A 227,607-nucleotide genomic window follows, 5' to 3' on the forward strand; every position below is an offset into this window, starting at 1 on the left:
GAGCGGTTCAAGGCACTCACGATGCCGGTGGTCACGGTGTTCGCAAGGCCCAGGGGTGCGCCGACCGCGATCGTGTTGTCACCCACGTTGAGCTTCGACGAGTCCGCCCACTCGATCGGGGTCAGGTTCGAGGCGTTCTCGAGCTTGATCACGGCGAGGTCGTAGGTGGGGTCGGTGCCGACGAGCTTCGCGGCGTACACCCGCCCGTCGGACGTGGTGACGGAGAGTGTGGTGTTGCCGCTCTGGCCGTCGAGGGTGACGACGTGCGTGTTGGTCAGGACGTATCCGTCGTCGCTCAGGATGACACCGGATCCGGTGCCCCCCGAGGTTCCCGCGGTCGCGCTGATCGTGACGACGCTCGGTACGACCTTGGCGGCCACGGCGGCCGTGGCGTTGACGTCGCTCGGGTCGTTGACGGTGATCGCCGTGGGCCCCGAGGCCGTCGCACCGTTGGACCCGCCCCACAGGGCCAGACCGGCGTAGGTACCGCCGAGGCCGGCCCCGCCGCCGACGAGCGCCGCGGCGATCAGGAGGGCGGCGATCTTAGTGCCGGAGCTTTTCTTGCGCGGCTTGGCCACCTCGGATTCGGGGAGCGTCAGCGTCGGGTGCGTGCCGTAGGTCCCCGTCGCGGCGGGCCCGAACGCCTGCCCGGTGGGGGTGGTCGCGCCGCTCGGCGCAGAGGCGTACCCGTGGGCGTGCGGCGCCGGGTTCTGCGGGGTTCCGTAGTGCGCCGTCGTCGGCTGGTGCGGCGCGGCGGGCTGCGACGCGGTGGGCGCCTGACCGGCGGCGGGGGCCTGCGCGGGCGGCGGCCACGCCGCGGCGGCGTCGGCCGGCGAGCGGGTCGGAACCGGCGGCGCCGCCGGGGTGGACTCCGCGGCGGGTGCGACCGGGGTCGCGTCGGCGGCGGGGGTGGTCTCGTGCGACGCGGGGACCGCGCCCTGCGCGGCGGCGTCGCTGGTGGGGCGGTTGTCCTCGGGACGGTCGTCCGTGGTGTCGCTCATGTGATGCTCCTTCTTCCAGGCGAGATCAACCATGACCCCGGATGCTGTGCGGTTCCTATGACGCGGGTGAGTCCGATCTATCAGAGTCGCAGGAACGGAATGCGGGGTCCTGCGCGGGGGCCGCTCCGCTACGGTGAGAGGGTTTCGGCCCGGCGGTTCCCGCCCCCTCTCCCCGAAGGCATCCGCATCATGCACGACCTCCCCGGCGCCTGGCGCCGCACCGCGCTCGGCGCGGGCCTCATCGCCCCCGACGGCACCTCGGTTCCGACGATCTTCGCCGAGATGACGGCTCTGGCCGCCTCGACCGGTGCCCTCAACCTCGGTCAGGGCTTCCCCGACGAGGACGGACCCGACGTGGTCCTCGAGGCCGCGCGGCGCGCGATCGCGGACGGCGTGAACCAGTACGCGCCCGGCCGAGGCTTTCCCGACCTGTTGACGGCGATCGCCGAACACCAGCAGCGCTTCTACGGCATCGAGCTCGACCCGTCCCGGCAGGTGCTGGTGACGGTGGGAGCCACCGAGGCCCTCTCGTCCACCCTTCTCGCGCTCATCGACGGCCCGGACGACGAGGTCGTCGTCTTCGAGCCGTACTACGACTCCTACGCCGCGTGTGTGGCCCTGGCGGGCGCGCGGCTCGTCCCCGTGCCCCTGCGCTGGCCGGATTTCCAACCCGACCTCGAGGTACTGGCATCCGCCGTCACGGACCGGACGCGCGTGATCCTCGTGAACGACCCTCACAATCCGACGGGTTCGGTGTTCTCCCGCGAGGTCCTCGACGAGGTCATCCGTCTCGCGCATCGGCACGACGCGATCATCGTGACCGACGAGGTGTACGAGCACCTGGTCTTCGACGGCCCTCACGTCCCCATCGCCACCCTCCCGGGCGCGGCGGAGCGCACGCTCTCCATCTCGTCGGCGGGCAAGACGTTCTCGCTCACGGGCTGGAAGACCGGATGGGTCACCGGTCCCGCCGAACTCGTGTCCGCGGTGCTGGCCGTGAAGCAGTTCCTCACCTACGTGGGCGGTTCACCGTTCCAGCCGGCGATCGCGGCGGGCCTGCGGCTTCCCGAGACGTTCTTCGCCTCGGTGGCCGGCGAGATGAAGGCGAAGGCGGATCTCCTGGGCACGGGGCTGCGCGCCGCCGGCTTCGACGTCAGCACTCCCGGGGGCTCGTATTTCACGGTCGTGGATGCCGCTCCCCTCGGCGCCACGGACGCCGATGCGTTCTGCCGCGAGCTGCCCGCGCGGGCGGGCGTCGTCGGCATCCCGCTCACGGCTTTCGCGTCGCCGGACCACCGAGCCGACTACGCCACGCTCGTGCGCTTCGCCGCGTGCAAGCGCGTGGACGTGCTCACCGACGCGGTGGAACGCCTCTCCGCCCTGGCACGGGGCTGACCGCGGGCGTCAGCGCGGGGTGACCCGGAACCGACGCAGGTCGAGCGCCGGGTTCACGCGCCGCACCCGGGCGATCGCGCCGGGATCGATGTGGGCGACGACGACGTCGGTGGCCGTCCCGATCGTGGCGAGGGCGACGCCCTGCGGGTCGATGACCGTCGAGTGACCGACCCCGAGCGGCGGCGGGTGGTCGGCGCCGGCGACGAAGAACGTGTTCTCGATCGCGCGCGCCGTGAGCAGCGTCATCCAGTGGTGCTCCTTCAGCGGGCCGCGCACCCACTCCGCAGGAACGAGCGCCACGTCCACCCCCGCGTCGGCGAGGGTCCTCGCCACCTCGGGGAAGCGCAGGTCGTAGCAGGTCATGAGGCCGAAGCGCAGACCGTCCACCTCGAAGGTCTCGGGAGGCGCGATCTCGCCGGGGGCCACCCAGTCCGACTCACGCTGACCGAACGCGTCGTAGAGATGCAGCTTGCGATACACGGCCCGGATGCCGGCGCCCCCGACGGCCACGACGGCATTGCGCACGCGGCGCCCGTCGTCGGCCCGCTCCACGAGCCCCGCGACGAGCACGACGTCCAACTCGGTGGCGAGGGCCTGTAGTGCGCTCGTGAACGGACCGCCCAGGTCTTCGGCGTTCTCGGAGAGCGACGCGTCGAACGGGTCGACGAAGTAGCTGGAGTACTCGGGGAACACGATCACCCGGGCGCCGCGGGCGGCGGCCGTGCGGGCGAGGTCGCCGATGGCATCCAGGTTGGTCTGCTTCGACACGGTCGGGGCGAACTGCGCCACCGCCACTCCCACGCTGTCGTGCGTCATCCGCGTCCCTTCTCGTCACCCGACCGGCTCTCACCGCTGACCCGGTTCTCGCCGCTGAGCCGGCGCAGGACCGCCGGACCCACGACCCACAGTACGAGGATCACGACCACGAGCACGACCACGGCGACCACGGCGGCGTCGACACCGACGACCACGTCGAACACGAACGCCACGACGCCGGTCAGGAGCACCGCCACCGCAGTGAGCGCGGCGATGAGGGCACGATGACCGAACCGGACGACGACGGGCTTCACACCGCGGTGGAAGACCGCGCGGTGCAGCGCGACCGGGGCGAGGGCGAGGATCGCGGTCAGAGCGGAGAGCCCGACGAGCACGAGGTAGCCGGTGCGCTGCGGTCCACTGAGGCCGGCGAAGGCCGGCTGGAACGCCAGCGCCAGGAGGAACCCCGTGAGGATCTGGGTGCCGGTCTGCAGCACCCGGAGTTCCTGCAGGACGTCCGCCCAGTTGCGGTCGGCGCGCTGCGCCGCACTCTCGGGGCGGCCGTCGCGGAGGTCGTCGCGCGGGTCGTCGGTGGGGGTCAGCATCCCCGAATCATGGCCCGTCCACGACGCCCGAATCAACGTCGATTCGACACGACCCGAAACCCGTGCTAGGTTTATCTCTTGTGCCGCGGGGTGGAGCAGCTCGGTAGCTCGCTGGGCTCATAACCCAGAGGTCGCAGGTTCAAATCCTGTCCCCGCAACAAATGAAGGCCCCGGATCCTCGGATCCGGGGCCTTCGCCTTTCCCCGGCGCGGGCCGTCTGCACAGACGAGAACGGCTCCTGCAGACGCCTCTCGGCGGGCGCGTTCATCCACAGATCGACGCAAGCCCCTGCATTCCGGATAAGCGTCTGCTTAGCATGGAGCGCATGGGCGGGCAGTATTCGATCGATGTGGCGGGCTTCCTCTCGACCACCGACACGGTGGCGACGGCGCTCGAATCGCTGGAGCAATCGGTGACCGGGGCGGTCTCCGACCTCGACCGGATCGCGGGCATCGTCGCGGCCGACCCCGGCCTCAGCTCAGCGGTGAACGGCGCAGCGGACGAACGGCGACGGACAGGTCCGGGAGCGGTCCAGCACGGCGGCGCCGTCGTGACCGCGGCCGGTCGAGTCGCTCTCGCGTACGTGCAGGCCGACGACGACATGGCATCCACGACGTCCGGCACGGAAGCGTCAGTAGCGCTCCCCCACACGCCCGGCCTCGGCCGACGAGAGGCGCTGGTGCAATGACGCTCGTGGCCCTCGCCGACGTACCCACGGTGGACATCGACCCGTCGGCGCTCTCCTCCGCAGCGGAGTCGCTGCGCACGCACGCCGATGCCGCCACGGACTCCGCCGAGCGGATCTCGTCGACCTGGAACACCCTCCCGGCCAGCTACGAGGCACCCGAGGCGGGAGAGCTGCTCGCACGGATGACCGTCGTTCCGCGAGCTGCGGACGATTTCGCCGACACCGCAAGGCGCGTCGCCGCGATCATGGCCCAGCTCGCCGACCAGCTCGCGTTGGCCCGCGCGCAGGAAACGTCACTGCGGACCGAGGTCGTGAGTTTCCGCGACGCCGTCCGCGGATTCCGGGCGTCGTCCGACGACATGGGTCTCGGCAGCAGCGACGACACGTGGGGACCCGGTCAGTTCCTCCGCAACCAAGAACTGATCAGCGAGTGTTTGTCCCTCCGCACCCTCCGAGACACCGCGATCGAGGAGGCGCGCGGCGACCTGGCATCCATCGGGCAACCCGACGTCGTGCTGTCGACCACCGGAGTCGTCGGCGCACGGCCGTCCTCTTCCGCGTGGGCGGCCGAGTACGACGCGGTCGCCGACGGCGTGGGCTTCGCGATCCTCGAGAAGCTCAGCGCGGGAACGGCCGACGACGCCCGCGCGCTGCTCGCGGCCCACGACGACTGGCGTCGGCTGTTCGCGGCGAATCCTCCGGATGCCACGGCGGTCAACGCCTGGTGGACTCAGCTTACCGCCTCGAACCCCGGCGCTCTCGACGCGCTGGTGCTGGGCGCCTCCGTGATCGTGGGGTCGCTCGGCGGCGTCCCTCCGGCGAGCCGCGTGGCGGCGAACGCCGTGAATGCCAACAACCGGATCCCGGCGATCGAGGCCGCGATCCAGCGCATGCAGGACATGTCCCGAGGACACGGTGGGCCGGACTACCTCGCGTGGAAGGACGTGATCGGCCAGCTGGAACGTCAACGGAACTATCTGCAACGGGCAGCCGATGGTGACGTTCAGCTCTATCTCTACGAGCCGGATTCGCAGAGCATCATCGAGATGATCGGGACTCTCGATGAGAACACGACGGATGTGATCACCTACGTGCCTGGCACGTACACGAGCGTGCACAGCTTCTACGGTGATCAGGTACAGCAGGTCGGTCGATGGCTACAGACGAACGACCCCCGCACCGTCACCTTCGTGTGGAAGGAGGGACTGTTCCCTGGCGAGGATGTGGCTTCCGGAGGAATGGACCCCTCGCGGATCCTCGAAGCCAACGACGAGGGCGCTGCCCTGGAGAAGGGTCGACTCATCGCCGACTTCCAGCAGGAACTCCTCTCGTCGTCGCCCGAGGCGGCTTCCGCTCAACACGACGGCATGGGCCACTCGTGGGGACTCGCGGGGATCACCTCGTCGGAGGTAGCAGGGGCGAAGTACTCGCAGGTGCACTCTTTGGCCGGAGCGGGGATGCCCTCGGGCTGGACGCCGAGCCCGACCACGGAGTACCTCCACTGGGGCTACACGGATGCCCTCTCGATCATGCAAGGGACTGGCGCCGTGTGGGACGGACGCATCCCGACCCGAGAAGCTGCCTTCGCGTCGCATGTCTACGGTCGAGAGGGTGACTTCACGCTCTACCTTCCTACCGGAACGGGTTCAGACACTGTCGTCGTCTCGCCCCAGCCTCCAGCATCGATACCGCTGACCACCTCGCCGGTCGCAAATCACAATCTCATCGCCAGCGACAATCCAGACAACCAGAATGCCTTGTTCCACATGCTCCGGGAGATCGAGCGATGAAATCACACGCGGGGACGATGGCTATCGCTCTACTGCTCCTAACTTTGACCGGATGCAGCCCCATGACAGGAGACGCCACCGTGCATGAGGAAGTCACCATAGACGAGGCCAAGACGATAGCGCAGGACATGGAGAAGACTCTCGCGGGTCTTGTGCCGACTGAGCAGGTGGCCTCGATTGACCAGAACCCCACGGGTGCCCTCATGTCGTGCACGAAGGAAGGAGAGTACCTCTGGTCAGGCCAGACGAAGGTGAGACTGAATCCGGGAGTCACCTACGACGGGGAAGCGGTCACCGAGAAGATTGCATCTGAGTACAACGGCGGCGATTCCTACACGACCGAGACCGACCTCACGCCGGACGGCCAGCCGAGTGCTCATGTGGTCGGCGGCAACGGCGAGGGGTACCTCGTAGCGCTCTCCGTGGACAAGACCTTCGTCCAGATCTTGTCTTTCTCACCGTGCTTCGTCCTGCCCGAGGATGTCTCACCGAGCCGGCCGTACTGAGCGCGGGTCTCACTAACCTTCTAAAGCAGACCTCCGGCGGAGAGCCGAGGGCTCACCTCGTCGGGCGGGGTACCTCGTGTCAGAGGATCCCGACCGCGCAGGGGTCCGCATCACGTCGTTCTCCCCCTGTTTCGTCCTGCCCGAAGGAACGTGGCCGGGCGACGACTACTGAGCGGCATCGCCCTTCCGATTTCGGCGCCGTCCCGTCAACCCGGCTGTCAGACCGGGTCCAGACCGATTCACTGGAACCATGCTCCGTCACTCACGCGACCCCTCCCCCCGCTCCACGGACGGCCGATCCGGCAGCGAGACGGGCGGGCGGCGATGAGCGACGTCGAGATGACCCGCATCCCCGCCGGAAGCGTGCTGCGCGGAGACCAGCGGGGCGAGGACCGCCGCGAGATCACCGTCGAGGCGTTCGACATCGGTGTCTACCCGGTGACCGAGGAGCAGATGGCGGAGATCCTCGGCATCACGGCCCAGAACCCGCGCCGCCCCGCCGTGCAGGTGAGCTGGTTGCGCGCGGTGCGCTTCTGCAACGCGCTGAGCGAGTGGGAGGGCCGGGATCCTGTCTACGCGTATGACGGCGAAGTCGTCGACTGGGACACGGAGGCCGACGGCTTCCGACTGCCGACCGAAGACGAGTGGGAGTACGCGTGTCGGGCGGGATCCACAGGATCCACCTACGGACCGATCGCCGAGATCGCGTGGACCGCGGGCGACGGCCTGCGCGGACCGGTCGAGGTCGGCGGACGCCTCCCGAACCTCCACGGCCTGTTCGACATCCTCGGCAACGTGTCGGAGTGGTGCTGGGATCTCTTCGCGCCCGAGACGAGCGACGCCCGGGTGTTCCGCGGCGGCGGGTGGAGCGATGCGCGTGCGGTCGTCCGCGCCTCCGCGCGTCGCGGCGCCAATCCGCGCGCGATCTTCGACGATGTCGGCCTTCGCGTGGCGCGGGGGGCACTCAATCGGAGCCGCTGATGGCCTCGCTCAGTCCGTCGACGAACTCGGCGATCGTCGCGAGCTGCTCATCGGAGAATCCCTCCGCCACCGCGACCATCGCCGCGAGGTGCGCACCGAAGTGCCGGAAGAACTCCGCTCGGGATTTCGGCGTCAGGACCACCACCCGCGCCCGGCCGTCGGAGGGGTGCGGACGCCGCTCGAGATGCCCGGACGCCGCGAGCCGATCGAGCAGCTTGGTCGTGGATGCCGTGGAGATCCGCAGGTGAGATGCCACATCGTGCGGGCTGACCATCTGTCCGCGCTGCTCGCGGATGATCAGCATCCGCAGCGTCGCGAGGTCGCTGGCGTTCATGTCCATGTCGCCCTTCATGCCGCTGTTCATGCGGTCGAGGGCATCGCTCAGAGCGCGGACCGACTCCATCGCACGGACGACACCGGGTCTGTTAGCACGAAAAGCGTCGACGACGGACACGGTGGACACCTCCGTTTCGCTCTGGGTATAGTCGGCTGACATCGCTAGCTAAACTAGCAAACAGGAGGCACGATGAGCGAGACCGAGTATGTCGTCCTCCTGGACGACTGGGGCAACGAGATCGGAACGGCACCGAAGGCGAGTGTGCACGGCACCGACACGGCTCTTCACCTGGCGTTCTCTTGCCACGTCGTCAACGCCGACGGTCAGGTGCTCGTCACGCGTCGCGCGCTCGACAAGAAGACGTGGCCGGGCGTCTGGACGAATTCGTTCTGCGGCCACCCGGGTCCGGCCGAGCCCGTCCTGCAGGCCGTTCACCGTCGCGCCGCCTTCGAGGTCGGACTCACGATCTCCGACGTCGAGCTCGCCCTTCCGCTCTTCCGCTATCGCGCGGTCGACGCCAGCGGCATCGTCGAGCACGAGATCTGCCCGGTGTACGTCGCCCGTACTCACGAGGAGCCGCGGCTGAACCCGTCCGAGGTCGCGGAATCGCGCTGGGTCGACCCCGCCGACCTCGCCGCCGCGCTCGAGGCCACGCCGTGGGCGTTCAGCCCGTGGCTCGTTCTCCAGGTACAGCAGCTTCACCTGTTCTCCTCCCCGCCGGCCATCCGGGCGGCCTCATGATCGCTCTCTCCACCACACCCACGGCGCGCGCCGCCATCGACGACGCGATCGACACCGTTCTGATCCGTCTAGCCCGACGCCTCCGCGACCATGGCGACGGCGCCCGGGCCCTGGCATCCGCGATCGCCCGCTCCGCCCGGGGCGGCAAGAGGTTCCGGCCGCTCCTCGTGGTCGCCGCGTTCGACACGCTCGGCGGTGCCGAGACCGATCGTGCCGCGCTCTACCAGGTCGCCGCCGCGTTCGAACTCCTGCACACCGCCTTCGTCGTCCACGACGACGTCATCGACCACGACACCGAGCGACGCGGCGTCGCCAATGTCGGCGGCGAGTTCCGGGCCCGGGGCGAAGAGCGAGGCGCGGATGCCACGGGCGCCGCGCTCCTCGGAGATGCGGCCGGCATCCTGGCCGGCGACCTGCTGCTCCACGAGGCCGGGCGTCTGGTCGCTCTGGCCGACCTGCCGACGGGCGTGCGCGGCGACCTCCTCCGCCTCCTCGAGGACGCTGTTCTGATCTCCGCCGCCGGAGAGCTCGCCGACGTCGAGAACGCCGTGTCCGCCCGTGATGTGGATGCCGAGACCATCCTGCGCACCACGCACGACAAGACCGCGGTGTACTCGTTCTCGGCGCCCCTCGAAGCGGGAGCGGTGCTCGCCGGCGCCGACGGCCCGGTCCGTGCCGCCCTCGAACGCTTCGGGCAGCGGCTCGGCCTGGCGTACCAGTTGGTGGACGACCTCATCGGCGCCTTCGGCTCGCCCGAGATCTCCGGCAAGGACGAAGGATGCGACCTCCGCGAGGCGAAGAAGACGCACCTCATCGTCCTTGCCCGCGAGGCCGAGTCGTGGCCCGCGGTGAGCGAAGCGCTCGCGCAGGCGCACACCGGCCCGGTCGCGATCCGCGCGGCCCAGCGGGCGCTCAGCGAGTCCGGCGCGCGGGCGCGGCTGGAAGACCTCGTCCGCGGGACTCTGGACGAAGCGCGCGCGATCGTCACGGCATCCACCCTTCCGGAGGAGTGCCGCACGATGCTGCACGACCTCGTGGACGCCGTGCAGGGACGCGTCCCGTGAGCGCGACCGCGACCGGCCTGGAACTGTACACGCGCACGGCCGACGACGCCGCCGCCGCGGTGATCAACCGCTACTCCACCTCGTTCGCCCTGGCATGTCGCCTGCTCGGCCCCCGTCCGCGGCCGCACGTCCGGAACATCTACGCCCTGGTCCGCGTGGCCGACGAGATCGTGGACGGCCCCGCGCACGACGCCGGGCTCTCCCCCGCGCAGGAACGTGCCACGCTCGACGCGCTCGAGGACGAGGTGCGGGATGCCATCGCCTCGGGCTTCAGCGCGAACCTTGTCGTCCACGCCTTCGCGCGCACCGCCCGCGAGTGCGGCATCGGCGACGACCTCATCGCCCCGTTCTTCGCCTCGATGCGCACCGACCTCGACACCGCCGCCCACGACGACGCGTCGCACGACGCGTACGTGTACGGATCGGCCGAGGTCGTCGGTCTGATGTGCCTGCAGGTGTTCCTCAACGCGGGGATGTCGGAGCCGGCGCGCCCCGCCGCCGACCTCGTCGACGGAGCCCGTCGGTTGGGGGCGGCCTTCCAGGACGTGAACTTCCTCCGCGACCTCGACGACGACGCCACCCGCCTCGGCCGTGACTACCTCGACGGCGCCGCCGACGACGACCGTCGCACGGCGGTCCTCGACCGCATCGACGCCGACCTGGCTGCGGCCGCCGCGACGGTCCCGTTCCTCCCGCCGGACTGCCGCCGCGCGGTCACCGCCGCGCACGACTTGTTCGCGGAGCTCTCGCGGCGTCTGCGCCGCACCCCCGCGGGCGCGCCGCGCGTCCGCGTCCCGGACGCAGTGAAGGCGACCCTCGCGGTGCGCGCCTTCCTCGGACGCCCACCGAAAGGGGCCCACGCATGACCTCGCAGCGCATCGTCGTCGTCGGAGGAGGGATCGCCGGCCTCGGCACCGCCGCACTCCTGGCCGATCAGGGACACGACGTCCACCTGTTCGAGGGACGCGAGCAGCTCGGTGGTCGCGCCGGGTCGTGGGAGAGCGACGGCTTCCGTTTCGACACCGGGCCCAGCTGGTACCTCATGCCCGAGGTCTTCGACCACTTCTTCCGCCTGCTCGGTACGAGCGCCGCGGAACAGCTCGACCTGGTGCGCCTGGCCCCCGCGTACCGCGTGTACGGTCCTCCCGGGAAGGGCGAGCCCATCGACGTGGTGTCCGGCCGGGATGCCGTCCGTGCGCTGTTCGAAGAGCACGAGCCCGGTTCCGGAGACAAGGTCGAGGCGTACCTCGACTCGGCGAAGGACGCGTACGAGCTGTCGACGTCGAAGTTCCTGTACGACACCTACTCCTCGACGCAGGGGCTGCGCGACCCCGCCCTCGTGAAGCGGCTCCCCACGCTCATCCCACTGCTCACGCAGACGCTGTGGAAGCGCGTGACGCGGGACTTCTCGAACCCGCGGCTGCAGCAGATCCTCGCCTATCCGTCGGTCTTCCTCGGCGGATCCCCGTTCGAGGTGCCCAGCCTGTACCACCTGATGAGCCACCTCGACCTCGGCGATGGCGTGCTCTACCCGCGCGGCGGTTTCACCGAGATCATCGCCGCGATCGAGCGGCTCGCGCGAGAGCGCGGCGTGCAGATCGAGACCGGCGTCCCCGTCGAGGCGATCATCACCGACGACGGCATCGCCCGCGGCGTGCGGCTCGCGGACGGCCGGATCGTTCCGGCGGATGCCGTGGTCTCGGGCGCGGACCTGCATCACACCGAGACCCAGCTGCTGGAAGAGGGTGATCGGCAGTATCCGGAGAAGTGGTGGAAGGACCGCGTGCCGAGCCCCGGGGCGCTGCTGCTCCTGCTCGGCGTGAAGGGAGAGCTTCCGCAGCTCACCCACCACACGCTGCTCTTCACCGACGACTGGCACACCAACTTCGACGCGATCTTCGGCGAGCACAAGCGCATCCCCGACCCCGCGTCCATCTACGTCTGCCGGCCGAGCGCCTCGGACGACTCCGTCGCTCCGGCGGGACACGAGAACCTCTTCGTCCTGGTACCCGTACCCGCTGATCCCGTCAGCGGCCGCGGCGGTGTCGCCGGTGCCGGCGATCCGCGCATCGAGGCCGCCGCGGACCGGGTGATCGCGCAGATCGGCGAGTGGACCGGCATCCCGGACTTCGCCGAGCGCATCGTCGTGCGGAAGACCATCGCACCCGAGGACTTCGCCCAGGACCTGCACGCGTGGCACGGCAATTCGCTCGGGCTCGCGCACACGCTGGGCCAGAGCGCGATCTTCCGTCCGAAGAACCGCTCGCGGAAGGTGTCGAACCTGTACTACGCGGGAACCTCGGTGCTTCCGGGCATCGGACTCCCCATGTGCCTGATCTCGGCCGAGCTCGTGGTCAAGCGCATGGCGGGCGACCGCACCGCGGGACCCCTGAACGAGCCGGCTCGCGCGGCGGTCTGAGGTGCCCGGGATCTACCTGGGCGCGATCCTGTTCTCGCTGGCGGGCATGATCGCCCTCGATCTCCGATTCGGTCTCGCCCTGCGGACGGCGCCGCGTCGGACGCTTCTGGCGGTGGGGCTCGGAACGGTGTTCTTCCTCCTGTGGGACGCGGTCGGCATCCTGACCGGGGTCTTCGTGAAGGGCCACAGCCCGCTGTTCGTCGGCATCGATCTGGCCCCGCATCTGCCGCTCGAAGAGGTGTTCTTCCTCCTCTTCCTCAGCTACCTCGCGGTCGTGCTGTGGACGGTGTTCGAGCGGCGTCAGGCGAAGCGGGATGCCGGTTCCCCGGCGCGCGTCGAGGCGGAGGAGTCCGCGTCGTGACATATGCGCTGATCGTCGTCCCCTTCGTCGCCGTGACGGCCGTCGTGACCCTGCTGAGCGCGAGACGTCCCGGCTTCGCGCGGCGAATGCGCGCATCGGGCTGGACCGCGCTCGTGCTCGTCGCGTTGACCGCCGTCTTCGACAACGTCATGATCGCCGTCGGACTGTTCTCCTACCCGCCGGAGCACCTCAGCGGACTCAGAATCGGCCTGGCACCGCTGGAGGACTTCGCGTACCCCCTGTGCGCGGCGTTCCTCGTCCCCGCCCTCTTCACTCTCGCCCCAGCCCGGAGGGAAACCGCATGACCACCCCCGCCCTGACCCCGGGACGCGTGCTGAGGGAGCTGTTCGTCTCTTCGCGACCCGTGAGCTGGATCAACACCGCGTTCCCATTCGCGGCCGCCTACCTGCTCACCACCCGTCAGGTCGATGTCGTCCTCGTCGTCGGCATCCTGTTCTTCCTCGTCCCCTACAACCTCGCCATGTACGGGGTGAACGACGTCTTCGACTATGAATCCGACCTGCGCAACCCCCGCAAGGGCGGAACGCACGGCGCGGTGCTCGCCAAGCGCATGCACCCGATCACCCTGTGGGCATCGGCGCTGTCGTGCCTGCCGTTCGTCGTCTTCCTCGTCGTCGTCGGATCCCCGCTGTCGTGGCTCGTGCTCGCCCTGAGTCTGTTCTTCGTGGTGTTCTACTCCGCTCCCCCGCTGCGGCTGAAGGAGCGCCCCTTCGCCGACTCGGTGACCAGCAGCATCCACTTCTTCTCCCCCGCCGTGTACGGTCTCGTCCTCGCCGGTGCCACCTGGACGTGGCAGCTCGTGGCCGTGCTCGTCGCCTTCGCGTTGTGGGGAATCGCCTCGCACGCCTTCGGCGCCGTCCAGGACGTCGAAGCCGACCGCGCCGCCGACATCTCGTCGATCGCCACCGCCCGCGGCGCGCGGTGGACGGTGCGCTTCGCCCTGACGGCCTACGCCCTCGCCGGCCTCGTCATGCTGTTCACCGCGTGGCCCGGACCGCTCGCGGCGCTGCTCGTGATCCCGTACCTCGTCGTGTGCTGGCCGTACCGCAACGTCACGGATGCCACCTCCGACAGCGCCACCGCGGGGTGGAACCGATTCCTCTGGCTCAACCAGATCGCGGGCTTCGGCACGACGATGCTGCTCATCTGGTGGTGGTTCCTCAGCGCTTGAGGCACCGCTGCGGACGGGTCTCTGCGCCGGCGGCATCCTGAGTGTCCAGGACACGCGGATGCCGACCACCGCCATCCGCGTGTCCTGGACACCGAAACGGGGGATGCCGCTCGGCCGGCGCGGGGTCACGGGTGCGGCGCGACCGCGGGTGCGGCGCGACCGCGGGTGCGGCGCGACCGCGGCGGCGCCCGCGGGGAATGCCCGCACGGAATGCGGGGGAGGCCGGCTCCCCGAAGGGAACCGGCCTCTGTCGCGTGCGCGGGTCAGCCGCCGGGCGTCGGGGTCGGCGACGGCGTCGCCGTCCCACCCTGGGCCTGATTCTCGAGTTCGATCAGACGCTGCACGGCCGCGTTGAGACGGGCGTCCTGCGTGGCGAAGGCCGCGAGATCACCCGAGGTCAGCGCCTCCTGCTTCGCCTGGAGGGCCGCCTGAGCCTCGGCCAACGCCGCCGCGTAGTCACCGGCCGGTGCCGTCGGCGTGGTCGACGTTCCATCGCCGCCCGTGCCGGTCTGGTCGGTCGGGGTGACCGACTCGTCGCCCGTGGCCGCACCGGAATCACCGCCGAACAGCGAGTCCAGCGCCTCGCTGAGGGTGTTCTCGAACGCGATCTTGTTACCGAACGCCACGAGCACGCGCCGCAGCTGCGGAAGCTGCGTGCCGCCGGAGGACTGGACGAAGACCGGCTGCACGTACAGCAGACCGCCGCCGACGGGGAGCGTGAGCAGGTTGCCGTTGAGCACCTGCGACTGGCCCTGCTTCAGGATGTTGATCTGCGACGACACGGTGGTATCCGAGTCGAAGGTGTTCTGCACCTGACCGGGGCCGGGCACCGGCGTCTCGGCATCGATCACGAGCATGCGCAATCGACCGTAGTCGCCGCGTTTCGCGCCCTTCTGATCACCGGCATCCGAGTCCACCGCCAGATACCCCGTCAGGACGTTGCGCGCCTGTCCCTGGGATGCCGGGATGAAGCTCGTGAACATCGAGTACGACGGAGCGTCCTGACCGGGCATCTTCATCGTCAGGTAGTACGGCGGCTGCAGCTCGTTGGCGTTCTGCGGGTCGTTCGGCGTCGTCCACCGGTTGTCCTGCTGGAAGAACGACCGCGCGTCATCGACGTGGTACACGCCCAGCATCGACCGCTGCACCTTCAGAAGGTCGGTCGGGTAGCGGACGTGGCTCATGAGGTCGGCCGACATCTCGCTCCACGGCTGGAGGCTCGTGGGGTAGATCTTCTGCCACGCCTGCAGGATCGGGTCCTCGTCGTCCCACGCGTACAGCGTGACCTTGCCGTCGTAGGCGTCGACGGTGGCCTTCACCGAGTTGCGGATGTAGTTGATGTTGTCGAGCGAGTACGTCGGCGACGGGGTGTTCGAGTCGGCGATCGCCCGCGACAGCGAGACGCCCGAGGAGTACGGGTAGTTCGCGCTCGTGGTGTAGCCGTCGATGACCCACTTGACCCGCCCGTCGACCACCGTCGGGTACGGGTCGCTGTCGAGCGTCAGGTACGGCGCGACCTTCTGGACGCGCTCCTTCGGGTTGCGGTCGTAGAGGATCTGGGAGTCCTCGTTGACGTAGTCCGAGAACAGGATCTGCTCCGACTGGAACTTCAGCGCGTAGATCAGGCGGTTGAAGACGTTGCCGACACTCGGTCCCCCGTCGCCGCGGAAGGTCGTGCGGGTCTCCGTGCCGCCGTCGGCACCGAGGGGATAGTCGAGCTCGATGTCCTCGCCGCCCTCGGGGCCGCCGACGATCGAGTACGGCGGCGACTGCTCGCCGAAGTAGACGCGCGGCTCGTACTTGAGATCGGTGAGGAAGCCGGTGCCGGGGATGGCCTGCTCCAGGAACACCGGGTCGCCGTCATCCGTGCGCTCGTTGCCCGCGGCCGCGACCATGCCGTAGCCGTGCGTGTAGACGAGCGTGGTGTTCTGCCAGGACGCGGCGTCGCCGAGCTGACCGATGTTGAGCTCGCGCAGCGACACCACGGCATCCTGCGTCTGACCGTTGATCGTGTAGCGGTCGACGTCGAGCGGGTTGTTGAACTGGTAGTACGCGCGGTACTGCTGCAGCTGGCGGACGGTCGGACCGATGATCGCCGGGTCCATGATGCGCAGCTGAGCCGTGGACGAGGCGTCGTTGCGCAGCTGACCGGCCTCGGCGGTCGTGGCGGCGGCGAAGTTCTCCTTCTCGATGCCGTCGATGCCGTACGCGGCCTTCGTGCTGTCGATGTTGCGCTGGTAGTACTGGCTCTCGAGGGCGAGCTGGTTCGGGCGCACCTGGAAGGTCGTGACCGCCCACGGGATCGCCGCGCCGACGACGATGGCCGAGACCACGAGCAGCGCCGTCGCGATGAGGGGGTAGCGCCAGCGCCCGATGACCGCGGTCACGAAGAACGCGAGCGCGACGATGACGGCGGCGATCGCGAGGATCGTCTGACCGGGGATGACGGCGTTCACGCCCACGTATCCCGGGCCGGTGATGCGGTCCTCTTGGTTGACCAGCGTCGTGTAGCGGTCGAGCCAGAGGCTCCCGCCCTGCAGGAGCAGGTACAGGCCGGCGAGGATCGCGAGCTGGATGCGTGCGGCCTTGGAGATGCGCAGCTCGCGCTGCCCCACCCGCACCGAGCCGTACAGGTACGACACCACGGCGGTGAGCAGGAGGCACACGAGCACGACCGCCGAAGCGAAGCCGAGGACCGTGGTGTAGAACGGCAGCGCGAACAGGTAGAAGCCGGTGTCGAGACCGAACTGCGGGTCGGTGGTCGAGGTCGCGACGCCGTTGAACCACAGCCACGTGGTCTCCCACTGCGCGGAGGCGGCGAAGCCGGCGAAGAAGCCGAAGAAGATCGGGATCCCCCACATCGCGAGTCGACGCAGCGGCTCCACGACCTCCTGGTAACGGTCGAGCTGCGAGCTCAGCCGAGCGTAGACGGGGCGCAGTCGGTACGCGAGCTGGATGACGCCCCACACCGGGATCGCCATCGCGAGGAAACCGATGACGAACATCACCGTCCGCGCGATCCACTGCGTCGTGAGCACCTCGGTGAAACCGAGCTGCGCGAACCACAGCCAGTCGGAGTAGAGGTTCGCGAAGACGAAGAAAGCCACGACCAGGGCGGCGATGACCGCCAGCGAGATCGAGATGATCCGTCGTGAACGGTTCGGGGGCGTGGCCTGGTTCGGCGCTGAGGTCGTGGTCACCCGTCCATCCTAGGCGGCCACTTCTGGGGGTATGCCGTGGATACTACGATCCCGAGGCGGGTGTCCCGTCGCAGGTCGGAAGGGCGTCCAGATCGCCTCCGTCGCGGATCGCCTCGAGCGCGGTGAGGGAATCCTGCAGGGTGGAGACGGAGAACACGCGGATGCCGTCGGGCACGTGTCCCACCACCTCGTCGCAGTTGGACTGCGGCGCGAGGAACCACGTGGCACCGGCGTCGCGGGCCCCGTAGAGCTTCTGGCGGATGCCGCCGATGCCGCCCACGTTGCCGTCCGCATCGATGGTGCCCGTGCCGGCGATGTGCTGACCGCCGGTCAGGTCGCCCGTGGACATCTTGTCGATGATGCCCAGGGCGAACATCATGCCGGCACTCGGTCCGCCGACGTTGTTGATCTGGATCTTCACGTCGACCGGGAGGTCGAAGGTGAGGGTCAGTCCGACCCCGAGGAGCCACTGCTGCTGCTGGCCGTCGACATCGGTCAGGCGCGGGGTGACGGACACCGAGCTCTGCGCGCCTCCGCGGTCGATGCCGAGAGTCACCGGTGCCCCACCGCCGGCCTGCACGGCCGACCGGATGTCGGTCACGCTCGCGACGGGCTGGCCGTTGAGCGAGGTGATGACGTCGCCGAGCTCGAGCACCCCCGCCGACGCGCCCGAATCGTCGATGGTCCCCACGACCACGTCCTGCGGAACGGTGTAGCCGAGCTGGCGGAGAGCGGCGGCGGAGGCCTCGAGCTGCGAATCGCTCATCAGAGCGGCGTTCTCGGTGTTGCGCTGCTCGGTCGACTGTCCGGACGGGAAGATGCGATCGAGCGGAACCACCGCGCGGGACGGGTCGAACCACGCCTGCGCGAGTTCGATCCAGCTGGGGGTGCGCTCGCGATTGCCGTTGATCTGGACGGTCAGCAGGTCGAGTCGGCCCTCCGACGGCGTGTCCTTCTCGTCGGGCACGGTGATGAGCGGCACCTCGTTGCCGTCGGCGTCGGTCGACGTGCCCAGGGTGTTCAGGACGGGCCCCGGCTGCTGGATGACGTACGGCGACGGCAGGAACGACAGGACGAGCAGCACGAGCACCGACACGGTGAGGGACCACACGCCGACGACGGTCGATCGACTCCGCTGTCGCCGAGGGACGGGCACGACGGAGACGTTCTCGTCGAACAGGGTCACGGGTCCTACCTTTGCCGGGTCGTTCGCGCGCGGCGTAAGCGGCGAGGGGCCGAGCCGAGAGAAGCGAGGAATCGTGCGACTAGCGTAGATGCCGTTCCCCTTGACCCGGCTGAAAGGCGGCTGAAGTGGCAGACGACGACCGGAACCCCGAGGAGGAGTTCCAGGAGCTCATGCGGCGCCTGATGTCGGGCGACACCTCCGGCTTGGATGCGGCGGAGCTCTCGCGTCTGTCCGGGATGCAGATCGACCCGGCGATGATGCAGGCGGTCATGAACCAGCTGCAGGGCGCCTTTGCCAACCCGCAGGACGGCATCGACTGGAGTCTGGCCGAGCGCCAGGCGCTGCACATCGCGAACCAGGACGGACTGGGTGTCTCCGCCGGAGAGCGCACCGACCTCGATCAGGCCTTCTCGCTCGCCGCCCTGTGGCTCGGCGAGGCGACCACCATCAGCGACCTTCCGCGCCCGCCGAAGGCGGTCACCCGCGGCGCGTGGGTCAGCGCCACTCTCCCGGTGTGGCAGGAATTGGCCGAACCGGTGGCCACGAGCATCGCGGACGCGCTCACCGACGCACTCGGGCAGCAGGCCCCCGACGACATGCAGGATCTGATCGCGGGAGCCGGGCGGCTCATGCGGACCGTCGGCGGCTCGCTCTTCGCGACCCAGCTCGGCCACGTCGTCGGACGCCTGTCGACGGAGGTCGTGGGCGGCGGTGACGTCGGCATCCCCGTGATGCCCGACGGCGACGCGGCGATCCTTCCGCAGAACTTCGCGGACTTCGGGCGCGATCTCGAGATCCCCGACGACCAGCTGGCGCTGTACCTCGCGACGCGCGAGCTCGCGCACGCCCGCCTGTTCCGGCACGCCCGGTGGCTCCGCCTGCACGTCATCTCGCAGGTGCGGGAGTTCGCCCACGGCATCCGCGTCGACACCGACGCACTGGAAGAGCTCGCGTCGCGCTTCGACCCGTCGCAGCCCGACGAGCTGCGCAGCGCACTCGAGAGCGGCGCCCTCCTGCCGCAGCGGTCGGAGGAGCAGACCGCCGCGCTCACGCGTCTCGAGAACCTCCTGGCCACGATCGAAGGCTGGGTCGACGTCGTCACCGACGACGCCACGTCGCGTCTCCCCTCCGCCGCCCGCATCGCCGAGGCCGTGCGCCGTCGCCGCGCGGTCGGCGGTCCCGCCGAGCAGGCCCTGGGTTCGCTCGTCGGGCTCGAGCTGCGCCCCCGTCGCATGCGCGAGGCCGCGGCGATGTGGCGCGCGGTGACCGACGCCGTCGGCGTCGCCGGGCGCGACGCACTGTGGGACTACCCCGACCTCATGCCGACGGCGGAGGACATCGACGACCCCGCGGGTCTCGTGGCGCGGCTGACGGCCGCGTCCCGCGGCGAGACGGCCCCCTCGGATGCCATGGACGACGCGCTCGCGCAGCTCATCGCCGAAGAGACGGCGGCCTCGTCCGGCACCGGCGACGAGGGCGACCCGGCCGCCGACGACGACGGCGAGGAACCGACACCCGGCGACCAGCGCCCGGTCTGAGGCCTCCTCCCCAGGACCCCTGCGACGCCGGGGCCCTGGGGACAACGCCGCCGGTGTGCCGCACCCGCGCCATCATCGGGGCATGATCCGACTCGACCCCTCCGCTCCCCCGCTCTGGCGCCACGACGGCACCGTGCAGTTCGGTTCTCCCGCGCGGGCCCACCTGGCGCACCGCCACCGTTGGACCGATCCCGCCCTCACCGCGCTCGAGTTCGGCACGTCGCGCGCGGCGCTCCGGGCGCTGATCCGTGTGCACGGCGGCCGGGATCGCGACGCCGACGACCTGGTGTCGCAGCTCTCGCCGGCGCTCGTGCGACGACGGCGGACGCCGCCGGTCGCGCTCCAGGTGGCCGACGACCTCCCCGCCGCGGCGGTGCGCGCCGTGCTGGCCGCCCTGCCCGCCCGAACGCCCCGTGTGGACTGGGCAGGGCCCGCGACCCACCCCGCGCCGCCGGGCTCCCGGGTGCTGCTCCTCGCGGCGCACCGTGTCGACCCGCGGAGGGCGGTCGACCTGATGCGCCACGACGTCGTGCACCTGCCGCTCGTGCTCGACGGCTCCACCGCGACGGTCGGCCCCGTGGTCGCCCCCGGCGCGACGGCATGCCTGAGTTGTCTGGATGCCACCCGCCGACAGGACGACCCCTCCTGGCCCCTCGTCGCCGCGCAGCTCCTCGCGCGCCCGAGACCCGCGATCGACGTGGCCCTCGCGGCCGAGGCGGCCCGCGCCGCACGCCATCTGCTCAGCGGTCGGATCGACCCCGTGACGCGCTCGCTGCACCTGCGCGTCGACTCGCTCCAGCGGGATTGGCGAACGCATCGGCCGAGCGCAGACTGCCGCTGCCGATCTCTCGAAGGAACCGCGACGGTGTCCGCTCCGATCGTCCTCGCCCGCGCGACCAGCTCACCGACAGCGTTCGCGCGGCCCGCGTGACGCCGACGTAGGCCAGACGGCGTTCTTCGTCGACGGCCTCGAAGGTCTGCGCGTAGGAGATCGGCAGCAGACCCTCGCTGACCCCGACGAGGTGGACGTGATCCCATTCGAGGCCCTTGGCCGCGTGGAGCGTCGCGAGCGTCACCGTCCGGGTCGCCGGCTCGTGCTGATCCTTCGCGCGAGCCTGCAGGTCGTCGGTGAACGAGCGCAGGTCCGTCCCTTCGGGCGCCTCCTCGGCCAACCGCAGCAGCGCCGCGCGCGCCTCCCACGCGTCGCGGAGCGCTCCGCCCGCCGCGGGGGGCTCGTCGGTGAGCCCGATGCTGCGCAGTACGTCGCGGACGGTGGCGAGGAAACCGGTGTCCAGAGGCGCGACCGATGCCGCTCGCAGAGCCATGAGCGCCTGGCGCACCTCGGGGAGGTCGAAGAACTTCCGGCCGCCGAGCACGGTGGCCGCCAGCGACTGCTTCGCCAGGGCGCTCAGCAGGACCGCCGACTGCGCGTGCGAACGGTAGAGCACGGCGATGTCGCGCGGATCGGTGCCGCCGCGGACGGCTGCGGCGATCGCCGCGGCGACCCCCTCCGCCTCGGCCTCCTCGTCGTCGAACGCGCGCACCGTGGGCACCGGCGCGTCCTGCGGTTCCGCGGCGACGAGTTCCAGGGCGCCCGGGCGGCCGCGCATGAGGTCGTTCGCAACGGCGAGCACGGCGGCCGTGGATCGGTAGTTGCGCTCGAGCCGCACGACGCGCGCGTCCTCGTGGGTGCGGTCGAATTCCAGCAGGTACCGCGCGTCGGCACCGGTGAACGAGTAGATCGTCTGGCTGGCGTCGCCGACAACGCAGAGGTCGCGCCGGTCGCCGAGCCAGAGTTCGAGCAGGCGGTTCTGCAGCGGCGACACGTCCTGGTACTCGTCCACCGTGAAGTGCCGGTACTGCTCCCGCACGGCCGCCGCCACCCGGGGCTCCGCCTCGATCATGCCCGCGCAGGTCAGCAGCACGTCTTCGAAGTCCATCTGCCGACGCTCGTCCTTGAGCTTCTCGTAGGCGCGCTGCAGCGCCACGACCTGATCGACGCCGAGGCGACCGACGCCGCCGGGACGCTCCGCCGCGTACTGCTCGATCGACCGCATCGTGACCTTCCGCCACTCGATCTCACCGGCGACGTCGCGCAGCGTCGCGGTGTCGGGCGAGAGCCCGACGCCGTCGGCGGCGTGGGCGAGCATCCGGACCTTGTTGTCGATGATGCTCGGAGCCTGATCCCCCGCGAGCGTCGGCCAGAAGAAGTTCACCTGCGCCAGGGCGGCCGCGTGGAACGTGCGCGCCGAGACGCCCGTCACCCCGAGCGCCCGGAGTCGACCGCGCATCTCGCCCGCCGCCTTCGCGGTGAACGTCACCGCCATCACCCGCTGCGGCGAGTACGCACCGGTGTCGACGCCGTGCGCGATGCGTCGCGTGATCACCCGGGTCTTGCCGGTGCCGGCGCCGGCCAGGACGCAGACCGGCCCCCGCAAGGCGCGGGCCGCCTCGAGTTGATGGTCGTCGAGCCCGCTCAGCGGATCGACGCTCATTCGATCCCCCGGTACCACTCGTCGATGAGCCGGTGGGCGATGGATGCCGTTCCGGGCAGCTGCACCGCCGTCTCACCGCGCAGTGCCGCACCGATCTCCGCCCGATCGAACCACCGCACCTCGACGATCTCCTCGCCGTCGGCGCGCGCTTCGTCGTCACGGATCGCCCGTGCGCGGAAGCCGAGCATCAGGGAGCGCGGATACGGCCACACCTGCGACCCGCGGTACCGGATCGCTTCGAGACGGACGCCCGACTCCTCCTCGACCTCCCGGCTCACCGTGGCCTCCAGCGACTCCCCCGCCTCGGCGAACCCGGCGAAGCACGAGTACCTGCTGCCACCCCACGCCGCGTTCGCCCCCAACAGCACCCGATCGGGGTCGTCGGCGGAGGCCACGAGCACGATGACGGCGGGGTCGGTGCGCGGGAAGTGCTCGCGACCGCAATTCGGGCAGTGCCGCGACCACCCCGCCTGGCGCAGCACCGTTCGCGTTCCGCACGCGGGGCAGAAGGCCGCGTCGCGCAGCCAGCCGGCCAGTGCGACAGCCGTGCCGAGGATCTCCGCCTCATCGGCCGGCAGGTCACCGCCGACCGCGCGGAGCGGCGACCACCGGGCCGCCGCCGGTGCCTCGGCATCCGACTCCTCCTCCACGACCGCCAACAGCAGCGCCGCACCATCGGACGCCCGTCCGAGGAACGCCCACTCCCGGGCGGCGAGGACGGCCGGAACCCCGACGACGACGAGCCGCTCGTCGGCGACGGGCGCCGCATCGCCCCGTACGGCGAGGACCCGCGTGTCGGGTGCCGCACGGAGGGCGCCGAGAAGGTCGTCGACGTCGCGCTCCGCACCGGCACGGTCGAGGGCCCCTCCGGGCCAAGAACCCGGAACCGCGGGAACGGACGGCGGCATCGAACACCTCTCTCAAGGGCGTGGCGAGGGGGATCGGGCGAGCGACCGACCTACCCTGGGGGCATGGCACGCTCGCCCCTCACTCTAGCCGCGTCCGCGACGGCGGCCCTGCCCGGTATCGGTGTGACGAGCGCAGCTCCGCTCACCGAGAACGCGGCCGGGCGCTTCGACTCCGCGCTCCTCTCGCTCGCCGACGGGCGCACGGTCGTCGTGCGGATGCCGTCGGGCGAGGAGACGGCGGCCGACCTCGCCGCCGAGTCCCGCGCCCTGCACGCGCTGACCTCCGGTGTCCGTGCGCTGCTGGCCTTCGCCGCCCCCGAGGTGATCGGCGAGAACGGCTCCGGTGAGAACCGCGTGCTGGTCGTGGACGTCGTCGACGGCTACCGCATCGATCCGGGCGAGCTTCCGAAGGGCCCGGGGTACGCGCCCGCCATCGGCGGCGCGCTCGCGGCCGTCCACGCTCTGCCCGTCTCGATCGTCCGCACCGACGGGCTGCCGGTCCGGGCGCCCGAGCAGGTGCGCGATGACGTCGCGCGACTTCTCGACCGTGCCGACGCGACGGGCAGGGTGCCCGACGGGTTGATGATGAGGTGGCGGCGTGCGCTCCACGAGCCCGACCTGTGGCGGTTCGAATCCGCCGTGGTCCTCGGCGGTGCCACCAGCGCGTCGATCCTCCTGGTCGACGACGCCGACGGGGTGCCGCGGGTGAGCGGCATCCTGGATTGGTCGGGACTCAGCGTCGGCGATCCCGCCGTCGACCTCCGCTGGCTCGCTTCCGCCCCCACCGCCATCGACGACGTCTACGACGGCTACGCGGCCTCCGGTGAACGTTCACCCGACCCGCTCCTGCGTGAGCGCGCCCGCCTCTACGCCGAGCTGGAGTTCGCGAAATGGCTCGTGCACGGGCACGACGCCGGCGAGTCCGAGGTGGTGGCCGACGCGGTCGCCCTGCTAGAGGCCCTCGCCGAGGGGGTGCGGGGCGATCACATCGTCGCCTCGAACCGGTCGGACATCGACGACGCGCTCGCTCTCGTCGAGCGAGTCCCCCCGACCGCCGCCTCGGTCGTGGACACCTCGATGCAGACGGATGCCTACGACCCCGAGGCTCTGTCGCTGTATCTCTCCGCCGAACGCGACAGGGAGGCGGCCGCCGCCGCGCTCGCGGACGCACAAGCACGCGAAGCCGAGGGCACCGTGACGGAGTTCGGGGTGAGCGACCTCCCGGACGAGCCCGGACCGACCGCGCCGATCGACCTCGAGGGGTGGACGCCCGCCGGCGTCTCCCCGAGCGCCAGCGAGACGTCCGCCGCCGCACCCGCCGACCCCGCGGCAGACGCCGGGTCCGCATCGACCGGCGAGACCCTCGACGCGGCGGACCGGCACCAGGACATCGACGACGAAGAGGATGCCGCGCGCGCCAGCCGCGCCGCACTGCGTCGCTGGGGCGTCGCCCGCGACGGAGCCTGACCGGACCTTCGAACGCCGGGGACGCCCCGCCGCGGCCACTCGCGTCGTCCGCGCGGGGAGCTGATCAGCCGCGGAGCACGATCTCGTCCCCGACGTAGAAGAGCGTGACGTCGATCAGGTCGAACGGCACCCCGTGCTTGGCGTGGTAGGCCTCGCGGTACAGCTCGAGCTGGAGCATGCGCGACCGACGTTCGGCCTCGTTCGTCGGCGGCCGACCGGTCTTCCAGTCGACGATCTCGAATCGCTCGCCGCGCCGGTAGACGGCATCGAGCTTGCAGATGACGACGTGCGGACGTCCGTCGAGCCGCGTCGTGACGAAGTCGATCTCGGTCTCGACCTCGAGGGGCTGCAATCCCGCCCACTCCGACCTTTCGAAGATCTCGCACAGCCGGTGGAGCTCCTCGGCGTCGGCCGCCGAGGCGCCGTCGTCCTCGTCGTCCCAGAGGCCGGGATCGTCGAGCCCCGAGCCGGAACCGACGATGCCGGACCGCTTCTCGACCCACGCGTGGAACAGGGTTCCGAGGCGCGTCTGGCGGTACGGCCGCTCCGGCAACGGGCGACGGAGCTCCTCGACGGCCCCGCCGTAGTCCGCGACGAAGTCCTTGAACTTCGACGCCGGGATGCGCGTGGGGGCGGGAGCGTGCGAAGGACGCAGGCGGTCGGCGCGTTCGGCCAGCAGAAGCTCCAGGTCGGCATCCGGGTCCGACGGAGCACGCGTGCGCGCCGCGGTCACGTCGGCGACCGCGGCGGTCACCGCCGTCCGGCGCGCACCGAGCGGGTCGAGCGGCCAGTGCAGCAGCCGACGTTCGCCGTCGTACGGATCCTCTCCCGGGTCGCCGACGCCGAGGTCGAGGCCGAGGGCGGCGGTGGCCTCGTCCAGGAACACGCTCGGTGTGCGCGGGCGTTTCGTGCCCGACCAGCTCGACCCCGACAGCAGCAGGTAGTCGCGGGCGCGGGTGAAGGCGACGTACGCGAGGCGGCGATCCTCGTCGAGCTGCCGCGCACGGTTCGCCTCGACGAAGGCTTCGATGGCCGCCTTCAGCTCCTGCTGGGTCTCGGCGCCGCGCCACCCCAGGGCCGGCAACCAGGCCGAGTCCCCGCGGAACTCCGACGGCAGGATGCCGAATCCCAGCCACCCCTTCGTGTCGCGGGCGAGCGACGGCAGCTCGTCCGTGACGAGGCGCACGACGGCGACGGCATCCCACTCCAAGCCCTTGGACCCGTGGATCGTGAGGAGCTGGACCACGTCGTCCTCGGGCGGCTCGGTGCGCGGCGCGAACTCGTCCGCCTGCTCGGCGTGGTCGAGCCAGGCGAGGAGGCTCGTCACCGATCCGGACTCGTCGGCGGCGAGGAAGCCGCGGATCTCGTCGACGAATGCGCGCAGCTGCGCGGAGGCGATGCGCGCCGGCCCGCGCGACTCGTTCGCCGCCAGTTCGACGTCGAGGCGCAGCTCGGTCTCGATGAGGCGGATGAGTTCGGGGATCGGCGCACCGATGTTGCGGCGCAGGCCCGCGAAGACGATGCCCGCCTCGCGGAGACGCGCGCGCCCCTCGTCGGTGAGGTCGGCGAGCCACCCGTGACCGTCGGTCTGACGGGCGACGAAGTCGAGTGCGTCCACGAGGGACGCCCGGTCGGCCCCGGGGGTCGACCGCAGACGCTCGACCACCTCGGGCGCGAGCGGCTGCAGGGCGACGTCGTGCGTGGCGAGGCGGCGCGCGAGCTGCGCGAGGGCGCGGAGGTCCGCGAGGCCGATCGACCAGCGCGGACCCGACAGCAGACGGATGAGCGCCGATCCCGCCTCGGGATCGCTGATGACGCGCAGCGCCGAGACGACATCGACGACCTCCGGGGTCGTGAGGAGTCCCCCGAGTCCGAGGATCCGGTGCGGGATGCCACGCCTCCCGAGCGCATCGCCGAACCGCACCATGTGCTTCTTGCTCCGGAACAGCACGGCACCGGTCGTGGGACGATCCTGCGCCGCACGAGCCGCCCGCACGCCGGCGAACCACGCGGCGACACGGTCGGCCTCCCTGTCCAGGTCACGCTCGAAGAACGCTTCCACCACACCCGCCGGGGCGCCCGGACGCGGCAGGAGCTCCTCCACGGCAACCGGAGAGCGACTGGCGAGCGGCGCCAGGACGGCGTTGGCCGCCGTCAACACGCTCGCGCTGTTGCGCCAGCTCGTCAGCAAAGAAAAGGTCTGGCATCCCCCCTCCGAGGCGAACGCGGCGGGGAAGCCGCCCAGATTGCCCGCACTCGCTCCGCGCCACGCGTAGATGGCCTGGTGGGGGTCGCCGACCGCCATGACCCCCGTCCCGGCGAACAGGGTCGAGAGCAGATCGGTCTGCACGACCGAGGTGTCCTGGTACTCGTCGAGCAGGACCACGCGGTATCGGGACCGGAGCTCGTCGACCACGGCCGGGTGCTCGCGGACGATCCGCAGGGCACCGGCGACCTGGTCGGCGAAGTCCATGACTCCCAGCCGCGCCTTCTCACGGTCGTACGCCCCCGCGAGCTCGGCGAGCAGCCCCAGAGCGGAGACCCGGGATGCCGCGTCCGCGACGTCCTTGTAGACGGTGACGCGCGAGGAGGTGGACGGGCGTTCGACGATGCGGCCGAAGTCGGAGGGGAACGCCGCCAGCCGCTCGAGGTCGACCAGGTTGTCCACGCTGTCGCGAGCGATGCGGAGCGCCGCGTCGATCAGGGTGCGCGGGGACTCCTGGCGCTCCTCCAGCCGCGGGTCATCCGACGTGAACACGACGCGTCGCATGAGGAGCCACGCCGCGGATTCCGACAGCACGGCCGCCTCGGAATCCCGGCCGATCCGCAGACCGTGCTCCCGCACGATCGAGTCGGCGAAGCTGTTGTAAGTGGACACCGTGGGGCGGTGCAGCAGTTGGTCCTCGTCGTGTCCGGCGTCGCCGTCGATCCCGCCCTCCTGGGCCAGCGCGTCCAGGACCCGCCGCCGCTCAGCGTCACCCCGCGCGCCCTCGGCCCGCGCGAGATCGGCGAAGACATCCAGTCGGCCCTCGGCGTGCAGGGCGGTCAGCCGAGGAAGCAGCCCTCGCGCCTCGAACTCCGACAGACGGTGCAGGCGTCGGTGGATCCGTTCGGCGAGTTCACCCGCCGCCTTGCGCGTGAACGTCAGGCCCAGCACTTCGTCGCGGCGGACGAGCCCGTTGGCCACGAGCCACACGACTCGTCCGGCCATGGTCTCGGTCTTGCCGCTTCCCGCACCCGCGACGACGAGGGCGGGCGAGAGCGGGGCCTCGATCACCGCGGTCTGCTCCGGGGTCGGCGGGAACTGGCCGAGCGCGGCCGCGATCGTCGCGGCGGACAGCAGCGTGGTCACGACGCGCTCACCGCCGAGACCGTGTGGATGCGACACAGACCGAACGAGAACTCGTCGCGGCAGTGCACCTCGTACGGAGCGGCGAAACGGTGCCCGCGCATCACCCCGACGGCGTGTTGCACCCGCTCGACGAACTGCGTGCGGGCGTCGTCGTCGAACGGGGGCTGGTGCGGCTCGGCATAGTCCTTCGTCGCGGCGGTCGGACGCAGCACGAGCAGCTTCGCTCCCCCGGCAGGCATCCCGGCGACCTGCTCGATGGCGCCCGACGAGAACGCGAGCTGGTACGCCGCGAGTTGCGGGTTGTCGGCGACCTTCGCATCGGTCTGGGGCTCGCTCTTGCCCGTCTTGAGGTCGACGATGACGACCTCGCCCTGCGGCGTGATCTCGACGCGGTCGATGTCGCCGCTGAGGATCGCCCCGTGCTCCCCCGCGTCGGCCACGGGGATGGGGACCTCGAAGTGGCGCTCGGTGCCGACGAGGCGACCGCCCGCGTCGTCGAAGCGGCGCAGATACACCGCCAGCCGTCGGATGAGTTCGCGGGCCCGCACGCGTTCCGCGCGTTCGCGCCAGGCGGCGTCGAAGACGAGTTCGCCCCAGCGCTGCTCCACGACATCCCACAGCGCCTGTTCGGAACCGTCGGCCGCGGTCTCGAGCGCAGCGTGGATGATCGTCCCGACGCCGGCGGTCGTGCCGCTGCGATCACCACCGAGGTCGCCGATGACCCAGTCCAGCTCGCACTGCTCGAGCGCGTGCAGTCGGGACGGCGACACCCGCACGTCCTCGCGTTCCAGATCGCGCAACGGCGCCGTGGAACTCGGGGCGGCCACGCCGTACCACTGCTCGGGTGCGGCGCCGGGCACGTCGGCGGCCGCGAGCAGCGCGAGCTGTTCGGCGGCGTGGCGTCGGTCCCGCGCCGGCGAACGGGGCGACGTCAACGTCCGACGGTGGCGCGCCACCAGACCCCGCAGCGAGAGCGGGTGTTCGGGCACGGATGCCGCGGACTCGGGCGCCGGCAGCATCTCGAAGAGCACGCTCGGCCCGGTGTCGTCGTCGTCGACCGCCGTGACGATGAGGCGCGAATGCGCCCGCGAGAGGGCGCGCACGAACAGCCGCAGCTCGTCGTGCATCGCGGCCCGGCGCCGGTCGAGCATGCCGGCGGCCGGGAGGTCGGGGAAATGGACGGCGTCGGCGAGGCGCCAGGTCTCGAGCAGCCCGCCCCGCAGCCGTGTGTTCGGCCACACGCCCTCTTGGACACCGGCGATGACGACGGTGTCGAAGGCGGTTCCCGCCGCGGCGGCCGGCGTCAGGACGCGGACGGTGTCGACGACGGCGGCCTGCTCGATCCGGTCTTCGGCGACGTCGCTGCCGAGGACCGACCGGAGGAAGACGGCGGCCTCGCCGTCGGGCTCCCGCTCGGTGAACCGCTTGGCGGCCTGGAACAGCGCGACGATCGCGTCGAGATCGCGGTCGGCCTGCTCCGCGAGCGGCCCATGTCCGCGCAACGCCTCGCGCCACGGACGGGAGAGACCGCTGCGCTCCCACGCGGTCCAGAGGAGCTCGTGGGCGGTCGCCCGCTGCTCGGACTGCGTCCGCAGCGCCGCGAGCGTTTCGCCGACGCGCGTCGCCCGGCGGGCCTCGCGAGTGTCGATCGTGGCGAACTCCAGCGGATGCCGGAGGCCCGAGGTAAGGAGCTCGGCGGCGGAGCGCGACCCTCCGGCGGCGAGCTCCTCCTGGCGGAGCGCGGCACGCAGGCGTCGGAGCTCGATGGGATCGAACCCGCCGTACGTGCCGAGGAGCGCGTCGAGCACGGCATCCGGCGACCAGGTCTCGGGGTCGCGCATGCCGAGTTCCACCAGGGCGACGAGATCGCGCACCGGACGCTGCGCACCGAGTGCGGATCCGGGTCCGCTGGCGCGCGCCGGGACCTCGCGTGCGGCGAGTTCGGCCTCGAGGGCCGCGACCTGCCGTGAATCGTGGGCGACGACCGCGCACGAGCTCCAGGGCACGCCGTCGAGGACGTGCCGTTCGCGCAGGAGACGGGCGATCGCGTCAGCTTCCTCGGCGGGCGATCGAAGGAGGAAGGTGCGCACCGACCCCTCGGGCGCCGCACCCGCCGGCCGCCGGCGGTGGGCGACCACGCCCGCGGCGCCGATGCGCGCCGCGACGCTTCGCACGAGGTCGATCTGCTCGGCGGCCCCGCGGTGCGGCTCACCCAGCGCCGCGAGCGTCCCGAGCTCGGCCGCGAGGCGCGCGAAGTTCTCGGGTGTCGCCCCGCGGAAAGCGCCTGACCCCACATCCGGGTCGCCGAACGCCACCACGCCCATCCCCCGCGCCCGGCACGCCCTCAGCAGATCGATGGCGCCCGAGGTGAGCTCCTGCGCGTCGTCGACGAGGATGCAGCGGATCGCGGCGAAGCGTCCGAGGAGCTCGCGGTCGGTCACCGCCTCGTCGATGACGGCGACGGCTTCGCGGGCCAGATCGGCGGCATCGCGGTGGGCGCCGCGCATCTGGGCGCGTACAGCGCGGTATTCGGCCGCGAACGACCCGACCGCCGCCCAGACGGGAACCGCGTGCCGGTCGGCCAGCTCGGACAGGTCGTCCGGTGCGAGCCCGAGGTCGGTGCACTCGGCCAGGAAGGCCCGGAGATCCCCGCGGAAACCACGGGTGGCTCGGATCGACGGCCCGAGCCACTCGGGCCACCGCGAACGACCCTCGGCTTCGTCGAGCGCATCGCCCTCGAGGAGTTCTCGGATGATCTGGTCCTCGTCGCCCCCGGTCAACAGTTGGGGCGGCTCGGCCCCGCGCCGGACCTCGGCACCCCGGACGATCTGGAACGCGAAGGATGCCACCGAGCGCGCGAGTGCGCCGGCCGTCGCCCGGTCGACCGCGAGGGCGAGCCGGTCACGGAGCGCCGTCGCCGCGGGTCGCGTCGGAGTCAGTACGAGGATGTGGTCGGGGTCGACGCCCCGGGCCACGAGGGCGCGCACGCGCGCGAGCAGGGTCGAGGTCTTCCCCGAACCGGGGGCACCGACGACCGCGCCGCTCGTCTCGGGCGCCCAGTCGACGACGACGCGCTGCTCGACGTCGAGTTCGGCCTCGGCGAGCGGGCGCGCGGCCCCCGGTTCGCCGAGCGCTCGCGGGACGGAGTCCGCATGGGTCGCAGGCACCCGACCGCCCTCTCGGGCGAGGGTGGCGGCATCCGGATCCAGCATGTGTTCCACGCTAGCCGCGGCCCCCGACACCGGCCCCGCGACCCGCCCCGTTCGCCGTCCGCGAAGCCGGGTCCCCGGCGGGGAACCCCCCTCCGCTCGTGTCGTAGAGTCGGATCATCGCGCCGGGCGGACCGAGTTGCCCGGGCGGAAAGGGAGCACCGTGGAGATCCGCATCGGCATCACCAACACCGGCCGCGAGCTGAACTTCGAGACCGGTGAGTCCTCGGATGCCGTGAAGTCGTCGATCGCCGCGGCGCTCGACCAGTCCGCCACCCACGTCACCTTCACCGATGTGAAGGGCAACTCCTACATCGTGCCGACCGCGAACCTCGCGTTCGTCGAGCTCGGCACCGAGGAAGCCCGCCGGGTCGGGTTCGTCGCCTGAGCCACCGGCCGTGCAGATCCTCCTCGCGCTGATCTTCGGCGCGGTCGTCGGTCTCGCCGCGCACTTCCTGCTGCCTCACCGGGAGTTGCGCGGAGTCGCCCTGTCCCCGTTCGCGGGCGCGGCCGCCGCGGGCGTCTCGTGGACGATTCTCACGTGGGCGGGCATCGGATCCGACTCCCCCGTCCCGTGGGTCGTTTCCATCCTCGCGCCCGCGGTCACGACTCTCGTCCTCATCCCGGCCGTCTCGCGAGTACGCCGACAGGCGGACGCCGAGCTCCGGGCGCGCAGCGGCATCTGACCCCGGCTTCCCGAGGAGCCCCGCGGGGTCCGACGGCCGCGGCGCCGCCGCACGAGGCGACGTCCTCAAGCGGCGAGGCCCATGGCATCCATTCGCCGGGCGTGAGCGCCCATGAGTTCGGTGAACACCGGCTCGACCTTCGCCTCCTCTGCGCTGTCCAACCGGGGGTGGGCCAGAGCCGCGCGGGCGACGAGCAGGGTGTCGCCGACCAGGCGCCTTCCCCACAGCGCGAGCAACCAGCGCCACTCCTCGTCGCTGGCGATCGTCGCGCCGAGGATCTCGACGATGGCCTGGCGATCGTCGTCGGCCTGGAGGATGCGCGCCACGCGGCGGCCGGTGTCGCCGTAGCTCGAGGACAGTGCGAGGTAGAAGTCGTCCAGCATGCCCGCGGTGATGTGGACCGACAGCATCGTCTCCTGCGGACGCACGCCGTGCGTGTTGCGCCGGAACGCATCCAGCGACTCGCGGAAGGGCAGCATGAGCTGCGTGGGGTCGGCGCCCCGTTCGCGGATGAGCGCGACGATCTCCTGGTGCTTGATGAGTGCCGCGCCGGCCGCCCGCGAGAGCGACTCCTTCTCGGCGAGCTCGGGAGTGGAGGCGATCAGCTCGCTCAGCGTCTCGAAGAAGCCGAGCTGCAGGTAGGCGGCCTGACCGAGGAAGGTGTCGATCTCGGGAGCGAGCTCGGCGAAGTCGACGCGCATCGCGTCGCCGAGGTCTCCGCGCGACCGCAGCTGGAGCGTGCGACCGACCGGTCGACGACGACGGAACCACTCGAACACGCTGTACAGCCTAGGCGTCGGACCCCCGAAACACGCGCCGGGTAGAGTGGACTCGCCCCGGCGATGGATCGGGGCCCCGCGCCTGTGGACGAGTGGAGGGCGTGGATCCGACTCCCCAGGCGGTCTCTCACCGCCGGAACAGGCACGCTCATGACGACTTTCGCCGAGCTCGGCGTCGATCAGGACATCGTCGATGCCCTGGCATCCAAGGGCATCGTGGATGCCTTCCCGATCCAGGAACAGACCATCCCCCTCGGCCTCCCGGGCCAGGACATCATCGGCCAGGCCAAGACCGGAACGGGAAAGACGTTCGGCTTCGGCATCCCCGTGGTCCAGCGTCTCGGGCTGAACCCCGAGCCCGGCGTGAAGGCGCTCATCGTGGTGCCCACCCGCGAACTCGCCGTCCAGGTCTACGAGGACATGGACATGCTGACGCAGAACCGCGCGACCAGCGTGGTCGCGATCTACGGCGGCAAGGCGTATGAGGGGCAGATCGACCAGCTCAAGGCCGGTGCGCAGATCGTCGTCGGTACGCCCGGTCGCCTCATCGACCTGAACAACCAGCGCCTGCTCGACCTGTCGGGCGCGATCGAGGTCGTGCTCGACGAGGCCGACAAGATGCTCGATCTGGGCTTCCTCGCCGACATCGAGAAGATCTTCCAGAAGGTCCCCGCCGTCCGCCACACGCAGTTGTTCTCGGCCACCATGCCGGGGCCGATCGTGGCGCTCGCCCGCCGCTTCATGTCGAACCCGATTCACATGCGCGCCAACGACCCCGACGAGGGCCTCACCCAGGCCAACATCAAGCACCTCGTCTACCGCGCGCACTCGCTCGACAAGGACGAGGTCATCGCCCGCATCCTCCAGTCCGAGGGACGCGAGAAGGCCGTGATCTTCACCCGCACCAAGCGGGCCGCCCAGAAGCTCGTCGACGAGCTCAACGACCGCGGCTTCAACGCCGCCGCCGTGCACGGCGACATGAGCCAGGAGGCGCGTGAGCGCTCCATGGCCGCCTTCAAGGCCGGCAAGCGGGACGTGCTCATCGCCACCGACGTCGCCGCGCGCGGGATCGACGTGAACGACGTCACCCACGTGATCAACCACACGATCCCCGACGACGAGAAGACCTACCTGCACCGCGCCGGTCGCACGGGTCGCGCCGGCAAGACCGGCATCGCCGTGACCTTCGTCGACTGGGACGACCTGCACAAGTGGGCCCTCATCAACCGTGCTCTCGAGTTCGGCCAGCCCGAGCCGCTCGAGACCTACTCGTCGAGCCCGCACCTCTACACCGACCTGAACATCCCCGAGGGCACCAAGGGCCGGCTCGTCACCGCGCCCAAGGCAGCGCAGGCGCCGAAGGTCGAGAAGACCGACACCGCCGAGGGAACGGATGCCACCGGAGAAGGCGCCTCGCGCCGCCGCCGCCGTCGTCGCGGCGGTTCCGGCACCGGTGAGCACGGCACCGAGTCCGCGACGCCCCGCGCCGAGGGTGCGGGGACGCACGACGGAGGCGGCAGCGAGCACCACGACGGCAACGCGGCTCCGCGCCGTCGGCGCCGCCGCCGCAGCAGCGGATCCGGGGGCGGCACGACCGCTCCGGTCGCCTGACCCGACCACGCACGCAGGGCGCCGTTCCTCCTCGGAGGGGCGGCGCCGCCGCGTTCAGGGGAAGACGGGTGCCGAGCCGGTCCCGGCCGCGATCAGGCGCGCCACCATGTCGTCGTCGGTCGTGTTCTCGCCCGGCAGATTGGGTTTGCCGAGTCCGTGGTAGTCGCTGGAACCGGTGACGATCAGGTCGCGCTCGTCGGCGAGCCGCGCGAGGGCGGCCGTGGCATCCGGAAGGTTCTCACGATGGCGCAGCTCGAAACCGGCGAGGCCCGCGGCGAGCATCGCCTCGAGGACCCGACGCGGAAGGAGCGCGCGCCCGGCGGGGTGGGCGACGATCGGCACGCCTCCGGCGCCGACCACCAGCTCGACCGCGGTGACGGGATCGGGGGCGTAGAGCGAGACGTAGTACTCGTTCCGGGGGTGCAGGATGCTCGCGAACGCCTCGGTGCGATCGGCGACGATCCCCCGCGCGATCAGCGCATCGGCGATGTGCGGGCGCCCGACCGTGGCGCCGTCCTCGGTCTGGGCGACGATGTCGTCCCAGTCGATGTCGAAGTCGCGCGAGATGCGCTCGGCCATGATCTGCGCGCGGTCCAGCCGCGACGACCGGATCCGGTCGGTCATGGCGCGCAGGTCCTCGTCGTCGGGATCCACCAGGTAGGCCAGCAGGTGGACGCTGCGCCATTCGTGCTGGGCCGACAGTTCCATGCCGGGGAGGAACGTCATCCCGAGCGACGACGCGGCCTCGGCCGCCTCGGCCCACCCCGACGTGGTGTCGTGGTCGGTGAGGGCCACGGTCCGCAGCCCGTGCCGGTGGGCCGCCGCCATGACGAGGGAGGGTGACTCGGTGCCGTCGGAGTGCGTCGAGTGGAGGTGAAGGTCACTGGGTCCTTCGAATCGTCGATCTCGCTCCACCCGTCGAGCGTACCGCCCGAGCTCGAGCGACCGCGGCCGGCGTGGAGCCGTCGGAGAGGCGGCATCCGTGGATCTCCCAGGCGCCTCGCCTACGGTCGAGTGCGTGCGTCGGCTGTTCGGAATCGTGTTCGCGCTCGTGTGCGCTGCGGCGGCCACGGCGCTGACGTGGCCGACCCTGTTCGGCATCGAGCGGACGTTCCCGCTCGCGCAGATCATCTCGTTCCGCGTTCCGCTCGCCGCCGGGTTCGCCGCGGCGGCCGCCCTGGCGCTGCTGTTCGCCCTCATCCGGCCGCTGCGGGCACTGGCGCTCACCCTGACGGTGATCTTCGTCGCCGCGGCCGGTGTGAACGGCGCGATGGTGCTGCAGCGCGGCACCGGCACCGACGGTCTGCCGGAGAAGACCGACACGAGTCTGCGCGTGATGACCTGGAACACCGCGGGTTCCGCCACCTCGGCCGAGTCGATCGCGCAGTTCGCCGTGGGCATGAAAGCCGACGTCGTGACCCTTCCCGAGACGACGATCGAGACCGGCACCCGGGTCGCCGAGCTGATGCGCGACATGGGGCAGCCGATGTGGGCGCACCACGCCGAGTACGGCGAGTACGGCATCACCGGATGGGATGCCACCTCCACCACCGTGCTGATCCGGCCCGAGCTCGGCGATTACAGCGTCATCGAGTCCTCGCTGGACGGATCGAGCAACACCTCCACGGTGCCGAGCGCCGTCGCGATGCCGGTGTCCGGCAACGGCCCGATCATCGTGGCCGCCCACGCGGTCGCGCCGCGCCAGGAGTACATGACGCAGTGGCGTTCGGACCTGCAGTGGCTCGCCGACCAGTGCGCGACCGACAACGTCATCCTCGCCGGGGACTTCAACGCCACGCTCGACCACATGACGGGCCTGGGCGTCGAGGGCGGCACCCTGGGACGGTGCCGCGACGCCGCGTCGGAGAGCGGCAACGGCGGGATCGGCACGTGGCCGACGGACTTCCCGGCCCTGCTGGGCGCCCCCATCGATCACGTCATGGCCACCCCCGACTGGACGGTCACGGGCTCCGTCGTGATGCGGACGCTCGACGGCTCGGGCAGCGACCACCGGCCCATCGTCGTGCAGTTGGAGCGCACGTCGGGCTGACCGTGCGCTCGCGCGCCGGCGGTGCGAGACTGGGGTGATGGACTCCCCCGCCGACCGCGACACGATCGCCTCCGCTCCGCAGAAGCCCGTCGAGACCACGACGAACCGCAAGGCACCCTTCCCGCGCGGATTCCTCGACACCATCTCCACCGGCTGGGCGGAGCGCCCCGACACCCTCCCGGCACCGCGCGAGCAGGCCGCGTGGGCGGCACGTCGCCGCGATCGGGTGTCGGCGGCGTTCCCGGGCGAGCGTCTCGTGGTGCCCGCGGGATCGCTCAAGCAGCGCAGCAACGACACCGACTACCCGTTCCGCGCCCACTCCGCCTTCGCGCACCTCACCGGATGGGCTGCGGATGCCGAGCCCGACTCGGTGCTCGTGTTCGAGCCGCGTGACGGCGGGCACGACGCCGTGCTGTACTTCCGCGAGCGCGCCGACCGGACGACGCCCGAGTTCTACGCCGACGCCACGATCGGCGAGTTCTGGATCGGTCCGCGCCCCGCTCTGGCCGGCGTCGCCGCCGATCTGGGACTGGCGACCGCCCACGTCGACGGCTTCGTCGCGACGGATGACGACCGCGTCGTCGGCGCCGATGACGAGCTCACGCGTTTCGTCTCCGAGCTGCGTCTGGTGAAAGACGAGTACGAGCTCGCCCAGATGGCGCTGGCCGTCGAGGTCACGGCATCCGGATTCGACGACATCATCGCCGAGCTGCCCCACATCGTCGAGCACCCGCGGGGCGAGCGCGTCGTCGAGGGCGTCTTCCACAGCCGTGCGCGCGCCGACGGCAACGCCGTGGGGTACGACACGATCGCCGCGTCGGGACCCCACGCCTGCTACCTGCACTGGACCCGCAACGACGGGGCCGTCGTGCCGGGCGACCTGATCCTCATCGACGCCGGTGTCGAGGTCGACAGCCTGTACACCGCCGACATCACGCGCACGCTCCCCGTCTCGGGGCGCTTCACCGAGGTGCAGCGCCGCGTCTACGAGGCCGTCCGTGAGGCCGCGGATGCCGCCTTCGCCGCGGCGCGTCCGGGCGTGCCGTTCCGACGCGTGCACGAAGCGGCGATGGAGGTCATCGCCGCCCGCGTCGCAGAGTGGGGCCTGCTCCCCGTGACGGCGGAAGAAGCGCTGGATGCCGATCAGGGCGGCCAGCACCGGCGGTACATGGTCCACGGCACGAGCCACCACCTCGGCATCGACGTGCACGACTGCGCACAGGCACGTCGCGAGATGTACTACGACGGCCTGCTCGAGCCGGGCATGGTCTTCACGATCGAGCCGGGCCTGTACTTCCAGATCGACGATCTCACCGTGCCCGAGGAGTACCGCGGGATCGGGGTGCGCATCGAGGACGACATCGTGATGACCGCCGACGGCCCGGTGAACCTGTCAGCGGGGATTCCGCGGACCGCGGACGAGGTCGAGGAGTGGATCGCGCGGCTCGCGCGATGACGTTCACCCCACCCGCGTCGTTCGCGACGCGGCCGACGCTGCGCGGTTCCTTCGGCATGTCGGCATCCACGCACTGGACGGCCACGGCCACCGCGCAGTCCGTCCTGGAGCGTGGCGGCAACGCGTTCGACGCGGCCGTGGCGGCGGCCTTCGTGCTGCACGTCGTCGAGCCGCACCTCAACGGCCCAGGCGGCGACCTCGTCGCGATCGTGCGGCCCGCCGGCAGCGACGAACCGCTCGTGCTGATGGGACAGGGCCCCGCACCGGCCGGCGCGTCCGTGGAGGCGTTCCGTGCGCGCGGCCTCGACCTCGTGCCCGGCGCGGGCGGGCTCGCGGCCGCGGTGCCCGGCGCCGTCGACGCATGGCTGCTGCTCCTGCGCGATCACGGCACGTGGGACCTCGCCGACGTGCTCGACTACGCGATCGGCTACGCGCGCGACGGGCACCCGCTCGTCGCCGGCGCCGCCGTGACGATCGGACGGGTCGCCGACCTGTTCCGCGACCACTGGACGACCTCGGCCGACCTGTGGATGCCGACCGGCGCGGCGCCCGCGCCGAACACGATCGTCCGCAACCCGGCGTACGCCGGCGTGCTGGAAGGTCTCGTCGCGACGGGATCTCCTGCCGACGGTCGGGAGGCTCGGATCGACGCGGCCCGACGCGAGTGGATGACCGCGGTGCTGCCGCGGGCCGCCGCGTTCGCGCGCCTCCCCCATCGACACTCGGACGGCGGCGATCATCCCGGTGTGCTCGACGACGCCGATCTCGCGGGGTGGAGCGCGTCGTTCGAGCCGGCGGTCTCGGCGACGTTCCGCGGATGGCGTGTCTTCAAGGCCGGCGTGTGGACTCAGGGTCCCGCCCTTCTGCAGACGCTACGGATGCTCGACCCGCTCGACGACGAGCTCCTCGACCCGTCGACGGCGGCCGGTGCCCACACCCTCCTCGAGGTGCAGAAGCTTGCGTATGCCGACCGCGACGCATGGTTCGGCGATGCCGATGTCGCTGCCGACGTCGACGCCCTGCTCGCCGACGAGTATCTCGCCGAACGCGCCGCACTGATCGACGACGCCGCCAGCCCCGCCCTTCGCCCCGGTTCTCCGGACGGTCGCCCGCCCGTCCTGCCGCCGCTCCGGACGGATGCCGGAGTCACGAGCGCCGGGACCGGCGAGCCGACGGTGGATCGGAGCGGGCAGACCCGCGGCGACACCTGCCACCTCGACGTCGTCGACCGTTGGGGCAACGTCGTGTCCGCGACGCCCTCGGGCGGATGGCTGCAGTCCTCCCCCGCGGTGCCCGACCTGGGATTCTGCCTCGGGACGCGCCTGCAGGCCACGTGGGTGATGACCGGGCACCCGGCATCCCTCCTCCCGGGTCGGCGGCCCCGAACGACGCTCACCCCGACGATGCTGACCCGCGGCGAGGAGGTCATCGCGATGGGGTCGCCCGGCGGCGACCAGCAGGACGCGTGGCAACTGCCCGTCCTCCTCCGCATGCTCATCGGGGAATACGAGCCGCAGCAGGCGATCGACGCCCCCTCGCTGCACACGACCGCGGTGCTCGATTCGTTCTGGCCGCGCACGTGGACGCCCTCGGGTGCTGTGGTGGAAGACCGCATCGGAGACGCCGTCGTCGAGGAGCTCGAACGCCGGGGACATGCCGTCCGTCGGGCAGGCCCCTGGGCACTCGGGCGAGTGAGCGCGGTCGGGCGGGATGCCTCGGGACTGCTGTGGGCTGCCGCGAACCCGCGCGGGATGCAGGGGTACGCCGCCGGCCGGTGACGAGGTTCTCCACAGGGTGAAAACACGCCGGTGCGCGTTTGCCTACGATCCCGCGCATGTCGTACTCGGTGGATCCCCCGCAGCTGATCGGTCTCGGCGAGCGCATGCGACGCTCGTTCGACGACCTGGACGAGGCTGCCCGCGGGCTGCGGAGGGCCGCGGATGCCGCGGCCCTCGGACTCGTACACGCCCTGCCCGCCCACGGCGCCCTCGTCGAGCTGACCGCCGGGCGCATCGATCTGGCGCACCGCATCGTCGCGCGCGGCCGAGCCGTGCTCTCCGCCCTCCAGACCGTGGTCCTCGCCTACCTCACCGCGGATGAGGAGATGGCCGGCGCGGCCGAGGTCGCAGCATCCCGCGCCGCCGCCGTGACGAATCCGTTCGACCCGATCGTGTTCGGACGGAGACGTCTGTGAGCACCGCGATCGAGCTCCCCGATCCCCCGGCGGAGCCGGAACGCCTGCGCGAGAACGCGGCTCGTCTGCGCACGACGTCGGAGCGGTACGAACTCCTGGTCACGCAGGCGCTCTTCGCCTGGAGCCTCCTCCCCGAGGCCTACCGCGCTCCGGAAGCCGACCTCCTGCACGCCTCGCTCGCCGCGACGCGTCCGGCAGCCGCAGAGATCAGCGACGGTCTCATCGCCGCATGTCGTGCGCTGGAGCGGTTCGCGGACGAGATCGACGATCTCGCGCGCCGTCGCACCCTGCTCGCCGACAGACGGGATGCCGGTCCGCCGGCGGATCTCTGGGACGAGAGCGTCGATGGACCGGCCGCGGTGCTGAACAATCGCCGCCGAGACGAGTGGGCGAGCGGCCTCGCTCGCGAAGCCGCGGATCTCGACGAGGCCTACGACGACGCGAGCCGACGCTGCGCGTCCGCCCTGCGCGCGATACCGGACGTCGCCTGGACATCGCTCGCGGCATGGAGTGGTCCCGAGGCGTCGGAGCCCGTGGGCTCCTTCCCCGACGCAGCGGGCCTCGCTCTGCTCGAACGACTGTCCGCGGAACGCGATCCCGCACGGCTGCTCGCCCAGCACCCCGAATGGGCGGGCATCATCCGCGGCACCGATCCCGCCACGGTCGCCGAGTGGTGGTCCCGCCTCGATCGGCGGACGGCCGACGCTCTCGCGACGACAGTGCCCTCGCTCGTCGGCAACCTCAACGGACTGCCGATTGCCGAACGCGTCGCGGTCAACCGTGGTCGTGCGAGCGAGTATCTGCACGAGTTGCGCACACGACGACAGGCTCTCGAGGCGCTGCGTGCCCCGCGCTCCCGAGCGAACGCGCTCGAGGTCCTGGATCGCCGGGCGGAACGCGCGCGCCTCGACCGCGAGATCGCGTACTTCGATGCCGTCGCGAACGGGACGAAGCAGCTGTACGCGTGGGATCCCGAGCACGGCTCCTTGATCGAGATGGCGGGCGATCCGTCCACGGCGAAGGCCGCCCTCTTCGTCGTTCCCGGGACGAACGCGAGAGCGGAAGCGTTCATGTCCGACCGTCCCGTCACGGATTTCGCAGACTGGCAGGTGGGCTCCGGCGGCGGATCGGTGGTCGCCTTCACCGTCCTCACCGGACCGATGCCGCAGCTCGCCGACCTCGTCACGGCCGGTCCGGAGTGGAACCGATTCGCAGAGGGGCGCGGCGAAGAGTACGCGCGCTTCATCCAGGGCGTGGATGCCGCCCACCCCGACCTGTGGACGATGAGCTACGAGCACTCCTACGGCGGCGGGGTGGGCAGCGAAGCCGAGAAGCACGGCGGGACCGTGGACGCGCGTTTCCTCGCGGCGAGTGTCGGTGCCATCGGGCCGTACGAGCCTCATCCCGGCACCCAGTACTTCGCCACCCAGGCGGTCGACGACATCAACCGGTACTACGCGGGCGTCGGGCTGGGGCCCCTCGGGTTCACCGTCGCACCGGAGACGATCCCGGGTGTGCACATCGTCGACTCCGGCCTGCCCGGACCCGACGTCGGGCTGCTCGCCGAATACGCGTACACGCAGAACCCGGGCGCGCTCGTCGGCATCGTGCAGGACAGCGTGGAGCACCACACGGCGCTGATGAGCAGCGACGTCGACACCAACGGGCCCGTGATGGACGCAGTACGTTCCATCCTCGAGGAGAAGGGAAGAGCCAAATGAAGCCGACTCGAACGCTGGCAGCGCTTGGGGCAATCATCCTCGTCTTGGCAGGATGCAGCGTGCCTGATCTGCCGCCATACAGCCAGGTGAGAGCCGAAACGCTAGAGGTTCTTCAGCAGGTCGCCGACCTGGTTCCAGATCCCAAGGAGATATCGAAGACCGCGGAATTCAAGCCCTATCCGTGCGACGACGACCTCGCTCTCGGAAATCAGCCAGGCCAGTTCTACACCGGGCAGTGGAAGGTCTTCGTCAGCGAAGACTTCGATGTGGAGGCATTCGTCCTGGGCATGCCGTCGGTGCTAGGAGAAGGATGGACCGAGGCGCCGCTCGGCCTGCCTCTCAGTTTCGCTCAAACCCGCCTCGTTCGGGAGTCGCCGCAGGTGACCATAACGGTTGAAGAATCGCTCCCCGGTGACCGGAAGGCCGTCGAGTTGCTCGCGATCTCGCGCTGTGGCGTGCTGGAGCCGACGAACTAGCTCCCCGCCACCCCCGCCACGAACTCCCCCACGACCCCGGCCAGCCCGGCGCCGATCTCCTCGGCGGGCCGACGCGCGCCCTTGACCTCGAACGAGTGGTTGGCCCCCTCGACCCACTGCACGCGCGAGTCGAGGCACGTTGCGACGACGGCGTCGAACTGCTCGCGGGGTGCGATGAAAGGATCGTTCTGCCCCTCGACGAACAACTGCGGCACGGTGATCGCGGGGAGGTGATCGGCGCGAGGCTTGTCGGGACGCCCCGGCGGGTGGAGCGGATACCCCAGGTAGGCGAGCGCGCGGGGTGACAACGCGCCCTCCGCGGCGGCGACCGAGGCCATCCGTCCGCCGTACGACTTCCCCGCGGCGACGAACGACCCGATCCCCTGCCCGCCGAGCCACGCCTGCACACCCGCCCAGGTGGCGACGGCATGGGCGGCGGGGCCCGGCATCCGTCGACCGGCCTCCACGTAGGGGAACACGAAGCGCAGAACCGAGAAGCCGTCGCCGGCGAGCGCCGACGCGAGGCCCTCGAGAAACGGATGGTCCATTCCCGCACCGGCACCGTGCGCCAGCGCGACCGTCGCCCGAGCGTCGGCGACCTCCGCCCAGAGACCGGAGACCTCCGCCTCACCCGCCGGCAGAGCGACGGGGATGCGGACGGCGCGCGCGCTCACCGCTCGTCGCGCGACGCGTCCGGCTCGTCCGACCGGGGCGACGACGCCGGCGCGTCAGGATGCGTCGGCTCCGGCGTCTCGACAGGCGGGGTGGGCCGCGGGGCGACCCGCTCGCCGTACCGGGGCGGCTCGTCGTCGGCCGGACGCGACGGAACCGGCGGACGCGGGGGAACCGTCGGCGACGACGCGCCAGGGTTCTGCACGCGCTCGCCGTACAGCGGCGGAGCCGCGTCCGCCGTGTCCGGGCGGGCCACGACCGTTCGGGAGGCGCCCACGGGCCCGAGCACACCCCGCGCCTTCGCGACGCTCCCCGCCGCCACGCAGACGTCGTAGTGGTCGGCGGTCACCTGCATGACGGAGGCGAAGTCTCGACGCCTGCGCACGATCGCGTACGTGCCGAGGCTGAGGAGCATGCCGAGCGCCATACCGACCAGCAGCACACCGAGGAACGCGGAGATCTGCACCGTGGGCGTGCCCAGCACGAAGATGAAGGCGAACAGGAGACCGAGCATCAGACCGTTGAGCGCGCCCGAGCGCGCCGCCGTGGCGTAGCCGAGCCGACCGGTGATGCGCTCGATCGAGCGGAGTCCGCTTCCCACGATCGCGATGTCGCGCGCGGGAACCTCGCCCGCGATGAGCGAGGACACGGCCTTCTGCGCCTTCTCGTACGTCGGGAACGACGCGACTTTTTCGCCGACCTCGTCCCGACCCGCGCCCATCGGTCCCGCGAACATGCTCATTTCCCCATCTTGTCACGCGGCCCTGTGGGCGCGATGGGTACCCCCGACGCTTCGCGGACTACGCTGGGACGGTGAGCACGCAAAGGGTTTTCGTCGCCCGCTTGGCGGGCTGCACGGTGTTCGATCCCGCGGGCGACCGCCTCGGGAAGGTGCGTGACGTCGTGGTGATCTACCGCGCGTCGGCCGCGCCGCGCGTCGTGGGCCTCGTCGTCGAGATCCCCGGCCGTCGACATGTCTTCGTGTCGATCGGGCGCGTCACCTCCATCCAATCCGGGCAGGTCATCACGACCGGCCTCATCAACGTGCGCCGGTTCCAGCAGCGCGGCGGTGAGGTGCGGGTGATGGCCGAGATGCTCGGACGCCGAGTGCATCTCGTCGACGGCTCCGGCGACGCCGTCATCGAAGACGTCGCGATCGAACGCAACCGCCTGGGCGAGTGGGACGTCGGGCAGCTGTTCCTGCGCCGTCCCCGCACGAGCGCCTCCCCGTTCGCCAAGGGTGCGACCACGTTCGCGGCCTGGAGCGAGGTCCGCGAGCAGCAGACCCCCGGGCAGGCGCAGTCGGCCGAGCAGCTGGTGGCGACGTACTCCGACCTCAAGCCCGCCGACCTCGCGAACACGCTCCTCGATCTCCCCGAGGAACGTCTCATCGAGGTCGCCGAAGAACTCAGCGACGACCGCCTCGCCGACGCCCTCGAGGAGATGCCCGAAGACGAGCAGGTCCACATCCTCGAGCAGCTGGGCGACGAGCGCGCCGCCGACATCCTGGATGCCATGGAGCCCGACGACGCGGCCGACCTCCTGGGCCAGCTTCCCGAGTCGCGTTCGGAGCAGCTCCTCGAACTCATGGAGCCGGAGGAGGCCGACGACGTCCGCGCCCTCCTGCAGTACGGTCCGGACACCGCCGGTGGTCTGATGACGCCCGAGCCCATCGTGCTGTCCGCGGACGCGACCGTGGCCGAGGCCCTCGCACTCATCCGGCGGCACGAACTGCACCCTGCGCTCGCGGCATCCGTGTTCATCACGCTCCCCCCGTACGAGACGCCCACGGGCCGTCTGCTCGGGACGGTGCACTTCCAGCGGATGCTGCGCTACCCGCCGCACGAGCGGCTCGGCGCGATCATCGACGACACGCTCGAGCCCGTGCCCGCCGATGCCTCGGCGGCCGAGGTCGCCCGTCTTCTCGCGAGCTACAACCTCGTGTCGCTGCCCGTCGTCGACCAGGCCCACCGCCTCGTCGGCTGCGTCAGCATCGACGACGTGCTCGACTACCTGCTGCCCGACGACTGGCGCACGCACGACAGCGACGATCCGAAACCCAAGACCACGATCAGACCGCTCGCGACAGCGAGCATCCCCCAGATCCCCACGCAGACCCCGAGGAGGCGCTGATGGCACGTGCACAACGACAGACCGCCCTCGACGCCCCGCGCGGGCGCACCGGGATGCTGGCGCCGCGCACTCCGCAGCCCTCCCGCGATCGATTCGGGCGGTTCACGGAGTGGGTCGCCCGCGCCATGGGCACGCCGACCTTCCTCCTCTCGCTCACGCTCTTCTGCGTGGTGTGGATGGGGTGGAACTCGCTCATGCCGGACAACCTCCGCTTCGACTCCGCCGAGATCGGGTTCACCGCTCTGACCCTCGTGCTCTCGCTGCAAGCGTCGTACGCCGCACCGCTGATCCTGCTCGCGCAGAACCGGCAGGACGACCGCGACCGCGTGCAGATCGAGCAGGACCGCCAGCGTGCCGAGCGCAACCTCGCCGACACCGAGTACCTCGCCCGCGAGATCGTCGCTCTGCGCATGGCGGTGCGGGACCTCACTGACGAGGTGATCACGAAGGAGAGTCTGCGCGCCGAGCTGAAGGCCGCGCTCGAGCGCCTCGAGGACAACGACAGCGTCGAACCGAAGACGGCCACCCCGTGAGTGCGGCGGTCGCCGACCGCGTGCGCACCGCCGTCGCCGCGGTCACCGACCCGGAGCTGCGCCGCCCGCTGGGCGAACTCGACATGGTGCGCGACATCACGGTCGTTGACGGCGTCGCGGAGGTCGGAATCGCCCTGACGATCGTCGGGTGCCCCGCCGCGGATCGGATCGAGAGAGACGTCCGCGACGCCGCGGCATCCGTGGAAGGGGTGTCCCGGGTCGACGTGGCCGTCGGAGTCATGTCGCCCGACGAACGGCGTGCTCTCACCGAGCGCCTCCGAGGCGGTCGCGCGAAGCGCGAGATGCCGTTCGGACCCGACTCGCTCACGCGGGTCATCGCCGTGACCAGCGGCAAGGGCGGCGTGGGCAAGTCGACTCTCACCGCCAATCTCGCCGTCGCCCTCGCGGCGCGGGGACTCCGGGTCGGACTCGTGGATGCCGATGTCCACGGCTTCTCCATTCCGGGTCTCCTCGGCCTCGTCGACGCCGACGGGCTGCCCCCGGCACCGACCCGGCTCGACGACCTGATCCTTCCTCCGGTGGCCTACGGCGTGAAAGTGATCTCGATCGGGATGTTCCTGCGCCGTCCGGGCGAGGAAGCCGCCGGCGCGGTCGCGTGGCGCGGTCCGATGCTCCACCGCACGGTCCAGCAGTTCCTGACGGACGTGTACTTCGGCGATCTCGACGTTCTTCTGCTCGACATGCCCCCCGGCACCGGCGACGTCGCGATCTCGGTCGGGCAGCTCCTCCCGCACGCGGAGGTGCTGGTCGTGACGACCCCCCAGGCTGCTGCCGCCGACGTCGCGGTGCGCTCCGGTGTCGTGGCGCGCCAGACGGGCCAGAAGCCCATCGGCGTCGTCGAGAACATGGCCGCGATGGCCCTGCCCGACGGGACACTGCTCGACTTGTTCGGTTCGGGCGGCGGTGAAGCGGTCGCCCGCGCGCTCTCGAGCGAGGGCGACGACGTGCCGCTGTTGGCATCCGTGCCCCTCAGCCCCGCCCTGCGGACCGGGGGCGACGATGGACGCCCCGTCGTGGTCGGCCGGCCCGAAGACCCCGCATCGATCGCCATCGACGCCGCGGCCGCCGCTCTCGCGGTGCGGCCGCGGGGGCTGTCGGGGCGCCCACTGCCGCTGAATCTCGGCTGAGACTCAGGTGGCTTCGTCGTCGAACGGCGGAGTCTTGCCGGGGACGAAGATCGGCGGGACGGCCGGCTTGTCGGATGCCGCCTGGGTCGCCAGCGCCGCAGCCCCGGCCGCGCGCATCGTCGCCGTCGGGGTGTCCTCGAGAAGCGCCTCGCGGATGATGCGCCGGGGGTCGTACTGCCGCGGGTCGAGCTTGCGCCAGTCGACGTCGTCGAAGTCAGGGCCCATCTCGTCGCGCATGCGCGTCTTCGCACCCTGCATCGCCTCGCGCGCCCGATTGCTCAGTCGCGCGAGAGACTCGGCGTACTTGGGCAACCGCTCGGGTCCGATGATGAGCGCGGCGATCACACCGATCAGCAGAAGCTTCTCGATGGTGAGCCCGAAGAACATGAGTTCAGATTACCCGCCGCGCCTCGGGCGTCCGCACCACTCACCCGTCTAGCCTGGGCGGGGAGGTCCACGTGAGCGGTTACGAGGCGAACGAGCGGTTCGTGCAGGAGTCGACGGTCGAACCGGAGCACATCGCACGCGCACGCGCGCATGCGCTCGAGCTCGGTGCGGCACCGATCAGCCCGGCCGTCGGCGCGCAGATCGCCGTGCTCGCCGCGGCGTCCCGTGCCCTCAACATCGTCGAGGTCGGTACGGGCGGCGGTGTGTCGGGTCTGTGGCTGCTCCACGGCTCGCCCCGAGCGACCCTCACCACCATCGACAGCGAGCCCGAACACCTGGGCGCCGCGCGCGCCGCGTTCGCGGAAGCCCGTGTTCCCGCGGCTCGGGCCCGGTTCATCACCGGTCGCGCCGCCGACGTCCTGCCGCGGATGAACGAGGCGTCCTACGACATCGTGCTCATCGACGCGGATGCCGAGGGCGTCATCGAGTACGTCGAGCATGGTCTGCGGCTGGTCCGTGCGGGGGGCACGGTGCTCGTTCCGCGCGTCCTCGCCGGGGGCGGGGTCGCCGACCCCGTGCGCCGCGATGCCGTCACGACCGCCTACCGCTCGCTGATCCAGGAGGTGCAGACCTCACCCGCCGTGTTCGGTGCGCTCTCGACCACCGGCGAGGGTCTCCTCCAGCTGACGACGGTCTCTCCCCTCACCTGACCACCGCCGCGGGCTCACCCGGGCGAGAACGACGAAGGCCGGTCCCCGCGGGGACCGGCCTTCGTTCATGATGCGTCAGGCTGCGCCGACGACTCCTCCGAGCACGTCGTACAGTTCCTTCGCCTCAGCGTCGTTGACAGACACCACCAGGCGTCCGCCGCCTTCGAGCGGGACGCGCACGATGATGAGCCGGCCCTCCTTCACGGCCTCCATCGGTCCGTCACCGGTACGCGGCTTCATGGCTGCCATCGCGGCCCCCTTTTCGTCGTTGGTCTACGGACTAGTTTAGTCGGTCCCCGGAGTACCCCGAGTTGCCGCGCCTCCCCGCGTCGCGTCACACGCGGTCACGGGATCTGCCAGTACGTGTTCCCGAGCCCGTACATGTTGTAAATCCACCACCACTGGCCCAGGAGGGCGGCCGCCAGCACGGCTATCCGCCAGGTGCGCGAGGGGGGAACCGCCAGCGCTCCCCACAGCGGCGAGATCGGGAGGAGCAGGCGGAAGATGCTCGACTGCGGGAAGAACACGAGCAGCAGATAGATGAGGTAGCTCGCCGACCAGAGACGCAGCTCGACGCCGAGACGCTTCACCTGGGGGGCGAACAACAGCGCCGCAGTGGTTCCGAGCACCAGGAGCACGAGCGCCACGTAGCCGGTGACGGGGCCGAGCCCCCACTGCGTGAACCAGAACCCCGCGGCCTGGATCCACCCGTCGACGGGGATGAAGCTCCCGGTGCTGTCGCCGATCCAATTGCGCCGCCACGCGAGTTCGGTGGCCAGGTATGCACCGGAGTCGCCCGTCACCAGTCCCGCGATGACCTGCCACGCGAACCCGACCACCACCGCAACGGCAGCGACCCCGACGAGGTGAGCGACATCGCGCAGCGGCAGCGGCTCCACGCGCCGCCGCACGAACCGGTGCACGCCGTACAACCCGAGGAAGAGCGCCAAGGCGAGGATGCCGGGGCGTGTGAACCCCATCACGGGCACGAGGACGTACAGCCACCCCCACCGACGTCGCTGCACGCACCGGAGGGCGAGGAAGAGCAGAAGGAGGAACAGCGACTCGGCGTACCCGACCTGGAACATCGCCGCGAGCGGTCCGCAGGCGAAGAACGTCACCGCCCACATCGCGGCCGAGTCCCCGATGCGGTCGCGCAACAGCCCGTGGAGCACGACGCTCGCCCCGAAGCCCGACAGCAGCGAGATGACGACGGCGCCCGCGGCCCACGAGCCGAGGAGCGTCCCGAGCCCCGCGGCGAGATACGGGAACACCGGGAGGAAGGCCCACGCGTTCTCGGCCACTCCCCCCTGCGGGGTCAGCGGGAGCTGCGACGGATACCCGTTGACGGCCGCGTACCAGTACCACTGGGCGTCCCAGCCGAGCGCCAGTTCGCCCAGCGACGGCGACACACCGTAGCGGGACCCCGGTCCCGACAGCGCCGCGGCGACGAGGAAGAAGCCGGTCGTGACGAGGCGGGCCACGACGTAGACGACCGCGATACGCGCCACCGCGGGCCAGCCCTGCCAGGACCGTGCCCGCGGGGATGCCGCGGTCGCGGTGCTCACGACCCGGTCAGCCAGGACCGGAGCCCGCGTTCGACGGACTCGATCTGCGCGAGCGGCACGCGCTCCTGGTCGTGGTGCGCGAGGTGCGGGTCACCGGGACCGTAGTTGACGGCCGGGATGCCGAGTGCCGAGAACCGCGCGACGTCGGTCCAGCCGTACTTGGGCTGCGGGGTGGCGCCGACGGCGGCCACGAATTCGCGGGCCAGGGCCGCGTCGAGTCCCGGACGCGCCCCCACGGCGACATCGACGATCTCGACGTCGAAGCCCGTGAACACGTCGCGCACGACGCGCTCGGCGGCGGCCGCATCACGACTGGGCGCGAAGCGATAGTTCACTTCGACCTCGCACGCGTCGGGGATGACGTTGCCGGCCACACCGCCCGTGATCCGAACGGCGTTCAGACCCTCGCGGTAGACGAGCCCCTCGACCTCGATCTCGCGGGCCCGATACTCGGCCAGCCGGGCGAGGACCGGCGCCGCCTTGTGGATGGCATTCTCGCCGATCCAGGAGCGGGCGCTGTGGGCACGGACGCCCGTCGTTCGAACGAGGGCCCGCAGGGTGCCGTTGCAGCCGCCCTCGACCTCGCCGTTGCTCGGCTCGCCGAGGATGGCGAAGTCGCCGACGAAGAGATCGGGGCGGTTGCGCGCGAGCCGCCCGAGCCCGTTCAGCGCGGAATCGACCTCCTCGTGGTCGTACCACATCCACGTGATGTCGACCGGAGGTTCGGTGAGCTCGACGGCGAGCTTCAGCTGAACCGCCACGCCGGCTTTCATGTCGACGCTGCCGCGGCCCCACAGGAACGCCTCGCCGTCGATCTCGACGTCGCGCGTGGGCAGGTTGTCGTTGATCGGCACGGTGTCGATGTGTCCCGCGATGACTACGCGCCGGGAACGTCCGAGGGACGTGCGCGCGACGATCGTGTCGCCGTCGCGGATCACCTCGAGGTGGGAGTAGCCCGACACGGCCGCCTCGATGGCATCCGCCAGGGGGGTCTCGTCGTCCGAGACGCTGGGGATGTCGCAGATCGCTCGCGTGATCTCGACGGAGGAAGCGGTCAGATCGAGCGTGGGCATGCGTCCGATCCTACCCAGGGCGCCCCGCTAGCCTGTCGGAGTGACGAACGAACGACTGATCACCGGTACCGGCCTCTCGACCATCTCCGCCGACGGGACGGTGCTGGACGCCTGGTTCCCCGCGCCCGCGCTCGGCACCACCGATGCCGGCGCCGACCACGACCTCTCGGCGCTCGCCGGCCCTGATGACCGACGCGCCGTCCGGGTCGAGGTCGTGACGGTGACGATCGATGCGGATGCCGCTCCCGCCTCGACCGTCGACGCCTATCTCCGGCTCCAGGCGCTGTCGCACCGCCTCGTCCGTCCGAACGAGATCTCACTCGACGGCATCTTCGCGCACCTCCCCAACGTCGCGTGGACCAACGCCGGGCCCATCCACCCCGACGACGCGACGCGACTGCGTCCGACGCTGCTCCGCCACGGCATCCAGGTGCAGGGGCTCGACAAGTTCCCGCGTCTCCTCGACTACGTCACGCCGGTCGGCGTCCGTATCGCGGACGCCTCGCGGGTGCGCCTCGGCGCGTACCTCTCCCCCGGCACGACCGTGATGCACGAAGGGTTCGTCAACTTCAACGCCGGCACGCTCGGCGCCTCGATGATCGAGGGGCGCGTGTCGCAGGGTGTGGTCATCGGCGACGGGACCGACATCGGCGGTGGCGCCTCGATCATGGGCACGCTGTCCGGCGGTGGCACCCACCGCGTCTCGATCGGGGCCCGCACGCTCCTCGGGGCGAACGCGGGCATCGGCATCTCGCTCGGTGACGACTGCGTCGTGGAGGCGGGCCTGTACGTGACCGCGGGGACGAAGGTGCGCGTCGGCGACGAGACGGTGAAGGCCGGCGAGCTGTCGGGGCGCGACGGCATCCTGTTCCGTCGCAATTCCCTCACCGGCGCGGTGGAAGCCTCCGCGCGCGCGGGCGTCGGCGTGACCCTGAACGCGGCGCTGCACGCCTGAGTCGGCGCGGCGTCAGTCGCGCACGCGCACCGAGAGGCACGTGACGCACCCCTCGAGCTTCTCGAACTCGCTCACGTCGACCGTGACGACCTCGAGACCGCGCCGCCGGTGGGCGGCGGCGGTCTCGGGGGCGTCGGACGACATCAGCACCGTGGCCTCGTCGAGCACCACGACCGCGGTGCCGTGCTCTTCGGGGACGGGCGCGAAGACCGGGAAAGCCGCCGCGTCGTCGACGAGGGGCGGGTAACCGACCACCGTTCCGTCGGGGAGCGCCGTCACGCCCGACTTCAGATGCAGGACCTTGGTGACGGGCACGGCGACGACGTCCCACTCGCGGGGAGAGAGCAGCGCTCGGAGCTGGGCGATCCCCTCGGCGTTCGTCCGCGAGGAGGCGCCGACGTACACCGTCCGGCCGATCTTGAGTACGTCGCCGCCGTCGAGCGTCCCCGGCGCCACGATCTCGGCGACCTCGAGTCCGGATGCCGCGACCGCCGCGGCCACCGTGGGCGCCTCGCCGCGGCGCGATTCCGCTCCGGCACGGCAGAGCACGGCGAGGTCGCCGAACACCACGACGGCATCCTCGACGAAGACGCCGTCCGGCTGCGCATCGGCGGGCTCGATCTCGACGACATCCCACCCGCGGCTCCGGAAGACGTCGACGTAGCCGCGCCACTGGGCGAGCGCCACGTCCGCGTCGACCGGAACCCGGTCGAGATGCGTGAGCTCACCCTCCGCGAGCAGGGGCGAGGGGCGACGGACGAGCAGACGCGGCATGCACCGAACCTAGCGCGCCGACGCCGAGTCTCGGCATCCACCCCTCCGGCCGGGCGGCGCGAGCTCAGCGATCCGCGCAGGCTCAGCCGCATCGACCCGGATCGGGCTGACATTGCGCGAATCGTCGAGCGAGCGCAGCCGGCGCGCACAGCGAAACGCCCCGCCCCTCGCGAGAGGGACGGGGCGTCGACGCCGGATCAGACGCCGGGGTAGTCGCGCTGTGCGGCGCCCGTGTACAGCTGCTGCGGGCGGCCGATCTTGGTCTGCGGGTCGGTGATCGCTTCGCGCCACTGCGCGAGCCAGCCGGGAAGGCGGCCGATCGCGAAGAGCACCGTGAACATCCGGGTCGGGAAACCCATCGCCTTGTAGATGACGCCGGTGTAGAAGTCGACGTTCGGGTAGAGGCGACGCTCCTTGAAATAGTCGTCCTCGAGAGCGATCTGCTCGAGCTCCTTCGCGAGATCCAGCAGCGGGTCGCTCACGCCGAGTGCCTCGAGGACCTCGTCGGCGGCACCCTTCACGAGCTTCGCGCGGGGGTCGTAGTTCTTGTAGACGCGGTGCCCGAAGCCCATGAGCTTCACGCCGTCTTCCTTGTTCTTGACGCGCTCGACGAAACGCTCGACGCTCTCCCCCGAGTCGCGGATGCGTCCGAGCATCTGCAGGACGGCCTCGTTGGCGCCGCCGTGGAGCGGACCGGACAGGGCCTGGATGCCGGCCGAGATCGACGCGAACTGGTTCGCGCCGGTCGAGCCCACAAGACGCACCGTCGAGGTCGACGCGTTCTGCTCGTGGTCGGCGTGGAGCATGAGAAGCAGGTCGAGCGCCTTCGTCATGACCGGGTTGACCTCGTAGATCTCGCTCAGCACGCCGAAGTTCAGCTTGAGGAAGTTGTCGACGAAGCTCAGCGAGTTGTCGGGGTACAGGAACGCCTGGCCGATGCTCTTCTTGTGCGCGTAGGCCGCGATCACGGGGAGCTTCGCGAGCATGCGGACGGTGTTCAGCTCGACGTGCTCGGGGTTGTGCGGATCGGACTCGGACTCGTAGTACGTCGAGAGTGCCGCCGTGGCCGCCGACAGCACCGACATGGGGTGCGCGGTCGGCGGCAGCGAGGAGAAGAAGCGCTTGAGGTCTTCGTGCAGCAGCGTGTGACGGCGGATGCGCTCGTCGAACGCGGCCAGCTCGGAGGCGGACGGGAGTTCGCCGTAGATCAGAAGCCAGGCGACCTCGAGGTAGGTGCTGTGCTGGGCGAGCTGCTCGATCGGGTATCCGCGGTAACGCAGGATGCCCTGGTCGCCGTCGATGAAGGTGATGTCCGACTTGGTCGACGCCGTGTTGACGAAGCCGTAGTCGAGCGTGGTGTGACCGGTCTGCTTCGTCAGCGACGCGATGTCGATGCTCGGAACCCCGTCGGTGCCCCGCAGAACCGGGAATTCGGCGGTGGTGCCCCCCACCGTGAGGGTGGCCTTGTCGTGCTCGATACCCGCGTCGCTCACCGCGCCTCCTTGCGATTTCTGGTCGCCCATGTGGTCAGGACCGTGGTCCTCGGCCGGGATCCATCTGCGCGGCTCCCGACACGGCGCTCGGCGGAGGGTGACCCGCTCGGAGTGCCCCTACAGCCTATCGGGGCCGACGACGTACAGATGACACCGCCAAAGGATGCCCCCTTCCGATGGAGGGATCCCACTGTTCGGCGGCTCAGGGAGAGAGACGCTCCGCCGCTGCCGCGATCCGCTCGTCGGTCGCGGTGAGCGAGAAGCGGACGTGCTGGGGGAAATGGCTGCCGTAGAAGTGTCCCGGACCGACCAGGATGCCGAGATCGGCGAGCCGCCCGACGCTCTCCCACGCGTCGCGACCCTCCGTCGCCCAGAGGTAGAGGCCACCCTCGCTGCGGTCGACGCGGAACCCGGCGGCCGCGACCGCGGGCTTGAGGACGGCGCGCCGTCGTGCGTAGCGCTCGCGCTGCTCGGCGACGTGCGCGTCGTCGCCGAGGGCGACTGTCATCGCCCGCTGCACGGGGGCGGGTGGCATGAGACCGAGGTGCTTTCGACCGGTCAAGAGGCGCGCCACGAGCTCGGGATCGCCGGCGAGGAATGCGGCGCGATATCCCGCGAGGTTCGACTGCTTGCTCAGAGAGTAGACCGAGAGCACCCCGGTGAGATCGTCGCCGACGACCGCCGGGTCGAGAACACTCGGCACCCCCGCGGTGTCCCACGGCGCATCCCAGCCCAGTTCGGCGTAGCACTCGTCGGACGCGATCACCGCGCCCAATGCGCGCGCCCGGGTCACGGCATCCGTCAGCTCGTCCGTGGACAGCACGCGGCCGTCGGGGTTTCCCGGCGAGTTGATCCAGACGAGGCGCGTGTTCGCGGCCCACTCGGCCGGATCGTCGGATGCCACGGCCTCCGCGCCGACGAGACGGGCACCGACCTCGTAGGTCGGGTAGGCCGCCCGAGGGTGCACGACGGCGTCACCGGGACCGAGGCCGAGCAGCAGCGGCAGGAGTGCGACCAGCTCTTTCGAGCCGACCGTGGGCAGCACGTGCGCGGGAGTCAGACCGGGGACGCCGCGGCGGCGCGCATACCAGTCGACGATCGCCTCGCGCAGCGCGGGCGTCCCCATCGTCTGGGGGTAGGCATGCGCGTCGGTCGCCGCGGCCAGGGCCTCGGCCACGACCGCGGGAGTCGGGTCGACGGGCGAACCGATCGACAGGTCGACGATCCCGCCGGGGTGCCGTCGGGCGCGCTCGGCGTACGGCGCGACCGCGTCCCAGGGGTAGTCGGCGAGGTCCGCGACGCCCACGGGTCAGTGACTCTGCGGAGGGAGCGCCGAGATCACCGGGTGATCCTTGGCGATGACACCGACCTTGGCGGCTCCGCCGGGCGAGCCGATGTCGTCGAAGAACTCGACGTTGGCCTTGTAGTAGTCGGACCACTCCTCGGGGAGGTCGTCCTCGTAGTAGATGGCCTCGACGGGGCAGACGGGCTCGCACGCACCGCAGTCGACGCATTCGTCGGGGTGGATGTAGAGCGACCGCTCACCCTCGTAGATGCAGTCGACGGGGCATTCGTCGATGCACGCGCGATCCTTGACATCGACACACGGGAGGGCGATCACGTAAGTCACCCGCTCAGTCTACGCGTGACGGCGACGGGGACCGGGCCCCGCGCCGGTGTCCTATGATCCGTCGGCGGGCTGCACGCGCAGCGTCGACACGTTCGGCCAGAAGGCCACGAGGGCGAGGAGGATCGGCCCGACGAACGTCCAGGCGATCGCGATCCACTCGGTGTCGGGGGTCGCGGCGGCCACGATCGCCGAGCCGCCGGGGCCGACCTGCGAGAACAGGTAGGTGGCGCCGATGATCCCGAGTCCGCCGGCGATCGCGTTGACGCGGTCCTGCGTCAGGGTGCGGAGAGCGATGAGGAGACCGGCGCACCCGATGGTTCCGAGGATGAGTCCCAGCGGGACGACCCCGACACGGAAGGCGTGGCCGACGGTGGCCGCGGTGCCGTAGAAGGCGCCGACGAGGAAGGCGACGACCCACCCGATGACGCGAACGATCCCTGAACCCACAGGGTCAGTCTAGGCGCGGGTTCATATGGCCCAGCCGAACGCCCTCAGGAGCGCGGCGGTCACGGCCGCGGCGGCCACGACCACGAGGAACGGTGCCCGGAGCCACAGCAGACCGGCCGCCACCACGACAGCGGGCAATCGCGCGTCGATCACGATCGCGGAGCCGGCACCCAGGGCCTGCACGACGACGAGCGCCGAGAGCAGGGCGACCGTCAACAGATCGGCGATGCGGGCGGGGCGCGGCGCATCGAGCCACGCCTGCGGGAGCAGATACCCGATCGCCTTCAGCCCGAGACAGAGGACGGATGCCGCGAGGACGGCGGTCCAGAGGGTCATGGCATCCCCTTCTCTTCGTCCGCGGCCGACGACGCGGGGCGCGGGTCGAACCATCCCAGCGCGACGGCGACGCCCGCCGCGGCGATGACGGGGATGCCGGGCATCACCCACGGCGTGAGCAGTGCGGCGACGACCGCAGCCCCGACCGCGACCGCGAGCGGCTGGCGTCCGCGCAGACGCGGCCACAGCAGGGCGAGGAAAGCGGCGGCGGCCGCGGCATCCAGTCCCCACGCCCGCGGGTCGCCCAGGACGTCTCCGAGGAGCGCGCCGGCGAGCGTCGTCGCGTTCCACCCGAGCCAGATCGCGACGCCCGTGACCCAGAACCCGGTGCGTCGCGCCGCGAGCGTCGGTTGCGCGAGAGACACGGCCACCGACTCGTCGATCGTGAACGGCGTCGCGAGGGCACGTCGCCCGAGACCCGGGCCGATGACGGGCGACATCCGCATCGCGTAGGCGGCGTTGCGCACGCCCAGAAGCCCCGCGGACGCGATCGCCGCGGGAGCCGCGGCGAGTCCCCCGGCGGCGACGACCCCGACGAAGGCGAACTGCGAGCCGCCCGTGAACATCAGCAGGCTCAGCACGCACGTCTGCCAGACATCGAGCCCGGATGCCACGGACAGCGCCCCGAACGAGATGCCGTACGCGCTGGTCGCGAGGGCGACGGCGAGCCCCTGCCGCGTGGCGGCGCGGACCGGTGTTCGGTCTGGTGAACGCATGATCGGATTCTCGAACGGGACGCGTCGTTCGTCAAGTCGAACGAACGGAGAGCATAATGAACGCATGAGCGACCTCGGTGACCGCATCGCGGCAACCCTGCGCCGCGAACGGGAGCGGCGCGACTTGAGCGTCTCCGAGCTGGCGCGCCGTGCCGGCGTGGCCAAGGCGACCGTGTCGCAGCTCGAGAACGGCGGCGGCAACCCCAGCGTCGAGACACTGTGGGCTCTGGCCACGGGTCTCGAGGTGCCCTTCGCGGTGCTGGTCGACGAGGGCGTGCGCTCCCCCACGCTGATCCGCGCGGGGGACGCCCCGTCCGCCGCGGTCCCCGCGTCGGCCGCCGACTACCTCGCCGTGCTGCTCTCGGCCAGTCCCCCGCACGCACGACGCGACATCTACCTGCTGCGCGCCGAGCCCGGGAAGCCCCGCCTGTCCGACCCGCACCAGCGCGGCACGGTCGAGCATGTCGTGCTGGTGAGCGGGCACGGCCGCGTCGGCCCCGTGGATGCGCCGTACGAGCTGCACCCGGGCGACTACCTGTCGTACGCGGGAGATGCACCGCACGTCTTCGAGGCGCTTGTTCCCAGGACGAGCGCGGTCCTGGTGTCCGAGTCGCGCTGACCCGCGCCGCGGTAAGGCATCGAGTGTCCAAGACACGCGGACCGCGCCCGCGAGCATCCGCGTGCCTTGGACACCGAAGCGCCGGGAGGCCGCAGCACCGGCGTGACGGATCGTCGCACCTGTCGCTCCCGGAGACGGACAGGGGTAGCGTTCCGCGCATGCACCGCATCTTCGACACACCCGTCGCGGGCGTCTACCCGCTCTACCTCGCGAAGGTCGAGCGCAAAGGCCGCACGCGCGATGAACTGGATGCCGTCATCCGGTGGCTCACGGGATTCGACGACGCGGAGCTGTCGCGCCACATCGCGGCATCCACGTCGTTCCGGGAGTTCTTCGAGGCTGCACGACTGAACCCGCTCGCGGCGAACGTGACGGGCGTCGTGTGCGGCATCCGCGTGGAACAGATCGAAGACCCGCTGATGTACCGCATCCGCCTTCTCGACAAGCTCGTCGACGAGCTGGCGAAAGGGCGACCCCTCGCGAAAGTGCTTCGCGAGGGGTCGACCGTCTGACAAGGAGACTCAGGCGTTGGCGTCCTGGCGCTTGGCGCGCGAAGCGGCACGACCGCGCTCGGTCGCGTCGAGCACGACCTTGCGGATGCGGACCTTCTCGGGCGTGACCTCGACGCATTCGTCGTCGCGGGCGAACTCGAGCGACTCCTCCAGCGTGAGAACACGCGGGGGCGTCATCGACTCGAAGGAGTCCGACGTCGACGAACGCATGTTCGTCAGCTTCTTCTCCTTGGTGATGTTGACGTCCATGTCGTCGGCGCGCGAGTTCTCGCCGATGACCATGCCCTCGTAGACCTCTTCGGTCGGCTGCACGAAGAAGCTCATGCGCTCCTGCAGGGCGATCATGGCGAACGGGGTCACCACGCCCATGCGGTCGGCGACGATCGAGCCGTTCTGGCGGGTCGTGATCGAGCCCGCCCAGTCGTCGTAGCCGTGCGAGATGGCGTTGGCGATGCCGGTGCCGCGCGTGATCGTGAGGAACTCGCTGCGGAAGCCGATCAGGCCGCGGGAGGGGACGACGAACTCCATGCGCACCCAGCCGGTGCCGTGGTTGGTCATGTTGTCCATGCGGCCCTTGCGCGCGGCCATGAGCTGCGTGATCGCGCCGAGGTGCTCCTCGGGTGCGTCGATCGTCAGGTGCTCGTACGGCTCCTTGAGCTTGCCGTCCTCGCCGCGCTTGGTGACGACCTGGGGCTTTCCGACCGTGAGCTCGAAGCCCTCGCGACGCATGTTCTCGACGAGGATCGCCAGCGCGAGCTCGCCGCGGCCCTGGACCTCCCAGGCATCCGGGCGTCCGATGTCGACGACCTTGAGCGAGACGTTACCGATGAGCTCGCGGTCGAGGCGGTCCTTGACCATGCGGGCGGTGAGCTTGTGGCCCTTGACCTTGCCCATGAGGGGCGAGGTGTTCGTGCCGATGGTCATCGAGATGGCGGGGTCGTCGACCGTGATCGCCGGCAGCGGCCGGACGTCCTCGGGGTCGGCGATGGTCTCACCGATCGTGATGTCGGGGAAACCCGCGATGGCGACGATGTCGCCGGGGCCGGCGTCGTCGGCGGGGTAGCGCTCGAGCGCGCGGGTCTTGAGCAGCTCGGTGATGCGGGCGTTGCTCGTCGTGCCGTCCGAGCGTACCCAGGCCACGGTCTGACCCTTCTTGAGCGTGCCGTTGAAGACGCGCAGCAGGGCGAGGCGGCCGAGGAAGGGGCTGGAGTCGAGGTTGGTGACCCAGGCCTGCAGCGGCGCCTCGTCGTCGTACGAAGGAGCGGGCACGTGCTCGAGGATCGCGCCGAAGAGCGGCTCGAGATCCTCGTTGTCGGGGAGTGCGCCGTTGTCGGGACGGTTCAGGGATGCCGCGCCGGCACGACCCGAGGCGTAGACCACCGGCACGTCGAGCAGCGCGTCGACGTCGAGGTCGGGCACGTCGTCGACGAGGTCGGACGCGAGACCCAGCAGCAGGTCGTGGGCCTCCTCCTCGACCTCGGCGATGCGCGCGTCCGGGCGGTCGGTCTTGTTGACCAGCAGGATGACGGGGAGCTTCGCCTCGAGCGCCTTGCGCAGCACGAAGCGCGTCTGGGGCAGCGGACCCTCCGACGCGTCGACGAGCAGCACGACACCGTCGACCATGGACAGACCGCGCTCGACCTCTCCGCCGAAGTCGGCGTGACCCGGGGTGTCGATGACGTTGATCGTCACCGGAACCTCGGTGTGGATGCCGTTGTACGTGATCGCCGTGTTCTTGGCGAGGATCGTGATGCCCTTTTCACGCTCGAGGTCGTTGGAGTCCATCGCGCGCTCTTCGACGTGCGCGTGGTCGCCGAACGAGCCGGTCTGGCGGAGCATGGCGTCGACGAGCGTCGTCTTGCCGTGGTCGACGTGCGCGACGATCGCGACGTTACGGAGGTCAGGACGAAGGGCGTGCGCCATGGAGGGTCTCCAGGAAAATTCGGGGTGGCGCCCGGAATCGGGCCATCCCAGTCTACCGGGCGCCCGCCGGGGAACCGGCAGGCGACGCTCAGGAACCGTCCGGGGACGCGAAAGGGGCGGCATCCCCTCGGGATCGCCGCCCCTCTGCCGACCGGCGGTCAGGACGCCGGGGTGTTCTTCAGCAGCTCGTGGCGCAGTTCGCGACGGGCCGCCTGGACCTCGACGTCGGGGACGGGGATGGCCGCGATGAGACGCTGCGTGTAAGGCTCCTTCGGAGCGCGCAGGATCTGGTCACGGGTCCCCTGCTCCGCGATCTTGCCGCGGTTGAGGACCACGATGCGGTCGGCCATGGCATCCACCACCGCGAGGTCGTGGCTGATGAACAGGCACGCGAACCGGTGCTCCTGCTGGAGCTCGCTGAGAAGCTCGAGCACGCGGGCCTGCACCGAGACGTCCAGGGCGCTCGTCGGCTCGTCGGCGACGAGAAGGCGCGGCTGGAGCGACAGGGCGCGGGCGATGCCGACACGCTGCTTCTGCCCACCCGAGAGCTCGTGCGGGTAGCGGTTGCGGTAGCTGCGCGGCAGTCGCACCTCGTCGAGGAGCTTCTCGACGCGCGCATCGAGGGCCGCGCCCTTCGCCTCGCCGGCGAGGAACAGCGGCTCGCCGATGGACTCGCCGATCGGGAGGCGCGGGTTCAGCGACGACGACGGGTCCTGGAAGACGATGCCCACCCGACGGCGCAGCGACTTGATGAGCTTGCGCGAGCCGCTGGAGATGTCGACGCCGTCGACGACGAGACGGCCGTCGGCGATCGGCTGGAGCCCGATGGCCGCGCGACCGATGGTCGACTTGCCCGAACCGGACTCGCCCACCAGGCCCACGATCTCGCCCTCGGCGATGCCGAGCGTGACATCGTCGACCGCGCGGAAGGCGGCGACCCGGCCCTTCTTGCCGTACTCGATCGACACGTTCTCGAGCGTGAGCACCGGGTGCGCGATCTCCGGCGCCTCGGCGGCCAGACGGATCGTCTCCGTGCGCGCGGGACCGCTCGCGACGGCCGCGGCCAGCGACTCCACGACGTCGACGGTCGCCTCGCCCTCGAGCGTCTCCCCCAGCCTGGGCACGGACGCGAGCAGCTCCTTGGTGTAGTCGTCCTGCGGGTCGCCGAGAACCCGCGTGGCGGGACCCTGCTCCACGACCTCGCCCGACTTCATCACGACGATCCAGTCGGCGAGATCGGCCACGACACCCATGTCGTGCGTGATCAGCAGGACCGCCGAGTCGAGGCGGTCGCGGAGGTCGCGGATGAGGTCGAGGATCTCGGCCTGCACCGTCACGTCCAGAGCCGTCGTCGGCTCGTCGGCGATGAGGAGCGCGGGCTCGAGGCTGATGGACTGCGCGATCATGGCGCGCTGACGCTGGCCGCCCGACAGCTGGTGCGGGTAGGACGCGAACGCCTTCGCGGGATCGGGGAGCCCCACCATGTCGAGGAGCTCCATCGCGCGGACCTTCGCCTCGGAGGGCGCCATGGTCGTGTGCGCGCGCAGCGCCTCGATGATCTGCGACCCGACCGTCAGCACCGGGTTCAGCGCCGTCATCGGCTCCTGGAAGATCGCGGCGACCTCGGGACCGCGCAACTGCCGCATCTGGTTCGTGCTGAGCGTCGTGACCTCGCGGCCGTTGACCTTGATGCTTCCGCGCACACGACTGTTGCGCGGCAGGAGATCGAGCACCGCCATGGAGCTCACGCTCTTGCCCGAGCCGGACTCGCCGACGACGGCGACGACCTGGCCGCGGGCGATGGAGTAGGTGAGGTTCTTCGCCGCGGGGACCCAGACGTCGTCCACCGCGAAGTCGACGCTGACGTCGGTCATCTCGAGCGCGGGAACGCCCGTCTTCTCGGTCGTGCTCATGAGGCTGTCCTCTCCGTCCCGCGCAGCGGGAGTGAGTGATCGGGGAATGAAAGAATCAGGGGATGCCACGCCAGACGTTCCGTTCGACGTTCACCCGCACCCTGTGCGGCATCCTGTGGGTGCTGATCGCCGTGGTCGCGATCGGCCTGCTGGCCGTTCCCGCGGCGGCGGTCTCGCCCGCGCTCGTGATCGTCGGCGCTCTCGGCTGCGCGGCGCTGGTCTACGGCATCCTGTGGTCGCCCTCGATCACCGTCGACGACGACGGTGTCCGGGTCGACAACATCGCGCTCGCGTACGACGTGCCCTGGGCCGCGCTGATCCACGTCGACACGCGCTACGCGCTCCAGCTGCACACTCCGGGCCGCCGCATCGGTGTGACCGCCGCACCCGCGCCGGGAGCCACCGGCTCCCTGCGCGCCGCGCGGGCGCACCGCCGGAGCGAGGGCACGACGGCTCCCGGAACGCGTCCGGGCGAACTGCCCACGACCGACTCCGGCCGCGCCGCCGCACTCGTCCGCGACCGCTGGTACGCCCTGCGCGACGCCGGCCGCGTCGAGGCCGGCATCGCCGAGACGGTGCCCGTAGGTGTCCGCCCGCGGGTCGACAACCTGCTTCTGCTGGCCGCGGGTGCGGTCGGCGTCGTGCTGGCGATCGTCCTGGGCTGACATCGCGAGGATGCCGCGCGTCATGACGACGGCGTCTCCGGGTGCACGCGCGCCTCGGTGCTGGCCGGCGCCGTGGTCGACGACGCGGGCTGCTCCTTGGTGCGCCGCAGCGAGAAGCGCTTCTGCCGCGGGTCGAACGCGTCGCGCAGGCCGTCGCCGACGAAGTTCACCAGTACGGCGAGCACCACGATGAACACGGCCGGCCACCAGAACAGCCACGGGCGCGTCTGGAACGCGGACTGGTTGTCGGAGATGATCAGACCGAGCGACACGTCCGGCGGTCGCACACCGAGCTGCAGGTAGCTCAGCGCGGTCTCGAGGAGGATTGCGGAGGCGGCCAGCAGCGTCGCCGCCACGATCACCACGCCGATGGCGTTGGGCAGGATGTGCTTGAAGATGATGCGGGCGTCGCTCGCGCCGGCCACGCGGGCGGCTTCCACGAACTCGCGCTCGCGCAGCGACAGGAACTCGGCGCGCACGAGGCGGGCGATCGTCGTCCACGAGACCATCGCGAGGAAGAACGCCAGCGGGATCACACCGAGGCCACCGGTTGCACGACCGACGACGGCGCCGATCACGATGATCGGGATGACGATGAAGACATCGGTGATGCGCATCAGAACCGAATCGATCCACCCGCGGTAGTAGCCCGCGAGGGCGCCGATGATGGTGCCGACGGCCGTGCCCACGACGCTGATGATGATCATCACCAGGATCGAGTTCTGGATGCCGCGCATCGTCATCGCGAAGTAGTCGATGCCGATGCGGTCCTGACCGAACGGGTGCTCGCCGAACGAGAAGGGCCACAGCGTGAGGGTCGGCGCTCCCCCGTCGTTCTGCGGGTTGAGCGAGGTGTAGTCGTGCTTCCACCACCCCGGGATGGGCCCGAGGCCGATCGCCGAGATCGAGAAGAGCGCGAGGAGGACGAACAGGATGCCGGAGACGACGGCGACCTTGTTCGACAGGAACCGACGCAGGATGAGTCGTCCCTGGCTGACGCCGACGGTGTGGCGCTCGTCGGACGGCGGCGGAGCGTCGACGTTGGCCGGCTCGGGGAGCATCTGGGTCATCGGAGGACCTCCGGGATTCGGACGGCGGCGATCATGCGACCACTCGCACGCGGGGGTCGAGCGTGGCGTAGGCGAGATCTGCCAGGAAGTTGAACACGATCGCCGTGATGGCGATGACGAGGAAGTACCCCATCACGGGGTTCACATCGACGCGCTGGATCGAGGTGACGAACAGTGCGCCCATTCCCGAGATCGCGAAGACCCTCTCGGTGATGACGGCGCCACCCAGGAGCGCGCCGACGTCGGTGGCGACGAGCGTCACGATCGGGATGAGCATGTTCCGCAGGCCGTGGCGCAGGATGACCGTGCGCTCGGGCAGGCCCTTCGCGCGTGCCGTGCGGATGTAGTCCTGGTTCATCACCTCGAGCATTCCGGCGCGGGCGTACCGCGTGTAGCCGGCGAAGGAGATGAGCAGCAGCGAGATCGTCGGCAGCAGCAGATGGGTGAACGTGTCGATTCCGGTGATCCACATGTCACCGGTGAACCCGGGGGTGCCGGCCCCGACCGTGGCGATCGGTCGGCCGTTGATGCGCGGGTTGCTCACGTACTGCGGCCACGACTGCATGTAGCGATCGAGCACCACGAGCGCACCCGACAGGAAGGCGACCAGCCCGCCGATGCGCGCGACCATCCCGCGGTCGGGGGCGCCGAGGACGTATCCCGAGACGAGACCGACCGCCACGGCGACGACACCGAGGATGATGATCGTCGCGAAGGTCGAGATGTCGAACAAACCCTGCAGGGCGAAATAGCAGATGTAGGCGATCGCACCGTTGAGCGCCGCCACGAGGAGCGCCCGACGGTTTCGCAGACCGGCGATGAGGGCGGTCGTGATCACGACGATGCCCGCGATCAGCAGAAGGAGGCCCACCGGGCCGAGGCCCGGGTTCCGGAACCAATCGGTGAGGTTGAAGTACACCAGCAGGGCGACGGTCGCGAGGCCCGCAGAGCCCGCGACGATGAGGCGCCGGCGGGTGTCTCCACCGATCATGGCCTGCCACACGACGGCCGCGATCACGCCCAGGAGCACGATGAGCCAGATCGGGATGGCCGTGGCCGATTCCAGGAAGTTGTTGAAGCCCAGAGCCATGAACTCCTTCAGGAGCACCGCGACCAGGAAGGACGGCAGCGAGAAGAGGAAGAAGCTCAGCAGCGTGATGCCGAAGTCGAACCCGCTGTACTGGCGGAGGGCGGAGACGACGCCCACCACGATGCCGAGGACGATCGCCAGCACGAACGACGCTGTGACGAGCTGGAGGGTCGACCCGATGGCTGTCGGGAGGATGTCGAGGACGGCGGCGTTGGAGATCGTGAGACCGAGGTTGCACGTGCCGGCGAACGGGATGAGGCAGCCGGCGGCACCGCCGAGCCAGAGGAAGTAACGCAGGGGAACGGGGACGTTCAGGTCGAGCGCCGCGACACGCGCGGCGATGAGCTGATCGCGGTTGGCGGCGGAGCTGTCGCGCAGGTCCTGCAACGGGTCGCCGGAGTTGGCGGCCAGCACGTACATGATGAACGACGCTGCCAGGAGGACCAGGATCGAGACGGCGATGCGCCTGAGGATGAATCCGACCATCGCGGGAGGACTTCTTTCGATCGGGTGACGGACGCCTGTGGGCGCCCAGGAAAGGATAGTCGCGCATGCACCGGGGTGGGGTGCACCGCGCGCAGACGAAGTGAGGCGCCGGAGCCGAGCGACTCCGGCGCCTCACGAGGGATTCAGCGGGTCATCAACCCGCGAGCGTCCACTCCTGCGCGTTCCACACGATGCCCGTCTGGCCACCGAAGTAGTCGATGCCCTGGACGGTGCCGTTGTCGGCGAAGAGACCGGGGAGCTGGAACAGCGGCAGACCGTAGAAGTCCTTGGCCGTCTCTGCGTCGATCTTCACCTTGATGTCAGCGAGCTGCGCCGGGTCGGTCGTGACCTGGCTCTCGTCGACGAGCGTGTCGACGGTGGCGTTGCTGTAGTTGTTGTAGTTTCCGCCGCCGCCGCTCTTGAAGATCTGCGGGAGGGCTGCGTTACCGGCGCCGGGCGAGATCCATCCGAAGATGGACACGTCGTAGCTGCCGCTGCCCAGGAGCGAGCTCCAGTCGGGCGAGCCGGCGTCGACGATGTTGAAGCCCGCCTGCTGCGCCGACTGCTGGATGGCGCGGAAGCTGTCGACACGGTTGGGGTTGTTGGTGTTGTAGAGGATGCGGACCGTCGGGGTCGCACCGGCGAGCAGCGCCTTGGCACCCTCGATGTCGGGCTCGGTGAACTTGTCGTAGCCACTGGCCGCGACGGCCGTGGTGTACTGGTCGCCGTCCGTCGGCAGGAAGATCTGCGAGTTGAGCACCTCGGCGTCGGGGTTGACCGGCTTGATGATCGAGTCGAGGATCTGCTGACGCGGGATGGTCTTCAGGAAGGCCTCGCGGACGTTCGCGTCGGCGAACACGCCACCGAAGCTCAGGTCGACGTGGTCGTACGACAGCTGGCTGCCCGAGTGGACCGTGGCGTTGGCGTTCTCGAGCGCCGTCAGGGTGTCGGCGGAGGCCTGCGGCTGGATGGCCTGCACCTCGCCGTTCTGGAGGGCCGTGACCTGCGCGTTGGCGTCACCGATGAAGCGGATGATCAGCTGGTCGTACTTGGGCGACATGCTGCCCTTGTAGTTGGGGTTCTTGCCCAGCGTGATGCTCTGCTCGGGGGTGAAGTCGGTCACGATGAACGGACCGCTCGCGACGAGGAGGCTCTGGTCGGTCGGCATGGCCGTGACGTCGTAGCCGGTGTTCCAGAAGTCCGCCGCGGCCTTCAGCGTCGCGTTGGGGGCGACGGGCGCCTCGGGGTTGCCCTTGGGGGTGTCCTTGAGGAGCGTGATGAAGTCGGCCTCGGAGACGCCGGCCTTCTCAGCCAGCACGTGGGCGGGCTTGCCGATCGGGTTCACGAGCTCGAAGTCCACGAACGGCTTCGAGTAGACGAGGGTCATCGACATGTTGTCGTCGCTGATCTCGGGGAACGCGGTGGTGTCCAGACCCGCGGTGCTGCCGGCGAGCGTGAAGTACTGGGTGCCGCCGTTGGTGACCTCGCCCGAGGCGGGGTCGAGCTTGGCGTCGTCGTAGTAGCCCGAGTTGATGGCCCAGTTGACGAGCATGTCGTCGGCGTTGATGGGCTCGCCGTCGGACCAGGTGAGGCCCTCGTTGATCGTGTACTTGACCGTCAGCGGGTCGTCCGAGATCTTCTCGTACGTTCCGAAGTCGGTGTTGTCGAGGACGCTGAAGTCCTTGTCGAGGCGCTGGAAGCCACCGAGGCCGAGGCCGCCGCTGACACCGGTGAGGTAGCCCACCATGCCGTTGGTGTCCAGGTTCGCCTCGGGGGTGTCGCCGTTGAACGAGGTGAACGCGTTGGTCGTGGCGATGGTGATGGTACCGCCGCTGCTCGCGCCCGCGTCGGGCGTGGCGGTGGTGGTGCAGCCGGCGAGCGCGAGCGCCGCAACGGCGACACCTGCTCCCGCCGCCAGGGCGCGCGTGCGCCGAGTCTTTTCAGACACTTTGCCTCCTGTGCAAGGTTTGACGGCACCCCGGAACTGCCGGGACAGCGGGGGGCCGTAGATACGGAAACGATAGGTAAACGCTCTGCGTTGGTCAAAACTCCTGGGGAAACCGTTACATACCTTTAATTCGAAGCCCGTTCCATGTGGCAATCTGACAACATGCCGCGCACCCTGGGCGTGTTCGATCCCGGAATCGAACAAGATGCCTTCCGCCGTCGAAGACTCCCGTGGGAGATCGCGCTCGTCCTTCTGGTGAGCGTCGGTCAGTCGGCGATCTACTCCGTCGTCGCCTTCGTCCGCGCCGCGACACGAGCACCGATCTCGCAGCAGCAGACGCAATTGAACCCCTCGCGCAGCGACGAGCCGTTCTGGGACGCGGTTTATCAGTTTCTCGGCATCTTCTTCTCGCTCGCGCTCGTCGCCCTAGCCATCTACCTGCTGTGGGAGCCCGCGGACAACGCGCTCCGACGCATCGGTCTCGACTTCCGCCGATTCGGGTCGGACGTCCTCCGCGGCCTCGCCCTCGTGGCCCTCATCGGGGTCCCCGGCATCGGGGTCTACGCGGTGGGCCGGCTCCTCGGCCAGAGCATCACCGTCGTGCCGGCGCCGCTGGACTCCTCCTGGTGGGTGATCGCCCTGCTCGTCCTCGCGGCGTTGCGCGCGGGGCTGACGGAGGAGGTGATCTTCCTCGGCTATCTCTTCGATCGCCTGCGGCGGATCGGGTGGTCCTGGACGACGATCATCGTCGCGACGGCGCTCCTGCGCGGAAGCTACCACCTCTATCAGGGCTGGCCGTCGGCACTCGGCAACGTCGTCATGGGCCTGGTCTTCGGCTGGTGCTACCGGCGCTGGGGGCGTGTCATGCCGCTCGTGGTGGCCCACACGCTCATCGACGTGATCGCTTTCGTCGGGTACCCGCTCGCCGCCGCCTGGTGGCCCGGCGTCTTCGCTCCCCCGTCGCCCTCGCCGTCGCCCAGTGCGACGTCGTGAGCATGTCCCTGTCGGGTCAGGGTGCCGGCGGCGTCCACGTCCAGAAGGACGGCGGGACGCCGTTCGGCTCCGAGGTGTACGTCACTCCCCCGACGCCCTTGCCGACCGCCATCGCACCCGTGCGTTCGAGCAGGGGCACACCCGCGTAGGCCTCGAAGAGGGCCTGATCGATCTCCTTCGCGGCAGCGAGGACATCGACGGGGTCGGTGTCCCGCGTCATCTGGTCGAACGTCTTCTCGGCGTCGACGGTCGTGACGCCCTCGGCGAGACGGTCGCGCGCCGAGCGGTAGAGGCTCTCGTCCTCTCCGACCCAGGCGAGCGTGGCATCCGCGATGTCGGTGTCCGTCGCCGCGCGCACCGCGATGCCCGCCTCGGCCGCCATGCTCACCATCTGCGAGAACACGCTCGCGGACACCGGATCCGTCGCGTCGTACGCGACGCGGAGCACGGCCGGTCGGTCGTCCAGCGCCGATCGTGCGGCACCGACGTCGCTCCCCGTCCCGGGGGCGCCGTTCCCGGACGTCAGCTGCCGATAGGTGGGCCCGGTCGCGGGCGACGACAGGAACGACTGCAGGGGGCGCGCGTCGGGACGGACCTTCCCGAGCGCCTCCTCGACGATGGCATCCCGATCCAGTGACAGGCTGATCGCCTGACGGAGCGCGTTCGGCGTCGTGTCGGTGAACCGCAGTTGGAGGGTCTGAGCCGTCGGTCCCGTCGTCACGGTCACGCCGGCGTCGGCGAGCGTCGTGAGATCGGTCGCGTCGGGCTCGCCGATGTTGGCGACGTCGACCTCGCCGGCCGCGACCGCCGCCACCTGCGACGCCTGATCGGGGAAGAACCGGATCGTCACGCCCTCGAGCGCCGGGTAGTGGCCGCCCTGATAATCGTCGCGCCGCACCAGCGATAGCGACGTGCTGGTGGCTTCGCCGATCGTCCACGGTCCGGATGCCACGGCCGATGCGGGGTCCAGCGCACCATCGGTGGCGTCGAAACCGGTGTTCCACGCCGCCGCGGCGGCGGCGAGCACGGGGTTCGGGGCGACGGGGGCGGACGGGTCCCCCTCGGCCGTGGTCAGGATCGCCGTCATCAGCTCCTTGACGGTCACGCCCGCCTTCGCGGCGACGACGTGCACCGGGCGGTCGAGCAGCCACTGGCGGTTCCAGTCGGCGAACGGCTCGTCGTAGGTGAGGGTCAGGGTGTCGGCGGCGCGGTCGAGCGTGGGACGCGACGTGCGGGCGTTGGGGTCGGGCAGGTCCGCCGTCTCGAAGTACCGCGTGCCGGACACGACGGCACCGGTTTCGTCGTACGTCGCATCGTCGAAGTAGTGCGAGGAGACGGCCCAGCCGAACATGAGGTCGTCGAGCGTGATCGGGGTGCCGTCCGACCAGACCCGGTCGGGGAAGAGCTCGTAGCTGACGGTCAGCGGGTCGCCCTCGATACGGGTGATGCGGCCGAGGCCGTCGTTGGGCACGACCTGGAGTTCGCCGTCGAGGGTGCCGAGGTGTTCGTCCAGAAGCGCGGCGATCGCGCGGTTGGCGACGGTGTCGCCGTGGATGGACTCGGAGTTGAAGCTCGTCGGAGTGCCGACCACGCCGAGCGTGAGCGTCGTCCGTGCGGGCGGCTCCTCCTGCGGGGCGGGGTCGGAGGCCGAGCAGCCCGCCAGCGCGACCGCCGCGGCCGTGCCGAGGACGGCCAGCCTGACGAGGCGGCGTCGCGAGGTCATCGTGTTCTGCTGGTACTGCCCGAGGTGCACAGGGGCACCCTACCCAATGCACCCTGTGGGTTCCCCGGGGCGACCGGGCGGGGCGGCCGGGGCGGCCGGGGCGGCCAGGGCCCCGCCCGGCCCGGCGGCCGCCCCGGCCCCGCGCCGCTACGCGAACGCCTCCGGGGGCGGGCACGAGCAGACCAGGTTGCGGTCGCCGTACGCCTGGTCGATCCGGCGCACCGGCGGCCAGTACTTGCCGCGGACGAGCGAACGCTGCGGGTACACCGCCGTCTCGCGCGGGTACGCGTGCGGCCACTCGTTGGCGACGGCGGCCTCCGCGGTGTGCGGAGCGTTCACGAGCGGGTTGTCGTCGGCGGGCCACTCCCCCGCGGCGACCGCGAGGGCTTCGGTCTTGATCGCGATCATGGCATCCACGAACCGGTCGAGTTCGGCGAGGTCCTCGCTCTCGGTCGGCTCGACCATCAGGGTGCCGGCCACGGGGAACGACATCGTCGGGGCGTGGAAGCCGTAGTCGATCAGGCGCTTGGCGACGTCGTCGACGGTGATCCCGGTCTGCTCCTTGAGGGGGCGCAGGTCGAGGATGCACTCGTGCGCCACGAGCCCTCCCTCGCCGGCGTACAGCACCGGGTAGTGCGCGCGCAGGCGGGCGGCGATGTAGTTCGCCGACAGCACGGCGGCCGCGGTCGCCTGTCGGAGACCCTCGGCGCCCATCATCCGCACGTAGGCCCACGAGATCGGCAGGATCCCGGCCGAACCGTACGGGGCGGCCGACACGGGTCCGCCGTCGAACACGCCGCCGGCGTGATCCGCGCGCTGGGCGAACGGGTGGGACGGCAGGAACGGTGCGAGGTGTGCCTTCGCGGCCACCGGGCCGACGCCCGGCCCTCCCCCGCCGTGCGGGATGGCGAACGTCTTGTGCAGATTGAGGTGCGACACGTCGCCGCCGAGGTCGCCGAATCGGGCGAACCCGAGGAGCGCGTTGAGGTTCGCCCCGTCGACGTAGACCTGGCCACCGGCGTCGTGCACGGCCTGCGTGATCTCCAGCACATCGTGCTCGTACACGCCGTGGGTCGAGGGGTACGTGATCATCAGGGCGGACAGCTCGTCGGCGTGCTGCGCGATCTTGGCCCGCAGGTCGTCGAGGTCGACGTTGCCGGCTTCGTCGCACGCGACGACGACGACGCGCATGCCGGCGAGGATCGCGGAGGCCGCGTTCGTGCCGTGCGCCGACGACGGGATGAGGCACACGGTGCGGGCGGTGTCGCCGTTCGCGTGGTGGTAGCCGCGGATGGCGAGGAGCCCCGCGAGCTCCCCTTGCGAGCCGGCGTTCGGCTGCAGCGAGACCGCGTCGTACCCGGTGACCTCGGCCAGCCAGCGTTCGAGCTGCTCGATCATCGCGAGGTAGCCGTGCACGTCGGCCTCGGGCGCGAACGGGTGCACGCGCGAGAACTCGGGCCAGGACACCGCCGCCATCTCGGTCGCGGCGTTCAGCTTCATCGTGCACGAGCCGAGCGGGATCATGCCCCGGTCGAGGGCGTAGTCGCGGTCGGCGAGCGTCTTGAGGTAGCGCATCATGGCGGTCTCGCTGCGGTGCGCGTGGAAGACGGGGTGGGTGAGGAACTCGTCGTCGCGGTGCAGCCGCTCCGGAACGCCGCGCAGAGCCTCGCCCGCGGGCAGGTCCTCCACGGGCAGCCCGAAGGATGCCACGATCGCGGCGACGTCGGCATCCGTCGTCGTCTCGTCGACCGAGACGCCCACCGTGGCGTCGTCGACCCACAGCAGCTGGTAGCCGCGTTCGCGCGCGCGGTCGACGACGTCCTGCGCCCGACCGGGAACATGGACACGGACCGTGTCGAAGAACGCGTCCGCGGCGAGGTGCAGGTCGTAGGCCGCGAGGGCGGATGCCAGGGCGTCGGCGGTCCGCGCCACCCGCGTCGCGATCGCGCGGAGGCCGTCGGGGCCGTGGTACACGGCGTACATCGCCGCCATCACGGCCAGGAGCACCTGCGCGGTGCAGATGTTGGACGTGGCCTTCTCGCGGCGGATGTGCTGTTCGCGCGTCTGCAGCGACAGGCGGTAGGCGGGGTTGCCGGCGGCATCCACCGACACCCCCACGAGCCGACCCGGCAGCTGCCGCTCGAGGCCGGTGCGCACGGCCATGTATCCGGCGTGCGGGCCTCCGAAGCCGAGCGGCACGCCGAAGCGCTGGGTCGTCCCCACGGCGACGTCGGCGCCGAGGGTCCCGGGCGACCGCAGCAGCGTCAGGGCCAGCAGGTCGGCCGCGGCGACGACGAGACCGCCGTGGCGGTGGACGGCCGACGCGACGTCGGAGAAGTCCCACACCCGCCCGGTGGCCCCGGGGTACTGCACGAACGCGCCGAAGCTCTCGGGGACCTCGCCGTCGTACGTCGTCTCGACGAGACGGATGCCGACGGCGGCGGCGCGGTGCGCGAGGAGCGCCTTGGTCTGCGGCAGCGCATCGGCGTCGACGAGGAAGACGTCGGTCTTCGCCTTCGACGCGCGGCGGGCGACGAGCATGCCCTCGACGACCGCGGTGGACTCGTCGAGCATCGACGCGTTCGCCGTCGCGAGGCCGGTCAGGTCGGTCACCATGGTCTGGAAGTTGATGAGCGCTTCCAGTCGGCCCTGCGAGATTTCCGGCTGGTACGGCGTGTAGGCGGTGTACCACGACGGGTTCTCGAGAACGTTCCGCTGGATCACCGAGGGCGTGAAGGTGTCGTAGTAGCCGAGACCGATCAGGGGCCGGGCCGAGCGGTTCGCCGAGGCGAGTTCGCGCAGTTCCGCCAGCGCCTCCGCTTCGGTGGCGGCCGGGGGCAGGTCGCTGGTCTCGCGGGGACGGACGTGGATGGATGCCGGCACGGCGGTCTCGACGAGGTGTTCGACGCTGTCGTACCCGACGACCTCGAGCATGCGGGCGCGGTCGTGGGCGCCGATGCCGATGTGGCGATCGGTGAAGGCGGCGGGGGCCGCGGCATCCGTTCGAGGAGCGGTGGTCAGACTCATGCCGTGAGGTCCTCGTACGCGGCGCGGTCGAGCAGATCGCCGGGGAGATCGCCGTCGAGACGGATCTTGACGAGCCAGCCGTCGCCGAACGGGTCGGCGTTGACGAGCGAGGGGTCGTCGACGACCGCGTCGTTGACCTCGACGACGGTGCCGGTCAGCGGTGCGTAGAGCTCGCCGACCGACTTGGTCGACTCGATCTCGCCGCACACGTCGCCCGCGGCGACGGCCGCATCGGCGGCGGGGAGGTCGACGAACACGACGTCACCGAGCTTCTCGGCCGCGAAATCGGTGATCCCGACGGTGGCGACGTCGCCGTCGACGGCGATCCATTCGTGCTCGGAGGTGTAGCGGAGTGCGGTCAGGTCGGTCATGCGTTCCTCCGGTAGAAGGGAAGGGCGGTGACGGTCGCGGGGATGCGTGTCCCTCGGACGTCGATGGTCAGGGTGGTGCCGGGTTCGGCCGCGGCCGGGGAGACGTAGGCCATGGCCACGGGGTGGCCGAGGGTGGGGCTGAGCGCTCCGCTGGTGATCTCGCCGACGGTGTCGTCGCCGTGCAGCACCGCGTAGCCGGCGCGACCGGCGCGCTTGCCCTCGGACACGAGGCCCACCAGCACGGGGGCGTCGGCGGGTCCTGCGGCGAGGCCGTCCTTGCCGACGAACGCGGGCTTGTCCACGGCGACGACGCGGCCGAGGCCGGCCTGCGCCGGAGCGACGTCGCGCGAGAGCTCGTGGCCGTAGAGGGGCATGCCGGCCTCGAGCCGCAGCGTGTCGCGGGCCGCGAGGCCGCAGGCGATCAGACCCGCCGGGGTACCGGCATCCAGGACGGCGTCCCACAGGTCCGCGGCACGCTCCACGGGCACGAGCAGTTCGTACCCGTCCTCGCCGGTGTATCCGGTGCGCGCGATGAAGAGCGAGTCGCCGTCGAAGGTGCCCTCGGTGAAGGCGTAGTAGCCGAGCTCGTCGAGCGGCGTCCCCAGGATCGTCACCGCGGCGACGGATTCGAGGATGCCGCGGGCGCGCGGCCCCTGCAGCGCGACCAGGGCGACGTGGTCGGTGACGTCCTCCACCAGGGGGGCGCCGCCTCCGGACACCACCGCGTACTCGCCGCCCGGGGGCGGCCCGTCGAGGAACGCCTGGGCCGCCGACCACGTCTCCCGCGCCCGCGCGAACGCGGCGGCGACCGCGTCGCGGTTGCCCGCGTTCGCGATGACGAGGTAGTACTGCTCGCCGGTGCGGTAGACGATCACGTCGTCGACGATTCCGCCGGACTCCGCGAGCACGAGCGAATACTTCGCCTTGCCGATCTTCATCGTCGAGACCCGGCCCGCCAGCGCGTAGTCGAGGAACTCGGCGGCGCGGCCGTCGTGGACCCAGAACTCGGCCATGTGCGAGATGTCGAAGAGCCCGGCGGCCTCGCGCACGGCACGGTGCTCGGCGAGGTCGGAGGTGTACCGCACGGGCATGTTCCACCCGCCGAAGTCGGTGAACGAGGCGCCGAGGGCCTCGTGCCGGTCGTGCAGCGGTGACGAGCGCGGTGGAGCGGGGGTGTCGGTCATGAGTTCTGCCGTTCGCAAGGACGGTCAGACGCCGGTCGACGCCTGAGAACTCCCCCTCTGTCATGAGCCTGAGAGTTTCGCCCGGGCGTCACGGGGGACGCGGGCTTTCACCGTCGGCGGACCCGGCCGATTGCACCCGGGTCTCTTTCCAGAGTGGCCCGATCGACGCGGTACGCGTACCTGAGAGATTGGCGGGGAGGCTTGCTCCTTCGGTGCCCGGCTGCGTTCGCCGGAGCTCTCCCGCATCGATCATGGGGCCGGTGTGGACTTGTGGGCGTCAGCATATCCGAGGCGGCGCGCCTCCACAGCCCGTCGGCGCGTCAGCGGGTCGTGCAGCTCCCGGATGCCACGGGCGCGGACAGCGACCCGAGCTGCGCCAGCACGGGGTCGAGCTCGGCCGGGGTCATGGCGTAGCCGACGTCGTCGTCGGTCTCGGACCGCGCGAAGACCACCCCGGCGACCTCGCCCGCGGGCGTCAGGAGTGGTCCGCCGGAGTTGCCAGGACGCACAACGGCACCGAGCGCGTAGATCTCGCGCGGCGCGGACTGGTCGCCGTAGATGTCGGGGACCGGCACGGTGCCCTCCGAGAGGACCGTGGCGTTCCCGGAGGTGAACGGTCCGCCGTACGGATAGCCCTGCACGACCGCCGCCGACCCGACGGCGAGCGCGGGAACGATCGGGAGGGGCGTGGCATCCAAGCCGTCGACCGCGATGACGGCGAGGTCGTCGATGGGGTCGAAGTAGACGACGCGCCCCTCCTGCGCCTCTCGACCCGGGAGCTCCACGAGCGGAGCGTCGACGCCGGCGACGACGTGCGCGTTGGTGACGACGCGGTCCTCCGCGACCACGAAGCCGGATCCGCTCGCCGTGATGCCGCACGCGTACGCCGTGCCCGTGATGCGCGCGACCGACTGGGCCGCCTGCGTGAGGGCGGGGTCGTCCAGCGCGATGGCGGGCGCGCTCGGCACGGGACCGATCTGGATGAGCTGACCGAGACGCGGGATGCCGTCGGCGAACACCGTGCCGCGGAGTTCGGCGAGCGCGGCGCGCACGGGGTCGGGGGTGATCGAGTCGATTGTGCGAACCACCGTGGACGAGGCCAGGGCGGCGGAGACGACCGGAATGCCGGCGGTGGTGAGCGTGCCCGCGAAGAACGACAGCGCGAGGGCCGCGGCGGCCAGGTTCACGATGCCGCCGAGGATCCTTTCGGGGACGCGCAGCTTGATGCGGTCCACCCCGCGGCGCAGCGCGTTCCCGACCGCGGTGCCGAGGGCCGCGCCGAGCAGGAGAAGGAGCACCCCCGCGGCGACGATCGCCGCACCGCGCCAGGTCGAGTCCACGACCCACTGCCCGACGTACGGGATGAGCCAGTACGCGGCGATCCCGCCCAGGGCGAGGCCGGCGAAGAAGCCGATCGTGGCGAGGAAGCCTCGCGCGATGCCCACGATGAGCGCGAGCGCGAGGAGCACGATCAACACGATGTCGACGAGCGGCATCCGCACCTCCAGAGTCGAGCGCCAGGGTACGCGGGACCGCTGGGAGACAGCCGTTTTGCCCTTCGGGTCAGAATGACACTAAGATCGACCTCGGAGATATGGTCACCATGACACGAACCCCCGAGCCCGAGTCCCGCGACGCCGACGTGCGCGTCGCGGTGTCGACCGTCATCTTCAGCGTCCGTCGCGACGCCGACGACGAGCCGGTGCTCTCGCTCCCCCTGGTCCGGCGCACGCGCGACCCCTACGACGGCCGGTGGGCGCTCCCGGGCGGCTGGCTCGATCCGACCGAGAGCCTGGATGCCGCGGCATCCCGGACCCTGGAGGAGACCACGGGGCTCACGCCGAGCTACCTGGAGCAGCTCTACGCCTTCGGGGCGGTGGACCGCTCACCCACCCGCGTCGTGTCCATCGTGTACTGGGCGCTCCTGCGCTCGGACGAGGTCGACGCCCAGGTCGCCGCCCACGCCCGCGAGGGCGACGCGCCCGAGAACGTCGAGTGGTTCGACGCCGCCGCCCTGCCCGCCCTCGCCTTCGACCACAACCACATCGTGGAGTACACGCTCTGGCGCCTGCGCAACAAGGTCGGCTACAGCCGTATCGCGCACGGACTCCTGCCGGACGAGTTCACCCTCGCCGACCTGCGCGAAGTCACCGAGACCATCCTCGGGCGCCGCCTCGACCCGGCGAACTTCCGCCGGCAGGTCGACACCTCCGACACCCTCATCCCGACCGAACGCTTCCGTACGGGGAGCCATCGTCCCGCCCGCCTGTACCGCTACAACCGTGACGTGGAGCTCGCCGACCGCGGCCCGCTCACGTCCCGTCACTGATCGGACCGCCCATGAGCACGACATCCCTCACCCTGCAGCCTCGCCCCGAGGTCGACCCCTCCGTCGATCACGTCATCCAGGCGATCGTCTCGGGCGCGTCCACCGACGCCACCTGCACGACCGACCTCGCCGTGGGGCCCTGGGACTTCGACACGCGCCCCGGCTACGGCCCGGGTTCGTCGATGGGCGACGTCATCCCCACGGGCGCGCCGCGGCAGGGGGAACTCCCCCGCGAGTACCGCGAGGCCTCTGACGACGAGCTCGATGCGCGCATCCGTGCGGCGAAGGCGACGCTCGGCAACCGGGTCGTCGTGCTCGGGCACTTCTATCAGCGCGAAGAGGTCGTCCGGCACGCCGACTACGTCGGCGACTCGTTCCAGCTCGCCAACGCGGCGAAGGACCGCCCCGAGGCCGAGGCGATCGTGTTCTGCGGTGTCCACTTCATGGCCGAGACCGCCGACCTTCTGTCGCGACCCGAGCAGGCCGTCATCCTGCCCAATCTCGCGGCCGGCTGCTCGATGGCCGACATGGCCGACATCGACCAGGTCGAGGAATGCTGGGAGCAGCTCGAAGACGTGCTCGGCGACCTCGAGACCCCGGATGCCGACGGCCTCGTCCCCGTGATACCGGTCACCTACATGAACTCCAGCGCGGCCATCAAGGGGTTCGTCGGGCGTCACGGCGGGATCGTGTGCACCTCGTCCAACGCGCGCACGGTGCTGGAGTGGGCCTTCGCCCGCGGCCGCCGCGTGCTGTTCTTCCCCGATCAGCACCTCGGCCGCAACACCGCGAAGGCGATGGGCGTGCCGCTCGAGCAAATGCCGATGTGGAACCCGCGCCGGCCGCTCGGCGGCTCGACCGCGGAGCAGCTCGAGGACAGCCGGGTGATCCTGTGGCACGGCTTCTGCTCGGTGCACCGCCGCTTCACCGTCGATCAGATCGACAAGGCCCGCGCGGAGCACCCCGGCGTCCGCGTGATCGTGCACCCCGAGTGCCCCATGGACGTCGTCGACGCGGCTGACGAAGCCGGGTCCACCGACATCATCCGCAAGGCCATCGCCGCGGCCGACGAGCCCACGACCTTCGCGATCGGCACCGAGATCAACCTCGTCCAGCGTCTCGCGGCCCAGTACCCGCAGCACGAGATCTTCTGCCTCGACCCCGTCGTGTGCCCGTGCTCGACCATGTATCGCATCCACCCCGGCTACCTGGCGTGGGTCCTCGAGTCGCTCGTCGCCGGCGAGGTCGTCAACCGCATCACCGTGCCCGCTGATGTCGCCGAACCCGCCACCGTCGCCCTGGAGCGCATGCTCGCGGCCAAGCCGAACGGCGCCGTGAAATGACCGACGTCATCGTGGTCGGCAGCGGCATCGCCGGTCTCACCGCGGCCCTGCACGCGGCGGAGAAGGGATGCCGGGTGACCGTCGTCACCAAGGGCGCCCTGGCCGACACCAACACGCGCTGGGCCCAGGGCGGTGTCGCCGCCGTCACCGCCCCGGACGACACCGTCGACTCGCACGTCGCCGACACGCTCACCGCCGGCGTGGGCCTGAACGACCCAGCCGCGGTGCGGACGCTCGTGACCGAAGGCCCCGAGCGGATCGCCGAACTCGTCCACCGCGGGGTCGCCTTCGACCGCGCGGCCGACGGCGACTTCGCGCGGGGACTCGAAGCGGCGCACGCACGCCCGCGGGTGCTGCACGCCGGAGGGGATGCCACGGGCGCGGCGATCCAGGCCGCGCTCGGAGCCGCGGTGCGGGCGGCGAGCGGCGTCGAGGTGCTCGAGCACACGATGCTGCGGGAGCTCGTGATCGAGGGCGGACGGGTCGTCGGCATCGACGTCGAGACGGGCGGTACGACGCGGCGCCTCCACGGTGACGCGGTCATCCTGGCGACGGGCGGTGCCGGGCAGCTCTATTCCCACACGACCAACCCCGTCTCGGCGACCGGCGACGGGATCGCCGCGGCCCTGCGCGCAGGAGCCGCCGTCGCCGATCTCGAGTTCGTGCAGTTCCACCCCACGGCCCTCGCGGTCGGTGACGCATTCCTCGTCTCCGAAGCGGTCCGTGGCGACGGCGCGACCCTGATCGACGACGCCGGACGCCGTTTCGCCTTCGACGCCCACCCCGACGGCGAACTCGCCCCGCGCGACGTGGTCGCCCGCGCGAACGCCCGCGCGATGGCCGCGCAGGAAGGACGCCCCGTGCGCCTGGATGCCACGGCCCTCGGCGCCGAGCGTCTCGCCCGGCGGTTCCCCACCATCGACGCCGCCGTCCGCGCCCGCGGCCTCGACTGGTCGCGCGAACCGATTCCGGTCACTCCCGCCGCGCATTACCTCATGGGCGGCGTCGTGACCGACCTCGACGGACGAACCACGGTGCCGGGGCTGTACGCGGTCGGTGAGACCGCCCGCACCGGCGTGCACGGCGCGAACCGACTGGCATCCAATTCGCTCCTCGAGGGCGCCGTGTTCGGCGCGCGCGCCGGCGAGGCGGCGTCCACCGACCGCGCGTGGCCGCCGGTCGCGGCGCCGGCAGCCGTCCCGCTCCCGGTCGTCGCGGCCGCCAGCGCTCCCCCCTTCACTCGTGCCGCCCTGCAGGAGCTCATGTGGGAGCACGCCGGACTCGTCCGCGACGACGACGGCCTCCGCCGGGCCGCCGGTGTCCTCGCCGCGTGGGCAGCCGGCCCCCGCCCCCGATCTGCCGAGGACGCCGGGCTGCTCCTCGTGGCGCAGCACGTCGTCGCCGCCGCCCTCGCCCGCACCGGATCCATCGGCGCCCACTTCCGCGCCGACGAGGCCGGCCCGGCCGTGACGTCCCTTCCCGCACAGGAGGCCCTCGCATGCTGACCCGCGCCGCGATCGACCGCGTCGTCACCGCCGCACTCGAGGAGGACGCCCCGTGGGGCGATCTCACGAGCGAAACGCTCATCCCCGCGGACGCGACCGCCCGCGCCGAACTCATCGCCCGTGAGATCGGCGTCTTCAGCGGGGCCGCCGTGTTCCGCGCGGCGTTCACACTGACCGACCCAACGATCGACGTCGACATCCGCGTCGCCGACGGCGCCGAGTTCGTGCCGGGCGAAGTGCTCGCGGTGGTGACCGGCCCCGCACGGGCGGTGCTGACCGCCGAGCGGATCGGGCTGAACTTCGTGCAGCGGATGTCGGGCATCGCCACCCTCACCAGCCGCTACGTCGCCGCCGTCGCCCACACCGGCGCGCGCATCGTCGACACCCGCAAGACGACGCCGGGACTCCGCGCGATCGAGCGGCAGGCGGTCCGCGACGGGGGCGGCCACAACCACCGGTTCTCCCTCTCGGATGCCGTCATGGCCAAGGACAACCACCTCGCCGTGCTCGCGGCATCCGGTCTGCCGCTCACGCAGGCGCTGGAAGGCGCCATCGCGCGACTCCCGCACACCACGCACGTCGAAGTCGAGGTCGACCGCCTCGATCAGATCGACGCCGTCCTGGCCGCGGGTGTCGACACGATCATGCTCGACAACTTCTCGCTCGACGACCTGCGGGCCGGTGTCGAGAAGGTGGCCGGGAGCGTCGTCGTGGAGGCGTCCGGCGGGGTCACGCTCGACACCGTGCGCGCGATCGCCGAGACGGGCGTCGACGTCATCTCCGTCGGGGCGCTCACCCACTCCGCTCCCTCGCTCGACCTCGGTCTCGACATCCGCATCCGCACGACGTGAGCCTGTACCTCGACAACGCCGCGACGACCCCGGTCCGCCCCGAGGTCGTCGAGGCGATGGCGCCGTACCTCACCCGGTGGTTCGGCAACCCGTCGAGTCACCACGAGGTCGGCGAGGCCGCGGCATCCGCTCTCGATGACGCCCGCGCGCGCGTCGCCGCGATCCTCGGCATGCGCACCGGTGACATCGTGTTCACCTCCGGCGGCACCGAGTCGAACAACACCGCGATCAAAGGCCTCGTCCTCGGATCGGGGCGCCGGCACCTGATCACGACCGCGATCGAGCACGAATCCGTCCTCGCCTCGGCCGATTACCTCGCCCGGTTGCACGGCGTCGACGTCACCTACGCCCCCGTCGACGAGACCGGGACGCTCTCCCCCGACGCCCTCGCCGACGCGCTCCGCGACGATACCGCGCTCGTGAGCGTCGGGTACGCCAACAACGAGGTCGGCACGGTTCAGGATGCCGCGGCCCTCGCCGCCGTCGCGAAAGCCCGGGGCGTGCACTTGCACCTCGACGCCGTCCAGGCGGCCGGGTGGCTGCCGCTCGCGGGACTCGGGGCGGACGCGATCACCATCGCGGGGCACAAGATCGGCGCGCCGAAGGGTACCGGCATCCTCGCCGTCCGCGGGCGACTCCCCCTGGAACCGCTGCTGCACGGGGGCGGTCAGGAACGCGGGCGGCGGTCGGGGACCCCGGACGTCGCCGGCGCCGTTGCCATCGCGACCGCGCTGACGCTGGCCGAGGCCGAACGCGAGACCGAAGCCGCCGTCGCCGTGCGTCAGCGCGACGCGTTCATCGCCGGGGTGCTCGCGGGTGTCCCGGGCGCGCGACTCACCGGGCACCCCGTGCACCGTCTGCCCGCCACCGCCAGCTTCGTCTTCCCCGGTGTGAACGGCGAGACGGTGCTGCTCGAACTCGAACGGCGCGGGATCGTCTCGTCCAGCGGCTCGGCGTGCGCGGCGGGCAGCGACGAGGCCTCGCACGTCCTGCTCGCCCTGGGCATCGACCCCGACGACGCCCGCACCGCCGTCCGGTTCACTTTCCCCCACCGCATGACGCAGAATCTCGACGCCGTGGCAATCGCCGTCGCCGAGGCGGTGACCGCCGTAGGATCACGCGGGTGAGTTCCCCCGCGATCACCGTGATCGTCCCCGGCCGCGACGTGGCCGAGTTCGCCGGTGAAGCCCTGCGATCGCTGCAGACGCAGACCCTCGATCGGTGGCGGGCCGTCCTCGTCGACGACGGCTCGACCGACGACACCCGCCGCCTGTTCGCCGACGCGGCTGCGGCCGATCCGCGCTTCGTGCTCGTCGAGCACGACGAGCCCCGCGGACTCGGCGCCGCCCGCAACAGCGGCCTCGATCTCGTCGACACGCCCTACACGGCGTTCCTCGACGCCGACGACCGTCTCCGGCCGGGGGCGCTCGAACGGCTCTGGACCACCCTCAAGTCTTCCCGGAGCGACTTCGTGGTCGGCGCGTACGTCCGGCTGCGGCCGGATGCCGACGGGCCGGCCTATACCGCGGGCGACGTGCAACCGTGGGTGTCGGCGGCCACCGACCCCGCCCGCACGGGGACGACGCTGACGGAGCACCCCGCGGCATCCGGGAACATCGTGGCCTGGTCCAAGCTCAGCCGGACCGACTTCTGGCACGCCCACGGGCTGCGCTTCCCCGAGGGGCGCTACTACGAGGACCAGGTCGTCGCACAGCGCATGTACACGCTCGCGACCGCGTTCGACGTCGTCCCCGACGTCGTCGTGGAGTGGCGGGAACGCCGCAACCGCAGCTCCATCACCCAGCGTCTGAGCGAGGTCGACGTGCTGCGCGACTACCTCGAGGCGCTCGGCGAGGGCATCGCCGTGCTGCGGGCGGCGGGGGCCGACGCCGCCGTCGCCGAGCGGGGGCGCCTGATCCGCACGCTCGATCTCCCACCCCTGCAACGCATCGCCGAGACGCACCCCGACCCGGTGTACCGGATCGCGCTCGAGGCGTTCCTCGAGGCACTGCCGGCGTAGCGCGCCCCGCGGCGTCGGTCGAGTGTCCAAGACACGCCGCATCGGGTCGCGCCGGTCTGCGGCGGCACGTGAGTGTCCAGGACACGCCGCATCGGGTGCTGCGCTCACGGCGTGTCCTGGACACTCGACGTGGTTCGGGATGTGGCGGCACGTGAGTGTCCACGACACGCGGATGCCACGGCGCGCCGTCCGCGTGTCTTGGACACTCGAGGCCGCACGGCGAGCGACGCGGCGTGCCCGCCGGGCGTGGACCGCGGCCTCGGAGGGCCGGCGTGGACCGCGGCCCCGGAGGGCCGGCGCCGACCGGGCGGGGAGCCTACGCCGGTGGCTGGTCGCCGCGACGCGAGACCAGGGCGGGTCGAGCGAGATCGACGCTGTCGCGCTCTTCTTCGGTGAGCACGAACGACGCGGCGAGCTGCTCGGCGGCGAGCCCGGCGTAGAGTCCGCCCGCGGCGAGGAGCTCGGTGTGGGTGCCCGACTCCACGATGCGTCCGGCGTCGACGACGTGGATGCGGTCGGCACCGATGACCGTGGAGAGGCGGTGGGCGATCGACAGCGTCGTCCGGCCGTGCGCCGCGGTCTCCAGTGCTTCCTGGACGATGCGCTCGGACACCGTGTCCAGGGCGCTCGTCGCCTCGTCGAGCAGGAGCACGGGCGGGTCTTTCAACAGCACGCGGGCGATCGCGATGCGCTGCTTCTCGCCGCCCGACAGCCGGTAGCCGCGCTCTCCGACGATCGTGTCGTAGCCCTCCTCGAACCCGGCGATCACGTGGTGGATGTTGGCCGCGCGACAGGCCGCCTCGATCTCGGCATCCGTCGCCTCGGGCTTGGCGTACCGCAGGTTCTCGCGGACGGAGGCATGGAAGAGGTACGTCTCCTGCGAGACGATGCCGATGTTGTCGATGATCGACGCGCGCTCGAGACTGCGGACGTCGGCGCCCGAGAACATCACCGCTCCCCCGCTCGCCTCGTACATGCGCGGCGTCAGGTACAGGATCGTCGTCTTGCCCGCGCCGGAGGGCCCGACGAAAGCGACGTGCTGCCCCGGCTCCACGACGAACGAGACACCGCCGAGGGTGGGGCGCGCCTGCTCGGGCGCGTCGGGATACCGGAACACCACGTCGCGGAACTCGATGCGACCGACGGGCCCGGGCGCCTCCGACACCGGGATCGCGTCGGGCGCGTCCGCGATCGCGGGCTTCAGGTCGAGGTACTCGAAGATGCGCGCGAACAGGGCGGACGAGGTCTGCACGTCGAGGGCGACACGCATCAGGCCCATGAGCGGCATCAGCAACCGCGCCTGCACCGTCGTGAAGGCGACGATCGTGCCCGCGGTGAGCGTGCCCGCGCCGCTGCCGACGAGGATGCCGGCCACGAGGTAGATGATCGCCGGGACGCTGGCCATGATGACCTGCACCACGGCGAAGAAGCGCTGTCCGCTCATCGCCTGCCGCACCTGCAAGCGCACCTGGTTGGCGTTCTCGGCGTCGTACCGGGTCGATTCGGTGCGCTGCCGGTTGAACGACTTCGACAGCAGGATGCCGGACACGCTCAGGGTCTCCTGCGTGATCGCGGACAGTTCGGAGAGCGATTCCTGCGTCTGCGCGGCGATCCGTGCCCGCACCTGCCCGACCCGGCGCTGCACGAGGACGAGCACCGGCATGATCACGACGGCGATCAGCGTCAGGCGCCAGTCGATGAGGATCATCGCCACGAGGGAGGCGACCACCGTCACGGAGTTGCCGAGGATGCTCGTCACCGTGTTGGTGAGCACTCCCGAGACGCCGCCCACGTCGTTCTGCAGACGGGACTGGATGACACCGGTCTTCGTCCGGGTGAAGAAGCCGAGCTCCATCGCCTGCAGGTGATCGAAGAGGCGGACGCGCAGGTCGCCGGTGACGCGGTTGCCGACCGTGGCGGTGAACCACGTCTGCGCGACACCGAGGCCGCCCGACAGGAGGAAGAGTCCGATCATCGCCGCGACGAGCCCGGTGAGGAGTCGGAGGTCGACCGGCGAACCGTCGACGGGGAAGAGCGCGTCGTCGAAGATGCGCTGCACGAGCAGCGGCGGGATGACGGCGACCGCGGCGCCCAGCACGACCAGGATCACCGTGATGGCGATGCGTCGACGGTAGGGGCGGAACAGGGACGCCACGCGGCGGCCCAGGTCGGGCACGCGCGGCGCCTCGGCATTGCGCTGCCGCTGCGTCTCCGCGTAGACGCCGCGGAACATGCCTCCGCCCAAGCCGCCCATGCTCATGCGGGTCAGCCTACGTCCGACCGGGGACACCGGGACGCGAGGAGCGATGTCGGGGGTCCCCCATAGACTCGGCACAGCCGCTCGACACCGGGCTCCCTCGGTCGACCGGGAATAGGGGGCCGCGTCCCGCGGTTACCCCGCACGTCCGTCGCCTTCCGTGACGCCACGACGCCCTCCCTGGATTGGATCTCGCCATGGCCGCCACCACCGGAACACCCACCGCTCCCCCGACCTCGGCGTCGGGGGTCACAGCCGAGCAGAACCGGGTCATCTGGCTGCTGCTCGTGGCCGCCTTCGTGGCGATCCTCAACGAGACCACGATGAACGTGGCGATCCCGCACCTCATCCGCGACCTGAGCATCACGGCCGTCGCGGCCCAGTGGCTGACGACCGCCTTCATGCTCACGATGGCCGTCGTCATCCCCGTCACGGGCTTCCTGCTGCAGCGCTACACCACCCGCCAGATCTTCATCACGGCGATGACCCTGTTCTCGCTCGGCACCCTCGTGGCGTTCCTCTCGCCCGGGTTCGAATTGCTCGTCACCGCGCGGGTCATCCAGGCGTCCGGGACGGCGATGATGATGCCGTTGCTCATGACGACCCTCATGACGATCGTGCCGCCGCAGCACCGCGGCCGCATGATGGGACGCGTCAGCATCGTCATGGCGCTGGCCCCCGCGATCGGCCCCACGATGTCGGGCGTGGTCCTGGACTCGCTCGGATGGCACTGGATCTTCGGAATCGTCCTCCCGATCGCCCTGGTCTCCCTGTTCGTCGGTGCCCGCTGGATCCGCAACCTCGGCGAGACCCGGGAAGCGCCCATCGACGTCCTTTCGGTCATCCTGTCGGCGTTCGGTTTCGGCGGCGTGGTCTTCGGCCTCAGTCAGATCGGCGGCGGTCATGGCGGATCGACGGATGCCGGCGATGCCGGTGCCACCGCGACGGTGACGCTCGTCGCATCCTTCGCGATCGGCATCGTCGCCCTGGCATTGTTCGGGTGGCGCCAGGTGCGCCTGCAGCGCTCCGACGCGGCCCTGCTCGACCTGCGCGTGTTCCGCTCGATCAACTTCACACTCTCGGTCGTCCAGCTCGGCGTGATGTCGCTCGCGTTCTTCGGCGCGATCACGCTGGTGCCGCTCTACCTGCAGAACGTCCTCGGACGCACCGCGCTGGAGACCGGCCTCGCGGTCCTTCCCGGCTCGCTCGCGATGGGGCTCGCGGGCCCCCTGATCGGCCGCATCTACGACCGACGCGGCACGCAGATCCTGCTGATCCCCGGCGCCGTCATCACCAGCGTCGTGCTCTGGTTCTACGCGACCGTCGGCACCGACACGTCGTTCGTGCTGCTCGTCGTGGCGCAGACGGTGCTGTCGATCGGGCTCGCCCTGTCGTTCACGCCGCTGTTCACGGCATCCCTCGGGTCGCTCGAGCCCCGCTTCTACTCCTACGGCTCCGCGGTCGTCGGAACCGTGCAGCAGGTCGCCGGAGCGGCGGGCATCGCGCTCCTCGTGACGGTCATGTCGGGGGTGTCCGCCGGAATGGGCGGAGGCGTCGAGGGCGACGCGGCGGGGGCGCGCACCGCATTCATGATCGCGGCGATCGTCTCGCTGCCCCTCATCGTCGGCGCGTTCCTCATCCGCAAGCCCGCCGACCAGATCGAGGGCGCGGCAGTGCCGGCGCACTGACCCGAGGCGCGGCCTCGGCGACGCGTCGAGGTCGCGGTCAGTTCAGCGAGCAGGAACCGCCGCCGCAGCAGCGGGAGGCAGCGGGGGCGTCGTCGTCGGCCGGGGGCGTCAGCAACGCGATCAGCGGCTTCGACGGCGTCTCGGTCTCAGGGGTGGTCTCACCGGACATCCCTCCATGCTACGCCCGCGCGCGCCCGACCGGGCCGCGGTCCCGGCGGCGCTCCGGTAGCCCGGGCGATCGGCATTCGCAACCCCCGTCCGCGGGCTCGCGACCCTTCCTAGCGTGGTGGCATCCCCGCCCCCATCGAGAGGAGTCCCCATGACGGACCTCACCGGAAAGCGCATCGCCTTCCTGCTCACCGACGGCTTCGAAGACAGCGAGCTCACGAGTCCGTGGGACGCGGTCACGTCGGCCGGTGCCGAGGCGGTGCTCGTCTCCCCCGCCGACGGTTCGGTCACGGGCGAGAAGGGCCACGAGCAGAAGATCGACCTGCCCGTCGGATCCGCCACGGCCGACGACTTCGACGCTCTGGTGCTCCCCGGCGGCGTGCAGAACGCCGACGACATCCGCATCGTGAAGGATGCCGTGCACTTCGCCCGCGCGTTCTTCGACCAGCACAAGCCGGTCGCCGTGATCTGCCACGGCGGCTGGATCCTGACCGAAGCCGACGTGCTCAAGGGCCGCACGCTGACCAGCTACCCGACGCTGCAGACGGATCTGCGCAACGCCGGCGCCACGTGGGTCGACGAGGAGGTCCACGTCGACCAGGGCCTCGTCTCCAGCCGCAATCCCGACGACCTGCCCGCGTTCAACGCGAAGCTGATCGAAGAGGTCGCCGAGGGGAAGCACTCCGGCCAGACGGCGTGAGGATCCCACCCTCGCGGGGCCCCGGGCTACGGCTCGGGGCCCCGCTCCGTTCAGGCCGGTGACGCTTGACAGGACGGGCAGTACTGGCCGCCGCCCTTCGTCCCCGGGATGTCCTCGATGACGCCGTCCCCTCGGGGGCACGGCTCTCCCGTGCGGCCGTGGACGCGCATGGCGGCGACCTTCGCTGCTTTCTGCTCCGCGATCGGAACCCCGCGGCGCGCCTCCACCGCCTCATCCAGAACGAGACGCAGCGCCTCGTGCAGGCGCGTCACCTCGTCGTCGCCGAGCGACGCCGCGTGCGCGAGCGGCGAGAGCCGCGCGACGAAGAGGATCTCGTCCGAGTAGGCGTTGCCGATGCCCGCGAGCGACTCCTGCTCCTGCAGGAGGGCCTTCAGCTGCTTCCGGCGCTTACCGAGGGCGCGTACGAGGTCGTCGCGTGAGAACGCCGGACGGGCGGCATCCGGTCCGAGCTTGGCCACGGCCGGCACATCGAGCGGGTCGTCGACGACGTGGAGCTGGACGGAGAGCCAGTCGCCCGCGTCGGTGATGCCGAGCACGCCGTCGTCGAAAGTCACCGTCGCGATGAGGGCCGCGCCTTCGGGCGGAGCGGATGCCACGTCGCCGTCGCCCCACGTCGCCCAGCCGGCGCGGCCGAAGCCGATCGCGAGGTGGCTCCCGCCCAGGTCGACGTCGATGTGCTTGCCGTAGCGCTCCACCCCGGCCACCGACCGACCGACGAGTTCCTCGAGGGGCCGGGCCCGCGTCTTCAGCGCGCGGAACTCCGCCAGCTCGACGGCGACGACGACGTGTCCGGTGAGGCGCTCACGCAGGAACCGCGTGAGCGCCTCGACCTCGGGTGCCTCGGGCACGGTCCGTTCCCGTCAGGCGCCGGGCTCGGACGCCGTCGGCGCCGACGTCGCCGCCGCGACCGTCTCCGGCTCGGCGGGGCGCCGCGACGCGTCGGCGAACGCATCGGCCACGGCGCGCCCCTGGATGATCGCCGTCAGGTCGATGCCGGTCGCCGCGCGCACGGCCTCGAACGACGACCGCAGTCCCGCCGCCGACTCCGCCGCGAGGTGACCGCTGGCGCCATCGCCGCCGAGGACGGTGACGTTGCCGACACGGTCGTACCCCTTGGCGAACTCGGCCATCATCGGCACTAGGGCCTCGAGCGCACGCTGCGCGAGCAGGGCCTCCTGGTTGTGCGAGAGAGCCTCCGCCTCGGCGCGGATCGCCTCGGCGCGCGCCTCACCGGCCAGACGCACCGACTGGGCGTCGGCTTCGGCGCGCACGCGGACGGCGGCGGCTTCCTGCTCGGCGATCTGTGCGCGGGCCTCCGCGGCCTTGACCTGCGCGTAGGCCTCGGCGTCGGCATCCTTCTGCCGCTGGTACAGGTCGGCGTCGGCGACGCGGGCGACCTCGGACTCCAGGCGCGCCTGGGTGTTCTGCGCCTCCTGCTGCAGAACGGCCTGGCGGCGCTCCGCGCGCGTGAGCGCCTCGGCCTGCTCGGCCTCCGCGTTCGCGCGGCCGACCTCGGCCTTCGCCGCGGCGCTGTTCTTGTCGAGCGCGGTCTGCTCGATGAGGTTCGCTTCGTCGGTGGCGATCTGCCGCGCGCGGATCTCGCGCACCGCGTTGATGCGCGCGACCTCCGCCTCGCGCTTGACGCGCTCGACCTCGGTGGCACCGAGCGCCGCGATGTAGCCGTTGCTGTCGGTGACGCCCTGGATCTGGAACGAATCCAGGATCAGGCCCTGAGACGACAGGTCCGCCTTGATGCCCTCGGCGATCTGGTCCGACAGCCGCTGCCGGTCGCGCATGAGCTCTTCGACCGTCAGCGTCGCGACGACGCCGCGGAGCGCGCCCTCGAGCTGCTCCGTCGTGAACTGCTCGATGGCCTTGTCCTGGGATGCGAAGCGCTCGGCGGCACGGCGCACCGATTCGGGGTCGGATCCGATCTTCACGAGGGCCACACCGCTGACGTTCACGGTGACGCCGTTGGACGACTGCGCCGTCGGCTCCATCTTGATCTGACGGGCGCGCAGCGAGATCATCTCGCCGCGCTGAGTGAGGGGGTTCACGATGGCGCCGCCGCCGGTGATGACGGTGATGCGCGAGGAGTTCCCGTCGGCGGCCTTCTGGCGCTTTCCGACGATGACCAGGGCTTCGTCCGCCTTGGCCACGCGATACCAGCCGCGAATGAGCCCGGCGATGATCAGGATGACGACGATGACGACGACGAGAGCGATGACGACGACGAGACCGATCGCCCCCAGAGCGGCGATTTCCATGCTTCTCCTTCGATGGGCGCCGCCCGAGGCGACGCAGGGGGGAATTCCTTCCAACCTATCGGGGGGCTCTCCGGCGCTGTCCACCCCCTGTGTACGCAACGGACGTCCCCGCGTCCCTCCGAGGGCGCGTACCGTTGAGAGGGAGGCGGCCCGAACCGCCGAAGAAGGGTCCCCCATGAAGATCGTCTCGTCCGCGGATTGGCGGGATGCCATCGCCTTCGACGTACCCGTCGTCGTCGCCGATGTCGTGCCCGGTGAGCCCACCCGCTGCGTCGGGTGCGGAGCCGACGGTGAGCTGTTCGACCGCACCGAGCTGTGGGCGGTCAAGCACCGCCACCCGAAGCACCACGGCGGATTCGTCCGGTTCTACTGCGACGCGCACAAGCCGGCGCCGGCGCCCGCGCCACCCGCCCCGATCGAGCTGAAGAAGACCCGTGCGTCGACACCGCGGGCGGAGCGACGCACCGCGTCCCCCAAGCCCACGCCCGTCACCGATCGCCCCACGCGGGCGATGTGCCCCGACTGCTTCGTCGAGGTCTCGGCCGGCGGCGACTGCGGCATGTGCGGCGCGCAGGTCGTCTGATCCACGCGGAACGACGCCGCCCCGGTCCGATGACCGGGGCGGCGTTCTTCGTCTCAGCGCGCGGAGATCGTCCAGCCGACTTCGTGGCTCTCACCCGGGGCGAGAGCCACGACACCGGTGGCGAAGTCGTAGGCGTCGTCGTTGAAGGCGTCGGGGGCGCACGTCATCGGCTCGACGGCCAGTCCCGCGCGGTGCGCCGGGTGGTCGGGTCCCTCGGGACGGTCGGCGGTGTGGATCTGCACCCACGCGCATCCCGCGTCCCACGTCATCGCGACACCCGTGCCCGACGGGTCGGTGAGCGTCACGGTCGCCTGCCCGTCGGCATCCCGGGTCAGGTCGGTGAACGCGTGGTCGATCTCGACCTCGCCGATCTCCCGCGGAGCGCGGAAGTCGAACCGCTCGGCATCGACGGTGACGGATGCCACGCCCACCGGCGCGAGACGATCGGGGGTGACCTCGAGCACGGTGTCGGCGGGCAGCGCGAACGTCCACGCGTCGAGGGGTGCGGGACCGGCGACCAGGTACGGGTGCGGCCCGGTTCCCCACGGGGCGGGGGTCTCGGACCGGTTGGTGGCGCGGACGGTCTGCGTCAGCCCGTCCGCGCCGAGGCTGTATGTCGTGGTCACCTCGACCCACCACGGGTAGCCGTCCTGCGCGGGGACCGTTGCGGTGAGGGTCACGGAGGCGTCGTCACCGTCGACGACGTCCCAGTCCACCCACCCGAGGAGTCCGTGAAGCGCGTGGCCGCGATTCGGCTCGGTCAACGCGAGCCGGTGCTCTCCACCGCCGAAACGATGCACGCCGTCGACGACGCGGTTCGGCCACGGGGCGAGGGTCGCGCCGCGGAAGTACGGGCGCACCTCGTCGGCGTCGAACGGTACGACGAGGTCGCGCCCCTCGTGGGTCAGGGATCGGAGGGAGGCGCCCACGCTCGCGATCGAGGCTTCATAGCCGTGGGCGCGGAGGACGACGGGGGTTCCGGACACGGCGGTGGTCACGGACGCGGCGACATCGGTCATCCGGCCATTATCCCGATCCCGGAGCCCGGAAACGACGAACGCCCCGACCGGCGTGGTCGGGGCGTTCGGAGGACCGCTTACTTGAAGGCGTCCTTGACGTTCTCGCCGGCCTGCTTGAGGTCGGCCTTCGACTGGTCCGCCTGACCCTCGGCTTCGAGACGCTCGTTGCCGGTGGCCTTGCCGAAGCCTTCTTTCGCCTTGCCGGCGAGGTCCTCTGCGGTGTTCTTGATCTTGTCGTCGAGTCCCATGTCGACTCCCTCCGCTTGGTGGCCGGGTATTTCCCGAATGACGCCACGGTAGGCGCGGTTCCTCGGACGGCCGGGGGGCTTGACCTTCCGGCACGGGTGAGGAAGCGGTCAGACCCGCGGGAGGTCCGCGTGGGCGACCACCACGTCCGGGCCGTCGCGCAGTTCCATCCGCACGGTGTCACCGCGCAGCACCGCGGCATTCATTCGGCAAACGATCGGGACCTCCGAGCCGAGCACCTCTCCCGCGGTGAACGTCTCCCCGTCGGCCGCGACGAACACCAGCTCGTACGTTCGGCCCACGTTCAACCCGCGGGCTTCAAGGTAGGCCTCCGTGCCCCAGGTATGCGCCACCAGCTGTGCGTCGACGTCGACCCCGGCCGTGTCGTCGCTGACCTGGATCTGTTCGAGCGCACCGAGGGTTCCGGGCGGGCCTACCGGGATCGCGGGAGTGAACGCCCCCGCACTGTTCACGCCGACGACGATACCGATCAGGAGGCACGCCGCGGCCACGAGCGGGGTGAGCCACGCTCGCCTGCGACGAGTGCCGACACGCGCGCCGGGCGACGGCGCCGCGCCGACGGCATTCTCCCTCTGGATGGATGCCAGGATCCGGTCTTCCAGCTCCGATGTGTCCCTCGGTGCCACCCAGGTCACATCGCCGTGGCGCAGGCGCTGCGCGACCCCCTGCAAGCTCGAGTACTCCTCCCCACGCCGAGGATCGTTGCGGCGGAGTTCGTCGAACTCGACGGTCTCGGCCGCACTGAGCTCGCCGGCGAGCGCTGCGGCGACGAGTTCGGCCCACCGGTCATCGGGAGTGCGCATCGGAGTCCTCCAGTTCTTCGAGGTGCGTACGGAGCGCGTGGAAAGTGCGGGTGCGCCATGTGGACACCGGGACGCCCGTGGCATCCGAGAGTTCCTGGTACGAGCGCCCGTGAAGGTGAACGGCGACGACGGCCGTGCGATGCGCCTCGCTCAGCGCGGACAGCGCTTCCAGCATGCGCAGCCGTTCCAGGGGGTCGATGGCCTCGACGGCCCGGTGCTCGAGTTCGGCGTCATCGCCGAGCAATGGCAGGCGCGCCCGGGCACGCAGCACGTCGACGATGACATTGCGGGCGATCGAGAAGAGCCAGGTCCTCGTCGAGGCCTGACCGGGATCGAACCGGTCGCGCGCCCGCCAGGCCCGGAGGAAGGTCTCCTGCACGCAGTCCTCGGCGAGCGGCCGATCGCGGAGCGCATTCACGGCGTACCCCAGCAGCGAGCCGCCATGCTCCCGGAAGGCGCTGCGGACATCGAATGGAGTCGGATGCCGTCGCGCCATCGGCATGCGGGCTCCCTCGTCTTCCGCGGGTGTCCAGCTCATCGCCCGTCCTCTCCGAGGCTATCGGCAGCGAAGCGCCGTCCCTCGGCAAGAGATACGTCCGCGAGGCGGGAAACGTTCACCACCGACGCTGCGCGACGGATGAACGCGCGGGCGGTCGCCGACGTACACCCCGCAAGCGGCCCACGAGGGTCCCGATCGAAAGGCACGATGATGACGAAGAAGACGTACGCCCGCCCCCTCGCGATCGGTGCCCTCGCGGGTGTGGCGCTCCTCGCGTTCGGCACGCCGGCACACGCCGAGACCGAAGTCGCTGAGCCGGCGGAGTTCACGAGCGCATTCACGGTCATGGCTACCCCCGACCAGGTGATCAACAACGACGGCGTCGCGACCCCCGGCGAGGCCGGCGCGACGGGGACGTTCACGTTCCGCATCAATTCCGAACTCGACATCATCTGCTACGACATCCGGCTCGAGGGCGTGACGGGCGACTACCAGAGCCCCGCCAAGACCGCCACGCACATCCACGAGGCCGCGGTCGGTCAGGCCGGACCGCCGCGCATCGCGTTCCCCAACCCGACCCCCGCCGGCGATGGACCGCGGACCTCGTCCGGTTGCCTCCAGGGCCCCTTCACCACCGGCGTCCAGGCGAACGGTGCCGACACCGGCGACGGGTTCTCGCTCGCGCAGATCGAGGCCAACCCGAGCGGGTTCACGGGCGACTCGCACACCGTCGGCTCGCCGGCCGGTGTCGTTCGCGGTCAGCTCACCGAGATCCCCGTGGGCGGCGTCGACACCGGTGCCGGCGGATCCGTCGAGGCCGGCACGGCTCCGCTCGTCGTCTCGGCGGCTCTCGGCGGTGCGGGTCTTCTGGCCGCCGGGGCTGTCGTCCTGCACCGTCGCCGCGCGGTCTCGACGCGGTGACCTCGCCGTCGCGTGGCGCGCAGCGCGTCGTCTCGAGCAGACGACCGCTGCGCGGTGCGCGCGTCCTCGCACTCGCGGCGGTGTGGATCTGCACCGGGTGCGCGGGCGCCGCGACCGACGCCGCACCAACCATCGTCGCGCCCTCCGACGCGGCGCCGAGGCCGACCCCCGCTTCCGCAGCGGCGAGCGCGGCACCTGCGTCTGTCACGGCCGCCGACCCGACCCGCGTCCGCATCCCCGTGCTCGGTCTCGATGAGCCGCTCATCGAGCTCGGGCTCGCCGCGGACGGCGCCATGGAAGTGCCCGTCGACTACGACGACGTCGGCTGGTTCACCGGCGGCGGGCGTCCGGGCGGGACGGGCCCGGCAGTGATCGCGGCGCACGTGGACTCCCCTACCGGCCCCGCGGTCTTCCAGCGACTCGACGAAGTGTCCGTGGGCGACGTCATCGAGGTGTACGACGCCGAGGGGCGCGTGCACGGCTACCGCGTCACAGAGACCGCGGACTATCCGAAGGCCGCGTTTCCCACGGCCCGCGTGTTCGGCGCGACCGCGCGCGACGAGCTCCGGGTCATCACGTGCGGAGGCATCTTCGACCGGGATGCCGGCTCCTATCTCGACAACCACGTGGTGTTCGCCGAACGCCTGTAGGACGGTGTGCTCCGATCTCGTCCCACGAACGGTTAGGGTTCGACGCGGGGGATCACATGGGGCAGACGCAGGATGGCACGGACGAGCTGAATCGGTTCTCCGATCTGATGGACGAGGCACCGGCGGCATCCGGTTCCGGCAGAGCCGGTCGCATTGCGCTCATGGTGGTGCTGGTGACGATCCTCGCGGTGTTCGGCGGTGCCGGAGGGTACGTGTGGTGGGCGTCCAGCGCCCCGCTCCCGGCGCCGACGCTGGCGACACAATCCCCGGGCGTGACCGCGGGTGAGGCCGCCACCGTGCGCCTGCCGTCATCGGGGTCGATGCGCGTGAGCGTGGTGGGCGGAGAGCAGTACCTCGGCGCCGACTCCGACGGTGCGTGGGCCACCTCCGGAGGCAATGACCCGCGTCCGATCGCGAGCGTCGCCAAACTCATCACCGCGCTCGTCGTCCTGGACCGGCATCCCCTCGACGGGCCTGACGATCCGGGCCCGACCGTGGCGTTCACGGAGGCGGACACCGACCTCTACGACCAGTTCTACGTGCTCGGCGCGACGATCGCGAAGATGCCCGATCGCACGACGCTGTCCCTCCACGACGCGCTGGCCACGATGCTGCTCCCCTCGGCGAGCAACTACGCGGTCGCCCTGGCGCGCTGGGGGTACGGCTCCGAAGGCGCCTACGTGGACGCGGCCCGCGCGTGGCTCGACGCGAACGGCCTCACCTCGACCCGGATTGTGGATGCCACCGGCCTCGACGACCGCAACACGTCGACGCCGAGCGACCTCCTCGCCCTCGGCAAGATCGCCGAGTCCAACCCCGCTATCGCGGCGATCGTGGCGCTCCCCTCGATCTCACTTCCGAACGGACCGGGCTTCGTGACGAACACGAACGACCTCCTCGGCACCGCGGGGGTGCGGGGTCTCAAGACCGGCAACCTCGGCGAGGGGACGTTCAATCTTCTGTTCAGCTCGCTGCTCGACGTCGGGGTCGAGGCACCGTTGCAGATCACCGGCGTACGGCTCGGCGGCGCCACACACGACTCCACCGATGAAGACGTGGCGGCGTTCCTGAAGAGCGTGCAGGCCGGATTCCACGACGTCGCGGTCGCCTCGCCCGGCCAGGATCTCGGCACGATCACGACCGCGTGGGGAGCAGAGGCGCACGTCGTGCTCACGCGCACCGCGGCGATCCGGACCTGGTCGGACACGCCGATCACGCCGTCCGTGCAGATCGTTCAGCCGCAGACCTGGGCCGACGGCGAGAAGGTCGGAACGGTCACGTGGACGGCGGGCCCGCACAGCGTCTCGTCGGACCTGCAGGTCGTCGGCGATCTGGAACCGCCGACGCTGTGGTGGCGGCTGACGCACCCGGGGCAGCTCGGAGGCTGATCCGCGCGGGCACTGCGGGGGAACTCACGCTCGTCCTCCCAATGCATCGAGCGCCGTGGCGACGCCCCCGCGCATCGCGAGCGCAGCGACGAGCGTCACCCCGAGAAGCACGGTCAGGTACACGAGGAATCCGACTCCGCCTGCCGTCGCGTGATAAATCAACGGGGCAGTGCCGCCGAAGAGCGAGTTCGCCACCGCGTAGCCGAGGCCGACGCCGAGGGCCCGGATGTGGGCCGGGAAGACCTCCGCCTTGGCGATGCCGTTGACCGACAGGTAGCAGGTCAGAACGGCGAACGAGAGAACGAGGATGCCGAACACCACCGGGGGTGTCGTCACTCGAGCGGCCGTCGACACGAGCAAGGCCGCGCCGAGGACGCCTGCCGCGGCGAAGGCGATGAGGAGAGGCTTCCGGCCGATCCGGTCGCTCAGCGCCCCGCCGAGCGGTTGCAGGAGCATGAGCACGACGAAGGCCGCGAAGACGACGCCCGTGATCGCCAGTTCCGCCGGCGCACCGCCCGCGCCGAAAGCCGTCTCGCGGAAGAGGGAGGGAACCGTGACCGTGGCGGTGTAGAACGCCGCACTCCCTCCGGCGGTGAGGAGCATCACCCACACGAGCGGACGCCAGTACGAGCGGAGCAACTCCCCCGTCGTCGAGGGCGCCGTCGGTGTCGCCGCGCGCGCGGTGGATCCCGGATGCCGAAGTCCGCGTGCCCACCCGAGCGATGCCAGGCCCGCGAGGCCGCCGACCACGAAGGCGGCCCGCCAGCCCCATTCGGACACGGAGGCGCGATCACCGACGAGCAGGAGCACCAGAAGCGAGCCCTGCGCGAGCACCAGGCCACCGACGATGGTCGCCCCTTGGAAGGACGCGAAGAATCCGCGGTGCCCCCGGGTGCCGGACTCCGACAGCAGCACGGTGGCGGCCGCGTACTCTCCCCCGGCGGCGATCCCCTGCACGATGCTCACGACCACGAGGATCACGGCAGCCCATCCCCCGACCGCGCGCTCGGTCGGTGCGATCGCGAGAGCGAGCGATCCGGCCGACATGAGGGCGACCGCGGCCACAAGTGCCGCCATCCTCCCCCGCGTGTCGGCGAGCTTGCCGAACAGCCACGAGCCCACCGGTCGCACGACGAACGTCACGGCGAACAGCGCGTACACGTAGATCAGCGAGTCGGGCGACTGCGCGTCGAAGAACTCGGTCCGGAAGTACGGCGCGAAGATCGCGTAGACGTACAGATTGAACCACTGGGCGAGGTTCGGCACGGATCCGGCGAGAATGGCTCGCGCGCGGCCGCGGCGGTCGAGGTGCGGGTCGGGTGCGACCGCGGGGGTGGAGTGCACGCGCTGACTTTAGCGAAGCGCCGAGCCCGGTGTCCCCCGGGCCGATCCCTCGTCAGACGACGACGCCGCGGAGCCCGTCGATCGCTCGCTGGTCCCATGTCTCGAACGGGTCGTCGCCGACCTCCGCCATCAGCGCCGGTCGCGCGGCCACCGCGGCCTCCTCCGACGCCCACAGTGCGATCCCGACCAGGCGACCGCTGCCGTCGTCGACCACACCGGTCCATTCGAGACCCACCTGTTCACGGGCGACCCGGCTGTAGCGCTGCATCGAGTCGATGACGGCAGCCCGGTGCTCGGGCTTCGGGGAGTGCACGGAGACAACGGCGTAGGTCATGCCCGATGGTGGCACCGGCGAAGGGGGCTGCGCCAGGGGCGAATCGACGGGCGCGGCTCCCGCGCCCACTGGTACCATATCTCGTACCACCTGGCGGGAGATCAACATGGCGATCACCACGAGCGAGGCACGACGTGACCTCTTCGGTCTCATCGAACGCGTCAATCTCGACCACACAGAGATCGAGATCACATCGAAGCGCGGGTCGGCCGTCCTCATGTCGAAGGACGAGTACGACTCCCTCGTCGAGACGAGCTACCTGCTGCGTTCGCCCGAGAACGCCCGCCGGCTACTGAGCGCCCTCGACAGTGCACGTTCCGGAGATGTCCAAGAGCGCGACCTGATCGAGCCGTGAGCCATCTCTCACTCGCCTGGACTGCTGAGGGGTGGGAGGACTACCTGTATTGGCAGACGCAGGACCGCAAGACGCTTCGACGCATCAACTTACTCATCGCGGATATCCTCCGCGACGACCCGTTCGAGGGGATGGGCAAGCCGGAGCCGCTGAAACACGCTCTTGCCGGCGCATGGTCGCGCCGCATCGACGAGGCCAATCGTCTCGTCTACATCACTGACGACGCCCACGTGACTGTCCTGCAGGCGCGGTACCACTACTGATGCCGATCCGACTCCGGATTCGACGAACGCTCAGTTGTTGAAGCGGAACTCCACCACGTCGCCGTCCTGCATGACGTAGTCCTTGCCCTCGAGCCGCGCCTTGCCCTTCGCGCGGGCCTCGGCGACCGAGCCGAGCTCGACGAGATCGGCGAACGAGATGACCTCGGCCTTGATGAAGCCCTTCTCGAAGTCGGTGTGGATGACGCCGGCCGCCTGCGGCGCCTTGGCGCCCTTCGGGATCGTCCACGCGCGCGCTTCCTTCGGACCCGCCGTGAGGTAGGTCTGCAGACCGAGCGTGTCGAAGCCGACGCGGGCGAGCTGGTCGAGACCCGACTCGTCCTGACCCGTGGACGCCAGCAGTTCGGCGGCATCCTCGGGGTCGAGGTCGATCAGCTCGGACTCGATCTTGGCATCCAGGAAGACCGCCTTCGCCGGTGCGACGAGCGCCGCAAGCTCGGCCTTGCGGACCTCGTCGGTGAGGACGGCCTCGTCGACGTTGAAGACGAAGATGAACGGCTTCGCGGTGAGGAGGCCCAGCTCGCGGATCGGCGACAGATCCAGACCGGATGCCGACAGCAGCACGCCCCGCTGGAGCGCATCCTGCGCGGCCTTGGCGGCCTCGAGCACGGAGGGGTCGAGCTTTTTGCCCTTGATCTCCTTCTCGAAGCGCGGGATCGCTCTCTCGAGCGTCTGGAGGTCGGCGAGCTGCAGCTCCGCGTTGATCGTCTCCATGTCGCTCGCGGGGTTCACCTGCCCGTCGACGTGGACCACGTCGTCGTCGGCGAATCCGCGGACGACCTGGGCGATGGCATCCGCTTCACGAATGTTCGCGAGGAACTGGTTGCCCAGGCCCTCGCCCTCGCTCGCGCCGCGCACGATCCCGGCGATGTCGACGAACGACACGACGGCGGGGACGAGCCGCTCGCTGCCGAACACGTCGGCGAGCTGCTGCAGGCGCGCATCGGGAAGGTTCACGACCCCGACGTTCGGCTCGATCGTCGCGAACGGGTAGTTCGCCGCGAGCACGTCGTTCTTGGTCAGGGCGTTGAAGAGGGTCGACTTTCCGACGTTGGGAAGGCCGACGATTCCGATGGTAAGAGCCACGGGAGTCCAGGTTACCCGGCCCGCGCCGCCCCCACGGCGTCAGGGGCGTCTCGCGCGGTAGGCGTGGGTGACGTAGGGCAGGTCGACCGCTCCCCCGTCGGCGAGTCCCGGGACGGATGCCACGACCCCGTCGACCTCGGCGTCGATGCGGGCGCGCTCCTCAGGGCTGGCCGTGATGACGTCGCTGCGGGAGAAGACGAGATCGCGCAGTTGCGGGAGGGTGATGGGGCGGCTCCACGTCCACGACCGGTGCTGGAGATCGATCAGGGGCTCCGCGATCCGCGGACCGCCCGCGGCGATGAGCCGTTCGCCGTGCGACGCGCCCATCGCGTCGGTCAGGCGCCGCACCCACTCGACGCGTTCGTCCCGGATGTTCCAGACCAGCCCGAGCACTCCCCCCGACCTCACGACGCGTCCGACCTCGCGCGATCCCGCGTCCGGGTCCACCCAGTGCCAGGCCTGCCCCATGACCAGCGCATCGAGACCGGAGTCCGGCAGCGGCAGATCCTCCGCCGTGCCGGCGAACGTCGGGATGCCGCGCACGTTCTCCTGGAGCGACGCCAGCATCGTGGCATCCGGGTCGATCGCGACGACATCGGCGCCGAGTTCAACGACGGCGCGCGTGAGCTTTCCGGTCCCCGCTCCCACGTTGGCGACGCGGAGGGCCCGGCCCGGCTCGCGGACCGGCGCGAGCATCCACTCCACCGCCGCGGCGGGATACTCCGGCCGCCCCGACTCGTAGGCTGCGGCGGCCTGCCCGAACGACGTCGACTTCCGGCTCTCCGTCATGCCCTCGACCCTACGCCGGGTGTTCGAGGCGAGTCGTGCCGCGGAGTCCGGGCCCGCCATGACGACCCCGGATGCCACAACACGGCGTGTCATCGACGGACTCCGCCGGACGGCCCCGGGTGAATCGCGGCGCGCCTCCGCGGCACCGCGCGGAGCGCGACGCAGGGTGGAGGCGTGGCACTGGATTTCACCGCGATCGACTTCGAGACGGCGAATTCCAGTGGTGCGTCCGCATGCGCGGTGGGGCTGGCCCGCGTCCGGGGTGGTCGCGTCGTCGCCACCGCCGCGTGGCTCATCAAGCCCCCGTCCGGCCACGACACCTTCGCACCGATCAACGTCGGCATTCACGGCATCCGCCCCGCGGACGTCGTGGACGCACCGGACTGGTCCACGCAGCTGGCACGTCTGACGGCGTTCGCGGGGGCCGACGTGCTCGTCGCGCACAACGCGGGCTTCGACATGTCGGTCCTGCGCCGCGCGTGCGGCGTGACCGGCGACGAGTGCCCGCCCTACCGCTACCTCTGCAGCGTGCAGATGTCGCGGAAGACCTACACGCTCGACTCGTACCGCCTGCCCCTCGTCGCCGCCGAGGCCGGCTGTTCGCCTTTCGCACACCACGACGCCCTCGCGGACGCCGTCGCGTGCGCCGAGATCACGATCGACTGCGCGCGTCGCGCCGGCGTCGACGACGTGCACGCCCTGGCCGCCCACCTGGGCGTCCGCGTGTCGCAGATCGCCGCCGAGCCGCGGCTCGAACGCGCCGTCGCCTGAGTGCCGCCACGCTTCCAGGCGATGTCGGACCCCTCCGGCACACTGAGCACATGGATGCCATCGCCCTGATCCTCGCGGTCCTCGCCCTCGCCATGGGAGCCGCCGCCGGGTGGTTCCTGGGCACCGCCCGGGCCACCTCCCGCGCCGCCGCCGAGCGCGTCGATCTGGCCGCGCGCGTCGCGGCCGCCGACGCCGCCCGTGCGGGGGTCCAGGCCCAGCTCGACCACCAGAGCACGCTCTACCGCGACCTGGTCGCGCAGACGCGCGCAGACCAGGCTGCGCGCGAGGAGCGCGACCGGCGCGAGCAGACCGTTCTGCGCGCCCTCGACCCGGTGCGCGAAACGCTCGACGCGATGCAGCGCAAGGTCGACGGCCTCGAGCGCGATCGCGTCGAGCAGTACTCGGCGCTCGGCGAACAGCTGCGGCTCTCGCGCGAAGCCGACGAAGCGTTGCGATCGACGACCGAGGCTCTGGCCTCCGCGATGCGCTCCGGCAGCACGCGCGGCGTGTGGGGAGAGACGCAGCTTCGCCGCGTGGTCGAGGCCGCAGGCCTCACGCGCTACGTCGACTTCGACCTGCAGTCCTCGATCGCCTCCGACGCGGGCGCGGGGCGGCCCGACATGGTCGTCCGCCTCCCCGGCGGGAAGGCGCTAGCGGTGGATGCCAAGGTCCCCCTCGACGCGTTCCTGCAGGCCAGCGCGATCCCGGTGACCGCCACGGGCGACGACGGCGCACGACGTTCCGCCCTCATGACCAAGCACACCAAGGCGGTGCGCGCCCACGTCGACGCGCTCGCCCGCAAGACGTACTGGGCAGGGCTGACCAGCAGCCCCGAGTTCGTCATCTGCTTCCTGCCCAGCGAGTCGCTGCTGTCGGCGGCCCTGGACGACGACCCCACCCTGCTGGAGTACGCCTTCGCCCGACGAGTGGCCCTCGCCTCGCCGGTGAACCTGTGGGCGGTGCTCAAGACGGTCGCCTTCACCTGGACCCAACAGGACGTGTCCGACGAGGCCCGCACGCTCTTCGCCCTCGGCACCGAGCTGTACGACCGGATCGGCGTCCTCGCCGGGCACGCGGGCGACCTGCGACGCGCGCTGGAGCGCACAGTCGACAGCTACAACAAGTTCGCCGGCTCGCTCGAGTCACGGGTGCTCGTCTCGGCGCGGAAGTTCCCCGGCATCGACGAGACCAAGTTGGATGCCGTCACGGCTCCCGCCGCGCTCGAGTCCGCACCGCGGCGCTGGACCGCCCCCGAACTCCTCGAGATCGAGGACGAGAGCACGCCCGCGAGCGACGATGCCACCGCCGACGGAATCGCGTACGCCGATCTCGGCGAGGTGCGCACACGCGCCGGGCTCGCTCAGGACGACTGAGCGGGAACGATCAAGACCCGCCGGGCACCCAGCTGAGCAGACTGACCACGGCGGCGGAGACGGCGACGAAGGCCCCCACCATCCACCAGGCACTGATCTCGTGACCCTCGGCGCGGCGCTTGCGCAGCAGAACGTCGGGACGACGCGCGGGGTCGACGGCGCTGGCGATCACCGCCTGCGCACCTGTCTGAGGCGCGGTCGAGTTCGTCGTAGCTGCCATGAAACGATCCCCCTTCGGGTCTCGGAAGAACACAGCGTCGCCGTTGACACTGCTGACGATTCTGCCAGAGGGCCCTGTGAGAACGAGTCACGCTTGCGCAACGACACGCCCGGCTGTACCTGCATGCGCGGGACAGCTCCGGCGCGCCTCCGCTCCGCCGCACCGCCGCGCACCGCTGCCGCGCCGCACCTGTGCCGCGCCGCACCTGTGCCGCGAAACAGCAACGGAATGACATCCCCACTGCGCCCTGCAGTGGAGTTGTCAGTCAGATGCAGTCTCGCGGCCCCGGCCGCCCGACGTCAGCGCGTCAGAGCCACTTCGACGTCAGGTGCTCCGACGAGATCCGGCGCAGCGTGCCCGACGCACCGCGGAGCACGACGCTTTCGGTGTAGATGAAGTCGCCGTCGCGGCGCACGCCCTGCACGAGCTGACCATCGGTGACGCCCGTGGCGACGAAGATCGTGTTCTTCCCCGTCACGAGACCGTCGGCCTCGTAGACCTCACCGTCGACCTTGAGGCCCGCGTCGCGGCCCTTCTCCTTCTCATCGTCATCGCGCGGCGCGAGCACACCCTGGATGTGCCCGCCCAGCGCCTTGATCGCGCAGGCGGTGACGATGCCTTCCGGGCTCCCACCGATGCCGACGCACATGTCGGTGCGGGCGTTGTGACGCGCGGCGTTGATGCCGCCGGCGACGTCGCCGTCGCTCATCAGGCGGGTTCCGGCACCGGCTTCGCGGATGTCGGCGATCAGCTGCTCGTGACGCGGGCGGTTCAGCACCGAGACCACGATCTCGTCCACGGGCTTGCCCAGCGCCTTCGCCAGCAGCCGGATGTTCTCGCCGATCGGGAGGCGGATGTCGACGACGCCCACGCCCGCGGGACCGGTGACGAGCTTGTCCATGTAGAACACGCTCGACGCTTCCAGCATCGTCCCGTGGTCCGAGACCGCGATGACCGACAGGGCATTCTGGCGCCCCGCCGCGGTCAGCGAGGTTCCGTCGATCGGGTCGACCGCGACGTCGCACCGCGGCCCCTTGCCGTTCCCGACCCGCTCGCCGTTGTAGAGCATCGGGGCGTTGTCCTTCTCGCCCTCGCCGATGACGATCGTGCCGTCGAAGTTCACCGTGCTGAAGAACGCGCGCATCGCGTCGACCGCCGCGCCGTCGGCGGCCTCCTTTGCTCCGCGACCGATGAACGGAACGGCTCGGATGGCCGCCGCCTCGGTGGCCCTCACCAGCTCGAGAGCCAGGTTCCGATCGGGATGCAGAGGACTCATGTCGGACGTCAGGCTCACCATGTGGCCCACTGTAGCCAGCCTTGTCGTGACAATCGGTGGTTTTCACCGTCTCGCGGATGAAGGAATCGCGATTCTTAACGGCAGAGGAGAACGGGCAGGTTCCTCGCCCGCCGACCCCGTCACGATCGACCGCCTTCGCTAGAGTGACGGTTGTCCCCGTCACGACCAAGGAGTCTCTCCATGCCCGTCGCCACCCCTGAGCAGTACGCCGAGATGCTGGACCGCGCCAAGGCCGGCAGCTTCGCGTACCCCGCGATCAACGTCTCGAGCTCGCAGACCATCAACTCCGTGCTCCAGGGCCTGACCGAGGCCGGCTCGGACGGCATCCTGCAGGTCACCACCGGCGGCGCCGACTACTTCGCCGGCCACACCGTCAAGGCCCGCGCGACCGGCGCGCTCGCGTTCGCGAAGTACGTGACCGAGGTCGCCAAGAACTATCCCGTAACGGTCGCGCTGCACACCGACCACTGCCCGAAGGACGCGCTGCCCGGCTTCGTGATCCCCCTCCTCGAGGCATCCGAGGAAGAGGTCAAGGCCGGCCGCAACCCGATCTTCCAGTCGCACATGTGGGACGGTTCGGCCGTGCCCCTCGACGAGAACATCGACATCGCCGCCGAGCTCCTCCCCCGCCTGAAGAACATCAACGCGATCCTCGAGATCGAGGTCGGCGTGGTCGGCGGCGAAGAGGACGGCGTCGCGCACGAAGGCTCCAACGAGGCGCTGTACACCACCGTCGCGGACGTCACGAAGGCCGTCGAGCGTCTGGGCCTCGGCGAGAACGGCCGCTACATCTCGGCCCTCACCTTCGGCAACGTGCACGGCGTGTACAAGCCCGGTGGCGTGAAGCTGCGCCCCGAGCTGCTCGGTGAGATCCAGGAGGGCATCGCCGCGAAGTTCGGCACCGGCCCCAAGCCCCTCGACCTCGTCTTCCACGGCGGCAGCGGCTCCACCGACGAGGAGATCGCCCTGGCCGTCTCCAACGGCGTCGTCAAGATGAACATCGACACCGACACGCAGTACGCCTTCACCCGGTCGATCGCGGGCTACATGTTCTCGAACTACGAGGGCGTGCTGAAGATCGACGGCGAGGTCGGCAACAAGAAGCAGTACGACCCGCGCGCGTGGGGCAAGGTCGCGGAGTCGGCCATGGCCGTGCGCGTCGTCGAGGCGACGAAGCAGCTCGGATCGTTCGGCAAATCGCAGGGCTGACCCGAAGACTCCCCCACGAACGCCCCGGCTCCGGCCGGGGCGTTCGTGCGTTCCCACCCTTCGCTGACTTCGGGGAGATGTCCGGGGAGCGAGGCACGGGGCGAACGTTCGCCCGAAGTCAGCGATGACGACGCCGCGAGGACGGCTGACCTACGAGCGGTACAGCTCCAGCACGGTGGGGGCGTCCGACGGCGACGACACGATCTCGACGGGGTCGCCGGCGCGGACGTCGCCCGCACGTCGGACGCGGAGGTAGGCACCGAGCCGCCCCTCATCCGAGAAGCGCTTGACCCACCCGCGGCCCGCCGAGCCGCCGACCCAGCGGGCGAAGGTCGCGCACGGGGTCCGCGGCATCGTCACCTCGAGCTGGACGGTGTCACCGATCCGCCAGACCTCGCCGATCCGCGCGCCGTTGACGTCGACGCCGTCGAGCCGCAGGTTCTCACCGAACCAGCCGGGGGCGAGCTCGCGTCCGAGCTGCTGCTCCCAGAACTCGGCGTCGTCCTGCGCGTACGCGTAGACGGCCTTGTCGGGGCCGCCGTGGTGCTTGCGACTCGCCTGCACGTCGGCGCGGACACCCAGCGGACCGATGCGCACGGCCCCGTCGAGCGCGCGCTTGTCGATGGCGGTGACGCCGACCGAGCCGGAGTCGGGGCGGAGGGCGTGGACGGCGCAGACGGCGACGAGGCTCGGCATCCCTCGATGCTACGGGCTGTCGAACACCCGTCGCATGACCACGCGATCCCCGTCCACCGTCCTGATCTCGATGGAGTCGATCCGGGATGCCGCCACGTCGGTGCCCGCGCTCAGCTCGGTGGTCGAGCCGGGGCCGGCGCGCCACGTGGAGAGCAACGTCGTGGCTCCCGAGTCGTCCGTGACGGCCAGGGCGTAGGGCCAGCCGCCGGGCGGAGCGTCGAGGACCTGGCCGGTGTACTGGCAGACGAGATCGATCCGGGTGCCCCACTCGACGGGCGTGAGTTTCACCGAGGCCTCCAGCGGCGCGCCCGCCACATCGTCCAAGGCGTAGACGGTGCCGCCACCGTCGGTCGGGGTGCTCGTGAGAGCCAGGACGCTCGGCACCGCGATGACCAGCAGGGCCGCGGCGGCTGCACCCGCCCACAGGGCGACCGCGCGGCGGCGCCGATTCCGCGCGGTGCGCACGACCCGTCCCCGAAGATCGGGATCAGGGGCGGTGGGCGCCGCCCGGAGCTGCGGATCGTCTCCGTCGATCGCGCGAGCACGCTCGGGCGACAGCCGCGAGAGGAGCCCGGCCGTGGGTGCGAGCTCGGCGACGGCGGCCCGGCAGAGCGCGCACTCGTCGAGGTGGCGCTCGTACTCGCCGCGGTCGGCGGCCGACAGCGCACCCAGCACGTACGCGCCGTCCCATTCGGCGAATCTCTCGTGGTCGGCGGTCATCGCGTCACCCCCCTCTCCTGCAGGGCGAGCCGGAGCGCGCGCACGGCGTAGTGCAGACGCGACTTCACGGTGCCCGCCGGGATCCCCAGTTCTTCCGCCGCTTGCGCGACGCTCCGACCCCCGTAGTAGGCCGACACGATGACCGCGCGGTGATCGGCCGTCAGGGTGGCCAGGGCCTCCTCGACGAGCAGCGCGTCGAACATGGCATCCGTGTGATCCCCGCCCGCGGTCTCGGGCAGTTCGTCGACCGGCTGCTCATGGCGCCGCCGCGCACTGCGCGCCTCGTCGATGACGATGTTGCGGGCGACGGTGAACATCCAGGACCGCAACGTCGAGGGGTCGTCCGCCATGACGCGCGGCGTCCGCCACGCGCGCAGCAGGGTCTCCTGGACGACGTCGTCGGCTCCCGCGTGGTCGCCCGTGAGGCTCACGACGTAGCGCCAGACGGGTGCGGCGTGCGCGTCGTACAGCGCGGTCAGCTGCGCGTGATCGTCTCGCATCGCGGCATCCCTCCTGTCCTCCTCACGGGAACACGGGATGCCGGGCCCCGCGGTTCAGTTCGCGAACGAGCCGGTGAGGGCCGACAGGAACGCCGGGTCCGCGGTGAGCGCGATGGTGATGCACACGCCGGCGACGAGGGTCGTCGCCACGAAGCCGACGAGCGGCACCCAGAACGCGATCCGCCCGCGACGCAGTCTCCGCCAGGTGAGCCAGGCCGTGAGCAGATAGCCGACCGCGTACACGACGGATGCCACGGCGCCCCACACGTACCCGGTCGACAGCGCCGTGTACGTGGCATCCACGCCCAGGATCTGCGCGGCGCGCTCGGCGTAGCCGGGGAAATCGAGCAGCTGCACGATCGTGGAGATCACCGAGATGAGGCCGTAGACGAGGAGGACGAACGTCGCGACCCGGTCGGCGAGCGGACCGCGGGCGCGCGCGGCGGCCGGAGTCTCGTCGACGTTGGGCTCGGGCGCAGGGGCGACTCCCGCCTCGAGCGCCTCGGTCACCTCGGGGCGCTGGATGCGCGCGCGCTGCTCCTCGGGCGAGGCGTACTCGCCGTACTGCGGGCGTGGACGGGAATCGCCGCTCACGCGCGACCCCGGCCGCCGAGGGCGCGCTGGTCGCGCTTGCCCGACGAGTCCTGACGCAGCTCCTTGGGGAGCGAGAACATCAGGTCCTCCTCCGCGGTGCGCACCTCTTCGACATCGCGGTAGCCGGCACCGGCGAGCTCCTCGAGCACCTCCGTGACGAGCACCTCCGGCACCGACGCGCCGCTGGTCACACCGACGGTCTCGACGCCCTCGAGCCACTCCTGACGCACCTCGTCGACGTAGTCGACGCGGTAGGCGGCCTTGGCGCCGTGCTCCAGCGCGACCTCCACGAGGCGCACGCTGTTCGACGAGTTCGCCGAGCCGACGACGATCACGAGGTCGGCGCCGCGCGCGACCTTCTTGATCGCGACCTGACGGTTCTGGGTGGCGTAGCAGATGTCGTCGGACGGCGGATCCTGCAGCTCGGGGAACCGCAGGCGCAGGCGCCGGACGGTCTCCATCGTCTCGTCGACGGACAGCGTGGTCTGCGAGAGCCACACGACCTTCGACGGGTCGCGCACCTCGACGGTGTCGGCGTGCTCCGGGGAGTTGACCACGGTGACGTGCTCGGGCGCCTCGCCCGCCGTGCCCTCGACCTCTTCGTGTCCCTCGTGGCCGATGAGCAGGATCTCGAAGTCGTCGCGCGCGAAGCGCACGGCCTCGCGGTGCACCTTGGTCACGAGCGGGCAGGTCGCGTCGATCGCCTGCAGGTGCCGATCGGATGCCGCCGACACCACGGCCGGCGAGACCCCGTGCGCGCTGAAGACGACGTGCGAGCCCTCGGGCACCTCGTCGACCTCCTCGACGAAGATCGCGCCCTTCTTCTCCAGCTCGGTCACGACGTGGATGTTGTGCACGATCTGCTTGCGCACGTAGACCGGCGCGCCGTAGCGCTCGAGGGCCTTCTCGACCGCGATGACGGCGCGGTCGACACCGGCGCAGTACCCGCGCGGTGCGGCCAGCAGCACCTTCTTCTGTCCGTGGACGGGGATATCCTGGAGCCGCCCGCGTCGACCCGGGATCCGGGGAACGGGCAGGTGGACGGCAGGTGTGCTCACCCCTCGATTCTACGGGGGCGCCCCTGGACGACGGCCGAACCGCCCACCACCGACCCCCACGAGAGAGCATGACCTCCTTCCGACCCGAAGCCGTCGAGGGCCAGGCGCCCCCGGCCGACTCCGTGCACCCGCGCGATTCCCGCACCGACACCCCGACGTCGGTGTCGCGCCTGAACGACACGATCCGCGGCTTCATCGAGCGCTGGGGGTCGGTCTGGGTCGAGGGCGAGATCACCTCGTTCAACCGGCGGGGCGGCAACGTCTTCGGGCGCCTGAAGGATCTCGGAACCGACTCGACCGTCGCTTTCCGCATCTGGTCGAGCACGCTCGCGCGGTTGCCGAAGGATCTGCAGGTCGGCGACCACGTCGTCGCGTGCGTCAAGGCCGACTACTTCCCCCGGACCGGCGACTTCTCGTTCTCGGTGTCGGCGATGCGCCATGTGGGCCTCGGCGAGCAGCTCGAGCGTCTGGAGCGGCTGCGCGTGCAGTTGCGGTCCGAGGGACTGTTCGACCCCGCGCGCAAGAAGAAGCTGCCCTTCCTCCCCCACTGCATCGGACTCATCACGGGCGAGAACTCGGATGCCGAGAAGGACGTGCACCGCAACGCCGAGCTGCGCTGGCCGCAGGTGCGGTTCCGCACGCGGTACGCCGCGGTGCAGGGCGACCGCTGCGTCCCCGAGACGCTGGCGGCACTGAAGGCGCTGGATGCCGACCCCGACGTCGACGTCATCGTGATCGCCCGCGGCGGCGGGGATCCGCAGACGCTCCTCGGCTTCAGCGATGAGCGACTCGTGCGCGCGGTGGCCGCGGCATCCACCCCGATCGTCAGCGCCATCGGCCACGAGAACGACCGTCCGCTGCTGGACGACGTCGCCGACGTGCGCGCCTCCACCCCGACCGACGCCGCCAAGCGCGTGGTGCCCGACGTCAGCGAGCAGCGTGCGCTTGTCGCGCAGCTGCGGGCGCGCCTGACGAGCCGACTCACGCAGCGCGTGCTCCACGACATCGCGCAGCTCGAGCAGCTGCGTTCGCGTCCGGTGTTGCGGACGCCCCACTCGATGCTCACCTCCCGCGCGCAGGACATCTGGATGCTCGCGACTCGCGGGCGCGACGTCGTCGACCGCCGACTGCAGGGCGAGGAGCGGCGGACGCGGGAACTCCGGGCTTCGCTGCGCGCTCTCTCACCGGAAGCCACCCTGGCGCGCGGATACGCGATCGCGCAGGTCGAGGGTGGTGGGATCGTGCGCGACGCGACGCAGGCACCCGCGGGCTCTCGCGTCGTGGTGACCGTCGCCGAGGGCGCGTTCGGCGCCTCCTCCACCGGCCCGGTCGACGGCGCCGAGTCCCCGGCGGACGGCGGCACCTCCGCCGGTCGCGCCTAAGATGGATGCCATGACCGCGACGCCTTCCGGCCCCTCCGCCGACGTGGCGTCTCTGTCGTTCGAGCAGGCTCGGGACGAGCTCGTCCGTGTGGTCGCCGAGCTCGAGCAGGGTGCGCCCACGCTGGAGGAGTCGCTGGCCCTCTGGGAACGCGGCGAGCAGCTCTCGGCCCGCTGTGAAGAATGGCTGCTCGGCGCCAAGCGACGGCTCGACGCCGCGCGCGACGAGGGTGAGGAGTCCTGATGGCCCGCATCGTCGCCGAGCTCGGTCGCCCCGAGACGCCCGAGGAGACAGCGGCCCGTAAGGCCGAGTCGTCGCGCCGTTACCGCTCCAGCAAGACCTTCCGCAACCTCGTCGCCGCGCTCCTCGTCACCGTGGCCGTCGTCCTCGTCGTGGTCGCGGCGGTTCCGCGCGGCGAGCCCGCCCCCCGTCCGGAGCCCGACGTCGTGGCCCTCGCCGCCGACCTGTCCCGCGAGATCGGTCGCCCCGCCCTGTCGCCGTCGCTCCCCGACGGCTGGCGCGTGAACCAGGCGACGACCGAGGGTCAGGGCGGCACCGAGGCGTGGACGATGGTCTACGTCCGCTCCGGCGAGTCCGGGTTCGTGCGCGTCGCGCAGGGCCTGGACACCGGCGAGGAGTGGGTCGCCCAGATCCTGGGCGGAGCGCGCAGCACCGAGACCGTGGCGATCGACGGCATCGACTGGAACGTCTACCGGCCCAGCGACCCCGAACGTGCCGGCAACATCACCTACGCGCTGTCGACCCCCGCCGGGCCCGATCAGGTACTGATCTACGGCGACGCCAGCCCCGAGACGACCGCGACCGCCGCGGCATCCGTCACCGCCCAGGTTCGAGAACTGAGAGAGACCCCGTGAGCGAGCGCATCACCCCCCGTGCCGTGTGGACCCAGATGCTCGAGGGCAACCGCCGCTTCGTGTCGGGCGAACCCGCGCACCCGCGCCAGGACGTCGAACGTCGCGCGGAACTCGCGAGCTCGCAGCACCCCACGGCCGCTCTCTTCGGCTGCTCCGACTCGCGCCTCGCGGCCGAGATCATCTTCGACCAGGGCCTGGGCGACCTGTTCGTCGTCCGCAACGCCGGCCAGGTCATCTCCGACTCGGTGATCGGCAGCCTCGAGTACGCCGTCGGCGTGCTGGAGGTCCCGCTCATCGTGGTGCTCGCGCACGACGCGTGCGGTGCCGTGGGGGCCGCGATCGACAGCACCGGCATCGACGCCCCGACCCTCCCTCCCTACATCTGGCGCCAGATCGCCCCGATCGTCCCGGCCGTGCGTCGGGTGCAGCGCGAAGAGGCCGCCGCCGGCCGCGCGGCCGACCGCATCGACGCCGAGCTGGTGGGTCGAGAGCACCTGCGCCACACCGTCGCCGATCTGCTGCGCGCCTCCGAGCTCATCGCCGAGGCCGTCGCCGAAGGTCGGGTCGCGGTCGTGGGCGCCAACTACCGACTCGACGACGGGGAAGCCGTCCCCGTCGTGAGCGTGGGCGACGTGGACGACTCCCGCGCCGCCTGACACCGCACGAAACGATCTGGAGGAACGACGACGTGACCGACATCGAGTACCGCATCGAACACGACACCATGGGTGAGGTGCGGGTGCCCAAGGACGCCCTCTACGCCGCGCAGACGCAGCGCGCGGTCGAGAACTTCCCCATCTCGGGTTCGGGGCTGGAGTCGACGCAGATCGCCGCGCTCGCCCGCATCAAGAAGGCGGCGGCGCTGGCGAACAAAGAGCTCGGGACGCTCGACCCGCGCGTCGCGGACGCCATCGCCCAGGCCGCCGACGAGGTCATCACCGGCGCGTACGACGCGCACTTCCCGGTCGACACGTACCAGACCGGGAGCGGCACCTCGTCGAACATGAACATGAACGAGGTCCTGGCGACCCTCGCCACCCGGATCCTCGGCGACACCGTCCACCCCAACGACCACGTCAACGCCTCGCAGTCCTCGAACGACGTCTTCCCCACCTCGGTGCACATCGCGGTCACACAGGCCCTCATCGACGACCTCATCCCGGCGCTCGACCACCTGTCCGTCGCGCTCGAGGCCAAGGCCGAGGCGTGGAAGGGCATCGTCAAGTCCGGTCGCACCCACCTCATGGATGCCACCCCGGTCACGCTCGGCCAGGAGTTCGGCGGCTACGCCCGCCAGATGCGCCTCGGCATCGAGCGCGTGCAGGCCGTCCTCCCCCGCGTCGGCGAGGTGCCCCTCGGCGGAACGGCCGTCGGCACCGGGATCAACACGCCGCTGGGCTTCCCGCAGAAGGTCATCGAGCTGCTCGCCGCCGAGACCGAGCTCCCCATCACCGAGGCCAAGGACCACTTCGAGGCGCAGGCGAACCGTGACGGTCTCGTCGAGGCATCCGGTGCCCTGCGCACCATCGCGGTGTCGCTGACCAAGATCAACAACGACATCCGCTGGATGGGGTCGGGGCCGAACACGGGCCTCGGAGAGCTGCACATCCCCGACCTGCAGCCCGGTTCCTCGATCATGCCCGGCAAGGTCAACCCGGTCGTCCCCGAGGCCACGCTGATGGTGTGCGCACGGGTCATCGGCAACGACGCCACCGTCGCCTGGGCGGGCGCGTCGGGTTCGTTCGAGCTCAACGTCGCGATCCCCGTGATGGGCACGGCGCTGCTGGAGTCCATCCGCCTGCTGTCCAACGCCATGCGCGTGCTCGCCGACAAGACGATCGACGGCCTCGAGGCCAACGTCGCCCGCGCCGAGGCGTTCGCCGGGATGTCCCCGTCGATCGTCACGCCCCTGAACAAGGTCATCGGGTACGAGGCCGCGGCGAAGATCGCGAAGCACTCGGTGGCCAAGGGCATCACGGTCCGCGAAGCCGTCATCGACCTCGGCTACGTGGAGCGCGGCGAGATCACCGAAGAGGTGCTCGACGCCAAGCTCGACCTGCTGTCGATGACCCACCCGGGCTGAGCCGGATCGCGACGACGCCGGGGAACGCCATAATCAGAGGATGATCCGCCGCACGAGACCCTTCTCGGCACGCGTGCGGCTCCTCGCGGCGATCCTCGGCGTCGTGCTGCTCGGCCTCATCATCGCCGGCGGCATCACGTTCTTCGTGCAGAGCGAGCGCGTGCTCGCCAACGCCCAGCGACAGCTCGACGGCTTCGTCTCGACCGTGTCCGCCGGCGGACAGGACGCCGCCGACCTGGTCGCGGCCGCCGTGCCCGGCCGCACGGACGGCACGCTGGCCCTGCGCGGAACCGCGGTCCTCGCCTCGACCCCGGCCCCGCCGGGCCTCCCGCTCGCCGACGACGTGGACTTCCTCGCCGAGCTGCGTGCCGCGCTGGATCGCGGCGAGATGCGCGGGCGCCTGGACACGGGCGTCGGCCCGGTCCTCTACGCCGCGGTGGCCGACGAGGATGCCGCGATCGTGCAGGCCATCTCGATCGACCAGCGCATGGAGCTGGTGACCCTGTCGACCCTCACATACGCGATCGCGGGGGCGGGCGTGCTCCTCGCCGTCGGAGTAGCCGGTTGGTTCGTCACGGGCCGCCTGTTCTCGCCGCTGCGGAAGCTCCGCGACACGACCGACGCGATCACGATCGCCGATCTCGGGGTGCGCGTCTCGAGTGAAGGCAACGACGAGATCGCCGACCTGACGGCCTCCGTGAACTCGATGCTCGATCGCCTGGCGATGTCGGTCGCCGCCCAGCGGCAGCTCCTCGACGACGTGCGGCACGAGCTGAAGACGCCGATCACGATCGTCCGCGGCCACCTCGAGACGATGAACCCCGCCGATCCCGAGGACGTCGTCGAGACCCGCGACCTCGGAATCTCCGAGCTCGACCGGCTCTCGCGCCTCGTCGACGACATCGACGCCCTCGCCGACGTCGAAGCCGGTTCGCTGTCGGCGGGAGTCGTCGACGTGAGCGCGCTCACCGACCGCGTCGGCGAACTCGTCGCGGCCATCCCCGAACACACCTGGACGATCGAAGCACGCGGCCGCGGCCGGATCGTCGGCGACCACGACCGTCTCGTCCAAGCGTGGTTGCAGCTCGCCGACAACGCCGCGAAGTACACCCCGGCCGGAAGCCCCATCGAGATCGGCAGCTCCGACGACGGTGTGGTCGCGAAACTGTGGGTCCGCGACCACGGCCCCGGCATCCCTCCCGCCGCCCGTCATCGTGTGTTCCGCCGCTTCGACCGCGTCTCGACCCGACGCGGCGTCGACGGATCCGGGCTCGGCCTGTCGATCGTGGATGCCATCGTGAAGGCGCACGACGGACACTGCACCATCGCCGACACCCCCGGCGGCGGCGCGACCCTGACGATCCACGTGCCCCTGGGCGGAGCGCACACACCGACCCACCTTCCGACGCCCGTCCGTGCCGGCGACGTCGTCCAGCAAAGAGAGGCCACCGGATGACCCGCATCCTCATCGCCGAAGACGAGGAGCGCATCTCTGCGTTCGTGGCCAAGGGTCTGGAGGCCGCCGGCTACCAGACCCTCATCGTCGAGGACGGAGCCGAGGCTCTCGACACCGCGCTCACCGGCGAGGTGGACCTCGTCCTGCTGGACGTGGGGTTGCCGACGATGGACGGCTTCGAGGTGCTGCGGAGCCTGCGCGGGCAAGGGTCGTCGATCCCGGTCATCATGCTCACGGCCCGCACCAGCACCCGCGACACCGTCGACGGACTCGACGCCGGCGCGAACGACTACGTCGCCAAGCCGTTCAAGTTCGACGAGCTGCTCGCCCGCGTCCGTTCGCGCCTGCGCGAGCCGGTGTCGCTCGGGTCGATCACGATCGCGCACGGCGACGTGTCACTCGACGTCCTCACCCGCCGCGCCGCGATCGGCGCGCGGGAGATCGATCTCAGCGCGCGCGAGTTCGCCCTCGCCGAGGAGTTCCTCCGTCACGCCGGGCAGGTGTTGAGTCGGGAACAGTTGCTCAGCCGGGTCTGGGGGCTGGACTTCGATCCCGGCTCCAACGTGGTGGACGTCTACGTCCGATATCTGCGCGCCAAGTTCGGCGCGGCGCGCATCGCCACAGTGCGCGGTGCCGGTTATCGATGGCAATAGACCCCCGAAAACCCAAAAGCCCCCGGTTGGGGGGAAACCGGGGGTATGGGGATGCGGTCCACGGCGGTCTTCCGACGTACCCGAAACGTCGGTGACCTGCACGGCGAACCGTTCTCTTTTCATTTATGGGGGGAACCGCCGAGGCGGTGACGAGGTCTCCCTCGCCATTGACACAACTCTGTCGGTTCCCCGTGAGAATGCGAGGAGGTGCAGATGAGAAAGCTCTCATCTCGCCGGCCCCACAGCAGAGGGGCCGGGATGCGTGGCATCCCGGCCCCTCCGTACGCGATCTCTAGGAGAGCTCTCCGGCCTCCAGCAGCTCGGTGACGAGCGCGGCGATGGCGGACCGCTCCGACCGGGTCAGCGTGACGTGGCCGAAGAGCGCGTGGCCCTTGAGCGTTTCGATGACCGAGGCGACACCGTCGTGGCGGCCGACCCGCAGGTTGTCGCGCTGCCCGACGTCGTGGGTGAGCACGACGCGCGAGTTCTGGCCGATGCGGCTCAGCACCGTCAGCAGGACGTTGCGTTCGAGCGACTGCGCCTCGTCGACGATCACGAACGCGTCATGCAGCGAGCGACCGCGGATGTGGGTGAGGGGCAGAACCTCGAGCATGCCGCGCGCCAGCACCTCTTCGAGTACGTTCCCCGACACCACCGAGCCCAGCGTGTCGAACACCGCCTGCCCCCACGGGCCCATCTTCTCGGCCTGGTCTCCGGGCAGGTAGCCCAGCTCCTGCCCGCCCACGGCGAACAGCGGACGGAAGACGATGATCTTCTTCTGCTGCTGACGCTCCAGCACCGCCTCGAGGGCCGCGCACAGCGCGAGTGCCGACTTGCCGGTCCCGGCGCGGCCTCCGAGCGAAACGATCCCCACCTCCGGGTCGAGCAGCAGGTCGATCGCGATCCGCTGCTCGGCCGAGCGTCCGTGCAGACCGAACGCGTCACGGTCGCCGCGGACGAGCCGGAACTCGCCGTCGCCGGTGACACGACCCAACGCCGAGCCCCGCTCCGAGTGGATGATGAGGCCCGTGTTGACCGGGAGGCCGCGGACGTCGTCGCTGGCGGCGACCTCCGATTCGTACAGGTCGCTGAGGTCGTCTCCCGAGACGTCGATCGAGGCGATCCCGGTCCAGCCCGAGTCCATCGCCTGCTCGGCGAGGTACTCCTCGGCGGAGAGGCCCAGCGACGATGCCTTGACGCGCATCGGCAGGTCCTTCGAGACCACCGTGACCTCGGCGCCGTCGCGCGCGATGTTCATCGCAACCGCGAGGATGCGACTGTCGTTGTCGCCCAGGCGCATGCCCGACGGGAGCACCGAGGGGTCGGTGTTGTTCAGCTCGACGCGGAGCGTGCCGTCGGTGCCCACCGGCACGGGGAAGTCGAGGCGGCCGTGCTCGATGCGCAACTCGTCGAGGTGGCGCAGCGCCTGCCGCGCGAAGTAGCCGATCTCGGGGTCGTGGCGCTTGCCCTCGAGCTCGGTGATCACCACGACCGGGATCACGACCGAATGCTCGGCGAAGCGGAAGAACGCCCGCGGGTCGCTCAACAGGACGGAGGTGTCCAGAACGTAGGTGCGCAGAGCCTGATCGGCTGAGGCATCCGGTTCCGAAACACTGCTGTCGACGACGTTCCGCTGGTCGTACGGTGCTCGTGCAGTCACAACCCACTCCCGACCCGGGTGTCTCACCCGGCTGTCACGAGTCGACCTGTGGGTCACGAGTCGCGATCCGAAGGCCGACTCGACCGGGCTCCGTGCCCGATGACCTCACCGTAAAGCCTTCCGCGGGCACGTGGGGTCGCGAACACGCCCGGAAAAATGACGAGTGCGTTAACGCTGACGCGCGGCTACTGGCCGAATCGGCGGTCGCGCGCGGAGAAGTCGCGGATCGCGCGAAGGAAGTCCACTTCGCGCAGGTCGGGACCGAGCGCCTCGACGAAATAGAACTCCGAGTGCGCCGACTGCCAGAGGAGGAAGTCGCTCAGACGCTGCTCCCCCGAGGTGCGGATGACGAGGTCGGGGTCGGCCTGGCCGCCGGTGTACAGGTGCTCGCCGATCTGCTCGGGAGTGAGGCTCGCCGCCAGCTCCTCGAGCGACCCGCCCCGCTGATCGTGTTTGGCGATGATGCTGCGCACCGCGTCGACGATCTCGCTGCGGCCGCCGTAGCCGACGGCGAGGTTGACGTGCAGACCGGTGTGCGAGCGGGTCCGGTCGGTGACCTCCCGCAGCACCTCGGCGAGGGCGGGGGGCAGATCGTCGGCCCGCCCCACGTGCTGCACACGCCAGTCGGGTTCGTGCGACAGTTCGCGGGCGAGCTCGGCGATGATCTCGATGAGGTCCTCCAGCTCGCGGGAGTCGCGCTTGCGGAGGTTGTCGTTGGACAACAGGTACAGCGAGACGACCTTGATGCCGAGGTCGTCGCACCACCGGAGGAACTCGTGCATCTTGGCCGCGCCGGCGCGGTGGCCGTGTGCGGCGCTGTCGAAGCCGAGCTGCCGCGCCCAGCGGCGATTGCCGTCGATCATCATCGCCACGTGATGCGGCACGGTCGCGGGCATCTGCCGGCGCAGGCGCTGGATGTACAGCCGGTAGAGGGGACCCCGCCCCTCGTTCCTCCACACGCGCGCCACCCGGCTACGCTACCGCGTCGACCTCCGCGCGGCACGGTTCGCCCGTCTCCGCGGCGAGCCGCCGTGGCCCGACCATGTGCCCGCGCGGGTATGCGGGCCGACGTAGGCTCGACGCGTGACGCCTTCCCCCACCGGTGACGGACCGGAGATGCCGCAGCTCCCCCTCCTCGAGGCGGGGGCCGTCGGTGCGCAGGCCGATCTGAAGCCCACCTGGCGCGGCTGGATCCACGCCGGCACGTTCCCCGTGGCCATCGCCGCCGGCATCGTCCTGATCAGCCTCGCGCAGGGTGCTCCGGCGAAATGGGCCTCCGCGGTCTTCATGGCGACGTCGATGCTGCTGTTCGGCAACTCGGCGCTGTACCACCGGTTCAACTGGAAGCCGAAGACGAGGGCGGTGCTCAAGCGCATCGACCACGCCAACATCCTGCTGCTCATCGCGGGGACGTACACGCCGTTGGCCGTCCTGGCGCTGGACACCCCGCAGACGATCCTGCTGCTGTCGATCGTCTGGGGCGGGGCGATCCTCGGGATCTTCTTCCGCGTGTTCTGGATCAACGCCCCGCGCTGGCTCTACGTGGCGCTCTATCTCGCCCTCGGCTGGGCGGCGGTGATGTACATCGTCGACCTGTTGAACGCGAACGTCGCGATGATGGTGCTCGTCGTCATCGGGGGACTGCTCTACACGGCGGGGGCCATCGTGTACGCGCTCAAGCGCCCCAACCCGTGGCCCGGCCACTTCGGCTTCCACGAGATCTTCCACGTGTGCACGGTCCTGGCGTTCCTCTGCCACTGGACGGCGTGCCTGCTGATCGCGATGCACCCCGCCTTCCACGGCGGATAGCGACGGATGCCGCTCCCCCGCGGCGCGGATCAGCTGCGGGGAGCGTCGCGGTCGATGTCTTCGTCGTCGGTCTCGCTGGCGGCTTCGGCCGCGCGGGCCTGCTCCTCGGCATCCAGTTCCGCGTTGACCTCTTCGCGATAGCGCCCGCGCCGGATGCGGCGCAGCATGTCCCACACGAGGAGGAAGACCGCGACGCCGATGAAGGCGACCGCCGCGAAGCCGAGCGGTCCCGGGGTCACGATCGACTCGTCGGGGGTCGTGGCGGGGGTGGGCGTGGCCGCGAGGGCCGCGAGCGCGGTGAGCATGGAGTCCTTCGGTCCGGGCGGGAGCGCGTAGCCTGGAAGTCCAGCCTAAAGCCCGGGGAGACCATGACGACGCAAGCCCAGCTCGACGACCGCTACGGCCGCACCCGGTCGCCGCGTCGGCGGATCGTGCTGTGGAGCGTCGTGGGCGTGGTCGCGGTGACTCTCACCGTCGCGCTCGGATGGACGACCGTGGCGAACAACCTGGCGTCCGTGACCTCCACCGACACCGGATTCGCGGTGACGGATGCCGAGCGCGTCACCATCTCGTTCCAGATCACGGCACCCGTGGGGCAGCCGGTCGCCTGCGCGATCGAGGCGCAGGACGAAGAGCACGGAACCGTCGGGTGGCGGGTCGTGGAGTACCCGGCATCCGAGGATCACACCCGAGCCTTCTCGGAGGAGATCCCGACTCTCGCGCTGGCGACGACGGGTTTTGTCAACTCCTGCTGGGTGCCGTAGTCTCGATCACCAAGACGCGCCCCGGCCCGAAGCCGGGGCGTTCGACATATCCCCCGGCGGTCGGCGGTTTCGCCCTGCCCGACTCCGGCCCGATCGACGAAGGAGACCACCGTGTCCACTGACGCTCAGGTGACGTTCCTCACCCAGGATGCCTACGACCGTCTCGCCAACGAGCTCGAGCACCTCTCGACCACGGGCCGCGAAGAGATCGCCAAGCGCATCGAGATCGCCCGGGAAGAGGGCGACCTGAAGGAGAACGGCGGCTACCACGCCGCCAAGGACGAGCAGGGCAAGCAGGAGGCACGCATCCGCACCCTCCAGGCGCTGCTGAAGAACGCCAAGGTCGGCGAGGCGCCCGAGAGCACGGGCGTCGTCGAGTCCGGCACGGTCGTCACCGCGATCATCGCCGGGGGCGAGGAGAAGTTCCTCCTCGGCAACCGTGAGATCGCCGCCGACTCCGAACTCGACGTGTACAGCGAGGCGTCGCCGCTGGGCGCCGCGATCCTCGGCCTCAAGGAGGGCGACAGCGGCTCGTACACCACGCCCAACGGCAAGCAGATCTCGGTCGAGATCGTGAAGGTCGAGACCTACTCGGGTCAGTGACCGCTACGCGCGAAGAGCCGCTCCCCCGTTCGGGGTGAGCGGCTCTTCGCGTCTCGCCCGGTGTCGCCGGGGCGGGGGCGTCAGTCCGGGACGACGGTGGCGAAGAAGCCGGCTTCCTCCAGCGTGCGGATGACGAGCGCCCGGTGTTCCGCCCCCCGTGTCTCCACGCTCAGCTGCAGGATGACCTCGCTGATCTGCAGGCCCTGTCCGTGCCGCGTGTGCAGCACCTCGATGACGTTGGCGCCGACCTGGGCGAGCAGCTCCGACACGCGGGCGAGCTGCCCGGGGCGGTCCGGGAGCGGGATGCGCAGCGACATGTAGCGACCGGATGCCGACAGCCCGTGGGCCACGACCCTCTGGAGGAGCAGGGGGTCGATGTTCCCGCCGGAGAGGATCGTCACGGTGGTCCCCGTCGCCTGGATCTTCCCGGCGAGGATCGCGGCCACCCCGACCGCGCCCGCGGGTTCGACGACCTGCTTCGCGCGCTCGAGCAGGACGAGCAGCGCCCGCGCGATGTCGTCCTCGGTGACGGTGACGACCTCGTCGACGAACTGCCGGATGAGCTCGAACGGCAGATCACCCGGACGCGCGACGGCGATTCCGTCGGCGATCGTCGGGGTCGTCGGCACCTGGATCGGATACCCCGCCGCGAGGGAGGTGGGATAGGCGGCGGAGTTCTCCGCCTGGACGCCAATGATCCGCACGCGGCGCCCCTCGGCGGCCGCCCGCGCCTTGACCGCGGCGGCCACGCCGGCGGCGAGACCGCCGCCGCCGATCCCGACGATGACGGTGTCCAGATCCGGCAGGTCTTCGACGAGCTCCAGGCCGAGCGTCCCCTGACCCACGACGATGTCGCGGTGATCGAACGGATGGATCAGCACCGCGCCCGTGCGTTCGGCGAACTCGGCCGCGAGGCGGAGAGGCGTCTCGACGGTCGCCCCCTCCAGGATCACCTCGGCGCCGTACCCGCGGGTCGCGAGGAGCTTGGGCACCGGCACGCCGAGCGGCATGAAGATCGTGGCCGTGATGCCGAGCTGCTGCGCCGCGAGGGCGACGCCCTGCGCGTGGTTGCCCGCGGATGCCGCGACGACGCCGCGAGCCCGTTCCTCGGCGGTGAGGCGCGACAGGCGGTACGTCGCTCCGCGGATCTTGAACGATCCGGTCCTCTGCAGATTCTCGAGCTTGAGGTGCACGGGCACGCCGAGCAGCTCGGTCAGGTGCAGCGACTCGTCGAGCGGGGTCCGCGTGATGATGCCGCGCAGGGTCTGCGCGGCATCCTCGAACTCGGCCAGGGTGGGCGTGTCGTTCATGATCTCCTTCCGCGTTCGCGGGGCACGGTCTGCCAGATGAGGTCGGCGGAGTCGACGGCGGAACCGCCGTCCCGCCACGCATGGCTGCTGAGGTACACCGAGACGACGTTGACGAACGCGGCGAGCGGCACCGCGAACAGCGCACCGGGGATGCCGCCGATCATCGCCCCGCCGGCGACGACGAGGACCACCGCCAGCGGGTGAACCTTCACGGCGGATCCCATGAGGATCGGCTGCAGCACGTGACTCTCGATCTGCTGAACGCCCAGCACGACGATGAGCATGAATAGCGCGATCAGCGGCCCGTTGTAGACCAGCGCGATGAAGACCGCGAGGGCCCCGGTCACCACGGCGCCGACGAACGGGATGAACGCGCCCAGGAACACCAGGACGCCGATCGGGATCGCGAGCGGCACACCGAGCAGGAACGCGCCCAGGCCGATGCCGATCGCGTCGATCGTGGCCACGAGCAGCTGCGTGCGGGCGTAGGTGATGACGGTGCGCCACCCGGCGCGCCCGGCGCCGTCGACCGCGGGGCGCGCGACGCGCGGGAACAGCCGCGTCGTCCAGCGCCAGATGCCGCCGCCGTCGGCCAGAAGGCAGAGCAGGATGAACAGCGTCAGCAGCAGCCCCGTGCCGACGTGGCCGATCGTCGTCCCGATCGCCAGCGCCCCCGTCCACAGCACCTCGGCCTGCTGCTGCAGGAACGTCCCCGCCTGGCGGAGCCCGTCGTCGATCTGCTGCGCCGACAGGTGCAGGGGCCCGTCGATGAGGTACTGGCGGAACTGGCCGATCGCTTCCACCGTGCGGTCGCGCACCGAGCCGAATTCTCGCGTGATCTGCCAGACCGCGAGCCACAGCAGCCCCGAGATCACGGCGATCGTCCCGAGCACCGTGACGACGATGGCGAGCCAGCGCGGCCACCGGTGCCGCAGGAGGAACGAGAACGCGGGCCACACGAGCGCGGTGATGAGGATCGCGACCAGCAACGGGATGACCAGGAGCTTCAGCTGGATGACCAGCCACACCACCACGCCGATGGCGGCCGCGATGACCAGCAGTCGCCACGAGTAAGCGGTGGCCTGGCGCAGCGCCGCGGGGACCGCCGGCGAGAGGTCGCTCGAGACGGTGCGCCGACGCAGGGCGTCGAAGAACGATCCGCGGTCCTCGGGATCGGTTCCGGTCATCCCGTCAGCCTACCGCCGCCCTCGCTCCGGGAACGCCCGGAATGTCGGCGGCCATGCCTACGCTGGAATGTATGACGACGACCCTTCGCCGCGCCGAGGCACGCCGCATCGCGCTCGCCGCCCAGGGCCTCGGACGCCCGCGTCCCGCGGTGGTCGGTACCCGCCAGATCACCTCGACGCTCCGGCGCATGCGGATCCTGCAGATCGACTCCGTCAACGTCTTCTCCCGCAGCCACTACATGCCGCTGTTCGCCCGCCTCGGGGCCTACGACACGGCTCTGCTCGATCGCCTGGCGTTCGCGCGCCGCCCGCGGTGGGTGGAGTCCTGGGCGCATGTGGCATCCCTCGTCGAGGTCGCCGACTGGCCGCTGCTGCAGTTCCGCCGCGACGCGGCGCGCGAGAAGTACGGCAACGACGACTGGGCGGAGGCCAACGCCGCACTGCTGGGCTGGCTGCGCGACGAGCTCGCGGCGCGGGGACCGCTCCGCCCCGCCGACATCGAACACGATGCACGCGCGGGGTCGCGCGGATCGTGGTGGGGATGGGACGACGTCAAGAACGGCCTCGAGCGATTGTGGCTCATGGGTGACGTCGCGATCGCGGGCCGTCGCGGGTTCGAGCGACGATACGCGCTGGCCTCCGACGTGCTGCCGCCCGAGGCCCTCGACTCCCCCGTCCCCCGGGCCGAGGCCATCCACGAGCTCGTCCGACGCGCCGCCGCCGCGTACGGCGTCGCGACCGCCGCCGACCTCGCGGACTACTGGCGCATCCGCGACCGCCCCGCCGTTCTCGGCGCCGTGCGCGACCTCGTCGACGCCGGCGAGCTCGAGCCCGTCGTCGTCGAGGGGTGGCAGGTCGCCGGTCGGCCCGCCAAGGCCTGGCTGCACCGGGATGCCGCCCGCCCCCGCCGCGTCGATGCGACGGCGGTCCTGACCCCGTTCGACCCCGTCGTGTGGTTCCGCGACCGCGCCGAGCGGCTGTTCGACTTCGACTACCGCATCGAGATCTACACCCCGGCCGAGAAGCGGCGCTTCGGCTACTACTCGCTGCCCGTGGTCGTCGGCGACGATGTGGTCGGACGCGTTGATCTCAAGGCCGACCGGGGCGCCTCCGCGCTGCGGGTGCAGTCGGCGTGGTGGGAGCACGGCGCCCCCGCGGATGCCGCCGAGCGGCTTGCCGCCGAACTGCGGACCGCCGCGGAATGGCAGGGGCTCGAGCGCGTGACCGTATCCCGGTGGGGCGACGCCGCCGACGCCCTCGCCGGAGCCCTGCGCGCCGAACGGCACGAGCACTCCCGGAACGACGCCGCCCCCTCACCCGTGACGGGCTGAGGGGGCGGCGGAGTCGGTGCCGTCAGAACTGGACGCGCGGCGGCTCGGAGATCGCGGCGCCGTCGACGACCTCGAAGAACTCCCGCGCCTGGAAGCCCAACTGGCGGGCGAAGAGGTTGTTGGGGAACACCTTGATCTTGGTGTTGAGCTCGCGCACACCGCCGTTGTAGAACCGGCGCGATGCCTGGATCTTGTCCTCGGTGTCGACGATCGACTGCTGCAGCTGCAGGAAGTTCTGGCTCGCCTGAAGCTGCGGATACGCCTCGGCGACGGCGAACAGCGACCGCAGCGCCTGCTGCATGTGGCCCTCGGCGACGCCCGCCTCCGCGGGGCTCTGCGCCGAGATCGTCTCGGCGCGGGCGCGCGTCACGTTCTCGAACACGGCCTTCTCGTGGGCCGCGTACCCCTTCACCGTCTCGATGAGGTTGGGGAGGAGATCGGCGCGACGCTTGAGCTGGACGGTGATGTCGCTCCACGCCTCGTCGACCCGGACGTTGAGGGAGACCAGGGCGTTGTACGTCGCCCACAGATAGATCCCCGCGATCGCCAGGATTGCGACGATCACGATGACGGGGACGAGCCACTCCCACATGTTCCGGTTCTCCGTTCGACGACTGCCGCACAATCCTAACGGCGGCGGCGGCGCGCACCAGGGGCCTGGGAACGACTCCCAGTCGATACGCATGCAACGCGATGAGCGATGCGCGCGCGGCGCCCCGACACGTACCCCCGGTGGGACTCGAACCCACACCTGGAGCGATTTTAAGTCGCCTGCCTCTGCCATTGGGCTACGGGGGCGGATGCCACGCTCCACCGTAGCGCGGAGGGTGACGGCATCCGGAAACGACGAGACCCCCGCACGCGACGTGCGGGGGTCTCGAGCGCGATCACTTGGCGGCGACGGCCTCGGGCTTCTTGTCGGCCGGGGCCGGCTCGGCCGCGGGCTGCGCCGGACGCGGGCGGGCGGCGAACTCCTCGAACGTGGCGCGCGGGTTCTGCACGGCCTCCAGCGACACCGTCTCGCGGCCGTGGAAGAAGTTCTGCACCCAGTCGCCGACGACGCGGAACTTGCGCTCCCACGTCGGCATGGCCAGGCCGTGGTAGCCACGGTGGGCGAACCACGCGAGGAGACCCGTGAGCGCGATCTTCCCGGACTGGAACGCACCGTTGTACAGACCGAGCCCGGCGACCGCGCCGAGGTTCTTGTGGAAGTACTGCTTGGGCTCCTCGCCGCGGAGGACCGCGACGATGTTCTTCGCCATGAGCTTGCCCTGACGCACCGCGTGCTGCGCGTTCGGGACGCAGAAGCCGCCCACGCCGCCACCCGAGAGGTCGGGGACGGCCGACACGTCTCCGGCGGCCCAGGCACCCTCGACGAACTCCTCGTCGGTGCCCACGCGCAGGTCGGGACGGGTGCGGATGCGACCGCGCTCCTCGACCGGCAGGTCGCTGCCGCGCACGACGGTCGGGTTGGCCATGACGCCGGCGGTCCAGATGATGAGGTCGGTGGGCAGCTGCTCACCGGTGGAGAGCTCGACGACGCCGTCGACGGCGCCCTTGACCTGCGTGTCGAGGTGCACGAACGCACCCTTCTTCGCCAGGTCGGCCAGCACCCACTCGCTCGTCTTCTGCGACACCTCGGGCATGATGCGGCCCATCGCCTCGATGAGGTGGAAGTGCGTGTCGTCGAAGGTCAGCGTCGGGTACTGCTTGAGCAGCGACGACGCGTACGCGCGCAGCTCGGCGAACACCTCGATGCCGGCGAAGCCACCGCCGACGACCACGACGGTCAGCAGACGGTCGCGCTCGGGACCGGCGGGAAGCACCGACGCCTTGTCGAAGTTCGAGGTGAGACGGTCGCGGATCGCGACGGCCTCTTCGATCGTCTTCAGACCGATCGCGTTCTCGGCGATGCCCGGGATCGGGAACGTGCGCGAGACGGCGCCGGCGGTGACGACGATCTGGTCGTACTCCCGCGTCCAGGTGTCGTCGCCCGCGATCGGCGTGATCGTGGCGGTCTTGGTGGCGTGCGAGATGCCGGTGACCTTGCCCGCGATGACGGTCGTGCGCTTCAGGTGGCGACGGAGACCGACGACGACATGGCGGGCCTCGATCTCACCGGCCGCGACCTCGGGGAGGAAGGGCTGGTACGTCATGTACGGCAGCGGGTCGACGAGAGTGACCTCGGCCTCGTTGCGGCCGAGGAGCTTCTCGAGCTTCCACGCAGTGTAGAAACCCGCGTAGCCTCCGCCGACGATGAGGATCTTGGGCACGGTGCTGGTCACGATGGAAGAGACTCCTGGTTTGTGGTGCGGCTCGGCTCGCGAGAAATGCGCGCCTTACGGATACGCCGGGCAGCAGCACTGACGCCGAGCGTGATCATTATAGCGGCGAGGGTCGCGCCCGCGAGCGGCAGCGTCCCGTAGAGCAGGCTGTCGCGGGTCGGCAGCAGCGGCGACGACGCGCGGGGCGCGGACTCCACCGGCGGGAGCGCCGGGATCTCCACCGGTGCGGACGTCGCTGCACCGGTGGGCGCGGGGGCGTTCGCCCGTCGGTAGAGCCGCACCCACTCGGCCAGGTCACCGAGCGGATTCGACGACACCGACGGCACCGAGACCGACGACACGGCGGCCGCGGCGTCGACGAGTCCGTATCCGTAGAGCGGGTCCTGACCCGACCCCGCGCCGGGGGCGGACTTGGCGGTGCGGATCAGCCGATTCAGCACGTTGTCGGCATCCAGGTCCGGATGTGCGGCGCGGACCAGCGCCGCAATGCCGGAGACGATGGGCGCAGCGCCGCTCGTCCCGTTCCACTGCACCAGCGAGCCGTCGGCGGACACCCCGAGCAGACGCTCGCTCGGCGCGGAGAGACCGATGGTGATGCCCTGGGTGGAGGCGTCGTTGCTGGCCGTGCCCGACGGGTCGACGCCGCCGACGGCGAGGACCCCGGGGATGGTCGCGGGCGCACCGACGCGCGAGGTGCCGCTCCCCCGGTTGCCGGCGGCCACGACCACGACCACGTCGTGATCGAACGCGTACTGGAACGCCTCATCCCAGCTCGGGTCCCAGTCCAGGGTGTTCGTGGTCAGCGACATGTTGATGACCGTCGCCCCCTGGTCGACGGCCCAGTGCATCGCGTCGACGATCTGTTCGGTGAACGACTTGGAGGTCACGGAGCCGAAGCCGACCGATATCGAGAGGAGCTCGGCATCCGGGGCGACGCCGATCATGCCCTTACCGTCGCCCGTGCCCCGCGACGCGGCGAGCGAGGCCACCCAACTGCCGTGGTTGGAATCGACCGCGCCGACCGGGGTGCGCCCGTCGGCGGCACCGACTCCCGAGACGTCGGTGCCGCCGACGACGGCACCGGAGAATTCGACCGGGCCGCGGGCGATACCGGTGTCGATGATCGCGATCTTCTGCCCCGCGCCGCGGGTGGTCTTCCACGCCTCCGTGATGCCGTACTGATCGAGCCAGTACTCCGACGCGCGGACGGGGTCGACGGAATCCTGGGGAGTCGGGGTGGTCGCCGCGCCCGTCAGCACCACGACGCCCACGACGACGGATGCCACGGCCGCGACGACGCGTCTCATCCGCCCGCCCCGGGAGTCTCGCACTCGCAGCGCTCCGGCGACCAGGTGCCGCGGGACAGGGCCAGGTCGCCGATGGGGTTCACGCCGGGACCCGCCGCCAGGGCGTGCCCCGCCAGGGCATGGAGGCACTTCACGCGCGTGGGCATCCCCCCGGCCGAGATCCCCGCGATCTCCTCGGGCTCGCCGTACACCGCGCGGTCGCGGAGGTACGCCTCGTGCGCCGCCCCGTAGGCGGCGCGGAGATCGTCGTCGGCGGCGAGCTCGTCGGAGAACTCCTTCATCACGTGACCCGCCTCGAGCACCGACATCGCCGCCGTGGCCGCGGGGTGCGTGAGGTAGTAGAACGTCGGGAAGGGGCTGCCGTCGTCGAGCCGCGGAGACGTGGCGACGACGGTCGGGTTGCCGCAGACGCACCGCGCCGCGATGCCGACGACTCCGCGCGGGACACGACCGAGCTGCGACTGCAGCACGTCGAGGTCGGCGTCGGATGCGGGGGGCAGGGGCGGGGTGCTCATCGCATCCAGGGTACCCGGCGGTGTCCGCGGCACCGATCGGGCGGTCCTCGCTCAGGGAGCCGGTGTCGACGCGGCGGGGTCGGGAACGCCGATGCTCGGAACCGCGACCTGCGCGGCGCCGGCCGAGGTCACCGACCGCACGAGCTGCGACATCCAGTCGGTCCGGGTCTGGTTGACCTCCTGCACGACGTCCTGCTGCTCCTGGGGGGCCGCCGATGCGGGCAGGTCGTCGTCGATGAGGTACACGACCTCGCCGGGCATCGTGTAGTACAGCCGTTCGCGCGCCTGAGTGGTGATGTACGCGGGATCCGACCATCGCTCGCGCTGCGACTGCAGGTCGGCGACCTCGCTCTCGCTGAGCGCGACGGCGCTGCGCAGGGCCTGGATCTGCTGGCGCTGGTCCATGTACGTGCCCACCGTCGGGACGAGCACGAAGGTGCCGAGCACCACGAGACCCAGCATGATGACGACGAACCCCGAGATGCGCAGGCCGCCGAGCCACTCGCGGACGTCGACGCGGCGCGCGGCCGGACGGGTCCGGGTCGGAACGGCGGGACGCGGGGTCGACTCCCGCGCGGCACGCGTACGCCGGCGCTTCGACACGGCAGGTGCCGGCGCCTCGTTCCGTCCGCGGGGGGACGGGAGCGTCGGTCGATCCACGACGTCTCCTTCCTCGCACCCGCGGCGCTGCCCGCGACGGCCGGTATCCGACTCTACGTCGCGGGACACCGTCGCTCGGATGACGCGCCGGGCTCACGGCATCCCCTCGGCCGGGCACCGCGAACGACGAAGGGGGGAGCCGATCGACTCCCCCCTTCTGGCGCGGGTGCGTTCAGCCCTTGAAGCGGGGGAACGCCGAGCGGCCGGCGAAGACGGCGGCGTCGCCGAGGTCCTCCTCGATGCGCAGCAGCTGGTTGTACTTGGCGACGCGCTCGCTGCGGGCCGGGGCACCGGTCTTGATCTGGCCGGCGTTCACGGCGACGGCGAGGTCGGCGATCGTGGTGTCCTCGGTCTCACCCGAACGGTGCGACAGCATCGAGGTGTAGCCCGAACGGGTCGCGAGGGCGATGGCATCCAGGGTCTCGGACAGCGTGCCGATCTGGTTGACCTTCACCAGGAGCGAGTTGGCGACACCGAGGTCGATGCCCTGCTTCAGGCGCTTGGGGTTGGTGACGAACAGGTCGTCGCCGACGAGCTGGACCTTCGAGCCGATGGCGTCGGTGAGCTTCTTCCAGCCGTCCCAGTCGTCCTCGGCGAGGGCGTCCTCGATGGTGACGATCGGGAAGTTCGCGACGAGGTCGGCGAAGTAGTCGACCAGGGTGTCGACGCTCCACTCCTTGCCCTCGACGGTGTAGACGCCGTCCTTGTAGAACTCGGTGGCGGCGACGTCGAGGCCGACGGCGATGTCCTGGCCGGGGGTGAATCCGGCCTTCTCGATCGCGCGGATGAGGAAGTCGAGGCCCTCGCGGTTGCTGGGCAGGTCGGGGGCGAAGCCGCCCTCGTCGCCGAGACCGGTGTTGTAGCCCGCGGACTTCAGCTCGCCCTTGAGGACGTGGTAGACCTCGGTGCCCCACCGGAGCGACTCGCCGTAGGTCTCGGCGCCAATGGGCGCGAGGAAGAACTCCTGGAAGTCGATGCCGTTGTCGGCGTGCTCGCCACCGTTGATCACGTTGAACAGCGGCACGGGAAGCAGGTGCGCGTTCGGGCCGCCCAGGTAGCGGAACAGGGGCAGGTCGGCGCTGTCGGCGGCGGCCTTGGCGACGGCGAGCGAGACGCCGAGGATCGCGTTCGCGCCGGTGCGCGACTTGTTCTCGGTGCCGTCGGTCTCGATGAGGATCTCGTCGATGATGCGCTGCTCGCTGGCCTCGACGCCCTCGATCGCGGGGCCGAGCTCGTCGACGACCGCGGCGACGGCCTTCAGGACGCCCTTGCCGCTGTAGCGGCTCTTGTCGCCGTCGCGAAGCTCGTAGGCCTCGAACGCGCCGGTGGACGCGCCGGAGGGGACGGCCGCGCGCTGGACGATGCCGTCGTCGAGGAGCACCTCCACCTCGACGGTCGGGTTACCGCGCGAATCCAGGATCTCGCGCGCGTTGACAGCCTCGATAAGTGCCACGAAGGACTCCTCGTTGGTTCTGGGTGGAAGAGAGCGGAGCGTCGTCGGTCCGAGGTCGAGTCTAGTGATCGCGGTCGGAGCGTGTGGGGCGAGGATCGGGCCCGGATGCCACGGCGTCGGTCAGGAGGGCCAGGGCGAGCCCGTCCCACCCCTTGCAATCGAGCGTCTGCAGGGCGGTCGCGTCGAAACGGGGGTCCTCCCCCAGCATCACGACGCCCGCCCTCGCGCCCGCGACCTTCGTGTCGCCGGGGGGCGGATCGGCGACGGCGCCGGCGCGGACGACGTTGTCGAGCACGACCACGGTCCCGGGGCGCCCGAGGCGCGCCGCCCAGTCGAGGTACCCGGGGTTCGATTCCTTGTCGGCGTCGATGAAGACGAGGTCGAACGGCTCCTCGCCGACGAGGGTCGGGAGCACGTCGAGACCCCGGCCGACCCGGATCTCGACCCGGTCGGCCACCCCGGCACGCGACAGGTTGTCGTGGGCGAGGCGGGCGTTCCGCTCCTCCGCCTCGATCGTCACGACCCGACCGCCCTCGGGCAGGGCGCGGGCGAGCCAGATCGTCGAGTACCCGCCGAGCGTGCCGATCTCCAGGACGCGCCGCGCCCCGCTGATCCGCACGAGCAGGTGCAGGAGTTTCGCGCTGACCGGGGACACCTCGATCGCGGGGAGCCCCGCCTCCTGCTGCGCGGCGAGCGCGGCATCCAGGGCGGGATCGCGCCCGATCAGGGTGTCGGTGAGGAACGCGTCGACGTCGTCGTGTGTGGGCACTCCCCCAGCCTGACGAGGCCCGGTCCGCGGGTCAACGGGGTCGGTGGAGGTGGGCGCGGGTCATCTCGTCGTACTCCTCGTCGGTGAGGTCGTCGACGGTCTTCGCCTCGGCCCGGTCGGTCCGCATCCACCGGATCATGAGGATCACGAGGATCGGGACGTCGGCGAACTCGGCGATGAACCAGATGAGGTCGCCGGCGAGGTGCTGGTCGTGCAGCGTCGAGGGCCACCACGACACCGCCCGCGCGGCATCCGGGATCAGGTCGAGCACCGTGTCGTTGAGGCGCAGGAGCAGGCCCGGGACGGAATCGATGAGGAGCTCGACGAACGCGAGCAGGAACTCGATCGCGATGAAGGTCCCCGTGTGGACGGCGCCGAGCGCCATCATCGGCAGCACCATCGCCAGGCCCACCAGCGGCACGACGACGCCGAGCGACGCCTCGATGACCGGGTTCACGCGCAGGATGCCGGCCACGGGCGTGAGGAACAGGCAGAACACGGCGGCGATGACGACGGTGGCGACCATCGCGTTGCCGGTGATGCGCACGATCCGGGTCGCGAGCAGTCGCTCGAGACGCGCGCGGCCGCGATCGCCGGTCGCGCGGGAGTACAGCTCGAGCGGGCGACCCGCCGCGACACCCGCGGGGACCGCGAAGATCAGCAGCGCGATGCGGGTCGAGAAGGCCCAGCGCAGCTCCGACGAGTACGTCCCGAGGAAGCCCAGTTCGATCACCGCGTACGGTGCGAGCCCGAGCCCGAAGAAGCCGATCGTGCGCAGCACCGGCCATGCTTCTCCGCGGCGCCGCACGCGGACCACCCCGACGATGGAGGCGATGGATGCCACGAGCAGCACGCCGAGCGGGACGGGTGCGGCGTGCCAAGTGGCGAAGAGGACATGCAGAGGAGGCGTGGCAGCACGGTAGGCCCGGCGGCTATGCGTTTGCCGGGACGCGGCGCTTCTCCAGCGCGGCGAGGACCGCCGGCAGCAGGGCGTCGGCGGTGCGGCGGTATCCGAGCGCGCTCGGGTGGAAGCGGTCGACGCTGAACATCTCGTCGGGGCGCTCGGCGAACACCGGTCCGACCGCACGCGCGAGGGCGACGACGCGTCCGCCCGCACGGTGCACCGCGGCGGCCTGTGCCGCGGCGAGCTGCCGCGACGACCGTGCGGCGAGCGCACGCAGGGGCTGGGGGATCGCGCGGAGCGTTCCCAGGTCGGGGCAGGTCCCGACCACCACGGGGATGCCGCGATCCCGGAGGTCGCGCACGACCTGTTCGAGCTGCCCCGCGGCGCGGGACGCGGGGATCCGGTGCGTGACGTCGTTGCCGCCCACCACGATCACCGCGACGTCGGCGCGGTACGGCTCGGGGACGGCCGCCAGCTGCCGCGCGAGCGCCGAGGTCTCCGAGCCGACGACGGCGGCCGTCCGCAGCCGCACCGGACGCCCCTCGACGCGTGCGATCCCTTTCGCGAGCCGCGCGCCCAGGGTGTCGCGGCGGTGACCGGCTCCGAGGCCCGCCGCGATGGAATCGCCGAGGAGGAGCAGCTCCACCGGCGCGCCCGCGTGCTTCTTGCGCCGCCACACCCGGTCGGCATCCAGCGCCTGCTCCCCGAGCGGCTTGCCGATACGGCGACGGGCGATCGCCGCCTGGCGGGCGATCAGGGTCCGCACTCCCACCGCGGCGGTACCGAGCACCGCGACCGACGATGCCACGGTGACGGTGATCGGCCGACGCCTGCGCATGCCGACATCCCACCTCGCCGCGGTGAACGGCGGGTGACGCGAAGACCCCGACTCAGTCGGCGAGGTGCCGACGCCCGCGGGCCCGCAGCACCAGGGCGAGGACGAGCACCGCCGCCGCGAGCAGGACGTCGAGGGCGAGCCCCGCCAGCAGCTCGTCACGGCCGACGACACCCGTGAACGACACCACCCCGCCGATCACGATCACCCCGAACGACAACGCCAGCTGCTGGGCGGTGCTGAACATGCCGCCCGAGAGGCCGGCGGCCCGGACGGGGACCTCGCGCACGACGAGCTGCGTGAGCGGCGAGAAGATCAGCGCCTGCCCGGCGCCGAGGAGCACCAGTGCGGGCTGCAGCCACAGACCGATGTCCGGCCCCCAGGCCAGCACGACGGTTCCGGTCATCGCGAGCAGGGCGACCAGCTGCACCCCGACGCCCCACGCCAGCGTCGCGTCGCCGAGCCGCGCCTGCACCCGGGCGACGGTGAGCGACACCACCGCGAACACCACCGCGAAGGGCAGGAGCGCCAAACCCGCCTGGAGGGACGTCATCCCGCCGTGCTCCACGGCCCGCGGGAACACGTACAGCAGAGCCGAGTAGCCGGCGAAGAACAGCGCCGCCGACAGCAGGCCGAGCTGCAACGGGCGCAGGCGCAGCACGCTCGGCGGCAGGAGCGGTACACGCCCGCTCCGCTCCACGGCATCCTGGTGCCGCCACATCGCCACCAGCGCGACGGCGGAGACGACCAGGGCCCCGAGCACGGGCCACGACCAGTTCCACGCCGGCCCGAAGGTGAGGGCGACGGAGGCGGCGAGGATGCCGACACCGAGCGCGGCCGTGCCCACCAGGTCGATCGCGACGTGCTCGTGCGATCGGCTCCGCGGGGCGAGCGGGGCGAGGGCGATGGCGGCGGCGGCGACCAGCGCCACGACGACGAAGACCGCCCGCCAGCCGTCGACGATGCCGAAGCTCGTCGCGGCGAGCGCACCGCCCGCGACCTGCCCGACCGCCGATCCGATCCCGCCGCTCGCGCCGAACGCGGCGATCGCCCGCGTGCGGGCCGCGCCGCGCGAGGTCGCCTGAATGGTCGCGAGCACCTGCGGGGTGCACAGTGCCGCCCCCAGCCCCTGGACGACGCGCGCGGCCACGAGGGTCTGCACCGACGGCGCCAGCGCGCACGCGACCGCCGAGACGAGGAACAGCCCCATGCCGACCGTGTAGAGGCGGTGCCGGCCGAAGCGGTCGCCCAAGCGACCACCGAGGATCAGGAACACCGCGAACGGGATGCCGTACCCGGCGATGACGAGCTCGAGCGAGACGTCGTCCGCCCCGAACCGTTCGCGCAGCGTCGGCAGGATGACGGTGACCGCGTTGAACGCGAACGTGCCGACCCCGGGTCCGAGGAGGAACCCGATGTAGCGCCAGGTCGGGACCGCGGGTGCGGTGTCTCCCGGCACGGGTATCGCGCCGGTGCCGGGTCGAGCGGAGGTCGTCATGATGCCAGCATGAGGGGTCCTGCATCCTGGTACCAGGAGCCTGCTCATCCTGGTACTGGCGGCACCTCTCTCCGGCCGTCTCCCCCCGGCGACCGCGCCTATGCTCACGACGGAAGGAGACGCCATGACCCGATCCGACGACGCCCGCGCGGAATTCGCTGCCTTCCTGCGCAGCCGCCGCGCGCGATTGCAGCCGTCCGACGTCGGCCTGCCCGACGGCACGCGCCGCCGCGTCGCCGGACTCCGACGCGAAGAGGTGGCGCAGCTCGCCGGCGTGGGGCTGACCTGGTACACGTGGCTCGAGCAGGGGCGCCCGATCGCGGCATCCGCCCAGGTCGTCTCCGCCATCTCCCGCGCCCTCCGTCTCACCGACGACGAGCGCGACCACCTCTTCGCGCTCGCCGACCTGCCCCGCCCCGAGCGCGCGGCGCGGGCGTGCGTCGACACCCCGCACCTGGATCTGCTCGAGAAGCTGCTGCCCTACCCCGCGGCGCTGCAGACGTCGCGCTTCGAGATCCGCGCCTACAACCGCGCGTACCGCTACCTCTTCGACGACCTCGACGAGATGCCCGTCGAACGGCGCAACTGCGCGGTGCTGCTGTTCACCGACGACACGTGGCAGCGCGCGCACGTCGACCTCGACCACGCACAGCGGCGCATGGCGGCGCGCCTCCGGTCCGCCTACGGCCGCCACCACGACGAGCCGACGTGGCAGCGCTTCCTCACCGAGCTCGAACAGACCTCGCCCCGCTTCGCCGAGCTGTGGAGCCGGGGGGACGTCGGCGGCGAGCGCAACGCGGTCAAGCATCTCGTGAACGCCCGCGTCGGAGAGCTGCACCTCGAGATGTCGAGCCTGTGGGTCGACGAGAGCCTGGGCTCGCGCGTGGTGTGGTTCGCCCCGCGGGATGCCGCGACCGCGGCGCGTCTGGAGCGTCTCGCCGCCGAGCACCCCGACCAGGCGCTCATCAGCGCGGTCGCGTGACGCGCGACGCGCGGGTCAGTCGAGGGGCTTGATCTCCAGCGACTCGACCGTGGTGTCGGCCCGCACGGCCGCGAACGTCGTGTAGCCGTCGGCACTCGAGCGTTCGAGCAGCGCCTTGAGGTTCTTCGGCCGCTGCTCCAGACGCACCCGGGCGCCCTCGGCCACCAGTGCGGCCTTGAGTCGCAGCAGGGTCGACAGCGGAACGTCGCGGTCGTGGACGAGGACGAGGGATCGCTCGCCCGAGTCCGCGGCATCCTGGAGCAGATCCACGATCCGCTCGAAGCCGATCGAGAAGCCGACTGCCGGGACGTCCTGCCCGAGGAAGCGCCCGATCATGCCGTCGTAACGGCCTCCGCCGCCGAGGGAGTAGTCGACGCTCGGGTGGGCGAGCTCGAAGATCGTGCCGGTGTAGTACCCCATGCCACGCACCAGGAACGGGTCGAAGCGCAGCGGAGCCTCGACGCCGCGCGCGGCGGCGACGGTGTCGCCGAGGGCGACGAGGTGACCGACGATGTCGTCCGGGATGCCGTCGGGCAGCGCCGATCGGATGCCCGCGTCGTCGAAGGCCGGAGTCCCAACGGGCCGACCGAGGTAGGCCTCTATGGCGTCGACGGCCGCGGCGGCGGCTCCGCGTTCCCTCAGCTCGGCGACGACGCCCGAGGGACCGATCTTGTCGAGCTTGTCGATCGTGATGAGCACGCCCGGGCGCTCGTCGGCAGCGAACCCGAACACGTCCAGCATCGCGTCCAGGACCCGACGGTCGTTCACGCGGATCACGCCGCCCTCGAGCCCGAGCGCGTCGAGCACATCGAGGCTCGCGGTCATGAGCTCGGCCTCCGCGCGCGACGAGGCGTCGCCGATGATGTCGATGTCGCACTGCACGAACTGGCGGTAGCGCCCCTTCTGGGGCCGCTCGGCACGCCACACGGGCGCCATCTGGATCGCGCGGAACACCGTCGGCAGCTGCGCGCGGTTGGTCGCGTAGAACCGGGCGAGGGGCACCGTCAGGTCGTAGCGCAGCCCGAGGTCGGCCAGCGCGGCCGGATCCTCGGCCGCGGCGCGGATCGCCTCGGCATCCATCCCCCGCTTCAGGATGCTGAACGAGAGCTTCTCGTTGTCGCCGCCCATACCCGCGTGCAGGCGGGAGTACTCCTCCATGACCGGCGTCTCGATCTCGTCGAAGCCGTGCGCGCGGTAGCGCTCGCGGATGACGGCGAGCACGCGCTCGCGACGGGCCTTGTCAGCGGGGAGGAAGTCGCGCATGCCGCGCGGCGGGTTCACGGATGCCACGGTCCCATTGTTCCAGGCTCCCGCGCGGCGCCCGCGCGTGCGGACGCGAGCCGGCGGCGAAAGCACACGATCCGCCCGAGCGCACACGGTGCGGACGGCACGGATGTGTGCGTTCGACCCGAACGTATGGATTCGTCGCGGCTACTCGGCCGCCCGCACCTCGGCGGACAGGGCGCGGAGGCGGGACCGGAGGGCGCGGTCGGCGTCCCAGCCGTGCTCGCGGGCCAGCTGCACGAGGGCGAGGAGCGCGTCGCCGAGCTCGGACTCGTCGGCGGGGGCGAGCGGCGGGCGGCCGGCGACGACGCCGACCTGCGCGGCCTTGCCGAGCACCTTCTGCGCCAGGGCGAGCGAGGGCATGTGGGCCGAGACCCCGTCCAGCACGCTCGTGCGCTCGCGCTTCTCGGCCGCCTTCGCCGCGTTCCAGTGCACGAGCACCTCCTCGGGGGTGGATGCCACGGCGTCGCCGAACACGTGCGGGTGGCGGCGCACCATCTTCTCGGTGAGCGCGCGTGCCACGTCGTCGATGTCGAACGGGTCGTCGGGGTCGCCCGCGGCGATCTCGGCGTGGAACAGCACCTGCCACAGCAGGTCGCCGAGCTCCTCCCGCAGATCGGCACGGGTCCCGGACTCCACGGCGTCGATGACCTCGGCGCTCTCCTCGACCAGATACGGCACGAGGTCGCGATGGTCGATCGTCTGCGTCCAGGCGCAGCGATCGCGCACGGCACGCATCGTCTCGGCGGCCTCCCGCAGCGCGTCCTCGCTCACGGCCCCTCCTCCTGCGGCACCGGCGCGCCACTGCCCCGAGTATCCCCCGGTGCGGGGTCTCGTGCGCCGAGGCCGGGCACGATCCGGCGGACCCAGCGCGCCGACGACGAACAGGGCCCGGGGCGACACGACGGAGGAGATTCCGGATGCCGCCACCCGAGGCCACGCGAAATCCTGCGGCATCCGCCCCTCCCGCCCGGAGGATCTCCTGCGTCGTGCTCCCGCGACGGGGCGAAATGTACCGTGTGACATGGCCGCAACGTGACGCAACTACTCTGGGGCGTGTGCGTGAACTGACCCCGACCGAGGCCATCGACCTCGTGGGCCGCTTCGAAGCCGGCCAAGAGCTTCCCGAACAGATGCGCGCCGACGTGCGCCTCCTCGGCTCCCTGCTGGGCCGGGTGCTCCGCGAGAGCGGCTCCCCCGGCCTGTACGACGACGTGGAGAAGCTGCGGACGGCGACGATCCAGGCGTACACCGACGAGACGCCCGAGGCGTTCGAGCGCGCGGCGGCCATCGCCGACGGCTTCTCGATCGCCCGCGCCGACGAGGTCGCCCGCGCGTTCACCGCGTACTTCCACCTCGTCAACCTCGTCGAGGAGCACCAGCGCGTCCGCGTCCTCCGCGAGCGCGGCGACCGCCCCTCGCGTGGCGGCACGCCCGACACGATCGCGGCCGCGTTCGAACGGCTCGCCGGCGAGCTCGGCGAGGAGACCGCCCTCTCCCGCCTCCAGTCGCTGCGATTCCACCCCGTCTTCACCGCCCACCCGACCGAGGCCCGCCGTCGTGCGATCTCGACGAGCATCCGCCGCCTGTCCGAGCTGCTCGGCGAGCACGATGCGGCCGCCGAGAACGAGGGCGAGGTCCGCCGCACCGAGCGACGCATGCTCGAGGAGATCGACACGCTGTGGCGCACCGCGCCGCTGCGTCGCGAGAAGCCCTCGCCGGTCGACGAGGTGCGCTCGGTGATGGCGGTGTTCGACGAGACGCTCTACACGGCGGTTCCGCGCGTCTACCGCCGGATCGACGACATCCTCCAGGGCGAGAACGCCGGGGCGAAGGCCCCCATTGTCAAGCCGTTCGTCCGCGTCGGCTCATGGGTCGGCGGCGACCGCGACGGCAACCCGTTCGTCACGGCATCCGTCACCCGCAAGGCCGCCGCGATCGCGAGCGAGCACGTCCTGCTGGGCCTCGAGCGCACGGCCCAGCGGGTCGGACGCGGCCTGACGCTGGATGCCGAGACCACCCCGCCCAGCGACGCCCTGCTCGCGCTCTGGAACCGGCTGCGCGCCGCCGACGAGGACGCCGCGGCCGAGATCGCCGAGCGCTCCCCCGCCGAGCCGCACCGACGGATCCTGCTGCTGCTCGCCCGCAAGATCGCCGCGACGCGCACGCGCAACGCCGACCTCGCCTACCGCGACCCCGAGCACCTCCTCGCCGACCTCCGCACCGTGCAGGACTCGCTGGTCTCCGCCGGCGCGGCCCGCCAGGCGTACGGCTCGCTGCAGCGCCTGATCTGGCAGGTCGAGACGTACGGCTTCCACCTCACGGAGCTCGAGGTGCGCCAGCACTCCGCCGTGCACCGCAAGGTGCTCGCCGAGCTGCGCTCGGGCGGGGCGCGCAGCGAGCTGACCGACGAGGTGCTCGACGTGTTCCGCTCCGTCGCCTACGTGCAGGAGCGCTTCGGGCCGCGTGCGGCCGGCCGCTACATCGTGTCGTTCACGCAATCCGCGGAAGACCTCGCGAACGTCCACGAGCTCGCGTCCTACGCCATGGGTCCGGGCGAGGCGCTCCCGGTGCTCGACGTCATCCCGCTGTTCGAGACTTTCGCCGATCTGCAGGCGGCCCCCGGCATCCTGGCCGAGATCGTGGAGCACCCCGCGTTCGTCCGTCGCCTGGATGCCACCGGCCGCCGCCTTGAGGTCATGCTCGGCTACTCCGACTCGTCGAAGGACGTCGGACCGGTCGCCGCGAACCTCGCCCTGTACGAGGCGCAGGCGAAGATCTCCACGTGGGCCGAGGCCGAGGGCATCGAGCTGACGCTCTTCCACGGCCGCGGCGGCGCGCTCGGTCGCGGCGGCGGCCCCGCCAACTCCGCGATCCTCGCGCAGCCCCCGCACTCTGTCGACGGCCGCTTCAAGCTCACCGAGCAGGGCGAGGTCATCTTCGCCCGCTACGGCGACCCCGACATCGCGATGCGGCACATCGACCAGGTCGCGGCGGCCGTGCTCACGGCATCCTCGCCCTCGATCGAACGCCGCAACCGCGGAGCGGCCGAGGCGTTCGCCGAGGTGGCGGCGACGATGGACGTCGCCTCGCGCGAGCGGTTCTTCGCGCTGGTGAAGGCACCCGGCTTCGCGCCGTGGTTCGCGACCGTGACGCCCATGGAGGAGCTCGGTCACCTCGCACTCGGTTCGCGGCCCGCCCGCCGCGGGCTGTCGGTCGAGTCGCTCGAAGACCTCCGCGCCATCCCGTGGGTGTTCTCGTGGACGCAGGCGCGCATCAACCTCGCCGGATGGTTCGGCCTCGGCACCGCCCTCGACGCGGTCGGCGACGAGCAGCGCCTCCGCGACGCGTACGAGCAGTGGCCGCTGTTCCGCACGATGATCGACAACGTCGCGATGAGCCTCGCCAAGGCCGACGAACGCATCGCCCGCCGCTACCTGGCCCTCGGCGACCGGGACGACCTCGCCCAGCTCGTCATGGACGAGATGCTCCTCACCCGCACGTGGGTCGAGCGCATCACCGGCGGCGAACTGCTCGGCAACAAGCCGGTGCTGCAGCGTGCCGTGAAGATGCGCAGCCCGTACGTCGACGCGCTGTCGCTCCTGCAGCTGCGCGCCCTGCGCGCGCTGCGCGACACCCACGCGGAAGACCCGACCCCGGATGCCGAGCACCAGCGCCTGCTGCTGCTGTCGGTGAGCGGTGTGGCCGCGGGTCTGCAGAACACGGGCTGATCCGGTCCCACTTGGAAGCGCCGGCGTCCTCCGGGACGTCGGCGCTTCCGCGTCTCCGGGGCCCGCTCAGTCGAGGTGCCGGTCGTGCGCGTGCCGGGCGAGGCTGCGTCCGTAGCGTTCGGTCAGCTGCACCATGAGGTCGGGCGTCTCGCGGTCGAGGCCGAAGACGTATCCGGGGAAATCGAGTTCCTTCTGTGCGGCCCAGATCTCGTCGTGCCGGTCGGGCGAGAGCAGCTGCACGGGGTCGCCGACGGCCACCCAGCCGATCGGGACGACGGTCTCGGCGGGCAGGACGGTGCGCAGGTGCACGATCGCGTTGATGCGCACTTCGCTGCGGTCGCCGATCTCGGCTCCGTTGAAGACGCGGGTGCCCGTGGCCAGGAACACCTCCTCGCCGATGTCGGCTCCCGCGACGCTCGCCATCGGGCCGATGAGCGTGTGCGCGCCTACGTGCACCGCGTGGGTGGAGCTCGCTCGCAGCAGCGCGTTCTCCATCACGATGGTGTTCTCCCCCAGCACGATCCGGCTGCCTTCGGCCGTGAGGACCGCGCCGTGGAGGACCTGGCATCCGGGGCCGATCGTCACATCACCGCTGATGACCGCGGTGGGGGCGACGACGGCGTCGGGGTGGATGCGGGGCTCGGCCCCGAGGTGAGCGAAGCGCATGGCGGCGTCCTTCCCGTCGGTGCCCGTCAGCGTAGTCCCGCGAGCCGGGGCGAGGACACGCTCACTCGCGGTCGTAGGCGAAGACGGCGTCGAGACCGACCCCGAACTCGCCGGCGATCTGGAACGCCAGCTCCAGGCTCGGCGAATACCGCCCCTGCTCGATCGCGATGACCGTCTGTCGTGTGACGCCCAGTCGACGGGCGAGTTCGGCCTGGGTGGTCCCCGCGCGTTCGCGATGCTCGCGAATGGTGTTCGTGACGCGCGTGGGCTTGGCCATCACGGCATCCCCCGGTAGTACAGGCCGAGCCGCGCGAGGCTGCCGATGATCGCGGACAGGGCGAAGCCGGCGTACACGGCATTCGCGATCCAGAATAGGGGCGCCTGGACGGCGCACAGCACCAGCGCCGCCAATCCCCCGAACACGAGGAAGGCCTGGCCGACGCGGTCACCCTGCGTGGCGATCTCGCGATCACGCACGTCGGAGCGGTGGTCGGTATCGGGATCGCGGCGTGACTGCACGATCCCCCACACGATGCTCACGGCGATCGCGACGATGATGCCGGCGACGATGGTCGAGACCATCGGCCACACCCAGTCGATGCGGCCGACGGGGGTGTCCCGGGCGATCACGAACATCCACACCGTGTAGACGATCACCCCGGGGACACTGGCGACCAGCCCCGCCCAGGTGTTGCGCTCCTCGAACGACATCGGGGCCTCCATGTAAAGAAAACTTGACATAGCGACCGTAGAACGGGCACGATCCGGTGTCAACAATCTTTGACACTCAGGAGTCATCATGGACATGAACGCGGCCGTCGTCGACACCTACGGATCGCCCGAGGTCGTCCGCATCCAGCGCCGCCCCCGCCCGCGCGCCGCCCGGGGCGACGTCGTCGTCGACGTCTCAGCGGCATCGGTCAACAGCGGCGACGCCCGGATCCGCGGCGCGCGCTTCCCGCGGGGCTTCGGCGTCCCCGCCCGGATCGCGCTGGGCGTGCGGCGGCCCCGTCGACCGGTGCTCGGCGTGGCCCTGTCGGGACGCGTGGTCGAGACGGGCCCGAGGACGACCGATCTGCGACCGGGCGATCGCGTGTGCGGAATGACCGACATGCGCATGGGCGCGCACGCCGAGTACGTCAGCGTCCCCGAGGGGCGACTGGTGCGGATCCCCGACGGGGTGAGCGACGACCACGCCGCCGCCGTGCTGTTCGGAGGAACCACCGCCCTGTGGTTCCTCCGGGACCGCGCGCGGGTGCGTCCCGGCGAGCACGTCCTCGTGATCGGCGGTGCGGGTGCCGTCGGCACCCACGCCGTGCAGCTGGCCCGGTCTCTCGGGGCAGAGGTCACGGCCACGGCGAGCGCCGGGAACCTGACGCTGCTCTCGCGCCTCGGGGCCCATCACGCGGTGGACCGCACGGCGGTTCCGCTGTCCGACCTCCCGGGTCCGTACGACGTCGTCTTCGACACCGTCGGCGCCCTCCACCCGGCCACCGCCGCACCCCTGCTCACGGCCGAGGGGCGGGCGATCCTCGCGGCGGCAACCCTCGCCGAAACCCTCGTGCGGAGGTCGCGTGTGATCACCGGAACCGCCGGCGCGGGCCGGGAACTCGTGAGCGACCTGCTCGACCGGGTCGCCGCGGGCACCCTCACGCCCGTGATCGAGACGACGCTCCCCCTGGACCGGATCGCCGAAGCGCACGCCCGCGTGGACTCCGGACACAAGGTGGGCAGCATCCTGGTGCGCCCGTGAGCGGGTGGCCGCCCGATCAGGCGGAAGCGCCCTCCGATTTCTTCGCGGCCGGCAGCGGCCAGAGCGCGTCGAGGAGCTGGCGGACCCAGGCGATGAGGTTCGCGTCGTCGGCGTCCTGCGGGAGCGGGACGACCATGGCATCCCCGTTCGCGACGAGTTTCGCCTTGGGGTAGAGACGCTGGAGACGCACGCGCATCGAATCGGGCAGGTGCGCCGGGGCGATCCGCAGGTTCGACCCCATCGCCACGACGTCGGCGAGCCCCGCCTGTGCGGCGCGCCGCCGCAGGCGCGCGACGGCGATGAGTCCCTCGACCTCTGTCGGCGGCTCGCCGTAGCGGTCGCGGAGTTCCTCGACCACGAGATCGATCGCGTCGTCCTTGGCGGTGGCGGATGCCGCGGCCGACAGCTTCTGGTACGCCTCGAGGCGGAGGCGCTCGCTGTCGATGTAGGTCTCGGGCAGGCGCGCATCCACGGGGAGTTCGAGGCGCAGCTCGGTGGGTCCGTCGGTGTCCTCGCCGCGGAACGTGGCGACGGCTTCCCCGATCATGCGGAGGTACAGGTCGAAGCCGACGCCCGCGATGTGACCGGCCTGCTCGGCGCCCAGGAGGTTTCCGGCGCCGCGCAGCTCCAGGTCTTTCAGCGCGACCTGCATGCCGCTGCCGAGGTCGTTGTTGACCGCGATCGTCTCGAGACGGTCGGCGGCGGTCTCGGACAGCGGCTTCATCTCGTCGTACAGGAAGTACGCGTAGGCGCGGTCGCGCCCGCGACCCACGCGACCGCGGAGCTGGTGCAGCTGCGACAGGCCGTACTTGTCGGCGCGGTCGATGATGATCGTGTTCGCGTTCGAGATGTCGAGGCCGGTCTCGATGATGGTGGTCGACACGAGCACATCGGCGCGGCGCTCCCAGAAGTCGTCGACGACCTGTTCCAGAGCGTGCTCCCCCATCTGGCCGTGGGCGACCACGATGCGCGCCTCGGGCACGAGCTCGGCGAGGTGCGCGGCGACCCGCTGGATCGAGGAGACGCGGTTGTGCACGTAGAACACCTGTCCCTCGCGCAGCAGCTCGCGGCGGATCGCCGCGGCGATCTGCTTGTCGTTGCGCGGCCCCACGTACGACAGGATCGGATGCCGGTCCTCGGGCGGCGTGGCGAGCGTCGACATCTCGCGGATGCCGGTGACCGCCATCTCGAGCGTGCGCGGGATGGGTGTGGCGCTCATCGCGAGGATGTCGACGTTGGTCTTGAGCTTCTTGAGCGAGTCCTTGTGCTCGACGCCGAAGCGCTGCTCCTCGTCGATGATCATGAGGCCGAGGTCTTTGAAGATCACCTTCTCGGTGAGGATGCGGTGCGTCCCGATGACCATGTCGACGGTTCCGTCGGTCAGGCCCGCGAGCGTCGCCTTCGCCTCCTTGTCGCTCTGGAAGCGCGAGAGCGGCCGGACCGTCACGGGGAAACCGGCGAAGCGCTCGGCGAAGGTCTCGAGGTGCTGCTTCACCAGGAGGGTGGTGGGGACGAGCATCGCGACCTGCTTGCCGTCCTGGATGGCCTTGAACGCGGCGCGCACCGCCACCTCGGTCTTGCCGAAGCCGACGTCGCCCGAGAGCAGGCGATCCATGGGGATGGGCTTTTCCATGTCGGCCTTGATCTCGTCGATCGTCTGCAGCTGGTCCTGCGTCTCGGCGAACGGGAACGCCTCTTCGAGCTCGCGTTGCCACGGTGTGTCGGGACCGAAGGCGTAGCCCTTGGATGCCATCCGCGCCGAGTACAGCTTGACCAGCTCGACCGCGATGTCTCGGACGGCCTTGCGCGCGCGACCCTTCGCCGCCGCCCAGTCGCTGCCGCCCATCTTCGACAGCACGGGCGCCTCGCCGCCGACGTACTTCGAGAGCAGATCGAGCTGGTCGGTGGGGACGAAGAGCTTGTCGCCGGGGTAGCCGCGCTTCGCGGGCGCGTACTCCAGGACGAGGTACTCCTTGGTGGTCTTCACGGCGTTGCGACCGCCGCTGGAGACCTCTCGCTGGGTGAGCTCGAGGAACTTGCCGATGCCGTGGGTGGCGTGCACGACTACGTCGCCCGGCTTGAGCTGCAGCGGATCGACGACGTTGCGCCGACGCGACGCGAGCTTCTTGGCCCCGCGGTTGTCGCCGCCGACCGACCGCCCGTAGAACTCGGTCTCGGTGATGACCGCGAACTTGATCTCCGTCAGCTCGAACCCGCGCTCCAGCGGCGCGCACACGACGTGTGCGACGCCCGGCTCGGGCGGGGTGTGCACGTCGTCGACCTTGCGGGCGGCGATCCCCCGTTCGGCGAGGACGTCACGCGCACGGTCGACGAGCCCGGGACCGGATGCCGTGACCACGACGGCCCAGCCTTCCGCGAGAAGTGCCCCGACGTGCGCCGTCGCCCCGTCGACGTTGCCCTGGAACGACGGAACGGGGTCGGCCTTCACCCGCTGGGCCGAGTCGTCGGCGACGACGAGGCCCTCGGCCTCGGCATCCACCGCCCCCGAGTCGAACGCGCTCAGCCGCCACCACACGCCGCCGCGACCGCTCGCGATCTCGTGCAGATCGTCGAGCGTCACGAAATCGCCGGCACCCAGGTCGACCGGCGTGTCGGCTCCCGCCGTCGCGGCCGACCACGCGGCCTCGAGGAACTCGCGGTTCGTGTCGCCCAGCGTCGTGGCGCGCGCGAGGGACCGCTCGGGGTCGACGAGCGCGACGGCGCTCCCACCCGGCAGATAGTCCGCGATCGTGACGAGGTCGTCGACGAGAACGGGGATCAGGGACTCCATGCCCTCGGCCGGAATGCCCTCGGCCATCTTCTCGAGGAGCTGGCGCAGCCCCGGGTAGCCGTCCCGCAGCTCGGCGGCGCGCTCGCGCACCTCCGCGGTGAGCAGCAGCTCGCGGCTCGGGACGAGCGAGACCTCGGACACCTCGCCGGGCAGCGAACGCTGGTCGGCGACGGAGAACGCGCGGATCTGGTCGACCTCGTCCCCGAAGAACTCGACACGGTAGGGGTGGTCGGCGACCGGCGGGAACACGTCCAGGATGCCGCCGCGCACGGCGAACTCGCCGCGACGCGAGACCATGTCGACGCGGTGATACGCCAGCTCCACCAATCGGATGGTGACCGCCTCGAGCTCGCGCCCGCGCCCTCCCACGCGCAGGTGCACCGGCTCGACGTCGCCGAGACCGGGCGCCAGCGGCTGCAGCGCGCTGCGGACCGAGGCGGTGACCACGAGCGGCACCGATCCGTCCCAGGCCGCGACGCGGCGCAGCACGTCCAGGCGACGACCGACCGTCTCGGGGCTCGGGCTGAGGCGCTCGTGCGGCAGCGTCTCCCACGCCGGAAAATGCAGCACCTGCGCACCGGGGAGCACGGCCTCGAGGGCGGGTCCGAGCGACTCCGCGCGGCGTCCGGTCGGCGCGATCACGAGGACCGCGCCCGGCGCACCCGCGCTTCGTCGATGCTCGAGGAGACCGGCGATGACGGGCGCATCGAGCCCGTCGACGAGGGAGAGAGACAGATCGGAGGATGCCGCGGCAGCGGCCTCCCGGTACGACTCAGCCTGCTCGAGGGCGCGCACGATCCCGGGAACTGTCACTCGACACATCCTACGCGGGGGCACCGACATGCGGCTCGTGTCGCGGCTCCCGGGGAGCAACCCGCGGGAGCGACGGAGGCGGGGTCGTACAGTGGGCTCATGACCTCGCCTGGCGTGCCCGGATTCGCCTCCCCGCACCCCGCCCCGCCGGTCGGGACGCTTCTCGCGCCTCCCCCGCCCGCGCCGAGGCGACGACCGCTGGGCGCGACCGCCCTGGTCCTGTCGATCCTCGCCGGGGTCGTGGCATCCGGCATCGCGGGCTTCGCTTCCTTCCGGGTCGCCCAGGGCGCGGGGGCCGAGTTCGTCGCCCGCGGCGGCCAGTCCGTGGACTGGCGACTGCTCTCGCCCGTGCGCGACTTCGTGCTCGTGGCCGAGGTCGCCTTCTGGTCCGGCACGGCGCTCGGCATCGCGGCGCTCGTCATGGGGATCGTGGCGACCGCCCGGAACCGGGGCCGCGGTCCCGGCATCGCCGCGATCGTCGTCTCCGCCCTCGGACCGTTCGTGTTCGCCGCTCTCGTGCTCATCGCCCTCGCCGCGGGAGCGGGCGGGCTCGCCGGCACCGTCGTCTGACGCCCTAGCGGGTCGGGCCCGGGCTCGTCCACCCCGAGCAGCGCATCCCCGGCCGGTCCATAGCCTTGTCCGGACGAGGGTGCCGCATGCCCTCGACGATCACAGGAGGACACAGTGACCAGCACACCGCCGCCCCCCGAGCCGCACAACCCCCCGCCGGCCACCCGTGCCGAAGCCGCGCAGAACGGATACGCCGCTCCGCCCGCCGCGTACGCCGCGCCGGCATCCCCCACCCGCTCCCAGGGATCGAACCGCCTCGGGCTCATCGCGTTCGTCGCATCTCTGCTGGCCGTGGTCATCGGGTCGATCCTCGCCTTCTTCGGCGGTGTCCAGAGCGGGAGCCTGGCGCAGTTCGCCGGTGCCATCGACAGCAACGGCAACGTCGAGAGCGGGGCGCTGCCCGCGTCCGCGAACCAGATTGCCCTCGCCGCCGGGGCGCTCTCCGTCGCGGCGTTCCTGGTGTGGGGTGCGTTCGCCCTGTGGGGCCTGATCCAGGGCATCATCGCCGGAGTGAAGAACCGGGGACGCGGCTGGGGCATCGCCGCGATCGTGCTGTCCGTCGTCGGAGGCGGAATCGTGTTCGTGTTCTTCGTCGTCGGAGCCGGGATCGGCGCGGCGCCGTACGCGTCCTGACCGCAGCGGGATCCGTCGCGTCGGCGCGGGATCCCCGCACTTCGAGAAAGAGCCTCGGCCGGACGGCCGGGGCTCTTTCGTCGTCCCGGCGGGCGGTCTCCGCGCGTCGGGACCGGCATCGCGTCAGGGCACCCCTCCTCCACAGGCGGCGATCCGAAGGACTTGTCCACAGATTTGCGCTCCTGCTGAGCGAGCGCTCCCCGCCGCCTCCTAGCCTCGCGGGAGCCGGACGGTCCGGCCGGACCACCCGAGGAAACCCCATGCCCGAGCTCCCCCGCGCGGATCCCCCCGCCCGCCCCGCACCCCGGCCCGCGTCCGCCCACACCGCCGCGCTCGTGCCGCCGCACGACCCCGACGCCACGGGCGCCGTCCCGCACACGAGACCGTCGAGACTCGTCCCCTTCCTGGCGTTCGGAACGATCAGCCTGATGCTGTTCGCCGTCGCCGGGATCCTGCGCCGCGATCCTGACCCCCTTCTGGTCGCGGTGGGCGACTACAGCTGCCTCGGGGCGTGCCTGAGCGGCGTCGCCGCCGCGATCTTCGGATGCGTCACGGTGACCCGCGCAGCGGGAAGGCGCCGACGATGACGCCGCGCCTCAGGGTCGGTGCGCCGCGCCGCGGGGTCAGCGCGGCGCGTGGAATCGCTGCTGGGCCGTGACGAGCCCGTCCTCGACGAGCAGCTCCACGGCATCCGCAGCGTCCGACACCAGGATGGGCAGCGTCTCGCGCTCCTTCGCGCCGAAGGGATCGAGCACCCAGTCCGCCGGGTCCTGCCGGCCCACGGGGCGACCGATACCGACGCGCACGCGCGGGAAGTCGGGCGTCGCGAGCGCCTTCGCCACATCACGGACGCCGTTGTGCCCCCCGTGCCCGCCGCCGACCTTGAGCTTGATCGTGTCGAACGGGATGTCGAGCTCGTCGTGCACGACGACGACGCGCTCGGGATCGACGGCGTAGAAGCGCGCCAGGCCCGAGACCGGCCCGCCCGACACGTTCATGAAACTGTTCGGCTTGGCCAGCACGAGCTTCGCGCCCCCCGGACGCAGCCACGTCTCGACGACGCGCGCGCCTGCCTTATGCGCGCGAAACGATTCGCGCCGTCGGGCGGCGAGTTCGTCGATCACCATCTGCCCGACGTTGTGCCGCGTCGCCTCGTATCGCGGCCCGGGATTCCCGAGCCCGACGATGAGCCACGTATCCGCCATGGCATCCATCCTTCCGGATCCGCCCACGGACCCTGACATGAAAAAACGAGGGGGCGTGAGACACGCCCCCTCGTCGATCGCGGACCGAACGACGGCCCGCTGAGATCAGTTCTCGTCGCCCTCGGAAGCCGCCTCGGACTCCTCGGACTGCTCCTCGGCGACCTCGGCGTCGGCCTCGGCGATCTCCTCGTCGGCGGCGAGGGTGTCCAGCGGGACCGAGACGCCGATGATGAGCGTCTCGGGCTCGGTGACGAGCGTCGCACCGGCGGGCAGGACCAGGTCGGCCGCGGTGATCTGCGTGCCGTCCTCGAGGCCCTCGACCGAGACCTCGATGTTCTGCGGGATGTGGGTGGCCTCGACCTCGAGCGACACGGTGGTGTTGTCGAGGTTGGCGATCGTGCCGGGGAAGGGCTCGCCGGTGACGAGGATGGGGACGTCGACCGAGACCTTCTCGCCCTTCTTCACGACGATGAGGTCGATGTGCTCGATGATCTGGCGCACCGGGTCCTTCTGGACGTCCTTGACGAGGGTGAGCTGGCTCTTCCCGTTGATGTCGAGGTCGAGCAGCGCGTTGGCGCGACGGATGAGCAGCGACACCTGGTGGCCGGGCAGCGCGACGTGCTGGGGCTCGGTGCCGTGACCGTAGATGACCGCGGGGATCTGGCCGGCGGCGCGCAGACGGCGGGCGTAGCCCTTGCCGAAGTTCTCGCGCACCTCGGCGACGACCTTGTTGTCTTCCGACATGTTCTTCTCCTCGCGGGCACGGGTCCCGCAGCTTGGGAGCGGACGGTGTGTCCGCGCGTATGTGGTCTGGATTCGACTCGAACGCGAGCGCGTGAGGAAAGCCGGAAGCCTTGCATCACCGCGTCGATCACGGATGCGTGAGCGCCCGCCGGGCGCACGAGGACGCATCCCTCGCCGAAGTTCCCGGGAAGTCTACCAGCGACCCGCCCCGCATTTCGACCCGGACACCGGGGCTCCCCCCGACCGCCCCGGTAGGATCACAAGAGACTTTCACCCCGACCGGAGGAACATCATGGACAGCGGCTTCTTCTCTCACGTCGTGCTCTGGACGATCGGAGCGGTGACCGCGATCGGTGGCGTCGCCGCGATCGGCGCGCTCTTCTCCATGGGGCGCAACGCCAACTACAAGAAGCACTGACCCGCCGCACCAGAACGCCCCGGCCACCGCTGTATCGAGCGGTCACCGGGGCGTCGTGGTGCGTCAGAGGGCGAACACGACCTTGCCCGAGCGCTGCGAGTCGCGTGCCGTCGCGAAGGCCTCGTCGGCATCCGTCACCGCGAACTCGTGCGTGAGCGCAGCCTCGATCCCGGGAGTACGGGCGAGCAGCTCCACGGCGCGGTCGATCTCGTCGAGGAAGCGGAACGCCCCGAGGTAGCGCACCTCCTTCGAGATGAAGGGGGCGAGGTTCACCGGCCGCGGGTCGTCCGGCAGCATGCCGACCTGGACGACCGTGCCGCCGGGGCGGACCGACTTCAGCGCGGTCGAGATCGACACGGGCACACCCGAGCACTCCAGGACCACCGCGAACGAGTTCGGCTCGACAGCTTCGGCCGAGACGTCGATCGTCGCCGACGCCCCCAGTGCCGTTGCGCGTTCGAGCGGGCCGGAGAGCACGTCGGTCGCGGTGACCCGTGCGCCCGCCGCCACGGCCGCGGCCACGGCCATGAGCCCGATCGGACCCGAGCCGGTGACGAGCACGTCGAGTCCGGCCACGTCGCCCGCCTTGCCGAGGGCGTGGAGGGCGACCGCCAGGGGCTCCGCCAGCACCGCGCGGCGCACCGGGAGGTCGTCGGGGAGCACCCGCACCATGTCGGCCTCGACGATCAGGTACTCGGATGCCGCGCCCTGGGTGTGCGGCCAGGTCGAGGCACTGCCGAGATACGATCCCCCGGGCCACAGGTGCGGCGAGTGCTCGATGCCCTCGCGCGGCGTGCCGAAGCGTGCCGGGTGCACGGTCACGGCCGTGCCCGCGGCGAGGACGCCGGAGGGGTCGAGGTCGACCCGGCCCGACAGCTCATGGCCCGGCACGAGCGGTTCGCGCACGACGAAAGCACCGTTGGCGCCCTCGTAGTAGTAGTGCAGGTCGGATCCGCAGATGCCGACGTACTCCACGCGCAGGCGGACCTGGCCCTCCCCGGGTTCGGGCACGGCGACATCGCGCACCGCGGCGGACAGGGCCTTCTCGATCAGCAGAGTTCTCATGGTCTTCCTCTCCGCGGTCAGACGACCGCGGTCATGCCGCCGTCGACGAAGATGTTCTGCCCCGAGACGAAGCTCGACGCGTCGGAGGCGAGGAACAGCAGCGCCCCGTCGAGTTCGGCGAAGTCGCCCCACCGGCGGGCCGGGGTGCGCTGAGTGAGCCACGCGGTGAACTCCGGGTCGTCGACCAGGTCGCGGTTCATCTCGGTCGCGAAGTACCCCGGAGACAGCGCGTTCACCTGGATGCCGAAGCGTGCGAGGTCGGCGGCCATACCGGCGGTCAGCTGAGCGACGCCGCCCTTCGTCGCGGAGTAGGGCGCGATGGTCTGTCGCGCGAGCCGCGACTGCACCGAGGCGACGTTGACGACCTTGCCGGAACCGCGGGCGACCATCGCCGGGGTGACGAATCGCGAGACGTAGAACACTCCGGAGAGGTTGGCCGCGACGATGTCGTCCCAGTCGGCGACCGCGAACTCGTGGATCGGCGCCCGGCGCTGCACGCCCGCGTTGTTGACGAGGATGTCGGGCACGCCGACGTCTCGCAGCAGAGCGGCGATCGCACCCTCGACCGCCACGGCGTCGGTCACGTCGAACGTCACCGCGTGCGCGGGACGACCGGACAGCTCCTCGGCTTCGGCGCGGGTCTGCTCGACCGCGGCCGCGTCGCGACCGTGCACGACGACACGCGCCCCGCGGCGGGCCAGGGTCAGGGCCAGCGCACGGCCGAGGCCCCGCGACGACCCCGTGACGAGGGCGAGACGGTCGGAGACGTCGAACAGGTCGGCGGGGGAACCGGTCACAGGAGCGCTCCGATGCCGAACACGGCGAGCGCCGCGAGGAAGCCGAGCACCGACTCGATGGCCTGCTGCACGGTCCACGTCTTCAGCGTGGTCTTGACGTCCATGCCCATGAGGCGGCCCACCAGCCAGAAGCCGGAGTCGTTGACGTGACCGGCGAACACCGATCCCGCCGCGGTGGCGAGGGTGATCGCGACGACCTGCAGGGGCGAGAAGTTCCCCGCCAGGACGGCGGGCGCGGCGAGACCTGCCGCGGTGACGAGGGCGACGGTGGCGGAGCCCTGAGCGAGACGCAGGATCACGGCGATGATGTACGCCGCGACGATGACCGGCAGGCCCAGGTCGCTGAGGCTGTCGGAGAGCGCGTCACCGATGCCCGAGGCGCGCAGGACGGCACCGAACATTCCACCGGCGCCGGTGATGAGGATGACGGATGCCACGGGTCCGAGCGCCGAGTCCACGACCTTCTCGAGCGCGGTGCCGTTCTCGCCGCGACGGAAGCCGAACACGACGGTGGCCACGAGCACGGTGATGAGCAGGGCGACGGGCGAGTTGCCGAGCAGGACGAGCACCTGCACGAGGGTGTTGTTCTTGTCGACCACGCCGGCGGCGGAGAGCGTCGTCAGCCCGGTGTTCAGGAAGATGAGGAGCATCGGCAGGAGCAGGACCGCGATGACCGTGGCGGGCTTCGGCGGGTTCGCCGGCTGGTCGGCATCCACGTCGCCGAAGAGCGCGGGGACGGGCAGGACGATGCGGCGGGCGATGAACTTCCCCCACAGGTAACCTGAGAGGTACCAGATCGGGAAGGCGATGATGAGGCCGACGATGAGGACCAGTCCGAGGTTGGCGCCGTAGAGACCGCTCGCGGTGACCGGACCCGGGTGCGGCGGCAGGAAGACGTGCATGACCGAGAAGGCGGCGGCGGCGGGCAGACCGAACAGCAGCACGTTGTTGCCCGAGACTCGGCGCGCGATGGCGAAGATGATCGGCAGCATCATGACGAGCCCGGCGTCGAAGAACATCGGGAACCCGAGGATGAGCGAGACGATGCCGAGCGCGAACGGCGCCCGCTTCTCGCCGAAGATGCGGACGAACGTCTCGGCGAGCGACTGCGCGCCGCCGGAGTGTTCGATCAGACGTCCGAGCATCGCTCCGAGCGCCACGAGCAGCGCGACCGTCCCGAGCGTGCCCCCGAATCCCCCGGTCAAGGTGGTGACGATGGCCGAGACGGGGATGCCGGCGGCGAACGCGGTGGCCAGCGACACGATGATGAGGGCCAGGAAGGCGTGAACCTTCAGCCAGATGATGAGCACGAGGATGAGCGCGATCGCGCCCGCGGCGATGGCGAGCAGTGGCGCCGTGCCGAGTGTCTGGGTCCAGTCGTCCAAGAGATCTCCGTTGATTCAGGGTGGCGCGGCATCGGGCAAGCTGTGATTCGACCCGCACCTACGGGTGAGTGAGGGCATCTTCACACAAAGATCGTATCTTTGACAAGATAAGGTCGTACCAAAGACCTAAGGAGGGGTCATGGCCCGCGCGTCGCACGGATCACTGGTCGATGCCCTCGGCATGCGCATCGTCGACGGGGAGCTCCCCCCGGGCCACGTCCTCACCCTCGCCGCCCTGGAGGCCGAGTACGGCGTCTCCCGCACCGTCGTGCGCGAGGCCGTGCGCGTGCTGGAGGCGATGGGCATGCTCGAGCAGCGACGCCGGGTCGGCATCACCGTGCGTCCCCCCGCGGACTGGAGCGCCCTGGACACGCGACTCATCGGCTGGCAGCTCGCGGGCAAGCGCCGCGACCAGCTCATCGCGAACACCACCGAACTCCGCGCCGCGATCGAACCGGTGGCCGCACGACTGAGCGCTCGCCGCGCGACCGACCTGCAGCGCGGGGAGATCCTCCGCCTCGCCGAGGAGCTCGAGCGCCTCGGCGCCGCCGGCCTCGGCAACTCGCCCGAGTACCTCGCGGCCGACATCGCCTTCCACGACCTCATCCTCGTGTCCAGCGGCAACCTCATGCTCGCCGCCGCACGCGCCCCCATCGCCGCCGCGATCGAGGGACGCGCGATGCACGGGCTGACCCCCGGCATCCCGAATCCCGAAGCGCTCGACAACCACGTCGCCACCGCCGCCGCGATCAGCCGGGCCGACGCCGACGCCGCCGAGGAGCACACGCGGCTCTACGTCGCCGCCGTGCTCACCGAAGTCCGTCGCTCCATCTGACCCCTTCCCCCGACGAAGAGAGAAGCCATGACCGCCACCGCCCCGATCCTCGTCTTCATGGGCCCTGCCGGCACCGGCAAGTCCACCGTCGCCGGGATGCTCGCCGGCCGCCTCGGGTGGGACTTCCAGGAGGGCGACGACCTTCACCCCGCGGTCAACGTCGCGAAGATGGCGGCCGGGCACGCGCTGAACGACGACGACCGCTGGCCGTGGCTCGACCGCGTCGCCGCGTGGATCGACGGCGAGGTCGCCGCGGGGCGCTCCGGCGTCATCACGTGCTCGGCTCTCAAGCGCAGCTACCGGGACGTGCTGCGCCGCGACGGCGTGACCTTCGTGCTGCTCATGGGCGACCCGAAGCTCGTGCTCGACCGTCTCCTGCGCCGCCAGGGCCACTTCATGCCGCCCGCCCTGCTCACCTCGCAGTTCGAGACCCTGGAGATCCCGGATGCCGACGAGCAGGCGATCCAGATCGACCTCGACCTGACGCCGGGCGAGCAGGTGCAGGAGGTCATCGACCGCCTCCGGCTCACGCACAGCCCGTCCTGAAACACCCGCGGGCCGAGCCGATAAAGTGGCGGAGGCGGCCCGTGTGAGCCCGCCCACCCCCTCGCACCTGAATACGGAGCAACGCATGACGTCGACCACTCCCCCGACCGGACCTTCGACCGACCAGGATCAGGCCCCTCATCAGGCCGCCCAGGTGCACGAGGGTGCGCCCGGCATCGAAGAGGTGGAGCGTCCCACCGCCGAGGCCGACTCCCGCCCCCAGGGCGACGGCGACGGCCGCGCCAACATCGGCGTCGTGGGCCTCGCGGTCATGGGCTCGAACCTGGCGCGCAACCTCGCCAGCCGCGAGGGCAACACCGTCGCGATCTTCAACCGCAGCCACGACAAGACCGAGCACGTGCTCGCCCAGCACCCCGAGGCGAACTTCGTCGCCTCCTTCTCGTACGAGGACTTCGCCGCGTCGCTGTCGAAGCCCCGCACCGCGATCATCATGGTCAAGGCCGGCCGCCCCACCGACTTCGTCATCGACGAGCTGGTGAAGGTCTTCGAGCCGGGCGACATCATCGTCGACGGCGGCAACGCCCTGTTCACCGACACCATCCGCCGCGAGAAAGCCGTCCGCGAGACGGGAATCAACTTCGTCGGCATGGGCGTCTCGGGCGGCGAAGAGGGCGCACTGCGCGGTCCCTCGATCATGCCCGGCGGCTCCGACGAGGCCTGGGCCACGCTCGGCCCGATCCTGAAGTCCATCGCCGCGATCGCCGAGGGCGAGCCCTGCGTCACGCACGTCGGCCACGACGGCGCCGGCCACTTCGTCAAGATGGTGCACAACGGCATCGAGTACGCCGACATGCAGCTCATCGCCGAGGCGTACGACCTCATCCGTCGCGCCACGGGCAAGACCCCCGCCGAGATCGCCGACGTCTTCGCCGAGTGGAACCGCGGCGAGCTGGAGTCGTACCTCATCGAGATCACCGCCGAGGTGCTGCGTCAGACCGACGCCGACACGGGCAAGCCCCTCGTCGACGTCATCCTCGACCAGGCCGGCGCCAAGGGCACCGGCGCCTGGACCGTGCAGACCGCCCTCGACCTGGGCGTGCCCGTCTCGGGCATCGCGGAGGCCACGTTCGCGCGGTCGCTGTCGAGCCACCCCGAGCAGCGCGAGGTCTCGGGCGACCTCCCGGGCCCCGACATCTCGGAGGGCGTCGTCTTCCTCGAGGGCGAGGATGCCGACACCTTCATCGAGCAGGTGCGCCTGGCGCTGTACGCCTCGAAGATCGTCGCCTACAGCCAGGGCTTCGACGAGATCCGCGCCGGCGCAGCCCAGTACGACTGGAACATCGACCTCGGCGCGGTGTCGAAGATCTGGCGCGGCGGCTGCATCATCCGCGCGCAGTTCCTCAACCGCATCGCCGAGGCCTACGACGCCGAGCCCGGACTGCCCGTGCTGCTCACGGCGCCGTACTTCGTCGAGGCCCTCGGCCGCGCTCAGACGCCGTGGCGCAACATCGTGTCGCTGGCGGCGGCCGCCGGCATCCCGGCTCCCGCGTTCAGCTCGTCGCTGGCCTACTACGACGGCCTGCGCGCCGAGCGTCTGCCCGCCGCCCTCATCCAGGGTCAGCGCGACTTCTTCGGTGCGCACACCTACCGCCGCATCGACAAGGAGGGCACGTTCCACACCCTCTGGTCCGGCGACCGCACCGAGATCGAGGCAGAGGACACGCACTGACGACAGCGCTCACGAGGCGGCGGCGGGCGGTGCTCGTCGCCGCCTCGGCGCTGTACGCCTTCGGGCTCTGGTGGATGACGCTGCGCCCCACGCCGTACGACGACGGCACCGCGGGAGTGCTCCGCGCGTTCCTCGGACTCCTCGCCTCCTCGCCGGCGACGGCGTGGGTCACCTTCGGCGTCGTCGAGTTCGCCGCCAACGTCGTGATGTTCGTCCCGTTCGGGGTGCTCGCGATCCTCTGGGGCGGGGCCTGGTGGGTCGGCATCCTGAGCGGTCTGGCCACGAGCGCGGTGATCGAGACAAGCCAGGCGCTGTTCCTGCCGACGCGCGTCGCCGACGCGCGCGACCTCCTGGCGAACACCCTCGGCACGGCCCTCGGAGTCGTCATGGGACTGCTCGTGGCGCGCGCTGTCCGTCTTCACAGCGAGCGCATAGCCGACGCCATAGAAAGCTCATAGATACCGGCGCACAATGAGAGCCATGACCGCAACGGCCCCTGCTCCCGCCTTCACCCGCCCGGACGGCAGCGCCCTCCGCGTCCTCGTCGTCGACGACGAGCAGATGCTCACCGACCTGCTGTCGATGGCCCTCCGCATGGAGGGCTGGGAGGTCCGCACCGCGGGCTCCGGCTTCGACGCCCTGCAGTCCGCCCGCGACTTCGAACCGGATGCCATGGTGCTCGACATCATGATGCCCGACCTCGACGGGATGGCCGTGCTGCAGCGGCTGCGCCACTCGGGCAACGACGTTCCGGTGCTCTTCCTGACCGCGAAGGACGCCGTCGCCGACCGGGTCGCGGGGCTCACGGCGGGGGGCGACGACTACGTCACGAAGCCCTTCAGCCTCGAAGAGGTCGTGGCGCGGCTCCGCGGCCTCATGCGCCGCGCCGGCACCGCCTCCACGCGCGACTCCGAGCCGATCCTCCGCGTGGGAGACCTGTCGCTGAACGAGGACAGCCACGAAGTGGTCCGCGCGGGCACCGAGATCGAGCTGACCGCCACCGAGTTCGAGCTGCTGCGCTTCCTCATGCGCAACCAGCGCCGCGTCGTGTCGAAGGCGCAGATCCTGGACCGCGTCTGGAACTACGACTTCGGCGGGCGCTCGAGCGTCGTCGAGCTGTACATCTCCTACCTACGCAAGAAGATCGATGCGGGCCACGAACCGCTCATCCACACGGTCCGCGGCGTCGGCTACATGATCAAAGCGCCTCAGTGACCCGACAGAAGGCGCGCCACCGCTGGACGCTGCAGTCGCGCCTGATGGTCGCGGTGATCGGCATGGTGGCGTTCATCCTGGTGATGATCGCGGTGTCCACGAGCGCGATCATCACGGGCGTCCTGCAGACGAACCTCACGGCGCAGGTCGCGGCCGCCGGCAACAACGTCGCGGTCGGACCGACGAGCACCGCGAGCGATGTCCTCGCCGGGGGCCCGTTCCCCGACGGCACCGTGCTCGTGCTGCGCAGCGCCAGCACGGGCGACACCGGAGCCTACGTCGACGGACGGTCGGTGAAGGCGCTCGACGACGAGCAGGTGAGTGAGATCCGCGACGCCGTCGCGAACGCCGTCACGACCGGGGCCTCCTCCTCCGACACCGTCGATCTGCCGGGCCTCGGGGATTACCGCATCGGCGTGCGAGGGAACCAGTTCGGGACCGTCGCGGTGCTCGGACTCCCCCTCAGCCAGATCACCGCGACGATCGGCACCATCCTCACCACGGTCGCCCTGGTGACGGCGGGCGGTCTGCTGCTGCTCTCCGCGATCATCGCGGTCGTCATCCGCGTGGGCCTCCGGCCGCTGCGCTCCGTCGCCGAGACCGCCACCCGGGTGGCCTCCATCCGGATGGACCAGGGCGACGTCTCGATCGACGAACGCGTGCCCGAGGAGCAGGTGGACGAGCACAGCGAGATCGGACAGGTCGGTCTGGCGCTCAACTCGCTGCTGGACCGGGTCGACGCCTCGCTCGCCGCCCGCCAGCGGAACGAGGAACTGATGCGCCGATTCGTCGCGGATGCCAGCCACGAGCTGCGGACGCCTCTGGCATCCATCCGGGGGTTCTCCGAGCTGTCGCTGCGCGCCATCCGCCAGTCGCAGGACGACGAGAGCCGCCAGCGCATCGCGATGGCCGTGGAGACGACCGAGCAGTCGCTCGAGCGCATCCAGGCGCAGTCGCTGCGGATGACCACGCTCGTCGAGGACCTGTTGCTTCTGGCGCGCCTGGACGAGGGACAGGAACTCGTCTACGGCACCGTCGACCTCACGCGTCTCGCGGTCGAGGCGGTCGGCGACGCGCGCCCCGCCGGCCCGGATCACGCGTGGTCGCTCGACGTCGACGACGAGCCGGTGGAGCTCGCCGGTGACGCGGCGCGCCTGAACCAGGTCGTGGCCAATCTGCTTGCCAACGCCCGCACGCACACGCCCGCCGGGACGGAGGTCACGGTCTCGGTGACGCGTGAGGGCGAGGATGCCGTGCTCCGCGTGCACGATGACGGTCCCGGAATCGACCCGTCCGTGGCCCCCCAGCTGTTCGCGCGGTTCTCCCGCGCCGACCGGTCGCGCGATCGCAAGACCGGCGGCACGGGACTCGGGCTCTCGATCGCGAAGGCGATCGTGGAGGCCCACGACGGCACGCTCACAGTGCAGAGCACACCGGGCGACACGACGTTCGAGATGCGACTCCCGGCCAAGCCCGCCGACCCGGTGTGACGCGGGCGCAGAGATCGCCCGCATCCGCCCTGCCCGGTCTGATCGTCGGGATCATGGTTTTCGTCGCCGGAGTGGCCATCGTGGGGTATCGCCGACCGGTGTACGCAGCCGCGGCGCGAGCGGAGGCGCGGTGGTTCACGAGGGGTTCCGCCGACCGCGCTCCGCGACTCCGGGGCCCCTTCCCGGTCGCCCTCGTCGGTGCGTTCGGTGCGCTGGCGGGTGTCGTCATGATCGGCTACGCGCTGCGGGGGCTCTCGGGCTGATCGCCCGGACGGCGATTCGCGGGAACCGGACGCCGGCCTTCGTCAGTACCCCGCGAAGGCGTCGGTGGTGAGCGACCTCGCGCGCGACAGCGCGGGGGCGAGCGACGCGATCAGCCGCGGCGGTCCGGACACGTACGCCGTGCGCTGCGCGATGTCGGGCACCGCGCGCAGGAGCGCCTCGGCATCCACCCGGTCGGGACCGGCCCACACCCACCCGGCGGGAAGGTCGCGCGGCTCGTCGCGGGAGAACACGACCACGGGGATGCCGGCGGCCGCGATGTCGTCGCGGAACGCGAGCTCGCTCGCTTCGGAGACGACGTACACGAGCACGACGTCGCGGGTCTGACCGGTCGCCGTGAGGTGACGCAGTTGCGAGACGAACGGCGTCACACCGATGCCGGCCGCGACGAGGAGCACCGGGGACGTCGGACGCGACGGAAGCACGAAGTCGCCCCACACGCCCGTCACGGCGAGCGTGCCGCCGACGGGCACGTCGGCGAGGGCTCGCTTGTACGACGACTGCGAGCCGTCCTTGAAGGCGATGCGCACGGTCGGCAGGTCCTCGGGGGCCGAGGCGATCGAGAACTCCCTCCGCGTGCCGCGGGCGTCGGGACGGCGGTGCGGCACGTCGAGCTCGAGATACTGCCCGGGCGAGAAGGTGAACGACCGCGCGGCCCGGAACGTCAGCTCGCGCACGGTCGGGGTGAGGTCGCGTCGCGCCTCGAGCCGGAGTCGCACGGCGGCGCGCAGGCAGAACAGGAACGCCACGAGATTGCCCACGAGCAGGGCGCGCTCCTGGCCGAGGGTGATCCCTCCGAGCGCGATCGGCCAGCCCGCGAGCACGCCGACGACGACGGCGACGACGAACTGCTGCCGGCGACGGGGAGGCAGGGTCAGCGGCTCGGACAGCATGAACGCGCCGAGGAACAGGAACGGCGACGAGAACGCGACCTGCACGAGCACCGCGGGAACGTCGACGGGGAAGCCCGCCGCCTGGAACTGCACGGTCGTGCGGACGAAGGCCACCACGGCCGCCACCAGCCAGAACACCGCCACGATCGCGAAGCGCTCGGTGCGCGCCAGGAGCAGGATCCCCAGCACCAGCACGGGACCTGCGAGCCAGGGCGACCCCACCCACCACGCCGACGCGCCGAGGTCGGGCGCCCAGATGCCCACGATCGTGAGCACGGTCGCGCCCGTCGCCGCCGGGTTGAAGATGTGCCGCCCGCGCCACGCGAGCACGTACTTCGACAGGGATGCCGCGACCCCGGCGAGCACGAGCCCGGCGAGGCCCAGCGGCTCCACGGTCGGGCGTACGACGAACAGCAGGATCGCGGCCGTGATGAGCGAGGATTCCAGGCGCCGTGGCATCCGGAGCACGCTCTGCGCGACGAGGTCGGTGAGGCCGCACGCGAGGGCGAGCACCACGGCGCTCACGAGGATCTCGAGCGGGTCGGGGACCACGAGTCCCACGAACGCCAGGGCGAGGGCGATGAGCGTCAGGAGGCCCAGCGACGCCAGCACGAGCCGGTACATCGAGACGCGGCCGAGGACGCCGAGGACCCGGGTCGAACCGGCGGTCAGGGTCGCACTCATCAGAAGATCTCTCCCTCGAATCCGGGCGACCACTCGACGCGGCCGTCGGTGCGCATACGCACCCAGGGTGCGTTCCAGGCGGCCGCGAGCTCGGGACCGCCGTCGAAGAACAGGGCCGTCGCCAGGGCGTCCGCGCGCATCGCGGTGTCGGCGACCGCCCAGGTGGCCGCGTACGCCTGGACGGGCGCTCCCGTGCGGGCGTCGAGGACGTGGTGGAGCCCGTCGCCCCACGCGCGGCGCGTGATGGCCGAGGCGCAGAGCGCCGCATCGCGGACCTCCACGATGCCGATCGCGCGGGTGGGGTCGTACGGGTGCTCGAGTCCGATGCGGACGGGCGCTCCGCTCACGGCGAGGTCTCCCGAACCGTCGACGATCACGTCGCCGTCGACATCGGTGCGGACGACCTCGAGCACGCGGTCCACCAGTCGCCCCTTGCCGAGCGCGCCCACGTCGAGCGTGGCGGGGCGGGACAGCGAGAGGAGGCCGCTCCCCCACGTCACGACCGCCCGCCAGTCCGGCGCGGGCTCCGGCGACCCCCACGGCGCGAGCGTCAGGCGCGCGTCGTACCCGAGCCGGGCCAGGGCGTCGCCGACGAGCGGGTTCACCGCCCCGCGCGTCGCGACGTCGAGTTCGTCGTAGAGCGCCAGCATGGCATCCGTGTCGCGAGGCGCGTCGATGGATGCCACGCGTCCCTCCGCGAGCGAGGACACCAGCGAGTCGCCGCGGAAACGCGACCACTCACGGTCGAACCCGTCGACGACGTCGGCGACCGCGGCGCGCGTGGCCCCGGGCAACGGCTCCGCCGTCTCGATCGCCCAGGCGGTCCCGATCGCGTCGAACGTCCACACCGCACCGGTCGCGGTCGCCGAGGTCACGAGATCAGGCCTTCGCCTCGGACTTGATCGTCTCGAGGGCCGTCATGAAGCCGCCGCTGGTGAGCGAGGACCCCGCGACCTTGCTGACGGAGATCTCGTCGACGTTCTTGCCGACCACCTCGTCCTTGATGCCCCCGATGAACTCGCTCTGGTAGCGGCGGGATTCCGCCGCCTGCGGGTCACCGGTCACCGTGACATCGGTCACCGTGTCGCCCGCGATGGTGAGGGTCACGTCGACCGTCTCGACGCTCTCGGGGGTGGCGTACTGGCCCGTGGCCTCGTACGTGCCGTCGGTGTAGACGGTGCTGGACGCCGCGGCGCTGGTGGACGCCTCGGCCGTGGCGCTCGTGCTCGGCGTCGAGGACGCCGCGGGAGCAGACGACGATTCCGCGGGCGCGGCCGCGTCGGCGTTGCCGCCGGAGCATCCGGCGAGGGTGACCACTCCGGCCACGCCCAGGAGGGCGGTGCCGATGCGGACGGGGCGGGGGACGGCAGTCGTTCGGATCATGAGGGTCCTCTTTCGGTCGTGCCTCGCGGAGCGGTCGTGCTCACGATGAACACACGATCTCGAAACGGACCTGGTTCAGACCTCACCGAACCTATGAGTGCGCCATGAATGTCAGGCGTCGCCGCCGAACATGCTGGTGACGGAACCGTCCTCGAAGACCTCGTGGATCGCGCGCGCGAGCAGCGGCGCGATCGGCAGGACCGTGAGGCGGTCGAACCGGCGCTCGGGGGGCAGCGGGACGGTGTCGGTCACGACGACCTCGTCGATCGCGGGGTCCTGCAGACGCTCGGTCGCGGGGTCGCTGAAGATCGCGTGCGTCGCGGCGACGATGACCTTGCGCGCACCGCTCGCCTTGAGCGCCTGCGCGGCCTTCTGGATCGTGCCGCCGGTGTCGATCATGTCGTCGACGAGGAGGCACGTGCGGCCCTTCACATCACCGACGATCTCGTGCACCGAGACCTGGTTCGCGACCTTCGGGTCACGACGCTTGTGGATGATGGCAAGGGGGGCGCCCAGGCTGTCGGACCACGTGTCGGCGACGCGCACCCGACCCATGTCGGGTGAGACGACCGTGAGGGTCTCGCGGTCCTCGCCGGTGAGGCCCTGTTCGAAGTGCTCGAGGAGGACGGGCTTGGCGAAGAGGTGGTCGACGGGGCCGTCGAAGAAGCCCTGGATCTGCGCGGCGTGCAGATCGACGCTCATGATGCGGTCGGCGCCGGCGGTCTTAAGCAGGTCGGCGATGAGGCGGGCGGAGATCGGCTCGCGGCCGCGGCCCTTCTTGTCCTGACGCGAATACGGGTAGTACGGCGCCACGACCGTGATGCGCTTCGCCGAGGCGCGCTTGAGGGCGTCCAGCATGATCAGCAGCTCCATGAGCCACTCGTTGACCGGCGGGCCGAACGACTGCACGACGAACACGTCGCAGCCGCGGATCGAGACCTCGAAGCGCGTGTAGATCTCGCCCGAGGCGAAGGTCCGGTGCTCGGTCGGCGCGAGCTCGGTGCCGAGGTGACGGGCGACCTCGTGCGCGAGCTCGGGGTGCGAGCGACCCGAGGCGACGACGAGCCGCTTCTTGGTCTTGGCGACGAGCCCGGGGGCGATGCCGTTGTCGCGGTCGAGATCTACACGGTTCTTCTTACGAGCCATCGCGCGCTTCCTGTTCACCCCGGGCCCGCACGGCCACGTCGGCCGCTCCGGTGCCCGGTCGATTCTTCTCGACCCACCCCTCGATGTTCCGCTGGGGGGCAACGCTGAGTGCCAGGGCACCGGCGGGGACGTCCTTGCGGATCACTGCACCGGCACCGGTCTTGGCGCCATCCCCAATCGTAACGGGCGCGACGAAGACGTTGTGCGAGCCGCTGTGCACCTCGTCGCCGATGACGGTGCGGTGCTTGGCGATGTCGTCGTAGTTGGCGGTGATCGCTCCGGCGCCGAGATTGACGTTCCGGCCGATCTGGGTGTCGCCGATGTACGACAGGTGCGGCACCTTGCTGCCCTCGCCGATGGAGGAGTTCTTCACCTCGACGAACGTGCCGACCTTGCCGTTCACGCCGACGCGGGCGTTGGGTCGGAGGTACGCGAACGGGCCGACCGTCGCGCCGGCTTCGACGACGGCGAGGGTCGCGTCGGTCCGCGTGATCGAGGCGTCCTCGCCGACCTCGCAGTCCACCAGGCTCGTGTCCGGCCCGATCGTCGCGCCCGCGGCGATCACCGTGGCCCCGCGGACGTGCGTGTTCGGAAGAAGCGTCACATCCGGCGCGAGCACCGCGGTGACGTCGATCCACGTAGTGGCGGGGTCGACGACCGTGACGCCCTCGCGCTGCCAGTGCCGCACGGTGCGGGCGTTGAGCGTGCGCCCCGCCTCCGACAGCTGGATGCGGTCGTTCACCCCGAGAGCGGCGGACGCGTCGGGAGTGATGGATGCCGCGACGCCCAGTTCCGCATCGCGCAGCAGGGCGATCACGTCGGTGAGGTACTTCTCGCCCTGGGCGTTCGCCGTCCCGACCCGCGCGAGCTGGTCGCGCAGCGGAGCCGCCCGGAAGACGTAGACGCCGACGTTGATCTCGGTGACCGCGGCCTCGTCGGCGGTGGCATCCTTCTGCTCCACGATCCGGCGCACGCCGCGGGCGTCGTCGCGGATGACCCGGCCGTACCCCTGCGGGTCGTCCACGTGAGCGGTGAGGAGGGTGACCGCCGATCCTCCGGAGCGGTGCGTCTCGACGAGGTCGGCGAGCGTGTGCGTCTGGAGCAGCGGGACGTCGCCGCTGAGGACCAGCACGTCACCGGCGAAGTCCTCGAGCGCGCCGAGGGCGGCCTCGACGGCACGACCGGTGCCGGGGATCTCGTCCTGGTCGACGATGACCACGCCCGGCGCCAGCTCGGCGACGGTCTCCGCGACGCGGTCGCGTTCGTGCCGGACGACCACCACGATGCGGGCGGGATCCAGGGATGCCGCGGTGTCGAGCACGTGACCGACGAGCGGACGGCCACCGACGGCGTGGAGGATCTTCGGGGTGCGCGATCGCATGCGGGTGCCTTGGCCCGCGGCGAGGACGACGACGGCGAGCTCGGTCGATGAGGTCATGCTCCGCCGCCAGGATTCGAACCTGGACCTAACAGCTCCAAAGGCTGTCGTGCTGCCGTTACACCACGGCGGACCGTGCCCGCGGGCACCGGTCAAGTCTGCCAGACGGCGACGGCGGGGCGTTCTCGACATAATGAACGGGTGAGCCGGGACAGCGACGAAGTCGATCGCATCGTCGAGGCGTGGGTGCGGCAGCGACCCGACCTCGACTTCTCGCCGCTCGAGGTGCTCTCGCGCGTCGCCCGCCTCTCGCGGCACCTCGACATCGCGCGCAAAGAGGCGTTTCGGCGCAGCGACATCGAGTCGTGGGAGTGGGACGTGCTCTCGGCCCTCCGCCGTGCGGGCGAGCCCTACCAGCTCAGCCCCAAGCAGCTGCTGCAGCAGACGCTCGTCTCCAGCGGCACGATGACCAATCGCATCGACCGGCTCGTCGCCCGCCGGTTCGTCCGACGCGAAGCCGACCCCGGCGACGGACGGAGCATCCTGGTGACCCTCACCGACGACGGCCGCGTGCGCGTGGATGCCGCGATCACCCGCCTCGTCGACGCCGAGGCACTGCTGCTCGAGGGGCTCTCCCGCGGAGACCGCGACCGGCTCGCGACGCTCCTGCGCAAGCTCAGTCTGGGGTTCGACGCGTGAGCGCCACCGTGTCCGCGCCGACGCCGTGGCAGCGGGTGAAGGCGTGGCTGGACGTGCGGTTCCGCTCCCCCTCGGCGATCTACGGACTGATCGTGTTCACGACGTTCGTGACCCTCGCCGACGACGAGGCGCACGACGTGGCCGAGGTGCTGCTGAACTCGACCTCGACCCTGATCGTCTTCTTCATCGCGCACGTGTTCGCCCACACGTTGACCGACCACGGTGACCACGGCTTCCGCGGGTCGACGCGCAACGCTCTCCGCCACGCGGCGGGGATGCTCTACGCCTCGGTGCCGTCGATCCTCGCCCTGGCGTTCGGCATCGCCACGGGTCAGACCGTCCCGGACGCCGTCGACAACTGCATCACGGCGATGTTCGTGGTCCTCGCGATCCTCGGGTACCACGCGTTCCGGCGCCGCGGCTACCGCGTGTTCGGGCGCATAATGGGCGCGCTCGCGACGTCGTTCCTCGGCATCGTGATCGTGATCCTGGAGGTCGCGGTCCACTGACGCGGCGCGCGCCGCGAACGCCGAGGCGACCGGGACGGCGCTTCAGCCGATGGCCTCGGTGAGTTCGAACCAGCGCAGTTCCAGTTCGTCGCGCTCGGACTCCCACTGCGAGATGCGCTCCATCTCTCTGCCGAGCCCCACGTAGTCGGCCTGGTCGTGGTCCGCGAGGGCCGCCTTGGCCCGGTCGATCTGCTGCTGCAGCTTCTCGATCTTGCGCTCGGCGGCCGAGACCTCCTTCTGCGCGGCCCGGAGGTCGGCCCCCTGGAGACCCGCGGATGCCGCGGCCGCGGTCGCCGTGGACCGTTGCGGCTCGGCATCCTGGATCGCCCGCAGGCGCAGATATTCGTCGACCCCGCCCGGGAGGTGGCGCAGGCGCGCATCGAGGATCGCGTACTGCTGATCGGTGACGCGTTCGAGGAAGTAGCGGTCGTGCGAGACGACGATGAGGGTGCCCGACCACGAGTCCAGCAGGTCTTCCATCGCCGCGAGCATGTCGGTGTCGAGGTCGTTCGTGGGCTCGTCGAGGATCAGGACGTTCGGCTGATCGAGCAGGATGAGCAGCAGCTGAAGGCGCCGCTTCTGCCCGCCGGAGAGGTCCTTCACCGGCGTGGAGAGCTGCGCACTGGAGAAACCGAGACGCTCGAGCAGCTGGCCGGGGGTCAGCTCCTGCGCCTTGGAGCCCGCGCCGAAGCTGTACGTCGTGCGGAGCCCCGCGATCACCACCCGCACGGGGTCGTTCAGGTGCTGCTCGAGCTCGTCGAGACGCTGGGTGAGGGTCGCGACCTTGACGGTCTTGCCGCGCTTCACGCGGCCCGCGGTGGGCTCGAGGGTGCCGGTGATCAGACTCAGCAGGGTGGACTTGCCGGCCCCGTTCACGCCCAGGATGCCGGTGCGCTCACCGGGCGCGATGCGCCACTCGATGTCTTTCAGCACCGTCTTGTCGCCGTAGGACACCCCCGCGTCCAGCAGATCGACCACGTCCTTGCCCAGGCGCGCGACCGCGAGCGACTGCAGGGCGACCTTGTCGCGGATCTCGGGTACGTCGGCGATGAGCTCGTTCGCCGCGTCGATGCGGAACTTCGGCTTCGAGGTGCGCGCCGGCGCCCCGCGGCGAAGCCACGCCAGCTCCTTGCGAGCGAGGTTCTGACGACGCTGTTCGATGGATGCCGCCTGGCGATCGCGCTCGACCCGCTGCAGGATGTACGCCGCGTACCCGCCCTCGAAGGGCTCGACGATGCGGTCGTGCACCTCCCACGTCGCGGTGCAGATCTCGTCGAGGAACCACCGGTCGTGGGTCACGACGAGCAGGCCCCCGGCGCTCGGCGCCCAGCGCTTCTTGAGGTGACCGGCGAGCCAGGTGATGGCCTCGACGTCGAGGTGGTTGGTCGGCTCGTCGAGGAACAGCACGTCCCAGTCGCCCGACAGCAGCTTCGCCAACGCCACGCGACGACGCTGACCACCGGAGAGGTCGCCGAGGCGCGCGTCCCACGGGAGGTCGCCCAGGAGTCCCGCGATGACGTCGCGCGTCCGCGCATCGCCGGCCCACTCGTGCTCGGCGCGGTCGCCGACCACTGCGTGCCCGATCGTGTCGTCGTCGTCGAGGGTGTCCTGCTGGTCGAGGACGCCGACCGTCACTCCCCCGCGCACGGTCACGCGTCCGCCGTCGGGCTCGCGGATGCCGGCGAGCATGCCGAGCAGGCTCGACTTGCCGTCGCCGTTGCGGCCGACGATGCCGATGCGGTCTCCCTCGTTCACGCCGAGCGAGACGGAGTCGAACACGACCTTGGTCGGGTATTCCAGGTGCAGGGCTTCGCCCCCGAGCAGATGTGCCATATCCGTCTTAGGCTACGCGGCCCGGGCGGGGGCGAACCGCGAGAGTACATCCGGCTGACGAAACCCGCGCAGCCTGCGGGGGGGGGGGTCGTCAGGCACGTGCGGTCTCACGGGGACGGGCGTGCGCGAGCGCCCGACCACCGGAACGGACAGCGGGGCCGCCCGGAATCCCGGACGGCCCCGCTGGTGTGGCGTCGGCTCAGAGGTTGTTGTCGGCGAGCCAGGCCTTCGCGATGTCGGCCGAGGACTGCTGGTCGACGGTCGACTTCACGTTCAGTTCCACGAGACCCTCGGGGGTGAGGGCGGCGGAGACCTTGTTCAGGATGTCGGACACCTGCGAGGCGACCTTCGAGTTCACGACCGGGACGACGTTCGAGGCCAGGAACAGGCCCTTCGGGTCTTCCAGGGTGACGAGGTTGTCGGTCTGGATGCGCGGGTCGGCGGTGTAGACATTCGCGACCTGGATCGTGCCGGCGACGAGGTCGTCGACGGTGGTCTCACCGGTGGGCGAGAACTGCACGTCGACACCGTAGGTCGACTTCAGGCCCTGCGGGCCGTACGGGCGCTCGGCGAGCTCGGCGTTGCCGCCGAGGGTGAGGCCGGTCGTGACCTTGGACAGGTCGGCGATCGAGGTCAGGCCGTTGGCATCCGCGAACGCCTTCGTGACCGTGTACGAGTCCTGGTCGGTGGCCGTCGACTGGTCCAGGACCTCGAGGCCTTCGGGCAGCGCCGACGGCAGGGCCGCGTAGACCTCGTCGGCGGTCCGGGCGGTGGTCGCGTCGTCGAAGAACTGCAGCAGGTTGCCGCTGTACTCCGGGAACACGGTGACGGTGCCGTCCTCGAGCAGCGGGATGTACGCGTCGCGCTGACCGATCTGGAACTGACGCTTGACCGTCAGACCCGAGTTCTCGAGAGCCTGCGCGTAGATCTCGGCGATGATCTCGTTGGAGAAGTAGGCCTGCGAGCCGACGACGATCTCGGCGGACGAGGCGCTGGCGTCGCCGCCGTTGTTGCTCAGGGGATCGCTCGAGGCGCCGCAACCGGCGAGGGCGAGCGAGGCGACCGCGAGTCCGGCGAAGACGCCGAGACCCTTGCGAGTTCGTGCTGTGAACATGGGTTCCTCTTTCTGGTGGTGGGGAGTCGGGTGAGTCAGGGGGTGCTCGGCGGCGCGGCCGGGGCTCCGACCGCGATCGCCTCGGCGCGACGCTCGCGCGCCGATCGCGTCCGCGGAGAGGCGGCGCCCGCTGCCCGGATGCCGCGCGGGACGACGAGGTGCTGCAGGAGGGCGAACAGACCGTCGATCACGAGCGCGAGCACCGCGACGAGGATCGCGCCGCCGATCAGGATGTCGAACCGGCGGAGCGGGATCGCGGCGATGATGTACTGCCCGAGACCGCCCAGACCGATGTACGCCGCGATCGTCACCGTCGCGAGGACCTGGAGGGTGGCGGCGCGGATGCCGCCGACGAGGAGAGGCAGGCCGAGCGGCACCTCGATCCGCCAGAGGATCTGCGCCTCGGTCATGCCCATCGAGCGTCCGGCGTCGATCACGCGGCGGTCGATCGCCTCGAAGCCGGTGTAGGCCCCGGCGAGGAGCGACGGGATGGCGAGGACGACGAAGGAGATCACCGCAGCCTCGGGCTTGTGCAGCACGCCGAGAAGCAGGGTCAGCAGGATGAGGAGCCCGAAGGACGGGATCGCGCGCGCCGCGCCCGCGATCGCGACCGCGGTCTCGCGCCCCCGGCCCGTGTGACCGATGTACCACCCGAGCGGGATGGCGATGGCGCCGGCCACGACGATCGAGACGAGCGTGTAGAGCAGCTGCACGCCGATCGCGGCGGGGATGGAGTCGAAACCGGTCCCGGGGTTGCCGGAGAAGATCCAGGCGATCGCTTCGCTGATGAGGTTCATGCCTTCACCAACGTCCGGTTCGCCTGGCGCGAGACGGTCTTGGTGCCGCGGGTCCAGGGCATGAGCAGGCGACCCGCGATGATCAGGAGCAGGTCGATCACCAGGGCGATCACGACCACCGCGAGCACGCCCGTGAAGACCTCGGGGATGATCCGTCTCTGCAGACCGTTGGTGAACAGGTACCCGATGTTCTGGATGCCGACGAGGATGCCGACCGTCGCCAGGGCGATCGTGCTCGCCGACGCGACGCGGAGCCCCGCCAGGATCACGGGACCTGCGAGGGGGAATTCCACCGCCCAGAAGCGGCGGAACGAGCCGTATCCCAGGGCGGTGGACGCCTGCCGGACACCGGCGTCGACCGAGTCGAGGCCGTCGGCGACGGCGCGCACCAGGATGGCGACGGCGTAGATCGCGAGCGCCACGATGAGGTTGGTCTCACTGACGATCGAGTACCACCCGGTGATCACGGGCATGAGGATCAGGAGGGCGAGCGAGGGGATCGTGTACAGGAGTCCGGTGATGGTGATGACGCTGCTGCGCACGAGCCGGTAGCGCCACGCGACCCACCCGAGCGGCACGCTCAGGACGAACCCCACCACGAGCGCGATCAGGCTCTGGCGGAGGTGTGCCACCGTCAGCTCCCCGATCAGGCCGAGGTTGTTGAGGACCCAGGTCACGCGCGCGGCTCCTCCACGAGCGCACCCTGCGTGCGTCCCTCGGCATCCACGACGACCGTGCCGCGCTCGGTCGTCTTCAGTCTCAGGGCGCGCTTGCCCTTGACCGCGCCGATGAAGCTCGCGACGAAGTCGCTCGCGGGGTTCTCGATGATCTCGCTCGGCGCGCCCACCTGGGCCACGCGCGCGCCCTTCTCGAGCAGGACCACCTGGTCGCCGAGCAGGAAGGCCTCGTCGATGTCGTGCGTCACGAACACGATCGTCTTGCCGATATCGTTCTGCAGCCGGATGAGCTCCTGCTGGAGTTCGTCGCGCACGATGGGGTCGACCGCGCCGAACGGCTCGTCCATGAGCAGGATGTTCGGGTCGGCGGCGAGGCCGCGGGCGACGCCCACGCGCTGCTGCTGACCGCCGGACAGTTGACTCGGGTAGCGGTCGGCCATCGCCGTGTCGAGCCCGACGGTCTCCATGAGCTCGAGGGCGCGCGTGCGGGCCTTCTTGCGGTTCTCGCCCTGGAGCACGGGCACCGTGGCGATGTTGTCGGCCACCGTGAAGTGCGGGAGGAGGCCGGAGTTCTGCATGACGTAGCCGATGCTGCGCCGGAGCTGCACCGGCGGCCGCGACGCGATGTCGTCGCCGTCGATCGTGATCGTGCCCGCAGAGGGCTCCACCATCCGGTTGATCATGCGGAGCAGCGTCGTCTTGCCGCACCCCGACGATCCGACGAAGACGGTCGTCTTGCGGGACGGGATGACGAGACTGAAGTCGTCGACGGCGCGGGTGCCGTCGGGGAAGACCTTCGAAACGCTCGAGAACTCGATCATGCGCGTGCCCGACTCAGTCGGAGACCACGACCTTCCGGTCGAAGGCGACGTATCCCGCGAAGTCGGTGCCGACGCGGTCGACCGCACCCGGACGCAGGTCGGGGTAGGACCACGCGCCGTCGCGGAGCTCGGCACCGTCGAGGGCGACGTTCCAGTACTGGGCCGCACCCTTCCACGGGCAGGTGTAGGGGGTGGGGCTCTGCGACAGCGCACCCTCACGGACCGCGCTCGGCGGGAAGTACCAGTTGCCCTCGATCGAGACGAGATCGTCACGGTCGGCTTCGGCGATGACCACGCCGTCGAGTTCTGCCTTCATGGGAGTTCCCCTTTCGTGGCCGCTCGCGGGCACAGCACCCGCCGGTGCGGGAGCACCTCGACCGAGGCTACTGAGGGCCACCGACACGAAACGCAAGATTGCCCCGTGTGACGACCTGGGCTATGGTGCGGCGCGGTCAGACCACGCGCGCGCCGGAAACGGGCCCGTGAACGTGGAGGGCGTGGAACCCGGCCGCGCTCAGGGTGACCTGCAGGTCGATCGCCGCGGTCTCATCCGCGGCCAGGAACGCCAGGGTCGGACCCGAGCCCGACACCAGCCCCGCGAGAGCTCCGGAGCGCTCTCCCCGCTCCAGGACGCGCGCCAGATCGGGCCGCAGGTGCAGCGCCGGAGCCTGGAGGTCGTTGCGCACGGTGGCGGCGAGCATCCGGGCATCGCCCTGGCGGATCGCGTGCAGCACGTCGGGATCGACCGCCGGAACGCGGGGCGCCGGTCCGATGTCGACCGCGTGCCGCTCGCGATGGGCGTCGAGTTCGCCGTAGACCACCGGCGTGGACAGCCCGTGATCGTTGGGGACGAGCACCCAATCGAAGCGCCCGGACGCCAGCGCGGGGCTCAGTTCATCACCCCGGCCAGTTCCGACGGCGGTACCGCCGAGCAGCGCGAACGGCACGTCGGCGCCCAGCTGCGCCGCCAGACGCGCGAGGTCGGCGGTCGGCATCCCGATGCCCCACAGCGCGTCGCACGCGACGAGTGCCGCCGCGGCGTCCGCGGACCCGCCGCCCATGCCTCCGGCGACCGGGACCGCTTTGCGCACCGACAGGTGGACGCCCGCCTCGATCCCACTGACACGGGCCAGCAGCCGAGCGGCGCGCACCGCGAGGTTGCGCTCGTCGGTGGGCACGCCCTCGACGTCGACCGCGGACGTGCCGGCGATCTCGATCGTGACGTCGTCGGACGCGGTGGCGGTGATCTCCTCGTAGAGCGAGACCGCCTGATAGGCGGTGGCGACCTCGTGGTACCCGTCGTCGGCGACATCGCCGACCTCGAGGAAGACGTTGATCTTCCCGGGCGCGCGCACGCGCACCGGAGCCGGGGTGTGAGCGCTCATCGCCGACCCCGCATGGCCGTGAGTCCGCACGCTCCACCGTGTGCGAAACTGGAACGTCGGACCGACATCCCCCGACCCGCTGACGACGGGTCGACGGCGGCCGGTCCGGAACGGGCGATCTCACTCACTCTTCGACAGTAGCGCCCCCCTCACCGCCCTTCGGCGCCGTCGCCGAAACGCGGACGTAACGCCGGCTCCCTACGGTGTACGAACCCGTCCCCACATCCCCCGAGGAGGCACAGTATGCGATCGATGGTCCCCCTTTCTGTCGAGACCGACCCGTGGCGCGCCCTCCTGTCGAGGGATGACATCCGCATGGTCGACGGCATCCTGCACGTCGTCGACGACACCCGCACCCCCGCCGACGCCGAACGCGACGACCTGCTCACGGTCGCTGCGGCGATCGAGGCGGCGGGCGTCGCGGTCATGCTGGTCCGGGATGCCAATCGCCGCCCCAAGATCGTGGTCGACACCGCGCACGCCGAGGTCGCCCTGGCCGCACTCCGCGATCCGGACCTCGGCCCCGTCTACCTGAAGGCCCGCGGCGAAGACCCGGTGCCCGCGCACAGCGTGGTCCCGAGCCGCAACGCCGTGGAGGCGTACGCGGTCTTCCGCCCGCGCACCTCGATCGAGGGCTCGTACCGCTACGGTGCCGCGCTCGCGCCGCGTCTGGAACTGTGGCGGTTCGGTGCCGAGACCATCGAGGCGCCGCGCCCGAGCGCGCTGACGCGCCGGAAGTTCGCGACCGCCGACCTGGACGTCGTCGAGGTCGAGCGCTACGGGCGCCGCTGGCGCACCGTCGCCGGCATGTTCGATCCGCACCCCAACGAGTTCACCGAAGACGTCGACATGGTCTTCTCCTGGGTGGACGGCTCCTCCAGCGAGTTCCAGCGCCAGCGCGCGGCCCGCATGAAGGGATACGTCGTCGGCGACGGCGACGACAACGCCGCGCGCTACCGCCAGGTCGACGAGCTGCGCTACGCCCTGCGCAGCGTCCACATGTACGCGCCGTGGGTGCGTCGCATCTTCATCGCGACCGACTCGCCGACGCCCGAGTGGCTCGCCGATCACCCCAAGGTCACCATCGTGCGCAGCGAGGAGTTCTTCGCCGATCCCTCGGTGCTGCCTACGCACAACTCGCACGCCGTCGAGGCGCAGCTGCACCGCATCCCCGGTCTCGCCGAGCACTTCCTGTACAGCAACGACGACATGTTCTTCGGCCGCCCGGTCACCCCCGAGCTGTTCTTCAGCGGGGCGGGGATCAGCCGCTTCGTCGAGAGCGGCATCCGCATCGGCAGCGGCGCCCCGCACGTCGGCCGTTCCGGGCACGACAACGGGCTGCGCGTGAACCGCGCGCTGCTCGAGGAGCGGTTCGGGCGCGTCATCACCCTCGACCTCGAGCACTGCGCGACGCCGCTGCGGCGCTCCGTGGCGTACGAGCTCGAACGCGAGTTCGCGGACGACTACGCCCGCACGGCGGCGAGCCGCTTCCGCTCGGCGACCGACATCTCCGTCACCAACAGCCTCTACCACTACTACGCGCTGGCCACCGGCCGGGCCGTCATCACGACCGAACCGCGTACCCGGTACGTCCAGACGACGCAGCTGGACTCGCTCCGCCGGATGGAACGCCTCGTCACCGGACGCGACACCGACATGTTCTGCCTCAACGACGGCAGCGTGCCCGAGATCCCCGAGGAGGTCCGGGTGCCCGCGCTCCGCGCGTGCCTCGAGCGCTACTTCCCCGTGACGGCGCCGTGGGAGAAGTCCGAGGCGGTCAGCGCAGGATCGGCAGCGGCGTCGTCGGCGGCGACACCCGGCCGCTGAGTTCGCCCGCGGTCGGAACGGCGATCCCGGCCGACCGCAGGCGTTCCTGCGACTCGGCGGCGTCGACGTACTGCAGGACCTCGGCTGTGCCGACCGGCACGACCGAGTGCACGATCGTCTCGTCGTACACGTGGACGAGGTTGAATCCCTGCGCGCCGTCCTGCGGGCGCGTGCCGCCGACCGGCACCATCAGGTCCTGCGTGTAGCAGGTGGCCGAGGCCACCGACACGGGGATGCCGGCGAAGGTGGCGAACGTCGAGTAGTGCAGGTGGCCGGCGAGGATGGTCCGGACGTCGCTTCCCCGCAGCACGTCGGCCAACGAGCGCTGATCGCGCAGCTCGACGGTCGCGGCGAGGTCGAGGACGCTCGGCACCGGCGGGTGGTGCATGGCGAGGATCGTGCCCAGCGGTGCGGGGACCGACAGCACGTCGGCGAGCCACGCGCGCTGCGCCGCGGTGACCTCGCCGTGGTGCTGCCCGGGCACCGAGGTGTCGAGCGTGATGATGCGGAGGCCGTTGAGCTCGTCGACGCGGTCGACCGGCGCCTGCGGATCGGCGGAATCGCCCGGGAGCAGATGGGAGCGGAACGTCGCGCGGTCGTCGTGGTTGCCCATCACCCAGATGACCGGTGCGCCGATCCGGGCGGCGGCCGGTTCGACGATCGCCCGCACCCGGGCGTAGGCGTCACCCTCACCGAAGTCGGCGAGGTCGCCGGTGAAGACGAGACCGTCGGGACGGATGCCGGATGCCTCGATCGCGGCGATCGCCTGGGCGAGGTGCGCCTCGGAGTCGACGCGGTCGTACAGCGGGGCACCGCCGGCGCGCAGGTGGGTGTCGCTCAGGTGCAACAGCACACGTTCAGCACGCGGATATTCGGCGTAGCGCATCTCGTTCCCTTCGGGTCGTCGGGTGCGACCTCTGACCGGCGTGATGCTCCCGGTTGGGCTGAAATGTTACCGGCATGTTTCAGGAACATGTGATGAACACGGCAAGAAGTTACGCCGTCGCGATCCGCGTGAGTCGCCAAGATTTGTCGCCTCCGCCCGCGGAGAAGCGACAAATCTTGGCGACTCACGCGACGACATCGCGGAGCAGGGACGATCAGCCGCGGGCGATCCGCACGAAGTCGTCGATCGACAGCTGCTCGCCGCGCAGCGTGGGGTCGATCCCCGCCGCCTCCAGAGCCTCCGACGCCGCGGCGGCCGACCCGCCGAGCACGCTCGACAGCGCCTGCCGCAGCATCTTGCGGCGCTGCTGGAACGCGGCATCCACGATCGCGAAGGTGCGGCGCCGCAGCTCCTCGTCGCCGCGGGACTCGGCATCCCGTTCGAATCCGACCAGCACGCTGTCGACGTTTGGAACCGGCCAGAAGACCTGGCGGGAGACCGTTCCGGCCAGGCGCCACGGACCGTACCAGGCGGCCTTGACGCTTGGAGCGCCGTACACCTTCGACCCGGGCGGGGCGGCGAGCCGCTCCCCCACCTCGGCCTGCACCATCACGACCCCGCGCTGCAGGAACGGGAAGGTCTCGAGGAAGTGGAGCAGCACCGGCACGGAGACGTTGTAGGGCAGGTTGGCCACCAGCACCTCGGGCTCACCGGGCAGGTCGCGCACCTGCAGGGCGTCGGCGTCGATCACGGTCAGGCGGTCGACGGGGACGCCGTGGGCGGCGGTCGTCTCGGGCAGCCGCGCGGCAAGGCGGTGGTCGATCTCCACCGCGACGACCGACGCCCCCGTCTCGAGGATCGCCAACGTCAGCGATCCGAGGCCCGGCCCGATCTCGACCACACGATCGGATGCCTCGACCTTCGCCGCCTGCACGATCTTGCGGACGGTGTTGGCGTCGACGACGAAGTTCTGGCCCAGCTTCTTCGTCGGCGTGACGTCGAGGTCGGCGGCGAGCCGGCGGATCTCGGAGGCGCCGAGGAGCGAAACGGGCATTGTTCCACTGTAACCAGGGCGGCCGCCAGTCACCGCCTCGGCGCCCGAGCGGCAGTAACGTGGGTGGGTGAGCCAGACGCAGTCGATCCCCGCCAATGCTTTCACCCTCCGCGGTCCGTACGGGCGACGAGCGGTCGGCCTTTCCCTCGCCGCCGCCGTCGGCGGCTTCCTCTTCGGCTTCGACTCCTCCGTCATCAACGGAGCGGTGGATGCCGTCCAGGGCAACTTCGAGCTCAGTCAGGTGCTGACCGGCTTCGTCGTCGCCGTCGCCCTGCTCGGCTGCGCGGTGGGTGCCGTCGTCGCCGGGGCGCTGTCCGACCGCTGGGGCCGCCTGAAGGTGATGCTGCTCGGCGCGGTGCTGTTCTTCGTCTCGTCGATCGGCGCGGCGCTCACGTTCAGCGTCCCCGACCTCATCCTGTGGCGCGTGATGAGCGGCCTCGGAATCGGTATCGCCTCGGTCGTCGCCCCCGCGTACATCGCGGAGGTGGCCCCGCGCCAGATCCGCGGATCCCTCGCCTCGCTGCAGCAGCTCGCGATCACGCTCGGCATCTTCGGCGCTCTGCTCTCCGACGCCCTCCTCGCCACCTCCGCGGGCGGCGCCGCGAACGAGCTGTGGCTGGGCATGGAGGCCTGGCGCTGGATGTTCCTGGTGGGCGTCGTGCCCGCCGCCGTCTACGGCATCCTGTCGTTCACCGTGCCCGAGTCCCCGCGGTACCTGCTCGCGAAGGGGCGCAAGGACGAGGCGCGCGCGATCTTCGCCCGCCTGGTCCCGCCGGCCGACCTCGACAAGACGATGAACGAGCTCACGAGCGCCATCGAGACCGACCGCAAGAACAAGAACGTCTCCCTGCGGGGCCCCGTGCTCGGACTCCAGGGCATCGTCTGGACCGGCATCCTGCTGTCGATGTTCCAGCAGTTCGTCGGAATCAACGTGATCTTCTACTACTCCACGACGCTGTGGAAGGCGGTCGGATTCGACGAGAGCAACTCGCTGCTGATCTCCGTCATCACGTCGGTGACCAACGTGGTCGTGACCTTCGTCGCGATCTTCCTCGTCGACCGCGTCGGCCGGAAGCCGATCCTGCTGACCGGTTCGGTCCTCATGACGGTGTCGCTGGCCGCCATGGCGTTGGCCTTCACGTTCGCCCAGGGCAGCGGCGACGACGTGTCGCTCCCCGCTCCGTGGGGCGGGATCGCCCTGGTCGCGGCGAACCTGTTCGTGATCGGCTTCGGCGCCTCGTGGGGTCCGCTGGTGTGGGTGCTGCTCGGCGAGATCTTCCCGAGTCGCATCCGCGGCAAGGCCCTCGGCGTCGCGGCCGGCGCGCAGTGGATCGCGAACTTCGCGATCACGGTGTCGTTCCCCGCGATGGCGAGCTGGTCGCTGCCGCTCACGTACGGCATGTACGCGCTGTTCGCCGCCCTGTCGCTCGTGTACGTCGCGCTGCGCATCCCGGAGACCAAAGGCATGGAGCTCGAGCAGACCGAGACCCTGTTCGTGCGGAAGGACAAGAGCAAGGCCTGACGACGAACGGAGGCCGGCGCCCCGAGGGGTGCCGGCCTTCGTCGTGTTCGACGCGGGTCAGAACTCCCCGTAGACCTCGAGCGTGTTCGCGGCCACTTGGGCGGCGAGCTCGTCAGCGTCGGCGCCGAGTTCGGATGCCAGGAAGCGGAGCGTGACCGGGATCAGATACGGCGCGTTCGGGCGACCGCGGTACGGCGCGGGCGTCAGGAACGGCGCGTCGGTCTCGACGAGGATCCGCTCGCGCGGGGTCACGGCGAGGGCGTCGCGCAGGTTCTGGGCGTTCTTGAACGTGACGTTGCCCGCGAACGACAGGTAGTACCCGCGGTCGGCGGCGACGCGGGCCATGTCGGCGTCGCCCGAGAAGCAGTGGAACACCGTCTTCTCGGGGGCGCCGACGCGCTCGAGCGTCTCGAGGACGGCGTCGTGCGCGTCGCGGTCGTGGATCTGCATCGCGATGCCGTGCTTCTTCGCGAGGGCGATGTGCGCCTCGAACGAGCTGACCTGAGCCGGGATGCCGTCGGCCTCGGTCCGGAAGAAGTCCAGACCCGTCTCGCCGATCGCCCGCACGCGCGGCTCGGCCGCGAGTTCGTCGATCACCGCGATCGCGGCATCCAGCTCGCCCGCGGCCGCGTACGCGGGAGCCTCGTTCGGATGGATCGCGACCGCGGCGAGGACGCGCGGATGGGTCGCCGCGGCCCACGCCGACCAGCGCGACGAGTCGACGTCGCCGCCGGCCTGGACGACCCCGTGCACGCCGACCGCCAGCGCCCGCTCGAGCTGCTCGTCGAGCGAGAGGCCGGTCTCGCCGTCCTCGATCTCGAGGTGCGTGTGGTTGTCGTACACCGGCACGCCCAGAGGTTCGGGCGCGGGCGGGTAGCTCACGTCGCGGCGGCCGTCGACCGAACGCTCGCGCACGTACTGGCTCGGGTCGCCGCCCTCGATCGTGCCGCGGGGACGCTCGACCGGCGTGCTCATGCCTGCTCGACGCGCGGGAACAGCGGCGACAGTCCGTTCACCGACGTGCCCGGCCGCAGCACGCCCCAGGCTCCGGCCTCGCGGAGGGGCTGGTCCGGCAGGCGTCCGATGCTCTCGGCGGCGCCCAGCGCGATCCAGAGCTTCTCGGTCGAGACCGGCATGACCGGCGACAGCAGCACCGCCAGGGCGCGCAGGCCCTCGGCCGCGGTGTACAGCACCGTGCCCAGGCGCTCGCGCTGCGCGTCGTCCTTCGCCAGCGCCCACGGCTCGTTCTCGGTGATGTACAGGTTCAGCGCGTCGACGATAGTCCAGATCGCGTCGATCGCCTCGTCGATGCGGAACCGTTCGATCGCCGCGTCCGCGGCGCTCACGGCATCCGCCACCGTCTTCTGGATCGCGAGGTCGGCGTCGGTGTACTCCCCCGCCGGCGGCACGATCCCCTCGAAGTAGCGCTCGATCATCGCGATCGACCGGGATGCCAGGTTGCCGAAGCCGTTGGCCAGTTCGGCCTGGTAGCGGGCCGACAGGTCTTCCCACGAGAACGACCCGTCCTGACCGAACGCGATCGCGGAGAGGAAGTAGAAGCGGTACGCGTCGGAGCCGAAGACATCGGTGATCTCGGTCGGCGCGATACCGGTGAGCTTGGACTTCGACATCTTCTCGCCGCCCACCAGCAGCCAGCCGTGCGCGAAGACGCCCCGGGGCACCTCGAGCCCCGCCGCCATCAGCATCGCGGGCCAGATCACGGCGTGGAAGCGCAGGATGTCTTTCCCCACGACGTGGTACGCGGGCCAGCGGCGCGCGAACTCCTCGGGGTCGCTGCCGTAGCCGACGGCCGTGGCGTAGTTCAGCAGCGCGTCGACCCAGACGTAGATGACGTGCGAGTCGTCCCACGGCACCTGGATGCCCCAGTCGAACGTCGAGCGCGAGATCGACAGGTCTTTCAGGCCGTTCTTCACGAACGAGACGACCTCGTTGCGCGCCGAGTCGGGCCGCACGAAGTCGGGCACCGAGCGGTAGAGCTCGAGCAGCGGCTCCTGGAACTCGCTGAGCTTGAAGAAGTAGTTCTTCTCCTGCAGCAGCTCGAGAGGCTTGGAGTGGATCGCGCAGACCTTCAGACCCTCGAACGGGCCCTCGCCGTCGACGATCTCGGCCTCGGTCTTGAACTCCTCGCAGCCGACGCAGTACAGCGCCTCGAACTCGCCCGCGTAGATGTAGCCGCGGTCGTAGAGCGCCTGCACGAACTTCTCGACGCGCTCCTCGTGGCGCGGCTGGCTCGTGCGGATGAAGTCGTCGTTGGCGACGTCGAGGGTCTTCAGCAGCGGGAACCACGACTCGCTGACGAGCTTGTCGACCCACTCCTGGGGCGTGTGGTTGTTCGCGGCGGCGGCACGCATCATCTTCTGACCGTGCTCGTCGGTGCCGGTGAGCATCCACGTGTCGTCACCGGACTGCCGGTGCCACCGCGCGAGCGCGTCCACCGCCACCGTCGTGTAGCCGTGCCCGATGTGGGGCACGTCGCTGGGGTAGTAGATCGGCGTGGTGATGTAGAACGAACGGCCGGAAGTCACCCCAGGATTCTACGGGGGACGGCCGACCCGTCCGGTCGTGTGTCGGCGTCAGCGCTTCACGGCGAGCGCCGCCTGGTACAGCTCGCGCGAGGAGTGCCCCGTGAGGGATGCCACTTCGCCGGCCGCCTCCTTGAGCCGCGCGCCGTCGCGCACCAGTTCGAGCACCTGGGTCACGGCATCCGGGAACGCCACGTCGCGCGCCGACGCGCCGCCCACGACGATCGCGATCTCTCCGCGCACGCCCTCGGCCGCCCAGGCGGCGAGTTCGGCGAGGGTGCCGCGACGCACCTCCTCGTGCAGCTTCGTCAGCTCTCGGCACACCGCGGCGGGACGGTCGGCCCCGAACTCCGCCGCGAGGTCGTCGAGAGTGGATGCCAGTCGCGACGGCGACTCGAAGAACACCAGGGTCCGCGTCTCGGCGGCGAGGTCGGCGAAGGCGCGACGCCGTTCGCCGGGCTTGCGGCGCGGGAAGCCCTCGAACGCGAAGCGGTCGGTGGGCAGCCCGGCGACGGCGAGGGCCGTGACGACGGCGCTCGGGCCCGGGATCGCGGTGACCGTGACGCCCGCGGCGGCCGCGGCCGCGACGAGCCCGTAGCCGGGATCGCTGACCGTGGGCATGCCGGCGTCGCTCAGCACGAGCAGGTCGTCCTCGCGGGCGAGCTCGACGAGCTCGGCGGCGCGCTCCTTCTCGTTGTGGTCGTGGAGCGCGAGCAGCCGCGGGCGGTTGGCGACGCCGAGACCGGCGAGCAGGCGCTGGGTGGTGCGGGTGTCCTCGGCCGCGACGACCGTGGCGTTCTCGAGCGCTTCCACCAGCCGCCGCGACGCGTCGCCCAGGTTGCCGATGGGGGTCGCCGCGAGGATGATCACCGCCCCACCTTATGCTGGGGGCCGTGACCGCCGTCCCCTCGCTGATCCCCTCGGACGAACGGACGCGCCTCGACCGCTGGCGCGACACCCTCCTGGCGGATCCCCGGCGCGGCCGGCTGTGGCGGTGGCTCGCCCCGACGCTGATCACCGTGTTCGCGTTCGTCCTGCGCGTGGTGAACGTCGGCGACCCGCACCAACTGATCTTCGACGAGACGTATTACGTCAAGGACTCGTGGAGCCAGTGGCTCCTCGGCTTCCCGTCGGAGTGGGCCGGGGGCGCCGACGAGCGCTTCGTCGCGGGTGACACCACCTTCTTCACGGGCGTGGGCAGCTACGTCGTGCACCCGCCGCTCGGACGCTTCTTCATCGGCGCGGGGATGGCGCTGTTCGGCTCCGACTCCTCGACCGCGTGGCGGATCGCCGCGGTCGCGTTCGGCACGGCCACGGTGCTCCTGGTGTACCTGTTCGCGAAGACGCTGACAGGGTCGCTCGTCTTCGCCTCGGTGGCATCCGGTCTGATGGCGATCGACGGCCTGGGAATCGTGCTCAGCCGTGTCGCGCTGCTGGACGTCTTCCTGACGTTCTTCATCGTGCTGGCGCTGTGGTTCGTTGCTCTGGACCGCCGGGCGGCTCTCGCCCGCTGGGCCGCGCGCGCACCGGGCGAGTCGACGTGGGGTCCGGTGTTCTGGAACCGGCCGTGGCTCCTCGCCGCCGGCATCGCTGCGGGAGCGGCCACGGCGGTGAAGTGGTCGGGGCTGTACGTCCTCGCCGGGATCGGGATCTACGTCGTGATCACCGACGCCCTTGCGCGCCGTCGGGCGGGCGTCGCGCAGTGGCCGGTGGACGCGGTGCGGCAGGGCCTGGTGTCGTTCGTCCTCATCGTCCCCGTCGCCGTGGTCGTGTACCTCGCGAGCTGGGCCGGCTGGCTCTTCACCGACGGCGGCTACAGCCGCCACGCGCTCGACGCGAGCCCCGCGACGGGGTTCTGGGCGTGGGTGCCGCTGCCGCTGCAGAACCTGTGGGCGTACCACCAGTCGATGTACGCGTTCCACGTGGGCCTGTCGACGCCGCACTCGTACGCGAGTCCTGCGTGGCAGTGGCCGTTGATGATCCGCCCCACCTCGATGTACTGGCACCAGGACGATTTCGGGGTGAACGGATGCCAGCTCCCCAGCGGCTGCACCGAGGCCATCTCGAGCATCGACAACCCGCTGCTGTGGTGGGCGGGCATCGCCGCGTCGGTCTACCTGCTGGTGCGATTCGTCCTGGTTCGCGACGGACGCTACGCCCTCGTGCTCACGGGGCTGGCCGCGACCTACGTGCCCTGGCTGCTGTACCCCGAGCGGACGATCTTCCAGTTCTACACGGTCGCGATGGTGCCGTTCCTCGTGCTCGCCCTCACCTTCGCGCTCCGTGACCTCGCGCGCGGGCCGGGGTCGATGACGCGCGCGAGCGGGCAGGCGTGGGTGGTGGTGTTCCTCGCCGTCTGCGTGCTGCTGTCGGCGTTCTGGTACCCGGTCTGGACGGGCCTGCCGGTGCCGTACGAGTTCTGGCGCCTGCACAACTGGCTGCCCACCTGGATCTGACCGTGGCCCGCGGCGACGAGTGGCTGCACGACCCGCGCCCCGTGCAGCGGGCGAAGCTCTTCGCCGACGCCGCCATCGATCGGGCCGCGTGGCCGGCGAACATCCCCGCCGTCGCGCAGTTCCTGGACGTGGCCGGACGGGACGGGTGGGAGTTCGGCCCGGGCGTCACCTTCCTCGTCGGGGAGAACGGATCGGGCAAATCCACGCTCATCGAGGGCCTCGCCGAGGCCTACGGGCTGCCCGCCGAGGGCGGGTCGTCGAACGGCGGAGGGCAGACCCGCCGCACCGAGAGCCCGCTCGGCGAGTGGCTCCGGCTGGAACGGAGTCCCCGGGCACCGCGGTTCGGCTTCTTCCTGCGCGCCGAGACGATGCACGGCTACTACTCGTGGCGCGACGACCTGCCCGACGCTCCGCCGAGCCTGCACCCGATGAGCCACGGCGAGTCGTTCAACGCCCTGCTCGATGAGGCGCTCGACCATCCCCGGTACGTCGCCGGGCTGGCGTGCCTCGACGAGCCCGAAGCGGCGCTGTCGTTCTCGTCCACCCTGCGGTGGCTGGCCTCCCTCGATCGCATGCGTTCGCGGGGCACGCAGGTGATCTGCGCGACGCACTCCCCCGTGCTCGCGGCGCTCCCCGGCGCGACGATCCTCGAGCTCGGCGAATGGGGCATCCGCGAGACGACGTGGGACGACCTGGAGGTCGTGCGCCTGCACCGCGGGTTCCTCGACTCACCGGGGCGGTATCTGCGACACCTGCTGGACTGAGCGTCAGTCGTCGACCTCGACGGCGGTGAGCGCGACGATCTCCTGCTCCTGCGGGGGCTGCGGGGAACGCGTGACAATGTCGTGGATGAAGGCGAGCTTGCGGACGACTCCGGGCACGATCTCGAACGGGTAGAGGTCGCCCATGCCCATCGACCGGTTCACGCGGTTGAAGGCGTGCGACATCCACCGCCAGTCGCCCACGAGCCGGTGCACGGGCTGGTCGGCGTAGTTCGCCAGCGGCTCGACATCGGAGTCGCGGTTGGCGTACGCGTCGCCGTCGAGGGTCATGCCGATGGCCGCCGCGGTCTGGAGGGTGCCGGTGATGTGCAGGTAGTGCGCGAACGTCTCGGCGAAGTCCTCCCACGGGTGCATCGTGGCGTACTCCGAGATGTGGGTCTCGGCCCACCCGTCCGGCGCGCCCTCGCGGTAGTGGCGGGAGATGGCATCCCGGTAGCTCGTCCGCTCGTCGCCGAAGAGGGCGCGGCACTGCGCCCAGGTCTGCTCGTCGGTGATGAGGACGTTCTGGTAGTAGTGGCCGATCTCGTGGCGCAGGTGGCCGAGCATCGTGCGGTAGGGCTCGCCGAGCTTGATCCTCAGCGCCTCGCGGCGATCGTCGAGGCTCTCAGCGAGATCGAGCGAGATGATCCCGTTGGCGTGACCGATCGTCACACGCCGTCCCTCCGACAGGCTCGAGAGCAGGTCGAAACCGAGTCCCCCGGGGCCGTCGTGCCAGGAGCGGATCGGCAGCCCCAGGTCGCCCAGCTGCAGCACGAGGCGGCGCTTGGCCTCCTCGGTCTTCGCGAGCTTCTCGAGGGCGACGGTGTCGCTGGACTCGGGGGTCGTGCGCGTCAGCCGGCACGAGAAGCAGCGGCCGCTCGGCGCGTCGTCGCGCACCAGCCAGTTGCACTGCCAGCCGCGGTTGGAACACGCGTACCAGGTCTCGTCACCGACGACGGCCTTGCCCTTGAGGAGTCCGACGAACTGGCGCAGCCGCGGGTGATACCCCAGCTCACCGCCGCACTCGGGGCACACGAGCTTGTCGAGCGAGAGGAAATGGCGGCAGTGCGGACACCGCGGCGTGGGAATGGCGGCCACGGGCTCACTGTAGTGGGAGCGGCGTCTGGAACCCCGCACGACGGCAGTCAGATGAGGGCGGCGGGGTCCGTCGTCGGCAGTGCGCACGTGAACGCCCGGCAGTCGTAGGCGGTCGCGGCACCCCCGCGGGAGACCTTCCCCTCGAACAGCTCGAAACCGGCGCGGGCGAAGTCCTGCGCCTGCGCGGGCGTGACGACCGCGACGACGTCGGCGGCGACCCGGCGCGCGGCATCGGCGAGAGCGGCATCCGTCTCGCCCACCACGACCACCTGCCGCGGGGGCGTCGCCAGGCCCAGTGCGACGTCGAGGATCGCGCCGTATGCGAGCGGTGCCGCGAGGGCGGCCGGCGCGGCCGCGCGGACGAGCGTCTCGGCCGCCTCTCGGTAGCGCTCCCCCGCACCCATGCGCCACAGGTCGAGGGTCGCGGCGGCGAACGCCGACGGCCCCGAGGGCGCCGCGCCGTCGCTCGGGACGCCCTGCGGCTGCATCCCCTGCACCGCGAGCACCGGGTCACCGCCCCCGGGCGGACGGATGCCGTCGTCGCCGAGGCACGCATCGACCAGGGCCCGCGCGCGCTCGGCGTACGCGACCTCGCCGGTGACGCGTCCGAGGGTCAGGAGGCCGCGGGCGAGGCCGCCGTAGTCCTCGAGCGTCGCCGGGGCGGACGAGCGGATCTCGTCGAGCGAGGCGCGGCGGAGCGTCCCGTCGTCGGCGACGTTGTTCTCGAGCACCGTGTCGGCCGCCCAGCGCGCGGCCTCGACGAACCGCGGATCGGTGCGAGACCCAGCCGCGGCGAGCGCCGCGATCGCGTGCCCGTTCCAGCCGGTGACGACCTTGGCATCCAGGGCGGGCGGCGCGAGGCCGGCCCGCTCGGCGGTGCGGTAGTACCCGCCCTCGGAGCGCTGCCCGTCGATGATCGACTCGGAGTCCTGCGCGGCGGCGATCCCGCCGGACGGGAGCTGCAGCACGTCGACGAGGAACCCCGCGGTCTCGGCGGCGGTCGCGTCGTCGCCCGCGGCGAGGGCGACCTCGATGAGACCGGCGTTGTCGGTGAGCATGCGCTCGTAGTGCGGGACGGTCCAGTCGCGGCGGGTGGCGTAACGGAAGAACCCGCCCTCGACGGGGTCGCGCAGTTCCGACGCCGTCATGGCCGACAGCGCGCGGGATGCCACGCCGGCGGCGTCCGGCACGAGGGCGGCGAGCGCGGGGTGCTGCACCAGCCGCAGGACCGGGGTGTTCGGGAACTTCGGGGACTCGAGCGAGGCGCCGGCCGCGAACCCGCCGAGTTCGCGGTCCTCGCGGGACACGACGTCGGCGACGGCGGCCGCGAGCGCGTCGGCGTCGGGGATCGCGTCGGCGGCGGCGGGGGCCGCGGATGCGAGCGCCTCGCGGAGGGAGGCGCCGGTGGCATCCACTTCTCCGCGCCTGTCGGTCCAGGCCTCGCGGACCGCGGCGAGCACCTGCCGGAAGGACGGGAGCTGCCCGCGGGGCTGCGGCGGGAAGTAGGTGCCGGCGTAGAACACGCGGCCCTCGGGGGTCGCGAACGCCGTGAGCGGCCAGCCGAGGTGGGGCGTGAACGCGGAAGCGGCGTCGAGGTAGGCCGCGTCGACGTCGGGATGCTCCTCGCGGTCGACCTTGACCGCCACGAATCCGTCGTTCACGAGGGCCGCGGTCTCGGCATCCTGGAACGACTCCCGCGCCATGACGTGGCACCAGTGGCAGGTGCTGTAGCCGATGGAGACGAGGACGGGGACGTCGCGCTCGGCCGCGACGGCGAACGCCTCGGGCCCCCACGGGAACCACGCGACGGGGTTGTCGGCGTGGGCCCGCAGGTAGGGGCTCGAGGCGTTCGCGAGGCGGTTCAGTTCACTGACCCGTCACTCGACGTCGTCGGGGTGCGAACCGACGCGGCCCGAGCCGTCGCCCGGGTCGATCTGGTCGATCGCGGCCATCTCGTCGGCGGTGAGCTCGAAGTCGAACAGGTCGAAGTTCTCTTCCAGGCGCTCGCGGCGCACCGACTTGGGGAACACGATGAGACCGTGCTGGATGTGCCAGCGCAGCACCGCCTGAGCGGGAGACTTGCCGTGGGCCTCGGCGGCGTCCTTCACCGCGGGGATCTCGAACAGGTCGTACTTGCCCTGTCCGAGCGGACCCCACGACTCGATGTGCATGTCGTGCTCGGCGCCCCACGCGCGGATCTCGCGCTGGCTGAGCGCCGGGTGCAGCTCGATCTGGTTGACGACGGGGGTCACGCCCGTCTCGGCGACGATGCGGTCGAGGTGCGGCACGAGGAAGTTCGAGACGCCGATCGAGCGCGTCTTGCCGGCCTCACGGATCTCGATCAGCTTCTGCCACGCGTTGAGGTAGTTGTCGGCCTTCGGGGTCGGCCAGTGCACGAGGTAGAGGTCGACGCTGTCGAGGCCGAGCTTCTCGAGGCTCTCGTCGATCGCGGCGTGCGGGTCGTCGCCGTCGTGGCGCGAGTTCCAGAGCTTCGTGGTCACGAAGAGCTCGTCGCGCGGGATGCCGCTGGACGCGATGGCGCGGCCGACGCCCTCTTCGTTCTTGTAGATCGCGGCGGTGTCGATGTGGCGGTAGCCGACCTCGAGCGCCTCGGATACGGCGCGCTCGGCGTCGTCGGCGGGCACGAGGAACACGCCGTAGCCGAGCTGGGGGATGGAGTTTCCGTCATTGAGCTGGACAGAGGGAACGGTCATGGCATCCAGCCTAGAAGTCCCCGCCGACATCGGCTCCGGGGTTGACGCCTCTAGGCGAGCGGCGCGGCCGTCGCTGCGCGCGCGAGCGCCTCGGCGACGAGGCGGACGTTCTCGACGACCGACCCGGCCGTCACCCGCACGCGGCCCGCGCCCGGTTCCGGGGGCTCCGGATCGATCACGAACGGCGATCCGGCGGCGATGCCGATGCCCTCCGCGGCGGCGTGCACGAGGGCGGCGCGTTCGTCGCGCACCGGCATCCAGAGGTTGATGCCGTCGGGGTCGCCGACGTCGATCCCTGACCGGCGGAGCGACGCGGCGAGGCGGTCGAGACGATCGCGGTAGATCAGCCGCGCGGTGCGCACCGGGGCGGTGGACCGCGGGTCGGTGAGGAGCTCGTACAGCACCGACTGCAGCAGGCGCGAGGTCCAGCCCGGGCCGAGCATGCGACGGCGGACGATCCGGTCGACGATCGCCGAGGGGCCGCCGAGCGCGGCGATGCGCAGGTCGGGACCGTGCGACTTCGAGAACCCGCGCACGTGCACGACCTGCGCGGGGAGCCACAGCGCGAGCGTCACCGGCGGCGCGCTGGCGATGAGCGCCGAATGGTCGTCCTCGATCACGGTGACCCGGGTGCCGCCCGGCACGCTCAGCAGCACGTTCGCGAGCCGCCGCGCACGCTCGACAGACATCGACACCCCCGTGGGGTTCTGGGCGCGCGGCTGCAGCAGCACCGCCGAGGGCCCGAGCGCGAGGGCGCGCGCGAGGGAGGCCGGCACGACGCCGTCCGCGTCGGTCTCGAGCGTCACGGGAACGGCACCCGCGGCCTCGATGAGGTCGAAGAAGTACGGGAACCCCGGCGACTCCACCGCGACGCGATCGCCGAAGCGCACGACCTGGTCGAGTGTGCGGGAGATACCGTCGAGCGCTCCGTCCACCACCGTGAGGGCCTCCACCCCGCGCACGGGCCACTGGTCGCGCAGCACGTCGTAGAGGTCGGGAAGGACGGGGAGGTCGTGGTACCGGCCGGTGTCGGCGCGCGGCCGTGCGAGGGTCAGCGCCCGCTCGATGGAGGGAAGCATCGCGGGGTCGGGCGTGCCCAGCGACAGATCGAGGCGGAGCGCCCGCACGTCCCGTCCGGTGCCGAGACCGCGCGGTGCGCCGGGGATCCGGTCGGCCGACATGCCCTGCACGCGCGGACTCAACCACTCCCGCTTCTCGGCGCGGACGAAGGTGCCGGCGCGACCCCGTGACAGGACGACCCCGGCGTCGGCGAGCGCGCGCCACGCGGTGGCGACCGTGCCGGTGGAGACCTCGAGCGCCGCGGCGACCTGGCGGACCGTCGGTAGCCGTTCGCCCGGCGGGAGCGTACCGTCACTGACCAAACGCGCGATCTCAGCGGCGAGTCCCGCAGCGGTGCGTTCGACGAGGGCGTCGGGCGCCAGCATCCGGACCTCCAATTTACGGGGGCGTCACTCGTGGAAATCGTCGAGAAATGTTCAGGCGCGACAGTAACAGAACCGGCGCAGAGCCGGAGGAACGAGGGATCCCGATGACGACGGTGCGCGCAGCGATCACGCAGACCACCTGGACCGGCGACAAGGAGTCGATGCTCGACAAGCACGAGCAGTTCGCCCGGGATGCCGCGGCGCAGGGCGCCGAGGTCCTGTGCTTCCAGGAGCTCTTCTACGGCCCCTACTTCGGCATCACGCAGGACCAGAAGTACTACCGCTACGCCGAGCCGGTCGACGGCCCGATCGTGCAGCGGTTCGCCGCGCTGGCGAAGGAGCTCGGGATCGTGACCGTCCTCCCCATCTACGAGGAGGCGCAGACCGGCGTCTACTACAACACCTCGGTGCTCGTCGACGCCGACGGGACCGTCCTCGGCAGCTACCGCAAGAACCACATCCCGCACCTCGACAAGTTCTGGGAGAAGTTCTACTTCCGCCCCGGCAACCTCGGATACCCCGTGTTCGACACCGCCGTCGGCAAGGTCGGGATGTACATCTGCTACGACCGGCACTTCCCCGAGGGCTGGCGCGAACTCGGACTCAACGGTGCGCACATGGTCTTCAACCCCAACGCCACCAAGCCCGGGCTGTCGAATCGGCTGTGGGAGGTCGAGGGACCTTGCGCCGCCGTCGCGAACGGCTACTTCGTCCTGCAGCCCAACCGCGTGGGCCGCGAGGACAACGAGTACGGCGAGGATGCCGTCACCTTCTACGGCACGAGCCAGGTCATCGACCCGCGGGGCAACCACGTCGGCGCCGTGGGCTCCTCCGAGCACGAGGAGATCCTGATCCGCGACCTCGACATGGACCTCGTGCAGCAGATGCGCGACGACTGGCAGTTCTACCGCGACCGCCGGCCCGACACGTACGGCGAGATCGTGGAGGCGTGAGATGACCACGACTCTCCTCACCGGCGGCACGGTCGTCTCGGCGACCGGACGCTCCGCCGCCGACGTCCTCATCGACGGCGAGACGATCGTCGCCGTGCTCGCGCCCGGGTCCACCCTGCTCGGCAACGACCTCGCGGCATCCGTCGACACCGTCATCGACGCGACCGGGAAGTACGTCATCCCCGGCGGGATCGACGCGCACACGCACATGCAGCTCCCCTTCGGCGGGACGAGCGCCTCCGACACGTTCGAGACCGGCACCCGCGCGGCCGCGTGGGGCGGTACGACGACCATCGTCGACTTCGCCGTGCAGCGCGCCGGCGAGCGCATCCAGGACGGCCTCGCGCACTGGCACGAGCTCGCGGCGGGCAACTGCGCGATCGACTACGGCTTCCACCAGATCGTCGGAGGGGTGGATGCCGACTCCCTCGCGGCCCTGCCCGGCCTCATCGACGAGGGCATCTCGAGCTTCAAGATGTTCATGGCGTACCCGGGCGTGTTCTACGCCGACGACGCGCAGATCCTCCGCGCGATGCAGGTGGCCGCGGACACGGGGCTGCTGACGATGATGCACGCCGAGAACGGGCCCGTCATCGACGTTCTCGCCGAGCAGCTCGTCGCCCGGGGCAAGACCGACCCCTACTTCCACGGCGTCGCCCGCGCGTGGCAGATGGAGGAGGAGGCGACGCACCGCGCGATCATGCTGTCGAACCTCACCGGAGCTCCGCTCTACGTCGTGCACGTGAGCGCGAAACAGGCCGTGGAGCAGCTCGCCTGGGCCCGCGACAACGGACAGAACGTGTTCGGCGAGACGTGCCCGCAGTACCTCTACCTTTCGCTGGAGGACCAGCTGGGGGCCTCGAGCGAGGAGTGGGGCGCGTTCGAGGGCGCGAAGTGGGTGTGCTCGACGCCGCTGCGCTCGAAGCACGAGGGCCACCAGCACCACATGTGGCAGGCGCTGCGCACGAACGACATCCAGATGGTCTCCACCGACCACTGCCCGTTCTGCATGAAGGACCAGAAGACGCTCGGTCAGGGCGACTTCCGCGCGATCCCCAACGGGATCGGTTCGGTCGAGCACCGCATGGACCTGATGTACCAGGGCGTCGTGACCGGACAGATCACGCTCGAGCGCTGGGTGGAACTCACCAGCACGACCCCCGCGCGCATGTTCGGCATGTACGGCAAGAAGGGTGTCATCGCCCCCGGCGCCGACGCCGACATCGTGGTGTACGACCCCGCCGGGCACACGTCCATCGGCGTGGGCAAGACCCACCACATGAACATGGACCACTCCGCGTGGGAGGGCTACGAGATCGACGGACACGTCGACACCGTCATCTCCCGCGGAAAGGTCGTCGTCGACGACGGAGCGTACCTGGGCGCCAAGGGCGACGGACGCTTCGTCAAGCGCGGCCTGAGCCAGTACCTGGTCTGAGAGGAGAACCCATGGATTTCGGCGTCGTCCTGCAGACCAACCCTCCCGCCGCCCGCACGGTGCAGCTGTCCCAGCTCGCCGAGGCGCACGGCTTCAGCCACGTGTGGACCTTCGACTCGCACCTGCTGTGGCAGGAGCCGTACGTCGTGCACTCGGCGATCCTCGCGGCCACCCGCCGGGTCACCGTGGGCCCGTTCGTGACGAACCCGGCGACCCGCGACTGGACGGTCACGGCATCCACGTTCGCGACCCTCAACGAGATGTACGGCAACCGCACGATCTGCGGGATCGGCCGCGGCGATTCCGCGGTGCGCGTCACCAACGGACGCCCCACCACGCTGAAGGCGTTGCGGGAATCCATCCACGTCATCCGCGAGCTCGGCAACTCCCGCGCCGTGGAGTACAACGGCGCGACGCTGCAGTTCCCGTGGAGCCGCGGGTCGAAGCTCGACGTGTGGGTCGCCGCCTACGGTCCGCTCGCGCTGAAGCTCACGGGTGAGGTCGGCGACGGCTTCATCCTGCAGCTCGCCGACCTCGACATCGCCGAGTGGATGATCACAACCGTCCGTCAGGCCGCGGAGAACGTCGGCCGCGACCCCGACCAGATCGCGTTCTGCGTCGCCGCCCCCATGTACATCGGCGACGACACCCCGGAGAGCCGGGCCCACATGATCGAGCAGTGCCGCTGGTTCGGCGGCATGGTCGGCAACCACGTCGCCGACATCGTCGCGAAGTACGGCGACGGCTCCGACGTCCCGGCGGCGCTCACCGACTACATCGCGGGCCGCACCGGCTACGACTACAACTCGCACGGCAAGAGCAACAACGACCACGTCGACTTCGTCCCCGACGAGATCGTCGAGCGGTTCTGCGTGCTCGGCACCGCCGAGGAGCACATCGCCAAGCTCGAGAAGCTGCGGGCGTTGGGCGTGACGCAGTTCGCCGGTTACCTCCAGCACGACAACAAGGAGGAGACGATGCGGGTCTACGGCGAGACCGTGATCCCCGCCCTCACTCCCCCGGTGACGGCGAAGCGGTGACGGATCAGGCGGTCGTTCCGGGGTCGGTGACCTCGATCGTCGAGGGCGCCGGCGACGGGATGCCACGCCCCCGGGGTCGTCGCGGAAGCCGCCTGGGTCCGGTGGGCTGGGGTGTCGCGGGGGTCGCGGCCGTCATCGCGATCTGGGAGCTGTACAAGCTCCTCGGCCCCGCGGACGGCGTGACCGTCGGCGGGGACGGATCGGCGGGGTCGGGGGTCATCCTCCTCCCCCGCACGCACGACCGCGCCATGCCGCACGTGTGGGACATGGTCGCGCGCATGTTCGCGCCGACGAGCGGCGGCGACACCCCGCCGCTGATCGTCTCGGTGCTCGGGGCGGCCGGGACGACGCTGGGCCTCGCGGCGCTGGGATGGCTCATCGGCGTGGTGGTCGGCGGCATCCTGGGGATCGCGATGCAGCGCTGGCGTCTCGTCGAGTGGGGCCTACTGCCCTGGATCGTCGTGAGCCAGATCGTGCCGCTCATCGCCTTCGCCCCCGTCGTCAACGCGCTCGGCAACCAGATCGACCGGGCGGGGGTCTTCCCCTGGCCGCAATGGTTCTCGGTCGCGCTGATCGCGTCGTACCTGGCGTTCTTCCCCGTCGCCGTCGGCATGCTGCGGGGCCTCGAGGCCCCCGACGCGCTGCACCTCGACCTGTTCCACGCGGGAGCCGCCGGCTGGTGGGCGACGCTGATCCACCTGCGGCTCCCCGCCGCCGTGCCGCACCTGCTGCCCGCCCTCCGGCTCGCCGCCGCGTCCGCCGTCGTCGGCGCCGTGGTCGCCGAGGTGTCGATCGGGCTGCGCGGCGGCATCGGGCGCATGCTCATCCAGCTCGCAGGGCAGGCCTCGTCCGACCCCGCCGCCCCGTGGGCGCCGACGTTCGGCACCGTCGCCATCGGGCTCGTCGCCGCCGCGGGCGTCGCGCTCGTCGGTGCGACCCTGCACCGTTTCCGTCGCGGAGAGGAGATCCGATGACCGCACCCGCCGTCCACGCCACGGGCGTAGGCAAGGTGTTCCCCTCGACCGGAGGCGAGGTGACCGCCCTCACCGGGGTCGACCTCGACGTCGCCGCGGGAGAGTTCGTCTCGCTCATCGGCCCCTCGGGGTGCGGGAAGTCGACCCTGCTGCGCCTCATCGCCGACCTCGACACGCCCAGCGCGGGCGACCTCGCCATCTTCGGCAAGCCCGCCCGCCAGGCGCGCATCGACCAGGACTACGGCATCGCGTTCCAGCAGGCCGGACTCCTCCCCTGGCGCACGGTCGCCGCGAACATCGCGCTGCCGCTCGAACTGCACCGCTGGAGCCGTGCCCGCCGCGACGCCCGCGTCACCGAGCTCGCCGACCTCGTCGGGCTGTCGGAGTTCGTCGGCCGCTACCCCGACCAGCTGTCCGGCGGCATGCAGCAGCGCGTCGCGATCGCCCGGTCGCTCGCCGCCTCCCCGCAGCTGCTCCTCATGGACGAGCCCTTCGGCGCGCTCGACGAGATGACCCGCGAGCGACTCCAGACCGAGCTCGCCCGCATCGCCGCCGAGACCGGCGCCGCGGTGGTGTTCGTCACCCACTCGATCCCCGAGGCGGTGTTCCTCTCCGACCGGGTGGTCGTCATGAGCCCGCGCCCCGGACGCATCACCGATGTGATCGACACCCGCCCCGGGCGGGCCCGCGACGAGGCGCTGCGCGAATCGCCCGAGTACTTCACGCGCGTGACCGCGGTGCGCGAAGCGCTCCACGGCACCCCCCTGCAGCGGGCGAACGAGCGATGACCGCCACCCGCCTCCCGTCCTGGCTGCGGTTCGCCGCGCCCGTCGCCGTCGGGCTCCTCGGGCTCGGCGTGTGGTTCGCGTACGTCGCCTCGGGCAGCGCACCGCGCATGCTCCCCGACCCCGCCGCGATCCTCGGCGAGTTCGTCGGCAGGCTCCCCCTCATCGTCGACGCCGCAGCGATCACCGGCACCAACGCCCTGATCGGTCTCGTCGCCGGCAGCGTCGTGGCCGTGGCACTGGCGGCCCTCGCCGCGACCTGGCGCCCCGTCGACGGCATGACCGCGCCGCTCGTCGCCATGCTCGCAGTGGTGCCGATCGTGGCGATCACCCCGATCCTCAACACGATGTTCGGCGCCTCCAGCCAGTTCGGCCGGCAGGCGGTCGCGGCGATCGCCGCGTTCGTCCCCGTCTTCGTCAACACGCTGCGAGGGCTCCGGCAGACCCGGCCCGTGCAGCGCGACCTGTTCCGGGCGACGGCCGCGAGCGGCGGCCAGACGTTCCGTTTCCTCACCCTCCCAACCGCCCTGCCGTACCTGCTCACCGGCATCCGCGTCGCCGCGTCCCTCGCGGTGATCTCCGCCCTCGTCGCCGAGTACTTCGGCGGCCCCTCCGACGGCATCGGCACCGCGATCGCCACGTACGCCAAGTCGGGGCGCGCCGCCCTCGCCTGGGCGTTCGTGGGCGGCGGCATCCTGATCGGTCTCGTCTTCTTCCTCGTCACCTCGCTGCTCGAACGCGTCGTCGCACGGCGCCTCGGGGCGGGGCGTCCGCCGGCCTGACCGGCATCCCTCCTGTCCGCCCTCGACAGAACAGGTCCACCCGCACCACACCTGCACCACCCGCACCCGAAAGGACTCCCATGACACACAGCACACGTCGCGCCCTCGGCGCGGCCGCGGGGATCGCCGTGGCATCCCTCGCCCTCTCCGCCTGCGCCGGCGGTTCCGCACCCGCCGCCTCGGGCGACGCCGACTTCACCCCGCTGACCTCGGTCAAGCTGCAGTTGCAGTGGCTGCCGCAGGCGCAGTTCGCCGGGTACTACGTCGCCCTCGACAAGGGCTACTTCCAGGAGGAGGGCTTCGACGAGGTCGACGTCGTCCCGTCCGGCGGCGACATCGTGCCGCAGGACGCCCTGGTCGCCGGTGACGTCGACTTCGCCGTCGCGTGGGTGCCGAAGGTCCTCGGCACCATGGAGAACCAGGGCGTCGAACTCACCGACATCGCCCAGGTGTTCCAGAAGTCCGGCACCACGCAGGTCTCGTGGAAGGACTCCGGCATCACCTCGGTCGACGACTTCGAGGGCAAGCGCATCGGCTCGTGGGGCTTCGGCAACGAGTGGGAGATCTTCGCCGCGATGGCCGACAAGGGCCTGGATGCCTCGACGGTCAAGATCACCACGCAGGACTTCTCGATGAACGCGCTCCTGGACAAGGACGTGGATGCCGCCCAGGCGATGACCTACAACGAGCTCGCGCAGCTGCTCGAGACGGTCAACCCCGCCACCGGCAAGCTCTACACGATGGACGACATCAACGTCATCTCGTACGAGGACACCGCCGGCGCGATGCTGCAGGACGCGATCTGGGCCGACACGAAGCGCCTCGCCGACGACCCCGCGTACGCCGACGCCGCGACGCGATTCCTCAAGGCCGTCATCAAGGGCTGGGTGTTCGCACGCGACAACCCCACCGAAGCCGCCGACATCACCTACACGGCCGCGACCGCTCCCGGCGTCAGCGCCTTCCCCGTCGGCCCGACGCACCAGCTGTGGCAGATGAACGAGGTCAACAAGCTCATCTGGACCGGCGGCGACTTCGGTCTCGTCGACTCCGCGGCGTGGGACAAGACCGTCACGGGCGCCCTGGCGGCGAAGAACCAGGACGGGCTCAACCTCATCACCACCGAGCCCGCGGCCTCGGCGTACTCGAACGACTACATCGAGGCGGCGCTGAAAGCCCTGAAGGACGAGGGCGTCACCGTGGACGGCGAGTACACGCCGATCGACGTCACCCTCACCGAGGGCGGCCAGTAATCCCCCGCGGGGCGGTCGGACGCCCGGCCGCCCCGCGTCCCACCGATTTCCCGGAACGGCATGGTTGACTACCCGGATGACGCAGCCTCCCGCGCAACACGCGCGCCGTAAGCCCGAGTCGGGCTGGCGCCGCGGAGCCAAGGTCCTCGCGATCGCGCTGACCGTCGCGGTCGTGGCAGCTGTCGCCGTCGGCGGTTTCTACGCCTGGTCGCTGACGCAGCGTCTGGCGGAGGCGGCCGTTCCGCTGAAGGACGCCCCGGCGCAGCCGCCCGCGCTGAGCGCGTACGACGAGGCGTTCTCGGTCCTCGTCGTCGGCACCGACGAGTGCGACGACCAGGTGAAGGCGGCCTTCGGCGCACGCTGCACCGACCCCGAGAACGACGGTGCGCGCAACGACGTGAACATGCTCGTCCACGTCTCGGTCAACCCGCGGCGCGTCACGGTGGTGTCGTTCCCGCGCGACCTGCAGATCCCCATCCCCGAGTGCGTCGGCGCCGACGGCACCACCTTCGGCGGTGCGTACAAGGCCCCCATCAACAGCGCGTACGAGGACGGCGGACTCACCTGCGTCGCCGACACCGTCTCGGAACTGAGCGGCCAGAGCATCCCGTTCGCCGCGAAGGTCAGCTTCGGCAATGTCGTGAACATCACCGACGCGATCGGGGGCGTCGAGGTCTGCATCGGCGGCGAGGGCATCAACGACCCGGATGCCGGCATCAACTGGGAGCCCGGAGCCCGCGTGGTCACCGGCTACGACGCCCTCGCGTTCCTGCGCACCCGCAAGGGGATCGGGGACGGCAGCGACCTCGCCCGCATCGGGAACCAGCAGCAGTACCTCTCTCGCCTGGTCAACAAGCTCCGCAGCGACGAGGTGCTGTCCAACCCCGGCACTCTCATCGGCCTCGCCAACACGGCCGTGAACAACATCACGCCCAGCGAGAGCCTCGCCGACCCGATCCGGATCGCGCAACTGGCCTACACGCTGAAGGACGTCCCGTTCGACGACATCACGTTCGTCCAGTACCCGGTGGTCGACGACCCCGACGACGCGAACCGCGTCGTGCCCGACGAGGCCTCCGCCGCCATCCTGTGGGACGCGCTCGAACGCAACGCCCCGCTCGCGCTCACGGGCGAGGCCGGCGCGAACGGCGGCGTGATCGCCGACCCGTCCGCGCCGACGCCGTCCGCCGCTCCCGTCGAGACGACCCCGACCCCGGATGCCTCGGGAGCCAGCGCCGCGCCCGACGTCGTCGAACTGCCGAGCAACGTCAGCGGTTCCAAGGCCACCCAGGCGATGTGCTCCGCCGGAAACGGCTGAGCGCGGTTCAGTCGAGGTGCGCGGCGGCGTAGACCGCCATCGCGTCGCGCACGACCCGGGCGTGCGCGACCCCGCCGAAGTTCACGGCGAATCGGGGATCGTCCACGTACAGGTCACCGAGCCCGCGGTAGGCCTCCGGAGAGGGCACCCGGCCCCACTGCTCGGCGATCCACGCGTGATGGATGCCGATGAGGTGCTGGAACTCCGTGGCATCCGGGCTCAGTCCGCGCTCCGCGGCCGCTCTCAGCGCCGCGATGACGTCGCGGCCGTGCGCGTCGTCGGCCCGGCGCTCTCCGGGGGTCATAGCTGCGCGGCGGGCGGCGCTGCGCTCCCACGCGTCGTCTCCCCATCGTTCGCGCACCTCGCCCTCCCAGCGCGCGTCGTCGACACCCGCGAGCACGTCGTCGATGTCCATGGTCTTTCCTTCCTCCAGGGCGGCGAGGGCGTTCCTCACCGCGGCGATGCGGCGCTCCATCGCGGAGCGCGCCTCTTCGAGCGCGGCGACATGCGCGCGCATGGTTTCCGTGAGCGACCGCTCGTCCGCCAGAGCCCGCGCGATGTCGGGCAACGGCAGATCGAGGGAGCGCAACGCGAGGATGCGGTACAGGCGCGCGATCTCGGTCTCGCCGTAGAACCGGTAGCCGTTCGCAGCGACGCGCGACGGGCGGAGCAGTCCGACGCTCTCGTAGTGGCGGAGCGTGCGACTGGTCACCCCGGCCGCGCGGGTGACCTCGGCGATGGGCCATTCGTTCATGGCATCCACTGTGTCGGTTGACGTCGCGGCAGAGTCAAGCCCGCGACGGAGACTCCCGACCGGCCCCTCGATGCGACACCATCGAGGGGTGAGGAACATCGCGCGGTCGACGATCCTGGTCCTGCTCTCCGCCGTGCTGCTGGCGGGCTGCGTTCCGGAACCTGCTCCGACGCCGACGGCGACCCCCGCGACGCAGACACCCACGCCCACGCCCACCCCGACACCGACGCCGGATCCGCTCGCCGGCCTCAGCCTCGAGGATAAGGTCGGGCAGATGTTCATGGTCGGCACGTCGGTGAACGGCGCCGATGCGACGACCGTCGCCGCGGTGCGCGACGACCACGTGGGCGGGATCTTCCTGCACGGACGATCGGATGCCGGGGTGCAGGCCACGGCCGAGCTCGTGGGCGGGTTCACCTCACTCGTCGCGGCCGGCGCCCCCGAGCTGTGGGTGTCGACCGACCAGGAGGGCGGTGACGTGCAGGTGCTCTCGGGCCCCGGGTTCGACGGCATCCCCTCGGCCCTCGAGCAGGGGCGGCAGGACGACCTGCGCACCAGCGCCGCGACGTGGGCCGCGCAACTCGCGCAGGCCGGGGTGAACATGAACCTCGCGCCCGTCGCCGACATCGTCACGAGCCCCGACACGGCGCGCGGCAATCCGCCGATCGGCCAGCTCGACCGCGAGTACGGCTACGACGACGCACGGGTGGCCTCCCAGGCCGGGGCGTTCGCCGCGGGCATGCGCGACGGCGGCATCCTGCCGACCTTCAAGCACTTCCCGGGGCTCGGACACGTGGGCGAGAACACCGACACGACCGCGGGAGTCACCGACGATTTCGTCACGGCCGACGGCCCCGATGTCGGTGTGTACTCCACGGTGCTGCCGCAGGGTCCGGCGGTGGTGATGCTGTCGACCGCCGTCTACGCCAAGATCGACCCGAACGCGCCCGCGGCGTTCTCGCCGACGGTGGTCGGGGTACTGCGCAACACGGTCGGGTTCGACGGCGTCGTCACCACCGACGATCTCTCCGCCGCCCGTCAGGTGCAGGCGTGGTCGCCCGCCGACCGCGCGACGCTCGCCGTGGACGCGGGCATCGACCTGCTGCTCGTCTCGGCCGACCCCTCGGTGTACCCCGAGATGCGGCAGGCGGTGCTGGCGCGCGCGCAGAGCGATCCCACGTTCGCCGCGAAGGTGGATGCCGCCGCCACCCGGGTGCTTGCGGCCAAGGCCGCGATGCCCTGACGGCGGCCCGCGCCGCCTCCCCCGCCCTTGCGACGCCTCGCCTGCACGTTGACTTCGGCCGCATGTACGCCGCGCGAGCGCGAAGGCGCGCATGTCGCCCGGCTCAACGGGAGAGACGCGGGGCGCGGAGGCGGCGACCGCGATAGGCTGGAAGGCTGTGTCCGTCGAACCCGTCATCGTCTACCCGCCCGAGCTGCCCGTCAGCGCCGCGCGGGACGAGATCGCGCGCGCCATCCGCGATCACCAGGTCGTGATCGTCGCCGGCGCGACCGGATCGGGCAAGACGACGCAGCTGCCGAAGATCTGCCTCGAGCTCGGGCGCACGTCGATCGCCCACACGCAGCCGCGCCGCATCGCCGCACGGACCATCGCCGAGCGCATCGCCGAAGAGCTCCAGGTCCCGCTCGGTTCCACTGTCGGTTACAAGGTGCGCTTCACCGACAAGGTGTCGGCCGACACCCGGGTGGCACTGGTCACCGATGGCATCCTGCTCAACGAGATCCACCGCGACCGGCTGCTCCGCCGCTACGACACGATCATCGTCGACGAGGCGCACGAGCGTTCGCTCAACATCGACTTCCTGCTGGGGTACCTGCGGCGGATCCTTCCCCAACGCCCCGACCTCAAGGTGATCGTCACGTCGGCGACGATCGACCCCGAGAGCTTCGCGCGCCACTTCGCCGCTCCGTCCGCCGAACCCGGCGGCGAGCCGGTGCCGGCGCCGGTCATCGAGGTGTCCGGCCGCACGTACCCGGTCGAGATCCGGTATCGGCCGCTCGATGGGGCGGACGATGCGGGCGAAGCTCCTGAGATTCCGGATGCCGCCGACCCCGACGACCCGACTTCCCGCGGCCCGGCTGCCCGGGCGCCGCAGAAAGTCAGGAGTTCGGCCCGGCCCGCCGGCAAGACCGCGCGTGACAGCGATGACGCCGACGAGGTGGGTGCCGTCGTCGCGGCGCTCCGCGAGCTCGACCGTGAGCCCGCGGGCGACGTGCTCGTCTTCTTCCCCGGCGAGGCCGAGATCCGCGACGCGGCGGATGCCATCCGCGGTGCGTATCAGAAGGATGCCTCCCCGACCGAGGTCCTGCCCCTGTACGGGCGTCTCTCCGCCGCCGAGCAGCACCGCGTATTCGAGCGCTCCACCGTCGCGGGCGTCCGCCGCCGCGTCATCCTCGCCACCAACGTCGCCGAGACGAGCCTCACCGTCCCCGGCATCCGGTACGTGGTCGACACCGGCACCGCGCGCATCTCGCGGTACAGCAACCGTTCGAAGATCCAGCGGCTGCCGATCGAGGCGGTGTCGCAGGCGTCGGCGCAGCAGCGCTCGGGCCGCGCCGGCCGCACGTCGCCGGGGATCGCGATCCGGCTGTACTCCGAGGACGACTTCACCCGCCGCCCGGAGTACACCGAGCCCGAGATCCTGCGGACGTCGCTGGCATCCGTCATCCTGCAGATGCTGTCGCTCGGGTTCGGCGACATCCAGGCATTCCCGTTCCTGACCCCGCCCGATTCCCGAGGCGTGAAGGCCGCGTTCGACCTGCTCGTCGAGCTCGGCGCCGTGAAACTCCCGGCGCCCGGGTCCCGCGCCGCCGACACCGATCGCGACGTCCGCGACGACGGCGACCCCTCGCGGCAGCGGCGCGGACGCGGCGACGAGCGCGGCCCGCGGCTCACCGCCATCGGCCGCGAGATCGCCCGGCTGCCGATCGACCCGCGCTTCGCGCGCATGCTGCTCGAGGCCCGCGACGCGGACGTGCTGCCCGAGGTCATGGCGATCGTCGCCGGGATGTCGATCCAGGACGTCCGCGAACGCCCCGAGGACCGCCGCGACGAAGCCGACCGCTTCCACGCGCGCTTCACCGACCCGACCAGCGACTTCCTGTCGCTGCTGAACCTGTGGGAGTACCTGCAGGAGAAGCAGGCCGAGCTCGGGTCGAGCGCGTTCCGGCGCCTGTGCCGCAGCGAGCACCTCAACTACGTCCGCGTACGCGAGTGGGTCGACGTCCATCGGCAGCTCTCGTCGCTGCTCGGCGCCGGTCGTGAGGGCCGCGGAGCGCGGAACCGTGTCCCAGAAGTCGCTGGTTCGGGTCGCTCGAAACCGCACCGTTCGGGACATGCCCCGTCAGAAGTGGGACGAGGGGACGCGCCCGAAGGGCACGCGCAGGGGGATGCCATCCACCGCGCGATCCTGTCAGGGCTTTTGTCGCACATCGGCATCCTCGATCCCCGCACGATCGCCCAGGCCAAGGACCGCAAGGCGCCCGGCGACGCGCGTCCGACGAAGGGCGAGTACATCGGCGCGCGCGGCGCGCGGTTCGCGATCTTCCCCGGCTCGGGGCTGAAGAAGCGGCGGCCCTCCGCGGTCATGGCGGCCGAGCTCGTCGAGACCTCGCGCTTGTTCGCCCGGACCGTCGCGGCGGTCGATCCGGCGTGGGCGGAGGACCTCGCCCCCGACCTCGTGAAGCGCTCGCTGAGCGAGCCGCACTGGTCGAAGGATGCCGGCTCCGCCGCCGCGTACGAGAAGGTCACGCTGTTCGGCGTCGAGCTGGTCGGACGTCGCCGCGTGCAGCTCGCGCGCTTCGATCGCCCGCTCGCGCGCGAGATGTTCGTGCGCCACGCGCTCGTCGAGGGCGAATGGGACCCGTCGGTGCTCGACAAGCGCCTCACCGCGTTCCTCCGCCGCAACCAGGAGCAGCGCCGCCTGCTCGAGAAGATCGAGGAGCGCGAACGCCGGCGCGACATCCTGGTCGGCGACGAAGCGGTGTTCGCGTTCTACAACGCGCGGATCCCCGCCGACGTCACGGACGTGCGCTCGTTCGAGACGTGGTGGAAGGATGCCTCGAACCGCACCCCGCACCTCCTCGATCTGCGCGAGTCCGACCTCACCGGCGATCGCGCGCAGGGCGACGACCGGGCCTTCCCCGCGCGCTGGCGCCAGGGCGACCAGACGCTGAACCTCGCCTACCGCTTCGAGCCGGGCGCCCCCGATGACGGCGTGACGGTGGTCGTTCCGCTGCCGCTTCTCGCGCAGCTGCGGCCGGACGGCTTCGACTGGCAGGTGCCGGGCATGCGCGACGAGCTGGTCACGGCCCTGCTGCGCGCGTTGCCGAAGACGATCCGCCGCAACGTCGTTCCCGCGGCCGACTGGGCCGAGAAGTTCAGCGCCGAGCTGGCGGAGAAGGGTCCGGAACACACGAACGGCCTGCCGAAGACCACGCTCGTCGACGCGCTCGCCGCGCTCGTCCAGCGCGTCGCGAACCAGCGCGTGAGCGCCGCGGACTTCGAGCTCGACCGCGTCCCGGGTCACCTCATGCCGTCGTTCCGCGCGGTCGACCCCCGCGGACGGGCTGTGGGCTCGGACCGCGACCTCGGAGCACTGCAACGCCGCCTCGCCGACCGGGCGCGTTCGAGCGTGGAGTCGACGATCGCGCGGCCCACAGCCCGGACGGCCGCGAAGGTCGCCGAGGCCTCCCCCGCGTTCGCGTCGCGCACGAAGCTCACGACCTGGGATGTGGACGAGCTCGCCGAGGTCGTCGACACCCCCGTCGCCGGCGGTGTCGTCCGCGGCTACCCCGCCCTCGTCGACGAGGGCGACAGCGTCGCCCTGCGCGTGGAGGCGACGCCCGAGGATGCCGCGCGGCACACCCGCGCCGGCATCCGGCGACTGCTTCTCCTCGCCGTCCCCTCCCCCGCGTCGTACGTGCTCGACCACCTCACCGCGAACGAGAAGCTCGCGCTCGCGGCATCCCCGTATCAGAACGCGAAGGCGCTGATCGAGGATGCGCGCGTGGCCCTGGCCGACGACGTCCTCAGGCGGGAGAGCCCGACCGGTGTCGTGCGCACGAAGGCGGAGTTCGAGCGCGTGCGCGATGCGTTCTCGGCCGCCTCGGTCGAGCAGACCTTCCGCGCGGTGTCGCTCGTCGCGAGGATCCTGCTGGCGCAGCGCGAGGTCGAGCGGGCCATGAAGGATGCCGCGTCGATCACGCTCCTCGGCGCCCTCAACGACGTGCGCGGACAGCTGAAGGGTCTGATCTTCCCCGGGTTCGTCTCCCGGACGGGGCTCGCGCGCCTCGCGCACCTGCCGCGGTATCTGGCGGGCGCGCTCGAGCGGGTGAAGACGCTGTCCGACAACCCCGGCCGCGATCGCCAGCGCATGACCGAGTACGAGCGCGGGGCCGCCGGTTTCGTCGAGGCCGGAGGCACGATGCCGCTTCCCGCGGAGGCGCCGGCGAACCTCGTGCAGACCCGGTGGTTGCTGGAGGAGTTCCGCGTGAGCCTGTTCGCTCAGCGTCTCGGCACCGCCGAGCCGGTCTCCCCCCAGCGCCTCGCGAAGGCGCTGAAGGGCGCGTGAGTCGCCAGGATTTGTCGCCCGGACGCGACCGGAAGCGACAAATTCTGGCGACTCACGCGGGGGGGCTAGACCCCCAGGGCGCCGCCCCAGGTGCGCAGCAGCGCCTCGAGGTCGGCGCGCTGCGCGGGGGTCAGACCCTCGAGCAGGCGCTGCTCGTTACGGACATGGGCGGCGAACGCCTCGTCGATGACGCGCACCCCCGCGGGTGTGAGGCCGACGATGCGTCCGCGTCCGTCGTCCTCGCTCCCCTGACGGACGACGAGACCGGATGCCACGAGCCGGTCGACGCGTTTGGTCACGGCACCGGTGGTCACCATCGTGGTGCGCGCGAGCTCTCCCGCCGCGCAGGCGTAGGGCTCGCCGCGGCGCCGCAGGGCGGCGAGGATGTCGAACTCCCCCTCGCCGAGCCCGTGCTCGCGGTAGACGCGCAGGAGTTCCTCGCGGAGCCTGTCGGCGAGCCGGTGGAGGCGGCCGATCACCTGGAGGGGCGAGACGTCGAGATCGGGCCGCTCGTCGCGCCACTGCTCGGCGATCCGGTCCACACGGTCGATGTCGTTCACCGTCCCCACTTTACCTTCCTCGGAAGCTATTGTGTCTTCCATGGAAACTACTTGGCGTGCCGTCGCGATCACCGCGGTCGCCCCGATCGCCTGGGGCGCGACGTACGTCGTCACGCGACACCTCCTCCCCGCGGACGCACCGCTGTGGGGCGCCGCGCTGCGCGCACTGCCGGCGGGACTGCTGCTCTTGCTCCTCGCCCGACGGATGCCGCGCGGCGCCTGGTGGTGGAAGGCACCGGTGCTGGGCGCGCTCAACTTCGGCGGCTTCTTCGTGCTCGTCTACGTCGCCGCGCAGCTCCTGCCCTCCTCGGTCGCGGCGTCCATCATGGCGCTCGCGCCGCTGGCGCTCGCCGGGCTCGCGTGGCCGCTCCTGCGGCAACGTCCGACGACCCGGTGGGCGCTCGGATCCGTCCTCGGCATCGCCGGAGTGGTGCTCATCGTCGGGCTCGGCACCGAGGGTGTCGCACCCGCCGGGGTGGTGGCATCCGCGATCGCCCTGCTGTCGTCGTCGCTCGGCGCGATCCTCACGACCCGGTGGCGTGACGACACCCCGCTCCTCGCGACGACATCGTGGCAACTCACCGCGGGCGGGATCGCGCTCGTCGTCGTCGCCGCGGTGGTCGAGGGCGCACCGCCGAGAGTGGATGCCACGGGCGTCGCCGCATACACCGGGATCGCCGTCGTGGCCACGGCGCTCGCCTTCGTGTGCTGGTTCACGGGTCTGCGCCTGCTGCCCGCGGGGACCGTCGGACTGATCGGCCTGCTCAACCCGGTGACCGGAGTGGTGCTCGGCGTGCTCGTCGGCGGCGAGTCGCTCGGCATCGGCCAGATCATCGGCATCCTCGCGGTGCTCGCCGCCATCGCCGTCGCGCGCCCGCCCCGCCGCATGACGCGTGAGTCGCCAGGATGTGTCGCCACCCGCCGTGCGCGGGCGACACATCCTGGCGACTCACGCACCGGATGAACGGCTCACGTCGTGCGCAGCGTCACCGAACCCAGGGTCGCCTGCACGTCGATGCGGGGCGTCGCGGTGGGCGAGGTCTTCAGGCTGCTGTCGACCGACCCGGGTCCGTCGCTGGACACGCGGTAGGTGTCGTCGGGGAGGCCGATGTCGGCGGAGCCCGCCGTCACCTCGATGCTCGTCCGCGCCGGCGCCGCACCGGTGAGGTCGGCGACCAGGTCGCCTCCGGTGACCTCGAAGGTCGCGGCGTCCACGCCCTCGACGTCGGCCGTCGCCGATCCGCCCGACACCGAGATGCTCAGTGCGCTCGCGCTCCCGGTCACCGTCGCCCCGCCGCCGGCCACCTGCACGTCGACGTCGCCGTAGTCCCCGGCGAGATCGAGGCTGCCCCCGGCGACCTCGACCCGGAGATCGAGGTTCGTGCGCTCGAGGTCCTGCGGGAGGGTCAGGGTCGCCTGTGCCCCGTTGCCCCAGTCGCTGAAGGACCGGCGCGGCGTCGCGACCTTGAGGGTGTCGCCGTCCTGCTCGAGGGTCCACCCGCCGATGCCGCTCCCGTCGAGCTGAGCCTCCGAGACGTCGGCGAACACGACGGTCAGCGCGCCGCCGCTGACCTCGATGTCGAGGTCGCGCACGCCGTCGACGGCGCTCTGCTGCAGCGGGGCGGTCGCGTCGCTGCTGCGCAGCTCTCGGGCGGCCGTGAAGCCGGTGCTGAGCAGGGTGCCGACGATGACGAATCCGCCGATGACGATCGTGCCGATCGCGACCGCCAGGGAGCCCGGGGAGCGTCGCGGCGGGGTGGGCACCGGGGCCGGGGCCGGCTCGAGCGGGGTCTGGAGGGTCATGAGGATGCTCCGGTGGTGTCGTGGCCCAGGTGGACCAGGGCGGCGATGACGCGACGGTTGCCCGTCTCGTCCTGCTCGAGGCCGAGCTTGGTGAAGATCGCGGTGATGTGCTTCTCGACGCTCGCGGGCGACACGAACAGCGCCTGGGCGATCGCCTGGTTCGACCGCCCCTCGGCGATCAGGGCGAGCACGGCGCGCTCGCGTTCGGTGAGAGCCTGGAGCCGGTCGTCGCGTCGACGACGGGCCAGCAGCTGGCCGACGACCTCGGGGTCGAGGACCGTGGCCCCGCCGGCGATGCGGGCGACGGCGTCGAGGAAGTCGCGGACGTCGGCGACCCGATCCTTCAGGAGGTAGCCGAGCGACCCCTGGCCGTCCGCGATCAGGTCGCTGGCGTACTGCTCCTCGACGTACTGGGACAGGACGAGGACGGCGAGCCCGGGATGCCGCGACCGCAGACCGATGGCGGCGCGGATTCCCTCGTCGGTCCAGGTCGGCGGGAGCCGGACGTCCAGCACGCACAGGTCGGGCGTCGTGTCGGTGACAGCGGCCTCGAGACCCGACGCGTCGGGGAGGGCGGCGACGACCTCGTGGCCGTCGTCGGCGAGGAGGCGCACGAGCCCCTCGCGCAGCAGGACGGAGTCCTCGCAGATCAGGATGCGCACGGAACCGTCACCTCCACCGACGTCGGACCGCCCTGCGGGCTGTCGATGCGGGCCGTTCCCCCGGCCGCGGTGACGCGGTTGACGATGCCGTCGAGTCCGCCGCCGGGCACGACGCGCGCCCCGCCGAGACCGTCGTCCTCGACGCGGGCCCACAGCGAACCGTCGTCGCGCACCCGCACGTCGACCCGGCAGTTCCCGGCCCGGGAGTGCTTCGCGGCGTTGGTGAGCGCCTCCGCGATCGAGAAGTACACGGCGGCCTCCGCGGGGCGACTGCACCGACGCGGCAGGCGCACGTCCAGGGTCACGGGGATGTGGGATCGGGACGCGAGCGCCGAGAGGGCGGCATCCAGTCCTCGATCCTCCAGGACGGACGCGTGGATGCCACGGGCCAACTGCCGGAGTTCGGTGATCGCCGACTTCGTCGAGGCGTGCGCCTCGGCGACGAGCGCCTTGGCGGCTTCGGGGTCGTCGTCGATCTTGGTCTGGGCGAGCCCCAACGTCATCCCGATGGAGACGAGCCGCGGCTGGACGCCGTCGTGGAGGTCGCGCTCGATGCGCGTGCGCTCGACCTCGGCGGCGCGGACCGCGCCCGCACGGCGGGTGTCGGAGGTGCGCGCCTGCTCCTCCAGCAGCGCCTCGCGGGACGGCACGAGGATCGCCCGCGCGAGCACACCGTGCAGCAGGCCCAGCCCGATCACCGCGCCCGTGGCGACGAGCACGGTGAGGGCGCCGATGAGCGGGGCACCCGCCCCCTCGAGGGGCAACAGACCGAAGAGCGCCGTGTGCGCCCACCCGAAGATCGGACTGAACACGAGCGCGAGCCCCCACGCGGCCGACCCGACGAGGAAGAGCGCGACGAGTCCGAGCAGGGTCGACACCGTGAAGGACGCGATCGCCCGCCACTGGCGCAGGTCGATCGCCTGCAGCCAGATCGTGTGCAGCACGCCGACGAACCCGGTCTTCGGGCTGCGCCTCGGGCGGAGGGCCGGCAGGTCGAAGCCGTAGAGCCCGTCGAGGCGGGCCTGCTCGAACCATGCCACGCCGAACAGCGCGTACACGAGACCGGCGAGCAGGACGACGCCGATGAGGAGGGCGAACAGGAGTCCGACGCCCGCGCCCAGGAGGCCGAAGAGTCCGCCGAAGACGACGGGGCCGATGGCGCCGAGCGCGGCCAGCTGGGCGATCGCGCCGGCGACCTGGCCGGGCGACGAGATGCGCACCGACCTCCGCGGCAGCGCACCCGGGGGTGCGGGCAACGTCGGCGGCGAGGGAGGGAGGACGGATGCCGTGGTCATGGGTTCCACGGTAGGACGCCGCTGCTCCGGGGTCAGCAGGGGCAGCCCGCCTCCTCGTTCGGGTTATCCCGAAAGGTCTTCGGCGCTCAGCCAGCCGCTCTCGAGGAACACCGACTCCACGGCATCCCGTTCGACGGTCGTCGGGGGCGGACCGGCACTCGGCGTCGGCTCTTCTCCGTCGAGCGCGGCGACGACGGCGTCGGCGACCGGGTCGGCCCCCGCGCGGGTGTCGACGAAGACCGTCGCCGCGACGACCCCGTCCCGCAGCGCCCGGACGGTGAGCGCATCGCCACCGGAGGTGACCACCACGGGCGGCGGGGGCGGTACCGCCTCCGGATCCGCGGATGCCGTGGGGCTCGGCGACGCGGTGGCGTCGGGGTCGGGTGTGGTGAGGGCGGTCACGACGCCCCGGCCGACGGCGTCGCCGAGCGCGAGGATCGCGTCGGGCGTCTCACTGCCGGGGGTGCCGTACAGGGCGCGGACCCGTTCCTCGCCCGCGATCTCGACGTCACCGGGCAGGTCGGCCACCGCGGCGGACTCGAGGTCGGCGCCCGCGATGATCCGCACGGGTCCTGCGGCGAGGACCTCCGTCGCGGCGGCGTGGGCCGCGGCCGCCTCGGGATCGTCGGCGACGCCGGCGACGATCGCGACGGTCGCGGGGTCGTCTCGTGTCGCATCTTCGTCGCGCGCGAGCGCCTCCAGGAGCGCCGTCGCCTGCGCGCGCCCGGTCGCCGCGGGATCGCACGCCTCGACGGCCCCACCCTCGTCGAGCGCGCGACCCGCCGTGACCAACGGGGCACCGGCGCCGTCCGCGGCCGCTCGCGCCCCGTCGAGAGCGTCGGCCGACAGCGGCACGAGGACGACCGCCTCCTCCCCCTTCGTCACCATGTTCTGCACCTGGGAGATCTGGGTGCGGGCGTCGCCGGCGGCGTACTGCAGATCGACGCGGTACCCCCGCGCCCGCAGCTCGTCGCGAAGCGCCTCGCCCAGCCGCTCGACGGCGAGGTCGTCGACCGTGGGCAGCGCGACGCCCACCACGCCCGCGCCGTCGTTCGTCGCCGTCTCGGTCCGCGTGCTCGAGGTGCAGCCGGCCAGGGCCAGCGCCACCACGGCGAGCACCAGGAGAGCGCGGCGAAGGGGATGGCGGGAAGTCACCCGTTCCATCCTGCCCCAGGAACGACGGACGGGAAGCGGGCGGATCAGCCGGCCGTCGCCCGGTCCACGGCGGTCGCCGGAAGCACGAGATCGAGTCGGAACCCGTCGCGTTCCCGAGCCGCTCGGACGGACCCGCCGTGCGCCACGGCGATTCCGCGCACGATCGCGAGCCCCAGCCCCGCGCCAGGCGTCGCGCCGCGGGCGGGGTCGCTCGAACGCGCGGCATCCGCGCGCCAGCCGGTCTCGAAGAGACGGCCCAGGTCTTCCTCCGCCACCCCCTCGCCGGCATCCCGCACGCTCAGAACGAGGTGGCCGTCGTCGGCCACGGTCGCCGACACCGTCACGACGCTCCCCTCCGGTGCGTGACGGACACCGTTGCTGAGCACGTTGGAGATCGCACGGGTGAGTTCTCGCGGATCGGCCCGGAGCTGGCATCCCTCGATGCCGTCATGGGTGATGCGCACCCCGCGTGCGGCCGCGTCCGCGCTGACGTCGATGACCGCGTCGGACACGAGGTCCAACAGCGACACCGTCTGCGGATGAAGGGCGAGAGTCCCCCCGTCGATCTTGGACAGTTCGAACAGGTCGTCCACCATGCGGTCGACCGTGTCGACCTTGGTCCGGATGAGCGTGACGTACTCGCCCGGATCCGGCGCCATCCCGTCCTCGAGCGCCTCGGCCAGCGCCCGGATGCCGGACAGCGGCGTCCGCAGATCGTGCGAGATCCACGCGAAGAACTGTCGCCGCGCCGACTCCAGCCGCTCCACCTCCGCCCGCGCCGCGGACAGCTTCTCGGCGGTGTCGGCGAGTTCGATCGCGACCCGGTCGAACTCCTGCCAGCCCGAGGCGAGCGGTGCCACGACACCCCCCGCCGCGATCTGCCGGGCCGACGACACCAGTCCGGCCGTCGCCTGGCGCACCGTGCGATGCAGCACGAACCAGGCGGAGGCCGTGCTCACCACGGCCGAGACCCCGACGATCCAGATCACCACGATCAGCTCGTGCGAGCCGAGGAACATCTCCCCGGCGGCGGCGACGGTGGAGACGACGACCGCGGCGACCGCGGCGACGAGCACGATGGTGAGCTTCACGAGGATCGGTGCCCCGCGCGTCACGCGCAGCAGCACGACACCACCGCCGATCACGATGAGCGTGCACACGAGGGTCGTCGTCACGATGAGCACCAGGTCGTCAGTCGACAGCACGGACATCTCCCTCGGGAACGAAACGGTACCCCGCGCCCCACACGGTGCGCAGGTATCGGGGGAAGCGGGGATCGGGCTCGATCTTCTCGCGAAGGCGTCGCACGTGGACCGTCACCGTCGCCGCGTCGCCGAACGTCCACCCCCACACCTCGCGCAGGAGGTCGTCGCGGGTGACCGCCTCCCCGGCCCTGCGGGCGAAGTGGACCAGCAGGTCGTACTCGCGTGCGGTGAGCACGACTTCGCGGCCGTCGCTCCACACGCGCCGTCGGACCGGGTCGACCCGGAACGGACCCGTCGTGAAGACGGCACTGGAGTCCGACGGAAGCCGCCGTCGCAGCAGCGCCCGCACCCGCAACTGCAGCTCGCGCATCGCGAACGGCTTGGTGAGGTAGTCGTCGGCGCCCGTCTCGAGCCCCTCGATGCGCTCCTCGACCGACCCCCGCGCGGTGAGCATGAGGACGGGGATGTCCGACCGCGCCCGGACGAGCGCGCACAGCTCGTCGCCGGAGACCCCGGGAAGCATGCGATCCACGACGAGGACGTCGGGCAGCCCCGTGCGCAGGGCCTCGGCCGCCGCGGCGCCGTCGGTGTGGACGACGACGTCGTAGTCGTCGGCGCGCAGATATTGGGCGACGACCGCGGCGACGGTGGTGTCGTCTTCGACGAGGACGACGCGGGGCCTACCGGACATGGGATCACCGTACGCGCCGCATTCCCCCGTCCGCACCGTGCGCGGCATTCCTTACGGAAGCGAAAGAACCGCTCTGCGGCGACGGACGACGTGATTGCGTCGTGGCACCCCGGGCGATCCCCGCCCGCTCGACCGAAGGACACTCCTCATGCGCCGCACCCCCACCCTCCTCGCCGTCCCCGTACTCGCCCTCGGCCTCGCCCTCGCCGGCTGCTCCTCCGCGGGGAGCGCGACACCCGCCGACACGACGACGTCGAGCTCCGCGGTGACGTCCGATGCCATGGCATCCACGGTGCTCCAGGGCACCTTCGCCGGGGAGGGTGGGAAGGCGGTGTCGGGCACCGTCACCATCACCGGCGACACCGTCACCCTCGCGGGCTTCGCCACCGAGGAAGGCCCCGATCTGCACTTCTATCTCGCCAACGGCACCGACGAGCAGGCCGTGAGCGCCGGGGTGCGCATCGCGGCCGTGTCCACCGAAGCCGCGCAGACGTTCACTCTGCCCGCCGGTGTCTCGGCCGACGACTACACCGACCTCGTCGTGCACTGCGACAAGGCGAAGGCCGTCTTCGGTGCGGCCGCGCTGACGCGATGACCCGCCGCGCGCCGCGGAGCGTCGGGGCGGTGGTCGCCACGGTGGCACGCGTGGTGCTCGGCGCGCTGTGGCTGTGGGAAGGCACGACGAAAGTCCGTGCCGGATTCGGAGCGGCGGACATCGGCCTCGTCGCGGCCGCCGCGGGGCCGAACTCCCGCGTCCCCGGCTACTTCGCCCTGTTCGCCGGCGACGTCCTGGGACCTCTCGCGGGTCTGTTCGGTGTGGTCATCCCCCTGCTGGAGTTGGCGCTCGGCGCCGCTCTGGTGGCGGGGGTGCTCACCCTGCCGGCTGCGACGGCGTCCCTGGCGACCCTCCTGCTGTACTGGTCGTCCGATCAGCTCATCACGGAGTACCCCGTGATGGCCGCGCTGTCAGCGATCGTGCTCATCTGGCCCGGGGCCGCGCGCCGCTTCGGACTCACCGCGCTGCTGCGCCGAGGGCGGATGAGCGCGACATCGCGCTGGATATGACGAACGGGCCCCCTCGCCGATGGTGAGGGGGCCCGTTCGTCAGACGTGGATCAACCGCGGGTGCGGTTCTTGTTCCACACGTCGAAGGCGACGGCCAGAAGCAGCACGAGGCCCTTGATGAACTGCTGCACGTCGGTCGAGATGCCCATGAGCGACATGCCGTTGTTCAGCACACCCATGACCAGACCACCGGCGATGGCACCGACCACGCGGCCGACGCCACCCTGGACGGCGGCGCCACCGATGAAGGAGGCGGCGATGGCATCCAGTTCGAACAGGTTTCCGGCGCCCGGACCCGCCGAGTTCAGGCGGCCGGTGAACACGATGCCGGCGAGGGCCGCGAGCACGCCCATGTTCACGAACAGCAGGAAGTCGACGCGGCGGGTGTTGATGCCCGACAGCTTCGCGGCCGTGCGGTTGCCACCGATCGCGTAGATGTGGCGGCCGAAGACGCTACGACTCATGACCGTCGAGTACCCGATGATGAGGATCGCCAGCACGACGAGCACGATCGGCGTGCCGCGCGAACCGGGGGCCACACCCAGGAGGTAGGTCAGGTAGGCGATGAGCGCGCCGCCGCCGATGACCTTGACCAGGAACGCCGCCATCGGCTCGTTCTGCAGTTCCAGGGCGGCGCGCTTGGCCCGCTGCCGCACCTGCGAGAAGACGAAGAGGACGAGGGTCAGCGCGCCGAGGGCGACGGTGATCCACTCCGCGGGCGAGGTGGCCGCGGGGAACAGATCCGGGAAGAGGTAGCCGCCGCCGAGCTGACGGTACTCGGTGGGGAACGGCGTGATCTGGGTGTTGCCGAGCGTCATCTGCGTGAGGCCGCGGAACAGCAGCATGCCGGCCAGGGTCACGATGAACGCCGGGATGCCGACGTACGCCACCCAGAAGCCCTGCCACATCCCGACCACCGCGCCGAGCACGAGCGAGAGCAGGATGCCGAGCCACCAGGGCAGACCCCACTGGACGATCAGGACGCCCGAGACCGCGCCGACGAAGGCGGCGACCGAACCGACCGACAGGTCGATGTGGCCGGCGATGATGATCATCACCATGCCGATCGCGAGGATCAGGATGTAGCTGTTCTGGACGATGATGTTCGACACGTTGCCCGCGGTGAGCAGGCGCCCGCCGGTGAGGGCCTGGAACAGCAGCACGATCACGATCAGCGCGATGAAGATGCCGATCTCGCGCAGACGCGAGGTGAAGAACTGCACGAGGCCGGCGGCTCCCCCGGCACCACCGCCGACGGGGCCCTTCGGCGTCGCCGGACCGGTCTCGGTCGCAGTGTTGTTAAGCGCTGACATGGTCGGCTTCCTTCTCCTTCGTCATGAGCACCATGAGGGCCTCGGGTGTGGCCTCCTCGATGGGCAGCTGGCCGGTGATGTGGCCTTCGCTGAGGGTGTAGATGCGGTCGCAGATGCCGAGCAGCTCGGGAAGCTCCGACGAGATCACGAGCACCCCCTTGCCCTGGGCCGCGAGGGAATTGATGATCGTGTAGATCTCGTACTTGGCGCCCACGTCGATGCCGCGGGTCGGCTCGTCGAGGATCAGCACCTCCGGGTCGGAGTACAGCCACTGCGACAGCACGACCTTCTGCTGGTTGCCGCCCGAGAGCTTCCCGACCACGACGTCGACCGTCGGGGCCTTGATGTTCATCGACTTGCGGTACCGGTTGGCCACGAGGTACTCCTCGTCGCCGTCGACCCACCCGTTCTTGGCGAGCTTGCGCATGCCGGCCAGGGAGATGTTCCGCTTGATCGTGTCGATCAGGTTGAGCCCGGCGCCCTTGCGGTCCTCGGTGACGTACGCGAGGCCGCTGCGGATCGCGGCGGGCACCGTGGAGGTGTCGGCCTTCTGGCCGCGGATGTAGACCTCGCCCGAGATGCGCGAGCCGAAGCTCTTGCCGAAGACGCTCATCGCCAGCTCGGTGCGCCCGGCTCCCATGAGCCCGGCGATACCGACGACCTCGCCGGCGCGCACGGTCAGGTTCGCCTCGTGGATGACGACGCGGCTGGCATCCGTGGGGTGATGCACGGTCCAGTCGGCGATGCGCAGGACCTCGTCGCCGATCTCGACGTCGCGGTCGGGGTAACGGTTCTCGAGCTCGCGACCGACCATCCCGCGGATGATGCGGTCCTCGCTCGTCCCGCCCGTGGCGACGTCGAGCGTCTCGATCGTGCGACCGTCGCGGATGATCGTGACCTCGTCGGCGATCGCGCGGATCTCGTTGAGCTTGTGGCTGATGATGATGCACGTGATGTTCTGGCCGCGGAGGTGCCGGATCAGATCGAGCAGGTGCTCGGAGTCGTCGTCGTTCAGGGCGGCGGTCGGTTCGTCGAGGATGAGGAGCTTGACGTCCTTCGAGAGCGCCTTGGCGATCTCCACGAGCTGCTGCTTGCCGACGCCGATCTCGTTCACGGGCACGTCGGGGCTGTCGCCCAGACCCACGCGAGCGAGGAGTTTGGCGGCCTCCTTGTTCGTGGCATCCCAGTCGATGAGTCCGCGATGGGTGATCTCGTTGCCGAGGAAGATGTTCTCCGCGATCGAGAGGTAGGGGCTGAGTGCCAGCTCCTGGTGGATGATGACGATCCCGGCCGCTTCGCTGTCGCGGATGTCCTTGAATTCCACGGTCTTGCCGTCGAAGACGATCTCGCCGCGATAGTCGCCCGCGGGGTAGACACCGCTGAGCACCTTCATGAGGGTGGACTTCCCCGCGCCGTTCTCGCCGCAGATGGCGTGCACGGTTCCGCGCTCGACGGTCAGTGACACGTCCGCCAGGGCGATGACGCCGGGGAATTCCTTGGTGATCGAGCGCATCTCGAGGATGGTGCTCACGAGGTCCTCCTTGCAGGACCGGCTCGCAGGCCGGTGGGGATGTGGGAACAGGGGCCTCCGCCGCGACCCGGTGAGGGGGTCGCGGCGGAGGCGGGGCGGGAGGGCCGAAGCCCTCCCGCGGGGATCACTTCAGGTCGTCGGCGGTGTAGTAGCCGCTGTCGACGAGGACCTTCTCGTAGTTGTCCTTCGTGACGATCGTCGACTCGAGCAGGTACGAGGGAACGACCTTCTCGCCGTTGTCGTACGTCTCGGTGTCGTTGACCTGGGGCTCGGTGCCCTTGCGGATGTCGTCGACCATGGTCACGGCCTGCTTGGCGAGCTCGCGCGTGTCCTTGAAGATCGTCGAGTACTGCTCACCCGCGATGATCGACTTGATCGAGCCGACCTCGGCGTCCTGACCGGTGATGACGGGCAGGGCGTCGGCGGAGTAGCCGCCCGAGGTGAGGGCCGAGATGATGCCGATGGACAGACCGTCGTACGGCGAGAGCACACCCTGGAGCTTCGTGCCGCCGATGACGGTGAGGATGTTCTCCATGCGCTTCTGCGCCGTCTCGGGCAGCCAGCGCAGGATCGCGGCCTGGCCGAACTCGGTCTGGCCGGACGGGACGACGAGCGTGCCCTTGTCCAGGTACGGCTGGAGGGTGTCGATGGCGCCCTTCCAGAAGAACGTCGCGTTGTTGTCGTCGGGGCTTCCGGCGAACAGCTCGACGTTGAACGGACCGGCAGCGCCCGTGTCCTTGCCCGAGGCGTCGAGGACGCCGAGGCCCGTGAGGAGCGACGTGGCCTGCTGGACGCCGACCTTGTAGTTGTCGAACGTCGTGTAGTAGTCGACGTTCTTGGTGCCGTTGATGAGGCGGTCGTACGCGATGACCGGGATCTTCGCGTCGGCGGCCTGCTGCAGCACGTCGGTGAGGGTGGTGCCGTCGATGGAGGCGATGATCAGGGCCTTGGCGCCCGAGGTGATCATGTTCTCGATCTGCGAGACCTGGGTGGGGATGTCGTCGTTGGCGTACTGCAGGTCGACCTGGTAGCCGAGCTCCTCGAGCTGCGACTTGACGTTGTTGCCGTCGGCGATCCACCGCTCCGACTGCTGGGTGGGCATCGCGACACCGATGATGCCGCCCGCCTCCTGGGCGTCGCCGCCGCCGCTGCCGGTGCGGTCGCCCGCGCAGCCCGCGAGGCCGATGCCGAGCGCGAGGACGCCCGCTCCCGCGACCGCCTTGAGCATGCTGTGCTTCTTCACTCTGGTTCCCTTCGTTGGGTTGGATGTCACGGTCTCTCCGCACGGAGCCCACCGCTTCAGCGCGGACGGCACGCCGACACGCGTCCGACGGGGCGAAACGAGGCCGGTCGGCGGCGCGCGGCTACGCGTCGTTCGAAACGTCTTCGTCTCGACGGAGTCGCTCCGCAGCGAGTCCCGTCGGCGTGGTGTGGCGGTCATGTGACCGTTCACATTGTGTGTGTGATGCTACCCCGCGCATCTCGCCCGCTGTCAAGTCCCCCTGCGTTCGGCGACCAGCCGTTGCCAAACCGTGACGTGTCAGCGGCTGGGCGGCGCGGTCGACGAGCGCACGATGAGCCGCAGGTGATCGGGCTCCGGCATCGCCTGGTCGTCATGAGAGACGCCCAGGTCAGTGAGCAGATCCCAGACGGCGCGCTGCCCGATGCCGGCGAAGTCCTGGCGTACGGTCGTCAGCGGCGGCCACAGGTGCGCCGCCTCCGGGACGTCGTCGAATCCGACCACCGACACGTCCTCGGGGACGGACCTGCCGATCGCGCGGACGGCGTGCATGAACCCCAGCGCCATGTGGTCGTTGCCGGCGAAGACCGCCGTGGCATCCTCGGTGCGCAGGAGCTCGAGCCCGGCCTCGTATCCGAACTGGGCGGTCCAGTCCCCCAGCACCGGCGGCCGCGGCGCGAGGTCCTGCGCGTCCATCTCGGCGAGGTAGCCGCGCATGCGATGGTCGGCCTCGATCCAGTCGCGGGGCCCGGCGATGTGCAGGATGCGGGTGTGCCCGAGGTCGACGAGATGGCGCACGGCCGCGCGGGCCCCGGCGATCTGATCGTTGAAGGTCGCGGTCGGGGTGGACGGCCCCGTGGACGAGACGATCCGCACCGGGACGGGGAGCTGCATCTCGTCCAGGATGGGAACGACGCGCGTCTGGGGCGCGACGGCGATGAGACCCTCGATCGACTGCTGCATGAGGTGATCGATCGAGGCGCGGACGTCGTCGGGTGCGCTCGTGCCGAGGTTCGTGACCGTCAGCCGGTACCCGGCCCGCCGTGCCGCCGACTCCACGGCCAGCACCATCGCCGACGTGCCGTGCGTCGTGGCGCGCGGCCCCAGCACACCGATGAGGCGCGTCCGGCTGGTCGCGAGCGCCCGCGCGGCCTGGTTGGGAACGAACTTCAGCTCGGCGATCGCCTCGCGGACGCGGGCCGCCGTCTCGGGACGCAGCTGCGGACTGTTGTTGATCACGCGCGAGACGGTCTGGTACGACACTCCGGCGAGCCGGGCCACGTCGCGGATGCTCGGCGCCCTGGCCGCGGCATCCGGGATGTCGGTCTCGCTCATCGATCTCGCTTCTTTGCGTCGCCGATCGCGTCGTGACCGGTCACACGAGGATAACCGACGCGAACGCGGGGTCGCGGTCGCGGAGCCGACCCACGCCGGAGCCAGCGCGCCCGCTCGCTCGTTCGAGCCGACTCAGGATGCCAGGAGGGCGCGGTAGAAGCCGATGCCCCGCAGCCACACCTCGACGCGGATCCGCTCGTCGGGGGCGTGCAGCGCGTCGCGCTCCGCGCGCGTGAGGTGGAACGGGGTGAACCGGTAGACGTGGTCGGTGAGCCCGGCGTAGAACCGGCTGTCGCTCGCGCCGAGCTGCAGATAGGGCAGGGGGATCACGTCGTCGCCGAGGGTCTCCGCCACGGCCACTGCCAGGCGCCGCCACGCCGTCCCCTGCCACGGCGACACGGGAGACGGATCGCTGCCGTGCCGCAGCTCGATGTCGATGAGCGGATCGTCAATGGCGCGGCGCAGATGGATCGCGGCATCCGAGATCGTCTCGCCCGTGAGCAGTCGGACGTTCACCGTCGCGCGCGCCGTCGTCGCCAGGACGTTATCGCCCGCCGAGCCCTCGAGCCGCGTGACCACGGCGGTCGTGCGGACCAGAGCGTTCGTCTCGGGGCCGAGCAGGGCGAACGCCGCGGTCAGCACCGGTGCGGTCACCGCCGTGCGACGGAACACCGAGCGCACCGGTTCCGGCGCGTGGGCCGCGGCGCTGGCGAGCATCGCGCGCACCGGCGGGACGAGCCGGCGCGGGAACGGGCGCCGACGGACCCGGTCGATGGCGCGCGCCAGTCGGGCCGTGGCGGGGAACGACGGCGGCGTGGACGCGTGGCCGCCCGCCTCGCGCGCGATGAGCTCGAAGGTCGCACTGCCGCGCTCGGCGACGCCGATCATCGCGGTCGGCGCGCCGACGCCCGGCAGCGCCCCCTCCACCACGGCTCCGCCTTCGTCGAGCACCAGCGCCGGCCGGACGCCGCGCTCGGCGAGCAGCGCCGCGATCGCCCGGGCGCCCTCGCCGAGGGTCTCCTCGTCGTGCCCGAACGCCAGCCAGACATCGGCGCGCGGCACCACCCCCTCGGTCAGGGCCTGCTCGACCGCCTCCAGGATCGCCACCAGGGCGCCCTTGTCGTCGATCGCGCCGCGGGCGTAGAGCGTGGCATCCGTCCCCTCCCCCTCGACGACGGCACCGAAGGGGTCGCGCGTCCAGGGCTGGCCGGCCGTATCGACGACGTCCTGGTGCGCCAGGAGCAGCAGCGGGTCCAGGCTCGACACGCCCCGCCACCGGTAGAGCAGCGCGTGGCCCGCCACGATCTCCCGCTCCAGGTGCGCGTGGACGAGCGGATACAGACGCTCGAGCGCGGCGTGGAACTCGTCGAACCGCGCGGTGTCCGTGCGCGTCGGGTCGACGTACGACACGGTCGGGATGGCCAACAGCTCGCGGAAGCGCTCGACGGGCGTCATGACGCGAGCCTACGCGGACGGCATCCGTCACTCACGGTTCGCGTGGCGTCCGTCGTCGACCGGCACCCCTCGGGCGCCGATACGGTGGTCCCATGACCGGACTGCACTGGGGCATCCTCGCAACGGGCGGCATCGCGCACGCCTTCACCTCCGACCTCCGCACCGCGGGTCTCGACGTCGCCGCGGTCGGTTCCCGATCGATCGACAGCGCGCGGGCGTTCGCCGCGCAGTACGGCATCCCGCACGCCCACGGCTCGTACGAGGAACTCGTCGCCGACCCGAGCGTCGACATCGTCTACATCGCCACCCCGCACCCCGCCCACGTCGAGAACGCGCTGCTCGCCCTCGATCACGGCAAGCACGTCCTGGTCGAGAAGCCGTTCACGCTCAACGAGGCGGAGGCCGGCCGCATCCGCGATCGCGCCGCCGAGAAGGGCCTCCTCGCGATGGAGGCGATGTGGACGCGGTATCTGCCCCACATGGTCCGCATCCGCGAGATCCTCGCCGCCGGAACGCTGGGCGAGGTCCGCGTGGTCTCGGCCGACCACACCCAGAAGATCTCCACCGACCCGCAGCACCGACTCAACGCCCTCGAGCTCGGCGGCGGCGCCCTCCTCGACCTCGGCATCTACCCGGTCTCGTTCGCGGTGGACGTACTGGGCCTCCCCGAGCGCATCACCGCCTTCGCCCGGATCTCGGATGCCGGCAGCGACGCCGAGGTCGCCACGGTGTTCGTGCATCTCGGCGGCGCCGTCTCGACCACGGTGTCGTCGTCGCGCGGCGCGGGCGCGAACGTGGCGCAGATCGTCGGCACCGAGGCCCGGATCGAGATCGACCGCGTCTGGTACACGCCCACGACGTTCCGCGTCGTCGGCCCCGACGGCACGGTCATCGAGGAGTTCGACGGCGGCGTCGACGGTCGCGGCATGCAGTTCCAGGCGCTGGCCGCCGAGCGTCTCGTCGCCGAGGGCGCGACCTCGAGCGATGTCCAGCCGATCGACGAGACGGTCGCGATCATGGGTGTGCTCGACGAGGTCCGCCGACAGATCGGTGTGGTCTACCCCGGCGGACGCTGAGCGGGCTACCCGTCGCCCCGCCTCGCGGGAGAGACTGGACGCATGCCGGATCCTCAGAACGCCCGTGTCGCCGTCTACCTCGATTTCGACAACATCGTCATGTCCTGGTACGACCGCGTCCACGGACGCAACGCGTACTCGCGCGATCGGCAGAAGATCGCCGAGAACCCGATCGAGCCCGAGATCGCCGAGCGACTGACGAAGGCGACGATCGACGTCGGAGCGATCATCGATTACGCCGCCTCCTTCGGCACGCTCGTGCTGACCCGCGCGTACGCCGACTGGTCGGCCCCGGTGAACGCCGAATACCGCTCGCAGCTGGTCGCCCGCGCGGTCGACCTCGTGCAGTTGTTTCCCGCAGCGGCATACGCCAAGAACGGCGCCGACATCCGGCTCGCGGTGGATGCCGTCGAAGACATGTTCCGCCTCCCCGACCTGTCGCACGTGGTCATCGTCGCCGGCGACAGCGACTACGTCCCCCTCGCGCAGCGATGCAAGCGGCTCGGGCGGTACGTCGTCGGCGTGGGGGTCGCGGGCTCGACGGCGAAGTCGCTCGCCTCCGCGTGCGACCGGTTCGACAACTACGACGGGCTGCCCGGCATCCCGAAGCTGGCCGACACCAAGAAGGATGCCGCCCCCTCGCGGCCCCGCGCCCGCAAGCGGTCGCAGGACCCGGCGGTCAACCTGCTCGAGCGCGCGATGCAGCTCGAGGGCGAACGCGCGGACGGCGAGTGGCTGCACGCCTCGGCGGTCAAGGACCTCATGAAGCGCCTCGACCCGTCGTTCAGCGAGAAGGCCCTGGGGTTCCGCAGCTTCTCGGACTTCCTGAAGGCTCAGACCGACCAGGTCGAAGTCGACGAGGATTCCAACATCGTGCAGGTGCGCGCGGTCACCCGCGCGGCCTGACGGCGCGCGCGGGACTTCACTGACCCCCGGGCACGAGGTGCCGCGGTCGCCGGCGCGGCCCGGGGTCGCGTGTGGCGGAACCGCGCGGCGAGTCCCCAGCCGTGGCGACGGTCAGCGGCGCTCCGCCCCCGGTGCCACGTGCGCGAGGACGCTCGCCCACACCGCCGACAGGGTGATGTGGCCGTTGATGGTGTCGAGCTCGTCGGCGTCGATCACCTCGACCCGCGCCGACGGGATGCGCCGCGAGTACCACTCGGCGTCGTGCACGCCCGCCGGACCGTCCCCGCCGACCACCACGAGCGTGTCGGCGACGACGTCGTCGAGCAGAGGCGTGTGCAGGTCACGGCTCAGAGGATTGGTCGGGCTCTCCACGCCGACGATCGCGAGCCGGTCGACGACGGCACCCATCACCGCGGCGAGGTGCAGCGCGATCGGACCGGCCGACCGTTCGCCGACGAGCCCGACCGCCGTCCCGGGGATCTCGCGCTCGAGCAGCCCCCGCAGGGCGTCGAGCGTGAGCCCGGCCGGCGTCTGACCGCCGAACGCGGGCGGATCCTCCAGTTCGGGGGCGTCCAGACCCACGGCGACGATCCGCACGTCGAAACCCGACGTCACGCGCACATCGGGGTCGATGGTCGACACGTCACCGGTGCGCAGCACCACGACCGCCCGGGGTGCTCCGGGGGTTCCGAAGCTGCGGTACTCGAGCTCTCCGTCCAACCACGGCACACGGCTCATCGGGTCATCCTTCCGCGGGTTCGCCGTCGGTCTCGGCTCCGAGTCCGGACGGGGTGTCTTCCGGGTCTGACGCGGGCGAGCCGGTCGCGCCCGGAAGGAGCGAACGGAGCGTATCGATCGTGTCGGCCTCCGCCACCGGCTTGTCGGGGCGGTAGCCCTTCACGCGGGCGAAGCGCAGGGCGACCCCGCCGGGATATCGAGTCGACCGCTGCACGCCGTCGATCGCGATCTCGACCACCGTGTCGGGAGTCACCCGGATGCCACCGGGCACCACACCGATCTCGCGCTCGGCGAAATGCGCGGTCTGCCAGCCCAGCAGTTCGTCGGTGAGCCCCTTGAAGGTCTTGCCGACCATCACGAAGCCGCCGGGCTCGCCGAACACCCCGCGGGGGTCGAGCGCTCCGAGGTGCAGGTTCGAGAGCCAGCCCGAGCGGCGCCCCGACCCCCGCTCGACGCCGAGCACGACGAGGTCGAAGGTGTGCACGGGCTTGACCTTCAGCCAGCTCTTGCCGCGGCGCCCCGCCGTATACGGCGCGTCGACGCCCTTGACCATGACGCCCTCGTGACCCTCCCGCAGCGCCGCCCGGGAGAAGGCGTCGGCGGCATCCGGATCCTCGGTGACGATCGAGGGGATCCGCAGGTCGGGGGCGATCCGTTCGAGCTCGGCGCGTCGCTCCGACAGCGGCTCGTCGATCAGATCGCGCCCGTCGAGGTGGAGGAGGTCGAAGAACCACGGCCGGAGCGCGATCTCGCGGGCGGTCTCTGCCCCGAATCTCGCCATCGTGTCTTGGAACGGCCGCGGCGCGCCGTCGTCGTCGAGCGACAGCGTCTCGCCGTCGAGGATGACGTCGGTCACGGGGAGAGCCCGCACGACCTCGACGATCTCGGGCACCCGGTGCGTGACGTCGGCCAGGGTCCGCGTGAACACGCGCACGTCGGCCCCGTGACGATGCACCTGCACCCGCGCCCCGTCGAGCTTGTACTCGACCGAGGCGGGACCGGTGACCGCCAGCGCCTCCTGCACCGACGTCGCCGTGGAGGCGAGCATCGGCTGAACGCCGCGACCCACGACGAGTCCCACGGATGCCAGCTCCTCCGCCGATCCGGTGAGCGCCATCTCCGCCGTCGCGCCGAGGTCGCCCGACAGCATCGCCGCGCGGCGGACGACCGCGCCGTCGCGGTCGGACGCCCGGGCCACCGCGTCGAGGAGCACGCCCTCGAGCGCGCCCGTCCGCAGTTCGCCGGTCATGACGCGCACCAGGAGATCCCACTCGTCGGGGGTCGCCCGGCGCGACAGGTCGTCGAGGACCGCGATGCGCGCCGCCGCGGAACCGCTGCCGGAGATCGCGGCCAGCCGCGAGAACGCCGCGTCGACGTCGGCGACGGTGAGCTCGGAGGTCTCCGCGTGGTCGCCATCGCGCGCGACCAGCGTCCGCCAGCCGATGCCGAGACGGCCCTGTCGTGGTGCCGCGGTCAGCAATCCGATCGCGGGCAGGATCTCGTCGGGCGCCAGCCCGCGGAGCAGGTCGGCGAGGGCGTCGACCTTGACGAGCCGCGAGCGGGTGGCGGCCACGGTCGCCAGCGCGGTCTGCAGTTCACCGAGGAGCATGGGGGCATCCTGGCATCCCCCTCCGACATTCCCGGTCGGCTTGCGCGCGACGCGTCCGGCTGCCACCGAGGCGATCACGGCGACCCCTCCCCGCGGATCACACCCCGCGTCGCTCCGCAACCCCCACGAAGGCGACGGAGCCGTGGCGTGTGCTGGTCTCCTCCCCCAGGAACGAGGTCCCGTGAACGCTCCCGCCACCGCCGAACAGTCCGCCCGCACAGCCCGCGAGGCCTTCGGGTGGGACGCGCTGCTGCCGGGACAGGCCGAGGCGATCGACGCCGTCGTCGGCGGTCGCGACACCCTCGTCGTCTTCCCCACCGGCGCGGGGAAATCCGCGGTCTACCAGATCGCGGGATGCGAACTCGGCGGGGTCACGGTCGTCATCTCGCCGTTGCTCGCCCTCCAACGCGACCAGATCGCGTCGATCGACGCGGCACCCGACGCCCCCGCCGCCGTCGCGCTGAACTCGCGCACGGGAGCGCGCGGACGGGGAGCGGCCTGGGCCGCGATCGAGAGCGGCAAGCCGGTGTACGCGTTCCTCGCCCCGGAGCAGCTCGCCAACCCCGACGTCTTCGACCGTCTGAAACGCGCCGACGTGCGCCTGGTCGTCGTCGACGAAGCGCATTGCGTGTCGGCCTGGGGGTTCGACTTCCGCCCCGAGTACGCCCGTATCGGAGACGCCGTCGAGGCCCTCGGCCACCCTCCCGTCCTGGCGCTGACGGCGACGGCATCCGGTCCGGTCCGTGACGACATCGTCGCGAGCCTGGGCATGCGCGAGCCGCATCTCGAAGTGCGCGGCATGGACCGTCCGGAGATTCACCTGTCGGTTCGCCGGCACGAGCACGACGCCGACAAGCGTCGTGCGGTCCTCGACGAGGTCATGGATGCCGAAGGCCCCACGCTCCTCTACGTCGCGACCCGCAAGGAGACCGACGCGTACGCCGACGAACTCGTTTCCCGCGGGCGGCGCGCCGCGCCGTACCACGGAGGGATGGCGCAGAAGCGGCGCGACGAGGTGCACGCGGCGTGGAGCGCGGGCGAGCTGGACGTCGTCGTGGCGACCTCCGCGTTCGGGATGGGCGTCGACAAGGCCGACGTCCGGTGCGTCGTGCACGCCGATGTCACCGAGTCGCTCGACTCCTACGCCCAGGAGATCGGTCGCGCCGCTCGGGACGGACAGCCGGCGCGCGCCGTGCTGCACTACCGCGCCGAAGACTTCTCGCTGCGGTCGTTCTTCGCGGGGGGACACAGCCGCCGCTCCGACATCGCCGGGGTGTGGGACGTGCTCCGTCGAAGCGAGATCCCCCTGCGGGCGAAGGACGTCGCCGAGCAGAGCGGTCGCTCGACCCGTGCGATCGGCCGCGTCCTCACGCAGCTCGTCGCGAGCGGACTGGCGGAGTCCGGTCCCGACGGGATCTCCCCGACCTCCACCGCCTCCGCGGGGGACGCCGTGGCCGCCGTGCGGGAACGCGACGCGTCCGAGGAACGCATCCGCGCCTCGCGCATCGAGATCATGCGCGGGTACGCGGAGACCGTCCGCTGCCGCCGGCGTGCCCTGCTGGAGTACTTCGGCGTCGAGGCGGCCGAGCACTGCCGCACATGCGATCGGTGCGACGTCGTCGACGCCGCGCCCGTCCCGGCCGCGGACGCCGAGCCGGACGAGCTCCGGGTCGACTCCACCGTCGACCACCACGAGTGGGGATCGGGCACGGTGATGGCTGTCGAGGCCGACCGACTCACGGTGTTCTTCCCCGACCACGGCTACAAGGTGCTCGCCCGCGCCGCCTTCGACCGCGGCATCCTGGAGCTCGGCGACGCCGCGTAGCGGGTCGCCGCTCGGTCAGCGACCGTTTGGGGCGCATTTCGCGCTTTGGGGCGCGGTATACCCCGCCCCAAAGCGCGGATCACGCCCCAAACCCGCGACGCCCGGGGTCACTCGCGCGTCGACCACCACGCCCAGGCGATGAGCGGCACCTGCAGGAACAGTCGTACTAATCGCGCCCGGTCGGTGCTCAGGCCCGGCGCCGAACGACCGGTGCGCCACTGGTGCACGTTGCCGGGGAACACGGCGACGAAGAACGCCGCGACCGCGGCACCGATGCGCCGACGTTCCCGGGGCAGGGCGACCAGTCCGACGCCGAGCAGCACCTCGGCCGCCCCGGATGCCACCACGATCGCGTCCTTGTCGGTGTGCAGCACCCGCGTCGCCCAGTCCGGGACGACGATGCGGTATCCGCGACGCCCCCAGGTCACGTGGCTGACTCCCGCGGCGATGAGCAGGGCGGCCAGCGCACCGCGCGCGACGGAACGGACGGGGACACCTCGACGTCGTGGCATCCGGTCAGTCTGCCAGCCGCCGGGAACGACGGGGCCGCGTCAGAGCTGCGTCGGCCCCGTGCGCCGCACGAAGTCGATGTAGGCCTCCACGGTGTCGTCGGGGACGATGGCCCGCAGCACCACCTCGTCGACCGCGGCGGTGTACGCCTCGAGCGCCCCCGCGAGCTCGGTGACATCGCGGATCGTCGTGTCGGCGGCATCCACGCCCATCCGCGCGAAGTTCGCGGCGTAGTTCGGGAACGACGCGTACCGCGCGGTCTCGGCGTCGAGCCTGGCTCGGGCGGCGTCGACGATCGCCGTGCGCACGTACACCGCGACGTAGGCTCCGGGCCCGAGCGACTCGGCCTGGGCTGCGGCCTCGGTGGGAGGCACCCAGTTCAACAGCACGCCCTCGGCCTCGTCGGCACCGAGACGGCGCATCTTCGGCCCGAGTGCGCCGACGAGAACCCGCGGGATCCCCGCCCCGTGCAGCACCCCGATCGCCTCGCGCACGCGGGCGAGGGCACCCTGCTTCGCCATGCCCGAGCCGATGCCGAGGGTGAGCCGGTCCAGCGGGAGGGCGAGGGATGCCACCTCTTCGGCGATCTCGGTGGCGGGTCGACGATCCACGGGCACGACGCCCGTGGCCAGGCGGAGCGTCGACGTGACGCGGGCGGCCGCGGCGAGCGCCGCGAGTGCATCGCCGTCGGGGGTGTCGTTGATCCAGAGGGTGTGGAACCCCGCGGCCTCGACGGCGGGCGCGATCCCGGCGACGGCGTCGGGCCCGAGCGAGCCGGCGAGACCGATCGAGACGACTCCGCGGCTCACGAGACGCCCCCGGCGGCGGGCACCTCGACGGCGACCTGTCCAACGGCCGAGAAGAACACGTGCAGATCGACGTCGTCGGTCGGCAGCAGGACGACGTCGTCGACACCGGCGGCCTGGAAGCGCGCGACGCCCTCGGCGACGTCGCCGACGGATCCCGCGAGTGCCCGGTCGGCGGCATCCGGTCGGTCTTTCAGCACGGCGCCGACGCGCTCGGCCGCACCCGGCCCGAACGCGGTGAGGACGTAGGCCACGATGTCGGGACTGCCGTCGCGCCCCGCCTCGGCCCACCCGGCGCGGACGGTGCGGACGGCCTCGGCGATCTCATCGACCGTGTGCCGGCTGTCGAGGATGACGCCGTCGGCCACCGCCCCGGCGAGGTGCAGCGTCTTGGGCCCCTCGGCCGCGGCGTACACCCGGGGCGCGACCACCGGCGGCCAGTCGAGCGCCACGTCGCGCAGCCGCACGTACCGGCCTTCGGCGCTGACGGTGTCGCCGGCCAGGAGCCCGCGGAGGGCCGGCAGCTGCTCCTGCATGAGGGTCAGCGGCGAGGCGGCCTTCGCCCCGACCTGCCGCATCCAGTCCTGCACGCCGTGGCCGAAGCCGGGCAGCAGCCGCCCGGGGAACATGCGCTCGATCGTGGCGACCTCCATCGCGGAGGCGGCCACGTTGCGCAGCGGGAACGGCGCGATGCCCACGCCCACGCGCAGGTGGTCGGTGGCGGCGAGCGCGGCGGTCGCGGCGGCCCACGCCGACGACCGGAAGCAGTCCTCCCACAGCCACAGCTCGGGCACCCCCTCGCCCTCGGCGACCCGCGCGGCCTCGCGCAGTTCCTCGGGCGGGTGCGGGTAGGGGCTGAAGATCGTGCCGATACGACTCATGCCCCTACTCTGCCGTGCCCCACCGACATGCGGGAGGGATGCCACGGCATCCGCCACACCTCCTGCGCACCGGCGTCAGGCCGGACGAAACGGCGCCGGCCGCAGCGGCGCGCAGGAGTCGTGCACGTCCCACGCCGCTCCGAAACGACGAAGGCCCCCGGAACCCGAGGGTTCCGAGGGCCTGACACCAGCCTCACGCCGCGAGCGCCTCCACGGCGGCCCGCACGACGAAGCCGGATGCCGTGGCATCCACGGTCACCGCTCCCCCGTCGGCCAGGTCACCCGCGACGAACAGGTCGGCGATGCGGTCGTCGATCTCGCGCTGGATGACCCGGCGCAGCGGCCGCGCGCCGTACTCGGGCTCGTACCCGACGTCGGCGAGCCGGTCGACGGCGGCATCCGTCACCTCGATGGTGACTTCGCGCGACGCGAGCCGCTTCGACGTGCGCTCCAGCAACAGCCGGACGATGTCGCGCAGCTGCGCCTTCTCGAGCTTGCGGAACATCACGATGTCGTCGATGCGGTTGAGGAACTCGGGCCGCATCGCCTCGCGGAGCTTTCCCATGACCCGGTCGCGCAGGTCGTCGTCGGCGAAGTCGCGTCCGGCCGTGGTGAACCCGATGGCTCCCGAACGGGATGCCAGGTACTCGCTGCCGAGGTTCGACGTCATCACGATGACGGTGTTGCGGAAGTCGACCGTGCGCCCCTGGCCGTCGGTCAGGCGTCCGTCGTCGAGCACCTGCAGCAGCAGCGTGAAGACGTCGGGGTGGGCCTTCTCGATCTCATCGAACAGCACGACCGAGTACGGGTTCCGGCGTACGCGCTCGGTGAGCTGTCCGGCCTCGTCGTAGCCGACGTATCCCGGAGGGGCGCCGATGAGGCGCGACACGGTGTGGCGCTCGCCGAACTCGCTCATGTCGAAACGGATGACCGCTGCGTCGTCGTCGAACAGCGAGCCGGCCAGGGCCTTCGCCAGTTCGGTCTTGCCGACACCGGTGGGTCCGAGGAACAGGAACGACCCGACCGGTC

General features: G+C 71.0%; 216 protein-coding genes, 3 tRNA genes and 2 riboswitches (2 of these 221 cut by a window edge). Of the genes, 97 read left to right on the plus strand and 122 right to left on the minus strand.

Annotated features, from left to right (window positions below; all coding sequences use genetic code 11):
• Nucleotides 1-1,001, minus strand: the 5' portion of a protein-coding gene (locus CSIV_RS12655; RefSeq protein WP_077051746.1) for a S1C family serine protease. 652 nt of this gene lie to the left of the window's left edge; the window shows 1,001 of its 1,653 coding nt (coding positions 1-1,001); it begins with the start codon at nt 999-1,001; its stop codon lies off the left edge, out of view.
• Nucleotides 1,002-1,190: 189 nt separating this feature from the next.
• On the opposite strand from CSIV_RS12655, the gene CSIV_RS12660 reads away from it, so the two are divergent.
• Nucleotides 1,191-2,396 carry an aminotransferase class I/II-fold pyridoxal phosphate-dependent enzyme gene (locus CSIV_RS12660; protein WP_077051747.1) on the plus strand — a complete coding sequence of 402 codons (1,206 nt, stop codon included), beginning with the start codon at nt 1,191-1,193 and terminating at the stop codon, nt 2,394-2,396.
• 9 nt (nt 2,397-2,405) lie between these two features.
• Here CSIV_RS12660 and CSIV_RS12665 read toward each other — a convergent pair whose 3' ends face one another.
• Both CSIV_RS12665 and CSIV_RS12670 read right to left on the minus strand, forming a co-directional pair.
• The gene (locus tag CSIV_RS12665; protein WP_077051748.1) at nt 2,406-3,212 is read right to left on the minus strand and encodes a carbon-nitrogen hydrolase family protein; all 807 of its coding nucleotides are present in this window, start codon (nt 3,210-3,212) and stop codon (nt 2,406-2,408) included.
• Nucleotides 3,209-3,757 (minus strand): DUF6328 family protein, encoded by a 549-nt coding sequence (locus CSIV_RS12670; RefSeq protein WP_077051749.1) that lies wholly within the window; start codon nt 3,755-3,757, stop codon nt 3,209-3,211. The genes CSIV_RS12665 and CSIV_RS12670 overlap by 4 nt, the downstream gene beginning before the upstream one ends.
• A gap of 84 nt (nt 3,758-3,841) precedes the next feature.
• On the opposite strand from CSIV_RS12670, the gene CSIV_RS12675 reads away from it, so the two are divergent.
• From CSIV_RS12675 to CSIV_RS12695, 5 genes are all read left to right on the plus strand, one after another.
• Nucleotides 3,842-3,915 (plus strand) — tRNA-Met (locus CSIV_RS12675).
• 167 nt (nt 3,916-4,082) lie between these two features.
• Nucleotides 4,083-4,445 (plus strand): hypothetical protein, encoded by a 363-nt coding sequence (locus CSIV_RS12680; RefSeq protein ID WP_077051750.1) that lies wholly within the window; start codon nt 4,083-4,085, stop codon nt 4,443-4,445.
• Nucleotides 4,442-6,235 carry a hypothetical protein gene (locus CSIV_RS12685; RefSeq protein ID WP_077051751.1) on the plus strand — a complete coding sequence of 598 codons (1,794 nt, stop codon included), beginning with the start codon at nt 4,442-4,444 and terminating at the stop codon, nt 6,233-6,235. The genes CSIV_RS12680 and CSIV_RS12685 overlap by 4 nt, the downstream gene beginning before the upstream one ends.
• Nucleotides 6,236-6,297: 62 nt before the next feature.
• A complete protein-coding gene (locus CSIV_RS12690) occupies nt 6,298-6,741 on the plus strand; it encodes a hypothetical protein (protein ID WP_077051752.1) in 444 nt (147 codons plus the stop codon).
• Between the two features lie 324 nt (nt 6,742-7,065).
• Nucleotides 7,066-7,722 carry a formylglycine-generating enzyme family protein gene (locus CSIV_RS12695; protein ID WP_077051753.1) on the plus strand — a complete coding sequence of 219 codons (657 nt, stop codon included), beginning with the start codon at nt 7,066-7,068 and terminating at the stop codon, nt 7,720-7,722.
• On the opposite strand, the gene CSIV_RS12700 is transcribed toward CSIV_RS12695, so the two are convergent.
• Entirely contained in the window at nt 7,706-8,176 is a 471-nt protein-coding gene (locus CSIV_RS12700) for a MarR family winged helix-turn-helix transcriptional regulator (RefSeq protein ID WP_238592376.1), read from the minus strand. The genes CSIV_RS12695 and CSIV_RS12700 overlap by 17 nt on opposite strands.
• 72 nt (nt 8,177-8,248) lie before the next feature.
• Here CSIV_RS12700 and idi point away from each other — a divergent pair, with 72 nt between their 5' ends.
• Genes idi through CSIV_RS12735 form a run of 7 tightly spaced genes read left to right on the plus strand, consistent with a single transcriptional unit; the run spans nt 8,249 to nt 13,836 of the window.
• The gene (idi, locus tag CSIV_RS12705; protein WP_077051755.1) at nt 8,249-8,800 is read left to right on the plus strand and encodes an isopentenyl-diphosphate Delta-isomerase; all 552 of its coding nucleotides are present in this window, start codon (nt 8,249-8,251) and stop codon (nt 8,798-8,800) included.
• Entirely contained in the window at nt 8,797-9,864 is a 1,068-nt protein-coding gene (locus tag CSIV_RS12710) for a polyprenyl synthetase family protein (RefSeq protein ID WP_077051756.1), read from the plus strand. The genes idi and CSIV_RS12710 overlap by 4 nt, the downstream gene beginning before the upstream one ends.
• On the plus strand, nt 9,861-10,730 hold the full coding sequence (locus CSIV_RS12715) for a phytoene/squalene synthase family protein (protein ID WP_077051757.1): 870 nt from the start codon (nt 9,861-9,863) through the stop codon (nt 10,728-10,730). The genes CSIV_RS12710 and CSIV_RS12715 overlap by 4 nt, the downstream gene beginning before the upstream one ends.
• Nucleotides 10,727-12,283: a phytoene desaturase family protein gene (crtI, locus tag CSIV_RS12720; protein ID WP_077051758.1), complete on the plus strand. Its 1,557-nt coding sequence runs from the start codon at nt 10,727-10,729 to the stop codon at nt 12,281-12,283. Before CSIV_RS12715 ends, crtI begins: the two co-directional genes overlap by 4 nt.
• A gap of 1 nt (nt 12,284) precedes the next feature.
• Nucleotides 12,285-12,644: a lycopene cyclase domain-containing protein gene (locus CSIV_RS12725; RefSeq protein WP_077051759.1), complete on the plus strand. Its 360-nt coding sequence runs from the start codon at nt 12,285-12,287 to the stop codon at nt 12,642-12,644.
• Nucleotides 12,641-12,949, plus strand: a complete 309-nt coding sequence (locus CSIV_RS12730; protein ID WP_077051760.1) for a lycopene cyclase domain-containing protein — start codon at nt 12,641-12,643, stop codon at nt 12,947-12,949. Before CSIV_RS12725 ends, CSIV_RS12730 begins: the two co-directional genes overlap by 4 nt.
• On the plus strand, nt 12,946-13,836 hold the full coding sequence (locus tag CSIV_RS12735) for a prenyltransferase (RefSeq protein ID WP_175627612.1): 891 nt from the start codon (nt 12,946-12,948) through the stop codon (nt 13,834-13,836). Before CSIV_RS12730 ends, CSIV_RS12735 begins: the two co-directional genes overlap by 4 nt.
• 263 nt (nt 13,837-14,099) lie before the next feature.
• Here the strand turns inward: CSIV_RS12735 and CSIV_RS12740 are convergent, their stop codons facing one another.
• Both CSIV_RS12740 and CSIV_RS12745 read right to left on the minus strand, forming a co-directional pair.
• Nucleotides 14,100-17,036 (minus strand): UPF0182 family membrane protein, encoded by a 2,937-nt coding sequence (locus CSIV_RS12740; RefSeq protein WP_077051761.1) that lies wholly within the window; start codon nt 17,034-17,036, stop codon nt 14,100-14,102.
• Between the two features lie 43 nt (nt 17,037-17,079).
• Nucleotides 17,080-18,222, minus strand: coding sequence for a YlbL family protein (locus tag CSIV_RS12745; protein ID WP_077051762.1), 1,143 nt, complete (start codon nt 18,220-18,222; stop codon nt 17,080-17,082).
• Nucleotides 18,223-18,347: 125 nt separating this feature from the next.
• Between CSIV_RS12745 and CSIV_RS12750 the strand changes: the two genes are divergently transcribed.
• The gene (locus CSIV_RS12750; protein ID WP_077051763.1) at nt 18,348-19,760 is read left to right on the plus strand and encodes a zinc-dependent metalloprotease; all 1,413 of its coding nucleotides are present in this window, start codon (nt 18,348-18,350) and stop codon (nt 19,758-19,760) included.
• 740 nt (nt 19,761-20,500) lie between these two features.
• Here the strand turns inward: CSIV_RS12750 and CSIV_RS12755 are convergent.
• Both CSIV_RS12755 and nudC read right to left on the minus strand, forming a co-directional pair.
• Nucleotides 20,501-22,255 (minus strand): ATP-dependent helicase, encoded by a 1,755-nt coding sequence (locus tag CSIV_RS12755; protein ID WP_077051764.1) that lies wholly within the window; start codon nt 22,253-22,255, stop codon nt 20,501-20,503.
• Nucleotides 22,252-23,163: an NAD(+) diphosphatase gene (gene nudC, locus CSIV_RS12760; protein WP_077051765.1), complete on the minus strand. Its 912-nt coding sequence runs from the start codon at nt 23,161-23,163 to the stop codon at nt 22,252-22,254. The genes CSIV_RS12755 and nudC overlap by 4 nt, the downstream gene beginning before the upstream one ends.
• A gap of 63 nt (nt 23,164-23,226) precedes the next feature.
• Between nudC and CSIV_RS12765 the strand changes: the two genes are divergently transcribed.
• Nucleotides 23,227-24,630: a phosphotransferase gene (locus CSIV_RS12765; RefSeq protein WP_077051766.1), complete on the plus strand. Its 1,404-nt coding sequence runs from the start codon at nt 23,227-23,229 to the stop codon at nt 24,628-24,630.
• Between the two features lie 64 nt (nt 24,631-24,694).
• On the opposite strand, the gene CSIV_RS12770 is transcribed toward CSIV_RS12765, so the two are convergent.
• Nucleotides 24,695-27,982, minus strand: coding sequence for an ATP-dependent DNA helicase (locus CSIV_RS12770; RefSeq protein WP_077052651.1), 3,288 nt, complete (start codon nt 27,980-27,982; stop codon nt 24,695-24,697).
• Nucleotides 27,979-31,194: an ATP-dependent helicase gene (locus tag CSIV_RS12775; protein WP_083735131.1), complete on the minus strand. Its 3,216-nt coding sequence runs from the start codon at nt 31,192-31,194 to the stop codon at nt 27,979-27,981. The genes CSIV_RS12770 and CSIV_RS12775 overlap by 4 nt, the downstream gene beginning before the upstream one ends.
• Nucleotides 31,195-31,354: 160 nt before the next feature.
• Between CSIV_RS12775 and CSIV_RS12780 the strand changes: the two genes are divergently transcribed.
• Both CSIV_RS12780 and CSIV_RS12785 read left to right on the plus strand, forming a co-directional pair.
• Nucleotides 31,355-31,579, plus strand: a complete 225-nt coding sequence (locus CSIV_RS12780) for a DUF3107 domain-containing protein (RefSeq protein WP_077051768.1) — start codon at nt 31,355-31,357, stop codon at nt 31,577-31,579.
• Between the two features lie 10 nt (nt 31,580-31,589).
• Entirely contained in the window at nt 31,590-31,877 is a 288-nt protein-coding gene (locus tag CSIV_RS12785) for a hypothetical protein (protein WP_077051769.1), read from the plus strand.
• A gap of 65 nt (nt 31,878-31,942) precedes the next feature.
• Here CSIV_RS12785 and CSIV_RS12790 read toward each other — a convergent pair whose 3' ends face one another.
• Nucleotides 31,943-32,656, minus strand: a complete 714-nt coding sequence (locus tag CSIV_RS12790) for a ferritin-like fold-containing protein (protein ID WP_077051770.1) — start codon at nt 32,654-32,656, stop codon at nt 31,943-31,945.
• Between the two features lie 150 nt (nt 32,657-32,806).
• On the opposite strand from CSIV_RS12790, the gene CSIV_RS12795 reads away from it, so the two are divergent.
• Nucleotides 32,807-34,267 carry a DEAD/DEAH box helicase gene (locus CSIV_RS12795; protein WP_077051771.1) on the plus strand — a complete coding sequence of 487 codons (1,461 nt, stop codon included), beginning with the start codon at nt 32,807-32,809 and terminating at the stop codon, nt 34,265-34,267.
• A 54-nt stretch (nt 34,268-34,321) separates the two neighbouring features.
• On the opposite strand, the gene CSIV_RS12800 is transcribed toward CSIV_RS12795, so the two are convergent.
• Nucleotides 34,322-35,182, minus strand: a complete 861-nt coding sequence (locus tag CSIV_RS12800; RefSeq protein ID WP_077051772.1) for a PHP domain-containing protein — start codon at nt 35,180-35,182, stop codon at nt 34,322-34,324.
• Between the two features lie 103 nt (nt 35,183-35,285).
• Between CSIV_RS12800 and CSIV_RS12805 the strand changes: the two genes are divergently transcribed.
• From CSIV_RS12805 to CSIV_RS12830, 6 genes are read left to right on the plus strand one after another with little or no spacing between them, the layout of a single operon-like run.
• Nucleotides 35,286-36,317 (plus strand): endonuclease/exonuclease/phosphatase family protein, encoded by a 1,032-nt coding sequence (locus tag CSIV_RS12805; RefSeq protein ID WP_077051773.1) that lies wholly within the window; start codon nt 35,286-35,288, stop codon nt 36,315-36,317.
• 37 nt (nt 36,318-36,354) lie between these two features.
• Complete coding sequence (locus CSIV_RS12810; RefSeq protein WP_077051774.1) at nt 36,355-37,773, plus strand: aminopeptidase P family protein; 1,419 nt, start codon at nt 36,355-36,357, stop codon at nt 37,771-37,773.
• Nucleotides 37,770-39,551, plus strand: coding sequence for a gamma-glutamyltransferase family protein (locus CSIV_RS12815; protein ID WP_077052652.1), 1,782 nt, complete (start codon nt 37,770-37,772; stop codon nt 39,549-39,551). The genes CSIV_RS12810 and CSIV_RS12815 overlap by 4 nt, the downstream gene beginning before the upstream one ends.
• Nucleotides 39,552-39,607: 56 nt before the next feature.
• Nucleotides 39,608-39,967: a hypothetical protein gene (locus CSIV_RS12820; RefSeq protein WP_077051775.1), complete on the plus strand. Its 360-nt coding sequence runs from the start codon at nt 39,608-39,610 to the stop codon at nt 39,965-39,967.
• Nucleotides 39,964-41,688, plus strand: coding sequence for a hypothetical protein (locus CSIV_RS12825; protein ID WP_077051776.1), 1,725 nt, complete (start codon nt 39,964-39,966; stop codon nt 41,686-41,688). The genes CSIV_RS12820 and CSIV_RS12825 overlap by 4 nt, the downstream gene beginning before the upstream one ends.
• Nucleotides 41,689-41,747: 59 nt before the next feature.
• Nucleotides 41,748-42,164, plus strand: a complete 417-nt coding sequence (locus tag CSIV_RS12830) for a hypothetical protein (protein WP_139340707.1) — start codon at nt 41,748-41,750, stop codon at nt 42,162-42,164.
• Here CSIV_RS12830 and CSIV_RS12835 read toward each other — a convergent pair.
• Complete coding sequence (locus CSIV_RS12835; RefSeq protein WP_175627613.1) at nt 42,161-42,838, minus strand: alpha/beta hydrolase family protein; 678 nt, start codon at nt 42,836-42,838, stop codon at nt 42,161-42,163. The two genes, CSIV_RS12830 and CSIV_RS12835, sit on opposite strands and share 4 nt — an antisense overlap.
• Nucleotides 42,835-43,578, minus strand: a complete 744-nt coding sequence (locus CSIV_RS18655; protein WP_077051778.1) for a general stress protein — start codon at nt 43,576-43,578, stop codon at nt 42,835-42,837. The genes CSIV_RS12835 and CSIV_RS18655 overlap by 4 nt, the downstream gene beginning before the upstream one ends.
• 71 nt (nt 43,579-43,649) lie before the next feature.
• Between CSIV_RS18655 and CSIV_RS12845 the strand changes: the two genes are divergently transcribed.
• Genes CSIV_RS12845 through CSIV_RS12855 form a run of 3 tightly spaced genes read left to right on the plus strand, consistent with a single transcriptional unit; the run spans nt 43,650 to nt 46,650 of the window.
• Nucleotides 43,650-44,969, plus strand: coding sequence for a magnesium transporter MgtE N-terminal domain-containing protein (locus tag CSIV_RS12845; protein WP_077051779.1), 1,320 nt, complete (start codon nt 43,650-43,652; stop codon nt 44,967-44,969).
• Nucleotides 44,969-45,502, plus strand: a complete 534-nt coding sequence (locus CSIV_RS12850; RefSeq protein ID WP_077051780.1) for a DUF1003 domain-containing protein — start codon at nt 44,969-44,971, stop codon at nt 45,500-45,502. The genes CSIV_RS12845 and CSIV_RS12850 overlap by 1 nt, the downstream gene beginning before the upstream one ends.
• Nucleotides 45,499-46,650 (plus strand): Mrp/NBP35 family ATP-binding protein, encoded by a 1,152-nt coding sequence (locus tag CSIV_RS12855; protein WP_077051781.1) that lies wholly within the window; start codon nt 45,499-45,501, stop codon nt 46,648-46,650. Before CSIV_RS12850 ends, CSIV_RS12855 begins: the two co-directional genes overlap by 4 nt.
• Nucleotides 46,651-46,653: 3 nt before the next feature.
• On the opposite strand, the gene CSIV_RS12860 is transcribed toward CSIV_RS12855, so the two are convergent.
• Entirely contained in the window at nt 46,654-47,037 is a 384-nt protein-coding gene (locus CSIV_RS12860) for a Sec-independent protein translocase TatB (RefSeq protein WP_077051782.1), read from the minus strand.
• 71 nt (nt 47,038-47,108) lie between these two features.
• On the opposite strand from CSIV_RS12860, the gene CSIV_RS12865 reads away from it, so the two are divergent.
• A complete protein-coding gene (locus CSIV_RS12865) occupies nt 47,109-47,747 on the plus strand; it encodes an O-methyltransferase (protein WP_077051783.1) in 639 nt (212 codons plus the stop codon).
• Nucleotides 47,748-47,822: 75 nt separating this feature from the next.
• Here the strand turns inward: CSIV_RS12865 and CSIV_RS12870 are convergent, their stop codons facing one another.
• From CSIV_RS12870 to dapE, 3 genes are all read right to left on the minus strand, one after another.
• Nucleotides 47,823-47,996: a DUF3117 domain-containing protein gene (locus CSIV_RS12870; RefSeq protein WP_076490128.1), complete on the minus strand. Its 174-nt coding sequence runs from the start codon at nt 47,994-47,996 to the stop codon at nt 47,823-47,825.
• A 95-nt stretch (nt 47,997-48,091) separates the two neighbouring features.
• Nucleotides 48,092-49,315 (minus strand): hypothetical protein, encoded by a 1,224-nt coding sequence (locus CSIV_RS12875; protein WP_083735132.1) that lies wholly within the window; start codon nt 49,313-49,315, stop codon nt 48,092-48,094.
• Nucleotides 49,312-50,388: a succinyl-diaminopimelate desuccinylase gene (gene dapE, locus CSIV_RS12880; RefSeq protein WP_077051785.1), complete on the minus strand. Its 1,077-nt coding sequence runs from the start codon at nt 50,386-50,388 to the stop codon at nt 49,312-49,314. Before dapE ends, CSIV_RS12875 begins: the two co-directional genes overlap by 4 nt.
• A gap of 40 nt (nt 50,389-50,428) precedes the next feature.
• On the opposite strand from dapE, the gene dapD reads away from it, so the two are divergent.
• Entirely contained in the window at nt 50,429-51,343 is a 915-nt protein-coding gene (gene dapD / locus CSIV_RS12885) for a 2,3,4,5-tetrahydropyridine-2,6-dicarboxylate N-succinyltransferase (protein ID WP_077051786.1), read from the plus strand.
• A gap of 12 nt (nt 51,344-51,355) precedes the next feature.
• Here the strand turns inward: dapD and ddaH are convergent, their stop codons facing one another.
• From ddaH to CSIV_RS12920, 7 genes are all read right to left on the minus strand, one after another.
• Nucleotides 51,356-52,117, minus strand: coding sequence for a dimethylargininase (gene ddaH, locus CSIV_RS12890; protein ID WP_077051787.1), 762 nt, complete (start codon nt 52,115-52,117; stop codon nt 51,356-51,358).
• A 197-nt stretch (nt 52,118-52,314) separates the two neighbouring features.
• Nucleotides 52,315-53,640 carry a citrate synthase gene (locus CSIV_RS12895; RefSeq protein WP_175627614.1) on the minus strand — a complete coding sequence of 442 codons (1,326 nt, stop codon included), beginning with the start codon at nt 53,638-53,640 and terminating at the stop codon, nt 52,315-52,317.
• A gap of 172 nt (nt 53,641-53,812) precedes the next feature.
• The gene (gene dapC, locus CSIV_RS12900) at nt 53,813-54,916 is read right to left on the minus strand and encodes a succinyldiaminopimelate transaminase (protein ID WP_077051788.1); all 1,104 of its coding nucleotides are present in this window, start codon (nt 54,914-54,916) and stop codon (nt 53,813-53,815) included.
• 3 nt (nt 54,917-54,919) lie between these two features.
• Entirely contained in the window at nt 54,920-55,240 is a 321-nt protein-coding gene (fdxA, locus tag CSIV_RS12905) for a ferredoxin (RefSeq protein ID WP_022878250.1), read from the minus strand.
• A gap of 51 nt (nt 55,241-55,291) precedes the next feature.
• Nucleotides 55,292-55,687: a histidinol dehydrogenase gene (locus tag CSIV_RS12910; protein WP_077051789.1), complete on the minus strand. Its 396-nt coding sequence runs from the start codon at nt 55,685-55,687 to the stop codon at nt 55,292-55,294.
• 21 nt (nt 55,688-55,708) lie between these two features.
• Nucleotides 55,709-56,023, minus strand: coding sequence for an AzlD domain-containing protein (locus CSIV_RS12915; protein WP_077051790.1), 315 nt, complete (start codon nt 56,021-56,023; stop codon nt 55,709-55,711).
• Nucleotides 56,020-56,739, minus strand: coding sequence for an AzlC family ABC transporter permease (locus CSIV_RS12920; protein WP_077051791.1), 720 nt, complete (start codon nt 56,737-56,739; stop codon nt 56,020-56,022). The genes CSIV_RS12915 and CSIV_RS12920 overlap by 4 nt, the downstream gene beginning before the upstream one ends.
• A 64-nt stretch (nt 56,740-56,803) precedes the next feature.
• Here CSIV_RS12920 and CSIV_RS12925 point away from each other — a divergent pair, with 64 nt between their 5' ends.
• Both CSIV_RS12925 and CSIV_RS12930 read left to right on the plus strand, forming a co-directional pair.
• Nucleotides 56,804-57,358, plus strand: a complete 555-nt coding sequence (locus tag CSIV_RS12925) for a helix-turn-helix domain-containing protein (RefSeq protein ID WP_077051792.1) — start codon at nt 56,804-56,806, stop codon at nt 57,356-57,358.
• A 158-nt stretch (nt 57,359-57,516) separates the two neighbouring features.
• Nucleotides 57,517-57,870: a DUF2200 domain-containing protein gene (locus tag CSIV_RS12930; protein ID WP_077051793.1), complete on the plus strand. Its 354-nt coding sequence runs from the start codon at nt 57,517-57,519 to the stop codon at nt 57,868-57,870.
• A gap of 9 nt (nt 57,871-57,879) precedes the next feature.
• On the opposite strand, the gene typA is transcribed toward CSIV_RS12930, so the two are convergent.
• Both typA and CSIV_RS12940 read right to left on the minus strand, forming a co-directional pair.
• Complete coding sequence (typA, locus tag CSIV_RS12935) at nt 57,880-59,793, minus strand: translational GTPase TypA (RefSeq protein ID WP_077051794.1); 1,914 nt, start codon at nt 59,791-59,793, stop codon at nt 57,880-57,882.
• Nucleotides 59,794-59,951: 158 nt separating this feature from the next.
• The gene (locus CSIV_RS12940; protein WP_077051795.1) at nt 59,952-61,706 is read right to left on the minus strand and encodes a dipeptide ABC transporter ATP-binding protein; all 1,755 of its coding nucleotides are present in this window, start codon (nt 61,704-61,706) and stop codon (nt 59,952-59,954) included.
• 62 nt (nt 61,707-61,768) lie between these two features.
• On the opposite strand from CSIV_RS12940, the gene CSIV_RS12945 reads away from it, so the two are divergent.
• A complete protein-coding gene (locus CSIV_RS12945) occupies nt 61,769-62,371 on the plus strand; it encodes a PH domain-containing protein (RefSeq protein WP_077051796.1) in 603 nt (200 codons plus the stop codon).
• A 20-nt stretch (nt 62,372-62,391) separates the two neighbouring features.
• Here the strand turns inward: CSIV_RS12945 and CSIV_RS12950 are convergent, their stop codons facing one another.
• The 3 genes from CSIV_RS12950 to CSIV_RS12960 all read right to left on the minus strand — a co-directional run bounded on the left by CSIV_RS12950 (nt 62,392) and on the right by CSIV_RS12960 (nt 66,965).
• Complete coding sequence (locus CSIV_RS12950) at nt 62,392-63,441, minus strand: ABC transporter permease (protein WP_077051797.1); 1,050 nt, start codon at nt 63,439-63,441, stop codon at nt 62,392-62,394.
• A gap of 31 nt (nt 63,442-63,472) precedes the next feature.
• Nucleotides 63,473-65,017: an ABC transporter permease gene (locus CSIV_RS12955; RefSeq protein ID WP_077051798.1), complete on the minus strand. Its 1,545-nt coding sequence runs from the start codon at nt 65,015-65,017 to the stop codon at nt 63,473-63,475.
• A gap of 154 nt (nt 65,018-65,171) precedes the next feature.
• Nucleotides 65,172-66,965, minus strand: a complete 1,794-nt coding sequence (locus CSIV_RS12960; protein WP_077051799.1) for an ABC transporter family substrate-binding protein — start codon at nt 66,963-66,965, stop codon at nt 65,172-65,174.
• A gap of 162 nt (nt 66,966-67,127) precedes the next feature.
• Between CSIV_RS12960 and CSIV_RS12965 the strand changes: the two genes are divergently transcribed.
• Entirely contained in the window at nt 67,128-67,958 is an 831-nt protein-coding gene (locus tag CSIV_RS12965; protein ID WP_077051800.1) for a CPBP family intramembrane glutamic endopeptidase, read from the plus strand.
• 16 nt (nt 67,959-67,974) lie between these two features.
• Here the strand turns inward: CSIV_RS12965 and CSIV_RS12970 are convergent, their stop codons facing one another.
• The 5 genes from CSIV_RS12970 to CSIV_RS12990 all read right to left on the minus strand — a co-directional run bounded on the left by CSIV_RS12970 (nt 67,975) and on the right by CSIV_RS12990 (nt 75,759).
• On the minus strand, nt 67,975-69,711 hold the full coding sequence (locus CSIV_RS12970) for an ABC transporter substrate-binding protein (RefSeq protein ID WP_077051801.1): 1,737 nt from the start codon (nt 69,709-69,711) through the stop codon (nt 67,975-67,977).
• A 117-nt stretch (nt 69,712-69,828) separates the two neighbouring features.
• The gene (gene gcvP / locus CSIV_RS12975) at nt 69,829-72,708 is read right to left on the minus strand and encodes an aminomethyl-transferring glycine dehydrogenase (protein ID WP_077051802.1); all 2,880 of its coding nucleotides are present in this window, start codon (nt 72,706-72,708) and stop codon (nt 69,829-69,831) included.
• Nucleotides 72,705-73,079: a glycine cleavage system protein GcvH gene (gene gcvH, locus CSIV_RS12980; RefSeq protein ID WP_077051803.1), complete on the minus strand. Its 375-nt coding sequence runs from the start codon at nt 73,077-73,079 to the stop codon at nt 72,705-72,707. The genes gcvP and gcvH overlap by 4 nt, the downstream gene beginning before the upstream one ends.
• Nucleotides 73,076-74,263 (minus strand): glycine cleavage system aminomethyltransferase GcvT, encoded by a 1,188-nt coding sequence (locus tag CSIV_RS12985; RefSeq protein ID WP_077051804.1) that lies wholly within the window; start codon nt 74,261-74,263, stop codon nt 73,076-73,078. Before CSIV_RS12985 ends, gcvH begins: the two co-directional genes overlap by 4 nt.
• A gap of 47 nt (nt 74,264-74,310) precedes the next feature.
• Nucleotides 74,311-74,421, minus strand: a riboswitch (glycine riboswitch).
• Nucleotides 74,422-74,516: riboswitch (glycine riboswitch) on the minus strand.
• Between the two features lie 67 nt (nt 74,517-74,583).
• Complete coding sequence (locus tag CSIV_RS12990) at nt 74,584-75,759, minus strand: MarP family serine protease (RefSeq protein ID WP_077051805.1); 1,176 nt, start codon at nt 75,757-75,759, stop codon at nt 74,584-74,586.
• Between the two features lie 107 nt (nt 75,760-75,866).
• Between CSIV_RS12990 and CSIV_RS12995 the strand changes: the two genes are divergently transcribed.
• The 6 genes from CSIV_RS12995 to CSIV_RS13020 are packed head-to-tail and all read left to right on the plus strand — an operon-like array spanning nt 75,867 to nt 82,311.
• Nucleotides 75,867-76,592, plus strand: a complete 726-nt coding sequence (locus CSIV_RS12995) for an NUDIX hydrolase (RefSeq protein ID WP_077052655.1) — start codon at nt 75,867-75,869, stop codon at nt 76,590-76,592.
• 11 nt (nt 76,593-76,603) lie between these two features.
• Entirely contained in the window at nt 76,604-77,935 is a 1,332-nt protein-coding gene (nadA, locus tag CSIV_RS13000) for a quinolinate synthase NadA (RefSeq protein WP_077051806.1), read from the plus strand.
• A complete protein-coding gene (gene nadB / locus CSIV_RS13005) occupies nt 77,932-79,440 on the plus strand; it encodes an L-aspartate oxidase (protein ID WP_077051807.1) in 1,509 nt (502 codons plus the stop codon). Before nadA ends, nadB begins: the two co-directional genes overlap by 4 nt.
• Nucleotides 79,434-80,291 (plus strand): carboxylating nicotinate-nucleotide diphosphorylase, encoded by an 858-nt coding sequence (gene nadC, locus CSIV_RS13010; RefSeq protein WP_077051808.1) that lies wholly within the window; start codon nt 79,434-79,436, stop codon nt 80,289-80,291. Before nadB ends, nadC begins: the two co-directional genes overlap by 7 nt.
• Nucleotides 80,288-81,418 carry a cysteine desulfurase family protein gene (locus tag CSIV_RS13015; protein WP_077051809.1) on the plus strand — a complete coding sequence of 377 codons (1,131 nt, stop codon included), beginning with the start codon at nt 80,288-80,290 and terminating at the stop codon, nt 81,416-81,418. The genes nadC and CSIV_RS13015 overlap by 4 nt, the downstream gene beginning before the upstream one ends.
• Nucleotides 81,415-82,311, plus strand: a complete 897-nt coding sequence (locus tag CSIV_RS13020) for a glycosyltransferase family 2 protein (RefSeq protein ID WP_077051810.1) — start codon at nt 81,415-81,417, stop codon at nt 82,309-82,311. The genes CSIV_RS13015 and CSIV_RS13020 overlap by 4 nt, the downstream gene beginning before the upstream one ends.
• Nucleotides 82,312-82,627: 316 nt before the next feature.
• Here the strand turns inward: CSIV_RS13020 and CSIV_RS13025 are convergent, their stop codons facing one another.
• Nucleotides 82,628-84,565 (minus strand): ABC transporter ATP-binding protein, encoded by a 1,938-nt coding sequence (locus tag CSIV_RS13025; protein WP_077051811.1) that lies wholly within the window; start codon nt 84,563-84,565, stop codon nt 82,628-82,630.
• 200 nt (nt 84,566-84,765) lie between these two features.
• On the opposite strand from CSIV_RS13025, the gene CSIV_RS13030 reads away from it, so the two are divergent.
• Nucleotides 84,766-86,256, plus strand: coding sequence for an MDR family MFS transporter (locus tag CSIV_RS13030; protein WP_077051812.1), 1,491 nt, complete (start codon nt 84,766-84,768; stop codon nt 86,254-86,256).
• Between the two features lie 37 nt (nt 86,257-86,293).
• Here the strand turns inward: CSIV_RS13030 and CSIV_RS18725 are convergent, their stop codons facing one another.
• Complete coding sequence (locus CSIV_RS18725) at nt 86,294-86,425, minus strand: hypothetical protein (protein ID WP_272918309.1); 132 nt, start codon at nt 86,423-86,425, stop codon at nt 86,294-86,296.
• A gap of 150 nt (nt 86,426-86,575) precedes the next feature.
• On the opposite strand from CSIV_RS18725, the gene CSIV_RS13035 reads away from it, so the two are divergent.
• Entirely contained in the window at nt 86,576-87,124 is a 549-nt protein-coding gene (locus CSIV_RS13035) for a type 1 glutamine amidotransferase domain-containing protein (RefSeq protein WP_077051813.1), read from the plus strand.
• A gap of 50 nt (nt 87,125-87,174) precedes the next feature.
• On the opposite strand, the gene CSIV_RS13040 is transcribed toward CSIV_RS13035, so the two are convergent.
• Nucleotides 87,175-87,993, minus strand: a complete 819-nt coding sequence (locus tag CSIV_RS13040; protein WP_077051814.1) for a DNA-formamidopyrimidine glycosylase family protein — start codon at nt 87,991-87,993, stop codon at nt 87,175-87,177.
• A 12-nt stretch (nt 87,994-88,005) separates the two neighbouring features.
• Nucleotides 88,006-89,412: a flotillin family protein gene (locus CSIV_RS13045; RefSeq protein WP_077051815.1), complete on the minus strand. Its 1,407-nt coding sequence runs from the start codon at nt 89,410-89,412 to the stop codon at nt 88,006-88,008.
• A 175-nt stretch (nt 89,413-89,587) separates the two neighbouring features.
• Here CSIV_RS13045 and CSIV_RS13050 point away from each other — a divergent pair, with 175 nt between their 5' ends.
• Entirely contained in the window at nt 89,588-89,995 is a 408-nt protein-coding gene (locus CSIV_RS13050; RefSeq protein WP_077051816.1) for a glucose-6-phosphate dehydrogenase, read from the plus strand.
• Between the two features lie 53 nt (nt 89,996-90,048).
• Here the strand turns inward: CSIV_RS13050 and CSIV_RS13055 are convergent, their stop codons facing one another.
• The 4 genes from CSIV_RS13055 to CSIV_RS13070 all read right to left on the minus strand — a co-directional run bounded on the left by CSIV_RS13055 (nt 90,049) and on the right by CSIV_RS13070 (nt 92,622).
• Complete coding sequence (locus CSIV_RS13055) at nt 90,049-91,014, minus strand: aldose 1-epimerase family protein (RefSeq protein WP_077051817.1); 966 nt, start codon at nt 91,012-91,014, stop codon at nt 90,049-90,051.
• Between the two features lie 77 nt (nt 91,015-91,091).
• On the minus strand, nt 91,092-91,262 hold the full coding sequence (locus tag CSIV_RS13060) for a CsbD family protein (protein WP_077051818.1): 171 nt from the start codon (nt 91,260-91,262) through the stop codon (nt 91,092-91,094).
• 108 nt (nt 91,263-91,370) lie between these two features.
• Entirely contained in the window at nt 91,371-92,084 is a 714-nt protein-coding gene (locus tag CSIV_RS13065; RefSeq protein ID WP_077051819.1) for an anti-sigma factor, read from the minus strand.
• Nucleotides 92,068-92,622, minus strand: a complete 555-nt coding sequence (locus tag CSIV_RS13070; protein ID WP_077051820.1) for an RNA polymerase sigma factor — start codon at nt 92,620-92,622, stop codon at nt 92,068-92,070. The genes CSIV_RS13065 and CSIV_RS13070 overlap by 17 nt, the downstream gene beginning before the upstream one ends.
• Nucleotides 92,623-92,793: 171 nt before the next feature.
• On the opposite strand from CSIV_RS13070, the gene CSIV_RS13075 reads away from it, so the two are divergent.
• The 3 genes from CSIV_RS13075 to CSIV_RS13085 are packed head-to-tail and all read left to right on the plus strand — an operon-like array spanning nt 92,794 to nt 95,542.
• The gene (locus CSIV_RS13075; RefSeq protein ID WP_077052656.1) at nt 92,794-93,504 is read left to right on the plus strand and encodes a CHRD domain-containing protein; all 711 of its coding nucleotides are present in this window, start codon (nt 92,794-92,796) and stop codon (nt 93,502-93,504) included.
• Nucleotides 93,501-94,154 (plus strand): class F sortase, encoded by a 654-nt coding sequence (locus CSIV_RS13080; RefSeq protein WP_139340708.1) that lies wholly within the window; start codon nt 93,501-93,503, stop codon nt 94,152-94,154. The genes CSIV_RS13075 and CSIV_RS13080 overlap by 4 nt, the downstream gene beginning before the upstream one ends.
• Nucleotides 94,155-94,210: 56 nt before the next feature.
• On the plus strand, nt 94,211-95,542 hold the full coding sequence (locus CSIV_RS13085; RefSeq protein ID WP_077051821.1) for a D-alanyl-D-alanine carboxypeptidase family protein: 1,332 nt from the start codon (nt 94,211-94,213) through the stop codon (nt 95,540-95,542).
• Nucleotides 95,543-95,566: 24 nt separating this feature from the next.
• Here CSIV_RS13085 and CSIV_RS13090 read toward each other — a convergent pair whose 3' ends face one another.
• Complete coding sequence (locus CSIV_RS13090; RefSeq protein ID WP_077051822.1) at nt 95,567-96,886, minus strand: MFS transporter; 1,320 nt, start codon at nt 96,884-96,886, stop codon at nt 95,567-95,569.
• 52 nt (nt 96,887-96,938) lie between these two features.
• Nucleotides 96,939-97,220 carry a hypothetical protein gene (locus CSIV_RS13095; protein WP_077051823.1) on the minus strand — a complete coding sequence of 94 codons (282 nt, stop codon included), beginning with the start codon at nt 97,218-97,220 and terminating at the stop codon, nt 96,939-96,941.
• 106 nt (nt 97,221-97,326) lie between these two features.
• Here CSIV_RS13095 and CSIV_RS13100 point away from each other — a divergent pair, with 106 nt between their 5' ends.
• Both CSIV_RS13100 and CSIV_RS13105 read left to right on the plus strand, forming a co-directional pair.
• Complete coding sequence (locus tag CSIV_RS13100) at nt 97,327-97,575, plus strand: type II toxin-antitoxin system Phd/YefM family antitoxin (protein ID WP_077051824.1); 249 nt, start codon at nt 97,327-97,329, stop codon at nt 97,573-97,575.
• Nucleotides 97,572-97,838 (plus strand): Txe/YoeB family addiction module toxin, encoded by a 267-nt coding sequence (locus CSIV_RS13105; protein ID WP_077051825.1) that lies wholly within the window; start codon nt 97,572-97,574, stop codon nt 97,836-97,838. Before CSIV_RS13100 ends, CSIV_RS13105 begins: the two co-directional genes overlap by 4 nt.
• A 30-nt stretch (nt 97,839-97,868) precedes the next feature.
• On the opposite strand, the gene ychF is transcribed toward CSIV_RS13105, so the two are convergent.
• Both ychF and CSIV_RS13115 read right to left on the minus strand, forming a co-directional pair.
• Nucleotides 97,869-98,942: a redox-regulated ATPase YchF gene (ychF, locus tag CSIV_RS13110; RefSeq protein ID WP_077051826.1), complete on the minus strand. Its 1,074-nt coding sequence runs from the start codon at nt 98,940-98,942 to the stop codon at nt 97,869-97,871.
• 39 nt (nt 98,943-98,981) lie between these two features.
• Nucleotides 98,982-99,731 (minus strand): class I SAM-dependent methyltransferase, encoded by a 750-nt coding sequence (locus CSIV_RS13115; RefSeq protein ID WP_077051827.1) that lies wholly within the window; start codon nt 99,729-99,731, stop codon nt 98,982-98,984.
• 174 nt (nt 99,732-99,905) lie between these two features.
• Here CSIV_RS13115 and CSIV_RS13120 point away from each other — a divergent pair, with 174 nt between their 5' ends.
• Nucleotides 99,906-100,502 carry a 3'-5' exonuclease gene (locus CSIV_RS13120; protein WP_077051828.1) on the plus strand — a complete coding sequence of 199 codons (597 nt, stop codon included), beginning with the start codon at nt 99,906-99,908 and terminating at the stop codon, nt 100,500-100,502.
• A 50-nt stretch (nt 100,503-100,552) separates the two neighbouring features.
• A complete protein-coding gene (locus tag CSIV_RS13125) occupies nt 100,553-101,875 on the plus strand; it encodes a DNA recombination protein RmuC (RefSeq protein WP_077051829.1) in 1,323 nt (440 codons plus the stop codon).
• Nucleotides 101,876-101,885: 10 nt separating this feature from the next.
• Here CSIV_RS13125 and CSIV_RS13130 read toward each other — a convergent pair whose 3' ends face one another.
• Together CSIV_RS13130 and glpX are read right to left on the minus strand one after the other, a co-directional pair.
• Nucleotides 101,886-102,095, minus strand: coding sequence for a UDP-N-acetylmuramyl pentapeptide phosphotransferase (locus CSIV_RS13130; protein ID WP_077051830.1), 210 nt, complete (start codon nt 102,093-102,095; stop codon nt 101,886-101,888).
• Between the two features lie 307 nt (nt 102,096-102,402).
• Nucleotides 102,403-103,392: a class II fructose-bisphosphatase gene (gene glpX, locus CSIV_RS13135; RefSeq protein ID WP_077051831.1), complete on the minus strand. Its 990-nt coding sequence runs from the start codon at nt 103,390-103,392 to the stop codon at nt 102,403-102,405.
• 180 nt (nt 103,393-103,572) lie between these two features.
• Here glpX and fbaA point away from each other — a divergent pair, with 180 nt between their 5' ends.
• Nucleotides 103,573-104,601: a class II fructose-bisphosphate aldolase gene (gene fbaA / locus CSIV_RS13140; protein ID WP_077051832.1), complete on the plus strand. Its 1,029-nt coding sequence runs from the start codon at nt 103,573-103,575 to the stop codon at nt 104,599-104,601.
• 150 nt (nt 104,602-104,751) lie between these two features.
• Here fbaA and CSIV_RS13145 read toward each other — a convergent pair whose 3' ends face one another.
• From CSIV_RS13145 to CSIV_RS13165, 5 genes are read right to left on the minus strand one after another with little or no spacing between them, the layout of a single operon-like run.
• Entirely contained in the window at nt 104,752-105,297 is a 546-nt protein-coding gene (locus CSIV_RS13145; RefSeq protein WP_077051833.1) for an MOSC domain-containing protein, read from the minus strand.
• 9 nt (nt 105,298-105,306) lie between these two features.
• Nucleotides 105,307-106,017 carry an anti-sigma factor family protein gene (locus CSIV_RS13150; protein ID WP_077051834.1) on the minus strand — a complete coding sequence of 237 codons (711 nt, stop codon included), beginning with the start codon at nt 106,015-106,017 and terminating at the stop codon, nt 105,307-105,309.
• Nucleotides 106,014-106,517, minus strand: a complete 504-nt coding sequence (locus CSIV_RS13155; protein ID WP_077051835.1) for a sigma-70 family RNA polymerase sigma factor — start codon at nt 106,515-106,517, stop codon at nt 106,014-106,016. Before CSIV_RS13155 ends, CSIV_RS13150 begins: the two co-directional genes overlap by 4 nt.
• 54 nt (nt 106,518-106,571) lie before the next feature.
• Complete coding sequence (locus CSIV_RS13160; RefSeq protein WP_077051836.1) at nt 106,572-107,111, minus strand: DUF6264 family protein; 540 nt, start codon at nt 107,109-107,111, stop codon at nt 106,572-106,574.
• Complete coding sequence (locus tag CSIV_RS13165; protein ID WP_077052658.1) at nt 107,108-108,148, minus strand: 4-hydroxy-3-methylbut-2-enyl diphosphate reductase; 1,041 nt, start codon at nt 108,146-108,148, stop codon at nt 107,108-107,110. The genes CSIV_RS13160 and CSIV_RS13165 overlap by 4 nt, the downstream gene beginning before the upstream one ends.
• An 89-nt stretch (nt 108,149-108,237) precedes the next feature.
• On the opposite strand from CSIV_RS13165, the gene xseA reads away from it, so the two are divergent.
• From xseA to CSIV_RS13200, 7 genes are read left to right on the plus strand one after another with little or no spacing between them, the layout of a single operon-like run.
• On the plus strand, nt 108,238-109,551 hold the full coding sequence (gene xseA, locus CSIV_RS13170; RefSeq protein WP_077051837.1) for an exodeoxyribonuclease VII large subunit: 1,314 nt from the start codon (nt 108,238-108,240) through the stop codon (nt 109,549-109,551).
• 1 nt (nt 109,552) lies between these two features.
• Nucleotides 109,553-109,792, plus strand: a complete 240-nt coding sequence (locus CSIV_RS13175) for an exodeoxyribonuclease VII small subunit (protein WP_077051838.1) — start codon at nt 109,553-109,555, stop codon at nt 109,790-109,792.
• Nucleotides 109,792-110,424 carry a DUF4245 family protein gene (locus CSIV_RS13180; protein WP_077051839.1) on the plus strand — a complete coding sequence of 211 codons (633 nt, stop codon included), beginning with the start codon at nt 109,792-109,794 and terminating at the stop codon, nt 110,422-110,424. The genes CSIV_RS13175 and CSIV_RS13180 overlap by 1 nt, the downstream gene beginning before the upstream one ends.
• A gap of 35 nt (nt 110,425-110,459) precedes the next feature.
• Nucleotides 110,460-111,080, plus strand: coding sequence for a carbonic anhydrase (locus CSIV_RS13185; protein ID WP_139340761.1), 621 nt, complete (start codon nt 110,460-110,462; stop codon nt 111,078-111,080).
• A 32-nt stretch (nt 111,081-111,112) separates the two neighbouring features.
• Complete coding sequence (locus CSIV_RS13190) at nt 111,113-112,507, plus strand: class II fumarate hydratase (protein WP_077051841.1); 1,395 nt, start codon at nt 111,113-111,115, stop codon at nt 112,505-112,507.
• A gap of 40 nt (nt 112,508-112,547) precedes the next feature.
• On the plus strand, nt 112,548-113,963 hold the full coding sequence (locus CSIV_RS13195) for a sensor histidine kinase (protein ID WP_077051842.1): 1,416 nt from the start codon (nt 112,548-112,550) through the stop codon (nt 113,961-113,963).
• Nucleotides 113,960-114,616 (plus strand): response regulator transcription factor, encoded by a 657-nt coding sequence (locus CSIV_RS13200; protein ID WP_077051843.1) that lies wholly within the window; start codon nt 113,960-113,962, stop codon nt 114,614-114,616. Before CSIV_RS13195 ends, CSIV_RS13200 begins: the two co-directional genes overlap by 4 nt.
• Before the next feature lie 292 nt (nt 114,617-114,908).
• Here the strand turns inward: CSIV_RS13200 and CSIV_RS13205 are convergent, their stop codons facing one another.
• Nucleotides 114,909-116,276: a PhoH family protein gene (locus CSIV_RS13205; protein ID WP_077051844.1), complete on the minus strand. Its 1,368-nt coding sequence runs from the start codon at nt 116,274-116,276 to the stop codon at nt 114,909-114,911.
• A 185-nt stretch (nt 116,277-116,461) separates the two neighbouring features.
• Nucleotides 116,462-117,235, minus strand: coding sequence for an isoprenyl transferase (locus CSIV_RS13210; RefSeq protein WP_077052659.1), 774 nt, complete (start codon nt 117,233-117,235; stop codon nt 116,462-116,464).
• Nucleotides 117,236-117,392: 157 nt separating this feature from the next.
• Between CSIV_RS13210 and trhA the strand changes: the two genes are divergently transcribed.
• Entirely contained in the window at nt 117,393-118,085 is a 693-nt protein-coding gene (gene trhA, locus CSIV_RS13215; RefSeq protein ID WP_077051845.1) for a PAQR family membrane homeostasis protein TrhA, read from the plus strand.
• Between the two features lie 29 nt (nt 118,086-118,114).
• On the opposite strand, the gene CSIV_RS13220 is transcribed toward trhA, so the two are convergent.
• Nucleotides 118,115-118,390 (minus strand): hypothetical protein, encoded by a 276-nt coding sequence (locus CSIV_RS13220; RefSeq protein WP_077051846.1) that lies wholly within the window; start codon nt 118,388-118,390, stop codon nt 118,115-118,117.
• Nucleotides 118,391-118,453: 63 nt separating this feature from the next.
• On the opposite strand from CSIV_RS13220, the gene CSIV_RS13225 reads away from it, so the two are divergent.
• Both CSIV_RS13225 and greA read left to right on the plus strand, forming a co-directional pair.
• The gene (locus CSIV_RS13225; protein ID WP_077051847.1) at nt 118,454-118,849 is read left to right on the plus strand and encodes a DUF4307 domain-containing protein; all 396 of its coding nucleotides are present in this window, start codon (nt 118,454-118,456) and stop codon (nt 118,847-118,849) included.
• A 111-nt stretch (nt 118,850-118,960) separates the two neighbouring features.
• Complete coding sequence (greA, locus tag CSIV_RS13230) at nt 118,961-119,452, plus strand: transcription elongation factor GreA (protein ID WP_077051848.1); 492 nt, start codon at nt 118,961-118,963, stop codon at nt 119,450-119,452.
• An 80-nt stretch (nt 119,453-119,532) separates the two neighbouring features.
• Here the strand turns inward: greA and ilvA are convergent, their stop codons facing one another.
• Nucleotides 119,533-120,762, minus strand: coding sequence for a threonine ammonia-lyase (gene ilvA / locus CSIV_RS13235; protein WP_077051849.1), 1,230 nt, complete (start codon nt 120,760-120,762; stop codon nt 119,533-119,535).
• Nucleotides 120,759-121,949 (minus strand): AI-2E family transporter, encoded by a 1,191-nt coding sequence (locus CSIV_RS13240; RefSeq protein ID WP_077051850.1) that lies wholly within the window; start codon nt 121,947-121,949, stop codon nt 120,759-120,761. The genes ilvA and CSIV_RS13240 overlap by 4 nt, the downstream gene beginning before the upstream one ends.
• Nucleotides 121,950-122,020: 71 nt before the next feature.
• Here CSIV_RS13240 and CSIV_RS13245 point away from each other — a divergent pair, with 71 nt between their 5' ends.
• Complete coding sequence (locus tag CSIV_RS13245) at nt 122,021-123,280, plus strand: winged helix-turn-helix domain-containing protein (protein ID WP_077051851.1); 1,260 nt, start codon at nt 122,021-122,023, stop codon at nt 123,278-123,280.
• Between the two features lie 22 nt (nt 123,281-123,302).
• On the opposite strand, the gene CSIV_RS13250 is transcribed toward CSIV_RS13245, so the two are convergent.
• The 11 genes from CSIV_RS13250 to CSIV_RS13300 form a co-directional block, all read right to left on the minus strand.
• Nucleotides 123,303-123,872 carry a LemA family protein gene (locus CSIV_RS13250; RefSeq protein ID WP_077051852.1) on the minus strand — a complete coding sequence of 190 codons (570 nt, stop codon included), beginning with the start codon at nt 123,870-123,872 and terminating at the stop codon, nt 123,303-123,305.
• Nucleotides 123,873-124,004: 132 nt separating this feature from the next.
• Nucleotides 124,005-124,078: transfer RNA gene (locus CSIV_RS13255), tRNA-Leu, on the minus strand.
• Nucleotides 124,079-124,167: 89 nt separating this feature from the next.
• Nucleotides 124,168-125,553, minus strand: coding sequence for an NAD(P)/FAD-dependent oxidoreductase (locus tag CSIV_RS13260; protein WP_077052660.1), 1,386 nt, complete (start codon nt 125,551-125,553; stop codon nt 124,168-124,170).
• Nucleotides 125,554-125,561: 8 nt separating this feature from the next.
• Complete coding sequence (locus CSIV_RS13265; protein WP_077051853.1) at nt 125,562-126,872, minus strand: S8 family serine peptidase; 1,311 nt, start codon at nt 126,870-126,872, stop codon at nt 125,562-125,564.
• On the minus strand, nt 126,869-127,387 hold the full coding sequence (locus CSIV_RS13270) for a DUF501 domain-containing protein (RefSeq protein WP_077051854.1): 519 nt from the start codon (nt 127,385-127,387) through the stop codon (nt 126,869-126,871). The genes CSIV_RS13265 and CSIV_RS13270 overlap by 4 nt, the downstream gene beginning before the upstream one ends.
• 51 nt (nt 127,388-127,438) lie before the next feature.
• Nucleotides 127,439-128,047, minus strand: coding sequence for an FtsB family cell division protein (locus tag CSIV_RS13275; RefSeq protein WP_238592379.1), 609 nt, complete (start codon nt 128,045-128,047; stop codon nt 127,439-127,441).
• Nucleotides 128,048-128,219: 172 nt separating this feature from the next.
• Nucleotides 128,220-129,500 (minus strand): phosphopyruvate hydratase, encoded by a 1,281-nt coding sequence (gene eno / locus CSIV_RS13280; RefSeq protein WP_077051855.1) that lies wholly within the window; start codon nt 129,498-129,500, stop codon nt 128,220-128,222.
• 61 nt (nt 129,501-129,561) lie between these two features.
• Nucleotides 129,562-130,269, minus strand: coding sequence for an O-methyltransferase (locus CSIV_RS13285; protein ID WP_077051856.1), 708 nt, complete (start codon nt 130,267-130,269; stop codon nt 129,562-129,564).
• 31 nt (nt 130,270-130,300) lie between these two features.
• Nucleotides 130,301-131,113 carry a cytochrome c oxidase assembly protein gene (locus CSIV_RS13290; RefSeq protein ID WP_238592380.1) on the minus strand — a complete coding sequence of 271 codons (813 nt, stop codon included), beginning with the start codon at nt 131,111-131,113 and terminating at the stop codon, nt 130,301-130,303.
• Nucleotides 131,114-131,201: 88 nt separating this feature from the next.
• Nucleotides 131,202-132,011: an SGNH/GDSL hydrolase family protein gene (locus CSIV_RS13295; protein ID WP_139340709.1), complete on the minus strand. Its 810-nt coding sequence runs from the start codon at nt 132,009-132,011 to the stop codon at nt 131,202-131,204.
• A gap of 52 nt (nt 132,012-132,063) precedes the next feature.
• Nucleotides 132,064-133,506, minus strand: coding sequence for an MFS transporter (locus CSIV_RS13300; RefSeq protein WP_077051857.1), 1,443 nt, complete (start codon nt 133,504-133,506; stop codon nt 132,064-132,066).
• 124 nt (nt 133,507-133,630) lie between these two features.
• Between CSIV_RS13300 and CSIV_RS13305 the strand changes: the two genes are divergently transcribed.
• Nucleotides 133,631-134,488, plus strand: coding sequence for a helix-turn-helix transcriptional regulator (locus CSIV_RS13305; protein ID WP_077051858.1), 858 nt, complete (start codon nt 133,631-133,633; stop codon nt 134,486-134,488).
• A 15-nt stretch (nt 134,489-134,503) separates the two neighbouring features.
• On the opposite strand, the gene hisS is transcribed toward CSIV_RS13305, so the two are convergent.
• Together hisS and CSIV_RS13315 are read right to left on the minus strand one after the other, a co-directional pair.
• Nucleotides 134,504-135,751, minus strand: a complete 1,248-nt coding sequence (hisS, locus tag CSIV_RS13310) for a histidine--tRNA ligase (RefSeq protein ID WP_202400862.1) — start codon at nt 135,749-135,751, stop codon at nt 134,504-134,506.
• A 168-nt stretch (nt 135,752-135,919) separates the two neighbouring features.
• Nucleotides 135,920-136,510: a MazG family protein gene (locus tag CSIV_RS13315; protein ID WP_083735218.1), complete on the minus strand. Its 591-nt coding sequence runs from the start codon at nt 136,508-136,510 to the stop codon at nt 135,920-135,922.
• 320 nt (nt 136,511-136,830) lie between these two features.
• On the opposite strand from CSIV_RS13315, the gene CSIV_RS13320 reads away from it, so the two are divergent.
• Nucleotides 136,831-139,503: a phosphoenolpyruvate carboxylase gene (locus tag CSIV_RS13320; RefSeq protein ID WP_077051861.1), complete on the plus strand. Its 2,673-nt coding sequence runs from the start codon at nt 136,831-136,833 to the stop codon at nt 139,501-139,503.
• A 66-nt stretch (nt 139,504-139,569) separates the two neighbouring features.
• On the opposite strand, the gene CSIV_RS13325 is transcribed toward CSIV_RS13320, so the two are convergent.
• The 3 genes from CSIV_RS13325 to CSIV_RS13335 form a co-directional block, all read right to left on the minus strand.
• Nucleotides 139,570-140,169 (minus strand): gamma carbonic anhydrase family protein, encoded by a 600-nt coding sequence (locus CSIV_RS13325; protein ID WP_077051862.1) that lies wholly within the window; start codon nt 140,167-140,169, stop codon nt 139,570-139,572.
• A gap of 61 nt (nt 140,170-140,230) precedes the next feature.
• Nucleotides 140,231-140,446: a helix-turn-helix transcriptional regulator gene (locus CSIV_RS13330; protein WP_077051863.1), complete on the minus strand. Its 216-nt coding sequence runs from the start codon at nt 140,444-140,446 to the stop codon at nt 140,231-140,233.
• Nucleotides 140,446-140,910 carry a hypothetical protein gene (locus CSIV_RS13335; RefSeq protein ID WP_238592381.1) on the minus strand — a complete coding sequence of 155 codons (465 nt, stop codon included), beginning with the start codon at nt 140,908-140,910 and terminating at the stop codon, nt 140,446-140,448. Before CSIV_RS13335 ends, CSIV_RS13330 begins: the two co-directional genes overlap by 1 nt.
• A gap of 58 nt (nt 140,911-140,968) precedes the next feature.
• On the opposite strand from CSIV_RS13335, the gene CSIV_RS13340 reads away from it, so the two are divergent.
• A complete protein-coding gene (locus CSIV_RS13340; protein ID WP_202400773.1) occupies nt 140,969-141,922 on the plus strand; it encodes an NAD(P)-dependent alcohol dehydrogenase in 954 nt (317 codons plus the stop codon).
• A 16-nt stretch (nt 141,923-141,938) separates the two neighbouring features.
• Here CSIV_RS13340 and mfd read toward each other — a convergent pair whose 3' ends face one another.
• Nucleotides 141,939-145,535 (minus strand): transcription-repair coupling factor, encoded by a 3,597-nt coding sequence (gene mfd, locus CSIV_RS13345; RefSeq protein ID WP_077051865.1) that lies wholly within the window; start codon nt 145,533-145,535, stop codon nt 141,939-141,941.
• A gap of 90 nt (nt 145,536-145,625) precedes the next feature.
• On the opposite strand from mfd, the gene CSIV_RS13350 reads away from it, so the two are divergent.
• The 3 genes from CSIV_RS13350 to CSIV_RS13360 all read left to right on the plus strand — a co-directional run bounded on the left by CSIV_RS13350 (nt 145,626) and on the right by CSIV_RS13360 (nt 147,316).
• Entirely contained in the window at nt 145,626-146,096 is a 471-nt protein-coding gene (locus tag CSIV_RS13350) for a hypothetical protein (RefSeq protein WP_083735134.1), read from the plus strand.
• A 114-nt stretch (nt 146,097-146,210) separates the two neighbouring features.
• Nucleotides 146,211-146,729 (plus strand): hypothetical protein, encoded by a 519-nt coding sequence (locus CSIV_RS13355; protein WP_077051866.1) that lies wholly within the window; start codon nt 146,211-146,213, stop codon nt 146,727-146,729.
• Nucleotides 146,730-146,989: 260 nt separating this feature from the next.
• Nucleotides 146,990-147,316 (plus strand): hypothetical protein, encoded by a 327-nt coding sequence (locus CSIV_RS13360; protein ID WP_077051867.1) that lies wholly within the window; start codon nt 146,990-146,992, stop codon nt 147,314-147,316.
• A 36-nt stretch (nt 147,317-147,352) separates the two neighbouring features.
• On the opposite strand, the gene pth is transcribed toward CSIV_RS13360, so the two are convergent.
• Together pth and CSIV_RS13370 are read right to left on the minus strand one after the other, a co-directional pair.
• Nucleotides 147,353-147,934: an aminoacyl-tRNA hydrolase gene (gene pth, locus CSIV_RS13365; RefSeq protein WP_077051868.1), complete on the minus strand. Its 582-nt coding sequence runs from the start codon at nt 147,932-147,934 to the stop codon at nt 147,353-147,355.
• Nucleotides 147,935-148,039: 105 nt separating this feature from the next.
• On the minus strand, nt 148,040-148,678 hold the full coding sequence (locus CSIV_RS13370; protein WP_077051869.1) for a 50S ribosomal protein L25/general stress protein Ctc: 639 nt from the start codon (nt 148,676-148,678) through the stop codon (nt 148,040-148,042).
• Nucleotides 148,679-148,970: 292 nt separating this feature from the next.
• Between CSIV_RS13370 and CSIV_RS18730 the strand changes: the two genes are divergently transcribed.
• The gene (locus CSIV_RS18730) at nt 148,971-149,096 is read left to right on the plus strand and encodes a hypothetical protein (protein ID WP_272918310.1); all 126 of its coding nucleotides are present in this window, start codon (nt 148,971-148,973) and stop codon (nt 149,094-149,096) included.
• Between the two features lie 63 nt (nt 149,097-149,159).
• On the opposite strand, the gene CSIV_RS13375 is transcribed toward CSIV_RS18730, so the two are convergent.
• Genes CSIV_RS13375 through CSIV_RS13385 form a run of 3 tightly spaced genes read right to left on the minus strand, consistent with a single transcriptional unit; the run spans nt 149,160 to nt 152,343 of the window.
• Nucleotides 149,160-150,161, minus strand: coding sequence for a zinc-binding dehydrogenase (locus CSIV_RS13375; RefSeq protein ID WP_077051870.1), 1,002 nt, complete (start codon nt 150,159-150,161; stop codon nt 149,160-149,162).
• A gap of 17 nt (nt 150,162-150,178) precedes the next feature.
• On the minus strand, nt 150,179-150,958 hold the full coding sequence (locus CSIV_RS13380; RefSeq protein ID WP_077051871.1) for an SDR family oxidoreductase: 780 nt from the start codon (nt 150,956-150,958) through the stop codon (nt 150,179-150,181).
• On the minus strand, nt 150,955-152,343 hold the full coding sequence (locus tag CSIV_RS13385; protein ID WP_077051872.1) for a GntP family permease: 1,389 nt from the start codon (nt 152,341-152,343) through the stop codon (nt 150,955-150,957). The genes CSIV_RS13380 and CSIV_RS13385 overlap by 4 nt, the downstream gene beginning before the upstream one ends.
• 139 nt (nt 152,344-152,482) lie before the next feature.
• On the opposite strand from CSIV_RS13385, the gene CSIV_RS13390 reads away from it, so the two are divergent.
• The 7 genes from CSIV_RS13390 to CSIV_RS13420 all read left to right on the plus strand — a co-directional run bounded on the left by CSIV_RS13390 (nt 152,483) and on the right by CSIV_RS13420 (nt 158,382).
• Nucleotides 152,483-153,178 (plus strand): FadR/GntR family transcriptional regulator, encoded by a 696-nt coding sequence (locus CSIV_RS13390; protein ID WP_077051873.1) that lies wholly within the window; start codon nt 152,483-152,485, stop codon nt 153,176-153,178.
• A gap of 27 nt (nt 153,179-153,205) precedes the next feature.
• Nucleotides 153,206-153,724: a gluconokinase gene (locus tag CSIV_RS13395; protein ID WP_077051874.1), complete on the plus strand. Its 519-nt coding sequence runs from the start codon at nt 153,206-153,208 to the stop codon at nt 153,722-153,724.
• An 85-nt stretch (nt 153,725-153,809) separates the two neighbouring features.
• Nucleotides 153,810-155,414 (plus strand): NADP-dependent phosphogluconate dehydrogenase, encoded by a 1,605-nt coding sequence (gene gndA / locus CSIV_RS13400; RefSeq protein WP_077051875.1) that lies wholly within the window; start codon nt 153,810-153,812, stop codon nt 155,412-155,414.
• 29 nt (nt 155,415-155,443) lie between these two features.
• Nucleotides 155,444-155,872: a VanZ family protein gene (locus tag CSIV_RS13405; RefSeq protein WP_139340710.1), complete on the plus strand. Its 429-nt coding sequence runs from the start codon at nt 155,444-155,446 to the stop codon at nt 155,870-155,872.
• A gap of 22 nt (nt 155,873-155,894) precedes the next feature.
• Nucleotides 155,895-156,629 (plus strand): response regulator transcription factor, encoded by a 735-nt coding sequence (locus CSIV_RS13410; RefSeq protein ID WP_077051876.1) that lies wholly within the window; start codon nt 155,895-155,897, stop codon nt 156,627-156,629.
• Between the two features lie 44 nt (nt 156,630-156,673).
• Nucleotides 156,674-158,119: a sensor histidine kinase gene (locus tag CSIV_RS13415; protein ID WP_077052666.1), complete on the plus strand. Its 1,446-nt coding sequence runs from the start codon at nt 156,674-156,676 to the stop codon at nt 158,117-158,119.
• A 53-nt stretch (nt 158,120-158,172) separates the two neighbouring features.
• Entirely contained in the window at nt 158,173-158,382 is a 210-nt protein-coding gene (locus tag CSIV_RS13420; protein WP_139340711.1) for a hypothetical protein, read from the plus strand.
• 42 nt (nt 158,383-158,424) lie between these two features.
• Here the strand turns inward: CSIV_RS13420 and CSIV_RS13425 are convergent, their stop codons facing one another.
• The 6 genes from CSIV_RS13425 to CSIV_RS13450 all read right to left on the minus strand — a co-directional run bounded on the left by CSIV_RS13425 (nt 158,425) and on the right by CSIV_RS13450 (nt 164,018).
• On the minus strand, nt 158,425-159,978 hold the full coding sequence (locus tag CSIV_RS13425) for an FAD-dependent oxidoreductase (protein WP_077051878.1): 1,554 nt from the start codon (nt 159,976-159,978) through the stop codon (nt 158,425-158,427).
• Entirely contained in the window at nt 159,978-160,853 is an 876-nt protein-coding gene (locus CSIV_RS13430; protein ID WP_077051879.1) for an FAD:protein FMN transferase, read from the minus strand. Before CSIV_RS13430 ends, CSIV_RS13425 begins: the two co-directional genes overlap by 1 nt.
• 4 nt (nt 160,854-160,857) lie before the next feature.
• On the minus strand, nt 160,858-161,361 hold the full coding sequence (locus tag CSIV_RS13435) for a hypothetical protein (protein ID WP_077051880.1): 504 nt from the start codon (nt 161,359-161,361) through the stop codon (nt 160,858-160,860).
• A 111-nt stretch (nt 161,362-161,472) separates the two neighbouring features.
• Entirely contained in the window at nt 161,473-162,507 is a 1,035-nt protein-coding gene (locus CSIV_RS13440; RefSeq protein ID WP_076493865.1) for a ribose-phosphate diphosphokinase, read from the minus strand.
• A complete protein-coding gene (gene glmU, locus CSIV_RS13445; RefSeq protein ID WP_077051881.1) occupies nt 162,497-163,945 on the minus strand; it encodes a bifunctional UDP-N-acetylglucosamine diphosphorylase/glucosamine-1-phosphate N-acetyltransferase GlmU in 1,449 nt (482 codons plus the stop codon). Before glmU ends, CSIV_RS13440 begins: the two co-directional genes overlap by 11 nt.
• A gap of 1 nt (nt 163,946) precedes the next feature.
• Nucleotides 163,947-164,018: transfer RNA gene (locus CSIV_RS13450), tRNA-Gln, on the minus strand.
• A 68-nt stretch (nt 164,019-164,086) separates the two neighbouring features.
• Here CSIV_RS13450 and CSIV_RS13455 point away from each other — a divergent pair.
• Together CSIV_RS13455 and CSIV_RS13460 are read left to right on the plus strand one after the other, a co-directional pair.
• Nucleotides 164,087-164,584, plus strand: coding sequence for a MarR family winged helix-turn-helix transcriptional regulator (locus CSIV_RS13455; protein ID WP_077051882.1), 498 nt, complete (start codon nt 164,087-164,089; stop codon nt 164,582-164,584).
• Entirely contained in the window at nt 164,581-165,093 is a 513-nt protein-coding gene (locus CSIV_RS13460; protein ID WP_077051883.1) for a hypothetical protein, read from the plus strand. Before CSIV_RS13455 ends, CSIV_RS13460 begins: the two co-directional genes overlap by 4 nt.
• A gap of 42 nt (nt 165,094-165,135) precedes the next feature.
• Here CSIV_RS13460 and CSIV_RS13465 read toward each other — a convergent pair whose 3' ends face one another.
• From CSIV_RS13465 to CSIV_RS13495, 7 genes are all read right to left on the minus strand, one after another.
• Nucleotides 165,136-166,926, minus strand: coding sequence for an ABC-F family ATP-binding cassette domain-containing protein (locus CSIV_RS13465; protein WP_077051884.1), 1,791 nt, complete (start codon nt 166,924-166,926; stop codon nt 165,136-165,138).
• Nucleotides 166,927-167,125: 199 nt separating this feature from the next.
• Nucleotides 167,126-168,040: an ABC transporter substrate-binding protein gene (locus CSIV_RS13470; protein ID WP_077051885.1), complete on the minus strand. Its 915-nt coding sequence runs from the start codon at nt 168,038-168,040 to the stop codon at nt 167,126-167,128.
• Between the two features lie 35 nt (nt 168,041-168,075).
• Nucleotides 168,076-168,837 carry an ABC transporter permease gene (locus CSIV_RS13475; protein ID WP_077051886.1) on the minus strand — a complete coding sequence of 254 codons (762 nt, stop codon included), beginning with the start codon at nt 168,835-168,837 and terminating at the stop codon, nt 168,076-168,078.
• The gene (locus tag CSIV_RS13480) at nt 168,834-169,514 is read right to left on the minus strand and encodes an ABC transporter permease (protein WP_077051887.1); all 681 of its coding nucleotides are present in this window, start codon (nt 169,512-169,514) and stop codon (nt 168,834-168,836) included. Before CSIV_RS13480 ends, CSIV_RS13475 begins: the two co-directional genes overlap by 4 nt.
• Nucleotides 169,511-170,335: an ABC transporter ATP-binding protein gene (locus CSIV_RS13485; RefSeq protein ID WP_077051888.1), complete on the minus strand. Its 825-nt coding sequence runs from the start codon at nt 170,333-170,335 to the stop codon at nt 169,511-169,513. The genes CSIV_RS13480 and CSIV_RS13485 overlap by 4 nt, the downstream gene beginning before the upstream one ends.
• A gap of 13 nt (nt 170,336-170,348) precedes the next feature.
• Nucleotides 170,349-170,651 (minus strand): DUF427 domain-containing protein, encoded by a 303-nt coding sequence (locus CSIV_RS13490; protein ID WP_077051889.1) that lies wholly within the window; start codon nt 170,649-170,651, stop codon nt 170,349-170,351.
• A gap of 136 nt (nt 170,652-170,787) precedes the next feature.
• Nucleotides 170,788-171,720, minus strand: a complete 933-nt coding sequence (locus CSIV_RS13495; RefSeq protein ID WP_077051890.1) for a 4-(cytidine 5'-diphospho)-2-C-methyl-D-erythritol kinase — start codon at nt 171,718-171,720, stop codon at nt 170,788-170,790.
• 243 nt (nt 171,721-171,963) lie between these two features.
• Between CSIV_RS13495 and CSIV_RS13500 the strand changes: the two genes are divergently transcribed.
• Nucleotides 171,964-173,547 (plus strand): stealth family protein, encoded by a 1,584-nt coding sequence (locus tag CSIV_RS13500; protein ID WP_077051891.1) that lies wholly within the window; start codon nt 171,964-171,966, stop codon nt 173,545-173,547.
• Here the strand turns inward: CSIV_RS13500 and CSIV_RS13505 are convergent.
• Together CSIV_RS13505 and rsmA are read right to left on the minus strand one after the other, a co-directional pair.
• A complete protein-coding gene (locus CSIV_RS13505; protein ID WP_077051892.1) occupies nt 173,498-174,433 on the minus strand; it encodes a phosphodiesterase in 936 nt (311 codons plus the stop codon). The two genes, CSIV_RS13500 and CSIV_RS13505, sit on opposite strands and share 50 nt — an antisense overlap.
• 214 nt (nt 174,434-174,647) lie before the next feature.
• Nucleotides 174,648-175,487 carry a 16S rRNA (adenine(1518)-N(6)/adenine(1519)-N(6))-dimethyltransferase RsmA gene (rsmA, locus tag CSIV_RS13510; RefSeq protein WP_077051893.1) on the minus strand — a complete coding sequence of 280 codons (840 nt, stop codon included), beginning with the start codon at nt 175,485-175,487 and terminating at the stop codon, nt 174,648-174,650.
• Between the two features lie 67 nt (nt 175,488-175,554).
• On the opposite strand from rsmA, the gene CSIV_RS13515 reads away from it, so the two are divergent.
• Nucleotides 175,555-177,009 (plus strand): sugar porter family MFS transporter, encoded by a 1,455-nt coding sequence (locus CSIV_RS13515; RefSeq protein ID WP_077051894.1) that lies wholly within the window; start codon nt 175,555-175,557, stop codon nt 177,007-177,009.
• Nucleotides 177,010-177,066: 57 nt separating this feature from the next.
• Here the strand turns inward: CSIV_RS13515 and CSIV_RS13520 are convergent, their stop codons facing one another.
• Genes CSIV_RS13520 through rsmI form a run of 3 tightly spaced genes read right to left on the minus strand, consistent with a single transcriptional unit; the run spans nt 177,067 to nt 180,422 of the window.
• Complete coding sequence (locus tag CSIV_RS13520) at nt 177,067-177,984, minus strand: TatD family hydrolase (protein WP_077051895.1); 918 nt, start codon at nt 177,982-177,984, stop codon at nt 177,067-177,069.
• Entirely contained in the window at nt 177,981-179,555 is a 1,575-nt protein-coding gene (gene metG, locus CSIV_RS13525) for a methionine--tRNA ligase (protein WP_077051896.1), read from the minus strand. The genes CSIV_RS13520 and metG overlap by 4 nt, the downstream gene beginning before the upstream one ends.
• 48 nt (nt 179,556-179,603) lie before the next feature.
• Nucleotides 179,604-180,422, minus strand: coding sequence for a 16S rRNA (cytidine(1402)-2'-O)-methyltransferase (gene rsmI / locus CSIV_RS13530; protein WP_077051897.1), 819 nt, complete (start codon nt 180,420-180,422; stop codon nt 179,604-179,606).
• 23 nt (nt 180,423-180,445) lie between these two features.
• Here rsmI and CSIV_RS13535 point away from each other — a divergent pair, with 23 nt between their 5' ends.
• Both CSIV_RS13535 and CSIV_RS13540 read left to right on the plus strand, forming a co-directional pair.
• Nucleotides 180,446-182,008: a dolichyl-phosphate-mannose--protein mannosyltransferase gene (locus tag CSIV_RS13535; RefSeq protein ID WP_238592382.1), complete on the plus strand. Its 1,563-nt coding sequence runs from the start codon at nt 180,446-180,448 to the stop codon at nt 182,006-182,008.
• A 2-nt stretch (nt 182,009-182,010) separates the two neighbouring features.
• On the plus strand, nt 182,011-182,772 hold the full coding sequence (locus tag CSIV_RS13540) for an AAA family ATPase (RefSeq protein WP_083735135.1): 762 nt from the start codon (nt 182,011-182,013) through the stop codon (nt 182,770-182,772).
• 3 nt (nt 182,773-182,775) lie between these two features.
• Here CSIV_RS13540 and CSIV_RS13545 read toward each other — a convergent pair whose 3' ends face one another.
• From CSIV_RS13545 to CSIV_RS13560, 4 genes are read right to left on the minus strand one after another with little or no spacing between them, the layout of a single operon-like run.
• Entirely contained in the window at nt 182,776-183,867 is a 1,092-nt protein-coding gene (locus CSIV_RS13545; protein WP_238592383.1) for a zinc-binding metallopeptidase family protein, read from the minus strand.
• A 47-nt stretch (nt 183,868-183,914) separates the two neighbouring features.
• On the minus strand, nt 183,915-185,732 hold the full coding sequence (locus CSIV_RS13550) for a thioredoxin domain-containing protein (protein ID WP_077051899.1): 1,818 nt from the start codon (nt 185,730-185,732) through the stop codon (nt 183,915-183,917).
• A 12-nt stretch (nt 185,733-185,744) separates the two neighbouring features.
• Nucleotides 185,745-186,581 carry an aldo/keto reductase gene (locus tag CSIV_RS13555; RefSeq protein WP_077051900.1) on the minus strand — a complete coding sequence of 279 codons (837 nt, stop codon included), beginning with the start codon at nt 186,579-186,581 and terminating at the stop codon, nt 185,745-185,747.
• A gap of 50 nt (nt 186,582-186,631) precedes the next feature.
• Nucleotides 186,632-188,026, minus strand: a complete 1,395-nt coding sequence (locus tag CSIV_RS13560) for an aminotransferase class I/II-fold pyridoxal phosphate-dependent enzyme (protein ID WP_077051901.1) — start codon at nt 188,024-188,026, stop codon at nt 186,632-186,634.
• Nucleotides 188,027-188,130: 104 nt separating this feature from the next.
• On the opposite strand from CSIV_RS13560, the gene CSIV_RS13565 reads away from it, so the two are divergent.
• The 8 genes from CSIV_RS13565 (at nt 188,131) to CSIV_RS13600 (ending at nt 196,569) form a co-directional block, all read left to right on the plus strand.
• On the plus strand, nt 188,131-188,979 hold the full coding sequence (locus CSIV_RS13565; protein ID WP_077051902.1) for a nitrilase-related carbon-nitrogen hydrolase: 849 nt from the start codon (nt 188,131-188,133) through the stop codon (nt 188,977-188,979).
• 1 nt (nt 188,980) lies between these two features.
• Complete coding sequence (gene hydA, locus CSIV_RS13570) at nt 188,981-190,417, plus strand: dihydropyrimidinase (RefSeq protein WP_077051903.1); 1,437 nt, start codon at nt 188,981-188,983, stop codon at nt 190,415-190,417.
• 11 nt (nt 190,418-190,428) lie between these two features.
• Nucleotides 190,429-191,457: a TIGR03842 family LLM class F420-dependent oxidoreductase gene (locus tag CSIV_RS13575; RefSeq protein ID WP_077051904.1), complete on the plus strand. Its 1,029-nt coding sequence runs from the start codon at nt 190,429-190,431 to the stop codon at nt 191,455-191,457.
• Complete coding sequence (locus tag CSIV_RS13580) at nt 191,454-192,431, plus strand: ABC transporter permease (RefSeq protein ID WP_083735136.1); 978 nt, start codon at nt 191,454-191,456, stop codon at nt 192,429-192,431. The genes CSIV_RS13575 and CSIV_RS13580 overlap by 4 nt, the downstream gene beginning before the upstream one ends.
• On the plus strand, nt 192,428-193,219 hold the full coding sequence (locus CSIV_RS13585; RefSeq protein ID WP_077051905.1) for an ABC transporter ATP-binding protein: 792 nt from the start codon (nt 192,428-192,430) through the stop codon (nt 193,217-193,219). The genes CSIV_RS13580 and CSIV_RS13585 overlap by 4 nt, the downstream gene beginning before the upstream one ends.
• Nucleotides 193,216-193,998 carry an ABC transporter permease gene (locus tag CSIV_RS13590; RefSeq protein ID WP_077051906.1) on the plus strand — a complete coding sequence of 261 codons (783 nt, stop codon included), beginning with the start codon at nt 193,216-193,218 and terminating at the stop codon, nt 193,996-193,998. The genes CSIV_RS13585 and CSIV_RS13590 overlap by 4 nt, the downstream gene beginning before the upstream one ends.
• Before the next feature lie 80 nt (nt 193,999-194,078).
• Complete coding sequence (locus CSIV_RS13595) at nt 194,079-195,251, plus strand: ABC transporter substrate-binding protein (protein WP_077051907.1); 1,173 nt, start codon at nt 194,079-194,081, stop codon at nt 195,249-195,251.
• A gap of 76 nt (nt 195,252-195,327) precedes the next feature.
• Nucleotides 195,328-196,569: an LCP family protein gene (locus CSIV_RS13600; RefSeq protein ID WP_077051908.1), complete on the plus strand. Its 1,242-nt coding sequence runs from the start codon at nt 195,328-195,330 to the stop codon at nt 196,567-196,569.
• A gap of 7 nt (nt 196,570-196,576) precedes the next feature.
• Here the strand turns inward: CSIV_RS13600 and CSIV_RS13605 are convergent, their stop codons facing one another.
• Nucleotides 196,577-197,323, minus strand: coding sequence for a MerR family transcriptional regulator (locus CSIV_RS13605; RefSeq protein ID WP_077051909.1), 747 nt, complete (start codon nt 197,321-197,323; stop codon nt 196,577-196,579).
• A gap of 70 nt (nt 197,324-197,393) precedes the next feature.
• On the opposite strand from CSIV_RS13605, the gene CSIV_RS13610 reads away from it, so the two are divergent.
• Both CSIV_RS13610 and CSIV_RS13615 read left to right on the plus strand, forming a co-directional pair.
• Nucleotides 197,394-198,566 carry a glycoside hydrolase family 3 N-terminal domain-containing protein gene (locus tag CSIV_RS13610; protein WP_077051910.1) on the plus strand — a complete coding sequence of 391 codons (1,173 nt, stop codon included), beginning with the start codon at nt 197,394-197,396 and terminating at the stop codon, nt 198,564-198,566.
• A 157-nt stretch (nt 198,567-198,723) separates the two neighbouring features.
• Complete coding sequence (locus CSIV_RS13615) at nt 198,724-202,917, plus strand: DUF3418 domain-containing protein (protein WP_077051911.1); 4,194 nt, start codon at nt 198,724-198,726, stop codon at nt 202,915-202,917.
• 65 nt (nt 202,918-202,982) lie between these two features.
• Here CSIV_RS13615 and CSIV_RS13620 read toward each other — a convergent pair whose 3' ends face one another.
• Complete coding sequence (locus CSIV_RS13620) at nt 202,983-203,477, minus strand: MarR family winged helix-turn-helix transcriptional regulator (protein WP_238592384.1); 495 nt, start codon at nt 203,475-203,477, stop codon at nt 202,983-202,985.
• Nucleotides 203,478-203,517: 40 nt separating this feature from the next.
• Here CSIV_RS13620 and CSIV_RS13625 point away from each other — a divergent pair, with 40 nt between their 5' ends.
• Nucleotides 203,518-204,441, plus strand: a complete 924-nt coding sequence (locus CSIV_RS13625; RefSeq protein WP_077051913.1) for a DMT family transporter — start codon at nt 203,518-203,520, stop codon at nt 204,439-204,441.
• 5 nt (nt 204,442-204,446) lie between these two features.
• Here the strand turns inward: CSIV_RS13625 and CSIV_RS13630 are convergent, their stop codons facing one another.
• The 6 genes from CSIV_RS13630 to CSIV_RS13655 all read right to left on the minus strand — a co-directional run bounded on the left by CSIV_RS13630 (nt 204,447) and on the right by CSIV_RS13655 (nt 210,288).
• On the minus strand, nt 204,447-205,280 hold the full coding sequence (locus CSIV_RS13630) for a hypothetical protein (RefSeq protein ID WP_077051914.1): 834 nt from the start codon (nt 205,278-205,280) through the stop codon (nt 204,447-204,449).
• A complete protein-coding gene (locus tag CSIV_RS13635) occupies nt 205,277-205,942 on the minus strand; it encodes a LuxR C-terminal-related transcriptional regulator (RefSeq protein WP_077051915.1) in 666 nt (221 codons plus the stop codon). The genes CSIV_RS13630 and CSIV_RS13635 overlap by 4 nt, the downstream gene beginning before the upstream one ends.
• Entirely contained in the window at nt 205,930-207,237 is a 1,308-nt protein-coding gene (locus tag CSIV_RS13640) for a sensor histidine kinase (protein ID WP_083735139.1), read from the minus strand. The genes CSIV_RS13635 and CSIV_RS13640 overlap by 13 nt, the downstream gene beginning before the upstream one ends.
• A 63-nt stretch (nt 207,238-207,300) precedes the next feature.
• Nucleotides 207,301-208,392 carry a substrate-binding domain-containing protein gene (locus CSIV_RS13645; RefSeq protein WP_077051916.1) on the minus strand — a complete coding sequence of 364 codons (1,092 nt, stop codon included), beginning with the start codon at nt 208,390-208,392 and terminating at the stop codon, nt 207,301-207,303.
• A 44-nt stretch (nt 208,393-208,436) separates the two neighbouring features.
• Nucleotides 208,437-209,603: a sensor histidine kinase gene (locus CSIV_RS13650; RefSeq protein WP_175627618.1), complete on the minus strand. Its 1,167-nt coding sequence runs from the start codon at nt 209,601-209,603 to the stop codon at nt 208,437-208,439.
• Entirely contained in the window at nt 209,584-210,288 is a 705-nt protein-coding gene (locus CSIV_RS13655) for a response regulator transcription factor (RefSeq protein WP_077051917.1), read from the minus strand. The genes CSIV_RS13650 and CSIV_RS13655 overlap by 20 nt, the downstream gene beginning before the upstream one ends.
• Before the next feature lie 148 nt (nt 210,289-210,436).
• Between CSIV_RS13655 and CSIV_RS13660 the strand changes: the two genes are divergently transcribed.
• Both CSIV_RS13660 and CSIV_RS13665 read left to right on the plus strand, forming a co-directional pair.
• Nucleotides 210,437-210,883 carry a DM13 domain-containing protein gene (locus CSIV_RS13660; protein WP_077051918.1) on the plus strand — a complete coding sequence of 149 codons (447 nt, stop codon included), beginning with the start codon at nt 210,437-210,439 and terminating at the stop codon, nt 210,881-210,883.
• Complete coding sequence (locus CSIV_RS13665; RefSeq protein ID WP_077051919.1) at nt 210,880-211,353, plus strand: hypothetical protein; 474 nt, start codon at nt 210,880-210,882, stop codon at nt 211,351-211,353. The genes CSIV_RS13660 and CSIV_RS13665 overlap by 4 nt, the downstream gene beginning before the upstream one ends.
• 50 nt (nt 211,354-211,403) lie before the next feature.
• Here CSIV_RS13665 and mmsB read toward each other — a convergent pair whose 3' ends face one another.
• From mmsB to CSIV_RS13690, 5 genes are all read right to left on the minus strand, one after another.
• Nucleotides 211,404-212,666: a multiple monosaccharide ABC transporter permease gene (mmsB, locus tag CSIV_RS13670; RefSeq protein WP_237488627.1), complete on the minus strand. Its 1,263-nt coding sequence runs from the start codon at nt 212,664-212,666 to the stop codon at nt 211,404-211,406.
• Nucleotides 212,653-214,179 (minus strand): multiple monosaccharide ABC transporter ATP-binding protein, encoded by a 1,527-nt coding sequence (mmsA, locus tag CSIV_RS13675; protein WP_077052672.1) that lies wholly within the window; start codon nt 214,177-214,179, stop codon nt 212,653-212,655. Before mmsA ends, mmsB begins: the two co-directional genes overlap by 14 nt.
• Nucleotides 214,180-214,321: 142 nt before the next feature.
• On the minus strand, nt 214,322-215,425 hold the full coding sequence (gene chvE, locus CSIV_RS13680; RefSeq protein ID WP_077052674.1) for a multiple monosaccharide ABC transporter substrate-binding protein: 1,104 nt from the start codon (nt 215,423-215,425) through the stop codon (nt 214,322-214,324).
• Between the two features lie 312 nt (nt 215,426-215,737).
• The gene (locus CSIV_RS13685) at nt 215,738-216,772 is read right to left on the minus strand and encodes a LacI family DNA-binding transcriptional regulator (protein WP_077051920.1); all 1,035 of its coding nucleotides are present in this window, start codon (nt 216,770-216,772) and stop codon (nt 215,738-215,740) included.
• A gap of 132 nt (nt 216,773-216,904) precedes the next feature.
• Nucleotides 216,905-218,227, minus strand: a complete 1,323-nt coding sequence (locus tag CSIV_RS13690; protein ID WP_077051921.1) for a M20/M25/M40 family metallo-hydrolase — start codon at nt 218,225-218,227, stop codon at nt 216,905-216,907.
• A gap of 92 nt (nt 218,228-218,319) precedes the next feature.
• On the opposite strand from CSIV_RS13690, the gene CSIV_RS13695 reads away from it, so the two are divergent.
• Together CSIV_RS13695 and CSIV_RS13700 are read left to right on the plus strand one after the other, a co-directional pair.
• Nucleotides 218,320-219,303 carry a Gfo/Idh/MocA family protein gene (locus CSIV_RS13695; protein WP_077051922.1) on the plus strand — a complete coding sequence of 328 codons (984 nt, stop codon included), beginning with the start codon at nt 218,320-218,322 and terminating at the stop codon, nt 219,301-219,303.
• A 42-nt stretch (nt 219,304-219,345) separates the two neighbouring features.
• Nucleotides 219,346-220,209 (plus strand): NYN domain-containing protein, encoded by an 864-nt coding sequence (locus tag CSIV_RS13700; RefSeq protein ID WP_077051923.1) that lies wholly within the window; start codon nt 219,346-219,348, stop codon nt 220,207-220,209.
• A 111-nt stretch (nt 220,210-220,320) separates the two neighbouring features.
• Here CSIV_RS13700 and CSIV_RS13705 read toward each other — a convergent pair whose 3' ends face one another.
• Together CSIV_RS13705 and CSIV_RS13710 are read right to left on the minus strand one after the other, a co-directional pair.
• Complete coding sequence (locus CSIV_RS13705; protein WP_077051924.1) at nt 220,321-220,947, minus strand: hypothetical protein; 627 nt, start codon at nt 220,945-220,947, stop codon at nt 220,321-220,323.
• A 4-nt stretch (nt 220,948-220,951) separates the two neighbouring features.
• Nucleotides 220,952-222,556 carry an ATP-dependent DNA ligase gene (locus tag CSIV_RS13710; RefSeq protein ID WP_077051925.1) on the minus strand — a complete coding sequence of 535 codons (1,605 nt, stop codon included), beginning with the start codon at nt 222,554-222,556 and terminating at the stop codon, nt 220,952-220,954.
• Nucleotides 222,557-222,737: 181 nt separating this feature from the next.
• On the opposite strand from CSIV_RS13710, the gene CSIV_RS13715 reads away from it, so the two are divergent.
• Nucleotides 222,738-224,381, plus strand: a complete 1,644-nt coding sequence (locus CSIV_RS13715; RefSeq protein WP_077051926.1) for a RecQ family ATP-dependent DNA helicase — start codon at nt 222,738-222,740, stop codon at nt 224,379-224,381.
• A 107-nt stretch (nt 224,382-224,488) separates the two neighbouring features.
• On the opposite strand, the gene CSIV_RS13720 is transcribed toward CSIV_RS13715, so the two are convergent.
• From CSIV_RS13720 to CSIV_RS13735, 4 genes are all read right to left on the minus strand, one after another.
• Nucleotides 224,489-224,893 (minus strand): DoxX family protein, encoded by a 405-nt coding sequence (locus CSIV_RS13720; protein WP_077051927.1) that lies wholly within the window; start codon nt 224,891-224,893, stop codon nt 224,489-224,491.
• A 39-nt stretch (nt 224,894-224,932) separates the two neighbouring features.
• Entirely contained in the window at nt 224,933-225,700 is a 768-nt protein-coding gene (locus tag CSIV_RS13725) for an LLM class flavin-dependent oxidoreductase (RefSeq protein WP_077051928.1), read from the minus strand.
• On the minus strand, nt 225,697-226,578 hold the full coding sequence (locus CSIV_RS13730; protein ID WP_077051929.1) for an LLM class flavin-dependent oxidoreductase: 882 nt from the start codon (nt 226,576-226,578) through the stop codon (nt 225,697-225,699). The genes CSIV_RS13725 and CSIV_RS13730 overlap by 4 nt, the downstream gene beginning before the upstream one ends.
• 193 nt (nt 226,579-226,771) lie before the next feature.
• Nucleotides 226,772-227,607: the 3' end of an ATP-dependent Clp protease ATP-binding subunit gene (locus tag CSIV_RS13735; RefSeq protein WP_077051930.1), read on the minus strand. It continues 1,693 nt past the right edge of the window; the window shows 836 of its 2,529 coding nt (coding positions 1,694-2,529); its start codon lies off the right edge, out of view; it ends in the stop codon at nt 226,772-226,774.

The organism is Microbacterium sp. CSI-V (genome assembly GCF_001984105.1).
Classification (GTDB): Bacteria; Actinomycetota; Actinomycetes; order Actinomycetales; family Microbacteriaceae; genus Microbacterium.

Coding starts and splice junctions, on each gene's coding strand:
- CSIV_RS13410 (WP_077051876.1), top strand. CDS start 155,895: ATGACCGCAACGGCCCCTGCTCCCGCCTTCACCCGCCCGGACGGCAGC.
- CSIV_RS13665 (WP_077051919.1), top strand. CDS start 210,880: ATGACCCGCCGCGCGCCGCGGAGCGTCGGGGCGGTGGTCGCCACGGTG.
- CSIV_RS13555 (WP_077051900.1), bottom strand. CDS start 186,581: ATGACCGTTCCCTCTGTCCAGCTCAATGACGGAAACTCCATCCCCCAG.
- CSIV_RS13070 (WP_077051820.1), bottom strand. CDS start 92,622: ATGAGCTGGACACCCGCGGAAGACGAGGGAGCCCGCATGCCGATGGCG.
- mmsB (WP_237488627.1), bottom strand. CDS start 212,666: ATGTCAGCGCTTAACAACACTGCGACCGAGACCGGTCCGGCGACGCCG.
- CSIV_RS13055 (WP_077051817.1), bottom strand. CDS start 91,014: ATGACCGATGTCGCCGCGTCCGTGACCACCGCCGTGTCCGGAACCCCC.
- CSIV_RS13265 (WP_077051853.1), bottom strand. CDS start 126,872: ATGAGACGCGTCGTCGCGGCCGTGGCATCCGTCGTCGTGGGCGTCGTG.
- glmU (WP_077051881.1), bottom strand. CDS start 163,945: ATGACCTCATCGACCGAGCTCGCCGTCGTCGTCCTCGCCGCGGGCCAA.
- CSIV_RS13240 (WP_077051850.1), bottom strand. CDS start 121,949: ATGACCGGAACCGATCCCGAGGACCGCGGATCGTTCTTCGACGCCCTG.
- CSIV_RS13660 (WP_077051918.1), top strand. CDS start 210,437: ATGCGCCGCACCCCCACCCTCCTCGCCGTCCCCGTACTCGCCCTCGGC.
- CSIV_RS18730 (WP_272918310.1), top strand. CDS start 148,971: ATGGACAGCGGCTTCTTCTCTCACGTCGTGCTCTGGACGATCGGAGCG.
- CSIV_RS13630 (WP_077051914.1), bottom strand. CDS start 205,280: ATGACCCTCCAGACCCCGCTCGAGCCGGCCCCGGCCCCGGTGCCCACC.
- CSIV_RS13605 (WP_077051909.1), bottom strand. CDS start 197,323: ATGAACGAATGGCCCATCGCCGAGGTCACCCGCGCGGCCGGGGTGACC.
- gcvH (WP_077051803.1), bottom strand. CDS start 73,079: ATGACCGACCTGACCGCACTCCGCTACACCTCCGAGCACGAATGGATC.
- ilvA (WP_077051849.1), bottom strand. CDS start 120,762: ATGAACGACACGCCCACCCTGGCCGAGTTCGAGGATGCCGCGCAGACC.
- CSIV_RS13560 (WP_077051901.1), bottom strand. CDS start 188,026: ATGCTGGCGCCCGACGCCCTCGTCGAACGCACCGCTGCGGGACTCGCC.
- CSIV_RS13225 (WP_077051847.1), top strand. CDS start 118,454: ATGACGACGCAAGCCCAGCTCGACGACCGCTACGGCCGCACCCGGTCG.
- CSIV_RS12915 (WP_077051790.1), bottom strand. CDS start 56,023: ATGACCCTCTGGACCGCCGTCCTCGCGGCATCCGTCCTCTGTCTCGGG.
- CSIV_RS13145 (WP_077051833.1), bottom strand. CDS start 105,297: ATGCCGAGCCTCGTCGCCGTCTGCGCCGTCCACGCCCTCCGCCCCGAC.
- CSIV_RS13585 (WP_077051905.1), top strand. CDS start 192,428: ATGACCGCACCCGCCGTCCACGCCACGGGCGTAGGCAAGGTGTTCCCC.
- CSIV_RS13360 (WP_077051867.1), top strand. CDS start 146,990: ATGCCCGAGCTCCCCCGCGCGGATCCCCCCGCCCGCCCCGCACCCCGG.
- typA (WP_077051794.1), bottom strand. CDS start 59,793: ATGGCGCACGCCCTTCGTCCTGACCTCCGTAACGTCGCGATCGTCGCG.
- CSIV_RS12670 (WP_077051749.1), bottom strand. CDS start 3,757: ATGCTGACCCCCACCGACGACCCGCGCGACGACCTCCGCGACGGCCGC.
- CSIV_RS12795 (WP_077051771.1), top strand. CDS start 32,807: ATGACGACTTTCGCCGAGCTCGGCGTCGATCAGGACATCGTCGATGCC.
- CSIV_RS13200 (WP_077051843.1), top strand. CDS start 113,960: ATGACCCGCATCCTCATCGCCGAAGACGAGGAGCGCATCTCTGCGTTC.
- CSIV_RS13625 (WP_077051913.1), top strand. CDS start 203,518: ATGGAAACTACTTGGCGTGCCGTCGCGATCACCGCGGTCGCCCCGATC.
- CSIV_RS13610 (WP_077051910.1), top strand. CDS start 197,394: ATGCGACACCATCGAGGGGTGAGGAACATCGCGCGGTCGACGATCCTG.
- idi (WP_077051755.1), top strand. CDS start 8,249: ATGAGCGAGACCGAGTATGTCGTCCTCCTGGACGACTGGGGCAACGAG.
- CSIV_RS13125 (WP_077051829.1), top strand. CDS start 100,553: ATGGATGCCATCGCCCTGATCCTCGCGGTCCTCGCCCTCGCCATGGGA.
- nadB (WP_077051807.1), top strand. CDS start 77,932: ATGACCGACGTCATCGTGGTCGGCAGCGGCATCGCCGGTCTCACCGCG.
- CSIV_RS12965 (WP_077051800.1), top strand. CDS start 67,128: ATGCCGCGCACCCTGGGCGTGTTCGATCCCGGAATCGAACAAGATGCC.
- CSIV_RS12690 (WP_077051752.1), top strand. CDS start 6,298: ATGACAGGAGACGCCACCGTGCATGAGGAAGTCACCATAGACGAGGCC.
- nudC (WP_077051765.1), bottom strand. CDS start 23,163: ATGCCGCCGTCCGTTCCCGCGGTTCCGGGTTCTTGGCCCGGAGGGGCC.
- CSIV_RS13340 (WP_202400773.1), top strand. CDS start 140,969: ATGGACATGAACGCGGCCGTCGTCGACACCTACGGATCGCCCGAGGTC.
- CSIV_RS12985 (WP_077051804.1), bottom strand. CDS start 74,263: ATGACCGACACCCCCGCTCCACCGCGCTCGTCACCGCTGCACGACCGG.
- CSIV_RS12850 (WP_077051780.1), top strand. CDS start 44,969: ATGGCACGTGCACAACGACAGACCGCCCTCGACGCCCCGCGCGGGCGC.
- CSIV_RS13075 (WP_077052656.1), top strand. CDS start 92,794: ATGACGAAGAAGACGTACGCCCGCCCCCTCGCGATCGGTGCCCTCGCG.
- CSIV_RS12930 (WP_077051793.1), top strand. CDS start 57,517: ATGCACCGCATCTTCGACACACCCGTCGCGGGCGTCTACCCGCTCTAC.
- CSIV_RS12775 (WP_083735131.1), bottom strand. CDS start 31,194: ATGCTGGATCCGGATGCCGCCACCCTCGCCCGAGAGGGCGGTCGGGTG.
- hydA (WP_077051903.1), top strand. CDS start 188,981: ATGACCACGACTCTCCTCACCGGCGGCACGGTCGTCTCGGCGACCGGA.
- CSIV_RS13150 (WP_077051834.1), bottom strand. CDS start 106,017: ATGACCGCCGACCACGAGAGATTCGCCGAATGGGACGGCGCGTACGTG.
- CSIV_RS13035 (WP_077051813.1), top strand. CDS start 86,576: ATGACGGACCTCACCGGAAAGCGCATCGCCTTCCTGCTCACCGACGGC.
- CSIV_RS13695 (WP_077051922.1), top strand. CDS start 218,320: ATGACCGGACTGCACTGGGGCATCCTCGCAACGGGCGGCATCGCGCAC.
- CSIV_RS13270 (WP_077051854.1), bottom strand. CDS start 127,387: ATGAGCACCCCGCCCCTGCCCCCCGCATCCGACGCCGACCTCGACGTG.
- rsmA (WP_077051893.1), bottom strand. CDS start 175,487: ATGCCCGTTTCGCTCCTCGGCGCCTCCGAGATCCGCCGGCTCGCCGCC.
- CSIV_RS13025 (WP_077051811.1), bottom strand. CDS start 84,565: ATGGGCGGCTTGGGCGGAGGCATGTTCCGCGGCGTCTACGCGGAGACG.
- CSIV_RS12735 (WP_175627612.1), top strand. CDS start 12,946: ATGACCACCCCCGCCCTGACCCCGGGACGCGTGCTGAGGGAGCTGTTC.
- CSIV_RS13220 (WP_077051846.1), bottom strand. CDS start 118,390: ATGCTCACCGCGCTCGCGGCCCTCGCGGCCACGCCCACCCCCGCCACG.
- CSIV_RS18725 (WP_272918309.1), bottom strand. CDS start 86,425: ATGTCCGGTGAGACCACCCCTGAGACCGAGACGCCGTCGAAGCCGCTG.
- CSIV_RS12665 (WP_077051748.1), bottom strand. CDS start 3,212: ATGACGCACGACAGCGTGGGAGTGGCGGTGGCGCAGTTCGCCCCGACC.
- fbaA (WP_077051832.1), top strand. CDS start 103,573: ATGCCCGTCGCCACCCCTGAGCAGTACGCCGAGATGCTGGACCGCGCC.
- glpX (WP_077051831.1), bottom strand. CDS start 103,392: ATGGTGAGCCTGACGTCCGACATGAGTCCTCTGCATCCCGATCGGAAC.
- CSIV_RS13425 (WP_077051878.1), bottom strand. CDS start 159,978: ATGAGTGCGACCCTGACCGCCGGTTCGACCCGGGTCCTCGGCGTCCTC.
- CSIV_RS13330 (WP_077051863.1), bottom strand. CDS start 140,446: ATGGCCAAGCCCACGCGCGTCACGAACACCATTCGCGAGCATCGCGAA.
- CSIV_RS13130 (WP_077051830.1), bottom strand. CDS start 102,095: ATGGCAGCTACGACGAACTCGACCGCGCCTCAGACAGGTGCGCAGGCG.
- CSIV_RS12815 (WP_077052652.1), top strand. CDS start 37,770: ATGACGTTCACCCCACCCGCGTCGTTCGCGACGCGGCCGACGCTGCGC.
- CSIV_RS12695 (WP_077051753.1), top strand. CDS start 7,066: ATGAGCGACGTCGAGATGACCCGCATCCCCGCCGGAAGCGTGCTGCGC.
- CSIV_RS13305 (WP_077051858.1), top strand. CDS start 133,631: ATGACCCGATCCGACGACGCCCGCGCGGAATTCGCTGCCTTCCTGCGC.
- nadC (WP_077051808.1), top strand. CDS start 79,434: ATGCTGACCCGCGCCGCGATCGACCGCGTCGTCACCGCCGCACTCGAG.
- CSIV_RS13705 (WP_077051924.1), bottom strand. CDS start 220,947: ATGAGCCGTGTGCCGTGGTTGGACGGAGAGCTCGAGTACCGCAGCTTC.
- dapE (WP_077051785.1), bottom strand. CDS start 50,388: ATGCCCACGCTCGATCTGACCGCTTCCTCCGTCGAGATCACGCGAGCG.
- CSIV_RS13420 (WP_139340711.1), top strand. CDS start 158,173: ATGGTTTTCGTCGCCGGAGTGGCCATCGTGGGGTATCGCCGACCGGTG.
- CSIV_RS13100 (WP_077051824.1), top strand. CDS start 97,327: ATGGCGATCACCACGAGCGAGGCACGACGTGACCTCTTCGGTCTCATC.
- CSIV_RS12925 (WP_077051792.1), top strand. CDS start 56,804: ATGAGCGACCTCGGTGACCGCATCGCGGCAACCCTGCGCCGCGAACGG.
- chvE (WP_077052674.1), bottom strand. CDS start 215,425: ATGCTCAAGGCGGTCGCGGGAGCGGGCGTCCTCGCGCTCGGCATCGGC.
- CSIV_RS12895 (WP_175627614.1), bottom strand. CDS start 53,640: ATGGGCGACCAGAAATCGCAAGGAGGCGCGGTGAGCGACGCGGGTATC.
- CSIV_RS12950 (WP_077051797.1), bottom strand. CDS start 63,441: ATGACCCAGATGCTCCCCGAGCCGGCCAACGTCGACGCTCCGCCGCCG.
- CSIV_RS12810 (WP_077051774.1), top strand. CDS start 36,355: ATGGACTCCCCCGCCGACCGCGACACGATCGCCTCCGCTCCGCAGAAG.
- CSIV_RS13435 (WP_077051880.1), bottom strand. CDS start 161,361: ATGATCCGAACGACTGCCGTCCCCCGCCCCGTCCGCATCGGCACCGCC.
- CSIV_RS13730 (WP_077051929.1), bottom strand. CDS start 226,578: ATGAGTCGTATCGGCACGATCTTCAGCCCCTACCCGCACCCGCCCGAG.
- CSIV_RS13175 (WP_077051838.1), top strand. CDS start 109,553: ATGGATGCCATGACCGCGACGCCTTCCGGCCCCTCCGCCGACGTGGCG.
- CSIV_RS13495 (WP_077051890.1), bottom strand. CDS start 171,720: ATGAGCGCTCACACCCCGGCTCCGGTGCGCGTGCGCGCGCCCGGGAAG.
- CSIV_RS12765 (WP_077051766.1), top strand. CDS start 23,227: ATGGCACGCTCGCCCCTCACTCTAGCCGCGTCCGCGACGGCGGCCCTG.
- CSIV_RS12955 (WP_077051798.1), bottom strand. CDS start 65,017: ATGGTCGGATTCATCCTCAGGCGCATCGCCGTCTCGATCCTGGTCCTC.
- CSIV_RS13700 (WP_077051923.1), top strand. CDS start 219,346: ATGCCGGATCCTCAGAACGCCCGTGTCGCCGTCTACCTCGATTTCGAC.
- CSIV_RS13115 (WP_077051827.1), bottom strand. CDS start 99,731: ATGACGGAGAGCCGGAAGTCGACGTCGTTCGGGCAGGCCGCCGCAGCC.
- CSIV_RS13465 (WP_077051884.1), bottom strand. CDS start 166,926: ATGGCACATCTGCTCGGGGGCGAAGCCCTGCACCTGGAATACCCGACC.
- mmsA (WP_077052672.1), bottom strand. CDS start 214,179: ATGCGCTCGATCACCAAGGAATTCCCCGGCGTCATCGCCCTGGCGGAC.
- CSIV_RS13390 (WP_077051873.1), top strand. CDS start 152,483: ATGGCCCGCGCGTCGCACGGATCACTGGTCGATGCCCTCGGCATGCGC.
- CSIV_RS13520 (WP_077051895.1), bottom strand. CDS start 177,984: ATGAGCACGCCGGTCGAGCGTCCCCGCGGCACGATCGAGGGCGGCGAC.
- CSIV_RS13335 (WP_238592381.1), bottom strand. CDS start 140,910: ATGTCAAGTTTTCTTTACATGGAGGCCCCGATGTCGTTCGAGGAGCGC.
- CSIV_RS13690 (WP_077051921.1), bottom strand. CDS start 218,227: ATGACGCCCGTCGAGCGCTTCCGCGAGCTGTTGGCCATCCCGACCGTG.
- CSIV_RS13045 (WP_077051815.1), bottom strand. CDS start 89,412: ATGGAAATCGCCGCTCTGGGGGCGATCGGTCTCGTCGTCGTCATCGCT.
- CSIV_RS13595 (WP_077051907.1), top strand. CDS start 194,079: ATGACACACAGCACACGTCGCGCCCTCGGCGCGGCCGCGGGGATCGCC.
- CSIV_RS12685 (WP_077051751.1), top strand. CDS start 4,442: ATGACGCTCGTGGCCCTCGCCGACGTACCCACGGTGGACATCGACCCG.
- trhA (WP_077051845.1), top strand. CDS start 117,393: ATGCCGCAGCTCCCCCTCCTCGAGGCGGGGGCCGTCGGTGCGCAGGCC.
- CSIV_RS13245 (WP_077051851.1), top strand. CDS start 122,021: ATGACGACGACCCTTCGCCGCGCCGAGGCACGCCGCATCGCGCTCGCC.
- CSIV_RS13470 (WP_077051885.1), bottom strand. CDS start 168,040: ATGTTCACAGCACGAACTCGCAAGGGTCTCGGCGTCTTCGCCGGACTC.
- CSIV_RS13485 (WP_077051888.1), bottom strand. CDS start 170,335: ATGATCGAGTTCTCGAGCGTTTCGAAGGTCTTCCCCGACGGCACCCGC.
- CSIV_RS18655 (WP_077051778.1), bottom strand. CDS start 43,578: ATGAGCATGTTCGCGGGACCGATGGGCGCGGGTCGGGACGAGGTCGGC.
- ddaH (WP_077051787.1), bottom strand. CDS start 52,117: ATGCCGCGTCTGCTCGTCCGTCGCCCCTCGCCCCTGCTCGCGGAGGGT.
- CSIV_RS13575 (WP_077051904.1), top strand. CDS start 190,429: ATGGATTTCGGCGTCGTCCTGCAGACCAACCCTCCCGCCGCCCGCACG.
- pth (WP_077051868.1), bottom strand. CDS start 147,934: ATGGCGGATACGTGGCTCATCGTCGGGCTCGGGAATCCCGGGCCGCGA.
- CSIV_RS12990 (WP_077051805.1), bottom strand. CDS start 75,759: ATGCCGCTCGTCGACATCGTGTTGATCGTGCTCCTCGCGCTCGCGCTC.
- CSIV_RS13350 (WP_083735134.1), top strand. CDS start 145,626: ATGACCTCGCCTGGCGTGCCCGGATTCGCCTCCCCGCACCCCGCCCCG.
- nadA (WP_077051806.1), top strand. CDS start 76,604: ATGAGCACGACATCCCTCACCCTGCAGCCTCGCCCCGAGGTCGACCCC.
- CSIV_RS13500 (WP_077051891.1), top strand. CDS start 171,964: ATGCGATCGATGGTCCCCCTTTCTGTCGAGACCGACCCGTGGCGCGCC.
- CSIV_RS12755 (WP_077051764.1), bottom strand. CDS start 22,255: ATGAGCGTCGATCCGCTGAGCGGGCTCGACGACCATCAACTCGAGGCG.
- gndA (WP_077051875.1), top strand. CDS start 153,810: ATGACGTCGACCACTCCCCCGACCGGACCTTCGACCGACCAGGATCAG.
- CSIV_RS13315 (WP_083735218.1), bottom strand. CDS start 136,510: ATGCGTGCCGTGCGCGATCGCTGCGCCTGGACGCAGACGATCGACCAT.
- CSIV_RS13720 (WP_077051927.1), bottom strand. CDS start 224,893: ATGCCACGACGTCGAGGTGTCCCCGTCCGTTCCGTCGCGCGCGGTGCG.
- CSIV_RS13300 (WP_077051857.1), bottom strand. CDS start 133,506: ATGACGACCTCCGCTCGACCCGGCACCGGCGCGATACCCGTGCCGGGA.
- xseA (WP_077051837.1), top strand. CDS start 108,238: ATGACCTCCTTCCGACCCGAAGCCGTCGAGGGCCAGGCGCCCCCGGCC.
- CSIV_RS12940 (WP_077051795.1), bottom strand. CDS start 61,706: ATGAGCACGACCGAGAAGACGGGCGTTCCCGCGCTCGAGATGACCGAC.
- CSIV_RS13490 (WP_077051889.1), bottom strand. CDS start 170,651: ATGAAGGCAGAACTCGACGGCGTGGTCATCGCCGAAGCCGACCGTGAC.
- CSIV_RS13085 (WP_077051821.1), top strand. CDS start 94,211: ATGGGGCAGACGCAGGATGGCACGGACGAGCTGAATCGGTTCTCCGAT.
- CSIV_RS13710 (WP_077051925.1), bottom strand. CDS start 222,556: ATGCTCCTCGGTGAACTGCAGACCGCGCTGGCGACCGTGGCCGCCACC.
- CSIV_RS13095 (WP_077051823.1), bottom strand. CDS start 97,220: ATGACCTACGCCGTTGTCTCCGTGCACTCCCCGAAGCCCGAGCACCGG.
- CSIV_RS13440 (WP_076493865.1), bottom strand. CDS start 162,507: ATGGCTCGTAAGAAGAACCGTGTAGATCTCGACCGCGACAACGGCATC.
- CSIV_RS12710 (WP_077051756.1), top strand. CDS start 8,797: ATGATCGCTCTCTCCACCACACCCACGGCGCGCGCCGCCATCGACGAC.
- CSIV_RS13505 (WP_077051892.1), bottom strand. CDS start 174,433: ATGCGCTACGCCGAATATCCGCGTGCTGAACGTGTGCTGTTGCACCTG.
- CSIV_RS13370 (WP_077051869.1), bottom strand. CDS start 148,678: ATGTCGGAAGACAACAAGGTCGTCGCCGAGGTGCGCGAGAACTTCGGC.
- mfd (WP_077051865.1), bottom strand. CDS start 145,535: ATGTGTCGAGTGACAGTTCCCGGGATCGTGCGCGCCCTCGAGCAGGCT.
- CSIV_RS12660 (WP_077051747.1), top strand. CDS start 1,191: ATGCACGACCTCCCCGGCGCCTGGCGCCGCACCGCGCTCGGCGCGGGC.
- CSIV_RS13180 (WP_077051839.1), top strand. CDS start 109,792: ATGGCCCGCATCGTCGCCGAGCTCGGTCGCCCCGAGACGCCCGAGGAG.
- hisS (WP_202400862.1), bottom strand. CDS start 135,751: ATGCGCGACTTCCTCCCCGCTGACAAGGCCCGTCGCGAGCGCGTGCTC.
- CSIV_RS12680 (WP_077051750.1), top strand. CDS start 4,083: ATGGGCGGGCAGTATTCGATCGATGTGGCGGGCTTCCTCTCGACCACC.
- CSIV_RS13155 (WP_077051835.1), bottom strand. CDS start 106,517: ATGCGAGACGATCACGCGCAGCTGACCGCGCTGTACGACGCGCACGCC.
- CSIV_RS13475 (WP_077051886.1), bottom strand. CDS start 168,837: ATGAACCTCATCAGCGAAGCGATCGCCTGGATCTTCTCCGGCAACCCC.
- CSIV_RS12820 (WP_077051775.1), top strand. CDS start 39,608: ATGTCGTACTCGGTGGATCCCCCGCAGCTGATCGGTCTCGGCGAGCGC.
- CSIV_RS13060 (WP_077051818.1), bottom strand. CDS start 91,262: ATGGGACTCGACGACAAGATCAAGAACACCGCAGAGGACCTCGCCGGC.
- CSIV_RS13030 (WP_077051812.1), top strand. CDS start 84,766: ATGGCCGCCACCACCGGAACACCCACCGCTCCCCCGACCTCGGCGTCG.
- CSIV_RS13565 (WP_077051902.1), top strand. CDS start 188,131: ATGACGACGGTGCGCGCAGCGATCACGCAGACCACCTGGACCGGCGAC.
- CSIV_RS13295 (WP_139340709.1), bottom strand. CDS start 132,011: ATGCGCAGGCGTCGGCCGATCACCGTCACCGTGGCATCGTCGGTCGCG.
- CSIV_RS12920 (WP_077051791.1), bottom strand. CDS start 56,739: ATGCGTTCACCAGACCGAACACCGGTCCGCGCCGCCACGCGGCAGGGG.
- CSIV_RS13185 (WP_139340761.1), top strand. CDS start 110,460: ATGCTCGAGGGCAACCGCCGCTTCGTGTCGGGCGAACCCGCGCACCCG.
- CSIV_RS13685 (WP_077051920.1), bottom strand. CDS start 216,772: ATGAGCGAGACCGACATCCCGGATGCCGCGGCCAGGGCGCCGAGCATC.
- CSIV_RS13640 (WP_083735139.1), bottom strand. CDS start 207,237: ATGACCACGGCATCCGTCCTCCCTCCCTCGCCGCCGACGTTGCCCGCA.
- CSIV_RS13395 (WP_077051874.1), top strand. CDS start 153,206: ATGACCGCCACCGCCCCGATCCTCGTCTTCATGGGCCCTGCCGGCACC.
- CSIV_RS13415 (WP_077052666.1), top strand. CDS start 156,674: ATGGTCGCGGTGATCGGCATGGTGGCGTTCATCCTGGTGATGATCGCG.
- CSIV_RS13600 (WP_077051908.1), top strand. CDS start 195,328: ATGACGCAGCCTCCCGCGCAACACGCGCGCCGTAAGCCCGAGTCGGGC.
- CSIV_RS12995 (WP_077052655.1), top strand. CDS start 75,867: ATGACACGAACCCCCGAGCCCGAGTCCCGCGACGCCGACGTGCGCGTC.
- crtI (WP_077051758.1), top strand. CDS start 10,727: ATGACCTCGCAGCGCATCGTCGTCGTCGGAGGAGGGATCGCCGGCCTC.
- CSIV_RS13590 (WP_077051906.1), top strand. CDS start 193,216: ATGACCGCCACCCGCCTCCCGTCCTGGCTGCGGTTCGCCGCGCCCGTC.
- CSIV_RS13650 (WP_175627618.1), bottom strand. CDS start 209,603: ATGTCCGTGCTGTCGACTGACGACCTGGTGCTCATCGTGACGACGACC.
- CSIV_RS13050 (WP_077051816.1), top strand. CDS start 89,588: ATGAAGATCGTCTCGTCCGCGGATTGGCGGGATGCCATCGCCTTCGAC.
- CSIV_RS12870 (WP_076490128.1), bottom strand. CDS start 47,996: ATGGCAGCCATGAAGCCGCGTACCGGTGACGGACCGATGGAGGCCGTG.
- CSIV_RS12860 (WP_077051782.1), bottom strand. CDS start 47,037: ATGTTCTTCGGGCTCACCATCGAGAAGCTTCTGCTGATCGGTGTGATC.
- gcvP (WP_077051802.1), bottom strand. CDS start 72,708: ATGAGTCTGACCACCGCTCCTCGAACGGATGCCGCGGCCCCCGCCGCC.
- CSIV_RS13655 (WP_077051917.1), bottom strand. CDS start 210,288: ATGTCCGGTAGGCCCCGCGTCGTCCTCGTCGAAGACGACACCACCGTC.
- CSIV_RS12945 (WP_077051796.1), top strand. CDS start 61,769: ATGCCACGCCAGACGTTCCGTTCGACGTTCACCCGCACCCTGTGCGGC.
- CSIV_RS13065 (WP_077051819.1), bottom strand. CDS start 92,084: ATGCGCACTCCCGATGACCGGTGGGCCGAACTCGTCGCCGCAGCGCTC.
- CSIV_RS13195 (WP_077051842.1), top strand. CDS start 112,548: ATGATCCGCCGCACGAGACCCTTCTCGGCACGCGTGCGGCTCCTCGCG.
- CSIV_RS13250 (WP_077051852.1), bottom strand. CDS start 123,872: ATGTGGGAGTGGCTCGTCCCCGTCATCGTGATCGTCGCAATCCTGGCG.
- CSIV_RS13375 (WP_077051870.1), bottom strand. CDS start 150,161: ATGAGAACTCTGCTGATCGAGAAGGCCCTGTCCGCCGCGGTGCGCGAT.
- CSIV_RS13325 (WP_077051862.1), bottom strand. CDS start 140,169: ATGCGCTTCGCTCACCTCGGGGCCGAGCCCCGCATCCACCCCGACGCC.